This is a genomic window from Pseudomonas sp. LBUM1662 (assembly GCF_059695915.1).
In genome coordinates this window covers 2471305-2701990 of record NZ_CP166793.1, presented here as the reverse complement: position 1 = coordinate 2701990, position 230686 = coordinate 2471305, and the positions used below count along the sequence as shown (strand labels likewise).

Below are 230686 nucleotides of genomic sequence, written 5' to 3'. Positions count from 1 at the left end.
AGTGTCAGCCTGACCGATGCCGGTCACGATCTGCTCAGCACCACGCAGGCGTTATTGCAGCAACTGGCGGTCGGCATTCGTCGCCTCGGCCAATATCAGAAACCCAATCAACTGGTGCTCAACACCACGCCGACATTTGCCCGTCACTGGCTGCTGCCACGGCTGGGGGATTTTCGCCGACAGCATCCGGAAGTCGATTTGTGGATTTTCAGCACCGATGAAGTCCCGGACATGACGACCCAAACCATCGACCTCGCGGTGCGCGACGACATCAGCTCCCAGGCCGAGTGCAGCTTCAAGGTGCTGCACGCCGACCGCCTCTACCCGGCGTGTCACCCGGACCTGTTGGCGGTGCCCGTTGAACAACGCACCACCCTTCACGGTGAGCGCGAAATGGACTGGAGCCACTGGGCCGTGGAAGCTGGCATTGATGTCGGCCAGAAGGATCAGGGGCTGAATTTCTCCGATCCCGGCCTGCTGCTGGACGCGGCGTGCGCGGGGCTCGGTATCGCACTGGTCAGCCAACTGTTGAGTCGGCCAGCGCGCGACAGCGGATTGTTGCAACCGTTGGTGGAAGACACCATTCGCGGTCCGAACTGGGCGCTGCTGACGCACCGTGACAGCGAGAACAATCCGTTGGCACGAAGCTTCGTCGAATGGCTGCTGAATAACCTGGGGGCAGCGAGTCAGACGGCGCCCGCACTTGCGACATAAATGGGGGATCGACAATTGGCCAGTATCAGCCGCCAAGTCCGTTGATGAAGTTCATATTGAGCAACAGAACACTCCACCCACTACTATTGAGAGACCGCGCACTCACAAGAAACTTTATTAGTTCAAAAAGAATATCCAGTGTATCGTGACATTATTCAGGCGTCAGTTAAGTGACTGACTTTCAACAAAACCATAACGCAAATACCACCGATCGCGACTGCTATACCCAGCCAATAATTCACACATATCGACGAACGGACAAAAAATAATTAAATACATAAAAAACAATAGCTTACGATTAATAAAACGACAAAAACAAAAACTTCTTAAAAAATACAAAACCCAAAAAAGACAGACCATCATTACAAAAGTTTCAAACTTATTTATTAAATAAATAACCTCATATAATTCTTTAAAACATTTCCCTTCGATGCTAATAATCCCGCCGCTTCCGGGTTTACAGGCGATACACCCTCTCACATGAAGTGATCATCAGCGCTCACGCTGATCTCCCGGTATTAATCAAAATTCAGATAACACAGCTTGCTCAAGTCTCAATAAAACTTGGGCCTGCATTGTGCTGCGCACTCAAACTGCGCGAGGAAGACATCATCGCTCGCCATCATTCAAGGATTAAAATCCTTTCGATCTTCGGTACCCGTCCAGAAGCCATCAAGATGGCGCCGTTAGTCAAAGCCCTCGCTGCGGAACCTGGCATTGATTCGCAGATATGCATCACCGGCCAACATCAAAGCATGCTCAAACAGGTGCTGGATCTGTTCGACCTGAAGGCCGATTACACCCTCGATGTCATGACGCCGCACCAAACGCTCAACTCGCTGACGGCGGCGCTTTACGGCGCGATCGATCCGGTATTGGAAATGACCTGCCCGGACCGGGTGCTGGTGCATGGCGATACCACTTCGGCCATGGTCGCTGCGATGGCGGCGTTCCATCGACGCATCCCGGTCGGCCATGTGGAAGCCGGGTTGCGAACCGGTGATATCTACAGCCCGTGGCCGGAAGAAATGAACCGTCGCTGCATCGACCTGGGGGCGGACATGCTGTTTGCGCCAACCCACGAGTCGCGCCAGAACTTGCTCGACGAACGCCTGCAAGGCCGCACTTTCGTCACCGGCAATACGGTGATCGATGCGTTGCAAATGACCGCACGGCGCATTGAGCAGGACGCCGACCTGCGTGCCAGTCTAGATCAACAGTTCTCGTTCCTGCAGGCCGGCCGCAAGGTCCTGTTGGTGACCGGGCACCGTCGGGAAAATTTCGGCGAAGGCTTCCTGGACATCTGCAAGGCCCTGAGCCATCTGGCCCGGCGTTCGGATATCCAGATCGTCTACCCGGTGCACCTGAACCCGAACGTCATGGGCCCGGTCACCGAGCACCTGGGCGATCTACCTAACGTGCACCTGATCCAGCCGCTGGACTACCTGGCCTTCGTGCGCCTGATGCAACGGGCCCATGTGATCCTCACCGATTCCGGTGGCGTGCAGGAAGAAGCGCCGTCCCTGGGTAAACCGGTGCTGGTCATGCGTGATGTGACTGAACGCCCGGAAGCTGTCGCGGCCGGCACCGTGCGCCTGGTCGGCACCTCGCCGGACTCGATCATCGCTGGCGTCAACGCCCTGTTCGATGACGACCTGCTGTGGCGTCGTTGCTCCCAGGCCGCCAACCCTTACGGCGACGGCAAGGCCAGTGCGCGCATCGTCGATGCCCTGATGGGCCGCCCGGTGGACGAATTCATCGTGACCGGCCAGCCCTTGCCCAAGTTTCTGCACTACCCGTCTGCACAGTCTGTGTCCGAGAAAAATTACCCGGCTTTTACCTCTCGATAAACCCAACCGCTCCTCCCCTTATCAGCTCGAGATCTACCTGAATGAAGTCTTCCGTTGCCATCCATACGGGTGCCCTCAGCGCCCTTGCCTGTGGTGTGAGCCTGCTCGCGCTCATGCCGACCTTTGCCTTGGCCGCGGACAGTCCGCTCACCCAGGCGATCAACCGGCTCAACGCCGACACCCGGCAAGAGCGTGAGGTGCGCTTGAGCGATCTGGGGATCGACGCACCGATCATCCTCGGCTCCACCGATGCCCGCCGCGAACTGTATCTGCCGGTGCCGGCAGGCGTGCCGCTGACGGATGCGACGTTGAATTTCGACGCCAGCTACCTCAACGGCGAGGGTGGCCGCAACACGCTGCTGCTGTCGCTGGACGGTTATCCGGTGCGCGCCGAGGGGCTCAGCGAACCCCAGGGTGACGCCAGCGCCACGCTGGGCGTGGACAAGAAAGCGCGGGACAGCGGCTCGGTGCGCCTGGGCATTGCCTGGTCGTCGATCGTGTCCCGTGTGCTGTGTGAAGACGAACGCGCCATCGGCAACGTCCTGCGTATCGAACCGGACACCCGCCTGACTTACAGCTACGACGCCAGCCTGTTGCGCGACGTCGGTGCAGCGTGGACGGCCTTGCCTGGCAAACCGGGGATCATGGTCGCGCCCGGCACCTTATCCGCTGAAAGCTACGATTCGGCGTGGCGCCTGGGCGTGGCACTGGAACGGATTGGCAAACGCAGTCAAATCCTGCCCTTCCCTGCCGTACAAGACAGCGTCGACCTGAGTGGCCTGCGCATTCCGGCCGAACTGCAAGGTATTCCAGCGTTTGCCAGCCTCAACGGCAAAGGTCCGCACACGTTGGCGAACCCGGCGGAGATCGGCGCATTGCTGGTATTGGGCCAGACGCCGAACGTCCAGGCGGATCTGGCGGTCAACGACCCGCAACTGCTCACGGCGGTCAATGAATCCCTCGACGCGCTGCAAAGCCAGATCCAGGGCCTCGACGCCACCGCGGCCAACGCTTTCACGCAATGGCGTGAGAAACATATCAATGCCGGCCTTGCCGCCGACGGCACAGACAATGTGCGCCTGGCCCTGGTGGGCGCGCGCCCGGTCCTGATGATCGCGCCGCATGCCACCGGCAAGGCGTTGGCCTTGTTCAGCACCGCCTGGAACAAATTGGCACGCAGTCGCCAACTGACCATCAGCGAAGCGCAGATGCCCTTGAGCACCGACGGTCGTGTTGCCCTGTCGCGCCTGGGCGGCAATACCGGCGCTATCGACGTGCTGGCCAAGTCTGACTGGAGCACTTCATTCCCTCTGGGCAGCGTGGCTTACGACGGTCGCTTGCCGGTGAAGGCTGTGGTCGACGTATCTGCCGCGCCCGGCGCTTCGGACACTGCGCCCGTGGCCTCGCTGTTTCTCAATGACTACCTGATTGGCGCGCAGCAGCTGGTGGCCAACGGTGAAAAGCAACGCATCGAAGCGCGCATCCCGCGTTACGCCGTGGGCGCGACCAACGTGCTGCGCGTGTCGTTCCAGCGTCAGCCAGTGAGTGATCGCTGCCTGGAAACGCCACAAGCCTTCCCGGTGTCGGTGCTGCCGACCAGCCACATCGTGCTGGAAAAAACCGCCTTGGGTAATGACTTCTCCGGCATGGCCGCGCGCTTTGCCGAGGACACGCAAATCCTCGTGCCGCGGGCCTACCTCGAACATCCGGCGAGCAGCTTGCCGCAGGTGATTTCGGTCGCCGACGCCGCTGGTGTCTCGCCGCTGCGCGCGCAATTGAAGGTCGTCACTGACCCGAACGCCTCGGTCACGCAGGACAAGGCCTTCCTCGCCTTCGAACTGCCGATCAAGGACAGCAAGGAGTCGGTGCAGGTCGATGAACAGGGGCGTCTGCGCATCAATCACAAGGATCAAGTGTTGCTTGACGTGCATCCCCTCAACCACCTGGCCTCGCTGCAAGTGGTGGATGCCGGTGGCCAGCACGGCATGGTCTATCGCGCCCTGGGCAATGACACGCCACGCTTCGCCAAACAGATTCTGTTGACCCGCGGTGACGTGGCGATCCTCGACGACAACGGTGCCCTGACCACTTTCGACACTCAAGATCCAAGCGGCAGCCAATTGATCGACAACGAAGAACCCAAGGGCCTCGACGCCTGGCGGACACCGTCGCTGTTGTGGCTGATTCCGGGTGGCATCCTGTTGGTTCTCATCCTGTTGCTGGCTGGCCGTAACGCCCGTCGCAATCGCCAGTAACGGAACCCTTCGATGACGTCGCTTTATTGGCCCTATTGGCTGGCCCACTACTACAGCTTCCTGGAGATCTCGACCATTGTGGTCGCGGTGCTGATCCTGATCTCCAGCCTGGATGACCTGTTCATTGACCTGTGGTACTGGTCTCGTCGCCTGTTTCGCAAGTTCACCGCGGACCGGAAATACCGGCCGCTGACCGCCGAGCAGTTGATGGCCCGGGATGAACAGCCGCTGGCAATCATGGTCCCGGCCTGGCTGGAATATGACGTCATCGCGCCGATGATCGAAAACATGGTGTCGACCCTCGATTACCAGAACTATGTGGTTTTCGTCGGCACCTACATCAACGACCAGCGCACCATCGATGAAGTCGAACGCATGCGTCGGCGCTACAAGCAGTTGCATCGCGTGGAAGTCCCGCATGCCGGGCCGACCTGCAAGGCCGACTGCCTGAACTGGGTGATCCAGGCGATCTTCCTGCACGAGAAAACCCACGGCATGACCTTCGCTGGCGTCGTATTACACGACAGCGAAGACGTGCTGCACCCGATGGAATTGCGTCTGTTCAACTACTTGCTGCCGCGCAAGGACATGATCCAGTTGCCCGTGGTGTCGCTGGAGCGCAACTGGTACGAATGGGTGGCCGGCACCTACATGGACGAATTTGCCGAATGGCACGGCAAGGACCTGGTGGTGCGTGAAAGCATGACCGACACGGTACCGTCCGCTGGCGTCGGCACCTGTTTTTCCCATCGGGCCCTGCGCGTACTGGCCGGGGAAACCCAGAACCAGCCGTTCAACACCGACAGCCTCACCGAGGACTACGACGTCGGCGCACGCCTGGCCAAAGTCGGCATGAACGCGATCTTCGTGCGCTTCCCGGTGCAGTTTCGCGTGCTGCGCAAATCCTGGTTTCGCAAGCCTTACGAATCGACCCTGAAGATGCCGTTGTGCGTGCGCGAATTCTTTCCCGACACCTTCCGCACCGCGTTCCGCCAGAAGGCCCGCTGGACCCTGGGCATCGGCCTGCAAGGCTGGGAACAAATGGGCTGGAACGGCTCGCTGGCCAACCGCTATTTGCTGTTTCGTGACCGCAAAGGCGTGGTGACGGCGTTCGTCAGCATCATCGCCTACGTGATTCTGGTGCAGCTATTGGGCCTGATCATCCTGCGCCAGAGCGGCCTGTGGAACGTGAGCTTCCCGACGCCGTTCGAAACCAACGGCTTCATCTACTACCTGCTGCTGGCCAACGGTGTCGCACTGGCCTGGCGCATTGCGCACCGCTGCTATTTCACCACCGTGCTGTACGGCTGGCAGCACGGTTTGCTGTCGATCCCGCGCATGGTGGTGGGCAACTTCGTCAACTTCATGGCCGCGTCACGGGCCTGGCGGATGTTTCTGGTCGGCAAGGTCATGAACCGCAAACTGGTGTGGGACAAGACCATGCACGACTTCCCGTCCACCGATCTGGTCGCGGTCGCACCGCGCAAGCTGGGCAGCGTGTTGCTGTCATGGCAAGCGATCAACGAAACCGACCTGCAAAGCGCCCTCGCCGAACAGAAAACCCGGCACATGCCCTTGGGGCGGATCTTGCTCAGCAATGGCTGGCTGGATGACGAGACGCTGGCCGAAGCCATCGCTTTCCAGAACGACCTGCCGCGGGTGTTCGACGTGGCCCACAAGGCACAGGCATCGACCCTGACGTTGGACGATGAATTCGCTTTGCGCTGGCGTGTGGTGCCGGTGGGTGTGAATGCCGACGGCCGAGCACAACTGGCCGTGGCCAGTCCGTTGCCGGCCGAAGGTCTGCAACAAGTCAGCGAAGTGCTGGGCAGCGAACCGGTGCAGCTGATTGCCCGAGAAAGCGAAATCGTCGCGCAGTTGCGCCTGCTGAACGTGCGCGAAGGCCAGTCGGTACCGGATGCCCGCGCGCCGCTGCTGGGTGACCTGCTGATTGAAATGGGCCTGCTGGATCGCGATGTGTTCAACCGCGCGATGTTGCAGTACCGCCCGCAGCGTCACGGACGCATCGGCGACTATCTGGTCGACAGCGGCGTGCTGCCCCGCGCCACCATCGAAAAGGCCGTGGCACGTCAGCACAGCCACTACCCTGCGGAGCTTCCGGCATGAACCGCCCCTTGCTGACCCTCATGGCCACAGGGCTGAGCCTGATACCCGCGCTGGCTCATGCCGAGACGCTGCCATTGCCGTTGACCGGCCCGGCCTATGTCACCGCCAACGAGGCCTACAGCGCCTACGAGCGCAAAGACTACGACCTGGCCATCGCCAAGGCTCGCGAAGCGTTGCGTCAGCGCGCCGACATCACCCGTTTGAACACGCTGATCGTGCTGGCGCAACGCGACAAGGACCTGCGCGATCATCCCAAGCGCTACCCGCAGTCGCGTCAGGCGCCGGGTTTCGGTGCCGCGGCCCAGGCCTTCAAGGCCTATGATCGCGACGATTTCGGCGCGGCGGCACAGGCGTCACGCAAAGCCATCGCTCAGGCACCCAAGCGCATGGATTATCGACTGCTGCTGATCGAGTCGCTGCAGCGTCAACAGCATCTGCAGGAAGCGGATCAGGCCACCACTCAGGCACTGGCCGTGTTTCCGGACGACGACACGTTGTTGATGCGTCGCGAAGCGATTCGTCGGCAATTGGCGGCGCCGCTGGCAGTCGAGGGTTATCGCGCCCTGGAGCAAAGCCAAGTGCCGTTGGCCGTGGACCGGGCCAGGAAAGCCGTTGCCTGGGCACCGGAGATCGGCGCCAATCAGCAACTGCTGATCAGCGCCCTGCTCGCGGCCAAGGATTACCGAGGGGCCGAGCTGGCCGCGTCCGGCGCACTGGCTCAGGACGATGGCGAAATCGCACCGTGGATTCTGCGCAGCTACGCCCTTGATCGTCAGGGCAAAACAGCGGCGGCCCAGGCTGACCTGAATCACGCCCTGGCCATCGACGGTCTGCTGGAAACGGAAACCCGTGACATTCGATTCTTCGCCGCCGATGCCGCGCTGGCCCATGGTGAGCCTCAGCAGGCGATCGATCAGCTGCAACCTTTGGCCGACGACGAAGGCGGTGAAGTGGCCCGCCGACGTACCGCCGCGCGAATGGCGCTCAGGCAAAAAAACAATGGTTTGAACACTGTCGCCCAGTTCCCGGCCCCGGCCCTGAACTGTCAGGAAACCGCCTTCGGCCTGGTCTGCGATATCTGGCCGGGCAACCAACGCGACGGCGGTACCGACAAGGCCGGTCAGGCCTACGCCGCCCTCGCCGGCAAGGACCCCGCCTCGGCGGTGCTCCTGGCCAACGAAGCCATTGCCCGTGCGCCGCAGAATCCGGCGTACCGACGGTTGCTCGTCAGCGCCCTGAGTGACCAGAAACGAGTACCCGAAGCCATCGCGGCCGCCAGCGAAGGCCTCAAGCTGACCGGCGATGACGCGCGGCTGCTGGCCCAACGCGGTCGTCTGCGCCAGCAATCAGGTGACGACGCCGGGGCCCGCCAGGATTTTACCCAGGCCTTGGCGCTGGGCAGCTTGCCCGCTTACGAAGAAGCCAGTCTGTATAGCGCGATCGGCCAGCGCCGAACCGCGCGCGAACGCCTGCAACAAGCGCGGGACACCGGCGAACTGGAAGCGATGAGCGACCTGCAAATCGCTTATTTGTCGGTCCAGGCCGGCGACGATGAAGGTGCCCACGCATCGTTCCGCAAGGCCGATGCCGACACCCGACTCACGCCGACCGCCACGCAGGATGCCGCCTACAACGCCATGCGGGTCAACGAAGACGAGCAAGCCGTCAGCTACTTCAAGCGCGTCATCGACGCCAACAATGCCGGTGAACTGGACATGCCTGCGCAACAGCTGTTCGACACCCGTCGCGCCGTCGCCGATGTGTCGCGCACCTGGGGTTTGACCAACACCACCAGCTATCGCGGCAACAGCACCAGCAGTGGTCTGAGTTCAGCGCCGAGCGGCGGTAGTAGCAGCAATGACAGCCTGCAAAACAGCACCGAACTGTCATGGCGCCCTTTGGGCTACCGCAACGCACGTTTTGTCGAACTCTACGGCCGCGTCACCGACACGCTGTGGAGCAAGAACAGCGATTCGGACACCGGTTTCGATGCGCTGCAAGGCGCGGTGGGTGTGCGGGTCAAACCCTTCACGTCGCTGAACGTAATGGCCGCCGTCGAGCGCACGTTCCCTCTGGGATCGTCGGACGTCGACGGTGACTGGCTGCTGCGTCTGGGCTATGGCGCAAGCGTCGGGACCGACCTGCGTGTGGATGCTTCCAGCTGGTGGACTTCGCAGTTGTTCGCCGAGGCCGGGCATTACGTCAACGACTCGCGGGACTATTTCAACAGCGAATGGCAGGTCGGTCGCAGCTATGCCATCGGTGGCACGGGCTCGCGCTGGGTGACGTTCCCCCATGTAGTGGCCGCGTTCGATTACGACTCGAAGATGAACAGCGGGACCGACTCCGACGGCAACTCGGACTCATCGTCCGGCAAGGCCGGTGGCATTGGTGTCGGCAACAACGTCCGCTACTGGTTCCGCGAAGATGCGTACAACGCGCCCCGCTCCTATGTCGACTTCTCCCTGCAGTACCGCGTCAAGGTACTGGGCGATGATCGCGCTCAAGGTGTCTTCGGTCGCCTGACTTATTCCTATTGAGGACTTGCATGAACATTCGATTCTGTTTGTGGCTGGGGCTTGGCCTGATGCCGATGTGGGCAAACGCCGCCCCTGAAATTGCCCAGCTGTACGCGCCAAAACTGCCCGAGGGTTCGGCCTGGGTGCGAGTGGTCAACCCCTCCGACACCGCCATGCAGGTCCAGGTCGGCCAGGGCGCGAGTTTCGCCCTTTCCGCCCAGGCCACCGTGGCCAGTCCGTTTCAGATCGTGGACTCGCGGCAGCCGCTGCAAGTGACCGTCAACGGTCTCGAGATAAAAGGCCTGAGCGCACCAAAAAGTGCGTGGGTCACGCTGATTCTCGACAGCGACCCGGCACGGGCACCCCGCCTGGTCATCGACCCACCGCTGCGCGGCAAAGACCTGCGCGCCGAACTCAACGTCTACAACCTGGCCAACGGTTGCGAAAAGGCCGGGGTCAAACTGGCTAACCATGCTCCTGTGTTCAATCAGGTGCCGTTCAACGGCCAGGCCCAGCGCACGATCAACCCGGTGCAAGCGACGCTGGTTGCCAGTTGCGAACAGAACAACAGCCTGCCGTTCAAGCTGGCGCCCTTCAAGGCCGGCGACCGTTATAGCCTGTTCCTGGTCGGCTCCCGACAGGCTCCACGCCTGATCGGCCTTGTCGACCAGACTGCGCCATGACCCTTCCTTTGAAATCTCGCTTGCCGGTTCCCGCCGTGATCGCCGGTTTGTTGTTGAGTCTGTCAGTCTCCGGCGTTCAAGCGGCCTCGGCGGTCATTACCGGTGAAGGTGGCTGGCTGTTCCCTGCCTGGGAAAGCCTGAGCAAGGTCGATAACCCCGGCACGGCCCGCAACATTGCTCTGGTGAAACAACTCCAGCAGCAACTGCAAGCCGAACACATCGGCCTGGTTGTGTTGGTGGTGCCGATGAAAGCGCCGTTTTATGCCGCGCGTCTGCCCGTCAATCAGCCCTTGAGCCCGGCCGTGATGCAGCGCTACGAGCACTTGCAGAGCGACCTGACTCAGGCAGGCCTGACCACGCTGAACATCAAGCCCGTCCTGCAACGCACCGAACACGGCAAACAGACTGCGTTTTACCGCGCCGACTACCACTGGACGGCCTGGAGCGCGGAGAACACCGCTGACGCCACGGCGCAACTGATCACCGAGCGTTACCGCCTGCAAGGCGAACCCGGCGGTGGCGCGGCGCTGGGCGAGTGGTTCGACCGACGCGCGTTCGGTGATCTGGCGAGCAATTTCCTGCCGGCCATCAAGCGCAAATCGATTGGTCGCGACATCTACACCGTTCGCCACCAGGCACAGAACGACTTGCTGATCGATGACGCACCGGCACCGGTTCAGGTGATCGGCAACAGCTTTGTCCAGCCTTACCTGGGCTTTACGCAAAAGCTTTCCAATGCCCTGGACCGTCCCGTCGCCTTGACCTGGAATCCCGGCGATGTCGGCCCATGGGCTACGCTGCTGCAATACCTGGAGTCTGCGGATTTTGCCCAACACAAACCGCAAGTGATCGTCTGGCAATTCAACGAGGGCCAATTCCACCTCGGCCCCGATGCCGCAGCCAACTGGAGCGCCAAAGGCGTCACCTCGCTGAGCCAATGGCATCAGCGCATCAACAAGGCCCTTCCGTGAACATTCTTGGTTACACCGCCAGTCGCGCGACCATCGCAGGTCTGTTGTTTGCCGTCATTCTCGGCACCGGGACGGGCGTGCTCTACGTGACGGAAAAAAAGGCCCAGACACCAGGGATCGTCGGCATCGTCTGGCAGCCGGACAACAAAACCGTCGGCATCAATGGCCATTGGGAAAAACTGGGGGCCCGTGAGCTGCTGGTGCAGTGGACCGTCGTCGACGATCAGGCCTTCATCCCCGGCACCGGCCTGCCCGTCGTACCGGTCCTGCCGAATTGGGCACGCATCGCCAAGGAACCTTGGGCCCAGGATGTGATTGTCGGGCTGGCCGGCTACTTCAGCGAAAACCGCTCACGGGACAACATCGAGCAACTGGCTGCAGTCTCGGAACGCATCGCCAAATTGCCGACGCCGTTGCACGTGACTGGCTGGTATTTCCCCGCCGAAGTCGACCCCAGCTGGACCCGCGCCAAAGAGCTGCCCGCCCTGCTGGCCAAGCTACCGCGACCGTTGTGGATCAGCGTGTATGACGGCGCCAACATCGGCCCTGCCGCCACCGCCGAATGGCTCAAACAGTGGCTGCCGAATGACATTGGCGTGTTCTTCCAGGACGGCGTCGGTGTCTACGCCCGCACCGCACCGGTCGCCAGGACCTACGCCGACGCCTTGCGCCAACGTCTGGGCAAAGACCGGGTGCGAATCATCGTCGAAGCCTTCCGGCCCAACTTCGGTGGCGGATTCCGCTCCGCGACCGCCGCCGAGCTCAAGCCGCAATTGGCGGCCTACAACGGTTACCCGCTGTACCTGTTCGACGGACCGCACTACGTGACGCCTGAGCTGGTGGAGCAACTGGCGCGGTAACGTCAAGCCGGGTTAACCCCTAACAGCCGCTTCAATCGCCGCGACGTCGATTTTACCCATCTGCATCATGGCGTTGAACGCGCGCTTGGCCGCTGCTTGATCGGGGTTGTTGATGGCGTCCGTCAGGACGCGGGGCGTGATCTGCCACGACAATCCCCATTTGTCCTGGCACCAGCCGCAGACGTTTTCCTGGCCGCCGTTTCCGACAATCGCGTTCCACAAGCGGTCCGTTTCGGCCTGGTCGTCGGTCGCCACCTGGAACGAAAACGCCTCATTGTGCTTGACCCCCGAGCCCCCGTTCAGGCCGAGGCAAGGAATACCCATCACCGTGAACTCGACCGTCAACACATCGCCCTGCTTGCCCGCCGGATAGTCATCAGGTGCGCGAAGGACGGTGCCCACGGCGCTGTCGGGAAACGTCTTGGCGTAGAACGTCGCGGCCTCCAGCGCGGCGCCGTCGTACCAGAGGCAAATCGTGTTTTTGCTGACCATTCTGGTTCTCCAACCTAGGGGAGTGAATGATCATTCTAGCTTGCTGATTACGGGAAGCCCGGCTCGGCGCAGACCGCTGACGTGGCGCGAAGTTTAGGCATGCCCAGCAGCACGATCACCACCATGACGATCCCTGCGACAATGGCAACACCGAACCCTGCCCGCGCGCCATAGACGTCGATGACCAGGCCCGCCAGTACGCCGCCGAGCGCTACGCCGATGCTGATGCCGGTGGTCATCCACGTCAGCCCTTCGGTGATCCGGGACGGTGGAACAATGATCGTACCGAGGTTCATGACGACGACCATCGTTGGCGCAAATGACATGCCGGCCACAAACAGCGTCCCCGAGAGGATGTAGACGTCCGGTGAGAACATCGGCAGTACGCCGGTGACGGCCGTGACCAGGACCCCAACGAAGAACTGCTTTTCAATCGGCAAGGAAAACCTCAAGGCGCCGAACGTCAGGCCCGCGATCATTGAGCCGAGCGCATAGGCCGCGAGGATGAAGCTGGCAGACGCTGGCCAGTCTTGCGCGTTGGCGAAGGCCACAACCGCCACATCGATTGACCCGCCAATCACCCCCATTGCCAGCAGCGCCAGGACGATGGTGCGAATGCCGGGGATCAGCAGGGTCGAACCTGCACTCTTCCTGCCGCCGACGACCACCATCGGTTCGGTCTGCCGTTGCAGCAGAAAAGCCGTCACACCGATGACCAGCAACAAGACCGCAACCAGCGGTCCGGCTTCGGCAAAGAAACGGGTGCTCAAACCAATGGCCAGGGGTGGGCCGATGATAAAGGCCAGCTCAGTGATAACAGTGTCCAGGGAAAAGGCCGTATGCAATTGCGGCTTGCCACGGAACAACTGTGCCCAGCGCGCTCTTATCATGGCGGGCATGCTGGGCATAGTGCCCGCCAGTGCCGCAAGAATAAAAAGCAGGACCGACGGCGCCCTCATATACACCGCAAGTATCAGCGCCAGTAACATGCCGACACTGAAGGCCGTGACAAGAGGCAGAACCCGACTCTGTCCCCGCTGATCAACAAGTTTCGATACTTGTGGGCCGATCAGCGCGTTCGCTAATGTAAAAGTGCCCGCGACCGAACCGGCCAGCCAATAAAGACCTGTCTGCTGCACCAACATGATAATGATGCCGATACCGATCATTGCCTGGGGCAAACGGGCAATGGAGCTCGCGATCACCAACCCTATGACGCCTGGGGTTGCGAGCAGTTCGCGGTAGTGATTGGCCATGACCTCTCCGTTTTATTATTCAACGCTTATACGTATCCCGCTACACGCGATGCAAACCATGAGGGCGGGTTATCGCAAACTGAATGTGCACTTCACTGAGCAGAATTTACGCGTAGGTAGTCGAGTGGCGCAGGCGAAACCACTCGAGCAAAGCCGCTCGCACTGATGACGAATCAAACAACGAATTGAAGAAATAGAAGTAACTTTGCCGTGCATCCTTGCCTCCCGGAAGTGAGTAACTTCACTTCCATTTGTTGATTGCACCTACCTCATGTAAGTACAAACCCAGGAACAACTATCAGATCAAACAATGACTGGGGTTTATATTCAGAATAAACATTCAAGTTAACACTCTGAAAATCATCGAAACCAAGAGTCTACCCCTGACACATCGAAGTCAACTCAGGGATTGGCTGATCTTGTAAACAAGACTCGGCGCCTGTCCCGGTACATCGTCCAGCACCTCGACATGTTGCATGCCGATCTTTTCCAGCACGCCTATCGAGGCGACGTGGGCAGGCCTGACCAGCGCAAAAATCTCAGGCATCTTCAGTTCATCGAATCCGTATTCAAGCGCTGCCCTGCTCAACTCGGTCGCATAGCCTTGGCCCCAAGCAGTCACGGCCAATCGATAACCGAGGTTCAGCCGCTCGGCTTCGCCAAACTTTCGCAAACCAATCCCGCCGAAGCCAATGACACAATCGGGAGCTGCACGGGTGGCGATGGTCCACAGTCCGTAACCGTGAACGGCCCAGTGGCGGATCCAGTCTTCCAGCAGCGTTTCAGCCTGGTCAATCAGGGTCAAAGGCCCGGCCGGGTTGTACTGGTTCGTGGCAGGGTCGCCGTAGATAGCAAACAGGCTGGCCAGGTCTTCGGCTCGAGGTGGCCTTAACAGCAATCGCGAGGTGGTTCGTTGCATCGATGTTTTTATCCTTGGCAATTCGTCTGGAAGCCCTATTGCGGCTGAAAGGTCTGAAGGTACGCCAACAGGTTTTCGATCTTTTCCGGATCGCTTAGCCCCCAGAAAATCATGCGGGTGCCGGGGACCACTTTCTTGGGTGCTTCGAGGTACGCAGTCAGGGTTTCGCGAGTCCAGACAATGCCGGCCGATTTCATGGCGTCGGAATACTGATAATCCGTGGTGCTACCCGACGGGCGTCCGAAAATGCCATTGAGTTGCGGCCCGAACGAACCGCGCGCCGACTCCCCGACCTGATGGCAGCCGCCGCATATCCGCTTGAACAGTGTCGCGCCGGCTTCAGCATCGCCGGCCGCTTGTGCAGGCGCGCTGAACAACCCGGCTGTAAGCACCAAGGCCAGGGTGAGTGCTGCGGCTTTCTTCATGTCCTGCTCCAAATCATCTGTGGCCCGGCGCGAGTGAATCAACTCGCACTCGGTTGAAACTTCTTCCTGTAAGCCGCCGGCAGCAAACCCACTCGCTGTCGGAAAAGTCTACGGAATGAATTGCCGTCTTCGTAGCCCACCGCGTAAGTGATGCTGTCCAGTGTCATTCGCGTGGCCTCAAGCAGCTGCTTGGCCTTCTCCAGGCGCAGGGTTTGCAGGTAAGTAATCGGCGTGTACCCGGTGGCGTCCTTGAAGCGCCGTTTGAAGTTGCGCACGCCAAATCCGAATTGCTGGGCGACATCATCAATCAACAGCGGCTGATCGAAGTGTGCCTCCAGCCAGTTTTGCGCCCGCAGGATATCGCCATCCCCGTGGCTCTTGGGCAAAGACCACATGACGTACACCGACTGCTCGCTGCGCACCGTGTCGACCAGCAAGTATTTGCCGCATTTCTGCGCCAGATCCAACGAGGCAAACCGACGCACGAGGTGCAGCAAAAGGTCCATGGCGGCACTCGCGCCGCCGCTGGTAATCACGCAATTGTCCTCGCAGAGAATCTGCGTCTCCTCCAGACAAACCTCGGCATAGCGTCGACGAAACAGGTCTGCAAAGGCCCAGTGTGTGGTTGCGCGAACCCCGTCCAGCAGGCCCGCTTCCGCCAACATGAATGCCGCCGTACACATTGATGCCACCACCGCACCCTGGGCGTGCTGTTGACGCAGCCACGGCCCATAGGCCGAAAACGCCGGCAAGGCATCCTTCAGGGTGAAGAGGAATCCGGGGATCAGCACCAGATCGGTTCGCGAGATCGCGGCCGCGGGCAGGTCCGCACGCAACGTCTGCCCTCCCCACGCGGCGACATCATTGCCATCGAGTGAGGCGATGACAATCTCAAAAGGCGCATCGGCCGTGTCTGCGAACAGGTTGGCGGCGCTGAGCACTTCCAGGGCCATGGTGGCGCTGGCGGCGGAACATTGGTCCGCGAGTAAAAGCGTGACGTGCATAAATGATCCCATTGCACTTTTCGCATGAAAAAAGTCATTTGCGCACCTACCTTACCCGATCTCCACTGCCTAAAGTGCACCGGTCATTCAATCATCGGCGTACTTATGAATCTCTGGTTCCGACTGTTCCTCATGCTGTTTCGTCGTCCGTGGCGCAAGCCGGTCGACGCCTTGGCCACTACCGTCATCCGCCTGCGCGTCTGGCCGTTGGACCTCGACCTCAACCGCCACGTGACCAATGGCCGCTATTTCACCCTGGCCGACCTGGGACGCATGGACTACGTGCTGCGCAGCGGCGCATTCCGGGTGGCGCTGCGCAACAAAGCGGTGCCGATCGTTGGCGATACCTGGGGCAAATTCCGTCGCGAGCTGAAGCTGTTTGAAGCCTTCGAGATTCACACCCGGATGCTGGGCTGGGACGAGAAGTGGAGCTTCATGGAACACCGTTTCGTGAGCAAAGGACGCGTGGTCGGCGTGGTCGTGATGCGCGGCCTGTTTCGCGCCGGCAAAGGCACGGTTGCACCCGGCGAATTCGCCCGGGAACTGGGCTTGGCAGAACAGTCGCCACCGATGCCGCAGTGGCTGACAGACTGGTCGCGAAGCTGCAACGACATGAGCCTTGAGCTTCGAGAGGAGGAAGGTCAGCCTGCCCGGCGCCCGCAAGCAGTCGAACAAGTGTGAGCCTCAAGCTATCCGCTGACAGCGGCAGGCGCAGCCTCTATCCTGTGCACCCGGCATCCATGCTTGCCGCGATTTCACCGGAGACACCTGTGCCGCCCCTGACCGCCCGCGAGGTTTACCAGCCATTGCGCGACGCCGCGCTGGAAGTTCAGCCGCTAACGCGCCTCGCCGAACAACCCGAGCCCGGCCACGTGCATGTCGATATCGACGGCTGGCGCCTGAGCCTTGGTGTCGACGGCAACCGTCTGCTGCATTGCCAGCGTTGCCAGAGCCCGGATGGCCGCGAAGGTGAACTCGACCACTGGCAACGTTACGGCACCGACCCGGTGAGTTTGCTCAGCACCTGGGAACTGGCGCAGATCGAGCGCCTGCTGAGCCTTCCGCACCAACCTTAAAGATCAACTATCACCGTGCCGGCAATGCTCTCGGCAAACTCGACCCCGAATAGACGACCCGGCGTTTCGAACCCGGAACGCCGCTCCCCGGCCAGCACGCGTCGTGCGGCTTCCACGGCGGCCAACGGTGTGTAGGAGTAGCCGTTGATCGTCTCGATCATCGACCGCACAACCTGCCCATCTGCCCCCGTCACCTCGGCAACCGCACGAGCTCGGTGAGACAGGCGCTCTTGCTCGCTGGGGCCATCGGGAAGCTGTGACAAGTCGCCCTCTGGAAAAGCTTCACCACCGATGTGCACGAACATGGCGATGTTCGGAACACCCGTCGAACGTGCACCGGTGACCAAGTCACCGAACGACAGCGGCGCGCAAAGCACAGGCCCGGCGCCGAAATCGAAGTGACGCGGTTGCGCATCCGGCGCAGGAACGAGTACACCGTCGACCCGCGCCATCAGGCCCGCACCGATGATCTCGCCGACACTGTTGGCCGATCCGCGAGACATCGACCCTGCGACCTGCAGCGCGATCCGCAGCGACTGCGGATGCTCGACGCGGCGGACCACTGCATGGCAAGGCAGTCCGTGGGGACAACGTCCCAGCCGACGCCAGGCAACAGCATCACGCCAGCCTGCTCACCCAACCGCTCAGCCAGTCGATAAACGTTGATCTCGGCAGTGATGTCGAGATAGTCGACCCCGGCCTCGATGCAGGCCCGCATCAAGGGCTCCGCCGTCAGCACAAACGGGCCGGCGCAGTTCAACAGCACGGTGACGCCGCTCAGCGCTTGCACCGCTTGAGCGTCTGGCGCGAAGGTTCGATAAGGCACGCTCAGCTGCCGGGCCAGCGCTGCCACCCTTGTCGCGTCGCGTCCGGCGATCTCGAAGTCCAGCCCCACAGCCTTTGCCTGTGCTGCGACCATCCGGCCGGTGTACCCGGTTGCGCCATAAATCAGTAGTTTGCTCATTGTGGGTGCTGCCAGTTTTTATAGACGAACTCGATGCTGTACCCATCCGGGTCCAGTACGTTGGCAGCGTAATAGTTCGGGTCGTAATGCAGCCGTGCGCCGGGGGCGCCGTTATCGGTCGCGCCCGCGTCCATCGCAGCGGCGTAGGCTGCATCGACCTCATCCCGGCTGTTCGCAACGAACCCGACATGAACAGCCCGTCCCTCCACCACGCCTTCACGCAGCCAGAAAAACACCCGGCCTTGCGTGCCGAAACCCTTGAGGTCCGGGTGGCCGGGCGGGCCGTCCTTGCCGTCGTAATCCAGCCGGTGGGAGATCCCCAGCGGTTTGAGCGCCGCCGTGTAGAAATTGATGGAGCGTTGGGGGTCGCTCACGGAGACAAAAATATGATCAAGCATGGAATGCGCCTCGCTGATTCAAATGACGTAACCGCCGGACACTTCAATGGACTGCGCGTTGATCCAGCCACTTTCTTCGGACATCAGCGTGGCGATCACGCGACCGACGTCGTCCGGTTCGCCGACACGACCGAGCGCCGTTTGCGAGGCCAGCAGCGCCTCGAATTCCTCGCTCAAGCCACCGCCCAGTTCGGTGCGAATGGCGCCGGGCGAGACGGTATTGGCACGGATGCGCCTCTCGCCAAACTCCTTGGCCATGTAACGAGTGAGTACCTCCAGCCCGCCCTTGAACGCGGCGTAAGGCGCCACGCCCGGGGTGACCACGCGCGTCGTCGCGCTGGTCAGGTTGACGATGCTCGCGCCCTCCTCCATCAGCGGCAACAAGGCCTGGGTCAAAAAGAATGGGCCCTTGAGGTGAACGTTCATGAGGTCGTCGAACTGCGTCTCGGTGACCGTCTCAATCGGATTGAACAGGCCATGGCCTGCATTGTTGACCAGACCGCCCAGGGTCGTGGCTTGCCAGTTCGATTGCAGCGCCTGCCGTACCGCATCGACGAACACGCCGAACGTTCCGGCATCACTGACATCCAGTTCGAGGGCAACGGCCTTGCCGCCCTCGGACTGGATGCGTTGAACGACCGAACCGGCTGCTTGCAGGTTGCTCTTGTAGGTCAGGATGACGCCCATTCCGCGCCGGGCACATTGCACTGCGACGCTGGCACCGATGCCTCGACTGCCGCCGGTGATGACGATGACGCTCATGGCTTGCTCCACTGTTAATCAGGTGAGCAACCACGGTAACCATAGAACAACTGGCGAGCGCAGCCGTTCCTGCTCCAATCCTGCCTGTTTCTGCTTTTTGCTTGCGCCGTGCGCCACCCTGCTGTCAGATGTCTCCCCATGGAAAATCAACTGAATGAACTCAGGGCTCTTGCCGCAAGGGCCGAAAACAAGCGTACAGAGACCGGCATTCCGCGTGTGGCGATGGTTCAGGGGGCGATTCCCGAGCATCAGCTGGCGGCGGTCTATGAGCCGATGATCAACCTGATCCTGCAGGGCAGTAAGTCCATGACCGTCGGCGATCGTACGTTGCGGTATGACCCGGCGACGTACTTCGTGATGTCGATTGAACTGCCGGCGGTCGGCAGTGTGCATCCGGCCACAACCGGCGAACCGTATCTCGCCGTCGCCTTGACGCTGGACCCTGCCGTTCTGGCAACGTTGCTGACGGACCTGCCAAAACCTGCCGCACCGCCTGAGCAGGAGGCCGGCTTCTCCGTGGCGGCAGTCACGCCCGAGCTGATGGATGCCTGGGTGCGCATGCTGCGATTGATGGACCGGCCGGCGGACATCCCGGCGCTGAGCCCGGTTTACGAGCGGGAGATTCTCTATCGGGTTTTGCAAGGACCGCACGGCTGGATGCTGCGTGAAATTGCGGCGCCCGATACGGCCATGGCTCGCGTGAGCCTGGCCATCCAGTGGATCCGCCGCGCCTTCGCCGAGCCGTTGCGGGTCGATGAAATGGCAAGGAAAGCGTCGATGAGCGTTTCTGCGTTCCACCGCCATTTCAAAGCTGTGACCACGCTCAGCCCCTTGCAGTATCAAAAACGCGTCAGGCTGCTTCAGGCGCGAACACTGTTGGTGGCAAACGCTAAAAGCGTTACCAGCGCCGCTTTCGACGTCGGCTATGAAAGCGCCACCCAATTCAGCCGCGACTACGCCCGCGTCTTCGGCTTGCCTCCGGCACGGGATGCCGCGAGGATTCTCGCCGAAATGCGCGGTCGTGCCGACTGAGGGGCTTTTGAATCTCCCGGGTCGGCACTGCGCATCAGATCAAAACCGCGGTTTGAGCGCTTTCCGGTTCGGTTTGTAACGCTGCATCTGTTTCACGTCATCACGCTGGCGGATGCCGCAGGTCAGGTAGTGGTCATGCAGCTGGCCGAGCTGATCGTGACATGAAAGCGCCGCCACTGGCACCGGACCAACCATTGCGCATACCATGCTGCGACTTCAAAAAGCCAGATATCGCCCATGATCAAAGCCAGTTTGCGAAGCCACCTGACTCTCTGGTTTGCCGGTTTGTCGTTGCTCACGCTGGTGAGCGTGGGGTTCTACGTGGGCCACATCGCCACCGAGCAGATGAAACAGGCGAGCGGCAATGCGTTGTTGAGCACGGCAAGGTCCGCCGCCGAGTTGCTGGGCGCGCAACTGCATGAACGTCAGCTCGAAGTGTCCCTGCTCAGCCGAGCCCCGCTGTTCAAACATGGCGGCCTGGACGATCCGGACATCTTGTCGTCGATGGAGCTGCGTTCGCAGTCCCGCGCCGAGTACGCCTGGATGGGCGTTGCTGATACCGACGGGCGTGTACGGCAAGCCGTGAATGGTCTGCTGGTGAATCAATCGGTGAAGGAACGCCCGTGGTTCCAGGCCGGGATGCGCGGCGCCTACACCGGCGATCCGCACGAGGCGGTGTTGCTGGCCAAACTGCTGCCGGGAACCGCCACGGGTGAGCCGTTGCGCTTCATCGATTTCGCCGCGCCGATCCGCAATGCCGACGGTCAGGTAGTCGGTGTGCTGGGCGCGCATGCCCACTGGAGCTGGGTGACGCGGATTGTTGATGCGGCTGTTTTGCGCAAGGACATGACGCCTGAAGTGGAGGCGCTGATCGTCGACCACGACGGCAAAGTGCTTTACCCGGAAGCGCTCATGGGGCAACACATGCCGAACATGCCGCAGGCTCGGGAAAATCACTCCGACACCGCTGGCTGGTCAGTGGGCAATGGTTACCTGACCAGCGTTGTCGCGGTGCCGACGCCGTCAAGCACCGACCTGACGTGGTACATCGCTGTACGGCAACCGCTGGATATTGCGCTTCAACCCGCACGCGTGCTGTTTTACAAGTTGCTGGTGTTGGGCGTCATTGCCGCCATCGTGTTCGCGCTGGTGGCCTACTACCTGGCGCTGTACCTCAGTCGCCCGATCGAGCAGCTGGCAAAATCGGCCAAACAGGTGCAGAACCAACAACCCGGCGTGACCTTCCCCCGGGATCATTCGGTGCGAGAGATTGCCCAACTGGGCCAATCCCTCCAGGGCATGACACAGTCGTTGCTCGGCAAGGAGCGCGAGTTGCAGGAGGCCAATGCATCGCTGGAAGCCACCGTCGCGCAACGCACCGCCGCCCTCACCCAGGCCAATGCCGACCTGTTGAAACTGGCCACCCACGACGCACTGACCGGCGTCTACAACCGACGGCGATTCGACGAAAAACTGGACGAGTGCAACCTGCTGTTCCAACGCACCGGACGGCCCTTCGCGCTGCTATTTATTGACGCCGACCACTTCAAGCAAATCAACGACACCCACGGCCATGCGATTGGCGATGAAGTGCTGCACAAACTCGCCCGGCTGATTCAAGACACCACCCGCGCTACCGATTTCGTGGCCCGCTACGGGGGTGAAGAGTTTGCAGTGCTGTTGCCGGAAGTCGAGGAGCCCGACAGTCCCGAGGTCGTTGCCGAGAAGATACGCGCCGCGATTGCCGCGGCTAGCTTCGCCACGGTCGGGCACGTCACGGTCAGTATCGGTATCGGGCTGGCCGAGTCATCGGACAGCAATACCACGGCGTTGATCAAACGCGCCGATCAGCAGCTCTATCAGGCGAAATGGTCGGGACGCAATCGCGTGGCTCCGCAGACCAGAGTAACGGAACGCCAATGACCCCCTCGCCCCCCGTAGGAGCTGTCGAGTGAAACGAGGCTGCGATCTTTTGATCTTGTTTTTAAGAATCCAAAGTCAAAAGATCGCAGCCTCGTTTCACTCGACAGCTCCTACAGGAATGAAAAAGCCCGGTTAATCCGGGCTTTTTCGCGTCAGCAGGCAACGTTCTGCGCTTACTGAACGTTTTTCAGCTTGACCACATCACCGGAGATCTTGGTGGTGTAACCGGTCAGGACCCAGGCCCAGAACCAGTTTTCCTGCACCTGGGTGTTGATCATCGCGTCACCGCCCTTGGCTTTGATCGCCGCGTTCTGTGCACGAACAAAACGGTTGTTCTGCTGGATCGGGATCACGCCAATCCGAGCCGGCCGCTGGCATCTCATATCGCTCGAGTGTTTGAGCTGCCCATCGAAAGCATTTTTGACGATGGGCTTTCTGCTCAGGATTAATGCCTGTCGAGTTTCTACTGAGGGGGCGGCTGCAACCAATCCCTCAAGCGCTTGCGCAATGTTTCAACTGCCGCACTTTCGTTTTTCCTGGCCCGCCTGGCATAGCGGCTCAAAACGAATTCTGCCTGGCTTTGCACCTCACTCCACTTCAGAGGGGCCGGGATTCGGCTATGGAGATTGTCCAGCTCGCTGAGTAGCACTGGCAGGTTTTTCGCCAGCTTTTTGCTGACCAATGCTTCATAAAGATTGACCAGAATCAGCCCCGCTACACTTTCGAAGTCCGGGTTTGTCTTGACCAAAGGACTCAGTAGCGCTTTGAGACTGTCCAGCTCAAGCTGGATAGCCGCAGGATCACCGCTGAAAAGCCCTGCGGTAATTCGCTCCAGTGTCGAACGGTAGACGTGCTCTGCGTCGCGGATCCGAGCCCACGCTTCAGCCTCGGTGTAGTACGCCTTCATATGCTCCAGCGCTTTGCTTTCCGCGTCGGTATTGTTCGCCAGGAATTCAATCATCGCCAACCGTTTGTAAGCTGCTCCGCACAAGCTGGTGCGTCCCAGTGTGGGCTGCAATTTGCACACGCGGGTTAGCACTTCGATCGCATCTGCCGTTTCTTTGCGGGCGCGGCGCAGGGCTTGCTGCCCTTCCTCACCGTCGTTGTCGACAGCGCCCGCAACTTCCGCCCAAGCCTTGCGCGCTCGTAACTCACCCAATTGCTCGCTGGCCCTGAGGCTGGCACTTCCATCATTGGCACCAATGGCTCGCTCGAACCAGACAATAGCTTTGTCTATATCACCGGTCTCTGCCCATGCCTGCGCGAAGGCCTCGCCGACTTCGCCGATGTCGCTCCATTGTTGGCCGAAGCGGGCTTCCAGGGACTCAATCATGCCTTGTACGCGAGCGCGGTCGATTTTTTTATAACGACTGTCATCTATCGCCATCTCCAGCGCCACGATCAGAGCCTGTGCTGAACCAATGCTGTCCAGCCCCCGTTCACGGTTCGGCTCCGGTTGGTTGGCATCTTCATCACTAGCGACAAAGACCCAGTCGGGATCACCGTAACACTGGTAGGCAGCCCAGGTGTTGCCCGAGCCCGATTGCCGCCAAGCCGCTTCGCGGGCTGTTCCGACGGCGTCGATAAAGCGTCTCCCGGCCAACAGTTCTGTGTAAAAACTTGTCGCAAATACACTGGCGGGACCATCTTCAACAGCCCAACCGGCAGCGACCACACAGCGCACGCCAATGCTGATGAGTTCGTCGGCAACGGTAGCGGCGAAACGGGCGCGGTCATAACGCAGGTGTGACAGCTTTTGCAGGTCATCCGGGTTACCCGCTGCCAGATGGCAGCAGTTGATGAACACCAGTTGCGGCACCACTCGCATGCTCTGCATTTCCCGTGGACCCAGGAAGATGCCGTTGGACATCACCACCCCTCTGGGGTCGATTAGCCTGGGTTGCGGATCGCCGGCGTTTTTCGGTAGTTCTCCCTCAAACAATGGCGGCTCGCCGTGACCGGCGATATGCACGATACGCCAGTCCCGCTCGAGTAAAGCGCCCGTGACAGCCAAGGCGTTCACCTTGAGGCAAGGCTCGGTATCCTCGGCGATCAGCTCATGGACACGATCGTTGTCCAGGTTCTCCTTGAACAAGGCTGCGATGTTTCTGGCCTCGGCACGTGCCCCTGGCAACCTCGGGTAAATCGTCGTGTCGGTCGTTGGCTCGCCAATGATCAGCACATCTGCCTGGGGCGTAGCGTCGGTCACCTGCGCTCTGAAAGTTTCGGTTTGCAGCTTACGCAGCAGCTTCGCGCGAATGGCCCAAGGGACCGTTGAGTCATAGGTGCTGGGGTTGCGCTCACGCCGGGTATCGAGCAGTTCCCAGGGGATTCCCGCGGTGGAACTGTCCAGCTCGATCTGGATTTCCGTGGTACCACTCAGGTAGGCATCCATCTCGATGGGGATCAACAGTTTGAACAGAATCTGGCCAATAGTTGAGTTGGCGGATCGCTGGTTGGACGATGAGCTGATCAGCTCTCGCAGCAACGCCCCCTGGGTCGCCTGGGCACGGACCTCGGCGCGGGCGCGTTTGGTATCCAGGGTGTAGGCAATAAGGGGCAAGCCATTCTGGTCGTACTTGGTGATCGCCGATATGAAGTCGTAACTGGTACTGCGATAACCACCTTCCAATGGCCGGCGCAACCAACCGGTTCCACTCTGTATGACAGGAGCAACCACATATTCCTCGGGTCTGGAAACGCCCAACACTTGTACTGCGCGCCAGGCTTCGGTAGCACGATCCAGGTACAACTCGGTCAAGTGAAGGCGCCTGACAATCGGCCAGTTTTTTTGCTGCAAGCGTTGGTTGGCCTCCCGGACACCTTGAGCAATCAAGCCTGCCGCCTGGCCCGGTGACATTCCCGTACCACCGCTTCCTAGCAGCGCAGAAGCGATCTCGAATTGCACGGGGATTCCATGGTGTTGTTCCGCCAGTCGTTGTGCCCAGGCCATAACGCCTTGGCGAACAGTGTGCAACAGGTCAGTGGAACTCAGCTTACCTTCAGACCCCAGGCCTACGACGATGGCCGCTTCCGGACGAGGCAACTGCAAGGGGTTCTCGCCGTTGATGGCGATGTTCATGAATATCTGGTTTGAGCAGGGCTCCAGCGGGTAAAGACCCAGCTTCAGGGCATCGCCCAACAGCCCCCCGACCATCTCGTCAACCACTCGCTCGCTGCCCGTCAAGCCTGCGCTGGCATAGTGCCCGATGATCAATGGGTCACTGGTAAATTTCAGGTTGCAGTTGATGACGGTAATGCTCAGTGGCGGCAACTCGGGCTGCGCTCTGCTGGTGTCGGCACCAGAGGCGACATCGAACACCTGATGGACGCTCGTGGGCGGGGTCATGCTGCTTCCCCAAGCTGGCCGGCTGAGCACATAACGCGTCGGTTCGATGTTGTCCTGCAGCGCTCCCCGGCTGGTTCCGCTACGGGTGTTCAGCTCTTTCAATTGGCTGGTGGGCGTGCTGACGCGTGAACTTTCAAGCAACGACAGGAAGTCGTCGAATGCAAATTTCTGTTTGGGCAAGTCACCATGGGCGCAATCCAGAGTCCAGGTCCGGACACCCGGCAATAAGGCGCTGTGCAAAGGCACCCGCCCGTCACCACCGTCCTGGGCATCCTTGTAGTTGAAGCCTTTTTCAGCGTCGAGGGCGAACCCGTCCGGGGTAAACGTTGCATGCCCGACGACTAACAGCATCTTGTTGCGGTAAGGGATCAAATCCTGTTCATCGAGCCTCTTGCGCAAGCTCGTCGCTTTTTCCAGCGCTTGAGCGGTAGGCACGCCCCAGGCGTAATACTCTTTTTGAACACCGAGCCAGTGCCAGGTGCTGCGTGCCTCCAGCCAAATCCGGTCATTGTCAGCCAATGTCTGCCAGGTCTTGACGTCAGACAGGTTGTACAAAGGGTCGCCCAGACTCGCCTGCAGTTGAATGAAACCGGGAAACTCAGCCATCAGCTTGCGCGATTCGTTAGCTCGAAAGGGTGCGCCGGCAAAGGCCAGTCCATTACCGAAAGAATCGTCACCGGACAGTACTTGCATCGGTGCCCAGGAGCCGGCATTGGGGGTACCGAGCATCAGCAGTCGGGCGTCCGCATGATCCATCATCCGTTTCCAGATCAATGGGCGCTCAAGTAAAAATGTACGGGCGAGCAGCCCTCCCATCGAGTGCGCCAACAGGCGAACCGGTTGCCTGCTGGACTGTCGCGCATCAAGCGCAGTCTGCACGGCATCTGCCAAACGGACGGCCTCGTCTTCAAGCGGCAAACGCCAGTCGTAACCGAATTCGATCACTTCATGGCTGTCGCGAAGATACTCGACCAGGTTCTCGTAGACCATGTTCACCGGCCCGTCAGGACTCACCTCATCCGGGACACCCTCCCGATAGGCAAGCTTGTCCAGGCCATTGATCAACCAAGGACTGAGCCAGATTCTGCGGTCGCCCACTTTGAGGTTGCTGCCCAGGATTCCGGGTAAAAGAAACACCGCCGGCTTGTCGCTCATCGGTGTGTCGCTTGCGCGACCGCGATCACCCGTCTCCGATCGCCCGGCCCAGGACAATGGCCCGATGGTACGAAACCCTTGTGGATCATCGAGCAGCAGGCCATTGACAACGGCCTCGGCGGTATTGGGGTTGCTGAAATAAGAGAAGTGCGACACCGCGCTGCCACGACTGAGCAGAAAGGTCGAGGCCTGTTTGCGCGGTGGTCCGCCGTACATGGAACTGGTTTGCACCACCAGGTCGTTGTCCGTCCAGAAAAACGTATCGGAGAGCAGTGTTTTCAACCAGCTGATGACCGAGTCGCCCTCCATATCTCCGGCGATGACCCTCAACTGGCCTGAGGCAGCAGGGCCTTCGATTGTGTGCAGCCATTGCACCAGAGGACTCAGCGGCATCTGCGCCGCAAGGCCAGGAATGTCTTTGGGATCGGTGCGGTGTTTCGCAACGTCGGCGAGAAAGCCGATCATTTCCGGCAGCACCGGCAGCCCGGCCAGTTCCATCGCCCATTTGAACACCGACAGGTAAGCGTCCAGCCGATTGGAGGCTAGCAAAGTACCTCGTGCCGGGCAGGCAACCCTGACGAACCGCCCGACAGTGATGCGCTTTTCCTGGACGATCTTTTGCAGCTGACGCAAGTCGTCGCGCTGCCGTTGATAATCGTCACCGGGAGCCAGGTCGTTGAAGTCATCCAGCGATAGATCGGGATTGCCACAGACCTTCGCAAGCACCTCGCCCACCAGTCCGCCTCGGGAATGGGACAGCAAGTGCACGACCGCTTTGGGCGGCAATATGTTCGCCAGTTCCATGGCATTTTGGATGGGACTCGCACCCAGAGTGGGATGTTCAAGGGCATAAACGCCGCTGTAGTACTTGAACAGACTTGCAACTTTCGCCGGGTGTTGGGTCCACAATTCGCCGAAGCCGCTGTGGGTATTGGAGAACGTGCCGTGCAATAACACCAGCATCGGTTTGGTGTCGACGACGATGTCTTTCGTCTGCACAGGCCGAGTGCCTTTGAGTCGGTTCAACACTTTGGCATCGAGCCGATAAAGACCGGGATCAACCTGACTATCAACTTTTTTTACGATCAGGTCGGCCGCTATATCCGTGACCACATCGCTGCCAGCACCGGTAATGATCTGAAACAGGCTGACAAACACTTTGCCGATAATTCCACGGGTGGCCCCGCGAGTCGCAAGGGTTTGACTGTCCAGCCCCTCCCATTGCAGTTCGGCTGATACGGGAACACCGTTCGCCGCCCCGCGCCGAGCTGCTCCGCTTTGCGCGCTAAACAAGGCTCGGGCGGTTTCAGGATGAAGCAACAGCACCGGGCCATTTGCGATATGGACGGCAACAATGTCTGTACCGGGCTCTGCCGTCACTGACACTTCGCCAATGGCACCCCGTTGCACCGCAACCTGCACTGAATGTTTAACAGTGCCTTGCGTAAGACCGGCGGGTAGTGCGAGTGGTGCTCCGATGGAGCGAGTGAGTTGCTCTTGCCCAGGAATAACAAAGGTAATGGCCATCTTCACAGGTCCTTTTGAATGCAGCTTCGCTGTACTCCACGTTAGATGACCAATACATTCTGTTTATATTTTTTTATTAAGTTGTTTAGAGCAAAACAGCAAAGTCAGGACCGCTCGTTTAACTGGCGCGACGAGACTGTTAATCAAACGATACAACGTTAACTTCTTATACGTAATGAAATGAAAACACGGCGGAGCGCGGGTTTGCATTCAGCCGATTGCCGTCCTGGGTGAGCGGCGGCAATCAGTCCAGCGTGCGTGAAATGTGGAGGGTTAACTTTGGGTCACCGCCGCCTGCGAATGCACCGATGAAACAGGCGCTGGAGCAGGCTCCTCGTCCAGCGTGATAAACATCGCCAGCACCGGCCCCATCAACACCACGGCGATGGAAGCGCCGAACGCCACCGCCCAGTTGTTCCCCGTGATGTCCAGCAACCAACCGATCACCACCGGTGAAACGGCACCGGCCAACGCCATGCCTGTAAAGGTGCAGGCGCTGGAGGTCGCGGAGTGTTCGTGGGACACCTCGGTGCCGATGACCCACAGCGGCGAGTCGGCCAGTTCCGAGCAGAAGAACGAGAAGCTCAGGCCGCAGGCGCAGATCATCAGGTCGTGGGTGAACATCAGCGGAATCAAGCCAATGATCGAGGCGAGGAAGCCGAAGATGATCAGGTCGCGACGTGAGCGCAGACGGTTGCCGGTGACCTTGAAACGCCAGTCCGAGAGCATGCCGCCGACCGCGGTGCCGACGGTCCCGCCGAGCAGCACGAAGGTCGAAAACAACGCGGTGTGGGTCAGGTCCATGCCGTAGCGCTGGGTGAAGAACGACGGAATCCAGTTCAGGAAGAACCACAGCACCCAACCGTGACAGAAACAGGTGGCAGCGGCCGGCCAGACTTTGCGCAGCATCTGCGGCCAGTTCACCGGTTTGGCCGCTACGGGCGGCAGCGCTACAGCGGCAGTGGCTTCGACCAGTTTCTTCGATTCGCTCAGGCTGAAATACATGATGAACATGTAGATCAACGTCACCACGCCGAGGATGACGAAGGTCAGGCGCCACGAGAACTGGATAATCATGAACGTCACGATCAACGGCGCCAGTGCGTTGGCCAGGCGTCCCGACGCATGCATCATGCCCTGAGCCGTGCCGCGCTGGGTGATGGGGATGGCGCGGGCGATCATGCGCGCGGCGGTCGGGTAGATCGGCGCTTCGCCGATACCGACCACGAAGCGTGCGATCACCAGCACCACCAGACCACTGACCAGCCCCGTGGCAATGGTCGCCACCGACCAGATAATGCCGTACAGCAACATCGCCTTGCGCGAGCCGATACGGTCGCTGAACCAGCCGCCGGGAATCATGAAACAGCTGTAGGCGATGGCGAAGGCGGAAAACATCATGCCCAGGTTGGTGTTGCTGAAACCCAGCTCCTTGCTGATCGTCGGAGCGGCGACGGCCAGGTTGGTGCGGTCCACATACATGATGAAAGCCATGATGCACAGCAACACGAACGTCAGCGTTGCCCTGCGTTTTTGCGCAAGCGTAGTCGGAATCATTTTTTCCACCTTTTTTTATAGTTCTAGTGGGCAGGCGGTCATCCCGGACCGCCTGTCATTGCGTTACTTGAAGAAGCCGTGCAACACCTCGTAGGTCTCGTCCGGGCATTCTTCCTGCAGGTAGTGACCCGAAGGCACAGTGGCGGTCTGCACGATGTTGGTGGCGTAGCGACTCCAGATTTCTGCGGCGTTATGGTTTCGGCCAACGCCGCCCTTTTCGCCCCAGAGAATCAGCGCCGGGTTGTCGATCCGGCGGCCCGCGTCGAAGTCGGCAGTGTCCATGTCCAGGTCGATGCCGAAGGTCGCGCGATAGTCTTCGCACATGGCGTGGGTGGTGGCCGGGTTCTTGATGCAGCGGATGTAGTCGGCCAGCGCTTCGGGCCCGAAGAAGCTGGTGCCTTGGTCCGTCTTCGACAGCTTGCGGCGGATGAAGAACTCCGGATCGGCGTCCATCATGCGCTCCGGGGTCGGTGCGTCCTGAGTCATGAAAAACCAGTGCCAGGAAAATTTTCCCCACTGGCGCGTCACGTTGTTCAACAAATAATGCTGCGGCAGCATGTCGACGAAACCGGCCTTGAGCACCTTGTCGCCGTGGTCCAGGCACATTCGGTGCAGCACCCGCGCGCCGCGGTCGTGACCGGCGGCATAGAACTGCTCGAACCCCAGCGATTGCATGACTTCAACCTGGTCCTGGGCCATGGCGCGGAAGGAATAATCCGAATGATCGCCGCCGCCCTCAGGCTTGGAGCTGTCGCCGTAACCGCGCAAGTCAGTGCAGACCACGGTGAAATCCCTGGCCAGGCGCGGAGCAATCTTGTGCCAGGACAGGTGATTGAACGGGTTGCCGTGCATCAACAACAAGGGCGGGCCTTCGCCACCGACGACAGTGACAATCTCGGCGCCGCTGGTTTTGGTGACGGTCTTGGTGAAATTCTCGAACATGGTGTCAGCCTCGATTCTTTTCTCAATCACTTGGCGGGTGCTTAGCGTTTGGCTTTGCGTGCAGCGGCGTTGTCGGCGGCGACACGGAACGCGGCCGACATGGCGCCAACGTCAGCGATGCCTTTGCCGACGATGTCGTACGCCACGCCGTGCGCCGGGGTTGCGTAAACGGTCTTGAGGCCACCGGTCAGGGTCACGCCGGATGAGAAGCCCAGCAGTTTGGTCGCGATCTGGCCCTGGTCGTGATACATGATCACCACCGCATCGAAATCGCCGTTACGCGCCTTGATAAACACCGTGTCCGACGGGAACGGCCCTTCGCAGGCCAGGCCTTTGAGGCGCAAGGCTTCGAGCGTCGGGCGGATGATCGTGATCTCTTCATCACCGAACAGACCGTTCTCGCCGCCATGGGGATTGAGTGCCGCGACGCCGATGCGCGGCGCGTTGTTGCCCAGTGCACGCAAGGTGTCGTGGGCCAGTTGCAGCGCACCCTCGATGCGGTCCGGTTGCACCATGTCGACGGCTTTGCGCAACGCCACATGGGAGGTCACGCGGAAGGTCGAAAACTGCGGGATGATGTTCACTTCGCCGAAGTAACCGACATGCTCGGTCCAGGCGGCAAACATCTGGTGTTCGTCGTGGTACTTCCAGCCACCGCGATGCAGGCCGGCCTTGTTGAGCGGCGCGAAGCAGATGCCGTCGAGTTCACCGGCCAGGGCCATGTCGGTCATGATCTTCAGGGTTTCACCGGTCAGACGACCCGACTCCGCGTTGACCAGCCCACGCTCATACAGCGCAGGGTCCACGTTGTGTAAATCGATCAAGGGCACGGCCGCCTGAGAATGGTCGGCCTCGCGCAGGTGCACAATCTTCTGGTAAGGAATGCGCTGACCGGCGTCACGCATGCCGAGCTCGAGCACACGCTCGTCACCAATGATCACCACATCCGCCCGCTCACGTGCCTCAGGCGTCGACAACAGCTTGACGACCAACTCGGGGCCAATGCCGGTGACATCGCCCAGCATAAGTCCAATCAGGGGTTTCATCAGTTTCTCTCCAGTCCGGGCAAGGTGGGTCTTTTATTGTTATGGGCAGCGCCGATGGCGGAACGCAGGCCAACAGTCCGGTGCAACCACTGAGGCCCATCCTAGGCCGACGGGCTGGGGCTTCAAGGTGCGAAACGTGGGGTGGGGGTTCACAGAATGTGGTTTGAGCGGGGCGCTTGGCTGGGACGGTGCTAAGCACAAACCAGGACTGCCGAGAAATGGCGACGAATTTATCTCAGGGTCATAAATAACCCTGTCTGTGACGCGACCTGTAGCAGCTGGCGAAGCCTGCGTTCGGCTGCGAAGCAGTCGTAAATCCTGAGCACGCGGTTTTCCTGATACACCGCGTCGCCTGATTTCACGGCTGCTTCGCAGCCGAACGCAGGCTTCGCCAGCTGCTACAAAAATTGCGTCAAGCTAATCTGTGATGATGTAAATCCACCAAAGCAAAACAAGGTTGCAAGGAGAAGAACAACCCCACCTCCTTTGCTCTCATTTCGCCGTCTTGCCACGCGACGTCGTTAGCGAGGTGTTGAGCGCGACGGCCGCAACGATCAACGCCTTCAACGCTGTCTCATCAATCTCCTCCCCCTCATGAACATCAATCGCCCGTCGGGTATTGCCTTCAAGACTGGCATTGAAAAGCCCTGAAGGATCCTCCAGCGATGCCCCCTTGGCGAAGGTCATCTTCACGGCATTCTTGTACGTCTCCCCGGTGCAGATGATGCCCGCATGCGACCACACCGGAATCCGCCACTTCCATTCTTCGACCACGTCAGGATCAGCCTCCCGGATCAGCGCCCGGACCTTGGCCAGCGTTTCGCCCCGCCAATCGTTCAGCTCCTTGATTCTCGCGTCTATCAGCGAAGAGGCCTCTTCACCCTCTCCTTCCTTCGCGCCGTTCGTTTCCTTCTTCATCGAGTTGCCGCTCCTTCAGGATGGTTTTCGCCCGATTCAGGATAGTTGCCGTTTGCCCGTCGTTTAGTGCCGCTGACTGACGGTTTGCGTCCAGGCGATCAGTGCCATGTATGACGACCACTCGTCGCCACTGTCAGATCTGACAGTAGCCGCCTCTGCCGTTCCGCTATCTGATAGCTCCAGTCCACTGCCATTGTGACGGAGCCTCAGCCATGACTACCCCCGAATCCCCCGACAACGCCGTCCTCGCGCTAGACCCGCCCCAGTTGTTGCTTGCAACCCGACCGGTCGTAGGCGCGCACGTCGGACTCTCCCTGGCAAGTTATGACCTGATCCCCGATGGCGAGGGGGCGACGGTCGAGGTGGATCCGCCGTTGGTAGGCACGGTCGAGCCGGGTGACGTCATTTGGCTCTGGCTGTCGGGGGACGCCACGTTCCTGAGCAGTGCATTCATTACCGATGTGAACGCCAAAACGCGCCTGCGCATCCCCAAAGGCCGCCTTCATCCTGACCGGATCAACGAGCTGTTTTACACCATCACCCGCAACAGTTCGAACATCGGAACATCCGAGCCCAATCTGACCCTGCTCTACAACAAAATCCGTCCCGGTCTGAAAGACCGGTTCCCCGAGATCGACGGCCATTCCGAGCTGGCGCTGCTGTTGCCCGACGCGATCAAGAATGGCGTCGGCCCTGACTTTGTCAGCGCCCAGGTGTGCGTGTCCTACCCGTATTGCCGGGCCTACGACACGATCACCTTGAAGTGCAACGGCGAAATCATGACGTACAAGGTCGGCGCTGATGAAGCGCCTCAGCCGCCAAACCCAGGCTCGGCGGAGCCGATCACCGTGTGCTTTACCGTGATTCGCGACTACCTGGAACGCGCGGCAAGGTCGGATGGCACGCTCGATTTTTCCTGCACCGTCACCGACCAACTCGGCAATACCCCGGACACGGATGCGGTGTGGTCGGCGACGCAAAGGGTGGACGAGGATCTGGCTGGCCTCCTGTTGCCAGCCGCGTTGCTGCGGGAGCAACTGAACGACCCCGGCGATGACTTGAACTTCATCGATCTGAAAAAACTGGGCAAGAACCCGTTGAAGCTGATCATCCTGACGGCCGATTCGCGTTTCCAGGTGGGGTACACCGTCAACGCCGTCTATACCGCCACCTTGACCGGGCAAACCGATGTGGTTGTGCGCGTGTCGGGAACGGTCGAGGCCGATGAGTTCGGGCAGAAAAAGACTCTTGTGCTGGAGGTGCCGAACGACAAGGTCCTGGCCGGGTACACGGTGGCGGTGAAGTATGAATTGTTTGATGGCGCCACTTTGGTTGGCGGCTCGAAAACGGCGATGGCGTTGGTGGTGGGTGAAAACACGATTGAGATCGATGCACCGACGCTAGTGCCTCCAGCCATCAACCCCATCGATGCATTGAATTACCCACAAGGTGTCAGCGTGCGCGTCGACTTCGCGGCGGCGCAGCCCGGTGATAAGGCGCAACTGGTGTTGGAAAATCCATTACCGGGCTCGCCGGTTTTTCCGGTGTCGCCGCTCGCTCCGACCTTCGCCATCTTCACTCTGGATGCGGCGTTTTTGGGGCTATGGCACGGTAAGGTAGCGCAGTTGCGTTGGGACCTGATTCGGGGTGGGGAGGTGATTGCCGAGTCGTTGCCGTTGGTGTTGACGGTAAATCGGATTGCGCATGAGGATCCGCGGCTGTCGATGCCGGTCATTCTCAATTATGCCGAGCAAAATCTGGAAGTTACCAAGCTGCTCGAAACCGACAAACTGAGCATTGCGCGGTGGCTGTTGCAGACGAAGGATATGCCTGTCTGGTTGAGTTTTGAAGGGACTTTGGCCAATGGTCAGCCGGACTCCCATATTATCTGGAAGGGGGATGTCCACCGGTTTGATCCGTCGGATGTGGTGATACCGCTGACAGCGGCGCTGATCAGTTGGTTGAAAAGCCTCAAGGATGAGAGCGATGTCACGATCGCCTTTGCGGTGAACTTCGGCAAGGTGGTCGATGCGGCGACAGTGGTGAGTTTTCCGCAGCGGGTGTACACGGTTTGGATCACCCCCGAAATCATCGTGGACACCTCACCGGTAACTATCAGTGGCGAGAATATATCTATCGCAGGAACAACCCTACCATGGGTCTTCACTGGTAATGATCCGGAAGGTACTTTCGAGCAGCGTGCAGCGACCGGCGGCGCGCCTCCTATCACCTTCACATCCTCCAATGAACGCATAGCCTCAGTAGACCCGCGGTGGGGAGTGATACGAAGTGAGGGAAATGGAACAGCAATTATCACCGTCTCAGATAACGCGGGCAAAAAAAAATACATCCACGTCACCTGCGCCAATGTCATCAATTACATATACATGGAAGCGAAAGCTAACTGGGACGCCTATCAAACATGGCGCACACAACAATCAGCAAGCCACCCCGTGACGGATGACGGCAGAGTTGTCCACCTGACGGTACTCCAGACCAAATATACAAACCTGGGTGCGTTCGATTCGTGGGGGGGCGACAAAAGTTTGAATAATTCGGCGCACCTTTTAACCTATTATTCCCATACCGGTTGGCAGGGCAGCGGCAGCACGGGCACAGAGCCCGCAAGCCGCCGTAGCGGAGTCGCATGGAGAATAATTTCTTAAATTAGCTACCTTCAGTTAAGGGGACAGATCAATTTACACGACGTAGCCTTCATAACTGATCTGAAATGGGACATTAAACGGAGATGTTTAATCGACATCTCCAGACACTCTCTCAGGCTACACATCCTTGCGCCGTTACCTACGACTGCGCCAGAATCCGCCGGCTTGTGCGCCTTGGGCCTGGGTTTTATCGTTACTCCGTCGCTGAAGAACAGCGATCGGGTTTGGTAGCCCGGTTATCCGGCGCATAGCGCACCTAATGACAGGCGATTTTTATTGTCCTCTGTTTATATGGTGGCCATGCGTAGGGCGCCTTTGGGCGCGCCGGGTTGCCAGATAACCGGTCTACCAACCTCCGTATGGCCGCCACCCCGTTTGGTAGCGAGGGTGATGGCTCCACTTTCAATATCTGGAGTTTCATCTATGTTCAAACCAACGCCAAACCCACCCGAAACGGACGACGTTTCCCCCTACGAATCCATCGATTCCAAAAAACTCAACGAGGCCGCCGAACGCGCCCTCGACTTTCACTTCCCGTCGAACGCTGACATCAAAGCCACCCCTCGAACGCGCAGTACCCTGTTTTCCGTAGACCCCGACGCCACGGCCGAAACACTGGGGGTCTACCTGGTCGAGACGCTGGCCTCGGTCGACGTGATGGTGCACCAGTTGGTGGATCACCTGGAGGGCGAGTCGCGCTACGCCCTGCTGGGTATTTCCAACAGCATCATGATGGCGGAGATCACCGCAAACCGGGTGCTGGATAAAATTGATCTACCCAAGTAAGTGCCACTCGCTGTGGTGAATGCGTAACTGACGATGAGCTGTGCAGCGATCCCTTTTGGGGTCACTCACGGCTCCGAGGGGCCAACGATGTCGAAACCCTTGCCCCGAGCTGTCAGTGCCTGGCCATCAACCCATGAAGCACCCCGAGCCTCAAACCCGCCTCGGAAGGTGTCATCTGCGAGATACCAAACACTTTGAACGCAGCCAGCATGACCACCAGCCCGCCCGGCAGGCTGCTCAGGCGATGGGTTTGCAAGCCCGCCAATCCGAGCTGATTGACATGCCCCGCTTCAAGCAGGCGCAACGACAAGCGCAGCAAGCCGCCGTAGGTGATTCCGCTTTGGCCATCGTCATTCAAGCCGTTGGCCTTGAGGACTTTGGCGAGCATCCGCGCGGTGCCTGAAGAGCCGATGGACTGCTGCCAACCCAGCGCCCGGTAACGGCGGGCGACCTTTTCAAACTGCACGGTAGCCACACGCTCGGCTTCCAGCAGGGCCTGAGCCGTAATGCACCCGCCCTGAAAGTACCGCGTGCCAAAGGTGCCGCTGCCAATGGCAATGCTTTCGGTCAATAGCGGTTGGGTGCCCTGCCCCAGAATCAACTCGGTGGAGCCACCACCAATGTCCACCACCAGTCGCATGCTCGCGGCACTCGGTATTGTGTGTGCAACACCGGCATACACCAGCCGGGCTTCTTCATGCCCGGAGATCACGTCAATCCGGAAACCCAGGTGGCGCTCGGCACTGGTCAAAAACAGCTGGGCATTGTCAGCTTCGCGCACCGCGCTGGTCGCCACGGCCCGTACCCGCCCGGCCTCGAAGCCGCGCAGTTTTTTACCGAATCGCGCAAGCGCCTGCCACCCCCGATCCAGCGCCAGCTCATCCAGCGCGCCGCCCTGGAATCCTTCCGACAAACGGACCGGCTCGCGCAGGGTTTTGACTTCCTGAATCACGATCTGCTGGTTGCGTCTGACCGACTGGCCAATCATCAGGCGAAACGCATTGGAGCCAAGGTCAATGGCCGCAAACAGAGGGGCATCTCCTTTCATGGTGGCGATTCCTGGCAAATTCATCAGCCCTTGGGCGCGGGTTGCGCTGGGTATTCAAGACGGTTTGTGATGATCCTGCCATGCCTTAGGTGACACCAGGATGACAGCTCGCTTTATTGACCCAGCGCCTTCATCGTCACTTCTTCGTCATGTCCCCCGGCCTAGCATGGCCACTTCCACCGTCGTCCGGAGTCCCCGCCATGCTTTTAACCAATGACACCCTGGTGCAACGCATCCATCGCGAGCTGCTCGATCACAGTGACGAAGAGCTGGAACTGGAATTACTCGAGGACGGACACGACCTCCACTCGCTGTTCGAGGAGCACGTCGGCGACAACAGCGAAAAGGAAGAACGACGCCGCTACTTCAGCGAACTGTTTCGTCTGCAAGGCGAACTGGTGAAGTTGCAGAGTTGGGTGGTCAAGACCGGGCACAAGGTGGTGATTCTGTTCGAAGGACGCGATGCTGCAGGGAAAGGTGGAGTGATCAAGCGCATCACCCAGCGGCTCAATCCTCGGGTCTGCCGGGTCGCCGCCCTGCCCGCGCCCAACGACCGCGAGCGCACGCAGTGGTATTTCCAGCGCTACGTGTCGCACCTGCCGGCGGCCGGTGAAATCGTCCTGTTCGACCGTAGCTGGTACAACCGCGCGGGTGTCGAGCAGGTCATGGGGTTTTGCAACGCCGACCAATATGAAGAGTTCTTCCGCACCGTGCCGGAGTTCGAACGGATGCTCGCACGCTCCGGCATTCAGCTGATCAAATACTGGTTCTCCATCTCCGACCAGGAACAGCACCTGCGCTTTCTCAGCCGTATTCACGACCCGCTCAAACAATGGAAACTCAGCCCCATGGACCTCGAGTCCCGTCGACGCTGGGAAGCCTACACCAAGGCCAAGGAAATCATGCTCGAACGCACCCACATCGCCGAGGCGCCATGGTGGGTGGTGCAGGCCGACGACAAGAAAAAGGCCCGGCTCAACTGCATCAATCACCTGCTCAAACAGATGCCTTATGAAGAGGTGGAACAGGCGGTGATCCAGTTACCGGAACGCGAGCGCCAGGAAGACTATTCGCGCAACCCGACACCGCCGGAAATCATCGTGCCTCAGGTTTATTGAGGCCGGTCAGACTGCGCTGCGAACGCATCGTGCAGCGGCCGTCTCGATAGAGGCTGCCGCTTCCGGTAAAGACTTTCGCCCCGGCACGCGGGTATGATCCGGGACACCTCCCATGGACCCCTTTCTATGCCAGCGTCCACCATTCGCCCCTCCCCCGCGCCCTTGCTCCAGCCAGGCGAGACCGTGGTCTTGTTCGATGGCGTGTGCAAGCTATGTAGCGGTTGGGCCAGGTTCCTGATCCGTCACGACCACGACCGACACGTGCGGTTGGCCGCAGTGCAATCGCCCGAGGGGCAGGCGCTGCTGGCGTGGGCAGGTTTGCCGCTGGATCAATTCGATACCATGGCCGTGATCCGCGACCGGCACTACTGGGTGCGTTCGGATGCCGTCTTTGAAGTCATTGCGCAGTTGCCTCGCGTCTGGCGTCCATTGGGACTGTTGCGTGCCTGCCCACGCAGGCTGCGCGATTGGGCCTACGATCGCATTGCGCTGAATCGATATCGGCTCTTTGGAAAATACGACACGTGCCTGTTGCCCCATCCCGACCATGAACGTCGATTCTTGAAAACGCCCACGTGAGCGTCTTGAAACGCACCCACTGGATCGCCCGAGGAAGCCTGACGTTCATGTTTGCCTACCACGGTCTGGTGCCCAAGTTGCTGTGGCTGAGCCCCGGCGAGCGGACCATGATTCAAGCCCATGGCATCGATCAGGTGGCGTTGTTTGCTTATGCCGCCGGCGTTGCGGAAATTGCCTTGGCCTTATGGCTATTGCTCGCGTCACGCGTTGCCTGGCCGCTGATTGTTGCCTCGACGGCACTGGCTGCTCTGCTATTCGATGTCGCGATTTTCAACCCGTCCATGCTCAGGGATGCCTTCAATCCCGTCACCCTCAATGTGGCCGGACTGGCGCTGTGCGCGGTGACCTGGAACACCAGGGGTTGAGCCATTGTGTGAACCGATCCGCGCGAAGGGCATCGCCCGGCCAAAGAATCTTCGGCGCTGAGTGGAAACTTATCGCTCCCAACGGGAGTTCAAGATGACGCTGCAAAGATTTACGCGCTGGAAACCCGGATCCTTGCAGGCGAGGAAATCATCGTTAAAGGTTCCGAATGTGCTGTGAGGACGATGCTGCAGGCCGTGATAAAACGCGTCGATCATCTGATGGGCAAAATCGGCATCGCGAGGATAGGCGGCGATTACCGCTTCGCGTTGCGCGTCTGTGAATAGCTCAAAACCACGCCCCGCAACGTCCATCCCCGCGCCGGCCTGCACCAGGGCGATTTCTGCATGCATGTGCTCTGGGATGCCCGGTGTCGTATGGAGCGCGACGGCGTTCCAGACTTTCTCGATGTCCCGTTCGGCGATGTGATGGCCGCGCAAAAAGTCGCGTGCGGCATTCGCGCTGTCCACTTCGAAGCGAAGCTGGCTTTTGTGATAGATCGAGGTCAGGCCGAGGTCGTGGAACATGGCGGCGACGTAGAGTAGCTCCGGATCAAAGGCCAGGCCCTTGCGTTCCCCGAGCAAAGCGCCCCAACAGTAGACGCGTGTGGAGTGGGAAAACAGCAAGTCGCTTTCGGTATCGCGAATGAGCTGCGTCACCTCGCGGGCCATTTTGCTGTCGGGGATTTTCACGCTGAGAATGTCGTTCGTCGCCACGGTTTTATCCTCTGTCACCAATCGGCCCATTGATCTTGAAAAGTGTACGCGCCCCTCCGGTCGCAACCCTGCGCCAATGTCGCGAATTTTCAATGCACCAATCGCAGCTTTTTTTGCGGCGCTGCTGTGTATCTCAGTGTGTCTGGCTATCATCCTGATACATCAGTTTTCACCCGGCCCGGGACTCGACACAGGCCAGATACGTCACCGCGTTGAAATGCAACCAAGGTTTCAAGGGGCTCAGCCAGAACCCCTGGCCAACGGCTTGCAACGGAGACATCACCATGAAGATGGCACTGCAGAACAAAAACGGTAAAACCCACCGCCGTCTGGTCGGCTCGTCAGTCCTGGCGTTCGCCCTGTTCGGCGCGCTCGGTGTGGCTCACGCACAAACGGCCGCTGCCGCGCAGCCGGTTGAAACCAAGGCAGACGCCACTTATACGACACCCTCCCCGTTCGGCCCGCTGAAGCACATCAAGGCCGGACTGCTGAACGTGGCCTACGCCGAAACCGGCCCGGCCGACGGTCCGGTGGTGATTCTCCTGCACGGCTGGCCGTACGACATTCACAGCTATGACGACGTCGCCCCGTTGCTTGCGGCGAAGGGTTATCGCGTCTTGATGCCGTATGCCCGTGGTTACGGCGATACGCATTTTCTGTCCGATAAAACCCTTCGCAATGGCCAACCGGCTGCTCTGGCCAGTGACGTCATCGATTTCATGGATGCGCTGAAGATCAAGCAAGCGGTGCTCGGCGGTTATGACTGGGGCGCGCGTTCCGCTGGCATCGTCTCGGCGCTGTGGCCAGAACGGGTCAAGGCGCTGGTCTCGGTCAGCGGCTATCTGATCGGCAATCAGGCCGCCGGCAAAAATCCGCTGCCACCCAAGGCTGAATTGCAGTGGTGGTATCAGTTTTACTTCGCCACCGACCGCGGTCGTGCCGGGTACGAGAAAAACACCCATGACTTTGCCAAGCTGATCTGGCAACTGGCCTCGCCAAAATGGGCGTTCGACGACGCCACGTTCGACCGCAGCGCCAAGGCGCTGGAGAACCCGGACCATGTCGAAATCACCGTCTTCAACTACCGCTGGCGTCTGGGCATGGTCCAGGGCGAGCCGCAGTACGAGGCGCTCGAACAGAAACTGGCCACCGCGCCATCCATCAGCGTGCCGACCATTACCATGGAAGGCGATGCCAACGGTGCACCGCACCCTGCCCCCGAGGATTACGCCAAGCGCTTCACCGGCAAATACGAGTTCCGGCTGATCAACGGCGGCATCGGCCACAACCTGCCGCAGGAAGATCCGCAGGCGTTCGCCAAGGCAGTGATTGACGCGGATCACCTGTGAGGCCGATCTGAACCAGCACCTTCATAACGACGGCCCGTTTTATTAAACGGGCCGTTTTTTTTCGAAAGTTTTCGCCGGTGACTCTCTTACTTTTAAATCATTCCAGCAGCGAGACCAGCCGCGGCTCTATGGAAGTCTCGAGCACCTCCAGCAGCGCCAGTGTCACCGGCAGTTTGAAGCGCCGCCGCCCCGCGCTGCCGGGATTGAGGTAAAGCCGTTCACCGCGCCACTCTATGCGTGGCTTGTGCGAATGACCGGTGATCACCAGCTTGATGGCTGAGTCGAGTTCGACCGGGACATCGGCAATGTCATGCACCAGCAGCGTCTCCCATCCGTCGAGATCGAAACGAAGAAGATCGGGGATACTTTCTGCCCACGGAGCGTCCAGGTCATTGTTCCCGCGGACGACGTACAGCGGCGCGATAGCCTTTAGTTGATCGAGAATGTCGGCGTTGCCGATGTCACCCGCGTGAATTATCCGTTCGCATCCCGTTAGGGCAGCAAGGGCTTCGGCGCGGAGCAGGCCGTGGGTATCGGAAATCACGCCAACTTTCATGTTCGGCTCCGCAGCAGGATCAGGAATCGGAACAGAGTGTAACCCCCGCGGCGACCCACCGCCGCTATCAGCCTGCCCGGCGTGAAGCACCATTGAGGGAATAGGCAGGAAAGTCCGTATACCCCACCGCCCCGCATCGAGTGTAATAAGTGGATCGGTCTGCTTCGGCCAACGGCCAGTCGTGCTTGAGGCGCTCAACCAGATCGGGGTTTGCAATGAAGGGCCTGCCGAAGGCGATCAGGTCCACCAACCCGGTGTCGAGCGCATCCTCAGCGCTATGGCGATCAGTGAATCCGCCACACCAGATGATTGCGCCAGGGAACACGGCCCGAACCCTGGCCAGCAGCGCGTGGTCGAGGTGGTGCGATTGGAACTCGGCGACCTCCATGTTTTCCTCAGGCATCAGCTCGTAAACCAGGTGCAGATAGGCGACACCGAGACGCCCCAGACGCTCGGCAACGTAGAGCAAGGTTTCCTCGGTCAGCGGGTCCGCCGGAATGCCGTTGAACTTGCCGAACGGTGACAGGCGCACACCCACGCGTCCCGGGCCCAATTCGCGCACCGCCGCTTCAACGACTTCCAACAGGAACCGCGTACGGTTTTCTACGCTTGCGCCGCCATATAAATCAGTGCGTGTGTTGAGGACCGAGTTCATGAACTGCTCGAACAGGTAACCGTTGGCACCATGGATTTCGACACCGTCAAATCCGGCCTCCCGTGCGTGGATGCAGCCTCGGGTGAAGGTGTCGACCAACGCCATCACTTCCTCCGGCCTCAGGCGCCGGGGTTTGCCTGCCGGGATATGGGCCAACTTGCCATCCGGGCCGTGGGCAAACACTTGCGACTCCGCCCTTTCCTCGGTCACCCCCCAAGGCGCCTCGCCGTTCGGCATGAGCGATGGATGGGCCATCCGGCCGACGTGCCACAGTTGCAGAAATATCGTGCCGCCGTTGCGGTGAACCTCATCCGTCACCAGCCGCCAGCCCTGCCGTTGGGCTGGCGTGTAGATGCCGGGGGTCATCGCGTAGCCATTGCTGGACGGAGCAACGTCCGTTGCCTCGGTGACGATCAGGCCGGCACTGGCTCGCTGCCCGTAATAGGCGGCCATCAATTCATTCGGGACGTCACCCTCGGATGTCCGCGTACGGGTCATGGGCGCCATGACCATGCGATTCGTCAGCACAACGGTGCCGCCAATCAACTGGGATTCAAACAGAGATATCATGGGTCTTCCTTCGGGTCGGACTTGATCGGAAGGAAAGCGTACTTTTCGTCAGTCGCGCCTATCTACACACCGTTTTGTCAGTGGTGACACATGAAGACAATCAATAGACTGCCGGGTTTGCCGATCGAGCGCACGCTGGCGGTGCTCTCCGGACGCTGGAAAGGGGTCATCCTCCACGTGCTGCTGGACGGACCGCAACGCACCTGTGATCTGGAGAAGCGCATTGTCGGCGTTTCACAGAAAGTGTTGATCGAGCAGCTGCGAGCGCTTGAGGAGCACGGAATGGTAAGTCGGCAACCCAGCACCCTGGATCGTCAGGGGATCGAATACCTGCTCACCCCGCTGGGCGAAAGCCTGCAGCCCATCCTGGAATCGCTGATCGAATGGGGCGTCCATCACGCCAGGGAACTTGATGAGGTTCATCGGCTGCTGCCATGTGAGGCGGTTGTTCGGGATCGTGTTAACTGACTCGAATTGGACCTGGTTCAGTCGCGCGCGTCGTCAGCCTTTTCAGTCATAGCCCCGCAGACTCACGGTGCAATTGCCGCATTCCCCGCAATGCCTGGAACCTCCGTCCAGCCTGAACACCCCGCGCGAACGGGCTGCCTTGACCTGAACGGAGGTCCCGATCCAACCAGCGGTCAGTAGTCCCAGAAGGCGGCGACCCAGCGGAAGGCATCACCGTCGATGGCCACTCGGCCCACGGAGGGGAACGGCAGGTGCGTGGCGACAAACAACTCTCCGCTCGCCGCCGCCTCTTGCATCAGACGGACCCGAACGCGGACCGACTCCTCAGGGTCATGTTCAAAGCCGTTGTGCCAGTCGGGGTGTTCGAAGGCGACCGGAAACAGCGCGTCGCCTGCGAACGTCAACCGCTCACCGCCGGAGTTCACGTAGACCACGCTGTGCCCCGGGGTGTGGCCGCCGGTGAGCTTGACGACCACGCCCGGCGCCACCTCATATTCGTCTTCGAACGTCTGCAGCTTGCTGTGGAATTCCTGCATGAACTGCTGGGCGGTTGAGCGCAGGACGTCCGGCACCGGCGTCGGCATGGTGGTGAGCGAGAAATCGGGTGACGCCCAGAACGCGACTTCGGTGGCCGAAACGTGGATTCGTACGTCCGCGCGCAGTCGACTCTTCACCTCGTCGACGAGCAGCCCGCCGATATGGTCCATGTGCATGTGGGTAATCACCACGTCGGTCACGCAGGCCAGATCGATGCCGGCTGCTTCCAGTCGCTTGGGGAACATCCCGGCCCGCGGAAAACCGGGAAACTGTCCTCCCAGTCCCGCGTCGACGAGTATGGTCTGGTCGCCGCTGCGTAGCACCAGCACGTTCAGTGGCCAATCGAAGGCGTCCGGCCCCAGGTATTGATCCTTGAACCAGGCCGCGCGATCGGCCGGGTCGACGTTGGTGGACATCGTCGACGTCGGCAGAGGCAGCACCCCATCGCTGATCACCAGCACGTCGATCTCGCCGACCCGCAGCGCATAGCGCGAAGAAACCAGCTCCTCGACCCCCGCTCCACCGGGGTGTGAGGTGCTGTGCCAGCGTGTGTTTGACTCTTGCAGACCGCTCCTTTCCTGATGGGCTCCAGCCTTTGGGGCGGGGAAGTTCTGATGCGTCGTCATGGTCATTCTCCGATTGCCTGGCTCAAGGAATCTCGAGCGACAGCCACTCTCTCGACGTGAGAGGGACGGATCGCCCAGGAACCGAGTCTGCAACGCGACGCACCACGCCAGCTACCATACCTGGGTATGGTGCGCTTGCACCTTGGCGTGATCATTTCATGCAAAAGGGTATGAGAAGGCGTCTACAAATTCACACGCACTAAGCCGCTGTTTCGCCCCCCTGCGGTTTACCCACGCCATACCTCACGCCCGCCCGAAGTGCATGGCGCAGTTTCAGGGCCGGCCGTTCGATGGCGTAGTACGAAGCGCAGCTCAATCCGAACGACAGGATCAGAACGGCGGCAACGATGTGCGCGTCGTAGGCCACGGGCCAGAACGCGCGAAGGAAGTACATCACCACAAAGTGATTCAAAAACACGCCATAGCTGATGTCTCCAAGGAACTCGTCAACCCGATGAAACTTGAGTTTTGTCAGCACGTACACCGCCGGGATGCCTAACGCGATGCCCGCCGTCACCTCCGCGTTAAACGGCCGGCGCTCAATCAGCCCCGCTTCGATCGCCGCAAACATCAACGCAGCCACCACGGCGGTGGAGGCCGCGATCGCCAAGCCCTTCGCTTGCGGTTTGTACAGGTAGCTGCCGCACAGGAACATGAACAAGACGCCCGGCAACAGGCGATAGCCGTACACATCGGTGTTGATGAAACCAAGGCAGGCGGTCATGAACACCGCGACAGACAAGGCAAACGCAACGCCCCTCGCCTTGTAGATAAGCAGGAAAGGGATCACCAGGTAGAAACACATCTCGAGCCCCAGCGACCAGGCCGGCGGCAGGATCAGCGACCCCGCGACCCCGAACATGTAGAAACCGAGGGGCACCATGGGCAGGCTCTGCACGATGTTCCTGAGCGTCAGCTCGGCGGCTTGGGGCGTGCCGGGCAGCAGGAAATAGATCACGGCGCAGGATGCCAGGAAGTAGAACAGGAATTGAGGGTAAAGCCGCAAGGCCCGGTCCATGTAGAACAGGCCGATTTTCTCCGGCGTCTTGTAGTTGCGTTCGATCAGCGAGGTCATTACAAAGCCGCTGATGATCAGAAAGGAAATCACGGCAACCACGCCAGGGTTAAGCCCCGCGAATGTCTTGCCCATATGAGAAACGGCCACCAGAACGGCCAACAACAGACGAAAAGCTCCCACCCGCCCCTCCAGACATCCTTATATTTATGGCGCGTAAACTACGTTGATTTTCCTCCTGAGAACAGGGATTTCGTGGTGCAGGAACCTCCCTTCATCTGCGCGACATCGATCAGGCGATCCCTATCGTGTGGGGCTATTCAAATGGGGCCGCACAAAAAAAAGCCCCGCTACCGAAACGCGGTGCGGGGCAAAAAATTGGTTGGTTGCGGCCAACCAAAGGAGCGCTTGAAAAACGTTGCGGTCCGGGGTCAGATGCAATCCTGGGCGGCGCGTCCAAAACTCGACGGCAGGAAGTTCGAGGCCAGCAAGTGGCGCTCGTAGATGAACACCTTGCCGCCACTGCCGGCCTTGTAGGCTTCCAGCACGTTGTCCGCGGAGACTTTGCTCGGCACCACGATCCGGTAGCTGCGCTGGGTCTGCGAGACGGTCGGGGTCAACGCACTGCCCTGCAACTTCGGTACGACGCAGTCGGCGTATTGCGCAGGTGTCTTACGGGTCTGCAAGGTCAGCGTCGGGTCGTTCGGCGCAGAGGCGCAACCGGCGAGCAACAAAGAGGCAAACGCCATGGCAGGCACAAATAACGGGCGCATGGATGTCATCCTGAAAATAGAAAGTCCGGTTCATCACGCGACGGGTCAGCATCACGGGTTGTGTTCGATGGGGGCGATTTTCCGGTGATCGCTGACAAAGCAGAACTTGTCTTTCGTGATTGTCACTATTACTTCACGCAATAGTTGCGCGCCGTGCAGACTCGTACACACTCAATCACAACTGAAAAAGATAGATGGGGCCTCTCCTTGAGAACGTTTGACCTGATCCGCGACGCCGTCCTGCCCGACTTCCGAGACCGAGTGGCCGAGTATTTGATCGAGTACGAAACCGTGCTGATGGATGAAAACACACCCGACCCGGAGTTAATCCGGGCCACCGCCAATCAGCTGCGCGGTTATTTGCGCGGGTTGAACACCACACGGGTGCTGGGCATGGCGGATTGGGAGGAACTGGATCGGCGGGTGGTGGATACGTGGCTTTAGTGCCTGGGCAATGACAGGCTTGGGGTGTTTCCAACAGCATCATGAGGGCGGACATTGGGACCTGAACACTGCGCCGTCACAAACCTGTCACCCTCGCCTGCTAGCCTCCTCGCGCTCCCGCCCTTCACCCCGATATAGAGCCCCCCCTCCAAGGTGCCACCCAAGGTGTTATCAGTTCCGACCCGCCAGAACATCATCCTCAGGTCCAACGACATGCGCTGCGACGACTTCGGCGCGCTGTTCTCGAAAATGTTCGGCAATCGTTATTCCGACACGCCACCCCCGCCCTCGAACATCATCATCGGCGGCGTCTACGGCCGGCACGAGGGCGTCAGTTTTCGTCGCATGCATTATCGGGGCGACTTCTCGGTGGTCTTCCCCGATCCCCAGGACGAAATCACCTTCGTCATTCCTACCGCCGGCAAGATCATCTTCCATCACCTCAGCGAGTCGATAGGGGTTTCGCAGGTCGGGCTGGCCATCGACAAGGCCGATATTCGCTCGATGCACTTTCTCGACAATCATGCGCAGCACGGGATATCGATAAAGCGGGCGTTGCTCACTGAACGTCTGTCGACGCTGCTGGGCAAACCGATGGTTGAACGGCTGGTATTCGAGCCGATGGTCGATTTGAAGGTCTCGGCTTTTCAGGGCATCAAGGCATTGATTGATCTGGCCACGGGAACCGAGTTCGATGTGCTGATCAACTCCGGCACGCTGATGCCATCGCGGCTGCGGGAGATGCTGGTGGATGCTGTGCTGGAAGCCTGGCCGCACAATTTCACGCAGGCCTTGCGCCGCCCTGCTCCGTTGATTGCGCCACGGCATGTGAAGCTAGCGGTCGAGTACATTCAGGCGCATCCCGAGAGTCTGCTCAGCGGCACGGAGCTGGCTCGATTGACCAGTGTCAGCCAGCGCGCATTGCAGGAAGGTTTTCGACGATTCGTCGGGAGTTCGATTGTGGCGTATCAGCGGCAGGTGCGCCTGGAGCGCGCCTACGAGATGCTTGCACAACGCGATACCACGTCCGTGACTGAAGTGGCCTTGCGATTGGGCTTCAGCAATGTCGGCAGGTTTAGCCAGTATTTCCAGTGCGCCTATGGCGTCAGCCCTGCGGACCTGACATCAGGACCGCGCACGCGGCCCCGACACTAAGGCTCGGGCCGCCGGACGCTGGCGGCCTGAACCCGGGGTGCCACCTCAGAACAGATAGCTGGCCTTGAGGCCGCCGCTGAAGCCGTGGCTGTCGCCGCCACCGCTGGCACCGACTTCGGCCCCCACGCTCAGCGCGCCAAGGCTGGCCATGAGATTGATCCCGCCGGTGAACTGGTCGCGGTTATCGAACGCGGCGCGCTGCTCGATATCCAGCCCCAGCAGATGCCCTTCGCTGTCGACTTGATGATCGCCCAGCACATGCTCGTAACCCACTTGAACACCCGGCACCAGCTGCCAGCTACCCAGGCCGACCGGGGCGAATGACACATTGAGGTTGGCCACCGCACTGCGGCGGGTCTCCTGGATGCCGTCGACGTCGAGGGCCAGTTCGCTGCCCTTTTCCTTGAAGCCTGACAAGTCGAGGTGGCTGACACGCACGCCGAGGCTTGGCTCGAGGATCAACCCGCTCACCGGCACCCGGTAACCCAGTGCCAGAGTCGCGCCGGTGAGATTGCCATGGCTATCGCCTTTGGCAGTGCCCAGTCCGCCGCCGAGGTCGCGCTTGCTGTCGTAATCCAGCCAGCCGGCGCTGGCGTTGGCATCGACGAACAGTCCACGCTCCAGGCCATCCGGCGCAAAACGTGCGCCAACGTTGAAGAAGGTCAGGTCGGTATCAGCCTCGCCGCCCGCCCCGCCCACGTTGTCGCGGCTGTAGCCGATGCCTGCATGGGCGCTGAGTTGCTCGGAGAAACGCTGGGTCAGGCCGACCATCATCCCTTGGCTGTGCTCGTTGCTGCTGGCGGCGTGAGACGAGCCGTCGGTGCCCAGATAGCCCGCGAGCGCGGTACTCCACAAACGGTATTGGCCGATCTTGAGGTCGGTGCCGCTGGCGAAAGGTGCAGCGGCCTGCTCGATCATCGCGCCCTGGCGCAGCAAGTAGCTGGCGGCATCCGCGTGCACCTGGCCTCCGACCGTGGACTCGACACCGCCGAGGCTGCCGGCATCAATGGCCGATTGCAGGTAATAGTTGTAGGCGCTGTAGGTGCCGGACAGGTTCGTGTCCTGCAACTGCTGCAACAGGTGCGCGCCGGCGGCGGCATTGCCGATCAGGCCCGCCTGCCCCGGCAGACTGTTGTAGTCGACCATCTTGGCGCGCAAGACATAAAGAGTCTCCTGCGACAGCCCCAACCCTTGCTTGAGGTAGTTGTCCATGCTGCCGTATTGCGCGGTCACCTGATCCAGACCCGCTTGCAGGTAGCTGGCCTCGACGCCGAGCAGCGGCGCATAAATGGCCGCCATGCTCGGCGGCATGGACTTGAGGGTGGCCGCGACCCGTGCAGCGGTGTAGTCGTTGGTCGCCAGGTAGTTACTCATGATCGTGGCGCTGTCGACCCCGGCGATGCTCAGCAACACGGCAGCGGTCCAACCGGTGCGATCCTTGCCGGCGGTGCAATGGAACAGCTGGGCACCCTCGACACTCGCCAGCTCAATGAACAGCCTGGTGAACTGCCCGCGCATCCCCGCATCGCTGACGAACGCCCGATTGGTCTGTTCCATCATGGCGATGGCATCGGCGGCGCTTTTGAACGTAACGGTGGTGATGTTCGAGCCGGAGGTGGTGCTGCCGATGATGTCGATGTTTTCGTAGCTCGCCCCGGTCAGCATTGTGTCGGGCGTGCCGGCAATCTCGCTGGGCGTGCGCAGGTCGTAGACCGCCTTGATGCCCAGGCTGTTCAGCGTGGCCAGATCCGCCGCAGACGGGGTCAACGCATTGGAGCGGTAGAACACGCCGCCCCGCATCGTGCCATCGTGGGCGGTGGAGTACGCGGTGGTGGTACCGGCGAGATCACGGAAGTTGTCGATGCTGCGCAGGTGCGGGGTGTCGAGGACAGTGGTCTCGGCGGCGTGTGCAGCGACGATGGACAGGCTCAAAACGGACAGCGAACACAGAAGACGTGGGAACACGGTACAGCCTCATTGAACAAGCGATGGGCTGGCTACTATCTGTAATGAAGTGATACCGAATATGACAGATTGCGCCCGAACAAAAATCACTGCGCGATTGGTCCGTCGGGTTCGTTTTTTGTCTGTGGGATTGGCCAGCCCCCAAAGGCTGGCCTCGTACCGGGGCTTAATCAGGACTGAAGCAATAGGCCGCCAGTTTGTTGCCGTCCAGATCACGAGCATACGCGGCGTAGGCGTTCGGCGCCCAGCCACGCGGTCCCGGGAGACCTTCGCAGGTACCGCCAGCGGCCAATGCAGCGGCATGAAAAGCGTCGATGGCGGCACGGGTTGGAGCCACGAAACTGATGGTCACACCATTGCCGACGCTGGCAGGTGCGCCGTTCGCCGGTTTCAAAACGAAGAACGCCGGTGCGTTCTCGCCCCAGATAGAACCGTTGTCACCGAGGTCGGCGATACGTTTCTGGCCAAGTTTACCCAGTACGTTGTCGTAGAAGCTGCGGGCGGTGTTCAAGTCATTGGTGCCGACGGTAACGTGAGTGAATACGCTCATTTTTATAGCTCTTCGTCAGGTTGAGAACGACGCGCAACAAGGCGTCGGGGTTCGGCCAAGAATGTGCCCCGAGCCTTTGAAAGAACAGTGACGAATCGGCATTAATCCGATGTGAGAAGCGCATAGACACAAGGGTGTCCGGTCGCAGCGGAATGCGCGGTCTTCGGCAATCAAGCCGTGGCTTCGGGCGACCTCACGCAGGGTGAACCTTCGCAACGGGACAGCAGAAACACTGCGCGGCACTTCTCCGGCAGATCCCCCTGTACATCGTCCAGCATTTCCAGCGCCTGACAAATCCCGGCAGCCTTGTCCGGGAACAGGCTGGACGCCACCTCATTTGATAAATATTCTCAAATGAGTATTGACCGTATTCCAGAATGTATTGTGTTTGCGTATGATACGGATTCTCAATAACAGCAAAATCAAATGTGAGTCCGCATGACCTCCCCTCTCTCTCTGTGTATTCAAAACTCCGTGACGCCGCGCTCGCCTTCGACCCTGCGCCCCCTGGCTCTCGCAGTGCACATGCTGGCAGCCGGTATCGCCATCACTGCGCCCTCCGTGCAGGCGGCGGAACAGACTGAGAAGACAGAGACTGGAAGTGCTGTGACCCTGGCGCCTATCGCGATTACTGAGACGGCCACTCGCGAACGCAGCGCCGTCACCGAAGACACCAACTCATACACCACTGACGCCGCACGCACGGCCACGCCGTTGAGCATGTCGCTGCGGGAGACGCCGCAGTCGGTCAGCGTCATCACCCAGCAACGCATACAGGATCAGGACCTGCATACGATCCTCGACGTGGTCAACAATGCGACCGGTGTGTCGGTCAACCGCTACGAGACCAGCCGGGCGCAGTTCAACGCCCGTGGTTTTGAACTCAACTCGCTGATGATCGATGGCGTGCCCACCATCTACGAGCAGCCATGGAGTTCTGGGGAAATTTTCAGCAGCCTGGCCATGTACGACCGCGTTGAAGTCGTCCGCGGCGCCAACGGTCTGATGACCGGTGCCGGCGACCCTTCCGCGTCCATCAACATGGTGCGCAAACGCGCCAACAGTAAAGACCTGAAGGGCTCTGTAGAACTGAGCGCCGGCACTTGGGACACCTATGGCGTCGAGGCCGACGTATCCACGGCGCTGAACGAGGAAGGCACTGTCCGCGCGCGTCTGGTCGGGGAGACCAACGAAGGCGACACGTGGATCGACATGAACTCGAACAAGCGCCAGACCCTCTACGGCACGATGGATATCGACCTGACGCCCGACACCACGCTCTGGTTCGGCTTGAGCCGGCAAGAAAGCAACGCCGACTCGCCGATGTGGGGCGGGCTGCCCGTCTGGTACGCAGACGGCAGCCGCACCAACTGGAGCCGCTCCAAGTCAACCTCCGCCAAGTGGAGCAAGTGGGACACGACCTACGAGACCTACTTCGTCAATCTTGATCACACCTTTGCCAACGACTGGCAAGTCAACCTCAGCTACAACCGTGGCGAGCGTACCGGCGACTCTTCCCTGCTATACCTCTCCGGCAATCCAGGCAGGAACGGCAGCGCCGGCATGTCTTCGTTCCCGGCGACCTACAAGACCGAGACCACCCAGGACGACTACGGCATCCGCTTCAATGGCCCGTTCTCGTTCCTGGGCCGTGAACACGAATTGGCCTTCGGTTATGTGGACAGCAAGCAGAAGTTCGACGCCGACTCACTCGATGCGCAGACAGGCTTTGGCGGCGTTGCCGATTTCGACGCCTACAACGGCAATTTCGCAGAGCCGGTATGGGGCCCGAGGACCGACTACGGCTACAGCGAGACCCGCCAGAAAGGGCTGTACGCCGCAACCCGCTTGAACGTGACCGACGATTTGAAAGTGATTCTTGGCGCGCGTGAAAGCTGGTACGAAAAGACCAGTGATGACATCTTCTCGGAAGTGAGCAAGACCGATGTCGATCATGAGCTGACGCCCTATGCCGGTATTGTCTACGACCTCACCGACAACCTCTCGGCTTATGCCAGCTACACGGAAATCTTCCTGCCGCAATCGGTACGCGACAGCAGTGGCCAGGAACTGGAACCGATCGTTGGCGAGAGCACTGAATTGGGCCTCAAAGGTGAATACTTCGGTGGCCGCTTGAACGCCTCCGCGGCGATTTTCCAGATCAAGCAGGACAATCTGGGCCAGAACACCGGCGTGCTGATCGACCCTTCAAACCCGGTCGGCGGTTTCGCCTACGAGGCAAGCGAAGGCGCGACCAGCAAGGGTTTCGAACTGGAAGTTTCCGGCGAACTCGCAACGGACTGGAATGCCTCGGTCGGTTACACCCAGTTCACGGCCGAAGATGCCAAGGGCGACGACGTCAACACGCTGTACCCGACCAAGTTGCTGCGCACCTTTACCACCTATCGTCTGCCGGGTGCTTTCAACAAGCTGACCATTGGCGGCGGAGTTAACTGGCAGGATTCGATCTACACCTACGCCGTCAACCCGGCCGGCAATTCCGAGAAGATCCAGCAGGATGCCTATGCCCTGGTCAACCTGATGGCGCGCTACGAGTTCACCGACAACCTCTCGGGCCAGCTGAACGCCAACAACGTCACCGACGAGAAATACTTCGACATCTTCGATGCCTACGGTGCCCTGACATACGGTGCACCGCGCAGCATTACCGCTTCGGCGAAGTACCGCTTCTAAGGCAGGCTCCCTGCTACCCGAGATGTACACCACGAAGAAGACACAACACCGGCCTTGCGCCGGTGTTGTGCTTTTTGATGAAGCCATACAGCTAGCCGGAGCAAATTCGCAAACTGCATTATCGAATATCTGCGTTGAAATCAAGCACCCGCATGGTACGGTCAATAAAGTTTTCTAACCTGCCGTAGCGGCCTGAATTGCCTGTCTTTCAGGTTTCTGGCATTGCCGCCAAACGTGGCTTGTTCAGTTTGGGTGTGGGCCTGATAAAGCATAGCGACCTGCCTCTTCCATCAAGTCATCGCACATCGGATTCGCCTTGAGAACGTGCGCAGCTGGGTCGATTATCGATAAGCCAAGCGACGTCTCTTCTGTGGCGGATGTCCAAACTTCTCCCATAGGCCCGACTATTTGGCTTTCACCTCTGAATGTCGCCTCTGCGCCTGCATACATTTCCACACCGGTACGATTGGCACAGATAAGCGGAGTGGCGTTTTCCATTGCGCGAATGCGCGCAAGCTGGGTTGTCCAAGGCCCACCATAATTGGCTGGACAACACAGTAACTGCGCACCTTGGCGCACCAACAAGCGAGCGGCTTCTGGCATCCAAAGGTCAAAACAAGTAAGAACACCGAAACGGCAGATTCCGTCATCGAAACACGCCAATGAATCGCCTGGGGTGAAGAGGAGCTTTTCTATGCGTGACAGGTGGCACTTGCGTTGCTTTCCCAGCCAGCGCCCTCGCGATACGACAATCGCCGTGTTGTAGATGTGATCGCCATCACGCTCGGCGATGCCCGCAATCAGCGTTGCATTCTTGTCTGCCGATAGTTGCAGTAAGAACTGCGCCGTTGGCCCATCGAGCGCCGATTCTGCATGAAGAAACAATGCCTCACGCGAGTCGTGAAAATAACCGATTGTGCAAAGCTCGGGCATGACTAAGAGATCAAATCGTGCCGAGTCAACGGCATCGCGAATTTTATTGAAATTTGCTGCAGGGTCGCCAAATGAAACCGGGTACTGCAAAAAAGCGGTCAGCATGAATTCTTCCAACTATTATGGAGGTTTTCTGGGCCCGGGCTCATCTTCCCCTGGGCGGCGTCAAGTTGAACTATACCCTTGCCGGATTTCAGGCAGGCCACCCGCGCCGAGTCAGAGCAGGGTCGTTTCTTGCACTTCCTGACACCTCGGCGCCAACCACTACGGCCTTAACCGCACATTCAAAGGGCCTGCCCGCTAGCCTCATTGCTTACATTGGAGAAGAAAGCCCTGTCCGTAATGCTAGCGAAGTACCCACAGTGCACCATTATCGATTGGTCGCCCGGACGCTTTGCCTGCATCACGGCCGATGGTGTGGAGGTTGAGATGCTCGTGGATATTATCCGGGATGTTGCTGAAATGGCTTGGGGTGAGTGCATGACGGTCGTCGACGCCTCCTATGAGGAAATGGGCAGAGCGTGAACCACGTACGGACAATCGACCCGACGAAGATTCACCCACCATAATGGCCGCATCGAATCGACTGCCCCCTCACGACACATATTGATCAGGTCAAAAGCGGTTAATCTCGGTCCGCTTCGTCTACCCTCACAAAGCGCCGAGCAGCAATCCGCTTGTGCCCGGCGCATCGATATTTTTCCGTTCATTCACCGGAGAGCTTCCATGCTCAAGCGTACCCTGGCATTGGCCGTCGGCTTTACCCTGTCTTTTGGCAGCTTGTTGGTGCAGGCCGCCGACACCTTGAAAGTCAGCGCGATTCCCGATGAAGCCCCTACCGAACTGCTGCGCAAGTTCAAGCCGCTTGGCGCCTATCTGGAGCAAAAACTGGGCATGAAGGTTGAGTTCGTGCCCGTCAGCGACTACCCGGCCGTGGTCGAGGCGCTGGCCACTGACCGTATCGATATGGCCTGGCTCGGCGGGTTCACATTCGTACAGGCGCGCCTGAAAACCGGCAACGCCATTCCGTTGGTGCAGCGCGAACAGGATGCCCAGTTCACCAGCAAATTCATCACCGCCGATCCGAACGTCAAATCCCTCGCCGACCTCAAGGGCAAGACCTTTGCCTTCGGCTCGGTGTCCTCCACGTCGGGCAGTCTCATGCCGCGCTATTTCATGCTGAAGGACGGCATCAAGCCGGAAACCTACTTCAGCCGCGTGGGCTACTCCGGCGCCCATGACGCCACCGTTGCCTGGGTCCAGGCCGGCAAGGTGGACGCCGGGGTCCTTAACGCCAGCGTCTGGGAAAAACTGGTCGCCGCCGGCAAGGTCGACACCAACAAGGTCAAAGTGTTTGCGACCACCCCGGCCTACTTCGACTACAACTGGACGGTGCGTGGGACCCTCGACCCGGCGCTGGCGGCGAAGATCAAGGCAGCCTTCCTCGCACTCGATCCGGCGAACCCGAAGGACAAGGAAATCCTCGATTTGCAGGCAGCGAGCCGGTTCATCGAAACCAGTCCTGACAACTACAAAGGCATCGAGGAAGCCGCACGCGCCGCCGAATTGCTGAAATGACAATACGTCTGACCCAGGCCAGCCTGACCCACGTCAACGGTGTGCAAGCGTTGCGTGGCGTGGACCTGCACATCAGTGCCGGCGAACAGGTTGCCATCATCGGCCCGTCCGGCGCTGGCAAGTCGAGCCTGCTCAACCTGCTGGCCACTGCCCTGCAACCGGACAACGGCGAGCTGCTGGTACTCGGCGAGCGGGCGTGGCAGCTGTCTGCCCGACAGCGCCAGCGTTTGCGCGCGCGCATCGGCCTGATTCATCAATCGCCGCCGCTACCGCCGCGACAGCGCGTGGTCACTGCGGTGCTGGCCGGAAAACTGGGGCAGTGGGGCTTGGGCAAGAGCCTGCTGAACCTGGTCCATCCACTGGACATTCCGGGCGCACGCGCGGCGTTGGCCAGGCTCGATCTGGGCGACAAGTTGTTCGCGCAATGCCAGCAACTGTCCGGCGGACAGCTTCAGCGGGTGGGCATTGCCCGTGTGTTGTATCAAGCGCCCGAGGTGTTGCTGGCCGATGAACCGGTATCGGCGATGGACCCGGTGCTGGCCGAACATACGCTGTCGGTGCTTTGCCGGCATGCCCGGGAACACAATGTCACCCTGGTCGCCAGCCTGCATGCGGTCGAGCTGGCCCTGGCGCACTTTTCGCGAATCATCGGCCTGCGTGACGGGCAGATCCTGTTCGACCTCGCGGCGAGCGAGGTCGACCGCGAGCTGCTCGACAAGCTCTACGCCAACGAGCAGTTGCAATCCATACCGGTGCCGCCAGTGTCCTTGAGTGTGCAGGTTCCCCGATGCTGACGTCTGCCACCCGCGATCCTGCCGCCCTGCCCCGTTTGCTGCTCAGCCTGCTGGCGATCGCCCTGCTGTGGCCGGGCATCCACTTCAGCGAGTTGGACCTCAGCGTTTTAGTGGCGAGTGACAGTCAGAGCGAGATGGGCCGGTTTGTCTCCGCGTTCTGGCCGCCAGCCCATGGTGCGGAGTTCATTGAACTGCTGTTACAAGCCACCTTGCAGACCCTGGCCATCGCCACGGCGGGCATGGCCCTGGCGTTGCTGTTGGCCGTCCCCGCCAGCCTGCTGGCCAGTCGCGCGCTGTCGCTGTCGGCGGCCTCCCGTGCCGGTCGCCCGAGCTTGGGCGGTCAACTGCTGCGTTGGCCGGTACGCGGGCTGCTGATCTTCCTGCGCAGCGTGCCGGAAATCGTCTGGGCCCTATTGTTTGTGCGTGCCGTCGGTCTCGGCCCGACCGCCGGGGTGCTGGCCATCGCCATTACCTACAGCGGCATGCTGGGCAAGGTCTACGCGGAAATTTTCGAGTCGGTGGACCAGCGTCCGGCCCACGCGCTACTGCGCTCTGGCAGCGGTCGGCTCGCGGCGTTTTGCTACGGGATCCTGCCCAATGTCGCGGCGGAGTTGATGTCGTACACGGTGTACCGCTGGGAGTGTGCGATCCGCGCCTCGGTGGTGATGGGTTTTGTGGGTGCCGGCGGTCTGGGCCAGCAAATGGACCTGTCGTTACGCATGTTCGCTGGCGGTGAAGTGGCCAGTCTGCTGCTGACGTTTCTCTTGCTGGTGCTGCTCGCCGATCAACTCAGCCGCCTGCTGCGCTGGAGGCTGGCATGAATCGCCTGATCAACCTGGCCCTGCTGCTGTTCATCGGCGCAGCGGTGGTCGGCTCGTTCATCTATCTGGGCATCGACCTCAGCGAGCTCGGCGGCGCCGGGAACCTGAAGCAGATGGGGGCCTATGCACAGCGTTTTCTCAGCCCGGACCTGAGTGCGGGTCATCTGCAAGCCATCGCTCACGGCGCGTTGGAAACCATTGCCATGTCCGCCCTGGGCACCCTGCTCGCGGCAGTATTCGGCTTGCTGTTGGCATTGCCCGCAGCCGGGCGTTTCGGCTGGCCTTTTCAGAGTGCGTCGCGTCTTGTGCTCAATGCCTTGCGCGCGGTGCCGGAACTTGTGTGGGCTGCACTGATGGTCCTGGCCGCCGGGCTCGGCCCCAATGCCGGTACCCTGGCGCTGGCCCTGCACACCACTGGCGTGCTCGGCCGGCTGTTTGCCGAAGCCCTGGAGAACACCCCGCCGGAACCGGCCGAAGCCATCCGCCTGCAGGGTGGCAATGCCGTCTGGGCGTTCTGTTACGGCACACTGCCCAACCTGTTGCCGCAGCTGCTGGCCTACATCCTGTACCGCTGGGAAAACAACATCCGCATGGCCAGTGTGCTCGGCTTCGTCGGCGCCGGTGGTTTGGGGCAAATGCTCTATGTCAGCCTAAGCCTGTTCCAGGAAGCTCAAGCCAGCACGGTAATCTTGGCCATGCTGTTACTGGTGTTCGCCGTCGATTCATTGAGCAGCTGGAGCCGTCAACGCTGGGTCAAGGCCTGATGGCTACTCCTCAAAACGCCCCGTGCCCTCGCGATCGTGCCCGTAGTGGCTCGCGAGCGTAAACGCCGGCAACCAGGACTCACGACGCACGATCCAGCTTTCGTAAGTTGGCCTCAGTTGGTCAGGGGCATCCAGAGACCCCAGGTTCACTTCGATTTCATCGCCGGTACGGGCGAAAACGGACGAACCACAGCGGGGACAAAAATGCCGCCCGGCGTAGTCGCGGGTTTCACCGTCGATCTTCACCGACTCCTGAGGGAATATCGCGCTGGCATTGAACAGCGAACCGTGATGCTTGCGGCAGTCGAGACAGTGACAAATGCCGACCCGGTATGGCCGCCCTGACGCCTCGACTCGAACATTGCCGCACACGCAGCCGCCGGTGAATCGGTCCATGTTGTGTCTCCTCTGAGTCCACCCTTGAAGATCAAGTTCGTGCAGTTGGCATCACGCCGTCGACATGGCAAACGTGATGAACCCCGTCGTGATGGTGGTCAAGGTCAGCCCGAGCAAAAACAGCCCATCGGCAATTCGCTCCAGTTGGTAATTGCGCTTGGCCTTGCGCGTCCTTAGCGCCCAATAGGCAATCAGGCACGTCGTCAAATAAACGATCGCGTTGATAGCCAGCAGGTTCTGCCCGATAACGTCCTCTTGCCGGACATTGATCACCACCCGAAGAATCCCGACAACGGTGAGGCACACCCCCACCATCGCCCCGGAGGAGGCAAAGATATGGACACAGATGTCGTCATCCAGCGTGGTGTTTCGTTCGGAAATCATCCGGCCACCTCGTCATTGCAGATGATGATTGCCGATCATGCTCATGGACGTGGCCGAGCAGGATCATTTACTCAGTACGCTTATTGAATTGAAAAGAAGGCTGTTGATCGGGTCAGGTTCAGCGTAACCCAGAAGTCAAAATCGGCAGTCTGCGACCCGGGAAATCAGATAATCGGCGCGATGATTCAAGCCTGTCGAACAAGCGACCGGCGGGTTGGTAATCCCCTGCCACAGCACCTATTTTTTCACCTGCGAATTGATGCACAGAGTTGACGAAAAGGAGCCATCAAATGCGATCCCTCAAAGCCATTCTCGTGACCTTCCTGCTCGGAGCAGGTCTGCTGTTTCATCTGGGCATCGCGAATGCCGAAGGAGACGTTGCGAAGGACGTCAGGGAAGACGTTCGTGATGTCGACAAAGATGTCGACCGCGATGGAAAAGACATCGATAAAGAAACAAAGGAACTGGATAAAGAACGCCACAAAGAAGATCGCCATCTCGATAAGGAGGCGAAAAAAGACCTGTGATGCGGATCCAGAAAGTGCTGCTCATCGCTTGGACGCTGTGCCTTGGATCCCAAAACTTGCGCGTAACGAGAATTGTTCTAAACTGCGAAAAGTTGCGCGCAAAACCTCTCAAGGCCCCGCAGGACGTGGCCTAGCGCAGTTGCGCGGTGTCTTCTGATCACCCTTCGGCAACGCACAGGCGAACTGCGCACGCAGTTCCTCGCCAAGCCACCGAAGGTCGCGATCATGCCCAGAGCTTTCAGCGTCCGCCCCTTTGCACTCTGCGCGAGCCTATTGGCGCTGGCATTGACCGGTTGTGCGACACAGCAATCCGCTGAGCCCGCGTCCCAACCGCTGCGCCAGAACCCCGAATTCACCTACGATGCCAGCGGCGTCACCCATGCCACGCTGACGGCGGCCGAACAGCAGGTCAACGTCGGCAATGAGCGTTACGTGTCCCTGGTGTTCAACGGCGACTACGACTCGCCGCTGATTCGCACGCGACCGGGCGGGACCATGGCTATTCGTCTGGATAACCGCATGGACGAAATCACCAACCTGCATTTCCACGGCATGCAGGTGTCGCCCCTGGACGAAGGCGACAATATTTTTCGCGTGACCCAGCCCCATCAGGTGGGCGAATACAACGTCAAGCTGCCCCTACAGCACAGCCCGGGCGCCTACTGGTATCACAGCCATTTCCATGGGGGCTCCCAGCGCCAGGTGTCCGCCGGGATTGCCGGGCCGATTCTCGTCGACGGCATGCTCGATCCGTTTCCCGAGCTCAAGGGCATCAAGGAACAGGTCCTGGTCCTGCGCAACTTTCAGAAAACCCTGACCGGCAAAGTCGCCAGCGAGATCATCACCAGCGCGCCGTCGATTCGCACGGTCAATGGCCAGGAAGTGCCGATCATCGACATCAAGCCTGGGGAAACCCAGCTCTGGCATTTCATCAATATTGCGGCGAACCAGTATTTCCGGATTCGTATCAACGGTCAGTCGGTGCAGGTGTTGTCCCGCGATGGCAACACCGTGACGCGCCGGGTCGACGCCGATCAGGTGCTGATCGGGCCGTCGGCGCGGTTCAGCGTGTTGGTGGTCGGGCCACCGGCAGGTTCCTACGACATTGAAACGGGCTCCGGCAATACCGGCCCGGCCGGCGATGATTACCCGGCGGCGAAACTGGCGGTGTTGCGCTCCAGCGGTGAGCGGGTCGCCACCCGCCAGATCACCAGCGCCTATCCGCCGGCAGAGGACTTCAGCAAGATCGCGGTGAACAAGACGCGTCAGTTCGCTTTCCAGGATTCGGACACCGACTCCAACGCGTTCTTGATCAACGGCACCCGCTTCGAACTGGACCGGGTCAACACCACGGTCAAGCTCGGCGACGTGGAAGAGTGGCGCCTGTTCAACCCGTCCCAGGAATTGCACCAGTTTCATATTCACCAGGTGGACTTCCAGGTCACCGAGATCAACGGCAAACCGGTGCAGTTCAGCGGCTATCGGGACAATGTGTTCATCCCCGCGGCGGGATCGATCACCGTACGAATTCCATTTCGCGACCCGGTGATCCTCGGCAAGTTCGTCTACCACTGCCACATCCTCGAACACGAGGACGGCGGCATGATGCAGGCGATCCAGGTGGTCAAGCCCGAAGACTATGAGCAGGCGGTCAAGCTCGAACCCCTGGGCGGGCTGTACGGTGAAAACAACCAGTTGTGTTCCTACCTGCGCAACACCGGACAGGACCCGAAAGCGTCCAGCCCGCTGATCAAGCCGATCATCAAGTAAAAGGGGCGATGCCATGAGCAACTATCGCTTGGCTATGTTGTTGCTGGGATCGGTCTGCGGCGTTGAGGCGACGCTGGCCGACGACGGGCAATACCCCAACGTCGGCATGGATTACGACGCGACCTTTCAGTTTGACCATGTGCACGCCGATTCGCCCCAGGGCGGCAATCGCAACAGTTCGGATGCGTACCCGGACATCAACAGCACGTTTTACTTCCGTTTCAGCCACGACCAGCAGATCCGGTTTTCCACCGAGATCAATCCCGTTGAAGGGCCGGATCCTGGGCAGAAACGCTTTTTTGAAGACGTGGGACTGGTGATCAACGACCTCAACTATTACCAGAACAACGCCAACTCGGCGTTCATGGTCGGCAAGTATCACGTGCCGTTCGGCCGTGCGCAGGACCAGGCGCCAGGGCTCTACACGGAAGATTTCGTCGCCACTTACGATCTGGACGGCATGCTCGGCGGCACGGTGGCGTACCGGTTTTTCGATCAGCGCCTGGGCATGATCGAACCCAACGTGAGTATCTACACCGCCGACAATTCGTTTCTCGGCCGGCCTTATCTACGGCATGGCGAGAAGCTTCAGCGCTCCGATGGCGGCCCGTCGAACACCGGCAAACTCGACTCCTATGCGTTGACGGTGAACTGGCTGGCGATCCCGGCAGTGCCTTATCTGGAAACGCAGTTCGGCTACATGTTCAACAAAAAGGCCGAGGACGAGACGCAAGCCAATCCACCTGGCGAAGACGATGAAACCGTCAAGATCGCCTCCGCCCGCTATATCTGGGCCTACTCGCCGAGCACCGACCTGGAGCCGACGCTAGCGGGGCGTTACTTCGATATCGTGCCCTTCATCGAATTCGCCGATGTCGACAATGAAGAGGGCATCAAAGGCAACGACACCCGCTACCTGACCACCTCGCTGACCTTCGATTTCGGTGACTGGGCACTGGGCGCGACACGCACCGACAAGCATCGTGAATCCACCGGGGGCGCGGATCGGCAGGACTACCTCAACGAACTGAGCCTGACCTACAACATCACCGGCCAGCTCAAGATCGGCGTATCCGCCGGCACGCAAAAACAGGATGGCCAGATGTCCGAACTGGTCGGGCTGGCACTGACCTATTCGGGAGGGTATTGAGTGATGAACACGCTGCTACGCACGGCTGGCCTGCTGTTGCTGATGGGGTTGGCAACTGGCGTGACGGCGGCGGCCCGTACCGACATCGGCGGGCCGTTCCAACTGACCGATCAGAATGGCCAGCGGGTCACCGAACGCAGCTTTGGCCAACCGGCGTTGCTGTACTTCGGGTTCATGACCTGCCCGGCCATCTGCCCGACTGATCTGGCAAAAATGGCCCGCATCAGTCGGCAACTTCAACAACAGCAAGGCATCGCGGTACGGCCGATCTTCGTGACCATCGACCCGGAGCGTGATACGCCGAAAAAACTCAAGGAGTACGTGGGCTACTTCGCCAACGACTTCGTCGGCTTGACCGGCTCGGCGCAAGAGATCGTTCGCATCACCGACGCTTATCACGTGTATTACAAGAAAGTGCCGTCCGGGGACAAACCGGACCAGTACATGATGGACCACTCGACGATCCTGTTTCTGCTCGACAGCCAGGGCCGCTACCTCAAGCATTTCGGTCGCGGCATGGATGAGAAGGAAATTGAAAAACAGGTGGTCGCTGCACTGGCGGATGCAGCGGCCGGACGCTAAATCAAATATCCCCGACCGCTTTGCCCGGACCGGATTTCATTGTGGCCAGAGATCGACCGGAAAGTACTTTTGCGATATTTGCGTGTACTTGCCCGAGTCATGCAGTTGCGTGAGCGCCTGATCGATTCGCGCCTTGAGCACGGTGTCACTCTTGCGCAGGCCCGCGCCGATCCCCAGGCCATAAAGCAAGGGGTCCATCTTGACGCTGCCGACACCCTTCTCTTCGAACGCCAACCCATCCTGGGACCGCAGGAAATCGATGTCGCCGAGCTTGTCGAGGAACATGACGTCGATGCGGCCCGCCAGCAGATCGGCGTTGCAGTCGTCCTGCGTGGTGTAGATGCGGATGGTCGATGCCTTGCCGTAGGCGGTGCGGATGAACTCGGCGTTAGTGGTCGAGCCCTGCACACCGATGGATTTACCAGCCAGGCCTTCCGGTGTCAGCGTCAGGTTGACGTCCTTGGCGGCAACGAAGATCCCCGTCGTCTCGTAGTAAGGACGCGAGAAAGCGATGACCTTCTGCCGTTCCGGGCTGATGCCCATTGAGTTGAAGAGCACGTCGAACTTGTTGGCGAGCAGGGCCGGGATGATGCCGTCCCAGGCCACTTCCTTGATCTCGCACTCGGCTTTCATCTGTTCGCAGAGCGCGCGGATCAGGTCGGGTTCGAAACCGGTGTATTGCCCGGTGGGTGTCTTGACGAGGAACGGCGGGTACGGCTCGGCGGCCACACCGAAACGCAGCTTGTCTTCGGTTGCGCCGGCCGGAGCGGTAAAGGCACTCAACGTCAGGCCGATGGAGGCCAGCAAAGCCAGATTGCGGATTATTCGTTTCATGATCGATCCTTTTATTTTTGGAGGATATTTACAAATAAAACGATTCAACATCAGTACAAAGAAGCCTTGCTACGCCCCGGGTGAAGGCAGCGGCAGCCAGCCCTGAATGGCTTGCCAGTCCGACTCGAGGGCGGCAAAACGAGAGAGCGAAAAGGTCGACAGGTCGGCGAAACTGCACTCACCGTCGACCACCAGATCGCGAATGGCATGACCGCTCGCTGGCGAGAGCCCGAAGCCGACACCGGACATCGTCGCGACCGTGACGTTATCCAGCGCCGCGGGACGGTCGATCACTGGGCGTCCGTCCGGTGTGTTTTCGATGAACCCTGCCCAACTGCGAATCACCCGTTTGTGAGCGACCTTGGGGAACAGTTCTGCCAGACGTTTGGCGATATTGCATTGCAGGGGCGTCGACTGCGGACGTGTGCCGCGCAGATCGGCGAGATCCACCCATTCATGCGGCCCGCCCCCATACGCCAGGTTGCCGCGCAGGGTCTGCCGGCCATACAAACCGTTGCCATCCACACCACCCACCGCCAGCAACGGCAGCGGTTCGGTCACGATCATCTCGGCGCGAGCAGTGACCAGCGGAATGTCTATGCCGATTTGCGCCGCCAGCTCACCGGTATGCGGGCCGGCGGCAATCACCAGGTGATCGCAGGCGATCAGGCCTTGGGCCGTGCGCACGCCCGTCACGCGGTCGCCTTGGCGTTCGATAGCGACGACGGGCGTGTGTTCGAGAACGCGACCGCCGAGATTTTGCAGCGCCCACGCGTAGGCCTGCAGGGTGCGGTGCGGATTGGCGTGGCCGCCGAAATGGTAGTAGTAGCCCGCCAACACGTTATCGCCCGCGAAAGGCACGAGTTCCCTAACCTCCTGAGGGTCCAGGAGGTCAGCACGCAATCCATAATACTGGGCTTCGTCCACCACTTTTTTATCGAGTGACAACTGGTGTTCGGTGAGATCGATGCTGATTCGGTCCGGGCGATATTCGGTCGGGTAACCGAGCAATTCATCCATCATCGGCCACAGGCGCTGTTCTTCGAGAAACAGTGGACTGTGGTGATGCGAGCACCCGCCGCCGTTACGGCCCGAGGCGCCCCAGCCAATCAGGTTGGCGTCGAGGACAAGCACATCGACGCCCTCGCGTGCCAGCCACCAGGCGGCGCTCAATCCGGTCACGCCACCACCGACGATGACGACGGACGCACGGTTGGACGATTTCTTGACTGCGTGCATGGTGTCAGCCCTCGTTCTGCGACGGTTTCAGGGGATCGACGACATCCGGCGGACGCCTGGCGACGGTCGGCTGCCCGGTGCACAGCCAGAACGGCGTCCACTGTGACGGCATGTCAAACCAGGCATCCCAGCGGCTGTGCATCGGTGGCGTTTCCTCGACCTGTCCGATCTGTCGCAGTGACAGCGGGCGAACCGGCGGACGGAACGAGGCCAGCGCAATATCGCCGACACTCAAACCGGCGCCGATGCCGAGCAAGGCCGCCACCTGTTCACGGCAACGACGTCCCTGGCACGGCCCCATGCAGGCTCGCGTCAGGCGTTTGGTGACATCCGGGTTCGGCGAGTCGTTGGTCATGGCGTTTTGCAAGGCCGCGTCAGCGGGTGTCCAGTCGAGATAACGCGGCGGTTGCTGTCCGAGGATTTCACTGGCCGTCACCTCTTCGCACAGGCAAACGAAGGGTTCGTTCTGTGCATGGAAGGTGGAGGCGCGCACCCAGGCCTCGCGATTGGCGGCAACCTGGCAGACCGGTTCGTCGGGGGCCGACGCCGTGTCGGTCTGAGTGATGTCGACACCCAGCGCAGCCAGCGCGGTGTGCGCGGCGATCCGGCCTTCGCGCCGCGAAACCGTGTCGTCGAGGCTTTTCGAGGCCCAGACGCCGGCGCAATCGCCGGCCACCAGCACGAACGGCAACGACGTGCGCTGTGCAGCATCCGTGTCGGGAACGTGGCCGCCACGGTCGGCCTGAAATGACGTGCGGCACCCTGCAGCCTCGACCAGTTCGATCGCCGGAATCGCCGCCACTGCCAGCAGCACCGTGTCGCATTCAATCTCGGTCAGGGCCCCGCCGACGGGGCTGCCCGCCGCGTCGACAGAGACCGCGGCAATCCGTTTGACGCCGAAGGCATCCCCGGTGGCCTCGCGAACGACATGCCCGGTCAACACTTGAGCACCCTGCTCGACCAGCAGGCTTAGCAGCGCTGGATCGCCACTCACCTGCCCGGCCTGTTCAATGATTGCCGTGATATGCACGCCATGGCTGACTAGCGCATTGGCCGACACCAGCGCTTGCGTATCGCTGCCGATCAGCACGGCGCGCTTGCAATCCAGCGCCTCGTAAACCGTCGCCAGCCGATGCGCGGCGCTGACGCCCATGACGCCGGGGCGATGCCAGCCGTCGAAGGCCAGGCCCATGTCGCGTCTTCCGGCGGCGACGATCACCTGCTTGAAGCGCAGCAGCCAAGCGTTTTCGTCATCGGCAAGGCCGGCGACGGCCCCCTCGATCCACGCCGTGGTGCGTTGTTGCGGAAACAGGCCCCAGACCGCCGTACCGAGCCGCACGTCGACCCCGGCTTCGAGCGCCTCGACGATGTCCGGGCGGGCATCGAGTAGCGTCTGCAGCACGCTGTTGCGGTTAGCGACCCCGGCGCCCATTCGGCCACCGAAATGCAACGGCACCTCTTCGCCCATGGTTTCGAGCGGCACCGGATTTTCGTCCACCAGCGTCACGCGCAGGCCTTGGCCGGCGGCGGTCAAGGCGGCCGCGAGCCCTGCCGGGCCTGCGCCGACGATGAGGATATCGGTCTCGTCGCTGATCGGCGGTGCCTTGCCGGCCACCGATGCGGGATCGTAGTAAATGCTGGATATGAGAGGTCGTTTCACAGTGTTTCCCCCGGGAGGCGCGTGAGCGTTGGTTCGTGGGTATCGACTAGAACAGCGAAGACGGCGGCTTGACGTCGCCCTCGGCGAATCGCGACAGCCGCAGCGGGTGCATGTCCAGTCCCGGGTTGCCGGAGTCGATCCAGTCCGCCAGGGTCTTGCCCACGATCGGGCCCATGGCAAAGCCGTGGCCGCAGAATCCGGTGGCCACCGCCAGACCGCGCGGCGAAGTTTGCGCGTCAATGACCGGAATGCCATCCGGCAACACATCGATCCCGCCTGCCCACCGGTCGGCAATCTGCGTATTCACTTGCCCGGGGAACGCGGCCTTGAGGGCGCGCATGGCGTTTCCCAGCCCCTTTTCATTGGGGGGGATAAGCGGATTGCGCTGGTGAATGCCCGCACCGAGCCGCGACGCTTGCGACCACGGCATGCGCTGGTGCAGATCCGTCAGGCAGGCACCGTTGAGATTGAAGCGAAACGATTTACGCTGCGCCCACAGCGACGGCAAATACCAGTGAAGCGCGCGCAGATGACCGAGCGTCATGTCGACGTCGACATGGGCGTCGTCGGCGATGTTGAAGCTGCCATCCAGCCGTTGCCGGAAGCCCACGCCGTTGGCGATGGTGGAAATGCCGCTCAGCGTCGGGCCGGACGTGGTCCGCGCCACCGTGCCCCTGACCAGCTGCTGCGGCAGCGAGATGCCCAGCCCCTTCAGCAGGCGGAACGTGGTGACGCCAGCGGCACACACCACTGTTTTCGCTTTCACATAGCCACGCTCGGTTTCAACGCCGACGACCTGGCCGGCGGCGACGTCGATGCCTTTGGCGCCGCACTGTTCGATGATCTGTGCACCCCGTTCACGGGCGCGCATCGCATAAGCACGCGCCACCAGCGTGGGCTCCGCCTGACCGTCACTGGCGGTAAACAAGCCACCCAGTTGCGGGACCGCATAGCCCGGCAGTTTCTTCAGCACTTCACGCGGCGACAGCATCACGGTGTCGAGCGAAAAGCTGCGCGCCACCGATAGCCACGATTCGTAACCGTCACGTTCGGCCTCGTTGCCCGCGACGAACAGGCAGCCGTCGTTGCGCCATCCCAGGTCGGTCTGGAGTTCGTGTTCCAGCGAGCGCCAGATCTCAATGCTCGCTTGCATCAGCGGCACTTCGGCCTCATCCCGGGATTGCTGGCGCACAAAGCCCCAGGCCCGTGACGATTGCTGACCGGCAATGGTGCTTTTCTCCAGCACCAGAACCTTCGCCCCCGCTTTGCCAAGGTAGTACGCGCACGCACACCCCATCAGGCCGGCACCGATGATGACCACGTCAACTTCACGAGGCAGGAGGTCCTGGGGTGTCGACGCAGTGGCAAATGCCGTTTCTGGAATGTTCATGAGGGGGGCCGCCAGGTTGTAAATGACGCGTAGCGCCGTGTTGTTGTTTCGGCTAAGAATGTGCCTCGATCATCTGAAGTTACAGTGATGTATCTGCATTAATCCCATGCGAGGAGCGCATAGACACATGAGCCGCCAACTGCCATCCATTGAGCTTTTGCAGGCCTTCCTGACGGTTGCGAAGACGGGCAACTTTGGCCAGGCGGGCGAGCAGCTCAACCTGAGCCAGAGCGCGGTGAGCCGGCAGATTGCGCAGCTGGAGACGCGTCTGGATCACCGATTGTTCGAGCGGCACACGCGCAAAATCGTACTCACCGCCGAAGGCCGCTCGCTGGTGCCGGTGGCGGAACAGGTCATCGGTCTGCTGTCGGATGCCTCGCACATGCTCGCCACCGTGGGGCGAAGTGTCAGCTTGCGCGCGCACCCGACCATGGCGGCGCGCTGGCTGATTCCACGGCTCACGGCGTTTTATGCCTTGCACCCGGAGGTGACCGTCAGCGTCGATACGGTCTATCACCGCTTCCCCGACTTTGCCTTCGAATCGATCGACGCGATGATTGCCTATGGAACCGCCACCTGGCCCGACTTCGAGGCGCTGGATCTGTGGGAAGAGGAGCTGATTCCGGTGTGTTCGCCGGCCATGCTCGTCGGGACAACCCCTGAAGAAGTGCTCAGGACCGGGCGCTTGGTGGACGCGAGCATGGATCGCCTGGACTGGCGCCGCTGGGAAGAGTATTACCCCGGCTCAACCGGTGCCGATAACGCGCATCTGACGTTCGATACGCTGGAGTCGGCAATTGTCGCGGTGAAATGTGGCCAGGGCATCGCGCTGGTCGATCCCGTGCTCACACACGATGAGTTGCTCACCCAGCAACTGACGCGCGTGCATGCTGGCCGCATCGTCACGGGCGGACGCTACACGCTGGTCTATCCAAAGCGGGTGAAGCGCTCCAGCGGCTTTTGCGAGTTTCTGGAATGGCTGGAACAGCAAGCTTTGTGACAGACACAAAACCGTTTCAGCGTTTCCATCTGCGCCCGCCTTGGTGCTAAATAGGCGGCCCAGGGTGTAAGCCCAGCCGCTGTCGCGTATTGCCGTGCAACGAGAAGTCGATATGAACACCCTTTTTGAGATGAGTGATGCCCCTGAGCCCAAGACCCGGCGAGATGCAAACACCCTCCCCCATCAGCCGTCAGTGGTAGCCGCATGATCGAAGTCACCGAAGTATCCATTGCCCAACTCCGAGCGGCGCTGGCGTCTGGCCAAACCACGGCGGTCGAGCTGGTCCAGGCCTATCTCGCCAGGATCGACGCCTACGACGGCCCCGACACGCCGACCGCGCTCAACGCGGTAGTGGTGCGCAACCCCGAGGCACTCAACGAAGCGCAGGCCGCCGATGCCCGTCGGGCCAAGGGCGAAACGCTCGGTCCGCTGGATGGCATTCCCTACACCGCCAAGGACAGTTACCTGGTGAAGGGGCTCACTGCGGCCTCTGGCAGTCCGGCCTTCAAGGACCTGATTGCCTATCGCGACGCCTTCACCATCGAACGGCTGCGCGCCGCCGGGGCGATCTGCCTGGGCAAGACCAATATGCCGCCGATGGCCAATGGCGGCATGCAGCGCGGGGTCTATGGCCGTGCCGAGAGCCCGTACAACGCTGACTACCTGACGGCTCCTTTTGCGTCGGGCTCATCGAACGGCGCCGGGACGGCCACCGCCGCCAGTTTCGCGGCATTCGGGCTTGCCGAAGAAACCTGGTCGAGCGGACGCGGTCCGGCCTCGAACAATGGCTTGTGCGCCTACACGCCTTCGCGTGGGGTGATCTCGGTGCGCGGCAACTGGCCGCTGACACCGACGATGGACGTGGTCGTGCCGTACGCCCGAACCATGGCCGACCTGCTCGAGGTGCTCGACGTGGTGGTGGCGGACGATCCCGACACTCGCGGCGATCTGTGGCGGATGCAACCGTGGGTGCCGATTCCGAGCGTCGCTTCGGTGCGCCCTGCGTCCTATGCCGAACTGGCCGTGAACACCGACGTGCTCGCTGGAAAACGCTTCGGCGTTCCGCGCATGTACATCAACGCCGATCCTGAAGCCGGCACCAGCGAGGCGCCAGGCATCGGTGGCCCGACCGGGCAGAAAATCAACACCCGCCCTAGCGTGATCGGCCTCTGGGAAGAGGCTCGCAAGGCCCTTGAAGCCGCGGGTGCCGAAGTAATCGACGTCGACTTCCCGCTGGTCTCCAATTGCGAAGGTGATCGTCCGGGCGCGCCGACCGTGTTCACCCGTGGCCTGGTGTCCAAGGAGTTCCTGCACCATGAGTTGTGGGACCTGTCGGCCTGGGCGTTCGATGATTTCCTGCGGGCCAACGGTGATCCGAAACTGAACCGCCTGGCCGATGTCGACGGGCCGCTGATTTTCCCCCACGACCCGGGCACCCTGCCCAATCGCGAGGACGACCTTGCCGCCGGCATGGACGAATACGTGAAGATGGCCGAGCGCGGCATCACCCCTTGGGACCAGATCACCACCGTGCCGAACGGTCTGCGCGGGCTGGAAGAGACGCGTCGAATCGACCTTGAAGACTGGATGGATCGGCTGAACCTTGATGCGGTGCTGTTCCCGACGGTGGCCGACGTCGGGCCGGCGAATGCCGATGTCGATCTGCAGTCGGCGGACATTGCGTGGAGTAACGGTGTGTGGGTCGCCAACGGCAACCTCGCCATCCGCCATCTGGGTGTTCCGACGGTGACGGTGCCGATGGGCGTCATGCCGGACATCGGCATGCCGGCCGGGCTGACCTTCGCCGGTCGTGCCTATGACGATTCAGCGCTGCTGCGGTTTGCTTCGGCGTTTGAATCGACGGGCAAGAAGCGCGTCATTCCGCCTCGGACACCGCCATTGCCGTGAAGCCACAATAGTGCGGGCGGGATTGGGGCGTACAGGCTCCCATCCCGCTCTTTAACGTTTGGTCACGACTCACACATCGCGGGTTCCAGGTCTTCACTCAGGCTGGACGCTTGCGCTGTTTCCATCAGCAACTGATTCACGACGTGCGACAAAGCGGTTTGCACATCCTCTCCCCCTCGCAAGGCCCGCTCGTAAACGTCACGCTGCCGGTCCGCACTGGTTCCATCCTGCAGGATTCGCCGGGCTTGAGAAAACACATTCTCCACACCCATCTGGCGCGCCGTGTCGCCAAGGATCTGCTGCGCCCTGGACAGCCACTGCTCGACAGAGAACGGCCGGTCGTAACCTTCCATGATGAACGAAGCGTGAATACCGGATCGTTTCGCCCGCCAACGGTTTTCCTTGAGGATCCATTGGGACGCCTGCGTATAGGTCGATCCGGGGCGCGGTTGATCCATGGCGTGGGCCACCAGCAATCGAAAAAAAGAGGCCAGGCACAGAGCATCGTCCAGGCGAGGACAGGCATCCGTCATGCGCATCTCCAGCGTCGGGTACTTCGCAGCAGGTCGCAGCCCCCACCAGCAATCGCCCGCCTGCTTGATCGTGCCGGTGCGGATCAGCAAGGCGATGTAGGCGTCATAGGCGCCTTGATCTTCGAAGAACTCCGGAATGCCCATCCGCGGCCACTCGTCACACGCCGTTTGCCGGTAGCTCATGAAGCCGCTGTCGGCGCCGTCCCAAAAAGGTGAAGACGTGCTCAGTGCCAACAACAACGGCATCCACGGCAAGACTTCGTTCATCACTTGAATGCGATCCAGGTGCCCCGGCACTTCGACATGCACGTGCAGGCCGGACAGCACGCTGCGCCGTGCCACGCGCTGGTAGTCGTCAAACAGTTGAAGGAAATGAGGGTGGTCGGTGGCCTGCTGTAGGCGCCAGTCAGCCAGCGGGTGACTCCCGGCACTGAGCAGTCCCAGGCCATCGCCTTCGAGCACCTGCCCCATCTTGCTGCGAGCAGCGTCCAGGTACTCCGCCGCCTGCGCGACGCTGGTGAAGATCGGGGAAGCGACTTCGATTTGCCCCTGGAACATCTCATAAGCGAAGTGATTGCCCAGCGCCACCTGGCACGCCTCGATTGACGCACGGGGTGGCTTCTCGGACATGCGCCGGGTGTTCAGGTCCGTGATGAAGTATTCCTCTTCAATGCCAAACTTCAGGTGTCTGTTCATCGCAATCCCGGCGTTGTTTTTGAATGGATCAACAGGTCTCGCCATTGGTTCACAAACGCTGACATGAGGCGCAGTTCCCCCCTCCCCTGTAGGAGCTGTCGAGTGAAACGAGGCTGCGATCTTTTGATCTTGCCGTTCCTTTGCCCGACCTGCGCCATGTGTGTATGTGTTCAAACTCTGGAAAGGATCAAGATCAAAAGATCGCAGCCTCGTTTCACTCGACAGCTCCTACAGGGAACGCGTGTACAGGGGGACCGCGTGCGCTTGAGCTCAGGCCGGCCGGTCGGCCGCCTCGCTTTTGATTTTGATCTGCCCCAACCCCGCCAGTTACAGCAACGAAAGCGTGTAGTTAATGATGAACCGATTCTGATCCACATTCCGCCCGGCATCGGTATTCGACTTACCATTCCGCAAACTGAATCCAACCCCCTTGAGCGCCCCCGATTGCAGCACGTAATCAAGCGTCATGTCCCGTTCCCACTCCGACTGATCCCCGGCGTTTTGCGCCTTGATCCCCGTCCCCTTCAAGTACGCAATGGTCGCCTTCAAACCCGGCACCCCCAAAGGTGCAAAGTCATAACTGTACTGACCAAAATTGGTCTGCTCCCCAGCCCGCGAAAAACTCTGAATCATCCGGTCCGTGGGCAGGTAAATGCTGCCACCACCCGCCCCTTTGTCTACCAGGCTGCCCTGGTTCGGCTGGACAAAGTTGCTGCCGTCCCCCACCTGCTGATGCCCCAGCGACACCGCATGACCATTGTTCGCATAGGTGATCATCGCCACCCAGGTGTTGTTGTCGATTTCCCCGTTGTTGTCCTCGGTGTAACCGGAAATCCGATAGCCTTGCGCACGGCCTGCGGCAGAGCTGTTGGCGCCGCTCGAGGTGGTGCGGAAATACCGCAAGTCAGTGGTGAACGAGCTTTTGCCATCGATGGGCAGAACGTGGGTCAGGCCGAAGAAGTTCTGGTCATAGAAATCCTCCAGCTGGGCAAAGTAGTACTGCGCCTTCAGGTCCTTGGTGACGTTGTAGTCGCCGCCGGCGAAATAGAACTTGTTGCTGTCCCGGGTGCCGCCGGGCACCGAAAGTCCGGTCCGGTCCGTCGAGGCACGACCGACCGCATGTTCAAGTACGCCACTGGTCAGCATCAGGCCATCAATGTCGTTCGACGTGATCTGTGCGCCAGTGAACGATTGCGGCAGTACACGAGCATCGTTCGAAATCAGGATCGGCAGTTTCGGCAGCAGCGTGCCGTAGCGAAATTCGGTCTTTGAAATGCGCATCTTCGCCGTCGGACCGAAGCTGCTCCAGGCATCCGCCGCACCGTCGCCATCGGTCGGGATCATGCCGCTGCCGTTATGGCGCCCGGTGCCGCTGTCCAGCGTAACGCCGAGCAACGCCTGGGCATCAACGCCGAATCCGACCGTGCCTTGGGTAAATCCGGACTCGTAGCGCAACACAAAACCCTGCGCCGCCTCCTCGGTTTTCGAAGGCTCGGCGGCGCCGTCGCGGTTGTCGCTGTTGAAATACAAGGTGCGCATCGACAGGCTGGCTTTGCTGTCTTCGAGAAAACCGTGGCCGGCGGAGTCGGCAGCTTGTGCGCACATCGAACCGGTGGCCAACAGAAGTGCGGTGGGGATTGCTCGCTTGAACATACGGTGCTCCAGAGTGATTTTTTGTTTTTTTTGAGTTTTTATGCGACCGCCCTCCACCGCTGGCACCCAACAGCGGCGCGCACGATGACGCGCTCCATGGGTGACCATGAGCCTTGAGGAAAGCGATCGGAGTGTTTGCGTTAGATCAAGTAAGAAAGACCCACGGTCAGCGCAAAAGCCACCACCGAAATGATGGTCTCGAGCACGGTCCAGGTCTTGAAAGTCTGGGCAACGGTCATGTTGAAGTATTCCTTGATCAACCAGAAGCCGCCGTCGTTGACGTGGGAAAAAATCACCGAGCCCGCGCCCGTCGCCAGCACCAACAGTTCAGGATGCGGATACCCCAGACCAATGGCCACCGGCGCGACGATGCCTGAGGCGGTGGTCATCGCCACGGTGGCGGAACCCGTGGCGATCCTCATCAACGCCGCAAACAGCCAGCCCATGATCAGCGGCGACAGATGAAATTCGTGGGCCAGGCTGACGATCTGATCGGTGACCCCGGCGTCCACCAGGATCCGGTTCAAACCGCCACCGGCACCGACCAGCAAGGTGATGCTGGCGGTCGGTGCCAGGCATTCGTTGGTGAATTTGAGGATCGACTCGCGGTTGAAACCCTGGGCGATGCCGAGGGTCCAGAAACTCAGTAGCGTCGCCAGCAACAAGGCGATCACCGAGTTGCCGATGAACAGCAGGAACTGGTTGAAACCGCTGCCCGGCGTGGAGATCAGGTTGGCCCAGCCACCGATCAGCATCAGCACCACCGGCAACAGAATGGTCGCCATGGTGATGCCGAACCCCGGCAGGCTGTCGCGCGGTTCACGGTCGAGGAACTGCCGTTCCAGCGGGTTCTCCGCCGGCAGTTGAATGCGCGGCACGATGAACTTGGCGTAGAGCGGACCGGCGATGATCGCGGTCGGAATGCCGATCAGAATCGCGTACATCAACGTCTGCCCCACCGACGCCCCATACACTTGCACCGCCAGCATCGCCGCCGGGTGCGGCGGCACCAAGGCGTGAACCACCGACAGGCCGGCAACCATCGGCAAACCGACCATCAAAATCGACACGCCGACCCGACGGGCCACGGTAAAGGCGATCGGCACCAGCAACACAAAACCGACCTCGAAGAACAGCGGCAGCCCGACCAGAAACGCGATGCACACCATCGCCCAATGCGCGTTCTTTTCGCCAAAGCGGTCGATCAAGGTCCGCGCCACCTGCTCGGCGCCGCCGGACTCGGCCATCATCTTGCCGAGCATCGTGCCCAGCGCCACCACCAGTGCGATGTGCCCCAGGGTCTTGCCGACCCCGGCCTCGTACGCGCCGACCACGCCGGACGGCGGCATGCCCGCCAGCAGCGCGAGGCCGATGGACACCAGGGTGATGACAATGAACGGATTAAGCCGGTAACGGGCGATCAGAACGATCAGGGCAATGATGGCGATGGCGGCATACACCAGCAGCCAATAGCCGAAGGACAGGGTCATGCGGTACTCCTCGAAAGGGTCACGTCGAATGGGTTGTGAAACTCATAAAACATTTCGAGGCGTGATTTTCAAACGAGGCGAAACTAATTTTCGTAGAGGGATAAGGGTTGTCGCGCAGAGGCATGAAGCGTCGGTGTTTTTGAAACTGGGTCAGGCGGATTTTCATCACACCTGACCCGAAACGTCAGGCTTTGGCGGCCATCGCGGTGACTTCCACGCGCATGCCTTCGACCGCCAGGGCGGCCACACCGACGGCGGCACGAACCGGCCACGGCTTGGCGAAAAAGCGCTTATAGACTTCGTTGAACGCGGCGCGGTCAGCCATGTCGGTGAGGTAGATGGTCAGGTGCAAAACCCGGTCCATCGAACTGCCGGCGCCTTCCAGTGCAACTTTCAACGCCTGCAATGTGCATTCGCTTTGCAAGGTGATATCGCCCAGCTCCAGGCTGCCGTCGGCGTGGGTGGGGATTTGGGTGGAGACCAACAGACCGCCGAAACCGGCGACGTCGGAGGAGATGGAATCCGCGTCAGGATCAGGGGTGAACGCGATGTCTTGGTTTGCCATGAGGGATCTCTTGCTTGAGGTAGTAAAGAGGCGGTCGATGCCTTTTGCGCGGACAGTTTACAGGCCACAGCCCGGAATGCGTGCGCGACTGACCCGCAGGAAAAAATCTCGAACTCCCTCCCTGGTGCTGCATCAAATGTGTAGGTCAACGGAGGTAAGCGAGATGAACAACGATGACAGTGTCAGTGACAGCGAAAGGGACCGCCAAGACAGGGATGCCGAAGAGGTCGATCAAGAACTGCATCCCGAGGAGAAGGAAGCCGACGCGCTCCAACGAAAAATAGACGAGATACAACGCAAAGTGGCTGATGGGAACTAGCGTGAAGGCCATCCCCGCTTGTTTCAGCGGGGATGACCGCATGCTCTGCGCCTAGTTCGGGTCCAGCAACCCGCCGCTCCAGTTGCGCGAAACCCGGCTTCCGGTGAATTTCGCCACGACCATGCCCTGTGAAACCAGCCGGTCCCGGTAGCGGGTGACCATCCGCCCCGCCTGCTCGGCCACCAGCACCACTTCGGAAGACGGATCACCGGGCCTCCGCAGAATCCGCGCAAAGCGCTGCCCTTCTTCGACGAAATCGCCCAGTTCCTTTTCGAAGATCAACACCCCGGGTTGCGGCGCGAGAATGGTTTCCATCTGGCCCATTTCCATCGCTTCGACGGGCCAGTCAGCGGGTGACAGCGCCTCGTCGATGACCCCGTAACTGCACAGCCAGGCATACAGTCCCGCGGCGTCCTGCTCGGCCAACCGATCGCTGACATCGCCCTGCCCGCGCAACTCAAGCGTTGCGGCCATGCGCTGCTCGGTGACGCCCTCGCGCAGCCAGGGCGCAATGATGGTTTCCTCGAAGGAGCCGTCGCCGCCGTCATCCCAGATGATCGCCACGTCCATCTTCATCGCCGCCGCCAGCTCGCGGCCACTAGGCCAGAAACGGCGGTGCACATAGAGGTACGGCAAGGCTTCGTCATCGGTGTGCAGATCGAGCATCACCTGCGCCGTGGACGCCAGTTGCACCAGTTTTTTCTGCCATTCCTGGACGTTGGTCGAAGGTCGCTCCATCGCAACCGACTGGTCGAATGCGCGGTTGAAGTTATGCCCGGTCGAGTCGTGAAAACGACCCAGGATTCGCCCCTGGCGAAACTGCCCGATGCCCAAGGGATTGGCTTGCGGCACCACGGTTACACTGCCCTTGAGACGGCCCTCGGCCTCGGCGATCTGAAGTCGTTGCATCAGCAGATGCAGCACTAGCATCCCGGCGATTTCATCGGCATGCACCCCCGCCTGCAAATGCACCTGCGGCCCGCTGCCGTCGCCCTCGAAACGCCAGGCGCCGACCTGCACCGCGTCGCCATTGTTGTTGCGAACATTGAACGAAATATCCTGAGCCATCTGCTTGTCCTCCCCCCGTCATGAACGTTAAAAACCGATGCATCGCCGGCGACACTGGAGATTGAACGCACGTTCAACTAAGCTCGCCAACTGGCACCGCACTCCAAGGATTCCCTTGTGACAACCCCCTCTCCAAAAAACCGCCGCGCAGAACCTGATGAGCGCCGCGAAATGCTGGTGGCCGCCACCTTGCGCTGCCTGGTCCGTGACGGTCATGCCGGTATTTCCGTGCGCCGCATTGCCACTGAGGCCGGGGTGTCCGTCGGCCTGCTCAATCACCATTTCGGCAGCATCGACGCGTTGATCGCCGACACGTATCAGAAGATCGCCAGCGAACTGACCACCGCCCTGCTCCAGGAAATCCAGCAGGCCGGCACACCCGCGGAAAAGATGGACGCGTTCCTCAGCGGCTCTTTTTCACCTCGGGTGATGGACCCGCAGTTGCTGGGCGCCTGGGTGGTGTTCTGGAGCCTGATTCGTCACTCCGAACACGTCAGCCAGTCCCACGAAAAAAGCTACAGCGCGTATCTCGATCTGCTGCGCCAGTTGCTGGATGACATGGCCGCCAGCGAAGGTTTCGTGATCCACGACACCCGTCTGGCCGCCATCGGTTTATCGGCGATGCTCGACGGACTCTGGATCGAGTGGTGCCTCAACCCCGAAACCTTCAGCCCCGCCAACGGCCTCCACATCTGTCGTTGCTGGATAAAGGGGCTGCGTCACGGAGCATTCAGCACCGACGACGTCCTGTGAGGGGTGGCGACCGAAGATCATCGCCAGGGTGCCGCTGACCGCGATCAGCCCGGCGCCGATCATCAGCGACACATCCATCAGCGTGCCCCAGATCAGGCTCGACAACAGGAACGCCCAGATCAGCCCGGTGTATTCGAACGGTGCCAGCAAGGTGGCGGTGGCCCGCTGAAAACTGGCGAACAGCAGGAACTGACCGATGCCGCCCACCAGACCGGCAACCAGCATGCCCAGCCACGCCGGGGTCGGTGCCGGCGTGAACGTCCACGGCAACGCCACCGTCATGCACAACACAAACACCACGTTGGTGATCAGCATCTGCTCCAGCACTGACGTCTGGTCGTCCACCTGGCGCAACTGAATGTAAGTGAACGCCCAGCACATCGCCGCCAGCAGTGTCAGCACGATCGGCCACGGATCGGCGATGTTGCTTGGGCGACAGGCGATGATCACCCCGACGAATCCGAGGATCAGGGAGAACCACTGCCAGCCGCTGGCGCGTTCCTTGAGAATCACCGCCGCCAGCACCGTGACCATAATCGGCGCGGAAAAATACAGGGTGGTCATTTCCGCCAGCGACAGGTCCCGGGCGGCCGTGTAATACAGCAGCCAGGCGACTATCGACAGCAAACCGCGCACCACCAGCAAGCGCCGGCTCGGCGAACGCCAGGCCCGTTGAACCAGGCGCAGGCGCCCCGCCAACAGGCAAGCGACGACCACCACCAGACTGCGCCAGAACAGAATGGTGACCACCGAATAATCGGCCACCAGCCACTTGATGACCGCGTCCTGCAACGCCAGGAACGCGTACCCCAAGGTGCACAGGCCAATGCCCTGCAGCGACCGGTCAACGCCCTGCGACGTGCTCATTACACCGACCTGCGCACGGGCGTCCCGCGCCGCTCGGCAAAGGCAAACAACGCCTCGATCAGGAACGTCAGGCAGACATAGACCCCGGCCACCAGCAACAGCGGCTCATAGACCTGCAGGGTTTGCGCCCGCACCACGTTGGCCGCGCCCAGCAGGTCGACAATCGCAATCGTCGAGGCGAGCGCTGTGGATTTCAGCAACATCACGGTCTCCCCGGCCAGTGTCGGCAACAGCAACCGCAGCGCCCGAGGCAAGCGCACCCGCAGCAGCGATTGGCGCGGTGTCATGCCAAACGCCGAGGCGGCTTCCATCTCGCCTTTGGGCACGGCCAGCAGGCCGCCGCGAATCACTTCGCCGACGTAAGCACCCACCGACACCACCAGGGCAAACACGATGTACCAATACCCGTCGCGCAAATACGGCCAGAGAAAACTGCCGCGTATCAGCGGGAATTGCGCAAACAGGCTGCCGAGCCCGTAGTAGAAAATGTAGATCTGGATCAGCAACGGCGTGCCGCGAGTCACGCTGGTGTAGAACAGACTGACCTTGGCGATCACCTTGTTTTTCGAGATCCGCGCCAGCGCCACCAGCACCGCCAGCGCAAACCCGAACACGCTGGAAATCAACAGGATGGTGATGGTCGTTTGCAGTCCCCGGCCCAACAACGCCGCGTATTCAACTATCCACGCTGGAATCATTTCATTCACTCAGCCAATGGCATCCAGCGACGAATACGCCGCTCAAGCCGTCCCGACAGGTAGTTGGACACCAACGTCACCGCGTAATACAACGCCGCAGCCGTGAGGTAGAACAACAAGTAATGACGCGTCGAGCCCGCGCCTTGCTTGGCGGTGTACAACAGCTCGTTGGTGCCGACCACACTGATCAACGCGCTGTCCTTGATCAGGTTGATCCACAGGTTGGCCATCCCGGCCATGGCATAGGGCGCCATGATTGGCAGCGTGACGCGCCGGAACAGGCCAAAACCGCTCAGGCCGAAAGCCTTCGCCGCCTCGATCTGGCCGAAAGGAATCGCCTGGATCGCCGCGCGGAAAATCTCCGAGGCGTAGGCACCCTGCACCAGGCCCAGCACCACGATCGCGGCCAGCGGACCGCTGACATTCACAGTGCCGTAGCCCAACTGGGTCATCAGCGAATTGAGGAGCATGGAGCCGACGTAGTACAGCAACAGGATCAGCAGCAACTCCGGAATTGCCCGGAACAAGGTGGTGTAACCGCGCATCAGCGCGGCGATAGGCTTAGGCGCGCCGAGTTTCAGGCAGGCCACCACCAGACCGATGAACAGCCCGAGCACAAAGGCCCCGGCCGATATTTGCAGGGTCATCCAAAGACCCTTCAACAGCGCACTGCCCCATCCTGTTTCGCTGAAGTTGATCAATTCGAACATGGCTGGCATTTCAGTCTCCAATCGGTGGCCTTTATGCACCACCGCCCTCTGTAGGAGCGAGGCTTGCCCGCGAAGCTTTTGGCGACTTCAAGGGCCCCTTCGCGGGCAAGCCTCGCTCCTACAGGGATGGGTGTTCCTCAGGAAAATTTCATTCCATGGAGTTGTTTTGCGCGTGGCCGTCAGAACGCGGGTTTCACGCTGGTACCGAAGTAGCTTTGGGACAGGTCGTCGTAGTCTTTGCTCGCCAGCAAGGTCTGAATCGCCTTGTCGAGTCTGGCCTTGAGCTCAGAGTCATCCTTGCGCAGACCGGCGCCCACGCCCTTGCCGAAGATCGGGTCGTAAGGCACTGCCCCGAGGTACTCCAGGTTGCTGGCGTCCGGGGTTTTGACGAAAGCCGCCATGGCCGTGCCGTCCGCCATCATCAGGTCGATGCGCCCGGCGATCAGGTCGGCGTTGGCCGAGTCCTGGGTATCGTAATACTTCACATCAGCGATTTTTTCGTAGTACTGCTTGAGGTAGCTGGCGCTCACCGTCGAGTTCTGCACGCCAATGATCTTGCCCTTGAGGTCATCCGGATACTTTTTCACCGATGTGCCCTTAGGCCCGACAATCGCAATCACCGAGTCGTAATATGCCTTGCTGAAGGCGATCTGTTTTTCGCGTTCTTCAGTCACCGACATCGACGAGAAAATCACGTCGATCTTCTTCGCCAGCAACGACGGAATGATCCCGTCCCACGCCACTTCCTTGATCTCGCACTCGGCTTTCATTTCGCTGCACAGCTTGTGGATCAGGTCGACTTCAAAGCCTTTCCATTCACCGTTCGCCTGCTTCTCGGTGTACGGCGGATAGGGTTCCGCTGCCACCGCGAACCTGATCGGCTGCGCCTGGGCCGCGCTCATCCCGGCCAGCAACACGCAAGCCACGCCCGTCATCCAGTTTGCCAAACGTCGATTTCCCATGATTTTGCCCCGTCTTTTTATGATGTTTTCAGCGAGTCTGATGAGCGTTGACGAACTGCCGGCAACGCTCGCTGCGTGGGTGTACGAACACTTCGTCCGGCGAACCGGTTTCCTCGATCAGCCCTTGGTGCAGATAGGCGACTTTGGAAGAGACATCGCGGGCGAACGCCATTTCATGAGTCACCAGGATCATGGTCCGGCCTTCTTCCGCGAGGGAGCGGATCACCCGCAGCACTTCACCGACCAGTTCCGGGTCGAGTGCCGAGGTGGGTTCATCGAACAGCATGACCTTGGGCCGCATGGCCAGGGCCCGGGCGATGGCCACCCGTTGTTGCTGTCCCCCGGAGAGAAACGCCGGGTACTCGTTGCGCTTGGCCGCCAGCCCCACGCGTTCGAGCAAGGCTTCGGCCCGTTCAGTGGCCTCCGCACGGCTTTCACGCAGGACCTGGGTCGGCGCCTCGATGAGGTTTTCCAGCACCGTGCGATGGGGCCAGAGGTTGAAGTTCTGGAACACCATGCCCAGGCTCGAACGGATGCGTACCAGTTGCTTGGCGTCCTTCACCAGCGGCGCGCCGGGGCGATCGAAGTTCAGGTGAATGCTTTCGCCGTCCACCAGAATGCGTCCCTGGTCCGGCACTTCGAGCATGTTGATGCAGCGCAGCAAGGTACTTTTGCCCGAGCCGCTGGCACCGATCAGCGAGATCACATCGCCTTCGCGGGCCGTCAGGGAAACGCCTTTGAGGACCTCGATATTGCCGAAGCGTTTGTGCAGACCATCGACCTCGATCATGGTTTTGGCCTTGACCGGTTCAGCAATCGCTTCGCAAGTCACACGGCTGATCACCGGCCGTGGCGCTTCGCCTTTCAATACCAGGACAAAGTCGCGAATACGCTGGCAGGCCTGGGCCAATCGCTCTTCACCTAGGGTGAACGAAAGCCGCACAAAACCTTGGGCCGGTTCGCCGAAAGCGGCCGCGTCCAGCACCGAGACGCGCGCCTCGCGCAACAGACGCCAGGCGAATTCCAGAGACGTCAGGCCGGTTTCTCGCACGTCCACCAGCACGAACATGCCGGCATCGGGGTTGAGCACTGAAATCCCTGGGCAACCCGACAGACTGGTCACCACCAGATCGCGACGACGGCGATAGATGTCGCGCATGCCGTGGGTCACGTCCTCGTGGGCCAGAACGGCCTTTAGCGCAGCCTCCATGACAAAGCCTGGCAAGCCGTAAAGCATGCTCAACACCAAGGTTTCGGCGTGCGCCACAAGGGATTCATCGGCAACGATCCAGCCGGTGCGCCAGCCGGTCATGGCGTGGGATTTCGACAGGCTGCCGACCACCACGCAGCGTTCGGCCATGCCCGGCAACGCCGCCAGGCTGAGGTGCTCGCGTTCGAACGTCAGGCTTTCATAGACCTCGTCCACCACGACCCACAGGTCATGCTGGATGGCGAGGTCGGCGATGGCTTGCAGCTCTTCGCGGTTGAGCACCACACCGGTGGGGTTATTCGGATTGGAGAAAAACAGTGCACGGGTGCGCGGGGTGATGGCTTTGGCCAGCACGGCGGCATCGAGCCGGAAACCTGCATCCGCGGAGCATGGCACGCGCACCAACGTGGCGCCGGAAGCCTTGAGCGTCGCCTCGTAGGTCACGTACATCGGGTCCAGGGCAATCACTTCGTCGCCGGTATTGAGCAGGCACATCGAGGTGATGAACAGCGCGTTCTGTGCCCCCGCCGCGATGATCACGTTGGGCGCTGTCACCTCGCGACCGAACAGTTGGCTGTACCGGGCGGCGATGGCTTCGCGCAAGGCATGGCGGCCAGCAATCTCGGTGTAGTGAGTGTCACCTTCGCGCAGCGCATGAATCGCAGCATCGGTGATGAAGTCAGGGGTGGGGAAATCCGGGTCGCCGACGCTGAGGATAATCACATCCTCACCACGACGTTGGGCTTCAAAGGCCGCATTGTGAATATCCCAGGCGGCGACACCGTCGCCTGAAATCCGCTCAACAAAAGGTGAAAACCGCATGCCAGTGCCTCGTTCGAATAGAAGAAACGCAAGCCCGCGCAACCAGCCGGGGAGGTGGAACGAACATAGTCGAAGCTGAACACTCGTTCAACAGAAAAGTGACCAGGGTTCGCGTTCAGCGTAAACAGGTCGTTTTTACGACAGTCGTGCCGTTTCCAGGTCCTGGATCGGCGGGGAGCTCGGGAGCTTCGCTAGCTGCGCACTATTGTTGTGACCGGACTGTTTTGCTTATTCATTCGAAGTTGCAACTGCGGCTTTCAAGAGCCCCTGCAAACTTTGATTTAATATTTTATATCGGCATCCGACACCATTAACTGTTTCAAAAATGACCCTGCTGTTTCAAGCTTGGCACACTTATATGTAACGCAAGTAAGACACTTGAGATCCTGACCAAACAGAGTTCAATAACCGCCACTCCCACTCTGAGAAGACCCATCCTGTGAATGAATTGAATTGCGGAAGCCATGCGCTTCAACTCGATATAAAACGATGCAATTCAATAGCTTGTAAACGCCAATAAACAGCAAAAACTTAGCCTGCTGAAAAATGACGCTTTCATGCCAATTCATCATAAAAAAAATTAGAACTTATCTAACCCCTCTAATATGCTCAACGCGACAGTACTTGTTTCCACAACTTATTCCTCTCCAAAAACGCCGACCACGAAGAGGCAGACCAGAGTATTCAAGAGTCTTGGCACCGGGCGATTACCACGACGGGCAAGCTCTTGGTTGAACTGGGTTATGACCAGAAGCCGGCGATTGTCGGGCCGAAGAATCTGCTCGGCAAAGTCGTTCCCTGAGTCGTCATCGTCTGGAGGTTGATATGAGCAGTGAAACGGTAAGAAGTATTCAGCAGGCGTTGATTGCCGACGGCTTTTTTCCCGGCGAAGTGGACGGGATCTGGGGGCGCAGAACCATCGCCGCCGTGAAAGCCTTCCAGGAAAGCGTTGGACTGGAGGTTGATGGCATCGTCGGCCCCAAGACCTCCGCCGCCTTGTTTTCTGATGTCGACCATGTCCCTGCCGGCCCGCTTCTGCCGTGGCTGGCGGAAGCAGAGAATCTGATCGGCACCCGGGAAGTCCTCGGTCGCAAGAACAATCCGACCATTCTGGATTGGGCGGACGATCTCGACCTTCACTATGCCGGCGACGAGGTGCCTTGGTGTGGCCTGTTTGTAGCGCATTGCGTGGGTTCAACGATGCCCGACGAAGTGCTTCCGTCTAACCCTCTGGGTGCGCGGCAATGGGAAAAGTTTGGCGAATCGACGGTGCCACGACTGGGGGCGGTGATGGTGTTCTGGCGTGAATCAAAAAACAGCGGCAAGGGTCATGTCGGGTTCTATACCGGCGAAGATAGCAGCGCGTACCGGATTCTGGGCGGCAATCAAACGGACAAAGTGTGCCTGACGTGGGTAGGCAAAGATCGTTTTCTCAAGGCACGCTGGCCGCGCAAGGCGAGTTCTTTGGGTGGAGGCGACGCCATAGTCGTCATCAACAGGACCTCGGATTTGTCCAGGAACGAAGCTTGAAATCGAGTGCGCCCGAGCTTTCCGGCGATGGCGCCCTCACACCCACCCTTCCAGGCGCAACGTGGCCCTGACCAGACGCTGCTCCTCGCTTTCGATTTCCCTGAGGTTCTCGCAGATGCTCTGGATGTGCGCGATGGCAGCCTTGCGCGCCTGCTCGGGCATGCGACCGGTCACAGCGTTGTAGAGCCGGGCGTGCTGGCGGTCGATCTGACGCTTTTGCGGTGCGCGGTGATAGAGGTTGTTGACCGAGGCGAATACCGTGTTGAGCAGCAAGTCCGTCAGCGAGCGCAAGGTTTGCACCAGCACCGGGTTGTGTGAGGCCTCGCAGATCGCGAGGTGGAAGGCATGATCGAGCCGCGCGTGTTCGCTCGCTTCCATCGACCGCGTGTGGGCATCGAGCAGCGCTTCATAGCTGCGGGTGATGAGGACAAAATCCGCGTCGGTCCCGCGCAAGGCGGCCAGGCGTGCGGACTCGCCCTCCAGCAGGCTGCGCACCTCGAACAAGTCGTAAAGCGTGCGCGGTTGTGAGCTGAACAGGTGCATCAGCGGCGACGCGGCACCGTGGCCTGACAGATCCGCAACAAACGATCCCTTGCCCTGCTCCGTCTTGATAATGCCCCGGGCGCGCAGCAATTTCAGGCCCTCGCGCAGCGCCGTGCGCGAGACGCCGAGCTTTTCGGTCAGGCGCCGCTCCGACGGTAACAACTGTCCGGTCTTGAGGACTCCGTCCACGATCAGGCGCTCGATGCGTTCACACACCACGTCTGCGACTTGGGGATTACGCCTTTTTGCACTGTCCATCGGCCCTCCAACTGGTATGACCAGCATCGTCGACAAAACCCGATACGCCCCAATACAACCCTAACTTCATGTTTAGACGGTCATTTTTTACAGAGGCGAAGAAATAACCCCTGAAGAACTGGTTCGACCAGTGAAACGACGCATAGACAGTAGGACGCGTCAGGCCAATGATGCAAGTGAGCTTTCACCGCAAACAGACCTCTAATAAAAACAACGGAGGGTCGTGAACCGCCTATGAACATCCTCTACGACGAACGCGTCGATGGCGTTCTGCCTGATGTCGACAGAACGGCACTGCTCCAGGCACTGCGCGCTCGCTTGCCGGACCTGGAAGTTCTGCATCAGCGCGAAGAACTCAAACCGTACGAATGCGACGGACTCTCTGCCTACCGCACCACGCCAATGCTGGTGGTGCTGCCGCGCCACATCGACGAAGTCCAGGGCGTGCTTGAACTCTGTCATGAGTTTCACGTACCGGTGGTCGCTCGCGGCGCCGGCACCGGGTTGTCCGGCGGTGCATTACCGCTGGAGAAAGGCGTGCTGCTGGTGATGGCGCGCTTCAACAACATCCTGCACATCGACCCCGCCGCCCGAACCGCAAGGGTCCAGCCGGGTGTGCGCAACCTGGCGATTTCCCAGGCCGCCGCGCCGTTCGGCTTGTACTACGCGCCGGACCCCTCCTCGCAGATCGCCTGTTCCATCGGCGGCAACGTCGCCGAAAACGCGGGTGGCGTGCATTGCCTGAAATATGGCCTGACGGTGCACAACCTGCTCAAGGTCGACATCCTCACCGTCGATGGCGAACACCTGACCCTGGGTTCCGAAGCGCTCGACTCGCCGGGCTTTGATCTGCTGGCGTTGTTCACCGGTTCCGAAGGCATGCTGGGGGTGATTACCGAAGTCACGGTCAAACTGCTGCCCAAACCGCAGACCGCCAAGGTGCTGCTGGCGGCGTTCGATTCCGTTGAAAAAGCGGGTCGCGCCGTGGGCGATATTATTGCCGCCGGCATCATTCCCGGTGGCCTGGAGATGATGGACAACCTGGCTATTCGCGCCGCCGAAGACTTTATCCACGCCGGGTATCCGGTCGACGCCGAAGCCATTCTGCTGTGCGAGCTCGATGGCGTTGAAGCCGACGTCCACGACGACTGCGACCGTGTGCGCCAGGTGCTGGAACAGGCCGGCGCCACCGAAGTGCGCCAGGCCAAAGATGAAGCCGAACGCGTGCGCTTCTGGGCCGGACGCAAGAATGCGTTCCCGGCGGTGGGTCGCCTCTCGCCGGATTATTACTGCATGGACGGCACGATCCCGCGCCGCGAACTGCCCGGCGTGCTGCAGGCGATTGCCGCGCTGTCGGCCGAATACGACCTGCGCGTGGCCAACGTTTTCCATGCCGGTGACGGCAACATGCACCCGCTGATTCTGTTCGATGCCAACCAGCCCGGCGAACTTGATCGCGCCGAAGCCCTGGGCGGCAAGATCCTCGAATTGTGCGTAAAGGTCGGCGGCAGCATCACTGGTGAACACGGTGTCGGCCGCGAGAAAATCAATCAGATGTGCGCGCAGTTCAACAGTGATGAGCTGACGCTGTTCCATGCCGTCAAAGCCGCGTTCGATCCGGGCGGCCTGCTCAATCCGGGCAAGAACATTCCGACGCTGCACCGCTGCGCCGAGTTCGGCGCGATGCACGTTCACATGGGTCAGTTGCCCTTCCCGGACCTGGAGCGTTTCTGATGCGCAGCGAACACGATATCGACGACAGCGCCAACCTGCTGGAACAGGTCATCCTGGCCTTGCAAAACGCCATTCCATTGCGCATCCAGGGCTCCAACAGCAAAGCGTTCCTCGGCAGGATCACAGCGGGTGAAGTACTCGACACGCGCAGCCATCGCGGCATCGTCAGCTACGATCCAACCGAACTGGTGATCACCGTACGCTGCGGCACGCCCCTGTCTGAACTGGCTGAGGTGTTGGACGCGGCACAACAGATGCTGCCGTGCGAACCGCCCTCCTTCGGTGACGGTGCCACGGTGGGCGGAATGATTGCCAGTGGGCTGTCCGGACCACGACGCCCCTGGTCAGGATCAGTCAGGGATTTCGTCCTCGGAACACGCGTTATCACTGGCCACGGCAAGCATCTGCGCTTCGGTGGCGAAGTCATGAAGAACGTCGCCGGTTACGATCTGTCGCGCTTGATGGCCGGCAGTTATGGCTCTCTGGGTGTAATCACCGAAGTCTCGCTCAAGGTCCTGCCCAAACCTCGACAGGCGTTAAGCATCAGCCTGGAAATGGACAGCGATCGTGCCTTGTTGCGCCTCGCCGAATGGGGCCAGCAGCCGCTGCCGATCAGCGCTGCGTGCCACGACGGTCAGCGCCTGCACCTGCGGCTTGAAGGTGGCGAAGGCTCGGTGAAAGCGGCGCATGACCGCTTGGGTGGCGAGCTTCTCGAAGCTTCGTATTGGGCAGACCTCAATGAACATCGGTTGAGTTTCTTTGATGAAGACCAGCCACTTTGGCGCTTGTCCGTCCCGCACAACACCCCTCGACTTTCCCTGCCCGGCCTGCAAATGATCGACTGGGGCGGCGCTCAGCGCTGGCTCAAATCAGACGCGCAAGCGGCGTTCATTCGCAAGGTCGTCGATGAGGTCGGCGGGCATGTGACCTGCTACAGCCACGGCCTGATCGACAGCCCGTTCCAACCGCTGCCCGCGGCACTGATGCGCTACCACCGCAATTTGAAGGACCAACTCGATCCTCGGGGCATCTTCAACCCCGGTCGCCTGTACGCGGAGCTTTGACCCATGCAGACCACCTTGAGTGAACAGGCCCGCCAACTGCCCCGCGCCGAAGAAGCCGAAAGCATCTTGCGCTCGTGCGTGCACTGCGGTTTCTGCAATGCCACCTGCCCGACCTATCAACTGCTCGGCGATGAACTGGACGGGCCGCGCGGACGCATCTACCTGATCAAGCAAGTGCTGGAAGGCAACGAGGTCACCCAGAAGACCCAACAGCATCTGGATCGCTGCCTGTCTTGCCGTAATTGCGAAACCACCTGCCCCTCGGGGGTCGACTATCACAACTTGCTCGACATCGGTCGCGCGGTGGTCGATGCGGCCGTGCCGCGCTCACTCGACCAGCGCTTGTTGCGCGAAGGCTTGCGCGGCGTCGTGCCCAATCCTGGGCTGTTCAAAGCGTTGGTCAGCAGTGGTCAGGTGTTCCGTGCGCTGTTGCCCAACACGCTGCGAGCCAAGTTGCCGCGCCATGTGCATCCGGCCAAACAGCGCCCGACCACTCGGCACGCGCGGCAGGTGCTGATGCTCGAAGGGTGCGTGCAACCGAGTCTGTCGCCGAACACCAATGCAGCCACCGCGCGCGTCCTGGATCGACTGGGGATCAGCGTCACGCCGGCTCGCGAGGCCGGGTGCTGCGGCGCGGTCGATTATCACCTGGACGCGCAGGCGGCCGGCCTTGATCGCGCGCGCCGCAATATCGACGCGTGGTGGCCGAGCATTGAGCAAGGCGCCGAAGCCATCGTGCAAACCGCCAGCGGTTGCGGCGCTTTCATCAAAGACTACGGTCACTTGCTCAGCACCGACCCGGCGTACGCCGAGAAGGCCCGAAAGGTCAGTGCGCTGGCCAGGGATCTGGTGGAAGTGCTGCGTGACGAGCCGCTGGAACAGCTCGGCATCCACAGCGATCAGCGCCTGGCGTTCCATTGCCCCTGCACCTTGCAGCACGCGCAAAAACTCGGTGGCGCGGTTGAAGCGCTGCTGACGAGGCTGGGTTTCAACCTGACGTTCGTGCCCGACGGTCACCTGTGTTGCGGCTCGGCGGGCACCTATTCACTGACCCAACCCGAGCTGTCGCGACAACTGCGCGACAACAAACTCAATGCGCTGGAAAGCGGTCATCCCGAAGTCATTGTCACGGCCAATATCGGCTGTCAGTCGCACCTCGACGGAGCGGGCCGAACCCCGGTCCGGCACTGGATCGAACTGGTCGAAGCCGCGTTGCCCTCATCGAGCCCAGGAGTATTCCCATGAAAAGCAAAGCCGTACTGAGCCAGACCGAAGTCAGCCAGATCCTCAATGCCGCCCGCAGTGAAGCGCAGAACAATCAATGGGCCGTGACCATCGTGATTGTCGACGACGGCGGCCATCCACTGGCCCTGGAACGCCTCGACGGTTGCGCGCCGATCGGCGCCTACATCGCCACCGAAAAGGCCCGCACTTCGGCCTTGGGTCGGCGTGAATCGAAAGGGTATGAAGAGATGGTCAATGGCGGGCGCCACGCATTTTTGTCAGCGCCGCTGCTGACATCACTTGAGGGTGGCGTGCCGATCATTGTCGATGGGCAGGTGATTGGCGCGGTGGGCGTGTCCGGCGTCAAGGCCGAGCAGGATGCGCAAGTGGCCAAGGCCGGGGCGCAGTGCCTGAATTGATGTAAATCTAATCAACGCCACAGAACCCTGTGGGAGCGGGCTTGCTCGCGAAAGCGGTGTATCAGTCAACATTGATGTCGACTGATACACCGCTTTCGCGAGCAAGCCCGCTCCCACAGGGAATTGCGGTGGGTTCTGCACCTGCTTTTTTCACTTACGCGCCAGCTTGTACCGCACGCATTCCTCATAAAAGCTCTGCCGGACATCCGCCGGCTTGAATCGCGACTTACTGTCGTAGGTCTGCTCGGTGATGCCCATCGCCATCATGCGCATCCACGCCTTGTTGAATTTGTAAGCCTGTATCTTCTGCCGGGCGGCATACAGTGAGACCCCGGCCAGCTTGAGTTCCTGGGCTCTCGCCGCCGTCCCCGCCCCCCAGCTGCACATATACCGATCATTGGAGGCCAGCTCCTTGGCGTGGGCAGAGGCTGCAACACTGGCCAGGGCAAACGAGATCATCGTGACAAATACACTTCGCAATTGCATTCCGCCTAACCACCTGAAAATGAAGTGATTTTGGCGACAACTTTGAAGCATCGGGGCCAGCAAAATGCCTCTTTTGCACGTTAGTGATTAATCCCTTCACACCCGCCATCGGCTTCAGCTACCCGAGACTAGCCTGAGACCGATCACGCCCACCAGAATCAGTACGATGCAGCCAATTCGCAGCGCCGTCGTGGCGTCGCCCAGCACCGCCATGCCCAGAATCGCGGTGCCTGCTGCGCCGATGCCGGTCCAGACTGCGTAGGCCGTGCCCACGGGCAATGATTTCAGTGACAGTGAAAGCAGGAAGACACTCGATAAACCGGTCCCCGCCGCCAAAAGCCCGGGGATCAGTCGGGTAAAACCTTCAGACCCTTTCATGTAGAAGGCAAATGCGATTTCGAGAATACCGGCGATACCCAGTAATGCCCATGCCATGGTCTTGACTCCGTGAGTGACCCCGCCAGGCACCAAGGCCCGGCGAGATCGATTGAACGATGGGGTTCAAGCCTTGTTGGCAGCGGCCGGTTTCGAACGGAACGTCACGCCGAATCGGTTGAAGGCGTTCATCAAACCGATGGCATACGTCAGGTCCGCCAGCTCCTTGTCGCCGAACTCGGCAGCCGCTGCCTCGTAGTAGGCATCGGGAACACCGGTTTCAGCGACGCGGGTGACTGTTTCCGCCCAACTTAATGCTGTGCGCTCGCGCTGGCTGAACACTTCACCCGCGTCATGCCAGACGGGTACGAGGACCAGTTTGTCGACGCTGACCCCGAGTTTGAGCAGGTCACGGGAATGCATGTCGATGCAGAAGGCGCAGCCGTTGATTTGCGATACCCGCAGGTAAACCAGATCAATCAGTTCGTGGGAAAGACCGCTGTTTTGCAGGCAGACGTATACGCCACCAAATGCCTTGTAACCTTCAGGAGAAGCTTTTGCGTAGTCGATGCGAGTCGTCATGATGAGTCCTTGTGTTGGCTGGATGAGGACGCCATCGTGCTGCCGCTTGGTCTATTTGATAAGGTCCATGAATGGTGTTGTGTACTGGGCCATGCGTACGTGACTCGCGAACAAACATGGCCCAGCCCGAAAGCCAGTTCATGGATCTTCGGTATAGGTCATGGGCTTCCTAGAATGATTCCCCTCAACCAGGCAATCCAATAACGGGTGAATCATGAAAATCCTCCACGTCACGTGCAGCCCTCGCGGCCCGCACTCCGAGAGTTCCAGACTTTCCAACACCATCATTGGTTTTTTGTTGAAGAACAATCCAACGGCATCAGTCATCAACCGGGTGGTGGCGGGCAATGCCATTGCGCAGGTGGATGCGCTCTATGCCGAGTCCCAGCAGTCGCTGGCGGATGTCACTCAGGAAGGTTCCATCGCCCGCTCGGATGAGCTGATTGAAGAACTGGACCGTGCCGATGTCGTGGTCATTGGAACGCCCATGCACAACTTCACCGTTCCGGCAGCCCTGAAAGTCTGGATCGATCATATCGCTCGCGTTCGCCGCACCTTCAATGTCGGCGCGCAAGGCAAAACCAGCCTGCTGCGCGATCGTCCGGTGTTTATCGCAGTGTCCTCGGGCGGCCGATTTTCCGGGGTCAACCCGCGCCAGCCGGACTTTCTGACGCCGTATCTGAAAGCCGTTCTGGGCATGATCGGACTGCATGCACTAACGTTCTTCTCTGTTGAAGGCACAGCCTTGGGTCCGGACGTCGTCACCGAGGCCAGGAGCAAGGCCGATCAAGCACTGCAAGCGCATTTTTCTTCGCTGTGATGACTAGGCATCATGCTGAATCTCCTGAAGCAAAACCAAACAGGACGCCGGCGAGGCCATGGCCAATCAGATCAACAGTTTTTCACCGCTCGACCCCAGCTCCAGCGAGCCGATCTATCGGCAGATCTACTGGCGGTTCCGGGGTGCGATTGCTGACGGCGTACTCGCACCCGGAGAGCGGATTCCCGCGGCCCGGGCATTGGCCAAAGAACTCGGACTGGCCAGGGGCACCGTCGACACCGCGTACTCACTCCTGACCGCCGAGGGCTACATTCAGGCGCGCGGTCAGGCGGGCACGGTCGTGGCGCCGGGCATCAAGGCCAGTGCGCCCTCTTCCCCCACGGAGCGATCCTTCAGCTCAGCGGCCGGCAGCTCGATCAGGCACAAGGCGCAGGTGTTGCCCTTTCAAATGGCCCTGCCCGCGCTGGACGCCTTTCCCAGGAAAATCTGGGCGCAAATCGGCGCCCGATGCGTGCGCGCCACGCAGATCCAGGACATGGCCAATCCGTCGGTCTATGGCCTGGAATCTTTGCGCATCGCCATCGCCACCTACCTGCAAGTCGCCCGGGGCATTACCTGCTCGCCGGCCCAGGTGTTCATCACTTCGGGGTACCGAAACTCACTGTCGTTGATCACGCATGCGCTCCTCAAACCGGGGGACCGCGTGCTGATTGAAGACCCTGGCTACCTGCCCACCCGCCAGTTACTGGCGCATCTGCAAATCGAAATAGCCCCCGTCCCGGTCGACCAGGACGGCATGCAGGTAACGCAAGGTCTGGACAAAGGCGCGCGGGCCGCCGTCGTCACCCCGGCCCATCAAAGTCCGCTGTGCGTGTCGCTGTCGTTGCCGCGCCGTCTGGAATTGCTGGAGTGGGCGAGCCGGCAGCAAACGTGGATTGTCGAAGACGATTACGACGGCGAGTACCGCTACATCAGCCGCCCGCTGCCGGCGCTCAAAAGTCTGGATCGCGAGGGTCGGGTGCTTTATTGCGGCACGTTCAGCAAAGTGCTGTTTCCTGGCATCCGCCTGGCCTACGTGGTGGTTCCGGAAGCCCAGGTCGAGCGCTTCGAACACGTCAGCGAGACATTCCTCGGCGGCTGCCCGGAACTCACCCAAGCCATCGTCGCCACGTTTGTGACCGAGGGCCATTTTGCCCGGCACATCCAGCGCATGCGCAAGCTCTACGGCGAGCGCCGGGAGGCCACCGTGCGCGGGCTCAAGAAAGCCTTGGGCGAACACATTCGCATCGATGCCCAGCCGGGCGGCATGCACCTGATTCTGCGGCTGACGGAACATCAATCCGATCGATTGCTGGTCGAGCGTCTGCAACAAGCGGGGATTTACGCGGAAGCCCTGTCGGACTGGAGCATCAGCGGCCCGGCAAGCTCCGCGCTGCTGCTCGGGTTCGCCAACATTCAATCGCAGGACAGCGCCGAACAACTGGGCAGACGCATTCTCGAGTTGCTGTAAACCTGCGGGATGGCCCATTCAAACAGGCTGTTCTTGGCTCTTTTGCACCGGGCCAGCAGAACGCAGGATGAGGTGATCTCCCTCTCGGCGGTAAATATCGATGTCCACACCTCCCCCGCTTCGCAGCATTGCGGTGTTCTCCGGCTCCAACTACGGCTTCAACCCAGACTATCTTCAAGGGGCTCAAGCCCTGGGCCGGGAGATTGCCAGACGCGGCCTGCAACTGGTCTATGGCGGCACCGACAAGGGCTTGATGGGCGTCATGGCCGACACCGTGCTCGCCGAGGGCGGCGAAGTCGTCGGCATCATCACGCGCCTGCTGTACGACCTCGGGCATCTTCATCCGGAACTGACCCGCCATGAAATAACCCCGGACATGCGCAGCCGCAAAACGCGCATGAGCGAGTCGGCGGACGCGTTCATTGCATTACCCGGCGGGTTGGGGACGTTTGAAGAGTTGTTTGAAGTCGCGACACTGACCCAACTGGGTGAACATCACAAAGGCGTCGCCTGCCTGAACATCGGCGACTTTTTCAACCCGGTGCGCAGCCTGCTGAACCATGCGGTGAGCGAAGGTTTCATGAAGCGCGAACACAGCGAGATGCTGATCTTCAACACCGACCCGTCGGCGCTGATCGACGCACTTGAACAGTGGCAAGCGCCCACGGTGACGAAATGGATCGGGCCGGCGGGTACTTGAATCAACGGTCGTGCCCAATCCCCAATGACTCGGCCATGCGAACCAGGTCAGCAAACGACTTGGCATGCATTTTTTTCATGGCATGGGCGCGGTGGATTTTCACGGTGATCTCGCTCAGGTTCATCTGCCCGGCGATCTGCTTGTTCATCAGGCCTTTGGCGGCAAGGGCCATCACCTCCTTTTCCCGCGCGGTCAGCGATTCGTAGTTGCTGTGCAGGTTCGAACGCTGTTGCTCGATTTCCCGACGTCGGATATCGGCTTGAAGTGCGCCTGACACCGCGTCCAGCAGATCCTGTTCGCGAAAGGGTTTTGCCAGAAAGTCCACGGCACCGGCCTTCATCGCCTTCACCGACATCTCGATGTCGCCATGACCGGTGATGAAAATGATTGGAATGTTAGCGTTTGATTCAACCAACTGGCGCTGGAAGTCCAGGCCGCTACTGCCTTGAAGCCGTACATCAAGGACCAGACAGCTGGCGGCCTCTGTCTTCGGTTGCCGAAGATAATCCGCCGTGGACGCAAACGTCTCGACCTGGATCCCGGCAGAGCGCAATAGATTACTCAAAGCGTCGCGGATGGACGCATCGTCATCCACCACGTACACCATAGAGCCTTTGCTGCCGGATTCACTGGATGAAGGATTGCCGCTCATGCGCCGTCCTCAACGGGAATTGTCAGGCAAAAAGTGTAGCAGCAGCACACGCCGATTTCTGCGATGCGCCGCCGTTTTTGTAGCAGCCTCGCGTTGGGCATTAGGCGATAAAGTGTTGTTCCAGCGCCGATATAAAAGAGAACAAAGAACGTGGGCAACGCAAGTACGCGTCGACTTGGGCGCTGTAACTTTTGCCACTGATGCACCAACTGCAAAAATGTTCGCAGTTGTTGGAGAGAATCCTGTATTGATTTTCACCGATTCTTGAACGTGCACGATTGGCGACTTCATGGCTGGCATATTCACACGGTTCTTGAATCATCCAGACCGGTTTACCGTGGGCGAAACGTTCAAGATCAATCACTTCGACGGGGCCAGGTTTGAATGAACTGCTGAACCCGGAGTAATGAGCAACCTTTCCACCGCCAAGGTAGATCCCGTGATGCATGTAAAACGTGCGCGGCCCCACCAGATGCGCGCCGACAGGCAAGCTGCCTGCGGCCTCCTGGACATTGACCAGGTTCAGTAAAACGCCAGACGAATTGCGGATTTCGAAGGGGTGACTTCCAGTCATAAAGGCATTCAATTGACTGAAAACGCCCGTTGTCATCAGCGTCAAACAAACAAGTACAGTAGAACGAAGCGCTGAAAAGCTTTCGACTGCCTTGGCGGTAAAACCATTCATGACAACATCCTCCGCAACCCTTGGATTTACTCTATCGCCAAGGTTGCGGAGTTACATTTGTACCTATGATTAGTTTGAGCGACCTATAAATATATCCCCCCTAAACCTAAGTATTAATCCTGATGCCGGGGAAGCGTGAATTGAACAATGGCGCCACGCGGCTGGTTGGCGCCAGCCCACAAACGACCGCCATGGGCCTGGATGATCGAACGACAAATCGATAACCCCATCCCCATGCCCGCAGGCTTGGTGGTGTAGAAAGAGGCGAACACCAGGTCGGTGCTTTCCGAGGCAAACCCCGGCCCGGAATCGCTCACCGTCACACACACGCTGCCCGCCTCGTCCAGCACCGCGCTGACCTGCAAGTGCCGCTCGCCTTCGCTTACCGCGCTCATGGCCTCCAGCGCGTTCATGATCAGGTTGAGCAGCACCTGTTGCAGCTCCACCCGGTCGCCGTCGATCAATGGCAAACCGTCCGCGAGGTGCGTCTCTATCGAGGCGCCGCTCTTGGTGATCTGGCCTCGGCTGAACCCGATCATCTCGCGGATCGCCGCGTTGATGTCCACCGGCCCCCGTTGCGGCGGTGCCTTGCGGATATGCTGACGAATCCGGCCCAGCACGTCCGCCGCTCGATTGGCATCGGTGATGAGACTGCCCAACACCTGGCGGACCTCGCCAATCTCGGGTGGATCGGCGTTCAGCCAGCGCAGCGCGGCGTTGGCGTTGAGTATCGCGGCGGCAATCGGCTGATTGACCTCGTGGGCGATCGAGGCCACCAGCTGGCCCATGGTTGCGACGCGGTTCGCGTGGGCCAGCTCCGTTTGCACCTCGCGATAACGGCGTTCACTTTCGCGGATTTTCTCTTCGGCCTGCTTGCGTTCGGTCAGGTCCACCACGAAAGCGACCCCTTCCTTGCTGCTGGCTTCGAACATGGCCAGACCGACGATGATCGGCAGGCGACTGCCATCCTTCTTGAAGTATTCCTTCTCGTAAGGTCGGGCGTACCCGGTCTGCACAGCCTGTTCCAGAGAGCGCTCGCTAAGGGCAAGAAACTCCGGCGGCGTCAGATCACGCCAGCGCAGGCGATGCGTGGCAAGGTCTTCGCGGGTGTAGCCGACCATGCGCAGAAAGGCGTCATTGGCCTCGAGAATGTCGCCGTCGGCATTCCAGAACAGGATCCCGATGATGTTGGCGTCGACGAGGCGCCGGATCTTCGATTCGCGCTCCGCGACCTCGAGGTACAAACGGGCATTTTCCAGCGACACGGCCGCCTGCGAAGCCACCAGTTTCAACACGGCAATCCGGGCCGGGCTGAACACGCGGGCGGCCAGGTTGTTTTCCAGGTAGAGCGCGCCGACGAGCTTGGCCTGGTTCATCAACGGCAGGCAAAGAATCGAGCGGGCGCGATGCTGGCGAATGTACGGGTCTGCGGTAAACGAAGCCTCGGCCACGGCGTCATCAAGAAAGACGCTCTCCCGGGTGCGCAAGACCTGATAGAGAACGGACTCTGGTAGCAGCGCCGAACTTACCGGCACATCGCGCAACTGCGTCGAGTGGCCGCCGGTGGTCACTTGCGCCGCTATTCGGTGTTCACAGCCATCCGACAGAATCAACAGGCCGCGTTCGGCACCGGCCTGTTCGATCGCCGTGCGCATCACCCTGTCGACCAGTTTCTCCAGGACGATTTCGCCTGACACGGCCTGGGAAACCTTGAGGACGGTGGCCAGATCAAGGTGTTCGACCGGCGCGACCATCGTTGTCGGACCGAGCAAATGCGCTTCGGCCCTCAGCGACGGATACGTCGTCTCGAGCTGCCGCACCTTGCCATCAGCGCCCCATCGCAGGTAGCCGTAACGGGCGTCTTGCAAATAAACGCGGGCAATCTTGCCGAGACCGCGCGCCGCGTAGAAGCGCGAAGCGAGTTCGTTGGCCAGCGCTTCGATATGGACAAAACCGCTGTCCTGCGCCGTCAGAATGGCCTGTTCGTAAAGCAGCTCGGCATCCAGCACACGCCCTTCGACGCGGGCAATCTCCGCGCCGACCAGCGCAGCCCGGCTGGCGAAATTCTCCGGACATTGTTGTGCCCAGGTCTGCAGCTGCCGGTGATCCGCCACCATCGCCGTCAAGTGCTGCGCATGCTCGTCCACCGGAACGCCATCGCACCAAGTGGCCCGGGCCAGCGCGTCATAGAAGCAAAACTCGGCTTCCTCGTAAAACAGGTAGGAAGTCCAAAGCAACTGCTGGGCCTTGGCGGCGGCTTGCATGGCCGCGCCAGGGTCGTCGGCCAGGTAGCAGGCCTGTAATTTGCGCACCCAGTACCAACACTCGGCCAGTGCCAGGTCCGGGTTGGCAGCCAGGTGGGCTTCGAAATCACGCTCGCTGAACGGCTCGTCGTCAAAGCAACCGAAGGTGGGCGTCAAACCTCGGAGCATGCGGATCGACGCGAGCTGCGTGCCGATGAAATCGCCGACCAGCCCGAAGCGCACCTTCCTGGCATAAGCCAGGCCACGCTCGGCTTCAACTTGCACCTCGGACAATGGCTCGCCAGCGAAAAGAGAGTCGGAGACGAGGCTGTTGCCCGCATAAGCGCCATACGGCAAGTCGCCACTTCGGTTCGCCGCCGCAAAGGAGCGGCGCAGCAGGTCGCGGCATTGCTCCACGGGTTTCATCCAGCGCACGGCAAAATTGGAGAAGCACAGATAGGTGCTGGCCTCGAACCGATTCAGGCCACGCCGATCAACGAGATCGCAGCCGAGTTGGCCGAAACGGAACCCGGCCTGGTAGTCGCCGAAACGCCGCCCGGCGACCCTGAAGGTATTGGCGTAATGCACACAGGAAGCATCGCAGTTGCCCCGTTCGAGGCTGAGACTGACCGCCTTGCAGATCGACAGGCACGCCAGGTTCGCATCGGTCTGCAAGGCCGGTGGGAACAGCTTGCCCAGCGCGCTGACGGTCATGAGAGACGCCGCGTCCTCCATCAGCGGCAGATCGATGAGTGCCTCGATGGTCCGGTCCCCCAGGGTCGACCAGATCTGGTCGTATTCGCGGCGCACTTCCTCGTCGTTGGGATGGGCAGACCATTCGATACCCACATGCCGCAGGTAAGCGAGGCAGACAGCGACCGCACCATCGCTGCGATCCAGGAGCAGGTAGACATCCATTTGCAGGCACACGACGTTGGCGCGCTCGATCGTGGTCGTGGCGCGATTCGACAGCGATGCCAGACGCTCGTCCGCAGCCGATAGCTGACCGGTCAGAAGCTCGCATTCAGCGCGGTTCAATTCCAGCGCGAAGATCAGCTCATGCCGACGCGCCCAACAGTCGTCGTCCAGCAACTGTGCCCCGGTGGTGAGGTAATTGAGCGCCGAGGCATAGGCCGTCGACGCCTTGGCGCGCTGGCCGGCCATCAGGTTGAACGCTGCCAATTGCTCGCGCTCGCCCTGCTCGGTCAGCAGCGCGGCGCCGCGATTGAGCTGGCCGACAATTTCAAAGATCGCCTCTTCCAGCTGTTCCGCAGGTGTCTGCGCGGCGAGCAGCCGGCCGATCCGCAAATGAGCTTCGGCGCGTGATTTCCTGGGAATCAGCGAATAAGCGGCTTCATGGATTCGGTCGTGAACAAACCGATAAGCGCCCTCCAGCCGCTCGACCAATTCCAGGCGAATCGCCTCCCACAGCACCGCGCGGATCTGCGCTTTCGGCAGGCCCAGAACGGTCGAAAGCGATGAAATACCGGCGACGTTCCCCAGGCAGGCCAGCTGCTGCAGCGCCTGTTGCGTTTCAATGGGCAAACGCGTCAGTTTGCCGACCATCAGGTCGACGATGTTGTCGGTGTAACCCTTGGCATGGATGCGATCCGGGTCCCAGGACCACTGCCGTACGTCATGATCAAAGCTCAGCAATTGCTCGTCGGCGAGGGCTTGCAGGAACTGGATCACAAAGAACGGATTGCCCGCGGTTTTATCCAGCACCAACTGCGCCAGGGGCTCGATGCGCGCAGGTTCGTCATGCAGCGCATCGGTAATCAATTGCTCAATGTGCGCCTTGGCGAGCGGTGCCAGGGTGATCTCATCAACCTTGCCCCCGGCATTGCGAATGGCGTGAAGTTTGCCCGTCAGCGGGTGCGAGTCATCCACCTCGTTGCTGCGGTAGGCGCCTACCAGCATGAGGTGGCGCACATCGGAGCTGGTGAGCAGATCTTCAAGCAGGTCGAGGGTTGCCGCGTCGAGCCATTGCAAATCGTCGAGAAACAGCGCGAGCGGGTGCTCCTCCCGGGCAAACACACCGATAAAGCGCCGGAACACCAGAAGGAAGCGGTGTTGCGCCTGTTGCGGTTCAAGGGGTGGAACCGGTGGCTGCTCGCCGATGATCAGCTTCAGCTCGGGGATCAGGTCGGTCATCAGCCGCCCATTGGCGTCCAGCGCTTCCTGCAACGCGTCGCGCCAGTGCGCCAGTTCCGTGTCGGACTTGCCCAGCAGCGTGCGCACCAGGCTTTGAAAGGCCTGCACCAGCGTCGAATAGGGAATGTCGCGCCGGTATTGATCGAACTTGCCGGACGCGAAGAGGCCTCGCGGCGGCACCAGCACTTTGTGCAGTTCATTGACCACCGAAGACTTGCCAATGCCGGAATAGCCGGTGACCAGCACCAGTTCCGGCGCGCTGCTGCGAATGATCCGGTCGAACGCGGCGACCAGAGTGTCGACCTCGCGCTCGCGCCCGTAGAGTTTCTCGGGAATCAGCAGCCGATCGGAGGTGCCGTGCTCGCCGAGCGTGAAGGGCTTGATCCGGTGCAATTGCTGCCAGTCTGCCAGGCAGCGTCGCAGATCATGCTCAACCGACGCGGCCGTCTGGTAACGATCCTCAGCGGTCTTGGCGAGCAATTTCATGACGATATCGGAGAGCGCCTCGGGGATGGTTTCGACCCGTTCGCTGGGTGGCTGCGGTTGTTTGGCGATATGGCAATGCACCCACTCGATCGGGTCCGAGGCCTTGAACGGCAGCGAACCGGTCAACATCTCGTACAGCGTGACGCCAAAGGAATAGAGGTCGCTGCGCGAATCGATCGAGCGATTCATTCTGCCGGTCTGTTCAGGTGCCATGTAGGCGAGCGTGCCGGCGATGGTCTCGGGTGCCTGTCGCTCGCGTGGCAGCCGAGAAGCCAGACCAAATCCTGTTAGCCGGGCCTGACCGTCGGCGCAATCCACCAGGATATGGCTGGGCTTGATGTCTTTATGGACGAGTCCGCGCTGGTGAAGCTTGCCCAGCACGACTGCGATGCTGATCGCCAGACGCAGAAAAGTGGCGGTTTCCAGAGGCGCCACCAGCAGATGCACCAGCGGCGCGCCGCCGGGATCCTCGAACACCAGCTGCATCTGCCCGCCTTCGCGCACCATCTCAAGCGGTTGCACCGCCCAGGTGCCGTCCAGTTCGTCCTTCAGGCCAAACTCGTGAGCGAGTCGGCCCAGGCACGCTGGAAGAGGTTGTTCCGCGGCAGGCCGCGCGACCAGCACATGGCGGTCGTTGCCGACATCCACGCGTTGCTCCCGACTGAAGATACGCTCACCGTCGTCCCAGGATAACTGCATGCTTTTGTTCATCGGAGTGGGAACACGAGTTGGTTTTTTTATAGGCCGTACAGTGCCGTCAGGCTGTCGTCCAGTGTAACCACTTTGTAGATTAGCTCCACTTGGGAGCCCTTCACAGTCACCTCATGGAAGTTCCGGCTCGAAGGTCATCGATGAATCGCCCCGCTTCAGGCCACGGCCATGGTTAGCGCCTGCTGCTGACCCAGATAGCGGCAAAAACAGGCGCGCAACCAGCTTTCGCGCGGGTCGTTGTGCATCGCGCCGCGCCACGCCATGGACAGTTCCGGCGTAGGCAGCTGCAACGGCACACACTCGGCGCGCATGCCTTCCAGCCGCGCCATGGCCTGGGCGACGTAGTCGGGCACGATCGCCACCATGTCGCTGCCGGCGAGCAAACCGGGCAAAGCACTGAATTGAGGGACCGCCAGCACCACCTTGCGCTGCCGCCCGACGAGGTCCAGGGCATGATCGGCATCATCGATGACATGTCCCATCGAAGACACCACCACATGCGGCCGCCGGCAGAAGTCGTCCAGCGTCACGGGGCCAGGGGCCGAATCAGCGCGCAGGAGCCTCGGTTGCATCGGGCGCAGGACCTTGCAATGAGCACTGGCGGGCAGCTCCTGCGCGAGGCTGATACCGACGGAAATGTCACCGGAGGCCAACAGTTGCGGCAATTGCCGCTGGTCCACCCGGCGCACCACCAGGGTGATGTTCGGCGCCTCATCGCGCAGGTGCCTCATCATGCATGGCAGCAGCGCGTACTCGACATCATCCGAGAGCCCGACATGGAAGGTGCCTTCGCTGGTCAGCGGATCGAACGCGTGGGTGCAGCTCAAGGCGACGGCAATGCCATCCAGGGCCGGCGCCAGCCGCGCATGGATCTCCTCGGCCCGCGCCGTTGGTTCCATCGTCCGGCCTGCGCGGATGAACAGCGGATCATTGAACATCGAACGCAAGCGCCCGAGGGCGCAACTGATGGTGGTCTGGCCCAGGAACAGCCGTTGTCCGGCCCGGGTGACGTTGCGTTCACGCATCATGGTTTCGAAGACAACCAGCAGATTGATGTCGGCATGTCGCAGGTCATTTCTGTTCATCATGTTCATGTTCGTCGCCCGGGTCAGTGGATATCGAACTTCAGCTCGTTGCGCATCCCGTGTCGCCGGAAGCCAAGGATGCGGCTCCAGCTTAGGCGGGCCAATCTGCAGACGTCACTTGTACGTGGGTACAGTCGATGTATCCCTTGGTTGTGTCCCCTTGTACGTGGGTATGCCCCGCCACAAGCGCGCTGTTGCCTTGGCGACTTCGACACTTACGTCTTAGCGGGCTATACGTTGGTATAACTATTCCACCTTGGCAGTCCGCGTATCTTGTAATAACAACAGGCTCTGTCACGGAGCATTCCACATGGATCAAGACATTCAAGTGCGTAATATGGCAATGATTGCGGTAGTCGATGACGACGACTCCATCCGGACAGCCCTGAAAAGCTTATTGCGGTCCAGCGGTTATAAAGTTCGCACCTATTGCAGCGCAATTGAGTTTCTCAGCGCGAATGCCCCCGCTGAAACCGACTGCCTGATTTCCGATATCCAGATGCCGGACATGAGCGGCATACAGATGCATGAGCAACTGGTCGCGACGGGCTTTGACATCCCAACCATCTTCATCACCGGTCACCCTGAAGCCGCGCAACACCTTGGCGCCGACACTCCGAACCTGGTTGCCTGGCTACCCAAACCCTGTGACGCCGACAAACTGCTGGACTGCATCAAGAACGCCCTCCTCCCGCGGCACTGAAAGCACGCTGCAAAGTAGCTCGCCGCCTCCCGTTAATACCTTGGTATATCTTTCGCCCACTGAAGTATGACTTTGCTGAACCGATGTAGAAGTGCGCCCGGCAGAATCCATTAATACCATTGCACTCACAGCGGACGACTGCCGTCCCGCCAACTTGAAGAACACCTTCAAGACTATTGACCACTTCTTTTCAGGAACAAATCATGAAACAGCAAATTCTGGTTATCGGCGCGGGGTTCGGTGGTGTATGGAGTGCATTGAGCGCCGCGCGTCTGCTGGACATGCATGACCGTAACGACGTGGAGATCACCCTGTTGGCACCTCAGGCGGAATTGCGCATCCGTCCCCGCTTCTACGAACCGGACGTACACAAGATGTTCGCGCCGCTGGACGCGCTGTTCGACTCGGTGGGTGTGCGTTTCGTCAAAGGCATGGCCGAGGGCATCGACGAGCAGACAAAAACCGTCAGCTACCGCGATGAAGCGGGTCGCGAGGGCGCGTTGAGCTACGACCGTCTGGTGCTGGCGGCCGGCAGCCAGTTGGCCCGTCCGAAAGCAGTGCCAGGTCTTGCCGAGCACGCCTTCGACGTGGACCAGATCGAAGCCGCGGTGCGTTTGGAAAACCACATCAAATCCCTCAAGGACCAGCCGTACAGCGTTGCCCGCAACACCGTGGTGGTCGCCGGTGGCGGCTTTACCGGGATCGAGACCGGCACCGAAATGCCGGCACGCCTGCGGGCCGTGCTCGGTGACGATCAGGATATGCGCGTGATCATCGTCGACCGCGCGCCACAGATCGGCGCGACGTTGGGTGACGGAATTCGTCCGTCGCTCATCGAGGCTTCCGAACACCTGGGCGTCGAATGGATCGTCAACGCCAGTGTCGCGGCAGTGGACGCCAACGGCGTGACCCTCGCCGATGGCCGCCACATCGAGGCGCGAACGGTGATCTGGACCGTCGGTTTCCGCGCCAGCCCACTGACCGAACATTTGACCAGCGATCGCGATCCACAAGGGCGCTTGCACGTCGACGAGAACCTGAAAGTGTTGGGTCAGGCGCATGTCTATGCCGCCGGCGACGTCGCCTATGCCGCGACCGACGACCTCGGCAACTTCGCCGCCATGTCCTGCCAGCACGCCATCGCCCTGGGCCGTCACGCCGGGAATAACGTTGCTGCGGATCTGCTGGGTGTCGCGCCAACCCCTTACCGTCAGCCGAAGTACGTGACCTGCCTCGACCTGGGTGCCTGGGGCGCGGTGTTCACCGAAGGCTGGGATCGCCAGCTCAAACTGGTCAAGGACGAGGCCAAGGAACTCAAGACGCAGATCAACACCCAGTGGATCTACCCACCGGCCGCTGATCGCGCCACCGCCCTGGCGGCGGCTGACCCGATGATTCCGGTGGCTTGAAGACCACGTGTTAACCTGGCGCCCGCGATAGCATCGCGGGCGCCTTCGTTTTTGCAGCGTAAAGCCTGCTACCAGACATGAATCAGCCAGACACTGGCAGTCATGGTTTAAGATCCGTTTGAAGTGTTCTCCGGACAAAAACTTCATGCGCTTAAACCTGAAGGTTCGTATGCCCTCCTCGCTGCCACTCCCGAATCAATCGCCCCGCCGTCCGTGGCTGCGATCGCTGCTGTTGCTGAGCCTCATCCTTCCAGGCATCGCCAGTGCCGAGCCAAAGCCGGAACACATGGTCTACCTGCGCACGATTGCCCCCACTATCGAGCAAGACATCCGCTACGCCAGCGCCCACAACTTCACTGGACATCCACTCGACGGTTACGCCGCTGCCGAGTGCCTGCTGTCGCTGGACACCGCCCAGGCCCTCGTCCGGGTGCAACAGGCACTGCAAAAACAAGGCTATGGCTTGAAGGTGTTCGACTGCTATCGACCCAGCCGTGCGGTGGCCGATATGGGCCGCTTCGCGACTGAGCCGGGCGACCCGCGCAAGGCCGAGTTTTATCCGCGCGTGGACAAACAGGACTTCTGGCGGCTGGGGTATGTGGCGCGGGTGTCGAATCACTCCAGAGGCTCAACCGTCGACCTGACGCTGACCGGTCCCAAGGCACTGCCCACCGATACCTGGACGCCCTCGGCCGCGCAAGTCGATTGCACCGCGCCTTATGCCCAGCGCTGGCACGACGGCGCACTCGACATGGGCACCGGGTACGACTGCTTCGATGAGCGCGCGCATACCGCCAACCCGACCATCAACGCGACCGCAAAAGAAAACCGCCAGCGACTCACCAGCGCCATGGAAAAAGAGGGATTTGCCGGGTATTCGAAAGAGTGGTGGCACTTCACTTTTGGAGGAGAGGGAGCGCCGAAGAACGTGATGGATTTTCCCATTACGCCGCTGAGTGCCAGCGAAGTGCTGGACACCAGTCGCCAACTTATTGTGGTCACCACAAAAAACTGGGATGACATTCAGGGCATCGCCCAGCGTTATGAACGAAACGGGGAAGGCTTTAGAAAAGTCGGTGACGGGTTTGCGGTGGTGGTCGGCAAGCACGGGATGGCCTGGGGCAAGGGTCTGGGCAACGTTGAGCCCGGTGAAGGACCGGTCAAACGTGAAGGAGACGGGAAAGCGCCTGCCGGTGTCTTCAAACTCGGGACTGCGTTTGGCTACGACACGACGGGCGATACAAAACTGCCTTATCTCGCGCTGACATCGACCACTGAATGCGTGGATGACAGCAAATCCACACATTACAACGAACTGGTCGACGGCGCGGCGATGACCAGGGACTGGAACAGCTCTGAGCAGATGCGCAAAGAGGATGGCTATCGCAAAGGCATCTTTATTGAACACAACACGCCGGCGTCACCGGGTTCAGGTTCGTGCATTTTTTTCCATATCTGGCGGGGGTCTACGTCGCCTACGTTGGGCTGTACGGCGATGGATCAGGAGGATATTTCGCGGTTGTTCGAGTGGCTGGATCCGCGTGAGTCTCCGGTGCTGGTGCAGATGCCTGAGGGGCAATATGAGCAATGGCGAGAGCGATGGAAGTTGCCGCAGCGTTGATGGAACAGGTGAATCGAATCCTGGATAACCACGTTCCAGCTGGGTTAAGCGCGGGGCCCCTGTAACTGCCGAGCCTGCGAGGCCTGTGGGAGCGGGCTTGCTCGCGAAAGCGGACTGTCAGCCAACATTTTTTTTGAATGCTCTACCGCATTCGCGAGCAAGCCCGCTCCCACAGGGGTGGTGTGGTTGATGAGGGTATTGGTCAGCCCTGCTTCAAGTCGAGGCAGTAGGTGTAATAACCCGGGTCGCGCACGTAACCCAGTGATTCATACAACCGCTGAGCGCCGAAATTGTCCGTGGCCGTTTCCAGCACCATGCCCTTGGCGCCGGTCGACAACGCAAAGGCTCGGGCAGCGTTCATCAATAACCTCCCCACGCCCTGCCCCGTGCTTCGGGGGCGGTGAACAGGTCGCTGAGCAGCCAGGTCCGGTGGGCGTCGATGGATGAGAACGTCGGGTACAGCTGGACAAAGCCCAGCGCATCACCGGTTGAGTCCGATGCGAAAAAGATCACGGATTCATCCTGGGCAACGCGTTCGGCGATGAAATCCCGGGACTGCTGCAAGTTCGAAGGCTGGCCGTAAAAGCCTCGATAAGCGTCGAAGAGGTGGGCGATTGAGTCGATGTGTGTTGCGTCGACGCGCAAGACTTGGACGGCCATGCTGGGGGCTCCGTAGGGGTTACTTCGGTTGCGCCACCGTGCGCAAATAAGGTTTCACTGTTTTGAAACCGTCCGGGTATTTCTTTTTCGCGTCCTCGTCCGATACCGAAGTCGGAATGATCACGTCCTCACCCGGACGCCAGTTAACCGGGGTGGCAACGGTGTGTTTGGCGTTCAATTGCAGCGCATCGAGCAGGCGCAACACCTCATCAAAGTTACGCCCGGCGCTCATTGGGTAGATGAGCATCGCCTTGACCTTTTTGTCCGGCCCGATGATGAACACGGAACGCACCGTGGCGTTGTCCACGGCCGTGCGTGCGCCGCCGCTGGCGTTCGGGTGGATCATGTCGTAGAGCTTGGCCACCACCAGGTTCTCGTCGCCGATCATGGGGTAATTGACCGCATGCCCCTGGGTTTCTTCGATGTCCTTGGCCCAGCTCCCATGGTTACTGACGGGGTCGACGCTGAGCCCGACCACCTTGGTGTTGCGTTTGTCGAACTCCGGCTTGAGCCCGGCCATGTAACCGAGTTCAGTGGTGCACACCGGGGTGAAGTCCTTGGGATGCGAGAACAGAATCGCCCACTTGTCGCCGATCCACTCATGGAAATGCAGCGTGCCCTCGGTGCTTTCGACGGTAAAGTCCGGTGCTTCGTCGCCAATGCGGATGGTCATGATCGTTCTCCTGAAGGTGAGTTCGTAGGGAAGCCGTCGGAACGCGAGTCGCGGTTCCAACGGCGTTCGGGATCTGTGTTGAACCTGTCAACGCGGATCAGTATAGGAGACGCTTCAAGACATGCCGGTGACCGGCGCATTCACTTTGTAAGTCCTTGATTCAGGCCTTTGAAGGCTGCTCAGGCACCACCGCCACCGCCGATGTTCTCGCCAGCAGGTAATAGAGAATGCCCGGCACCACCAGCCCGACGATCCAGGAAATATCGACACCGCCGAGCTGCGCGACCATCGGTCCGGAGTAGAAATGCGTGTCGACGAAAGGCAACTGGATCAACACGCCGATGACATACACGCTGATCCCGCGCACGTTCCAGCGGCCATAACGGCCTGCCGGATCGGACAATGCCGGAATGTCATAACGCTCCTTGTTGATGAAGTAGTAATCCACCAGGTTGATCGCGCTCCACGGCGTGAAGAAGGTCAGCAGAAACAGGATGAAGTACTTGAACGAGTTGAGGAACGAGTACTGCCCCAGCAGCGCCAACGTGGTGGACGCCGCGACAATCAACAGCACAAACACCATGCGCTGGCGGGCGGTGATTTCGAGACGGCTGCGAAAACCGCTGATGATCGTGGCCACGCACATGAAGCTGCCATACGCGTTGAGCGTCGACACCGTGACCTTGCCGAACACCACGCTCAAATACAGCAGCGAGGCCATCACCCCGGTGCTGCCCAGGCCGACGATGGTCGCCACCTCATGACCACGAAAATTCGCACCGGCCAACGCTGCGGCAAACACGCCGAGCACCATGGAGGCCTGGGCGCCGAGCACGGTGCCCAGGCCGACGGCAGCAAAGGTCTTCCAGGACGAGGTTTTGCTCGGCAAGTAGCGTGAGTAGTCGGCCACATAAGGGCCAAAGGCGATTTGCCAGGACGCGGACAACGACACGGCCAGCAGGAAGGTGCTCCAGCCGAAGTGACGGTTTTCCAGCAACAGGCCGATATCGTTGAGCGTCATCAACCGGGTAAACAGGTAGGCAAAGGCAATGATGCCCAGCACGCTGGCCACCCGTCCGACCAGATGGATAACCCGATAGCCAAAGATCGTCAGAAACGCGATGCAGGCGGCGAAAATCAGGATGCCGGTGCTGTCGCTGACATGGATCAACTGGGCAATGGCCTGCCCCGACAGGACCGCTCCGGTCGCGCTGAAACCGAGGTACATCAGGCACACCAGCACAATCGGGATCGCCGCCCCATAGACCCCGAACTGCACACGACTGGAGATCATCTGCGGCAGCCCGAGCTTCGGCCCCTGGGCGGCGTGCAAGGCCACGACTGCGCCGCCGAGCACCTGGCCGATCAGCAAGCCGATGAGCGACCAGAACACGTCTCCGCCCAGCACCACGGCCAGTGCGCCGGTGACGATGGCGGTGATTTGCAGGTTGGCGCCGAGCCACAGGGTGAACTGGCTGTAGAGGCTGCCATGACGCTCGGCCTCGGGGATGTAATCGATCGAACGGGTCTCGATCAGCGGACTTCGTTGTTGGGTCATTGCGGTGTTCTCTTGTTATGGGTAGGCACTTATAACTTCCAGCCAAGCGCGGAACCTGTGGGAGCGGGCTTGCTCGCGAAAGCGGTGTGTCAGCTTGCATCCCTGTTGGATATGCAGCCGCCTTCGCGAGCAAGCCCGCTCCCACAATGACCGCGTTTTACTGGCAGGCATTGGGGCTAATGATGTTTTTTATTGTTGTTCAGTCTTCAAAGCAGCGACTTGAGCCGGCCGCTGTTCAAGCCCCACGAACGGCGCCTTCGCCCACACAACCTTGCCTCCCACCATGGTCAGCACCACGTTATTTCGGGCCAATTCATCCTCGGGCACCTGCATGAAGTTCTTGTCCAGGACGATCAGGTCGGCGAACTTGCCCACTTCCACCGAGCCGACCACCGCGTCCAGTTTCAGCTGTTCGGCAGCGTTGATGGTGATGGTGCGCAGCACCTCCGTGCGCGACAGTGCCGGGTCGGCATTCAGCCGGCCGGCGTACTTGGGGCCGTAGCTGTGGGGGTTCTGCGGGTCGCCGGAGCGGGTGACGCCGATCTTCAGCGCGAGGAACTCGTCGAGCGGGTCGACGGGCCAGTCGCTGCCATACGCCACGCGGCCGCCGGCCCGGGCGATGCTGCCCGACGGCTCCATGCGAGCGAAACGCTGGGCGCCCAGGTGATCGCTGGTGCCGTCGATGGTGGACGGCGCCTGCTGGGCCCATTGGAAGGACATGTTGGCGGTCACGTCGAGGGCCTTGAAGCGTGGATAGTCGGCAGGGTCCACGGACTCGTTGTGCGTGATGGCCGGGCGAAAACCATTACCGGGCAATTGCTGGCGCACATATTCGATGCCGTTCAGCGAATCACGTACCGCGCGGTCTCCGGTGGCGTGCAGGTGCGGGTCGAGGCCGGCCTGCACGGCTTGCAACAGCAACGGCTTGAGCACTTGTGGCGGGAAGTACAGCTCACCGACATTCTTGCCCGCTGTCCATTTCGGCGCCTTATCGGTTCCGGCATTGTGCAAGTACGGCGTCAGCATCGCTCCGGTGTCCGCCGGCGCATTGATGATGCCGTCCATGAACAATTTGACGTGGCGCATGCTCACGCCCGGCGCGACTTTGGTCTCGCCCTGGTCGTAAGTCGTGGCCAATGCCTTGGCGTCGGCGATGGTTTTTGTCGGGTCTGCCGCGGCGGCGGCCGGGTCCAGTTTGATTGCGAGCAAGGCCCGGGCAGTCAGTTCGCCCGACTGCTGCAGGCTGGTGAACGCCTTGCCACTTTCCGGCCCTGACAAGGCATCGAAGAAGCTGGTGATGCCTTGCTGGCGCATCGCGTCGAGCGCCGCGCGGGTCTGAGTCAGTTTCTCGGCGTCGGTGGCGGGAGGCACAACCGCAGCCATGGCATCGGCCGCACCGTCTTCGCAGATGCCGTTGGGGTTACCGGCGCTGTCGCGCACGTATTTGCCATCGCTCGGATTGACGGTGTTTTTGTTGATGCCGGCCACTGCCAGGCCACGGGAGTTGGTCAGCACGGTGTGAAAGTCGGTGGAACGCACCTGGATCGGACGCTGGGTCTTGAGCGCGTCCAGCGTCGATTTGTCCGGGTCGCCATCGAGCCCGTCCATGCCCATGCGATCCCAACTACCCACTTCAAGCCAGACATCGGGGCCTTTGTCCTTGTCGGCGTCCAGGCACGCTTGAATGGTTTCCTGGAACACCTTGCGCGTCATCGTCTGGTATTTCAGGTCGCACAAGGTCATGGCGCGGCCGCCGTCCCCCGGGTGCATGTGCGCATCGATGAAGCCCGGCATCAGCATGCGTCCGGCCAGATCGACCAGTTGGGTCTGCTTGCCGATGTACGCAGAAACCCCTTCGTCGCTGCCGACATAAACGATCTTCCCGCCCGTCACAGCAATCGCCTGTTGCACGGAATTCTGGCCATCGACGGTGTAGACGTAGCCGTTGCGCATCACCATGTCGGCGGGCGTCGAGCCCTGAGTCTGGCACCCCACGAGTGCCGTGGAAGCAAGTGCCGTAGTGGTCGCAACCGCGATAAACAGCCTGGAAAATTTCAACTGCCTCACCTCTGTTCTTATAGTTTTGGAAGTGGCCCGGACAGACTGCCGCGTAAGCCCCTGATATACAGGGCATACCCTATAGAGCGCCGCCGCCTGCGGGACCTCCACAAATGAGGAGGGGTCGGCAAATTGTCCATGTGGGAAAGCGCTAAAAGATCGCAGCCTCGTTTCACTCGACAGCTCCTACAGGGGATCGCGTAATCCTGTAGGAGCTGTCGAATGAAACGAGGCTGCGATCTTTTGAACTTGCTCCCACAGGTTAATCGCGGCGCGTTAGGTCTCGCAGGACGGAACCCAGCTCCACCTTGCTTTTCACGCCGAGCTGCAAGTAGCAATTGCGCAGATAAGTGCGCACTGTCGCCGGGCTCAAGGTCAGGATTTTCGCGATTTCTTTATAGGAATGACCGGCCGCAAACAGCATCGCCGCCGTCCGCTCCCGTGGCGCAAGCACGGCCGCGCGGGACTGCGCTTCGAGCGACAAAATCACATGGTCCGCGTTCGGGCTCAGCGTCAACGCGCAACGGCCAAGGCGCATCACACACGGGGCCTTTTGCAGTTGCGCGATCACCTCGGCCGGCAGCATCGAGCCGCTCCACCCGGGCAACTCGCGCTGAATCGCGACGCACAGGCTGGCGCCGACGTACAGCAGACTGCCGTCCATGCGCGCCACGCCAAAGTCGGTCGCGCCGTTGCCGGTGTCGCTGCGGATCATGTCTTGCACCTGGAACCGCCACAGCTGCAACAGGTGATCGCAGAACGCCGAAAACAAGGCGGCCTCGCTGTCGCTGAACGCCGGAGCCTCCATGCCACGGTAGAGGCAGACGAAGAACATCAAGCCGCTTTCGGGCAACTCGAAGGTGATGCACATCGGGTGATAAAGGTCATGGCGCCGAGCGAACGCGTCCACGGCTTCATCGGGGTCGGTGAAGCCGCTGTCGCGCACCACCGCACCGGGCTGACTCAGGGTGTCGTGGGAAAATTTGTCGCGGCCCGCGCTCTTGTGCCATTCGGCGGCAAACGATTCGGGCAGATTGATGCGCCCGTGCATCCAGCTTTTAGGCGGCGCGTTGCCGGCGGACGCGGACATTTCGCCCCACCACGCCGACGCAAAGGGCACCAGTTGGCGGAACGCTTGCAGGCCTTCGGCGATGAACTGCGAGGCGCCGCGATCCCGGGCCAGCCGCCCCAGGTGCAGCACGCACCGATTGAACGCTTTCAGCGTTGCCATCGACGGCGTTGCGCCGACGTCATCACCCTCCTCCATCGTTCTGATCCTGTTCGCTGTACGACGTATTTTTTCGACGATGCCATAGGCGCAGACGCAACGCCATGGGCTTTTTTGACGCCTGCCATTCATGCCCGATCCGGCAACAGTGTTTGTCCAGCGGGCCGCTATTTGAGGGAGCGCTAACCCCCTAGCATCGTCTCTACCCGGTGAGCCCGGGTCAACCAAGACGAAAAGGTGAATAACATGAAAGCTTTAAAAATTGCGCTGTTCCTGGCGCTGGGCGGTATCGGCGCACAGGCCTTTGCAGACGACAGCACCTCAACGGCCGACGCCAGTAAAACGCCGGTTGAAAGCTACTCCTACGGCACCAAACTGGACATCAAGAAAATCATCACCGTAACCGACATCCCGGACGAGTGCGGACCGGTTCCAGCCCGAATGACCTATGAAGATTCCCAGGGTCAACGCCATGTCCTTCAATACCAGGTGATGGGCACCGGATGTTCAAATGGTTGAAGCCTGCGAGGACGATGGAGGGTCGACACTCCATGCCTGCTGCGTCATCTTTTTTTCGCTGAGCCGACGATTTTTTCATCCGCGGCCAGCACGTCCGGAATGGAGTGTTTGAGAAACTCCACCCAGGTCTTTATTTTTGCATCGACGAACTTTCGCGACGGATAGATCGCGTACAGATTCAGCGCTTCAAGATGATGCCCGGGCAATACGCGCACCAACGTGCCCGCCCGCAAGCCATCGACAGCGGACGCAATGGGCTGGATACCAATCCCCATGCCATTGGTAATCGCGACGGTCATGCCATCGGCCGTGTTGATGTGGAACGGTGATAGCGGAACGCTGATGGTCTCCACGCCTTCCGGCCCCTCCAACACCCAGTTTTCAACCGGCATCACCGTATTCACGATTTTCAGACAGTCATGTTCGGCGAGCGCAGCCGGGGAATCCGGGTGTCCGCGTTTTTTCAGGTACGCCGGCGAGGCGCAGAGAATGCTGTAGGTGATGCCGAGTCGCTGCGCAACGAAACCTGAATCGGGCAAGTCCCGGGCCAGCACAATCGACATGTCATAGCCCTCCTCCAGCAGATCCGGCAGGCGATTGGTCAGGGTCAAATCGAACATGACCGTCGGGTGCAGCTCTCTGTATCGGGCAACGGCATCGATCACGTAGTGATTGCCGATGGCGGCCATCGCATGAATCTTCAGCCGGCCCACAGGCTGGGTGTTCGCCGTGCCCGCTTCCTCGTCGGCCTCCCGCACCTCTTCAAGAATCCTCTCGCAGCGCTCCAGGTAACGCAGACCGGCTTCGGTCAGCGCCAGACGGCGGGTCGTGCGGTTGATGAGGCGTGTGCGAAGCCTGGCTTCCAGGCTGGAAACGGCTTTGGAAACGTTGGTCGTGGTGGTGTCCAACACCTCAGCCGCCGCCGTAAAGCTGCCGCTCTGGGCCACAGCCACGAAACAACGCAGGGTCTGGAACACGTCCATCGATTTCACCTCGGGGGGATGGAAAAGGGGCGGCCTTGTCAGGCCGCCCCGTCATCATGGGTTACTTCTTGCGCGGAATAAATCCTGGGACGCCGGTTTCCACCACCGAGTTGAATCGAATCCGGGTGGTGATGTCGTTCTGAATTTCAACCATGGCCCGTTGCGGCAAGGTCGAAATATCGAAGTTTTCCCGGATATGACTCGGCGTCGCAGACGTGGTCAGAAACGCCACGCCCCGCTGCACCGACCAGGCCAACGCCACTTGCGCCGGGGTCTTCTGCACACGCTGGGCAATCTGGGTGATCACCGGTTCTTCCAGGACATTGGGCTCCATGCCGTGGCCCAGTGGCGCAAACGCAAGCACGATAATCCCATGCTCTTTGCAGAACTCGAGCAGTTCCCATTCCGGCAGGTACGGATGGGCTTCAACTTGCACCACGGCCGGTTTGATCCGCGCCACTTCGACGATTTCTCGCAGTTTTTCCAGGGTAATGTCCGACAAGCCGATCGACTTGCAGCGGCCTTCATCCACCAGGCGCTCCAGCGCACGCCAGGTCTCGATCAGCGTGACGCCGTCGTCGTAGATAACGTGGCCCTCTTCATCCCTCGGGTCCTGGTTGTCGCCGGGTTGAAAGGCAAACGGCGTGTGGATCAGGTAGCAGTCGATGTAGTCAACCTGAAGGCGACGGCAACTGGCCTCGAATGCCGGTGCGACGCGTTCGGGACGGTGGTTGGTGTTCCACAGTTTGGTGGTGACGAACAGGTCTTCGCGGCGGACTTTTCCGGCGTCCAGCATTTCCTTGAAGGCCACGCCGACCTGTTCTTCATTTCGATAACGCTCGGCGCAATCGAAATGGCGAAAGCCTGCTTCCAGCGCGTCCTTGACCGCCTGGGTGGTGACGCTGAGGTCGCGAAACAGGGTGCCGAATCCCACGGCCGGCATTGCGCCGGAGCCGTGATTCAACGGAAATTTCGTGTCGCGAAGGTCATCGTTAAAGTGTTCGTAAGTCATGTCTTTTCTCCAATCTCCGGGGCTATTGATACGAAGGTTTCGGGGCTTCGCGGCTGGCAACGCGCTGCTCGAACGCGCCGACGGAATTTCCGCCAAGCGCCACATACAGCCGCACGGTGTCGAGGTATTGCGCGGTCTTCACGCGGATCTGGCCGAGTAACGCTTGCTCATAGGCACGCTCTGCTTCCAGCACCTGGAGGATGCTGTTTTCGCCTTGCGCGTAGGCTTGCTGGTTCAAGCGCAAGCTGGTGTCGGCGGCGCGCAGCGCGTCTTCCTGCGCCAGGTTTTGCTCGGTGTCATGGTTGATCGCTTGCAACGAATCCGCGACCTGGCCGAACGACTGAATGACGGTCTGCTGGTAGCCAGCGAGCGTCGCCTTGTAGCCGTCAACGGCCGCCTGGCGTTCAGCCTTGAGCGTTCCGCCATCGAACAGCGGCCCCGCGATCCCCGCCGCGAAACCCCAGAGTGCAGCGCCGCCATTGCCTGAGGCGGCCTGGGCCAACGACGCGGACAACGTGACGCGCGGGTAAAGATTGGCGGTGGCGATGCCGACGGCCGCGCTGGCCATGTGCAATTCGGCCTCGGCTTGCAGAACGTCCGGCCGGCCGTGGGCCATTTCCGAGGGCACGCTGACGGGCACGTTCGCCGGCAATACGAACTCGGCAAAATCAAAGTCCGGCGCGCTCCAGTCACCCGGGCCTTTGCCCGTCAGAATCGACAACGCGTGGCGTGCCGCATCGCGCTGCTGAGCGAGGGGCGGCAGCAGCGTGCGGTCCTGGGCGAGCCGGGTTTCGGCCAACGAAACGTCGATCTGCGTGGTGGTGCCGTTGGTGTGGGCCATGCGCACGAGGTCGAGGTTCTTGGCGTCATTGGCCAGCAGCTTCTCGACGGCCGCGATCTGCGCGTTGGCGGAAGCCACCAACAACGCCTGGCTGGCAACGTCGCCGGTCAGGGTCAGGTACGCCGCTTCATAACGATGCTTCTGCAGCGCGGTAAACGCTTCTTGCTGTTCGATCACGCGCTTGTTGCCGCCGAACACGTCAAGGTCAAAGCCAACCCGCGGCCCGATTGCATAGAAGTTGGAGGTGGCAGGCTCCTTGGCGTTGTGGACCCGCTGGCGGCCTGCCGTCGCGCCAAAATCGACTTGCGGGTACAACGCACCTTCCGCGGCAGCTACCGAAGACGCGGCTTGCCGGATTGTTGCGTCCGCTGCCACGAGTTCAAGATTGCCCTCGATGGCGCGACGCACCACGCTGTTGAGCTTGTGCGACTGGAAAGCTGTCCACCAGTCACCGCGGACCTTTTTACCCAGGTCGATATGCTGTTCACCGGGCGTGTTGCCGCCCTGACCGAGGCGTTGCTCGGCCTGCTGGTCGTAGTGCTGCGACAGGCTCGGCGGCGGCATTTGGTAGTCAGGGCCGACGGTGCAAGCGGTCAGGAATACCAGCGCCGATACCGCACCGAAGGTGGTTTTGAACAGCTGTCTGTTGAGGAAGTGCGCATGGGATTTCATTGGGCAAACTCCACGAAAACTAGTTGGTCGGAACGGGCTTGCGAAGAAAGACAACCAGTGGGCTCACCACCAGCATCGCCACCATCAAAATCTTGAATTGGTCGACCACCGCGATAAACGCCGCCTGGTGGGTGACCATGTGGTTGAGCTCCGCCAGGGCTTGCAGGGACATCGGCCCGACGCGGTACGGCGTCAGGTTGCTCACCAGCGCCACGTGCATCGCTTGCGTGTTGTTGAAGAAATACAACTGCACAATCGCCACGCCCAAAGTGCTGCCGTACACACGGGACAGATTGAAAAGACCGGTGCCTTCGGGGCGTAACGTCGGGTCAAGCGTGCTGAACGCGACTTTGGTCAGCGACGGCATCAGGATGCCAATGCCAATGCCCTGGATCGCACCGGCCACCGCCACCGGCGACCAGTCCATCAACGGCGAGTAACCGAGCATCAGCCAGTTGGCATAAATCACCACGGCAACGCCTGCGGCGACGAACAGCCGACGGTCGAAACGCTCGGGCACCCGGTTCATCAGCAGGAACGCTCCGACCAGCCCGATGCCACGCGGAATGGTCAGGGAACCGGTGGTGTCCGGCGGGTAGCCGAGAATCTCGTCGAGCATTGGCGAGGTCAGGGCCATGGTCGACAGCAGCACGAAACCGACGGCGAAAAAGATGATCGTCGAGAGCACGAAGTTGCGGTCGCTGAACAAGCGCTTGTTGAGGAAATGCACCTTCGCGGTCAACACATGCGCGGCGAACAGGTACAGCCCCAGCGCAAAGCCAATCGCCTCCAGCCAGATCTCGGTCGAGGCAAACCAGTCCAGGCGTTCACCGCGATCGAGCAGCATTTGCAGGCTGATCAACCCCAGCGTGAAGCTGCCGAAGCCGAAGAAATCGAACGACGGACGCTTCTCGGCTTTCTTCTCGTTCAGCAACAGCGCCATCACCAGGAAGATGAAGGCCGACAGCGGAACGCTGATGTAGAAGATCGGGCGCCAGTCGAAATGCTCGCCGATCCAGCCGCCGAGGCTCGGGCCGCTGACGATGCCGAACAGCACGATGGCGGTCCAGGTCGCGCCGAATTTTGCACGCTTCTCGAGGGGCAATGTCTCCAGCGAAATCGCCATCGACAACGGTGCCAGCACGCCACTCGCCAGGCCCTGGATAATGCGCGCGCCGATGAATTCCAGCGGCGTGGTTGCCTGGGTGGAGAGCAGCAAGCCAAGGACGAAAAAGGCCAGCGCGGTTTGATAAACCAGTTTCAGGCCAAATCGCCCGGCGAGCCATTGCGCAACCGGCATGGTGATGGCGCTCGCCGCCAGGTACGAGGTGAAAATCCACCCGGCCTGGTCGTCGGTCATCGACAGGCTGCCCTGAATCAACCTGAGTACGGCATTCGGAAGCGGCAGGTTCGCCGACTGCATGTAAGTCGCGAGCAGCGCGGCGAACCTTATCGTTCCCGCACCTTGAGGTCCGGCAAGGTTGGCGTTCATCAGAAGTTACCTGCGGTCAACAGCGCCTTGAGCGGATGCCACCAAGGCGTGCGGTAGCCGGTATCGACCTTGACCGTGGCACTGGTGCCCGAGAACAGCGGCAATGCAGGATCGACCTCATCGAGTTCGAGCCGCACCGGTACGCGCTGCACAACCTTGACCCAGTTACCGGTGGCATTTTCCGGTGGCAGCAGGGCGAAGTCCGATCCGGCACCCGGGCTCATGCTGGTCACGTGAGCTTTGAAAATGTGATCCGGATAGGTATCGATACTGACGGTCGCGGCCTGGCCGGGACGCATATGGGTGACGTCGGTTTCGCGGAAGTTGGCCTCGACCCAGATTTCGCGATCGGACAACAGGGCAAAGGCTGGCGCGCCGTTGTTGACGAAGTTGCCAACCTGCAAATCGTCGACCTTGGCGACGATGCCGTCGTCGGGCGCGAACACCGTCGCGTACGACAGGTAGAGCTGCGCTTCGTCGAGCTGAGCCTTGGCTTCGCGCACCGTCGGGTGGGTATCGGCGTCGATGTTTGGGTTGCCGTTCAGGGCAACCACCGTGCTGGCGATCTGTTGTTCAACCGACGCGATCCGTTGCCGGGCCACTTTGAGATCAGTGTCGGCGCGCTCGTAAATGGCGCGGGAGACGAATTCGGTCGCAACCAGCGCCTTCTTGCGGGCGAATTCCCGCTGGTCGAAATCGGCCGACTCTTTGGCCGATTGCAATTCCGCCTGCTGCTGGCGGTAACTGGCCTTGAGCCCATCGATACGCAGGCGCGCCACGCTCAGTTGCGCTTCTGCACGGTTGACGGCGATCTGCAACGGTTTCGGGTCGATGCGGAACAGCACCTGGCCCTTGTGAACCTGCTGATTGTCCTCGACGGCGATCTCGACCACTTGCCCGGAAACCCGCGCATTGATCGAGGCCTTCGCCACTCGGGCGTAGGCGTTATCGGTCGACATAATGGCAGCGCCAGCCTGATAGCGCGCGAAGCCGACGGCGGCGAAAATCAGCGGCAGACCGACAATAAGGAACGGCCGCAGTGTCTGTTTGAACGGTTTCTTGACAGGCGTATCGCCAAGGTTCGGCGCGGGGTGCTCGAAGCTCTGCGAAGCCGGGATGTCGAACTGTTTAGTCATGATCGAATACACCTTTAACCGGGACATCGGGCCGGCAAAAGGTGCGGCGGCCCCGACGTCAATAGTTGCTGTGAGGAATCAAGCCCGAGCACGGTCTGGAGGATCGCTCCGCCGCACCTGTTTCGTCGCCGCAACACTCAGTTCGAGCTCCGCTTCAACAAACCGTAAACCAAGGAATTTCTGGTTCCTTAATTTTGTGCGATGGTGTAAGAATATCCCCACACAAACCCTCCATCAAGGTTTTTATACGACATGGCACAAAAAAAGATTACCGAAGCAAAAGGCCGCGGCCGTCCACGCGCTTACGACCCGCAGACAGCGCTGCAGCAAGCGCTTGGTGTGTTTTGGAGCACCGGTTATTCCGGCGCGTCGCTGGACAGCATCGCCACCGCGGCGGGCATGAATCGCCCAAGCCTCTATGCGGCATTCGGCGACAAACACGCGCTCTACATAAAAGCGCTTGAGCAATATTGGGAATTTGCAGCGGCGGCGATGCATGAAGCGCTGACGGACAGCAACCTGACCTTGCGCGATGCGTTGATGCGCTTCTACGAAGGGCAATTGTCGATCTACTTCTCCGGCGACGGCCAACCGCGCGGCTGCTTTGCGATCGGCACGGCTACCACCGAAGCGGTGGAGGATTCGGAAATACGCGAAGTGCTGTCGGACCGGCTCAGCAGGCTCGATGCCGATCTGGAAGCACGTCTGCGAACCGCCATCGACTCCGGCGAGCTAAAAAGCGATGTCGACGCCGCCGCCCTCGCCGTCCTCGCGTCCTCCCTGCTGCACAGCATTTCGATCCGCGCGCGGGCGGGCAAATCCCGAGAAGAATTGACGGAGCTGGCACGCAATGCGGTCGGTGTGATTTGCGGTGCGTGAAGGACTCGAAGACATTCTGGCTGAACATCTGTCGGTGATTTTCTGCGGCATCAACCCGGGTATGTTGGCCGCCGCTGAAGGTCACCACTTTGCCGGCAGAGGCAATCGTTTCTGGCGCACGCTGCATCTTGCAGGCTTCACGCCTGAACAGGTGCGCCCGGAAAACGACCGGACAATTTTGAATTATCACTGCGGATTAACCGCCGTGGTGGATCGGCCCACGGCGCGGGCGGATCAGCTGTCGCAGCAGGAATTCACCGCCGCCGCAGCGAATTTTGAACAGAAGATCGCTCGATATGCGCCGCGCTATGTTGCGTTTCTCGGTAAGGCGGCCTACAGCGCGTTATCCGGCCAGCGAGAGATTGCCTGGGGGCTTCAATCAAAAACCTTTGGCAATGCAAAGGTCTGGATCCTGCCCAATCCGAGTGGACGAAACCTCGCGTTTACCCAGGATCAACTGGTGGACGCGTATCGCGAGCTTTGGTGTGAAGTGAATCAGGCCGGCATCCCCGGCAAGGCCCGGCCTGATTCACCCGGCGTCGATCACTAAAACTTGCGTTCAGCAACCGTAGGCTAAGCTAAGAGCAGCTTATTGCACACGATGCTCGCGTCTGCAGGTTTTGGGTTGTTCTGGAGAGCGTCTGCAACAGCTATTTCAGACAGGCCCAACCATTTCACGCAGGACTACGTGATGACCGAGCCCCTCCTCAGTTTTGATCAACTCAAGCGTGCTGCCGCCTCCGGCGAAATTGATACTGTTCTTGTTTGCATGGTCGACATGCAAGGCCGATTGGTCGGCAAGCGATTCCAGGTCGAGTTTTTCATCGACAGCGGCCATGAAGAAACCCACTGCTGCAACTACCTCTTGGCCGACGACATCGACATGGAACCCGTGCCGGGGTACGCCGCTGCCAGTTGGAGCAAGGGCTATGGCGACTTTGTCCTCAAGCCCGACATGTCGACGTTGCGGCGAGTGCCGTGGCTCGAATGCACGGCGCTGGTGCTGTGTGACGTGCTCGATCATCACCATCGGCGCGACCTGCCGCACAGCCCGCGGGCAATCCTGAAAAAGCAGATCGAACGATTGCGCGAACGCGGCTACACCGGCATGTTCGCCTCGGAACTTGAGTTCTATCTGTTCGACGAAAGCTACGAAGCCATCCACCAACGCAACTACCACCAACCCAAAACCGCCGGCCACTACATCGAGGATTACAACATCCTCCAGACCACCCGCGAGGAGCCGGTGCTGCGGGCGATTCGCAAGCATCTGCAGGCCTCCGGCATTCCCGTGGAAAACTCCAAGGGTGAATGGGGGCCGGGCCAGGAAGAGATCAACATTCGCTACGCCGACGCGCTGACCATGGCCGACCACCACGTCATCATCAAGCACGCCTGCAAAGAGATCGCGCAGCTGCAAGGCAAGGCGATCACGTTCATGGCCAAGTGGCGGTACGACGCCGCCGGTTCCAGCAGCCACATCCACAATTCGCTGTGGGACAAGAACGGCAAAAAGCCGCTGTTCTTCGACGCCAAGGCCGAGTTCGGCATGTCGAAACTGATGCGCGCCTGGGTGGCCGGACAGCTGAAATATGCCAACGACATCACCTGTTTTCTCGCGCCTTATATCAACTCCTACAAGCGTTTCCAGGCCGGCACCTTTGCGCCGACCCGAGCGGTCTGGAGCCGCGACAATCGCACCGCAGGCTTTCGCCTGTGCGCGGAAAGCAGCAAATCCATCCGCATCGAATGCCGCATCGGCGGCGCCGACCTCAACCCTTATCTGGCCTTCGCCGCATTGATTGCCGCAGGCCTGGCGGGTATCGACGAGAAGCTCACCCTCACGCCGCCCTTCGAAGGCGATGCCTACGTCGACGAACATTTGCCTGAAGTCTCTAAGACGTTGCGCGAAGCCTGCGCCGCGCTTCAGAGTTCGACGATGCTGCGCGAAGCGTTCGGTGATGAAGTGATCGACCACTACGTGCACACCGCCGAATGGGAGCAGAAAGAGTACGACCGGCGCATCACCGACTGGGAATTGCAGCGCGGTTTCGAGCGCTATTGAGACCGCCATCATGACTGCAACGATTCAACTCATTTCACCGGTCGATGGCCGGGTCTATGTCGAACGTCGCTTTGCCGATGCTGCGCAGATCGAGCAGGCACTGACGGCCGCCGCCACCGCCCAGGCCCAATGGAAGCGCCGGCCACTCAGCGAACGCGCCGCGTTTTGCACGGCTGCGGTGGACGCGATGCTGGCCATGAAGGACGAGATCGTCCCGGAACTGGCCTGGCAAATGGGCCGCCCGGTGCGCTTTGGCGCGGGCGAACTGCGCGGGTTCGAAGAGCGCGCCCGGCATATGATCGCCATTGCGCCTGAAGCGTTGGCGGCCGTTGAGCCCACACCAGTTGCCGGTTTTAGACGGCATATCAAACGTGAGCCGCTCGGCACGGTGCTGGTCGTCGCACCGTGGAATTACCCCTATCTGACGGCAGTGAATACGATCATTCCGGCGCTGATGGCCGGCAACAGCGTCCTCCTCAAACACGCTTCGCAAACGCTGCTGGTGGGTGAACGATTCGCCGAGGCGTTTCGCCGCGCCCATCTGCCCGAAGGCCTGTTCCAGAACCTGCTGCTCGATCATCGCCAGACCGCGTCGATCATTGCCTCTGGTCGCGTGCATCAGGTGAACTTCACCGGCTCGGTCGACGCCGGCAAAGCCATGGAAAGCGCCGCCACGGGCCGCTTCCTCGGCCTGGGCCTGGAACTCGGCGGCAAGGACCCGGCCTATGTCCGCGCAGACGCCAACCTCGACCACGCGGTGGAAAACCTGGTGGACGGCAGCTTCTTCAACTCCGGGCAAAGCTGCTGCGCCGTCGAACGCATCTATGTCGATGAAAAAATCTACCCGGCGTTTGTCGAGCGCTTCGTCGCACTGACAAATCAATACGTGCTGGGCAATCCACTGGACGAAGCCACCACCCTCGGCCCACTGGTGAACCCGGGCGCCGCTGAATTCGTGCGCGGCCAGATCGCCGACGCGCTGGCAAAAGGCGCCAGGGCACTGATCGATCCGAAAGCCTTTTCCTTCGACGCACCGGGCAGCGCCTACCTCGCGCCGCAGGTGCTGGTCGACGTCACCCATCAGATGTCGGTGATGCGCGAGGAAAGTTTTGGTCCGGTGGTCGGCATCATGCCGGTGGCCGGCGATGACGAAGCCATCACCTTGATGAACGACAGCGAGTTCGGGCTCAGCGCTTCCCTCTGGACCCAGGACCTCGCCGCCGCCGAACGCCTCGGCAACGAGATCGACACCGGCACCGTGTTCATGAACCGCTGCGATTACCTCGACCCGGCCCTGGCCTGGACCGGCGTGAAAAACAGCGGCCGCGGCGTGACCCTGTCGCGCCTGGGTTACGAACACCTGACCCGAGCAAAATCCTTCCATTTGCGCCACGAGATCTGAGCCATGAGCCTGACCGGAAACTGGAACTACCCCACGAGCATCCGCTTCGGCGTCGGCCGCATCAGCGAGCTGGCCGAAGTCTGTCGCAGCCAGGGTATCCAGCGACCGTTGCTGGTCACCGACAGCGGCCTGGCACGTGCGCCGATCACCACGGCGGCGCTGGATTCCTTGCGTGATGCCGGCCTTGGCGTCGCGCTGTTTTGCGACCTCAAACCCAACCCGGTCGAAGCCAACCTCGCGGGCGGGCTCGATGCCTGGCGCGCCGGCAAACACGATGGTGTGGTCGCCTTCGGCGGTGGCAGCGGTCTGGACATGGGCAAACTTATCGCCTTCATGAGCGGCCAGACCCGGCCTGTCTGGGATTTCGAAGACATCGGCGACTACTGGACACGCGCCGACGAAAGCCAAATCGCCCCGGTCATCGCAGTGCCGACCACTGCGGGCACGGGTTCGGAAGTGGGCCGCGCGGCAGTGATCATCGACGAACGCACCCACACCAAACGCATCATCTTCCACCCGAAAATGATGCCGCGCGTGGTCATCAGCGACCCGGCCCTGACCGTCGGCATGCCGGCAAAAGTCACCGCCGGCACGGGCATGGACGCCTTGGCGCATTGCCTGGAAGCCTACTGCGCCCCCGGTTTCCACCCGCTGGCCGACGGCATCGCGGTGGAAGGCATGCGCCTGGTAGCCAGCGCCCTGGTGCGGGCCGTCCACACCCCGTCGGACCTGGATGCGCGTGCGCAAATGCTCGCCGCCGCCGCGATGGGCGCCACGGCATTCCAGAAAGGCCTGGGCGGCATGCACGCCCTCTCGCATCCGGTCGGCGCGCTGTACGACACCCATCACGGCATGACCAACGCCACCTTCATGCCCTACGTCCTGCAATTCAATCGCCCGGCCATCGAAGAACGCATCACGCGCCTGGCGGCTTATCTGCGCCTGCCCTCGCCCGGCTTCGACAGCTTTCTGGCCTTCATCCTCAAACTGCGCAAAGACATCGGCGTGCCGCATACATTGGTGGAGCTGGGCGTGGATGATCGCCAAGCCGATCTGATCGCGGACATGGCGATTGTCGACCCCTCTGCCGGCGGCAACCCGTTGCCATTGACCCGGGAAGGCGCGGCAAACATTTTCGCGGCGGCGTATCACGGCCGTATTTAGAGCTGTTGCCTGTCCATGCATGGGCAGGTTGTACCGGTTGGAAAAGGAGCAGTACGACAAGGGGTTGAAAGCCAGGCCGTCCGGGACCCGGATGGATGCGTATCAAAACCTGAAGGGGCACACAACATGAATCCAGCAAGTCAGCCCGGCACGAGCACGCCGCAAGACGATGACGTCAAGGTGCTGCACAGCATGGGCTACGCCCAGCAGCTCTCGCGACGCATGGGCGTTTTCTCCAACTTTGCCATTTCCTTTTCGATCATCTGCATCCTCTCGGGTGGCATCAACTCACTCGCCCAGGGCACGTCTGGCGCAGGCGGCGCGGCCATCGGCATCGGCTGGCCCATCGGCTGCCTGATCTCCGGGGTCTTCGCCATGGCCATGGCGCAGATCTCCTCCGCCTACCCCACCGCTGGCGGCCTCTATCACTGGGGCTCGATTCTCGGTAACCGCTTCACCGGCTGGCTGACGGCCTGGTTCAACCTGTTGGGGTTGGTGACCGTGCTCGGCGCGATCAACGTCGGCACTTACTACTTCTTTTTCGGCGCCTTCGGACCGGCAATGGGCATGGAAGACACCACCACGACACGGGTGATTTTCCTGGCGATCCTCACGGGCCTCCAAGCCTTGTGTAACCACCTGGGCATTGGCCTGACCGCGAAGCTCACCGACTTCTCGGGCTACCTGATCTTCGCCACCGCACTGGCGCTGACCATCGTCTGCCTGATCTCGGCACCCAGCTATGAATTCGCCCGGTTATGGACCTTCGGCAACTACTCCGGCGAAGCGGGCGGCAGCGTCTGGCCGCAGGTCTCGAACGGCTGGATCTTCATGCTCGGCCTGCTCCTGCCGATCTACACCATCACCGGCTACGACGCCTCCGCGCACACCTCGGAAGAGACCCGCAACGCCGCCATGTCCGTGCCCCGCGGCATGGTCATGTCGGTGGTCTGGTCGCTGCTGTTCGGCTGGGTCATGCTCAGCTCCTTCGTGCTGATGCTGCCAAGCATGGACGAAGCCGCGAAGCATGGCTGGACCGTGTTCTTCTGGGCGATGGACACGCAAGTGAACCCGACGGTAAAAACGGCGCTCTACGTGGCCATTTTCATCTCGCAATTCCTCTGCGGACTGGCGACCGTAACCTCGGTCTCACGCATGATCTTCGCCTTCTCCCGCGATGGCGGCCTGCCCTTCTCCAAGGCGCTGTCCTCGGTCTCGCCAACCCTGCGCAGCCCGGTGGCGGCGATCTGGACCGGCGCCACCCTCGCGGTGTTATTCGTGTGGGGATCGTCGGTGATATCCATCGGTGAAACGCCGGTCTACACCATCGTCGTGTCCTGCACGGTGATCTTCCTGTTCTTCTCCTTCGTCATCCCCATCGTCCTCGGCCTGTTTGCCTACGGCACGTCGAAATGGCCGACCATGGGACCGTGGAACATGGGCCGCGTCTGGTACACCGTATTCGCCCTGCTCTCGATCCTGTCGATGGTGATCATCTTCATCATCGGCATCCAACCACCGAATGAGTGGGCGCTGTACATCACCATCGGCTTTCTGGTGCTGACCGCCATCGTCTGGTTCGGCTTCGAAGCACGCCGCTTCCAGGGCCCGCCGATGGGCGATTTGATCGTCAAGCGCCAGGCTGAAATCGCTGCGGCTGAAGAGGCGTTGAACAAACGCGCGGGAGGCTGATACCACCGCCATCAAAAAACGGGACGCCAAGCGTCCCGTTTTCTCTGCCGCCACCAATGCACGAAGTTTCTTCCCAAATGCACACACTTCCCCCACACAACAGCGGCATTGTTATCGTAATGGGGGCCGATCCGATCGTGATACGAACAGTGCAAGCACGGCAGCCACCAGAAGAAATACTCCACTCGCGATGAACGTAGCCTGGTAGCCAGCTCCGTCATAAAGCAGCCCACCCAGCGTCGCGCCGAGTGTGATAGCCAACTGAATAACCGCCACCATCAAACCGCCTCCGGTTTCGGCATCCCGCGGAAGCGTGCGTGATAGCCATGTGAACCAGCCCACAGGTGCGCACGTAGCAATCAGACCCCACACACCCAGCAAAGCGGCTGTTGCCCACATCGAGCTGCCGAAGACGAGTAGAGCCGCAGCAATCCCCGACATCAGGAGTGGAATGATCATCAGCACTCGATAAAGGCTTCTGTTCAACACCGAGCCGATCACCATGGTGCCCACCAATCCGGCCATTCCGATAATCAGCAATAGCAGGGAGAGTCCAGACACATCAACGCGGGTCACCAACTCTAGAAACGGACGCAGATAGGTGAATAACGCGAACTGCCCCATAAACAAAAATGCCACTGCGGCCATGCCCAGCGAGACTTTGGCGCTACCTAACAGCCGAAACACATCAAGTGCAGATCCGGACTCATTTTGGCCAGGCATTTTCGGCAACGTGAATGCCTGCCAACAGAGCGCCAGTGCGGCGAGCGGAACCACGCAGAAGAATGCACCTCGCCAGCCGATCAGCCCGCCCATGAAACTGCCAATGGGGGCTGCGACTGCAGTGGCGAGCGCGGTACCGCCCTGGATCAAAGCGATGGCTTTAGGCACGAAACTCTCGGGGGCAATCCGCATCATGACGGCGGTCGACATTGACCAACTGCCACCAATGGCGATCCCCAAAATGGCTCGACCCACCATCAGGGTCGAGTAGTTCGGGGCAAAAGCGACGAGCGTGCCAGAGGCAATCATCAAGGCTGTCAGGAAAAGTAAAACGGGTCTTCGGTCGAGCCGGCGAATGACTGAAGAGGTGAACAGACTGGTGACGACCGCGAAGAGGCCAGAGATTGAAATCGCTTGTCCGGCCTGCCCCTCTGTCAGCGAGAGATCGGTCGCAATCGGTGTGAGCAAGCTCACCGGCAGAAACTCCGAAGTCACCAAGGCGAAGGCGCACAGCGACATCGCCAGGACGGCTCCCCATACCTGTCGGCTCGCGGCTTGAATAGGTAAGGCAGTGCTGCTCATCTGATCTCCTTCAATACGTAAAGCGCCAACGCCTGTTGAGAGCGCATGGCCTGATAGCCCAGCGATCAGTGTCACTTAAGGTTGGTTTGGAAGAACGAGGTCAGCTTGGCAAACGGGATTAGATCGACCCGATCATAGAGATCCACGTGGCCCGCACCTGGAATGATGACAAGCTCTTTGGGTTGACCAGCCAGACGATAGGCCTCTTCACTGAACTCACGGGAGTGAGCATTTTCACCGGCGATGAACAGCATTGGGCGCGGCGAGATCGTTTCGATATCGTTGAACGGATAGAAATTCATGAACTTGGTATTGCTGGTCAGCGTCGGGTGAGTGGTCAGTAACGGTGACTGGCCTTTGGGGGTGAACTCACCGCGTGGCGTGCGGTAGAAATCGTAGAACTCGCGCTCGATTGCGTTGGACTTGTCCGTCAGCTCATGGACAGTTCCGCTGGTGTACTTGGTTTCGCCTCCGGTGAATTCGACATAGCGCTGCTCGGCAGCCGCGGCGATAGCTTGCTTCCTTTGCTCGACAGTGACGGAATGCATCAGGCCATTTCGGTTGGCTGCGCCCATGTCGTACATGCTGACCGTGGCAATGGCCTTCATCCGAGGGTCGATCTTGGCAGCGCTGATGACGAAGCTCCCGCTGCCACAAATGCCCAGGACACCGATCCGGTTTCGATCAACGAATGTCTGCGTGCCAAGGTAATCCACGGCTGCACTGAAGTCTTCAGCATAGATTTCCGGCGAAACCGCGTTGCGCGGTTGCCCATCACTTTCGCCCCAGAACGACAGATCGATGGCAAGGGCCACGAATCCTTGCTCCGCCAGTTTCTGGGCATACAGATTCGAACTCTGCTCTTTGACTGCGCCCATGGGATGGCCAACGATGATCGCTGCGCTTTTGCTGCCGGGTTTCAAATCTTTAGGGACAAACAGATTTCCTGCCGTTTTCATCTGGTACTGATTGTTGAAGGTCACCTTCTTCACCGTGACCTTCTCACTTTTGTAAAAGTTATCGGCTCCGTTAGACATGTCGGCTCCCAGTGCGGAGAGCGACGCCATCAAAAGGCCGAGCAAAATAACGAGTTTTCTCATGAGGTGCTCCCATCAGTGAACAGGTGCTGATCGACCTGATTAATGGGTCTGGATCAGCGAGAGGTATGAGCCACGCCTGTGATTACAGGTGAGGCTTGCCCCATTCTCCGGGAATGCGTCATGCTTGATAATCTAATGAAATCTTGTTGTAGTTATAAGCACAGCTAATCAATCTGGATAGGCGGGCTTCGATGCCACGACATAACCTGAACGACCTTCTGGCCTTTGTGACGGTCGCCAGAGAAGGCAGTTTTACCCGAGCGGCTGCCCACTTGGGTGTCACGCAGTCCGCCCTGAGCCAGGCTGTTTCCGGGCTTGAAAAGCGGCTGAAGATTCGTCTTCTTACGCGCACCACTCGCAGCGTTTCGCCGACTAGCGCGGGTGAACGCCTGATGCACGCCATTGGTCATCGTTTCGACGAGATCGAGGCCGAACTGGATGCGTTGACCGAGCTTCGTGACAAGCCGGCGGGCATCGTGCGCATCACCTGTGGTGATTTTGTCCTGAAGACAATCCTCCTTCCGCGACTCACGCCTTTGCTCCTTGAATACCCCGATATCAAGGTTGAGTTTGATATCAACTATGGCTTTCGAGACATCGTTGCTGACCGCTTCGATGCAGGCATCAGATTTGGCGACACCGTCGATAAAGATATGATCGCCGTTCCAATCGGTCCCAAGGTACGGATGGCAGCAGTGGCCTCGCCTTCCTATTTTGCGAGCAACCGTGTGCCAAAGAATCCGCAAGATCTGGTGAATCACAGCTGCATCGACATACGCTATCCAACCCTTGGCGGACTTGATGCGTGGGAATTCGAAAAACGCGGTCGCAAGATCAACGTGCGTGTCGTTGGCCAGGTCATTGTGAACACCAGCGCACACGTCCCGGCTGCGGCAGTTAACGGCTTAGGCATCGCCTATTTACCGGAGGAAGAATTTGCACCGCATATTGAGGACGGCCGCTTGATACGGGTACTGGAAGACTGGTGTCCTTTGTTCTCGGGTTATCACCTGTACTACCCAAGCCGTCGTTTGCCAACTCCAGCCTTCTCGCTCGTTCTGAATGCTCTACGCGGTGAGGTTTTCTACTAACTCGGCGCATGGGCACGGCGCCGGTGACAATGGCAACTTTTCCACTGAGCCAAGTCATATTGCTCCCCAATTATTGAAGAGCCGTCTGGATGATCGCCACCGGTGCGTAAGGCGACGGAAATTCGCGAACGGCGTTTTGTGTCACAAACGAGGCGGCAAGGAGAATGAGCCCTACGGCTGCCGGGTTAGAACCCAGTCATTTCAACGGGTCATACCTGATCAACGTCTTCGGCTCCAGATACGCGCTCATCCCCCACCTGCCCATTTCGCGCCCAAGGCCTGAATGCTTGAATCCACCGAAGGGGGCACGCGGTTCGTGGGCCAGGGTGTTGATGAGCACGCGTCCCGAATCGATCTGACGGGCGATGTTCATACAACGTTCGGAGCTTTTTCCCAGCACCAGGGCGCTCAGCCCATAGTCCGTATCGTTGGCAATGCTGATCGCATCGGCATCATCCTCGTAGGGGATGATCGTCAGCACGGGGCCGAAAATTTCCTCACGTGCGATGCGCATCCGGTTGTTGCCATCAGTGAAGATCGTGGGCTTCACGAACCATCCGGCATGCAAGCCTTCCGGGCGACCTTCGCCACCCGCCAACAACCTCGCGCCTTCTTCCTGGCCGGTACGAATGTAGCGCTGTACCCGTTCCCATTGTTTCTGGCTCACCATCGGACCGATGTCGGTGTCGGCGTTGCGTGGATCGCCCGATCGAATCTTTGAGACACCCTCCTTCGCAATCCGCTCGAACTCTGCCAGCCGGCTTCGCGGCACAAGGATGCGCGTGCCCGCGATGCAAGCCTGGCCGCTGTTGAGAAATCCGGCTTGCAGCACCAACGGCATGACCGCCTGGAAATCCGCATCGTCAAGCACCACGGTGGGCGACTTGCCGCCCAGTTCGAGCGTCACGCGCTTCATGGTGTCGGCACCGGCTCTTACCAGATGCTGACCGACAGCGGACGAACCCGTGAACGAGATCTTGGCAACGTCGGGATGACGGGCGATCTCCTCGCCAACCACATCGCCCCGTCCGCTGACGACATTGAATACACCCGGTGGCAGACCTGCCTCGTGCAACGCCCTGACCACGACCTGCGTCTGCAGCGCGCTCATCTCGCTGGGCTTGATGACGGCGGTGCAGCCCGTCGCCAGCGCGGTGGCCAGCTTGTTGCAGATGAAGCCCGCATTGCTGTTCCAGGGCGTGATCAGACCGGTCACGCCTACGGGCGTCAGAATGACCCTGGCCATGCCGACCTGTTCCTCGAAATCGAACACCTCCAGTGCATCGATTGCTTGCGCAATCACATCGGCCGGATAAGTCGCCATCCAGCGCCCGCGACCCGCAGGCGCGCCGTATTCCACGAGGATGGCTTCCCGCAGTTCCTCCTCCCTTGCGGCCATGGCCCGGTGCATGCGTTGCAGTGCCGCAATCCGCTCCTCCCGGCTAGTACGAGCCCACGCCGGGAACGCAACCTTCGCGGCTGCAATCGCACGCTGTGCGTCCAGTGCATCGCCCAGCCGAACCTGACCGATGACTTCCTCGGTGCTCGGGTTATGAAGGTCGAACCATTCCTGACCGTGTGGAATGACGAACTCGCCGTTGATGTAGATATGTTCAATGCGTTGCATGGCGACTCCTCGCTCAAAAACGACTCGCCTGAATCGAGCCTCTGTGATGAAGTCTAAGAAGGGTTCATTATTCCGATAAGCCATCCTTTGGCTTATGAAGCATCCTTATATTCAGGACAATCCATGCACAGAACAGGAATGACCGAGCTGGAAGTGGTTCTGGCCGTTGCGCGACGCAACAGTTTTCGCGGTGCAGCACAGGAGTTGGGCATGTCCACTACCGCCGTGAGCAGCGCGGTGGCCGGCCTGGAAGCACGCCTGAAAGTGCGCCTGTTCAATCGCTCCACGCGCAGCGTTGCCCTCACTGACATCGGGCAACGCTATGTGGCACGCATCGCCCCTGCGTTGGCGCAGATCAAAAGTGCCGGCGAAGAAGCCAGCGTCGGCCCCGATGAACCCAGCGGCACATTGCGCATCAACGCACCGCATGGTGCGGCCTACCTGCTGTTGGATCCGCTATTGAAGCAGTACGCTCAGCGCTATCCCGAAGTGCGCATCGACATCGTCAGCGAATCAAGCATGGTCGACATCATCGCCGGTGGCTTTGACGCCGGGATTCGCCTGGCGGAGTCTGTGCCGCAAGACATGATTGCCGTGGCACTGTCAGGTGACATCCGGATGCTCGTGGTAGCAACGCCCGAGTACCTCGAACGCCACGGAGTGCCCGAGCATCCGCGAGATCTACTCACCCACCGGAGCATCGGCATGCGCATGGCCCATGGTGGCCTCTACCAGTGGGAATTGGAGCGCGATGGCCAGAAGCTGCAGATGGATCTGCCGGTGTGCTTCGCTTCCAACGAAGTGCTGGCCATCAAACAGGCCGTGGTGTTGGGCCTTGGCATTGGTTTCATTTCCGAGTGGTTCATCCAAGAAGAACTGGCAAGCGGCGCACTGGTGCCGGTGTTGATGCCGTGGTGCCCGTCGTTTGGCGGATTGAGGCTCTACTACTCGGGCCATCGCTTCGTGCCGGCGCGATTGCGCGCACTGATTGAACTGGCGCAGGAGTTGCGGCCCACGGTGGTTTGATCATGTTTCGCCGACTTTTTATCGTCTCCCCCTTCGGCCAAAAAAACACCCATCAGAAAGGACCGCTTTCGGCCAAGAGCAGACGTTCGAACCTAAGGTAATGCGATGAAGAGAAAAACAAGAATGACTGCACCTCTGACCAGTAACGCAGCAACCCAGCCTGGGCCTGGCTGGACGTTTGACCCTGATCGCATGATCCGAATAGCCAATTGTCATTCGATCATCGAAGTACTTCGCCACATCAAACACAGTGGGCCGGAATGGGCGCATCGTAATGTCCATATTTGCTTTCCCGGCCCATCAAATGCCTGGGCTCTGGTGTACCCGCTTCAGAATGCCAGTGCCCCGTACTTTGACTTCATGTATACCCACAAAGAGCATCCTCAGGAAGCGCTGTCCGCACTGCTAAGGAAGTATCCACAGTGTTCCGTCATCGACTGGTCGCCCGGACGCTTGGCCTGCATCGAAGCTCGGGGGGTGGATGTTGAGACGCTCGCTGAAATTATCCGGGATCTAGCTGAAGCTGCTTGGGATGAGCACATCACGTTCGTCGATGCTTCGTACGAGGAAATGGGTAAAGCGTGACCCAAGAGCGGACAGTCGACCTTAGCTTCCCAAGCGCGTGCGCAAAGACCAGGTCTTGGGCAACAATCGACCAGCCGGGAACGGAACGCAGGTCACCATAATCGAAGGAATGTTTGTTATGAGCCACCTTAACAACGACTTGAGGGCCGATTTCGTTGAGGCACTTGAGGAAATCTCGACGCTGATGTCCATTGCATACGACCAGCTCGGCCCTGTACCGGAAGACCATGCATTAGCTCAGGCAGGTTTAGAGAATGGTGGTGAAATAGTTCTGGATTATGTCGATCACAACGAGGCTGGAGTAGCGTTCGAACACCTGCTTTACATGATTGACGAACCACCGCTCGTTGTTTCTGAAAAATGCATAAAAAATTTAGCTCGGATCGCAAAGTCCTTGAAGATGCCATTCACGAGGTGACAAAAATTTACCCACCTGAAGGTCAGCTTTGGGTCGATTGCTGCCCTTCACGACAGGCAAAAAACGGCCATAAGCAGTCATTCATCAAAGCAAGCGCTTCGCTACATGCCATCATGGCTGACAGCAAGTCGATAATCGACTTGTACTCCCATCTTTTAATTCGTCTGAGCTAGCGACGCTCGAGGCCACTCCGAAGGACTTCTCCCATGCTTCACCGTATCGATGCCACTTACCACCAAGCGTCGTTCTCCCGCAGTAGTTGCGCATGGCTGACTATCGATGACGTCGCTATTGAGCAATGGCTATCCGGTCATCTCAATGATCCAGATGTCGCCAAACTTGGTCTTTCTCTGATGTGGTTGTTGGATGAGGACGAAGATGCGCTTGCGAAACGGCGCTTCATTCCCGGACAGGAGGGCACTTCCACAATCGTCCCGCTATTGGTATGCAGTGATGACATGGATTTTGACTGTACCGTGATGGTAGCGGAGCAAGTTGTCGAAGGCGCTACGGTACGCTGGGCTCGTTTTGGTTGGAGCGTTTCCGGAAAGCTCGAAGTGGGTGTTTCGACCCGGTGGGACGCCAACAGCCAGCCGGTGAGCTTTGACTTAGTGAACTTCAACGCTGCATTGGAAAAGTTTGATGCGTTGGTGAAGAAACACACAGTCAGCTCATAAACAGCGTTACACGCTCCGCGTACCTATAGCCAGAATGGGACAGGTTGAAAGCTCTCGCGACCGGCAGCTTTGGGTCGATTGCTGCCGGCCACGACCAGCCCTGGGCGACCAAAAGTGCCCTTCAGAGGGGCGACATGATGATACAAACGCCATTTTTCTAGATTTACGTACAGGACTAAAGACTAAAATATTGATCTCTTCCACGTTTCTTAGCTATATAGAGAGCTTTATCAGCTTGTGCCAGTAGTACTTTAGACTGGTGCAGTGGACCAAATGTATGAACTGAAAAACCGATGCTTATAGTCAAGTAGCCTGTACTGGAAGCGGAGTGCGGTATTTTCAAATTTCGCACTCGTTGACATAGCGACTTCACATACAAAGCGGCCTGGTCTTTCTCCATGCCGTTGGACAGAATTACAAACTCTTCGCCGCCATACCTGGCTGCAAAGTCAGAGCCTCGCTGGAATGACTTATTCAAACTATCTGCGACAAGTATTAGCGCTTCATCGCCAGCTTGATGTCCATAAATATCATTGAATGATTTGAAGTGATCAACGTCAATCATCGCAAGAGTCAGTGAGTCGCCATTGCGGCAAGCAATTTTACATTGAATTTCGAACTGCGTATCAAAAAAACGACGATTGTAAATTCCTGTGAGCCCATCTTTTATGGATAATTGCTCGAAGTGAACTTTCATTTCCTCGAGAGACTGATGCTCGTCGCGAAGTTGCTGCTGTATTATAACTCTAGGTGTTACATCTTTTTGGATTCCAATAAAGTTGGTTACAGCCCCGCCCACATCATAAATTGGCGATATGCTTAATTCGTTCCAGAACATAGTTCCATCCTTGCGGTAGTTTCGCAAGGTTACGAGGCAGTACTCACCTTTTTTAACGGCATTGTGAACAACCTCTAGCTCAGGCTGTTTTCGATCGTTTCCTTGTAGGTATCGACAGTTAATGTTAATAATTTCTTCGAAGGAGTAGCCAGTCATGCGCTCAAAAGCAGGATTTACAAAAATCAACGGATTGTCGTCGATGCAATTGTCGGAGATGGTAATGCCGTCTCGTGAGTCCATAACCGCTTGCTTAAGAATTTCAATTTTCATGTAGAGTCCGCTAGCCGGATCAAAGGGAGGGCGCTGTTTTCAGGGAAAATAACATCTAGATATCAAAACTCATTTAATTGCTTTATTTACAAGTGTAGCCGCTGGAAAAATATAACGACTGTTTTTCTATATTATTCGATAATGGTCGGGATTGATTTCGGTCAAAAGCTCCGCTGAAACGGCCTTAGCTGCGCTGAATCGCATCAGAAATGACACTACATGGGGGCACAATGACGCTAGCCGTATTACGGGCTTAACCGGTCACTTCTTGCCCGACCGCCTGATGACAGGCAGCTTCTAGCTGGTTGTTGCCCGTGATGGGCAGCAATCGACCCAAGGCGGAATTTCGGGGACAACCGTTGATTCCGAATAATTACAAAACTGGCTTAGTTTGTTAGTGAGAGGGCTAAGTCAAACGCGTTAAGCGGCACATAAATCAGAGTTATAAACGAATACAACTTGCGTGACTTGGCAGCAAATGCACAGACAGGAAGAATAACCATAATAACGTCGAAGGCCGCCCACAGCGCTATCGGAGATGCCTTAAATAAAAGGATATTTACGATAAATCCGAGAAATAGATAGATCGACAGAGATAAAAGTGCATACCTGCCATCTTGTTCGAAGTAAATACGAAGGCCATTTTTCTCGTCCTCACTTCGGCTTGGCAGCAATAGGGCGGCAGAAACAAACAGCGATAGCGCCAATAGAACAAGCAAGAACAAGCAATAAAAACTCTGGAAATGAGTATGACGCCTTTACCTCAGGCAGTGCATTGACAGCCCACCAGAAATCAAGTTGTGTCGTAAAAAGCATGACTGCCCAGACAAGAGCAACCCAATCGGGCGCTGCCACACGACGGATGCGGAAAACGGTCAAAGCACCAAGCAGCAGGCGGGTAACAGACAGCCCCAACAACATCGAAAGAACCGTGGCAACGATAGGGAAGTTGCTCATGAAGCCTCCTGTCAACAAATGATCAGGCAAGCGTAGACTCCAAGTAGGCAAACAGGAACGTCCAACCGCAGTTGCGCAGACGGTTACTTCCACTGGAGGCCGCTTTTAAAGAGCAATGCGTGAGGTGGTGGCAGGTTCTTGCTCGCCGGGTTACGCACCGTGAATCCAGCCGGTTTCTGTCTTTCACCAAAGGCCTCTTTTGGCCGATTTCTGTCTGTCACCAGCCTCACCGAGTCGATTCCGGTCGCTTACGACTTTGGTATCTGGTTAGTCGGCCCAATACCACGGGATAGACGGTGGTGCTGGAGCCAAAGCAGATCGATCCCCAGCACCTACGGCCCGGCTTGCCCGGGACGGCCGTCCAGGATTACTTCAGTTTTGCCAGCATGGCCACGGCGACTGCCTTGGCCGACTGTGGGTTCTGGCCGGAAATGACTTCGCGGTCTTCGATCACGTTCTCGCTCCATGGCTTGGCTTCGGAGAAGTCAGCACCGGCTGCCGTCAGGCCATCCTGCGGGAACAGTTTCATATGGCCGCCGCCGAGGAAACCTTTGGCCTGCTCCTCTTCCGCGTCGGTGAAGGCGGTGACTTTGTAGCCCTTGTAAATCCAATTGGCTGGCGCTGCCGGCTGTTTGCCCGATTCCAGCGCGGAGACAAAACCGTGCGCGTCCGGGATCGCCGACAACATGGCGATGGTGCCATGGCAGGTGAAGCCGGTGACCTTGCCTTTTTCATGGAAGTTGGTCAGCAGTTGGCCCAGTTGCTTGTCCTTCAGCAGATCCTGCATCGGGATATGGCCGCCAGGCACGAATACGGCGTCGAACTTGTCGTAGCCGATTTTCTGAACCTGCGCGAAGCTGATTGCCGGCGAGCCGCTCTTCGAGGTCAGCTTCAGCGTGGCCAGCAGCGCGAGACTTTCCTGACGGGCCTTTTCATCGCCGCCCCAGAAGCTCACATCATTGGATTTCTGGTCCGCGGCTGGCGCCTTGCCGCTAGGGGTGGCAAATACGACGGTTTGACCCGCCTCGATGAAGGTCTGCACCGGTTGCATCAATTCGTTCAGGAAGAAACCTGTTTGCATGACCTTGCCGTCTTTCAGGTCCAGTTGAGCCTGATCCGACAGTACAACCAACACCGTGCCGGCATTGGCATAGTTAGCGGCGGCGGTTAGCAGGGCGGCAATAATGGTTTTTTTCATGCGATTCTCCAGTAGGAATGGTTTGATGGCGCCATCTTATTACTAGAGCAGACGACAATAGAGCCCCTGAACTGAATTTCACTTATTACACTGAGTAACCAATAGTCGGGCTTCAACAGGATGTGCCAACGCCCGGAAATACCAGGCGTTGGCCAATTGAAAAGACTTGATCCGATTGTTTAGCCAGGCATTGATTCGCGGCTGAAAGCGTCCAGCTCCCGCACCAGGCTCTGTGCTGCCAGCATGACCAGGTCACGACCTTTTTCTGGCGTCGCCAGCGCCGGGTCCGAGCCCATGCGGCCATCAGGATGGCGTGCGCGGAAGTCCATCGCTTCGCGGATCGGCCCCCAAGGGGCGATCTGCGGCGAGTATTCAGCCGATTTGATCGAATCCGGGTAGGCCCATTGTGTGACCGCGATCTCGGACGGCGTGGCGTGAACGCCGTGCCCCGTAGGGAACTGCTCGCGCGCAAGCTCCCCTACCCCCTCAAGGTCCCACCAATTGCACAACTTCAGCGCGAACCCTGCTGGGCGTCGAGCGAAGCTGGCTTCGGCGTAAAGCTCCGAGAACGCCGCCTCGATCGATGCAACGTTGCCACCGTGACCATTGAGGAAGAGGATTTTTTCAAACCCGTGAGCGGCCAGCGAGCGCACCCAATCGCCAATCGCCGCAATGAAGGTCGACGGACGCAGCGAGATGGTTCCAGGGAACCCAAGATGGTGCTGGGCCATGCCGATATTGAAGGTCGGTGCAATCAGGATGTCTGCGTTTTTTTGCGCTTCACCGGCAATGATTTCCGGGCACATCCAGTCGGTGCCCAATAGACCGGTAGGACCGTGTTGTTCGTTCGAACCGATCGGGATCACGATGGTGCGACTGCGTTGAAGAAATTGGCCGATCTCGGCCCAGGTCGACAGGTGTAAAAGCATTTGAGTTCTCTCTTTTAAAGGGTTCCTTGCGGAACATGACATAGAACGCGGTGGTGACAGATCAACCCGCACTGTATTCAGGCACCGCGCTGTCACGCGTTTTCGGCTTGGTCGACAGGATCACCAACGCTGCGCACAGGAATACGCAACCCACGATAACGATGCCGAGGTTCGCGCTGCCGGTTGCGGTTTTTGCCCAGCCGATCACCGCAGGTCCCCAGAAGCCGCCGGAAAGACCGATGGTATTGATCAAGGCGATGCCGCCCGCCGCTGCCTCGCCCTTGATGTGTTCGGAGGGCATCGCCCACAACACGGTGTAGGCCATGAACATCATGGCGGTTGCGAGGGTCAGCAGTGCCAGCGCGGCCATCAGGTTGCCGTCGGCAAAGGGGTACAGAAGCAGCAGGATCGCGCCGATCCCCGCAGGCACTGCGCAGTGATAGCGTCTTTCACCGACACGGTCCGATCGGCGCCCTATCCAGTACATGCCGCAGGCGGCGGCGACATAGGGAATCGCGGCGTACCAGCCCAGTTGCATGGTGTCGTTGACGCCCTGGGCCTTGAGGATTGCCGGCAGCCAGAAACTCATGGCATAGATCGAGAAGATGATGCAGAAATAGGCGCTGGCGAGCACGTAGATTTTCGGGTCGCGCAACACCGCACGGAACGAATGGACGCGCCCGGTCGATTCACCCAGCTCACTGGCCAGCAAGCCCTTCTCTTCATGGCTCAACCAGCGCGCCTCAGCGGGTCGATTGGAAAGGATGAAAAAAGTCAGCACACCGAGGAAGACGCACGGCAAGCCTTCAATCAAAAACATCCACTGCCAGCCGGCCAGACCGCCAACGCCTTCGAAGGCAGTGATCAACCACGCAGACAGTGGGCCGCCCACAATGCCGCCAATCGGGCCGGCGATAAACACGATCGCAATGGCCCGCGCCATCCGCTTGGGGCCGTACCAGCAGGACAGGTAATAAATCATGCCTGGTGCGAAACCGGCTTCGAACACACCCAGCAGAAAGCGCATGGCGTAAAACATCGGCACGTTGCGCACGAATAACATGCAGGCCGAAGTGATGCCCCAACACACCAGAATACGGCTGAAGGTTTTCCTCGCGCCGACCTTCGGCAGCATCAGGTTGCTCGGCAACTCGAACAACACATACCCCAGAAAGAAAATACCGGCGCCCGCGCCATAGGCCGCATCGGAAAGCCCAAGGTCATTTTGCATCTGCAGTTTGGCAAAGCCGACGTTGATCCGGTCCAGATACGCAAATACGTAACAGATGAACAGCAGCGGCAGTAGCCGCCAGTTGAGCTTGCGGTAAAGGGCTGAAATGGCATCACTTCGTGCCGGCGCCTGAAGAATTGACATGCGAATCTCCCGTTATTCTTGTTGGTCCGCGTTCGTGCCCAAGAATGTTGCACCGGCACCTCAGGACCAGCAAGAGCAACTAAGTTCGTGTAGTGTTGCTCTACAGGCAACGCTACATCTGTGGAGAGAGTTCCCGGCATGCGCGAAATCAATCAACAACGGCTTCGGTATTTTCATGAGGTGCTGACTCACGGATCGATTCGTGGCGCGGCCGACAACATCAATACGTCGCCCTCGGTGATCACGCGCCAGATCAAGCTGCTGGAAGAGGAAATCGGCGCAAAACTGTTCGAGCGCCAGGCACGCGGCGTTCAGCCCACCGAGGCCGCGGCGCACCTGCTGGAGTTCTGGCGCGGCTATCGATCGCACCAGGAGAAACTCGAAGATCAGTTGCAAGCGATCAAGGGCCTGCAGCAAGGCCATGTGCGCGTCGTCATCAGCGAGGGCTATGTCGATGCGTTGGTCGACAACGTGCTCGCGCCGTTCTGCAAGCAGTACCCCAAGCTTGATGTGCGGCTGGACATTCTGCCCGTCGACGATGTCCTCAACGAAGTCGCCGAAAACCGTGCGCACATCGGCCTTGCGTACAACCCGCCGCCGCATCCGCACATCGACTACCGCGCGACGTTTTCGCAACCGGTGATGCTGTTGGTTCGCCCGGATCATCCGCTGGCATCGCGAGGCGCGGTGGCAACCGTCGAGGATATCCTCGCCTGCCAACTGGTCCTGACGCCCACGACGTTCGGTATCGGTCATGCAATCAAGATGCTCGAGTATGCCGAGAAAATCGAGATCCGCCCGGTACTCGTCAGCAACTCCCTCGCGGCGCTCAAGCGCATGGTGGAGGACGGCGGTTTTGCTTCGTTGCTCGGCGAATTCGCGGCCTATCGGGAAATCGCCAACGGCAGCCTGGCGGCGGTGCCGATCGACCATCCGTTGTTTCTTGGGGTTGAAGCAAAACTGTTGGTGAAGTCCGGCCGACCGTTGGCCGCCCCTGCTCAAGAGCTGCTGAACTGGATGTTGCAGCGCTTGCCGATGTTTGCGTCTGATGCAGGAGTGCCGAGTGCCTGACCAGAGACAAGTCATCCCTATTCCCTCGCCTTCTCTCTTATTGGAACAGAGGTGTTCGAGATGCTCGGAAGACCAAAGGAACAACCTGCCCACGTTGTAGAACAACGAAACAAGAGCCGTTCGGCTCAAACCATCAGAAAAATGTGATTTCGTAGCCGAATCGTGAGGCTGCGTTGACGATATGTTCCCCCATGATCTGGCGTGCCGCCGTCGCGTTTCGATCGATAAAAGCCTGCACGAGTTCTTCATGCTCCCCGCGCGCGGCGTGCGGAATGTTGCTGAACACCGGGCCTCGCCGCGCGAAGTTCATGGTGATCAGTGCGCGCATTGGCTCGAGCACCGTGCGAATCATCGTCTCGAGATAATCGTTGCCCGACGCCGCCGCAACGGCCCTGTGAAAATCGAGGTCGGCGTTGACGGTTTCCAGGGTCGGTTCGCCTTCGTATTGCATGCGCAGGACCGCGGCCTGAATGACTTTCAACTTGGCCGGGGTCATGTGCGACGCGGTGAGCGCGGCGGCCTGGCTTTCCAGGACGGCCCGCACTTCAAACATGTTTCGGATGGTGTTGTCACCGTCCAGCATCGGCGCACTCGCCTGCGGTACTAAAGGCTCTGACACTTGGGAGGCGGCGGAGACGAACACACCTACGCCCTGGCGAGACTGAATCAGCCCCTGCGCCCGCAGCGTGGCGATGCCCTCGCGCACCACGTTGCGGCTGACGCCGAAGTTCTGCGAGAGAAACTGTTCAGTGGGCAAACGGTCTCCCGGCCGCAGCCGCCCGGAAGCAATCTCGTCGCTCAGCGAGCGGGCGATATGCTCGGCCAGATGAGGTCGCCGCGTTACGGGTTGCACATTCATTTCACTCATTCTTTTTTCTCCCCTCACTTGTCTACTTAATCTACATCAGAAGACTTGTTCCTGACAGTTGAAACTGAAATTCCTCAAACGCATAAAACTAATTACCCAATAAAAACAACAGGTTATATAACGCCCATAGCGAAATTCGCCGAAACGAATCAGTTGTTCCATTGAAGGACAACAGGATGTGATGTACGTTGCCCTCAACCTGACACGGACGAACAAAAAAAATCGCCGTGCCAGCTTCGCAACCCGCCTGAGGCGCAATCCCATGAAAATTGCCAGCATTGAAACCATTCCGCTTCGTATTCCCTTCACCACGGGTGGCCCGTCGGCCGGCGGGGTCTGGGGGCCGAAAGACCTGCAAATGGTCGACTCTCTCGTGGTCAAGATCACCACCGACGACGGTATCGTTGGCTGGGGCGAAACCTTCGGCTTCACCGCGATCCCCGCGGTAAAAGTGGTGATCGACACCATCCTTGCGCCTGAACTGATTGGCAGTGATGTCACTCGACGGGAGAAGTTACAGGGCGATCTGCAGAGGAAATTTCATGTTTTTGGGCGCAGCGGCGCGTTCATCTATGGCCTCTCGGCGATTGACATCGCGCTTTGGGATATCGCGGGCAAAGCCGCCGAAAAACCGATCTACCAGTTGCTGGGCGGCAGTGAGGCCACGTCTCTTGCGGCGTATGCAAGCCTGATCCGGTATGCCGATCCCGAACTCATCCGCGTCAATGTGCAGCGCGCAGTCAACAGCGGTTTCCGCCACCTCAAGCTGCACGAAGTGAATATCGACGTCATCCGCGCTGCGTGTGAGGCCGCTGGCCCCGGCGTGGAAATCACCCTCGACGTCAACGCTCCGTGGACGGTGCGCGAAGCGCTGGACATGACCGAAAAACTTCGCCCGTTGAACCTGCGCTGGATCGAAGAACCGGTGTGGCCGCCGGAAGACTATTCAGGGCTGGCAAGGGTGCGCGCGCACGGCGGCATCCCGGTTGCGGCTGGCGAAAATGCCTCGACGCTCACGGACTTCCAACACCTGCTTGAGGCCGGCGCGGTGGATTTCGTACAGCCGAGCCCCGCCAAAATGGGCGGCATCACCGAACTGCAAAAAGTCTATGCGCTGGCCAACGCCCACGGCGTCACCGTGATGGTCCACGCCTTTTATGACGGCCCCGGCCTGCTGGCGGCGGTGCATGGAAGTGCAGCCCTGGGCGGCGCCAAGTCACTGGTCGAATGGCGTTACTTCGATCTCGAAGCGCAACTCTATGGCGACGCCATCATTCCGCGTAACGGACGCATCGACGTACCTCAAGGGCCGGGGCTCGGCATCGAGCCAGACCAGGACGTCATCCGGGACTACCGCTTCAAACCTTGACCCCAAAAGCCGCTGGTTCACTGCAGCGTTGATCGACGCCGACGTGTCGGCCTCGATCAGCCATGACGACATTCTTGATAAAAATAAATACGAGGATTGATGACATGTTAGACAGGATCGTAGGACCCATCTTGCCCGTCGCCTTTGTGATCGCGCTGGGCTACATCGCCGGCAAGCGCGGACGGCTTACCCATTCGGACAGCCTGCTGATCAGCCGGCTGGTGCTGGGCTGGATATTCCCGGCGTTGCTTTTTGTCGGGATGGCGAGCACGCCCCGTGAACAGCTCTTCGACTTCAAGTTCATCGTGGCGACGTTCATCGGCATCATGGGCATGTACACGATCGCGCTGGCAATCGGCTGGTTCAGCACTCGCGATCTCAAGGTGGCAACGCTCAAGGGCTTCGTGAACGGTTATCCAGACGCCGCCTTCATGGGCATCCCGATCCTGGGTGCAATGTTCGGCGCGGGCAGCATCTACTCGGTGCTGGTGCTGAACCTGGTCGCGAGCCTGGTGATGATCCCGCTGACGACCATGTTGCTCACCATCGCTGATGGAAAGGCCAGTGGCGGCCAGGCGTTTTTGTCGAGCCTTTCAGGGGCGGTACGTCGTCCGCTGATGTGGGCGCCGGCTTTGGGGATTCTACTGTCCGTGCTGCAGGTCAAGTTGCCTGCGCTTGCGGCGGAGTCTTTCACCCTTCTCGGCAAGGCCACGCCCGGTGTATCCCTGCTGTGCCTGGGACTGATCATGTCGTCGGAGAAACTGAAAATGTCCGGTGAAGTCTGGGGCAACCTTGGGCTCAAGCTGCTCATTCACCCGGTGTTGATGTTCGGCGCCACGGTACTGCTCGGCACTCATGGCCTGTACGCACAACAGATGATCCTGCTTTGCGCCCTTCCATCGGCGACGATTCCGGCGATGTTTGCAAACCAGACCGGCGCCTATCAAAGCGAAGCCGCAACCTCGATTCTGGTCAGCACTGTGCTGTCGATCGTGACGTTTTCTGCGGCGATCTACCTGATTGATGGAGGCCTTGCCGCTGCTTGATTGCGGGCTCGCGCAGGCCAGGCTGAAAATCGCTGCGGCTGAAGAGGCACTGAACAAACGCGCTGGAGGTTGATACCACCGCCATAAAAAACGGGACGCCAAGCGTCCCGTTTCTATGAAAACCGATAGCACAAACAACAAACAACCTGTGGCGAGGGAGCATGCTCCCTCGCCACAGAACAGCGGTTACACGGATGGCTCAACCTTATCCAACACCCGATTAGCCGTAATTTCCGCCACCATGATGCTGTTTGAAATGCCCAGCAAGGCATAACGCGACTCACCCTCCAGATGATCCACCAACTGATGAACCATCACATCCACCGACGCCAGCGTCTCGACCAAAAAAACCGCCAGGGTTTCGGCCGTGGCTTCTGGGTCCACGGAAAATAGCTTGCTGGAGGTACGCGGGGTGGCTTTGATGTCGGCGTTTGATGGGAAGTGGAAATCGAGGGCGCGTTCGGCGGCGTCGTTGAGTTTTTTTGAATCGGGTTCGTAGGGGGAAACTGGATCGGTGTCTGGTGGGTTTGGCGTAATTTTGAACATTAGCTTGCTTCTCAAATTGAGTGCCAACCTTCTTGCTGCTAAACGAGAGGGAGGCAGCTGTACGCAGGTTAGCAGACCGGGGAAGCTAGCAAAGCCGGCGCGCCCGAAGGCGCCCTGCGCACAACCACCATCAGGTGCAGGCGTGGGAATGCCTGACTGACAAGAACTCGTGCAGCTTGCTTGTAACCCCGGGCTGCTAAACCCGATCACTGAAGGGCAGTGACGGGAATCAAGTTACCGAGCAGCCCAAAAGCGCACAAGCCGGCGGATTCTGGTGCAGTCGTAGGCAACGGCGCAAGGTTTTGTAGCTTTCAGGACGTAACCTTGAGGGTGTTTAAACATGCGCCCTCAAGAGTTGTTGAATAAGGTGATGCGCGCTTCCTACAGACGGAGAAAGCTTCGAAAATCCAGGAAGCCGCTGACGTATTTACAAGGTGACCATCGCAAGTGTGATAGCAACGTGGTCTCTTGAATCAGTCGGCTATCGGCCAACTGCGGCGTTCGAGCCGAGCAGAGCCGAAAAGCGAAAACCTCTAAATCTGTGAAAGCTAGCCTCTAAGGGTACGCATTATTTCCTTGACCACCGGCTTCGTGTATTTCTCGCTGAGGTCAGTCTCCGGTGGGTCGTTACTGCGGAACCATTCACCTTGATCGAATGCCTGGTAAAGCGAGAAAGCGGGCTGAGGTATGTCGTTAGTCATGCCCACTTCAACCACGGCATTTATGATCCCATTCATAACACCGTCGCAAAAATCATAGGTAAAAGATCCCTGTAGATAGCCTTCCGCAACCGCGATGGAAAGCTCGTTCAGCACATCTTGCGGTGCAGCGCAGAACTTTTCGCAAACGGGACCAAGATTACTCAACGTTAAACCGTCTGCTTCCGCTTTTACCGACAGCTCTTTGAGTTCGTTCTTCGGTAACACCCTGATCATGAGCTTCTTCCGGTTAGTGACGAAGGTAGCGGTTGCACCAATCATAAAGCTTCCAGCCAACAGATCGGCTGTACAGCGCTGCCGCACCTCAACACCATGCTGCAATACGGTTTCATGGTCGGTCAACTTCAGTTACAGGTAATGTCCGCTTTGGGTGGGATGCCGCTGGTCGCTAACAGCTGCTTTCGGCCATGAGCGGTCACTGGAATTTCGTTTGTCCAAGGGGATCGTGCTAACGGGCCGTACGTCGTCGGATTACTAGCTACTGAGGAATCAGCGACGTTCAGGATGTCCACTCTCTACCTGAAAAGCTCTGACGAACGTGACGGATGTCCGCTGCGTCGTCCACTTCGTCCTCGCCCGCTCTATACGGAGTGTATTGAAATCATGTTAAATTGCCATCGCTGAAAATTTGGAATACCTAAACAAGTATAGGGAAGAGAAAAGTGAACAAACACGCAACCAAGTTTATTGCGTTAGCTTTTTTTTATGCCACGCTATCTGGCTGTGCAAACAACAACCCGTACACAAATCACTACTCCGCTCTGAACGGATCCACTCCCGAAAATATAGCAAAATTTCGATCTGCCCCTCCACCAGAAATCCCAGTAGTCGATAACGTAAGCCCTGAGCAAGGACAAGAACGGCTGGATATGTGGGCTCGCAGAGGCTATATAGCTATTGGCAAAGCATCGTTCAACAGCCCCCAACCCATTCCTGAAAAATTAGCAGTCGATCAAGCAAAAGCCGTTAAGGCCGATCTAATTGTCATCAGGAGCCCTCGATACACGGGCAGTTATGCAACTTCGACAGCGGTCGTAAAACCCACGATCAGTACAACAGAAGGATCGGCGCTGCTGTTGGGCGCTCCCGGCCGCACCAATGCCATCGTCAAAGGGACGGGGACGACGATCACCACAACCACCGATTACGTCCCGACAACAGAACATCGGGCAGATTACGCCGCCGTTTATTTTATAAAGCGGACAGTCATATTTGGAGTTAACACAGCGGACCTGACGGACAAGGAACGCCAAGAGCGACAGTCAAATTATGGCGTTAGAGCAATCATGCTCACTGATGACTCTCCTGCTTACAATGCAGATATTCTAGTTGGGGATATACTGGAAGCACTTGACAACGAAAAGATAAAAAACACTAATCACTTAAGCACCATGATTGCAACAAGGCTAGGCAAGAAAGTTGATGTCACCCTAAGTCGCAACGGGAAAACAATCACAAAAAGTATTCAGTTCAACAGTCAATCCTGAGGTATCCGGCCTATCTGTTCGTCGAATAATAAGTCCGAAAAGCTTAGGCGCCGCCACGTTATATATAACCAAGCCCTGAGTATTCGGGGCTTGGTAGTTTGTATCATTAACGAATATTCCGCGTGACATTTGCTTCAAATGGAAGAGCGCTTCTGGCTGTTATCGGTCGCTTGCAAACGTCCGCTTTTGGCCGTTTTCATGCCTGTCGTAACAGGTTGAAAACGACCCAAAGCAGTCTATTGCTGACATTGCGTATCACCGGCAAGTCGAAGCGCCGCTTACGACTGGCCGGTGCATGCGTGGGTTAACCGGCACCTAGATGTTCAGGCTTAATGTCATCGGGTAACGCGGTTCTGTAGTGTTGAGCATCGATTCCTTGGTGCCAGTCAGAACTCACAGTTGCGATGAGGGCCCAGGGGAAAAGGTACGCGTCCACAACTTCACCACCTTTGACCATCAGTACGCGCAAGTCAAAAGAGCAGTCCTGATCCAAATATCTCGCAGTGAGATCGCCCTGAATAACCATCGGGTCGACGTTAAATGGATCAGGCCCATTCAGATAAACTCGCACGCACGTATGAAAGGGGCGCTTTTGGCCTAGGGGAGGCAGTCCGTGCAGGGTCACAAGTTCATCCAGGCCGTACCGTAAACTCTTTTCCCGAAGCTCATCGAGATACCAAGTATCATCGACATACTTGAGAACGCTCACGATGGTGACAGCGAGCGTCCTTAGGTGAGCAGCGCTGATGTCCACGGCAGATCCTATAATACCTTTCCTCGAACTGGATATTCGGAGCGCACCGTCTGTCACACTAAAGTGCTTGTCATGAATGATCGTTCCGCGAAGCGGCTCAAGGATGCTGTAAAGACCGGTGAGACGCTCCTTTAGCCAAGGACGGATTTCGATTGTTTGTGGAAAGACGGGTGAATCCTTGAGGTGTTGCAGTTTCTGCTGAAAGCGCAACGTAGACTGTACCGCATTCTCATCGAGGATCCACTCGATGAGAATGTCAAATAGCTTGAAGGTCGAGACGAGGACAAGAGGTGCGCCTGCGTTAAGGAAACCAGGTCGCCAATCGCCGATAACAATGTTGGCGTGTCCATACGAAAAGAACTGAGCCTGCGACTTGTCTACTGGGTACACAATTGCATCAGGCCAGGATGGAAACAGTTCCTGCTCGACAAGTGAGTACACTTCCTCAAGAAGCCAAGTTTCGTATTCCGTGCGTTCAGCGAGCCTTTTTAGCGCGCCTTCGTCAAAGGTCGGATGCGAGTTCATGATGTTTGGCAAATCTATCGGCGAACTATAAGTATGCGGCGAAAGTGGCGTGCAGTTTTTCGCCGTTTGTGTCTAATAGCATTCCTATGCGATGCATAATTCCGTGTTTGTCACCACGCTGGAAGGACGAAAATGGCATGGCTAATGGGCACGCTACGGGATCGTCGGCAACCTGTCCATCGTCCGCTTCTGGCCGAGAGCTGCCGGTCGCCAATGATCGCTCTCGCCCCATATCCACCCTGGTGTATGCGGCGAAATCCACGGTCGAGAACAATGCCGTGGTGCTGGCCGAGTGGTTGGAGGATGAAGTGGAGAAGCGGGCCGGGCCAAGATAAGTTCGTCTGTGTTATTTGTCACACCTTCCGGATTGGCTGGAGTCCGGAAGGGCCCTGCTCTTTGCGAGGGTGATGGGATACTCGCCGGAGTCATCCCAGGATTCTGGACAGGTCCACTTCGAAGTAATCGTAGGCCACCGGTTCAAGCTCGTCGACGATGTCGCTGTAGATAACCTGACGTTCGCCCAATGCAGTGGCGTAGCGTTGGAGCTGTGGGGGGCTCATCAAATACGCTTCTAGCAGGGCTTGCGCTTCGATGATGTCGCTGTAGAGACGGTACGTGTCCGCAGATTCCACCCCGTTTGCTTTGGTGACAACAATGTTCTGCCGTAGAACGCCTCTTAAGAAAGTCGCCAGAATCATGATGTCGACAATGGGCGTGCCGGCGTAGGGGATGCCGCAGTGGGACTGCCCGTTGAGCAAAATGAGCGGTTGGATTTTGAAGTCTTCGGGCAGAAGGAAATCACGTCTCGCGCACTCTTCACGGAACTGTTTTTTGTATTTCTGGATGTAGTCTGTCTTGCGTTGAAGTTGGGTCTGCGCCTCGATGACCTTCTCCCGATGTTTGAATACTTCATCGGGGTCGACCGGTTGCAGAAAGCATTTTGCTTCGCCAATGACAACGGCATTACCGATGCGCAGCACGATGTCGATGTCTTCGTAGAGAGGCTCTCCCTCGACTTCCCCAGGTAAATAGAATTTCAACGCGTGGGGCATCAGAGCAATGTCCCGCTTTATCGGGGAGGAGTTGATGGTGTAATTCAACACGTCGCGCAGATAATTTTCGAATGGCAGCCCACGGGCATCAAACTTCGCACCGAGTTGACGGATCCAGATGTCTACGTTGCGCTGGGTTGTGCCCAGTGAGGGGGTATAGAGCACCAGCAGCTCGCTGTCGTTCAAGGCGATAAGGGGCTGGGTCCACAGTTCATTTTCTTCATGCCGCTGTGCTGCGGAGGGTGAATAGGTGAAGAATTCCAGCAGTTTGTGGCTGATGTCGTCGGTGACGGACAGTGAGTCACTGATGGCTTTGATTAACGCACCTCGTGGGATTCTGGGCGTGGTGAGTTCGGCCAATGCTTGCGTGGGTGTTTGCTGGTTGTTGGATACGTGAGTCCCCTTCTTCAGAAGTCTCACCAAGCTTTGCAGCACGGTCCAGCACTTGATCACGTCGATTATCGTGCTTCCTGCGAGCCGAGGGCTTTGGAACCGGGCAAGTTCTACGTAGTACGGCTGCAAGGCTTCTTGCATGAGAATGTAGCTTTCGCAGGACCCCTCACCAATTGTTTCATCCGCTGCCAGCACGAATGTGTAGGTTCCGTCGACGGCAGTAACTGCAACGATGGGCCTAGGTATGCCGAGCGCGGCGTGGCTGTATGAGCGGCGTGCTTGCTCAAACGTCGAGTGATGATGAAGGTTACTGGCGTGATGAACGGCACTGCGACGGCTCAAGGTTATCCACTTCCAACTCGCGTCGGCGGGCCGTGCTGGCGACAACTTGACTCCTTCAGCGGACTCGGTGAGGACGTAGTTATTCCACAGGCATTCTTCCCATAAGTCTTCGATAATTTTGTAGAAAGTTCCGATGGCATAATCCGCTGCGATATCGCTTTGTGATCCTGTTCTCGATGGCGCTTCTTTGGCGTGCGACGGCTTCTGGCTGAGGATCATTCGAAGCGGGAGTTGTAGCCCGTCGATATCCGATTGCGCGATCTGATCCAGCGAATGGGCTAGGCCATCACGGTCATGCACTTTGGGCAGGATATGGCTTGCACTTTGGTGCGCGGGATTTTGCGACCAGGATTCGCGAACAATGTTGGCAATTGATAACTGGTAGCCGATGGATTTCAAGTTGGCATGGCTGACGAACGCTAAGAGCTTGTCGTCCCGGCTGATTTTCTTGTCAGCCGCGAAGCTCAACTCGCCCCTGATGGTTGAGAAGGCCCGGGAAAACCAGACACCGGCCTCGTATAAATTTTTGGACTCTTGATCCATTCCGTCGAGTTCAAAAGCCGCTTTCCATTCAGCCAGATTGAAACTTCTCTGATTTGGGCGGGCGACTTGGTTATCCCTGACACGCTTTGCAAAGGTCATCGAAAACTCCTTGATCCCTGATCACGATGTAGAGCAATGGCCCTATCGATATGCAAATAACATAAAAGGGGACGGGTTTGTTTTCCAAATAAAAAAGGAGGGCATCCATTGCCCCCCTCCTCTACACCGCTCCCTGCAGCAATCCCGATCAGAACCTCAACTTGCCAAAATGAAGTCCGAAGCAGTAACCGTCGTTGCGTCGGCCACCCCTATCAAGCGGATGGACTCAGCGCCTGCCGAGCTGATCAAGGTATCCGCACCGAGATCGGTGATGATGACGGTGGCGGCAAAGGTCGCAGCTGTGACGCCGAACGCGGAGATATCGAGCAGGTCCTGGCCACCCGCCGCGTTGGCATCGAAGTTGAAGATCTGATCGGCTCCGAAGCCCGCTGCGAACAGGAAGATATCGTTGCCATTGCCGGCGTCCATGAGGTCGTTGCCGGCCCCCCCCGTGACCGTATCGTTGCCAGCACCGCCATCGATCGAGTCACTGCCGATGCCACCCAACAAGGTATCGTTACCGATACCTCCGAGCAGCGTGTCGTTGCCATCGCCGCCCTGAAGCAGATCGTTGCCGGTACCGCCATCCAGGCGGTCGTCACCCAGTCCGCCGAGCAGCGTGTCGTTGCCGATGTCACCATTCAAGGTATCGGTCCCGTCACCGCCGTCGAGGCTATCATCGCCACTTCCGCCGTTCAGGGTATCGGTGCCAATGCCACCCAGCAGTTGGTCGTCACCGAGGTCACCATTGAGCGTGTCGTTGCCGGCGTTGCCCGTGAGGATGTCGTTGCCGCTGTCGCCACTGAGGGTGTCATTACCTGCACCGCCGGTGATGACGTTGTTCAACGCGTTGCCGTTGCCGACGAAGTTGCCGACGCCGGTGTAGGTCAGGTTTTCGACGTTGGCGCTGAGCGTGTAGCTGGCCTGCGACGCCTGCACGGTATCCGTACCGCCACCGGCCGTTTCTACCACCGCGTCTGCGGTTGCATCGACGACGTAGGTGTCGTTGCCGGCGCCCCCAATCAACTGGTCGGTGCCCGCACCGCCATTGAGGATGTCGTTGCCGGCCCCGCCGGTCAGGGTGTTGGCCAGCGCATTGCCGGTGCCGGTGAAGTTGCCGACGCCGGTGAAGGTCAGGTTCTCGACGTTGGCACCCAGCACGTAGCTGGCCAGACTGGTTTGCACCAGATCGGTACCGCCGCCCAGCGCCTCGATGACGCTGTCACCGACGTTGTCGACCACAAAGGTGTCGTTGCCGACACCGCCGTTCATGACATCCACGCCGAGCCCGCCATTGAGGATGTCGTTGCCGCTATCACCATTGAGGGTGTCATTACCTGCACCGCCGGTGATGACGTTGTTCAGCGCGTTGCCGTTGCCGACGAAGTTGCCGACGCCGGTAAAGGTCAGGTTTTCGAGGTTGGCACCCAGCGTATAGCTGGCCAGCGCCGTCTGCACGGTATCCGTACCGCCACCCGCCGCTTCAACCACCACGTCCGCCGCAACATCGACGACGTAGGTATCGTTGCCGACGCCCCCCACCATCTGGTCTGCACCCGCACCGCCGTTAAGCACGTCGTTACCGGCCCCACCGGTGAGGGTGTTGGCCAGCGCATTACCGGTACCGGTGAAGTTGCCGGCTCCGGTATAGGTCAGGTTTTCGACGTTGGCGCCGAGTACGTAGCTGGCCAGGCTGGTTTGCACCAGGTCGGTCCCGCCACCCAGCGCCTCGGTGACCGTGTCACCCACGTTGTCGACCACAAAGGTGTCGTTGCCGGTGCCACCGTTCATGGCATCGGCGCCGAGCCCGCCGTTGAGGATGTCGTTGCCGTCCCCGCCACTGAGGGTGTCGTTACCGACCCCGCCGGTAATGGTGTTGGCCAGCGCGTTACCGGTACCGGTGAAGTTGCCGGCTCCGGTATAGGTCAGGTTTTCGACGTTGGCACCGAGCACGTAGGTGGCCAGGCTGGTTTGCACCAGATCGGTCCCACCGCCCACCGCCTCGATGACACTGTCACCGACGTTGTCGACCACAAAGGTGTCGTTGCCGGCACCGCCGTTCATGGCATCTGCGCCGAGCCCGCCGTTGAGGGTATCGTTGCCGTCCCCGCCATTGAGGACGTCGTTACCGACCCCGCCGGTGAGGGTGTTGTCCAGCGCATTACCGGTACCGGTGAAGTTAGCGACACCGGTATAGGTCAGGTTTTCGACGTTGGCTCCGAGTGCGTAGCTGGCCAGACTGGTTTGCACCAGATCGGTCCCACCGCCCAGCGCCTCGATGACAGTGTCGCCGACGTTGTCGACCACAAAGGTGTCGTTGCCGGCACCGCCGTTCATGGCATCCGCGCCGAGCCCACCGTTGAGGGTGTCGTTGCCGTCCTCGCCATTGAGGATGTCGTTGCCGTCTCCGCCGTTGAGGATGTCGTTACCCGTGCCGCCAAACAACTGGTCAATGCCGCCCAGACCATTGAGCGTGTCGTTCCCGCCCAAGCCACTCAGCACATCGGCGCCCGCGCCACCGGTGAGCGTTTCGCCCAAGGCGGTACCCACGAGCACCACGCCAGGCGGCAGCGTAACGGCGGCGGTTGCCGCTGAGGTCACCGTCTCCAGCGTGCCGAAGCCATCGGTATAACGCACGATCACCCGCAGTTGCAGATTGTTCTGCGCCACACCCGGGGTGAACGTCGCAGCGGTCGCTCCGGTGATGTTGGTGAAGGTCGTGCCGACACCTTGCTGCCATTGGTAGCTGAAGGTGCCCAACCCATCCGCATCGGCAATCGCGGCCGTCAGCGCGGTCAGCAGCTGCCCTTCTTCAGGCGTCGTGTCGCTGATCAGCAACGCGCCTGTCGGTGCGTCGTTGACGTTGGCCACCGGGTCCGAAGGGTCGGACGCAATGCTTTCGGCCACACCGAAGTCATCCACGTAACTGACCACCACGCGCACCTGATCGCCGACCTGATCCTGAGTCAGCGTGAAGGTGCTGCCGGTGGCGCCGACGATGTTGACGAAGCTGACCCCATTGGTCGCCTGCCACTGGTAGGTGAACTGCGGATTGCTGAGGCCATCAAGGTCGATGATGCTCGATGGGTCAGCGGTCAACAGTTGGTTCTGCACCAAAAGCCCGTTGATGGTCGGCCCTGCTGTCGGCGTGCTGTTCCCCGACGAGTCGATGATCTCCAGTGTGCCCTTGGCATCCTGATACACCGCCCTGACGCGAATGTTCAGGCCCGCCACATCGTCCGCCACCCGGTAGGTGGTGCCGGTGGCTCGCGACGCTTCGCCGGCGGCAAGAAAGGTGATGTCTTCATAGATGCCCGTGCCGGGAATGTTTTCGACCTGCCAGTAGTAAGCCACCGCACCGGTTACCGCGCCGGTTGGATTGGCCCCACTTACGTTGTCCGCATCGTGTACCGCCCGATTGCTGACGCGCAGCAACTGGCCAGCGACAGGCGTGTCGTCACGCAGACCGGTCGCATCGTCGAGAATCGCCAGATGACCCGATGGGCCTTCGTTCAAGGCGGTGCCCACACCGGACTCTTGCGCCAGGTCAGAGAACTGCAGACGCTCGATGCCTGTCAGGCGATCAACACCGTCACGCCCTGCCACCAGGTCGGTCACGATAACGGTGTCGCCCTGGACTTCGACAAGGTATTCCGTCGAATTACCGGAGAACACCGCGGTGTCGTAGCGGTCATTGCCGGTCAGAATCTCCCGCACGATGACCAACTGGCCAGGGTTGTAAGTACCGTTCAGCATGAACGGCACCATCGGCTCCATGCTGTCGAACGAGGCGATTTCCGGGCCAGTGCCATCGTTGTTCGCCCGTACGCTGATGCGTACGTTCAGCCACTTGTCACCATCGATGATGTCGTCACCACCGCGACCTTCGATAAGGTCGCTGCCGCTGCCACCGAGGATGATGTTGCCGCCATCGAAGAACGTCGCTCCGTCTGGCAGCAAATCCGCCAGGCCGTTGATCAGGTTGATGTTGGTCAGCACACTGCCGGTCGCTCCGGCGCCGGGTAGCGAGGTGGCGTCTTCGTTATCACCGCGCAGGAAGTCACCGTGCTTCGAACCCGACAGCCCTTCCATGATGTCGAAACGCACGAGCGCGGAGGCACCCGATCCCGGCACCGGAGGGACATCGAAAAAGCGGTCGGTGAAATCGATGGACACGCCTTGGGCAAGGTCCTTGAAAGTTGCCCAGTCATAGCCGGAACCGCCGATATAGCGGTCACCGAGGCCGAGACTGCCGACCATGATGTCGTCACCGCCTTCGCCGTTGAACTTGTCGTTCTCGTTACCGCCGATGAACACATCGTGGCCGATGACAGGGTCGTTGCCGAACGGGTCGAAGTTGTCGCCAGGGGCACCGTCCGAGGTGCCCTTCTCGATCCAGTCGTCGCCTTCGTTACCCATGTCCTGTTCGTTGGCTTTGCTGCCCAGGATGAAGTCGTTGCCCTGGCCACCAATGGCCTCGGAAGCGTCCTCGCCGGTGACGATGAAGTCATTGCCAAAGCCGCCGATGATCAGGTTGACGCCGTTACCACCGTGCAGCACGTCGTTGCCGTCGCCGCCCTGGATGTTATCGTCGCCGCCGCGGTCGCTGATGATGTCGTCGCCGGCACCGCCGCGCAGTTGGTCATTACCGTCCCCTCCTTCGATGCGATCGTTGCCGCCGTCGCCCCAGACCGTGTCATCGCCTTCACTGGCGATGAGGATGTCGGCGTTGTTGGTGCCGCCCAGTACGATGTGCTCTCCACCGGTGTATTTGATGTAGTTGCTGTCCGGCCCTGCGGTCAGCGGGTTGTCGCGGAACACCACCTGCTCGCCGTGCTCGCCCAGTGGATCGGCGCTGCCCAGGCCATCGTTGAACTGCTTGCTCTGGTCCCTTTCCAGATAGAACCCCGGGTCCGAGAACACCAGGCCTGGCAAGTGCGTGGCCGAGGTATTGGCCATGATCAGCTTGGCGAACGAGTTGCTTTCCAGCTCGGCATTCATCGACAGGCCGGAGGTACGCTCCAGATAGTAGAAGCGGTCGCCGTCCTGCAGTTTTTCCATCTGGTTCTCGAACACGAAGTTGAAGGTCGAGCCGAGCATGCCGCCGAACGGCGTTTTTTCTTCGGCCAGGCCGCCGATCCAGAGGTCGATGGCATCGACGCCCGTGATCGTCACCCCCTTCAGATCGTCGGCAGTCCCCAGCACTCCGTCCTTGCCGGCACGCGTCACGTTGGTCCAGGTGCCAGTGCCGTTGAGGAAGTCCATGCGGTCAGCCGGCGCACCCGTACCGCCAAATACCAGCGCCATGGCAGCTGCGCGTTTGGCGTCCAGGGTGGTCGCGGCCGAGATCGTGCCATGCGTGCCATAGGCCGCGATGAAGTTGATCAACGACTCCGGATGCTTGAGGTGTTGGACCAGGTCGACCCAGCTGGTGTAAGGCTTGAGTTGGGTATCACAGGTCTGGCTGTAGATGTCGCGGCGGATCGCGTTGAGTGAGGGAATCCCCACGTCGCGGCCACGGGCGATGTTGAGCGCCGGTAGGTCGAGCGGCAGCCCGAGCAGGTTATTGCGCAGCGCCTCGGTCACGAACTCGTCGATTTCGTTACCGGCTTGCCGAGTGACCCCACGGATGATCGCACTGGTCGCGTCCTCTGGCGTCACGCCACTGGCGGCGTACGCCAACGGGTTGAGGAACGCCGCGATCAAGCCCATTTGCTGATCGGGATCAGTGCTGTTCGGATCGCCCACCACGTTGAAATCGACGTCGTAGCGATCGACGGTCTCGGTCAGCATCGAGTGGCCAAACCGGTACACGGTGTGCGCGAACTCGGCGACGATCGAGGCATCGAGGTCGACGTCATAGACCTGGGTCGGCGCAAAGAACAGGTCGACTCGGGGCTGGATGGTCCGTGCAAACTCCTCGAACACCAGGTGCTGATACTGCATCTCGGTGCCGAACTTGGCCGCCTGGAACAAGCGCTCGCCATTCCACACCAGCGCATCGATCTCGGCCTGGTTGGCGGGCAACGCACTTATAGGCGTGAGCAGCCACTCGTTGAGGAAGGCCACGTCATGCGAATCGAGCACGGTGTCCATGGTCTGCGCCACCAGCCGGTTGTGCTCGGCGTGGAAGATCGCATGCACGGCGGTCAGGCCGATGTTCTCGTTGACCCGACCGTCGCCGGCGATGTAGTGCGCATCCAGCAACTCGTTGTCGTAGGCCAGGTTGGCCCCGGTCTGCGGATTGACCGGCACGGCGTTGCCTGTGTTGGAATCCGCGTCCGGCATGAGCACGCCACCGCTGAACACCGGCGCGGCATTGTGGGCAATGTCGGCGAGGAACTGATGACCGGTGCGCACCGCATTGGTCAGGTCGACGGGAGCAAGCGGGTTGCCTTCGACCAGCACGTCATCAGCCGTACCGCCAATGCCGTCAGCCCCTTTCATCACGACCATCGGGAAGCCGTTCGGCCCCTTGATGAAGTTGCCATAGGCGTCGGTGGCCAACAACGGCGAGTTATCGACATCGGCATCGGTGAGGCGGATACCCAGAATGTCCTTGGCCTGCGCCTTGACCACCTTCCAGGTGGCCATGCCACCGATTTCGGTGTCGTCAGAGGTTCCGTACTTGCCGTCCGACCCCAGGTCACGGTTGGTGATCAGCCTGCCGGTCGCGATGGGGCCGTCGTCGGTCAGTACATAACCGCGCAGGAACACTTGGTGCGAAGGATGCGAGCTGTAAGTCTGGTTCTGGTCCACAAACGGCGTGGTGGTGTTGGTGTGTTCATGGATGTCGTCGGCCGTGCCGAGCACGCCATCCGCCCCTGGCTGGTTGGTCGCGCGGGTCAGCACCATGAAATTGGTGTGGCCGCCGGGTACATACAGCGGATCATCCGGTTGCAGCGGAATGTAGACGGTGCCCGAACCACCCTTGGTGAGCAGGTCCAGACCATGGTCGAAGAACTGCCCGAAGAAGGTCATCCAGGCGTTGAACGGCGCGGACAATCCCGCATCCGCAGCGGTGTTCTCGAACAGGTACACATCGTGGTCATCGGCAGTACCAAACTGACCATCCATGCCAGGGCTGGCGACGATCCGCACGCCATCCTTGAGCACATCGTCGTTACCGCTGCCCACTACGCCGAAGTCGAGATGACCGTTCACCCCCGGGTCGTAAGCCGTGGCATAGGCCGCCGGGTTGTTCGACGTCTGGTCGACGATCAGGTTACTGATGGTGCGCGGCTGCGAGTCAAACACAGGCCCGCTGGTTTGCTGATAGGACGTCCCCGGGATGGCCGGCGAGCCGGGGCCGAAGAAACCGGCAGGAGCACCTTCGGCCGGGTTGAACACCGGATCGCTCAAGCGCGGGAAGGTGTTATCGGCGGCACCATACTCGGTGTTGTTGATACCGTTCAGGTTCATCAGGTTGTTGTTCGATCCATCGACCGACCGCAGGCCCAACGGTGCGCGGATATTCGGGATCAGCGAGAGGATGTCCTGTCCGGCCGCGTCAGCTTCGGCAATCTTGATCTGATCAAGAATGAAGTTGAGGTCGGAGCGGACCATGTGAAGGCCCTCGCCACCCGCGGTCGCATCGACCACAGGTGCCTGCGCCGTTGGCACGACTGGCGCGCCGGGAACCACTACGGACGTCGGTTGCGAGAACACCACTTCTGTCGTGCCATGACCGTCCTGGTAGATCGCCTTGACCCGCAGTGACAACCCGGCAAGGTCCGGAGAGACCTTGAAGGAGGTGCCGTCGGCACTCTGGAACGCCAGGTCACCGGCAGGCAGCAGGATGATGTCCTCGAACACGCCAGTGCCTGGATCGGCCTCGAACTGCCAGTAGTAGGACACCGAGGAATTGTTCAGAGTCCCCCCGACGTTGTTGGCATCGGTCACCCCGGCCACGCTGACGGTCAGCATGTCGCCCACCGTAATCGCCCCGCCGTTTGCATCGGCAATGGTCGGCCTGCCAACCGGTTGAGCATTGAGCCCCGGCACCAGCACTCGCTGGCCATCGGCGAATTGCAGACGTTCGATATGCAGCAGGGTATCGGTGCCGTCGCGACCCACTTCGGTATCCGTCACCGTCCAGACATCGTCCGACAGATCCGCCGTGCCGCGGGTGTTCTGAGTCACCACATACTCGGACTGAAGCCCGGAGAAAATCGCGGTGTCGAAAGCCGCCCCGCCCGTCGAGGTACCGGGCAGGATTTCCCGCACGGCCTTGAGTTGACCCGGGTTATAGGTGCGGTCCAGCATGAACGGAATCATGTCAACCATGCTGTCGAAGCTGGCGATCTCGGGCCCGGTATGGTTGACATCACCCGGGGCATAGACCGCAATCCTGACGTTGAGCCATTTGTCGCCATCGATCAGGTCATCGCCCCCGCGGCCCTCGATCAGGTCACTGCCATTGCCACCCAGAATGATGTTACCTGTGGCAAAGCCTGTGGTCGGCAGCCCGGCATCGGACAGGAACTGCGCCAGTCCGCGGATCAACGCGACATTGGTCAGTGCGCTGCCCGTGGTGCCACCGTGGTTGATGATCGTGTCGGCATCGACATTATCGCCTCTGAGCACATCGGCGAACTTCGATCCCGACAAGCCTTCTACCTCGGCAAAACGGTCGAGAATCGAGGCCGGCGAGGCGCCGACCGGATTGAACACCCCGGTGTTCTGGTTTGGCGCATTGCCGTGTGGCTGGGCCAGCGCGGCCAGGGCCAGGTCAACGGTCACGCCGATCCGGTCATTTTTGTGGGTCACCCAGTCGAAACCGGACATGCCGTCCATATTGTCCTGGGCATCGCTGCCGACAAAGATGTCATCGCCACCCTCGCCGATCATTTCGTCGAAACCACCACCGCCGATAAAGATGTCGTTGCCGATCACATCGTCGTTGAGCAAGGGCGAGGCGTTATCGCCAGGCGCACCGTCCTGGGTGCCCTTTTCGATCCAGTCATCGCCTTCGTTGCCGGTGGCTGGCAGGTTGGTCTTGGCACCCAGGATGAAGTCGTCGCCCTGGCCGCCAAACGTGGTGCTGATATCTTCGGTGGTGACGATGAAGTCCTGGCCATCGCCGCCCAGAATCAGGTTGCCTGCAACCCCCATGCTACCGGCCACGATCACGTCGTTGCCGGCATTGCCTTCCAGGCGGTTGTCGCCGAACGAGTCGGTGATGATGTCATCGCCCGCGCCACCCAGCACCGCATCGTTGCCGGCGCCACCTTCGAGACGGTCGTTGCCGCCATCGCCGTAAAGGGTGTCATCGCCGTCACCGGAGATGAGGATGTCATTGCCGGCGGTGCCGCCGAGGACGACATGGTCTTCACCGGTGTATTGCAGATAATTGCTGTCTGCGCCAACGGTGTCGGGGTTGTTGCGGATCACCAGCGGCACGATTTCCACGCCGTTGATCATGAGGCCGCCAGTCGGGTCAGCCTTGCCATCCACGCCAAGGTTGGTGAACTGATCGGCCTGATTCACTTCCAGGGTGAACGTCGGCGTCAGGAACACGGTGTTCGACAGGTGGGTGACATCGGTGTTGAGCATCATCAACTTGGCAAAGGAGTTGTTCTCCAGCTCGGTGCCGAAGTTCAGGCCCGCGGTACGCGACAGGTAGTAGAAACGGTCGCCGTTCTGCAACGCCTCCATCTGGGTTTCAAACACGAAGTTGAACGTCGAGCCGAGCATGCCGCCGAACGGCATTTTTTGCTCGGCGAGGCCACCGACCCAGAAGTCGACATCGTCGAGCCCCGTGATCGTCACGCCCGTCACGTCGTCGGCCGTCCCCATCAGCCCATCCTTGCCGGCCAGCGTTACGTTGGCATAGGCACCGGTGCTGTTGAGGAAGCTCAGGCGGTCAGCCGGTGAACCGGCACCACCGAAGACCAGCGCCATGGCTGCAGCGCGTTTGTCGGCCAGTGTGGTCGCCGACGTAATCGTGTCATGCGTGCCATAGGCCGCGATGAAGTTGACCAGCGACTCGGGGTGCTTGAGGTGGTCCGCAAAGTCAGCCCAACTGATGTACGACTTGAGTTGGCTGTCGCCGGTGGATGCGTACATCTCACGGCGCGCTTCATTCAACGTGGGGATGCCCGTGTCGCGGCCACGCGCCATGTTCAGGGCCGGCAGATCGAGCGGCAGACCGAGCAGATTGTTGCGCAACGCTTCGGTGACGAACTCGTCGATCTCGTTGCCGAGCTGGCGGGTCACACCGCGAATGATCGCCCCTGCCGCTTCGTCCGCCGTCGCCCCGCTGCCGGCGAACGCCAGCGGGTTGAGGAAGGCCGCGATCAACCCCATTTGCGAGTCCGGGTTGTTCGGGTCAGTGAGCAGCGGATTGAATTCGGGGTCGAAGCGATCGACGGTCTCGGTCAACATCGAGTGACCGAAGCGATACACCACGTGGGCGAACTCGGCGAGGATGGCCGGGTTGATCGAGGTGTCATACCCGTTGGGTGCAAGGAACTCGTCGATCTGTGGCTGAATGGTCCGCGCGAACTCCTCGAACACCAGGTGCTGGTACTGCATCTCGGTGCCGAACTTGGCGGCCTGGAACAGGCGTTCGCCGTCCCACACCAACGCCGCAATGCCGGCAGGTGTCGTCGGAATCGCGGTCACGTCAACCGCCAGCCACTCATTGAGGAAGGCCAGATCGCCGGCGGCAAGGAGGGTGTCCTTGGTCTGCTGGACCAGGCGATTGTGTTCGGAGTGGAACACATGGTGCACGGAGGTCAGGCCGATGTTTTCGTTCACCCGGCCGTCGCCGGCAATGAAGTGAGCGTCGAGCAGTTCGTTGTCGTAGGTCAGGTTGTTGCCGCCCGCGCCAACCGGCTGCGCATTGCCGATATCGTCGTCAGCATCCGCCTGCAGAACCCCGCCAACGACTACCGGCGCGGCATTGTGGGCGATGTCGTCGAGGAAGCCATGCCCGGCGCTCACGGCGCTGGCCAGACTGATCGGAGCATCCCGGTTGCCTTCGACCAGTTGCGTGACGTCATCCGCTGTCCCGGCAATCCCGTCAGTACCGTTACTGACGCGCATCACCACCTGCGGCATGCCGCTCGGCCCCCGGATGAAGTTGCCATACGCATCGGTCGCCAGCAGCGGCACGCTGTGCACATCGGCGTCGGTCAGGTTTATACCCAGAATGTCACGGGCCTGGGCCTTGACCACGGCCCAGGTCGCCATGCCGCCATTGGTGCCATCGCCATCATCGGCCGTGCCGAACTTGCCGTCGGCGCCGAGATCGCGGTTGGTAATCAAGCGTCCCGTTGCAATAGGGTCACCTGCCGCGTTCAGGGCGTATTCGCGCAGGAACACCTGATGCGAGGGGTGCGAGCTGTAAGTCTGGCTTTGGTCCACGAACGGCGAGGTGGTGTTGGGCTGGCCATCATCGGCAGTGCCGAGTATTCCGTCCGCGCCGGGGGTATGCACGGCACGTGGCAGCACCATGAAATTGGTCGGGCTGCCCGGCACGTACAACGGATCGTCCGGCAGCAGCGGGATAAACACGAAGTCGGTGCTGCTTTTGGTGACCAGGTCGAGGCCGTGGTCGAAGAACTGGCCAAAGAAGGTCATCCACGAGTTGAAGCCGGCGGTCAGGCCAGCGTCCGGCGACTCGTTGGGGATGAAGAACACTTCCTTGTCGTCGGCCGTGCCGAACACGCCATCCAGACCGGGACTGATCACCGGGTCGGCGCCGCCGTTCGCCGCCACCGCGGCCGGGTTGTTAGCTGTCTGGTCGTTGATCAGGTTACTGATAATCCGTGGCTGCGGGTCGACCACATTCCCTGACGCGGCATAGGCCGCTCGATACTGGGCATCCAGCACGCGCAGGAAGGAATTGTCCGCAGCGCCAAACTCGCTTTGCCCGGCGACCAGGTTGTTGTAGCTGCCATCGACGGTTCGCAGGCCGAATGGCACCTGACTGTTGGGGAGCAAATCACTGAGGCTGGCGCCGTTGGAATGCGCTTCTGCGATGAAGATTTGCTTGAGGATAAATTCCAGGTCCGACTTGTTGAAATTGGCCATTGCGGTGTCCTCGATCGATTGGGAGAAAAGCACGGGACGATGAAACCCTCCCGCGCCCAGTCAGGTGCTGGCTTGCGCAGTTCGTTGGTTCAGTTGTCTGGCGAGAGCAGGCGTAGATCAGGCAAAGCCGTCCCCTGCGCCCGGTAAGGCGCACCTGGAATTCGCGAAATGAAAGGTCGCTGAGCGATTAGGCAGAGCGATTCCGGGCCGCGGGTGGGCCATGGAATCGGGAAGTCGAAGAGAACTTCCTGAACAGCTCCGTCACCGTGCTACACAACGAAATGATCGACATGCGGTGCTCCTTCAGGACCACCGTGCCTTGCACTTTCGAAGCGATGGCAAGCTTCAGACGGGCGCCCTTGCACATGACTAAAGTTGCATAGCCATGCGATGTCAATATTACGCCGCAAAAAAATAAAATCGGAATCTGGTCTGACAACTTACTGTTCTTAAACGAGTTATAGAAATTCAGATGAATAGCTAGAGCGAAATGTTATTTCAAACTGTATCGCTAGAGAAACAAACGCCACCTACGCTGCTGCATGTGAACATAAAAATTTATGGAACTTTTTCAAGAACGCTATCGCTTGTGTCCACGAGAAGCATTCGCAACTACATCTATGGTTAGCGACAACATTTGCTGCTGCTTTTTTGACGCAGGCACAACCGACTTTTTCGGTGAGGGTCTTTCAAATGCACAAGCTCTCGAGCACCCGATCCGAACTGGCTGACGCGATTTTTCGTCTGCGCCGCAGTTTTTATTCGCTGGCAGGCTTCAGTGGCGTCATCAACGTCATGATGTTGACGCCAGCCGTGTACATGCTCCAGGTCTACGACCGGGCCCTGGTCAGTCGCAACGTCACGACATTGACGATGTTGACCTTGCTGGTAATTGGGTTGTTCTTGCTGATGTCCACGCTGGAATTAGTCCGCACTCGCGTATTGATCCGGGTCGGCAACTGCCTCGACATGGACCTCAACCGACGCGTCTTCACTGCTGCGTTCGAGCGCAACCTGAGTCGTGCCGGAGGCAATCCGGCCCAGGCCCTGCAAGATCTCGCGCAAGTGCGTCAGTTCCTCGCCGGCAATTCCCTGTTCGCTTTTTTCGATGCGCCCTGGACGCCGCTGTACCTGCTGGTCGCCTATCTGATCCACCCGCTGCTCGGACTGATCACCCTGATCGGGTCGCTGATTCTGGTGTTCCTGGCGTATCTCACCGAAAAGGCCACGCAGAAGCCGCTGGCCGAAGCCAATCAGGCCGCCCTCTCCTCCGCCTGCTACGCCAACAACAACCTGCGCAACGCCGAGGTCATTGAGGCGATGGGGATGCTGCCGTCGATTGGCAAGCGCTGGTACCAAAGCCATTTGCGCATCCTCGAAATGCAGACCCTGGCTTCCGACCGTGCCGCCCTGATCAGCAGCACCGGGCGCTTCGTGCGCATCACGTTGCAGTCGCTGATCCTCGGCGCCGGCGCGCTGCTGGCGATCGAAGGCAAGATCACCCCCGGGATGATGATTGCTTGCTCGATCCTCACCGGCCGTGCGCTGGCCCCGGTGGAACAAGTCATCGCGTCGTGGAAGCAACTGCTCGGTTGCCGTTCGGCCTGGGGCCGGCTCAACGAGATGCTTGAAGACTATCCGCGCCGGCCACCCAGCATGTCGCTGCAACGGCCGCTTGGCATGCTGGCGGTGGAGAACGTGTTTGCCGGCGCCCCCGGCACCGGCAACACGATTCTGCGCGGGGTGAGCTTCAACCTCTCGCCCGGCGAAAGCCTTGGCATCATCGGTCCATCCGCCTCGGGCAAATCCACCCTCGCCCGCCTGTTGGTCGGCGTCTGGCCGGCGCAGGCCGGCAAGGTGCGCCTGGACGGCGCGGACATCTTCACCTGGAACAAGGGCGAACTGGGCCCTTGGCTAGGTTACTTGCCGCAGGACGTTGAGCTGTTCGAAGGCACCATCGCCGAGAACATTGCGCGCTTTGGCGAAGTGGACAGCGACGCGGTCATCCGCGCCGCAAGAGCGACGGGCGTGCACGAGATGATCCTGCGTTTTGCCCAGGGTTATGAGACCCGCCTGAGCACCGATGGCAGCCCGCTTTCCGGTGGCCAGAAGCAACGCATCGCCCTGGCCCGCGCGCTGTATGGAGAGCCCAATCTGATTGTGCTGGATGAGCCGAACGCCAACCTCGACGACGTCGGTGAAAAGGCCCTGGTCGATGCGCTGGCCCAACTCAAGGGCCGTGGCGCCACCGTCATTCTGATTTCCCACCGCCCGAACGTGCTCTGCGCCGTCGACAAGGTGCTGATGCTGCGCGACGGCGGCGTTCAGATGCTGGGCACTCGTGACGAAGTATTCGCAGCGCTGCGCAAGACCCAAGTGATGCCTGCAGGCACGTCGACTCCGCTGGCCTCCGTCAAAGCACGGGAGTGACCGATCATGCAAATGAACCAACACATCGAGATGATTCACACCGATCCCCGGAACGTGGTGGATCTGGACGTCGGCAAACCCATGCGCAGGGGCATGTGGCTGGTACTCGCCGGCTTCGGTGGCTTCCTCCTGTGGTCCTGGCTGGCGCCGCTCGATGCCGGCGTGGTCGCGACAGGCACGGTGAAAGTCACCAGCAATCGCAAAGCCGTGCAACATCTGAGCGGCGGAACCGTGGAGGCCATTCTTGTACGCGAAGGCGATGCCGTGAAAAAAGGCCAGGAACTGGTCCGCCTCGACTCGCTGCGTGCCGTTGCCGAACAGGGTGCAGTCAGCGCCCAGTACATCGTCAGCAAGACGGTGGAAAACCGCCTGGAAGCGGAACGCGACGGCCACGATATGGTGAACTACGACCCCGAATTGCTCAAGCATTTCGGCAACGACCACCGCCTGGTCGCCGCCATGGATCTGCAACAACGATTGCTCGATACCCGGCGCGCTGGCCTCGCTGGCGAAATCAGCATCCTCCAGGAAAACCTCGCCGCGTCGGCGGTGCAGCTCAAGGGTCTGCAACAGGTCTACGGCGCCCGCGCCTCGCAGATCAACTTCCTCAGTCAGGAACTGCAAGGCACCCGCATGCTGGCAGCCGAAGGCTATGTGCCGCGCAACCGGCTGCTTGAGCTGGAACGCAGCAACGCCGACCTCTCCGCAGGCCAGGCCGAAAACCTCAATAACATCGCTCGCATACGCAGCCAGGCCACCGAAATCAAACTGCGCATCCTGCAGCGTCAGCACGATTACCAGAAGGAAGTCGAATCGCAGCTCACCGACACCGCCAAGGAAAACACTACCCTGGCCGACCGCCTGCGTGCGCTGGATTATGAAGTGACCCACACGGTCATTCGCTCGCCCATCGATGGCATGGTCCAGTCCCTGAGCATCGCGACCATCGGCGGGATCATTCAGCCCGGCTTCAAGATCATGGAAATCGTGCCAGACAACGAACCGCTGCAGGTCGACGCGATGATTCCCGTACAGGCCATCGACAAGATGGTCCCCGGCCTTGACGTGGACATTGCCTTCCCGGCCTTCAACCATGCCCGGACGCCCAACATCCCTGGCCGCGTGAAGACCGTTTCCGCCGACCGCCTGCTCGACGAGGAAAGCAAGCAGCCGTACTACCTGGCCCAGGTGGAAGTCACGCCCGACGGCATGAGCCTGCTTGGCAGCAACCACATTCGTCCCGGCATGCCCGCCAGCGTCACCATCAAGACCGGCGAGCGCAACTTGATGAGCTATCTCCTCAAACCCATGCTCGAGCGAGTCGACAGCTCGTTCAAGGAACAATGAAATGGACCGTCATTGCCTGATCTTCTGCCTGCTGGGGCTGTCCCTACCGGCCAGTGCCATGGACCTCAAACAAGCCTGGGACCTGCTGCAGTACCAGGGCCCCGTCTACCGCGCCGCCGTGCATGAAAAACAGGCTGGCCTGGAAAACCGCGCCATTGGCCAGGCCGGCCTGCTGCCGCAGATCAGTGCCTCGGCCTACGACAACAAGGTCAATGGCACCCAGCGCCAGAACGGCATCGAAAGGGATCTCGACTACGACTCCAAGGGCGCCAATGTGCGCTTGCGCCAGCCACTGTTCAACAAACAGAAAATGGCCGAATACCGCCAAGGTCAACAACGCGCCGACTACAGCGTCGCAGTGTTCGACGCCAAGAGTCAGGACGCTGCGGTGCGCCTGGCCGAAAGCTATTTCGACGTGCTCCTGGCCAGCGAAACTATTGTCCTCGCCAAGTCCAAGCTGAGCGCCTTCGATGAGCAACTCGCTTCGGCGAAACGGCGCATGGAGCTGGGGGCCGGGACTGTCACCGACATCGACGAATCGGTCGCTCGTCGCGACCTCGCCGAAGCCGAGCTGATCGAAGCTCAGGACAACCTGATCAATGCGCGCCGCAAGCTTGAGGAACACATCGGAGAAACACCCGAATCGCTGACCACCTTGCGTCCGGGCTTCGATACGCCACCACTGCTACCGAGCAACCTGCAGGACTGGCTGGTCAAGGCTCAGACCGATAGCCCGCTGATCCATGCGCGCCGTCATAGCAGTGACCTCGCTGAAGAAGAAGTGAAGCGCGCCAAGGCGGGACACTGGCCAACACTGGATTTCGTTGCCGGCTACACGGCGGGCGACAGCCAATCAATCTCCGAACTCAATCAACGCAACCGCTACGGCTCAATCGGGCTGGAAGTCAATTTCCCGCTGTACAACGGTGGCGGTACCAGCGCACTGACACGCCAAGCCAGCGCCAATAGTTACAAGGCCCTGGACGAGCTCGACGCCACGCGACAAGAAGTCATCTCCGGAACCACCCGCGAATATGCCGGCATCCACAGCGGCGCCAAGCGTATTCATGCGCTGGAGCGGGCCGTGGAATCCAACGAACGCTCATTGACGTCGACACGCAAGGGTTTCAAGGAAGGCGGCACCAACACCAATTCGGATGTCCTCAATGCCCAGGAGCTGCTCTTCGTTGCGCAACACGATCTGTTCGAAGCCAAGTTGCGCTACTTGATGTCGCGTCTGCGCCTGGCCTCTTCGGTGGGCAGTCTGGGCGACGATGATATCGACCAGATCAATAACTACCTTGGTCCGGAATTGCTGGTCACCAACTGACGTTCGCCTGTCGGCCGGTCGAGCCGAATGATGGCCGACCGGTGCCCCACTTCCGGGTAACTTTGATTGATCAAATCCCGCCTCTTTTATCACCGCCCCGCTGAACCACTCTCAACGTTCCGACACTGATGAAATCGCATTCCGGTGGTTGACGGCCTGATTTTTAGCTGTCGAAAATGATCAATTATTATTCCCACAAACGGGGCACTACACCCACCAAAAATGGGTATATTCAACCATTTTTGAGGAATTTCACCCACCATACTTTCGATCATTTGTCACACTTATAGCCGCCAGTCAATGAAACTGAACTTTTTCTTCGCGCCGCTGTAATGGCTCGTTTGTTGCTCCACACCTTGTACCCGCATTAGCTGTCGTCCCGAACATGGAGACGGCGGGGCATCACGCGAGGGGTGAAAAATGAAACGCGCAAAACCACCATGCAATTCCATCGTGTTGCTGCGCAGGTCAAGCCTGCCCTGTGCGATGCTCCTTACGCTCAACACCGCCAATGCCGTGCCGCTCGACGATGTCAGCCAGCCGCCACCGACGGACCCTTCGGCGTATACCAACCCGCCCGCCGACCCTGCGGCAGCGCTGGAAGCCTTGAAAACAATGCCGCCGACCAACCAGGGCGCGATTGCTCTGCCCAACGGCGCGTACGGTGACCGCAACACCCCACGCGCGGACAACGCGCTGCCGCCGGCCCTGCAAACCTCGTTCAAAATCCCCACCAACGGCAAACCCAGCCCGTTGTTCGGGGCGCAACCCTACACCCAGCAACTGCTGCTGATGGAGGAGTTCGGCACGGAGAAACTCGACCCGACCCTGCCCGCCCCGACACTGACCTTCCCTGTGCCGCTTGCCGGCCCGGCGCCACAGCAGGACCCGGACAGCATCGCTCGCAGCGGTCCGTCGAGTGCGGCACTGGAAGCCTTCATGCGCCAGCCCGGGCTTTACCCGTTTCCGGCGCAATACGCCAACGTGCTGGATCGCAACCCGTGGAAATCGCAGATTGAAGCCTTCCTCAACCGCCATCCGGTCGGTTCGCCGGCCGAAGGTCGTCCGCCAGGAAAAGGCTGGTCCCATCAGCGCTGGAACGAGTTCTACCCGCAGGTCGCCTTCAAGACCGTGCAAGCCGGCGCCAAACTCAACGGCGGCATGCGCGACCGCCGACAAATGCACAACTACGCCGTCGGTGAATTCGGGCCTGGCGGGCTCTACTACCAGACCTCGGACATCCCGACCACCACGGGCACCACCAAAGGCATCGATACCCGTTTTCACCCCAAAATGCCGATTCAGAACCACAAGGCGCTATGGACCTTCGACGGCACCTTTCCAACAAAACTGCTGATGGTGCGCTATGGCCAACCGGTGCTGATGCGTCACTACAACGCCCTGCCGATCGACCCTGCCGCCAACATGGGTTTCGGCCTGCACACCCTCAGCACCCACGAACACAACGGCCACAACCCGGCCGAAAGCGACGGCTATACCAATGCGTTTTTCTTTCCGGGGCAGTACTACGACTATCGCTGGCCAATGCAACTGGCCGGCTACGACACCATCAACACCAAGGCTGAAGACCCTCGCGCGGCGTTCCCCTGCGCCCCGGGCGAAACCCTGTTCGTCAACGACGCCACCCCGGGCCTGAAGACCTGCAACAACGGCACCATCAAGATTCGAGGCGACTGGCGCGAGACCATGAGTACTCACTGGTTCCACGACCACATGCTCGATTTCACCGCGCAGAACGTCTACAAGGGCAACGCGGTGATGATGAACTACTACAGCGCCCTCGATCGCGGTAACGAGGCGGTCGAGGACGGCGTCAATCTGCGCCTGCCCAGCGGTTCGGCGCTGCCCTGGGGCAACCGCGACTATGATGTCAACCTCATGGTGGCCGACAAGGCCTGGGATAAGAACGGCCAGCTGTGGTTCAACCCGTTCAACACCGACGGCTTCCTCGGCGATCAGATCCTGGTCAACTGGCAGTACCAGCCGCGCCTGAACGTGCGTGCTCGCAGCTATCGTTTCCGCATCCTCAACGGCTCGGTGTCGCGCTACTTCCGGATCGCGCTGGTGCGTGAAATCGTCGGTAGCGGCGGCGAATTCCCCGGACCGGCAGGTTCCGGCGTGTCTTATGCGCGCGTGCCGTTCCACATGATTGGTAACGACGGCAACATCATGGAGCACGCCGTGCCGTTCGACGGCAGCATGGATATGGACGGCGACGGTGACATGCAGGACCACAACGCTATCCTGCCGACCCAGGGCATCGCCGAGCGTTACGACATCATCGTCAACTTCGCGAAAAACGGGATCAAGACTGGCGACAAGCTGTACTTCGTCAACCTGATGGTGCACCAGGGCGGCAGGGGGCCAGAGATAGAACCGGTGAGCCTGGCGGATGTACTGTCCGGGAAGTACAAAGCGGTGCTCAAGCTGGGTAGCAAAGGACTGGAATGGGACGGCGGCGACCCGGTGGTGGGCAAATTCATGCAAATGGTGGTGCAGCCTTACAGCGGCACGGATGTGAGCATGAACCCTGCCGAGTACGAGCCGGCCAAACCGGGCAAGGCGGTGGGTAAAATCATGATTCCGCTGACCCTCAACCGTGACGATCCGACGGTGCAGGCCAAACTCAAACTGGCGCGGCATCGCGAGTTCATCTTCGGTCGCTCCGATGGCACCGACGAAGCTCCCTGGACCATCAAGACCGACGGTGGTTTTGGCTATCAGATGGACTCACGGCGAATCAGCGCTGCTCCGCAACTGGCCAACGGTCCGACGGATGCCGGGTACTCCGGCGACGGCACCCTTGAGGTGTGGAAAATCAGGAACGGCGGCAACGGCTGGAACCACCCGGTGCACGTGCACTTCGAAGAAGGCATCGTCCTCAACCGCGACGGCAAGGCGCCGCCGGAATGGGAAAAATGGGCGCGCAAGGACGTCTATCGCATTGGCGAGGGCATCGACAGTTCAGTGGATGTCGAAATGGCGATCCGCTTCCGCGAGTTCGCCGGGACCTACATGGAGCACTGCCACAACACCCAGCATGAGGACACTTCGATGCTGCTGCGCTGGGACATCGAGCGGCCCGGTCAGTTTCAGTTGATGCCAACGCCCCTGCCCGGCTGGGACGGCGTCACCTATGTGAACTCGGCGGCGCTGCCGACCTTCCGCACGGGCGAAGGCGAAAACAAAAAACCGGTCGCCAAACCCGACAGCGCCACCAACAGAGACGGCAAACCGCTGACCATCAATGTCCTGGCCAACGACTCCGACCCTGACGGTAATGTGCCACTTAAAGTGGTGGGTCTGACGCAACCGAGCGCCGGCAAGGGCACGGTCACAGTCAGCACCGACGGCCTACGTGTGATCTACACACCACCGCCCACAATCGCCGCATCGTTCGTCGCCAGCTTTACCTATCAAGCCAGCGATACCAAGGGCGCGCTATCGACACCGGCGACGGTGACCGTGGCGGTCTCGGCACCCCGGTAACACGCTGACATGACCGCAACGCCGCAGGCTTGGTCAGGAATGGCCCGGAAGGCTGCTCGCGGCGTGGCAGGTTGTGTTCCTGGGCGGAAATCTCAATGGGTCGATAGCTGCCTTTCATACGGCAGCCATCGATTCCAGCCACTAGCGACCGGCAGCATTCGGTCCAGAGTTTCTCAATCAGTTAGTTCAGGTTTAGCGCCTCCAGAACACACTTTAAAAACACCTCCCCACTTCAGAGGAAACACCCCCATAAACGGGCTTTGTTTATCCAAGGCCCATATCGAAACAGGCCAAAACATTGGTTAAAGTGGCAGGACTTATACGCTGTTGAAGTTTGGCATAAAGCTTGCTGAACACTAACTAGAACATCGATCTAAAGAGCCAAGCTGTTTCAACCGGGTCAGCGGCACTCTCCAGGCATATGCATTCAATAGTTAATGAATGCTCAGACCTAAGTTTGCCACTCATCGTACGTTGCTATTTTATGGAGCTACCATCATGCCCCATGAGTCGATAACTCTAACGTCCATACTCATTCTTCTTATTTTTACTATCGGGGTAGGATGGAATCTCATCGGTTTGTTATTCGATTAAGAATAGACGGCAAGTACTACATTCTTAACCTGGGAAACACTGGGTAATTCGAGTTACCGGCTCCCTCGTCTGCCTCGAAAATGCTGGCGATACGCGGTGGGAGACATGCCAACGACAGACTGAAAAGCCTTTCGAAACGAGCTCACATCGTCGTACCCCAATGCGGCTGCAATCTGCATAATCGGCCGGTCTCCCAATTGGAGAGCATCCCGCGCCTTGGCCATTCTTGCCTGCTTGACGTAGTGGGCGGGATTCAATCCTGTTGCCTTTTGAAAGCGCCGAATAAAGGTCCTTTCCGTAAGATGAGATCGCTCTGACAGGCTGAATATAGTGTGATTCACGCCAGGCGAAGAAAGAATGTAGTGCTGGGTCGCCAGTATTGCATTGTCATCGTGATCAAGCCTTGGGAGAAATCCTTCTAATGATCGCTGGTCGTCGCGCACCCCTTCGCTAAGCATGAAACGCGAAGTGGCTAGCATCACACTGGCCCCCATAATCCGATCAACGATCAAGAGACCAAGATCATTCCAGGCAAGCATCGCACCTGAAGTAATGATATCTCCGTCGTCAATCACAACTTTCTCAGTCACGACCTGAGCGTCGGGACACGTACGGGAAAGGAGTTCGGCAAATGCCCAGTGAGTGGTAATTCGCCGTCGTGCGAGAAGGCCGGTCTGGGCCAGTACAAATGCGCCTGCACATATCGAACAGACGATTACGCCACTCCTGTGCAGTCCGGTCAACCATGCCGCCTCGGGGGGCATCGCAGACATGCGATCGGGCATCGCAACGCTAGGAGGTGCGATAGCGAAGGTCGGGGAATGCGCCTCACCAGGATCGCTATCCCAACGGCATTCGATACTTCCCAACGCAGGATCAAGTTGCCAATGCGTTACGCGGATGCGGCTGTGGCGATTATCCTCATGCGGATAGGCTGCCCACTCATTGGCGATTCGAAATAGATCAGTCAGACCATAAATCGCGGCCATTTGGCAATCGGGATAGATCAGTAATGCAATCTCTGTAATGTTTTCCGTTTTTGATCGCAACACTGTCGACCTCGTCAGTTTCAATGAATTTGTATCATCGCGGCCATTTGACGATCGGGATAGATCAGCAATGCAATCTCAGTGATTTTGTCAGTTTTTTAACGCAGCAATGTCAATCTCAACCGTTTCAATGAATGTGTATAAGCCTAAAATGACCGTCAACTAATCATATTCACCAAGGGGTCGCCTATGCTCAATCCTCAATTCAATCTCGCAAACTGCATGTTTTAGCCGACCACCACATTGACGACTCATCACTGTTCAGGAAATGGGCCGTTCACTGAATAATCGGAAGTATAGCAATGAAAAAAATTCTGAAACCGAATGCTCAAAACGGCCATGACGTCGATAGGCTCCGCCGCCAATTACTCCTCGGGGGCGCCATTGCAGTGAGCTACTTTGCTCTACCCACGCTAGCATCATCCAGCAACCACCTCCCGCTACCTCTAAGCAAAACGCAAGGAGTACACGATATGGCAACGGTAACTACCAAAGACGGCGTCGAGATTTTCTACAAGGACTGGGGTCCTCGCGATGCCAAGGTCATTCATTTCCACCATGGCTGGCCTCTAAGCTCCGACGATTGGGATTCACAACTGCTGTTCTTCGTAAATAAGGGATACCGCGTCATCGCACACGATCGTCGGGGGCACGGTCGCTCCAGTCAGGTTTGGGACGGCCATGACATGGACCATTACGCCGACGATGTCGCTGCAGTAGTCGAAAAGCTCGGCACCCAGGGTGCGATGCACGTTGGCCACTCCACAGGCGGTGGTGAGGTGGTGCGTTATATTGCGCGGCATGGTGAGCGCAACGTGAGCAAAGCCGTTCTAATTAGCGCAGTGCCTCCATTGATGGTCAAAACCGACAGCAATCCGGGTGGCACACCGAAATCTGTCTTCGATGACTTTCAAGCGCAGGTTGCGGCGAACCGCGCACAGTTCTACCGCGACGTTCCTGCCGGCCCTTTCTACGGCTATAACCGGGCCGGCGCGAAGCCATCAGAAGGCGTAATCCAGAATTGGTGGCGCCAAGGAATGATGGGGAGCACCAAGGCGCAGTACGAAGGCATCGTCGCCTTCTCGCAGACCGATTTCACCAAAGACCTGGAGGGGATCACGATCCCGGTGTTGGTCATTCATGGTGACGATGATCAAGTTGTTCCTTATGCAGATTCCGGAGTGTTGTCGGCCAAGCTCGTCAAGAACGGCAAGCTGATCACCTACAAAGGTGCACCGCACGGTATTCCGACTACTCATGCCGATAAGGTCAACGCCGATCTGCTGGCATTTTTGCAAAGCTGATTTGCACCGCCATGCCAGTTAGGGGCTGGTTAACGCAATAGCCTGAGCCCCCCCACCCACTTCGACGTGGGTGGGGGTGACTGTCTCGGGTGATGTGCGTTTGAATATTCAGCCTATCTGTGACTGCACCCATACAACCCCTGCCGCCGATCCCGATGCAAATCATTACGCGCACTGATCCGCTTGTTCCGCGCCTCGGCAAGGTTAAGTGTCGCCAGCAAAATCTGCTCGCCCCCCTGCTCCGCCGGCCCGGCCAACGGATAACCATCTGCATCAACAATCACCGAACCCTGCACCCAACCCACCCCGCGTTCATGCCCATGCCGATCACACGCGGCAATGAACATCCGGTTCACCGACGCATTGGCCTGAACCCGCACCACTTCGGCCGGGCGCTCGGTGGGCGGCCTCGGCCCATCGGGCCAATTGACGGGCGAGCAGAGCAATTCTGCGCCGGCAAGTGCAGGCAACCGCACCCATTCCGGAAACTCCAGGTCGTAGCAAATCAGCATGCCGATCCTTCCATGGACGGTTTCGACCACCGGCGGTGCGTCGTTGCCGGGGCTGAATATTTCGCTCTCGGCGTCCCACAAATGCGCCTTGCGGTACACGGCGCGCAGGCCTTGGGCATCGATCATCGCCGCGCTGTTGGCCAGTTCATCGCCTTGCAGTCGCTCGCAGAATCCGCCCACTACAACGACGTTCAGTTCCTTCGCCAGCGCCGTCCACAGACGCAAGGTTGGTCCGTCGGTTGTTTCGGACAAGGACAGCGCTTCGTCACGGTCAGCAAACAGGTAACCGCTTTGCACCAGTTCGGGCAGCACCACCACTTGCGCGCCCTGCAATGCCGCCGAACGAATCGCACGTTCAGTCAGTGTCCGGTTGTAAGCAAGGTCGCCTATTTTCGGTGCCACCTGGCAGCAGGCGACCACGGTATTTTTCACGCTGTTCAACGTCCCTCCTCCGCTGGCTGATTAGCCATGGAAACAATGTCGCTCTCGGTGATTGAGTCGATGATTCGGCGTTCGTATTCGAGATCGATCGAGCGGCTGAGGAGGTAGTACGTCAGGCCGGAAACCACCAGGCCGACCAGCCAGGCGATGTCCACGCCTTCGAGCATGCGCGCCAGCGGGCCGACGAACACCTCTTTGCCGGCAGCGGCGTCGAAGATGTAGAAGAACGGCACCATCGCGGCAAAACCGATCAGGTACGAAACGATCCCGCGGAATTGCCAGGCGCCATAAATGCCCTTCGGCGTGAAGAAGTGCGGGATCGCGTAGCGGCCTTTGCGCACGAAGAAGTAGTCGACCAGATTGACCGCAGTCCACGGCACGAGGAAGTACAACAGCAGCACGAGGAAGGTGTTCAACAGCGCGATGCCGTCGCCTTTGATCGAGAGTACGCAGGTCAACAGGATGAGGCTGATTGCGGAGATGGACATCACTCGGGCACGGGGTGTCGGCGTGATTTTTTTGATCGAGTCGACGCCCGTCAACAAGGTCAGCATGGCGCTGTAGGTATTGAGCGCGATGATCGGCAGGAAGCCCAGCACCGAGACGATGACCAGCACATTGCCCAGGCCTGGGATCATCGACGATCCGACCTGGTTCAGCGCCACCAGCGCGTCCGCCGCTTTCAACTGCTGCGCGAGCCAGGCGCCAAGGCCGATCATCCAGCCGCCGGACAACGATGCACCGATGAAGATGGCGGCGATCAGTTTTGGCCGGCTGGTGTTTTTCGGCAGGTAACGGGAATAGTCGGAGACATACGGCGCATAGGAAATGTTGTAGCTCGCGCCGATGGCAAACAACGTGGCGAACGCCACCCAACTGAAGCCCAGATCGGTCGCCGGTGCGACGCCTTCCTGGCCGGCGCCGAACATCAAGGCAATGGTGACCAGCGCATACAGCGGCAAGGTCGCCAGTAACGCCCACTTGAAGGCTTTGTGCATCAGGTCGTGGCCGTAGATCGACAGCAGCGCGCCGATCAACACCACGGCAACGGCGACAATAGTCGGGTCGATGCCGAAGACGTGTTCGAGGCCGTTCATGATCAGCGAGATGTTCACCACGTTGAAGCCGACGAAGACAAACATCGTCGCCATCAAGGCCAGGATCACGCCGCGATAACCAAACTGGGCACGGGACTGGATCATTTGCGGCAGGCCCATTTTGGGACCTTGCGAGCCGTGGAAGGCCATGAAAATGGTGCCGAACATGATCCCGAGCGCACCGGCGACCACGGTCCACAGCGCCGACAAGCCGAGGCTCGGACCGACAAAACCGATGGAGATGGTGAAGAAGTGAAAGTTGCCCAAGAACCAGAAAGGCCCCTGGCTGCTGAGTTTGGCGTGACGTTCGTTTTCCGGAATGTAATCGATCGAGTGGCCTTCGATGGCCAACCCGCCACTCGCCTCGAGGGCGTGCGCAGAATGAGGAGACCCTGACATACGATTGTTCCTATGCAGTTGATTGTTGTTTTTATGGGCAAAGCGCCGGTTTCATTGCAATGTAGGGCCTTGATCAGGGCTATAAAATATCGCAGGCACACTGTTTACATAGATCTGCGTCTATGTGACTGAACCTTGAGGGACACCCATGCTGGGCACTGTATCGGAGCTGGATCTGCGTTTGATCCGGGTCTTTCTGACCGTCGTTGAGGCGGGCGGCATCTCGGCGGCGCAAACCGCGCTCAACACCACTCAGCCGACCATCAGTGCGCAATTGGCGACGCTGGAAGCGCGGGTGGGATTTCGTCTGTGTGAGCGCGGGCGCGGCGGTTTTTCGGTGACGCCCAAGGGCGGCCAGTTTGTCGAGGCGGCCCGCCGACTGCTGGCGGCGGCCGAAGGTTTTCGGGTTGAAGTCCAGCACATCAATCGCAAGGTGTCGGGCAACATCAACATCGGTTTGCTCGGTCAGATCGACCCGGTTGCCAACAAGAAAATCGCCCTGGCTATCGCGCGTTTAAGGGCCCGCCATGAAGGCCTGTATTTTCACTTCACGGAACTGTCGTCGTCGCTGCTGGAAGAGAAAATCATCAACAGCCATATCGATCTGGCGATCGGTTACTTCTGGCACCGCTTGCCCAACATCGATTACTTCCCGTTGTTCCAGGAAACCCAGATCGCCTACTGCGCCCCGGCTCACCCGCTGTTCGAGCAGGTGGGTAAGTTGACCCGGGATGATGTCCGCGATTACGACTGGGTATGGCCAAGCCACCCGTTGCCGGAAATGCCCGCGCCCACCTCGATCGAACGCCTGACCGTACTCACCGACAGCATGGACGGCGCGGCGCTGCTGATTCTGTCGGGGCAGCATTTGGGCTTTCTGCCGCAGCACTATGCGGCGAAGCATGAACAGCTGGGGCAGTTGCATCCGCTGAATCCCGAGTTGCTGCGCTATGAGGTCGGCTTTCATGCGGCGGTTCGGCATTCGGCGCGTCAGCGGGATCTGGTGAGTGCGTTCCTCACGGAGTTGATCGATATTTTCGGTGCTTAAACGCGTATTTCGCTGGATGGAATGACGTCGATCCGGGCCACGGGCCCCGTCAAGTGCGCCAGGTCTGCGTTGTGCTCGGCGATGATGTCTTCGGCGGCAAGGTTGCCATTGTCGACGGTGGAATGCGCATCGGCGGCGAGCACCACGTCATAGCCCAGGTTCAAGGCCTGGCGGACGGTGGCGTTGACGCAATAGTCGGTTTGCAGCCCGCAGATGATCAGGCGGTCGGTGCCCATATCTTGTAATTGGGATTGTAAGTGGGTCTTGTAGAACGAATCTCGATTTGTTTTTCGCACGCGAAGGTCTTCCGGCGAAGTCTTGAGGCTTTCGGCCAGTTTCCAGCCCTCAGAACCATGTTGCAGCAGGTCGCCCTTTTCTTCGTGCTGGATGAGGATGACCGCAATCCCTGCCTCCCTGGCCTTGGCACTCAGGCCGTTGATGTTCTCGATGACGCGTTTGATCTCAAAGCATTCGTACTCGCCAGCGCACAAGGCGTGCTGGACATCGATGATCAGCAGTGCAGTGGTCATGGTTCCTTCCTTGAGAGGTCGGTGGATCAGGGGACAGAAAATAGATCTGTCCCCTTTGAAAAACAACCCTTAATAACCGAGCGATAGACCGGTATTCCTGCGCGGGTCATTGGCCCCATAGAAGCGATTCTTGCCCACCGGTTTGCCTTCCAGCGAAGGCGCGCCCACCAGGATCGCCGCCACATGGTTGGCATCCTGCGGCCCGGCAAACTTGTGCCCCCAGCTTTCGAGCATCTTCACCGTGTCCGGACTGGTGGTGAAGGTCTCCAGGTTGGTCTCTTCCGGCAGCCATTGCTGGTGGAAACGCGGTGCATCGACCGCTTCCTGGATGTTCATGCCGTAGTCGATCACGTTGAGGATGGTCAGCAAGGTGGCGGTGATAATGCGACTGCCGCCGGGGGTGCCGACGACCATCACAACCTTGCCGTCCTTGGTGACGATGGTCGGGCTCATGGACGACAGCGGTGCCTTGCCGGGCGCGATGGCGTTGGCTTCGCCTTGCACCAGGCCGTACATGTTGGGCACGCCGATTTTCGAGGTGAAGTCGTCCATTTCGTCGTTGAGGATGACCCCGGTTTTGCTGGCCATCACCCCGGCGCCGAACCAGTCGTTGAGGGTGTAGGTTACCGATACCGCGTTGCCCCATTTGTCGACGATGGAGTAATGCGTGGTGTTGCTGCCTTCATGGGGGGCTACACCGGGTTTGAGTTCGCTGGATACGGCGGCCTTTTTCGGATCAATCGCGGCGCGAATTTTGGTCGCGTAGTTCTTGTCCAGCAGGTGCGCGATCGGATTTTTCACGAAGTCCGGGTCGCCGAGGTAGCTGTTGCGGTCCACGTACGCGTGGCGCATCGCTTCGATCTGGTAATGCATGCCCTGGGCCGAGCGGTAGCCCAGGTCTTTCATCGGGTAGCCGTCGAGTATGTTCATGATCTCGCAGATCACCACGCCACCGGAGCTTGGCGGCGGTGCCGAGACCACGTGATAACCCCGGTAGTCGCACTCGATGGGTGCCAGTTCGCGGGTCTTGTATTTGTCGAGGTCGGCCTGGGTGATGATGCCCTTGTTGGCCTGGCTGGAGGTGACAATGGCGTCGGCCACCCAGCCTTTGTAGAAACCGTCTTCACCCTTCTCGGAAATTTCCCGCAGGGTTTTCGCCAGATCCTTCTGCACCAGTTTTTGCCCGACTTGCATCGGCTCGCCATTGCTCAGGAAGATCGCACCGGAATCCTTGATGTCCTTCTTGAACACGTCGGTGGCGTATTCCAGCAATTCGACATCGCCCTGTTCCAGCACGAATCCGTCTTCGGCGAGCTTGATCGCCGGGGCGATCACTTCCTTGCGGGGTTTGGTGCCGTATTTCTTCAGCGCCAGTTCCATGCCGGACACGGTGCCTGGCACGCCAACGGCCAGGTGGCCACGGGTACTCAGGTCCGGCACGACATTGCCCTCTTTATCGAGGTACATGTTGGCCGTGGCGGCCAAGGGCGCTTTTTCGCGGAAATCAAGGAACGTCTTGCGCCCGTCCGCCAGTTGAACGGTCATGAAACCGCCACCACCCAGGTTACCCGCCGCGGGATAGACCACCGCCAGCGCATAACCCACCGCGACCGCGGCATCGACGGCGTTGCCGCCGTTCTTGAGTACGTCGACGCCCACATGGGAGGCCAGATGCTGGGCCGTGACGACCATGCCGTTTTCGGCCGCAACCGGGGCTACCGAGGCCGCGTATGCACTGAGGCAGCTGAGCGCCAAGGAGGTCGCAATCAGCGATTTGGCAAAAGGTTCGAACTTCATGAGTCGGTCTCTTTTTGTTTTTAGGCTCTGTTTAAAAACGGAGGAAACGTTTCAAAGCAGAGGCAAGTATGGCTGGGATTACGTATTGCGCCTCCTCGTCGAGACAGTATGCTTGGCCTCTGTTCAGCCCTTGCGCGGAGTTCGCCGGCATGACCTACACCTTCACCACCCTGGCGTCTCCGGTCGGCGAGCTGAAGCTGGTCGCAAAAGATTCAAGACTGGCAGCCATCCTCTGGGAAAACGACAAACCGAACCGCGTACGGCTCGGGCCGATGACTGAAGCGGCGGACAACCCGATCCTCGTGCGCGCCGTGAAACAGTTGCAGGAATACTTCGCCGGCACGCGGAATCGCTTCGAGCTGGAGCTTGATTTTGCCGGGACGGATTTTCAGAAAAAGGTGTGGCAGGCGCTGCTGACCATTCCGTTTGGCGAGACGCGCAGTTACAGCGAAATCGCCGAGCAGATTGGCAATCCGAGTGCGGTCCGGGCGGTGGGCGCGGCGAATGGCAAGAACCCGATCTCGATTGTCGCGCCGTGTCATCGGGTGATTGGGGCGTCGGGGAAGTTGACAGGGTTTGCGGGTGGGCTTGAGGCGAAGGAGCGGTTGTTGACGCTGGAGGGGTGCGAGTGGTCCGGGGCCAGTCGAACGGGCGAGCTATTCTGACTGACCAAAACACCTGTAGCAGCTGTCGAGCCCCGCGAGGCAGCTGCTACAGGGCACGCGTTGTTCAGATGAAGATATTTTTCATCGCCGCATACTGCAACAACATGATGGTCTTCGCGTCGCAGATCTCCCCGCGATAAAACGCCTCAAGCGCCTCGTCGAATGTCCACTCCAGCACTTCGAGTTCTTCAGTCTCTTCTTCCAGCCCGCCACCCTCGCTGACTTTCGACGCGGCGTCATATTCGGCGATGAAGAAGTGCAGTTTTTCGGTCACCGAGCCTGGGCTCATGTAGGCCTCGAAGACCTTTTGCACGTGGTGAACGCGATAGCCGGTTTCCTCTTCGGCTTCGGCGCGGATGCGTTCTTCAGGTGCCGCACCTTCGAGCAGCCCCGCCGCCACTTCAATCAGCAAACCATCGTGGCCGTTGACGAACACCGGCAACCGAAACTGACGCGTCAGGACGACGGTCCTTTTCTCGCGATTGAACAACAGAATCGCCACGCCATTGCCACGGTCGTACACCTCGCGAGTCTGGCGCTGCCAGTCGCCGTTATTACGCAGGTAGTCGAAGGTGATTTTCTTCAGCAGGTACCAGTCGTGGGACAACACCTGGGATTCAATGATGTTGACCCTTTCGGCTGTGTTCGCCATCACAACGCATCCTTTTTTCGTCAGAAGATCCCCATGGTAGGCGAAAACCAAAAAGCCCGGCATCTCTGCCGGGCGTCTTTTTTACTGCTGGCTGGCGACGTCAGGCACCGCGCGCTCTTCTTCGTGGGAAGCGAGCTGTTTGCCATTGATCAACGGCCCATAACGACGGCTGAACTCCCGTGTGGGGGATTAACGCTGCGGGATTACTTGAAGTCCACGTCGAACGCTTGGTAGAAGGCGTTGCCGGTGTTGGCCACGATCCACATCAGCACGATGACGTGATGGCCTTTTTTGTTGCCCGGCAATTTCACTTCGTGGTTGACCTTGGCCTTCATCTCAGCGGAATGGCTGTAGTACGGCACCTGGGTGTAGAAGTCGTCAAAGAACGATTTCGGCTCCAGTTGCGCACGGTTGATGCGCTGTTTCGGGTTCCAGCCATCCTTGGTGATGAACCAGCTGTAGCCGCGGGTCACGTGGGGCGCGGTGTATTCCCAGGTGACCTTGAAGGTCTGGCCCGGATCGACATTCAGCAAAGGCCAGGTGAATGGTCGGCCGAGCTTGAGGCTCATTTCTTCGTTGGTGAAGTTGATGCAGTCACGGGCATCCGTCTTGCCACCGCTGAGGATGTTGCCATCGGCGGGTGGCGTGACACTGTCGCTGTCGGTTTGATACGGCGCCGCAAATGGCCCCGCCGTCAGCGACGGGAAGTTCTTGCCGCCTTCCATTTCGTTGACTTGCCAGTTACCCAGCAGCCCCAGCTCGACGGCGACCGCACCGCGGCTGGAGGGGGACGTGACACGACCGTGTCGAAGTTGGGGTTGAGTCTGAGGCTGGTTCATTTTTATCACTCCGTTGATTTAAGAACTCTCCTTCCTGAGGAGAGGCCTCCAACCTAACGGAGCTGGTTTTTTTGTCCATCGACCCGATGACTGCTTCGGGAGACGCTGACCGGCCAATAGCCCGATAATACTGGATATATAACCAGTGTATTGAGCCAAGTCCTACGCCCCTTGTCGTAGAAGGATTACACCGCTAGCCAGCAATCGGGGACATTGCCCAGCCTAGGAAAGCTGCGCCTTGTATTCCTTTTCGTATTGTCCGGCCAGGGTCTCTTTTTGCTTGTCGTCGAGCAGCTTGCCGGCCATCTGGAAGAACTTCTGCTCTTCCTCCTTCAAGTGGTGATGGACCTTCTCGGACAGCTTCTTGGCGGTCGCCAGCCAGGCCGGGCTGGACATGTCCGTCTCATCCAGTTCTTCCATCATCTCGTCCATCTCGTGGTGTTCGGAGATGGCGTGGCGGCTGAGATCGACGCCATTGTCGAACTCCATCAGCGGGATATAGAAGTGGCGTTCTTCGGCGGTTTCGTGGGCCTGTAGTTCGGACTTGAGCTGTTTGTAAGCCTCGACCCGCTCCGGGGTGTCGCCGCTGGTCTTGATCAGTGCGTCGGCATAGGTGCGCTGGCGGTCGTGACTTTCACGCAGGGCTTCAAAAATATTCACGGGGTGATCCTCATTGGCCGCGTTCTGGAATGACGCTGTTTAGGCTAGACATCCGGGCGCGAGCGAGGGTTCCACCTGAAGCGCTGGAACTGCGGCTGCTTGGCGCGATAGGCTTGGGCCTGTTTTTTCCAAAGCCATAAGGATGTAGCGGATGACCCTGCGTATTGAACAGTCGCTGAACCCCACGGATGAAGAACGGCAAGCAATCCTGCTGCCCTTGCGTGCCTATAACGCCTCAAAGGCCGGTGTCTCGACGCAGGAGACATTTGCCTTGCTGGTGCGTGACGACAACGGCGAGATCCTCGGCGGGCTCTACGGTCGAGTGTTTTACCAATGGATGTTTATCGACTTGCTCTCGGTGCCTGAACAGGCCCGGGGAAAAGGCCTGGGCTCTAAGCTGATGCAGATGGCCGAAGACTTGGCACGGGAAAAGGAATGCGTCGGGGTATGGCTCGATACCTTCGACTTCCAGGCGCCGGATTTCTACAAAAAACTGGGTTATAGCGAGTTGGGGCAGATTGCCGACTATCCGCCGGGGCATAAGCGCCTCTTTTTCCAGAAGCGCCTGATCAACGACGTCTAAAACTGCTCATATGATCCACACCAAACCCCTGTGGGAGCGGGCTTGCTCGCGAATGCGGTGTGTCAGACACCATTGATGTCGACTGACACGGCCTCTTCGCGAGCAAGCCCGCTCCCACAGGGGGTATTGCGTCAGCCTTCAGATCAGAGGCAGGTCGCGAGCGCCGCCAGGCGGCGCTTGGCCACAAAGTCGTCCTGCTGCGCGTAGTAACTCAACACGGTACCGGAAGCATCAGTGGTCACGTCGACAAAGGACTCCGCCGAACGCGTGTAGACAGTGGACCCACCCTTCTCACCCGGCTGCAAATACGCGCCGGCATCGACGCCGAACACCGCTTCGTCCTGCCAGGAAAACTGCACGCACTGGGCGACGACTTTTTCCGGTTTGTCCGAGTTCAGGGTTTTGTACGGGGCTTTGGTGCGGGCATCGTTCATCACCGAGCCGGCGCATCCCGCCAGCAACGTTGCGGCCAGCGCCACCATCAGAATTCGCATTGTGTTCGCTCATCAAGAAAAAGCGGACTGTATCACCGTGGCACGGCGTATCGTTCTGCTTTACTTCATTTATACCGCGACACCGAGTGACGATTCGCGCACCCTGTCGCGCCATTAACGTCGCATCGCCCATTTTTTCGGGCTCATTTTTCTGGAAAGGCCATGACCCCCAACGCCGAGTTTTACAAACCGACCGCCGAATACGCGGACAAGCTGATCAGCCAGATCGGTCAGACGCCGTCCTGGATCGCCAAGCGAATTGGCGTCACCGACAAACGAATCCGTTACATCCTCGACGGCGAACGCACCGTCAAAGGCGAAACCACGCCGATCCAGATGACCTACCCCGAGCAGTTTGCCCTCGAGTGCCTGGCCGCTGCGGCCAAGGCCAGCAAGAAGCAAACTTCGTAACCCCAGCCTCAAGGAGCGACCATGGCGGCAACCGAACAGCAACACGAACAGGCGCTGAAGAAGTTTCTCGATGAGCGCCCTGAACTGCGCAATGAACTCGACAACCTCAACCCGCTGTTGGCTCAGGCCAAGGGCGAGACCGCAGCGCAGTATCGCGAGGAGCGCTTGCATGAGGCCTTCGAAGCCGAAGCCGAGCGCCTGGGTCTGTTTGCCTGGGAGCTGACACTGCAACTGACCGCCGCGACGGCCGAGGACTATCAGGCTCAACGCCTGGAAGTGCACAAGGAAGTGGCCGAGATGGCCGGGATGGACTGGCTGGAGTATTGCGAGTTATATGGTTTGACCAAGTGACCGTGACGGTCGCTGCCTGAGGACGACTTTCGCCGATGTTGCCATCCCTCTCGACTTCTCGCGCCAGTCCGGGCCACCTGCATATCCAGAAATGGCGCGGACGCGTCGGCATGTCGCTGGTAGCCGCCCTCTCGGTGCTTGCCGGCATGACCGACGCCATTGGCTTCATGGCCAGCGGCGATTTTGTTTCTTTCATGAGCGGCAACACCACCCGCCTTGCCGTGGCCATCAGCGACGGCGATCTCGGGCTGACACTGCGCCTGTTGATTCTCGTCGCCACGTTCATCGTCGGTAATGCCTTGGGCATTGTCGTCAGCCGCCTCGGTGGCCGCCGGGCGCTGCCCTTGCTGCTGTGCATCGCGATGCTGCTCTGCGGCGCCGCAGCCTGGCCTTATGACGACCAATTGCCCGCGCTGCTGGCGGCAATCATCGCCATGGGCATGCTCAATGCGGCCGTGGAAGAAGTGAATGGCCTGCCGGTTGGCCTCACCTACGTCACCGGCGCCCTGTCGCGCTTTGGCCGTGGGCTGGGGCGGTGGATGCTCGGTGAGCGGCGCAATGGCTGGCGGGTTCAGTTGATTCCCTGGACCGGGATGTTTGCCGGTGCGGTACTGGGCGCGGTGCTGGAACATCACCTTGGGCTCAAGGCGTTGTTTGTCAGCGGGTTGCTGGCCGGGGCGATCGGGTTGCTGTCGCTGAAGATTCCGCGGCGTTGGCAGTTGGGTTATATGCCGCGTTAGATCCAACATTTCAGTTGCCCGGTAGTCCGCTTTCGCGAGCAAGCCCGCTCCCACAGGGTTCTGTGGTGGATTTCAATGTTCTGTACGACGCAAATCCCTTGTGGGAGCGGGCTTGCTCGCGAAGGGGGCGACTCGGTGTCCGGAAAAACCCCCTTCGCCGCCCCGCCGATAAAGCTTTATCATGGCCACAGTTTTGCTGATCGAGTCCGTCATGAAGTTCGCCATCGCGCTGTTTTCCGCCGCCCATGCGCCCTCCTCGCGCCGTGCCTTGCTGTTTGCCCAGGCTGCGCTGGCCGGCGGGCATGAGATTGTCCGACTGTTTTTCTATCAGGACGGTGTCTACAACGCGTCCGGTAGCGTGGTCACCCCGCAGGATGAGCTGGACCTGCCCAAACAATGGCGCAACTTTGTCACCGAGCATCAGCTGGACGGCGTCGTGTGCATCGCCGCCGCTCTGCGCCGTGGCGTGTTGAACGCAGAGGAAGCCGGGCGCTATCAGCGTGACGCCGCTTCCGTGGGCGCGCCGTGGGAATTGTCCGGCCTCGGCCAGTTGCATGACGCGGTGCAAGACGCTGACCGCCTGATCTGTTTCGGAGGCGCGTGAGATGGCTAAATCCCTATTGATCATCAGCCGTCAGGCCCCGTGGTCCGGGCCGAGCGCTCGGGAAGCGCTGGACATCGTGTTGGCCGGTGGCGCGTTCGACCTGCCGATCGGTTTGCTGTTTCTCGATGACGGCGTATTCCAGCTCGCCGCGAAACAGGACGCCAGGGCGCTGCAACAGAAAGACCTGAGCGCCAACCTGCAAGCGCTGCCGATGTTCGGTGTTGAAGATCTGTTCGTCTGTGGCGAAAGCGCTGCCGAACGGGGTCTGGACCTCAACGGTCGCTCGCTTGAAGAAGCCCAGGTGCTGGCCGCCCAGGAAATCACTGCACTCATTGACCGTTACGACCAGGTGATCACCCTCTGATGTCGACTTTGCATGTGTTGTCTCATTCCCCGTTCGGCGATGACCGCCTGACCAGTTGCCTGCGCGTGATCGGCACGAACGATGCGCTGCTGCTGACAGGCGACGCCGTGTATGCGTTGCAGCCGGGCACCGCGCCGTTCAACGCGCTGAAGGCTCGCCCGTTGAAACTGTTCGTACTGGCCGAAGACGCCCAGGCTCGCGCGCTGGAGGTTTCTGACGTCGCCAAGGCCATCGATTACCCAGCCTTCGTCGAGCTGTCGATTCAGTACGACAAGGTCAACAGTTGGCTATGAATTCCCTGACCGTCGGCGCACGCGCCATCGAATTGGACAAGGACGGCTTCCTGGTCGAACTGAGTGACTGGTCGAATGAGGTTGCCACTGCGCTTGCCGCCGCCGAAGACATTGAGCTGAGTCCCGACCACTGGGAAGTCCTCGAATTGCTGCGCAGCTTCTACGCAGAATTCCAGCTGTCCCCGGCCACCCGCCCGCTGATCAAGTACACCGCGTTGAAGCTCGGCCCGGAAAAAGGCAACAGCCTGCACCTGAATAAACTGTTCAAAGGCACCCCTGCCAAACTCGCCGCGAAACTGGCGGGCCTGCCCAAACCGACGAATTGCTTATGACCGACTTTCCAGCGTTGACCCTCGAAACGCCCGCCGAACACCCGTTCGCCCAGTTCGTGCGCATCCTCGGCAAAGGCAAGCGTGGCGCCCGTGACCTGACTCGGGCCGAAGCGCGGGAAGCCATGGGCATGGTGCTCGACGACACGGTCGAGGACACCCAGCTCGGCGCCTTCCTGATGCTGTTGCGGCACAAGGAAGAAAGCGCCGAGGAAATGGCCGGTTTCACCGAAGCCTTGCGCGAGCGTCTTAATCCGCCCGCGATGGCGGTGGATCTGGACTGGCCGACGTATGCCGGCAAGAAGCGTCATCTGCCGTGGTACTTGCTGGCGGCCAAGTGCCTGGCGCAGAACGGTGTGCGCATCTTCATGCACGGCGGCGGCGCGCACACGGCAGGTCGGCTGTACAGCGAGCAATTGCTGGACGGGTTGAACATACCGCTGTGCCGCGACTGGCAGCAGGTCGGCACGGCACTCGATAACGGTGGCCTGGCGTTCATGCCGCTGGTGGATTGGGCGCCGCAACTTCAGCGCATGATCGACCTGCGCAACACCTTGGGCCTGCGCTCGCCGATCCATTCCCTCACCCGCATCCTCAATCCGCTGGGCGCTCGCTGTGGCCTGCAAAGCATTTTCCACCCCGGCTACCAGGCGGTGCATCGCGACGCCAGCGGCTTGCTCGGCGACACCGCGATTGTGGTCAAGGGCGATGGCGGCGAAATCGAGATCAACCCGGACGCCGACAGCCACTTGTACGGCACGACCGGCGGCGAAAGCTGGGATGAGGAATGGCCGCAGTTGTCGAGCCAGCGCCACGTCAAACCCGCCTCGCTCGATCCTGAACACTTGAAAGCGGTCTGGCGCGGTGATGTGGTCGACAGCTACCCGCAAATGGCCTTGATCTCGACCATGGCCCTCGCGTTGCGTGGCCTAGGTCAGTCCCGCGAAAAAGCCTTCGAAACTGCCCAGCAATATTGGGATGCCCGGGACAGATCGATTTAACCGATCATAACCCCCGAACCTTTGCGCTATTTTATCGAACCTATGCGAATAGACTCCTCTCCAACGCTTATCGGTTGAGGAGTCTTGAACATGGGTTTGTTAGTTGAAGGTCGCTGGCATGACCAGTGGTACGAAAGCAGCAAAGACGGCGCGTTCCAGCGTGAACAGGCGCAACGTCGCCACTGGCTGACCGCCGACGGCAAACCCGGCCCCACGGGTGTCGGTGGTTTTGCGGCCGAGGCCGGTCGCTATCATCTCTATGTGTCCCTCGCCTGTCCGTGGGCGCATCGCACGCTGATCCTGCGCAAACTCAAAGGCCTCGAAAGCCTGATTGACGTCTCGGTGGTCAGTTGGCTGATGCTGGAAAACGGCTGGACCTTCGACCAGAACCTCGGATCGACCGGCGACAAGCTCGATCATTTCGATTTCATGCACCAGCGTTACACCGCCGATACCGCCGACTACACCGGCCGTGTCACCGTGCCGGTACTCTGGGACAAACAGCAGAATCGCATCGTCAACAATGAATCGGCGGAGATCATCCGCATGTTCAATAGCGCCTTTGACGACCTGACCGGTAATGATCTGGATTTCTACCCGGCGCCCCTGCGCGGTGAGATCGATGCGTTGAACGAGCGGATTTACCCGGCCGTGAACAACGGCGTTTATCGCGCCGGGTTTGCCACGTCACAGCAGGCGTATGAAGAAGCGTTCGATGATGTGTTTGCCGAACTGGATCGACTGGAGCTGCTGTTGGGCGCCAATCGGTACCTGGCCGGCGAGTACCTGACCGAAGCTGATATTCGCCTGTTCACCACGCTGATTCGCTTTGATGCGGTGTATCACGGCCACTTCAAGTGCAACCTGCGGCGGATCGCCGATTATCCAAATCTGTCGAACTGGCTGCGGGAGATTTATCAATGGCCAGGGATTGCCGAGACGGTGGATTTTCAGCACATCAAAAATCACTACTACGGCAGCCACAAGACCATCAACCCGACGGGGGTTGTGCCGAAAGGGCCGGCGCAGGATTTCACGGCACCGCATGATCGGGCGCGGTTGAGTGGGAAAGGGGTTTGGCGTAAGAACAACGCCTGATTTGAGCCCTATATCGATTTTGAGGGCCTCTTCGCGGGCAAGCCTCGCTCCTACAGATTGCGTGTTGTGTGAACACATAACCTGTAGGAGCGAGGCTTGCCCGCGAAGGGGTCGACTCGGTCTCTAGACCTGCGCCTGAGCCCCTTCAAACCACGCCAGTTTCTCGCGCAACTGCACCACTTCCCCAACGATCACCAACGTCGGCGCATGCACTTCATGCTCCGCCACCAGTCGAGGAAGATCAGCCAGCGTGCCAGTAAACACCCGCTGATTAACCGTGGTGCCCTGCTGAATCAACGCCGCCGGGGTGTCCGCCCCGCGACCGTGCTTGATCAACTGCTCGCAGATGATCGGCAAGCCCACCAACCCCATGTAAAACACCAGGGTTTGCGCCGGCGCGACCAGGTCGGCCCACGGCAAATCGGTGGAACCGTCCTTCAAATGCCCGGTGACAAATCGCACCGACTGCGCGTAATCACGGTGGGTCAACGGAATCCCGGCGTACGCCGCGCAACCGCTGGCGGCCGTGATGCCTGGCACGACCTGGAACGGGATGCCATGGGCCGCCAGTTCTTCGATCTCTTCACCACCGCGACCGAAGATGAACGGATCACCGCCCTTCAATCGCACGACCCGCTTGCCCTGCTTGGCCAGATCCACCAATTGCTGATTGATCTGATCCTGCGGCACGGCGTGATCGGCGCGACGCTTGCCGACATAAACCCGCTCGGCATCGCGACGGCACAAATCCAGAATCGCCGGGGCGACCAGACGGTCATACAGCACCACATCGGCTTGCTGCATCAGGCGCAAGGCGCGGAAGGTCAGCAAGTCGGGATCACCCGGCCCTGCGCCTACCAAATAGACTTCTCCGGTGGCGACAGGCGCTTCACCGTTGATTTTCGCCAGCATCAAGCGCTCGGCTTCGGCGCCCTGCCCGGCCAGTTGCCGGTCGGCAATCGGGCCCTGGAATACATCTTCCCAGAACGCCCGACGCTGCTGCACATCCGGAAACAGGCGTTTGACCTGGCTGCGAAAACGCGCCGCCAGACCGGCCAGTTGACCGTAGGTGGAAGGAATCCAGGTTTCCAGCTTGGCGCGGATCAGCCGCGCCAGCACCGGCGCATCGCCGCCGCTGGACACCGCAATAATCAAGGGAGAACGGTCGACGATCGCCGGGAAGATCACGCTGCACAAGGCTGGCGCATCCACCACATTGACCGGCACGCAACGCCGATGGGCGTCGGCGGAAACTTGCGCGTTCAGCGGTTCGTCGTCGGTGGCGGCGATGATCAGCCCGCAACCGTCCAGGTCCGCTTCGACGTAGCCACGCACCAGACACTCGCCACCGCTGCCGACAACCAATTCGCGCAGCTGCGGTTCGATTTCAGGTGCAACCACCCGCAGCAGCGCACCGGCTTCGGCCAGCAGGCGGGATTTGCGCAAGGCAATCTCCCCCCCGCCGACGACCAACACACGACTGCCGCGAAGGTTATGAAACAGCGGCAGATAGTCCATTTAGCCGATGACCTCAAGGCCACCCATGTACGGTTTCAGCACGTCTGGCACACGGATCGAACCGTCGGCCTGCTGGTAGTTTTCCAGCACCGCCACCAGCGTACGACCGACCGCCAGGCCGGAACCATTGAGGGTGTGAACCAGTTCAGGCTTGCCGGTTTCCGGGTTGCGGAAACGCGCTTGCATGCGACGGGCCTGGAAGTCGCCGCAGTTGGAGCACGACGAAATCTCGCGGTACTTGTCCTGGCTCGGGATCCACACTTCCAGATCGTAGGTCTTGACCGCGCTGAAGCCCATGTCGCCGGTGCACAGTGCAATCGTGCGATAAGGCAGTTCCAGCAGTTGCAGGACTTTCTCGGCGTTGGCGGTCAGGCCTTCCAGCGCGTCCATCGAGGTCGACGGCTCAACGATCTGGACCATTTCGACCTTGTCGAACTGGTGCTGGCGGATCATGCCGCGGGTATCGCGACCCGAGGCACCGGCTTCACTGCGGAAGCACGGGGTGTGGGCGACGAACTTGATCGGCAGCAGTTTCGAATCGACGATCTCGCCGGCCACGATGTTGGTCAGCGACACTTCAGCGGTCGGGATCAGGTACAGATCGGCTTCGCCTTCGCGGCTGATCTTGAACAGGTCTTCTTCGAACTTCGGCAGCTGACCGGTGCCTTGCAGCGCAGGCGCCTGGACCAGATACGGCGTGTAAGCCTCTTCGTAACCGTGTTCGCTGGTGTGCAGGTTGATCATGAACTGCGCCAGGGCGCGGTGCATACGGGCGATCGGGCCGCGCAACAGAGCAAAACGCGCGCCGGACAGCTTGGCGGCGGTTTCGAAGTCCAGCCAGCCGAACTTCTCGCCCAGGGCCACGTGATCCTGAACCGGGAAATCGAAAGCGGTCGGGGTACCCCAGCGGCGCACTTCGACGTTGCCGTCTTCGTCATCACCGATCGGCACGGATTCGTGCGGCAGGTTCGGGATACCCAGCAGGATCGAATCCAGATCGGTCTGGATCGCGTCCAGCTCGACTTTACCGGCGCTCAACTCGTTCGCCATGCGCTCGACGTCAGCCATCAGCGGCGCGATGTCTTCGCCACGCTGCTTGGCCTGGCCGATGGATTTGGAGCGCGCATTACGTTCAGCCTGCAGTGCTTCGGTGCGGGTCTGGACGGTCTTGCGCTGTTCTTCCAGCGCTTCGATGCGCGCAACATCCAGCGTGTAGCCACGGGATGCCAGGCGGTCCGCTACGTCCTGAAGGTTGCTACGTAACAGTTTGGAATCGAGCATGTCGGTCTCTCGTTATCAAAGTTTGGTCAAGGACAGGCCAGCCCAGGTCGCGAGCAGCCCTCCGAATACGCTGATGGCAGCATAGCCCAGGGCTAGCGGCATCTGCCCGGTTTCCAGCAGGCGCACCGTATCCAGTGAAAAGGATGAAAAAGTCGTCAGCCCCCCGAGGAAGCCGACCATCAACCCGGCGCGCACCTCGATCGGCACCTCCGGGCGTATCAAAAACAGACCGTATAGAACGCCGATCAGCAAACAGCCGACGATATTAACGGCCAGCGTCGCGGTATAGAAGTGCCGCGGCCAATTAGCGTTGACCCAATTACCGGCGGCAAAGCGCAACAGTGTTCCGGCGACACCGCCGATAGATACCGCAATGACCAGAGGAATCACTATTTTCTCCGCTGCCGGGGGCTTAGACGGTCAAGTTGTGCGAGATGATTGAGCTTTTCGCCGATCTTCAGCTCCAGGCCACGGGGCACCGGCTGATAGAACGGCTGTGGCTCGAGTTCTTCCGGGAAATAGTCTTCGCCGGCAGCGTATGCATCCGGCTCATCGTGGGCGTAACGGTATTCATCGCCGTAACCCAATTGCTTCATCAGCTTGGTCGGCGCATTGCGCAGGTGCAACGGCACCTCCAGCGAACCGTGTTCGGTGGCGCTGCGCATCGCGGCTTTGAAGCCCATGTACACCGCGTTGCTTTTCGGCGCGCAAGCCAGATAGGTGATGGCCTGGGCCACCGCCAATTCGCCTTCAGGGCTGCCGAGGCGCTCCTGCACTTCCCACGCCGCCAGGCACAGGCTCAGGGCACGCGGGTCGGCGTTGCCGATGTCTTCGCTGGCCATGCGCACCACGCGCCGGGCCAGGTACAGCGGATCGCAACCGCCGTCGATCATCCGCGCGAACCAGTACAGCGCGCCGTCTGGATTGGAGCCGCGCACCGATTTATGCAGCGCGGAAATCTGGTCGTAAAACGCTTCGCCGCCCTTGTCGAAACGCCGACGAGTATCGCCGAGCAGACTTTGCAGCAGATCGATGCCGATCTCACTGTTGTCTTCGGCCAGGTCGGAAGCGTTTTCCAACAGGTTGAGCAGACGCCGGCCATCGCCATCCGCAGCGGACAACAGCATCTGGAAGCCTTCATCGCTGAGGGTCAGTTGCCGTTTCCCCAAGCCACGCTCTTCGGTCAGCGCGCGATGCACCAGTTTGCGCAGGGCCGCTTCGTCGAGACTCTTGAGCACGTAGACACGCGCCCGCGAGAGCAAGGCGTTGTTGAGTTCGAAGGAGGGATTTTCCGTGGTCGCGCCGATGAAAATCAGCGTGCCGTCTTCAACGTACGGCAGGAATGCGTCCTGCTGCGACTTGTTGAAGCGATGCACTTCATCGACGAACAGGATGGTGCGCTTGCCGTACTGGCCGGCCTGCTGCTTGGCGATTTCCACCGCCTGACGGATTTCCTTCACGCCGGCCAGTACCGCCGAGACCGTTTCGAAGTGCGCATCCGAGACTTCCGCGAGCAACCGCGCCAGGGTGGTCTTGCCCACACCCGGCGGGCCCCAGAAGATCATCGAGTGCAGGGCACCCTGCTCCAGCGCCTCGCGCAAAGGCTTGCCGCGAGCGAGCAGATGTTCCTGACCGACGTACTCGTCCAGATTGGCAGCGCGCAGGCGTGCGGCCAAAGGTTGAGCTATCGGGGCACTGCGAAACAGGTCCATCACTGCTTATGAAACCTCACTGATTCTTTATCCCCCTGTAGGAGCGAAGCTTGCTCGCGAAAGCGGTTCCAGACGGCATTGACGGCGACTGACCCAGCGCTTTCGCGAGCAAGCTTCGCTCCTACAGGGTTTTGCGGTTTATTCCTGGATCACGTCGGCACCCTTGGGGATGTCGAACTTGAACTTGGACGCCGGGATCGGCTCGTTGGCCTTCACGCCGGTAAACAGGATGTTGGTGCGCTGACCGACGCTGTCGATCAGTTGCATGTCATTGACCAGGCCATTGCGGAACGACAGACGCAGGCTGTCGAACAGGGTGTCCTTGGTTTTCGGCTTCAAGGTGAAGTCGATCACGCCGCCGGCTTCCTTGGCGCTGATGTCGAAGCTCTGGCTGATCTTCGACACGTCACCGGACAACAGCAGCGCCGGGGTCTGGGTCAGGCGCTGGTCGAGGGTCTTGATGGTGACCTGCTCCAGATCCGGGTCCCACAGGGACACCTTCTTGCCATCGGAAACCATCAACTGCTCTTGCGGTGCGTCGGTGTGCCAGTAAAACAGGCCAGGACGCTGCAGGGACATTTGCCCGGCCGTTTCCTGCAACTGGGTGCCGCTGCCATCCAGCGTCAGCTGAGAGAAGCGTGCAGTCAGGGTCTGGGATTTTTCCAGCAGTTGGGTCAGACGCGCCACGTCCTTGTCATCGGCGTGGGCCGAGAGCGTGGTCAAAGCCAGTACCGGCAGCAACAGCATGCGGATAAGACGCATGGGAGTCCTCTTAACATTCGTGGGAGTTCGGACGGCGCGTCACTGCGCCATCCTTTCAAATCAAATCAGTCGCGTACCGGGCCGGGCGCCAGGACTTCACGCGAACCGTTGGTATTCATGGACGTCACGACCCCGGCCATTTCCATGGCTTCGATCATGCGCGCGGCGCGGTTGTAGCCGATTTTCAACTTACGCTGGACCGCAGAGATGGACGCACGACGGCTTTCCAGGACGAACTGCACCGCTTCGTCGTAAAGCGCATCGGATTCGCTGTCTTCGTCGCCACCGCCACTGCCGCCGTCGAAACCGCTACCGGCCTCTTCTACACCGGCCAGGATCTCGTCGTTGTATTCCGGGGCGCCGCGCAGCTTCCAGGCTTCAACCACCCGGTGAACCTCGTCATCGGACACGAACGCACCATGGACACGGATCGGCAGGCTGGTGCCCGGCGGCATGTAGAGCATGTCACCGTGACCCAGCAGTTGCTCGGCGCCGCCCTGGTCGATGATGGTCCGGGAGTCGATCTTGCTCGACACCTGGAACGCCATTCGCGTCGGAATGTTGGCCTTGATCAGACCGGTGATCACGTCAACCGACGGACGCTGGGTCGCGAGGATCAAGTGGATACCGGCCGCACGGGCCTTCTGGGCGATACGGGCGATCAGCTCTTCAACCTTCTTGCCGACGATCATCATCATGTCGGCGAATTCGTCGACCACCACGACGATGGTCGGCAGCTTGGTCAGCAACGGCGCTTCGTCGTGAATGCTTTCGCGTTTGTACAAAGGGTCCGTCAGCGGCGTACCGGCGTCCTGGGCTTCCTTGACCTTGGCATTGAAGCCCGACAGGTTTCGTACGCCCATCTTCGCCATCAGTTTGTAGCGACGCTCCATCTCCGCCACGCTCCAGCGCAGGGCGTTGGCCGCGTCCTTCATGTCGGTAACGACCGGGCACAGCAAGTGCGGAATGCCTTCGTAGATCGACAGCTCGAGCATTTTCGGGTCGATCATGATCAGCTTGGCGTCTTCCGGGCCGGACTTGAACAGGATCGACAGGATCATCGCGTTCACACCCACCGACTTACCGGAACCGGTCGTACCGGCCACCAGCAAGTGAGGCATTTTCGCCAGGTCGGTGATGACCGGTTTGCCGCCGATGTCGTGGCCCAGGGCCAGGGTGACCGGCGACTTGAAGTTGTCGTATTCGGGCGTCGATAGCACTTCGGAGAAACGCACGATCTGGCGGTCTTCGTTGGGAATCTCGATACCAACGGTGGTCTTGCCCGGAATCACTTCCACCACACGCACGCTGGTCACGGCCAGGGAACGCGCCAAGTCTTTCGCCAGGTTGGAGATGCGGCTGACTTTGACGCCGGCGGCCGGCTGGATTTCGTAACGGGTAATGACCGGGCCCGGGTGAATCGAATCCACCGAGACTTCGACGCCGAATTCCTTGAGCTTGATTTCCAGCAGATGACCGACGGCGGCCAGCGACTCCGGGGAATAATTGAGTTGTTTCTTCTCGGCCGGGTCGAGAATCGAGATCGGCGGCAAGGTGCCTTCGACGGCGCTGTCGACGAACAACGGCGCCTGTTTCTCTTTCTCCACGCGCTTGCTCGGTGCTGCCGGCTTGGGCGGTGCTGGCGCGATGACGGGCGGCACCTGCTTTTCGCGCTCCGACATGTGCTTGCTCAGGGCTTGCTCACGTTCGATCAGGCGTTCCTTGACCTTGGCTTGCTCGCGCTTGTCCGTCACCGTCGGAGCGACCACGTCATGCACACGGTCATCGACTTCACGCAACTGCGCAACCAGTTGTTTGCGCTCGACACGGGCGGCCCACCAGCGATTGGCCGCGCCCTGGAACAGCTCGAACAGGTCGAGGGTGATCTTGCCGGTGACGTCCATCACCTTGAACCACGACAGGTCGGTGAACACGGTCAGGCCGAACAGGAACAGCGCGATGAACAACAGTGTGCTGCCCTGAATGTTCAGCGCATTCCTGGCCAGGTCGCCAAGGCTTTCGCCCAGCGCGCCGCCGGCACCGGCTGGCAGACCGGTCGCTGCATGGAAATGGATATGCGCCAAAGCAGCGCCCGACAGCACCAGAAACACCAGGCCGATCAGGCGCCAGGAGAACAGCCAGCCGCTCCACTGCCACTGTTCGTGGCGCTGGCGGAAGATCTGATAAGCCTTGATCGCCAGCAACAGCGGGAAGATGTAGGCGAAGTAACCCAGCACCATGAACAGGATGTCGGCGCTGTAGGAGCCGACCGGGCCGCCGAAGTTCTGCACGTCGTCGATCTTGCTGTTATGGCTCCAGCCCGGATCGTCCTTGCCGTAGGTCAACAAGGCCATCATCAGGAACAGGCACAGGCCGCCGATGGCGATCAATGCACCTTCCTTGAGCCGGTAATGCAAATGCTGGCGCCAAAGTGGAACGACGGCTGGTTTAGGTGCTGCGGTGGATTTCTTCAAAACGCTTCTTTTCCTGCGCCCTGGGCGCGTCCATCTGTTGAATGACTATAAAAAACTGCCCAATCCAGGCAGGTAAAAAAGTTAACACGCGCAACTGGGACTACTTTTAACACTGCACCCCGGTTTTTATAAACACGGTACGTACAGCTTATTTTGTTTCAACCACTGTTACAGACGGCATTGTACGGGTTTGTTCGCCCGATGCCATGCTTGAAGCCCTTCGGTGTAGCATAGCCAAAAGCACGTTACGCACGTTTCAATTTGAGCATGCATTCTCTTTTGTGACAAAGGCTTATGAGGTGTTTTTATGAGCGAACCGAAGCATTCCCGCCTGATCATTCTGGGTTCCGGCCCTGCCGGATACAGCGCAGCCGTTTATGCCGCCCGCGCCAACCTCAAACCCGTTGTCATCACCGGCATACAGGCAGGTGGCCAGCTGACCACCACCGTCGAAGTCGATAACTGGCCCGGCGACGTCGAAGGCCTCACCGGGCCGGTGCTGATGGAACGCATGCAAAAACACGCCGAGCGCTTTGCCACTGAGATCGTTTACGACCACATCCACACAGCCAAGTTGCAACAGCGCCCGTTCGAGCTGATCGGCGATGGTGACACTTACACGTGCGACGCCCTGATTATCGCCACCGGCGCTTCCGCGCAGTACTTGGGGTTGCCGTCGGAGGAAGCCTTTGCCGGCCGTGGGGTTTCAGCCTGCGCCACGTGCGACGGCTTCTTTTATCGCAATCAAGTGGTCGCCGTAGTTGGCGGTGGCAACACAGCGGTTGAAGAAGCGTTGTACCTGTCGAACATCGCCAAGGAAGTCCACCTGATTCACCGGCGCGACAAGTTGCGCTCGGAGAAGATTCTTCAGGACAAACTCTTCGAAAAAGCCGCCAACGGCAATATCCGCCTGCACTGGAATCAGAACCTCGATGAAGTGCTGGGTGATGCCAGCGGCGTGACCGGCGCTCGTCTGCGCGACAGCAACACGGGAGAAACCCGTGAATTGGCGCTGGCCGGCGTGTTCATCGCCATCGGCCACAAGCCCAATACCGACCTGTTCGAGGGCCAGCTGAAAATGCGTGACGGCTATCTGCTGGTCAAGGGCGGCAGCGAAGGCAATGCCACGGCCACCGAGATCCCGGGCGTATTTGCCGCCGGCGACGTGGCCGACCACGTTTACCGCCAGGCCGTAACCTCCGCCGGGGCTGGCTGCATGGCCGCGCTGGACGCCGAGAAATACCTCGACGACATTCCCGTCGTTTGACGGCACACTTTACGGCGGGCCTTCCAGCCCGCCACCGCCCTCCCCTTCTGCAAGCCCGGATGCCATGCTGACTTGGTTACAACGCAACACCCTGACGTTCCCGCCGCTGGAAAAAGCCATGCGCGATCCCAACGGACTGTTGGCCGCGGGTGGCGATCTGTCCGCCGATCGTCTGATTCAGGCTTATCGCCACGGCTGCTTTCCCTGGTTCTCGGAGGGCCAGCCGATTCTTTGGTGGTCGCCGGATCCGCGTACTGTGTTATTTCCCGACGAACTGCATGTCTCACGCAGTTTGAATAAATTGCTGCGCCAGCAACGCTATCAAGTGACCTTCGATCAGGATTTTGCCTCGGTGATCAGCGCCTGCGCCGCCCCCCGGGACTATGCCGACGGCACCTGGATCACCGAGGCGATGCAGACGGCTTACCTCGAACTGCACAAGCGTGGTTACGCGCATTCCGTGGAGGTTTGGGATGATGGCGTGCTGGTCGGCGGACTGTATGGCCTGGCGATGGGTCAGCTGTTTTTTGGCGAATCGATGTTCAGCCGCGCCGACAACGCCTCGAAGTATGGCTTTGCCACGCTGGTGCGACATCTGAAAGACTCGGGCTTTGTGCTGATCGACTGCCAGATGCCGACCGACCATCTGCACAGTCTGGGTGCAAGGGCGATCCCACGACGGGAGTTTGCCAGCTACCTTGCGCAGCATCTGGATCAACCCAGCCGCGCCACCTGGGTTTGCTGAGCGACATTCGCGCACGTGGCTTACACTTAATGCAAAAGCTTATCCCGAGGGTTGATCATGACCGAGTTGGCGCGTTTGAAGTTCTATGCCACTCAGCCCCACTCTTGCAGTTATCTGCCCGAGGAGCAGGCCACAACGCTGTTCCTCGACCCTAGTCAGCCCATGGATGTGCATGTCTACGCAGACCTGTCTGAAATGGGTTTCCGTCGCAGCGGCGATCATCTCTACCGGCCGCATTGCCAGAATTGCAATGCGTGCGTGCCGGCACGCATCCCCGTGGCGCAATTTACCCCCAACCGTCAGCAGAAACGCATTTTCAAACGCAACGCCGACCTGCAAGTACGCCCGGCCCGGCCGAAATTCAGTGAAGAGTATTTCGACCTCTACCAGCGCTACATCGAACAGCGTCACGCCGATGGCGATATGTATCCGCCGAGTCGCGACCAGTTTTCGACGTTCCTGGTGCGTGACCTGCCGTTCTCGCGCTTTTACGAATTCCGTCTCGAAGGCCGGTTGCTGGCGGTGGCCGTGACCGACTTGCTGCCGAACGGTCTGTCGGCGGTTTACACCTTCTACGAGCCCGATGAAGAACGCCGCAGCCTGGGTCGCTACGCGATCCTCTGGCAAATCGCCGAGGCCCAGCGCCTTGGGCTGGAAGCCGTCTACCTCGGCTACTGGATCAAAAACTGCAAAAAGATGAGCTACAAGACGCAATATCGGCCTATCGAACTGCTGATTAATCAGCGCTGGGTCATCCTGAACTAGAACCCCTTGGCTTAAACCCCATTTTTCGGGCACAATGCACGCCGCTTTTGCCTGGCGCAGTTGCACCGGGCCATTCATTGGACACCGAGGGCTTTACTGCATGTCGAAAGAAGACAGCTTCGAAATGGAAGGCACTGTCGTCGACACCCTGCCCAACACCATGTTTCGTGTGGAGTTGGAAAATGGGCACGTCGTAACCGCGCATATCTCCGGCAAGATGCGCAAGAACTACATTCGTATTCTTACCGGTGACAAAGTGCGCGTCGAGCTGACGCCCTATGACTTGAGCAAAGGGCGCATCACTTACCGCGCTCGCTAATCAAGTCAATACAAAACGCCCGGTTATGCCGGGCGTTTTTGTTTGCCTGCGATTTGAGCAGCTCACCGAACTAATGTGGGAGCGGGCTTGCTCGCGAATGCGGTAGCACATTCAACGCTGATGCAAGCTGACCCACCGCATTCGCGAGCAAGCCCGCTCCCACAGGGGATCGCAGTGCATCTGGCAGACAGCAAAAAGGCGCCTTTCGGCGCCTTTTGCTTTTGTCGCGTTTAACGTCAGGCCATTTCAGCCGTGGTTTCGAACTCGAAGGTCAGCTCGCCATCCTTGAGGTCGATGTGAACCACACCGCCATGGTCGGCCAGTTCGCCAAACAGGATCTCTTCCGCCAGCGGACGCTTGATCTTGTCCTGGATCAAACGCGCCATTGGTCGAGCACCCATCGCCGAGTCGTAGCCACCGGCTGCCAGCCAGCTTCGCGCAGCGTCGGTCACTTCCAGTTGCACGCGCTTGTCTTCCAACTGCGCCTGAAGCTCGGTAAGGAACTTGTCCACCACGCTTTTGATGACCTCATGGCTGAGGCGACCAAACTGGATAATGGTGTCCAGACGGTTGCGGAACTCCGGCGTGAAGCTCTTCTTGATCACTTCCATCGCATCGGACGAGTGGTCCTGATGGGTGAAACCGATCGAAGCGCGAGCCGCTGTTTCGGCACCGGCGTTGGTCGTCATGATGACGATCACGTTACGGAAATCCGCCTTGCGCCCGTTGTTATCGGTCAGCGTCCCGTGGTCCATGACCTGCAGCAGCAGGTTGAAGACTTCCGGATGCGCCTTCTCGATTTCATCGAGCAACAGCACGCAGTGAGGCTGCTTGGTGATGGCTTCGGTCAGCAGACCGCCCTGATCGAACCCGACATAGCCTGGAGGCGCACCGATCAGACGCGAGACGGTGTGGCGCTCCATGTACTCGGACATGTCGAAACGAACCAGCTCGATGCCCAAGGCCTTGGCCAGCTGACGCGCCGCTTCGGTTTTACCGACACCGGTAGGACCTGCGAACAGGAACGAACCGACAGGCTTGTCAGGCGACTTGAGGCCGGCACGGGACAGTTTGATCGCGGTCGACAGCGAGTCGATGGCGGCATCCTGGCCAAATACGGTCAGCTTCAGGTCACGCTCAAGGTTGCGCAGCAGCTCTTTGTCGGAGCTGGTGACATGCTTGGGCGGAATCCGCGCGATTTTCGCAACGATGTCCTCGACCTGAGGCACTTCGATGCGTTTCACGCGTTTCTCGATTGGCTGCAGACGCTGGTAGGCGCCCGCCTCGTCGATGACGTCGATGGCTTTGTCCGGCATGTGCCGGTCATTGATGTAGCGCGACGCCAGTTCAGCAGCGGCACGCAACGCTTCATCGCTGTATTCGATGTTGTGGTGCGCTTCGAAACGACCTTTCAGGCCGCGCAGGATGCCAATGGTGTCTTCCACCGAAGGCTCCGACACGTCGACCTTCTGGAAGCGCCGGGCCAAGGCACGGTCCTTCTCGAAGATCCCGCGGAATTCCTGGAACGTGGTCGATCCGATGCAACGGATATCGCCCGACGACAGCAGCGGCTTGAGCAGGTTCGAGGCATCCATGACGCCACCGGACGCGGCACCCGCACCGATGATGGTATGGATTTCGTCGATGAACAGGATCGCCTGCGGACGTTTTTTCAGTTCATTGAGCAACGCCTTGAAGCGTTTCTCGAAATCGCCACGGTATTTGGTCCCGGCCAGCAAGGCGCCCAAGTCGAGGGAGTACACCACGCTGTTGGCCAGCAAGTCCGGCACCTGGTTGTCGACAATACGTTTGGCCAGGCCTTCGGCAATCGCGGTTTTACCCACGCCCGCCTCGCCCACCAGCAGCGGATTGTTTTTGCGACGACGCGCCAGGATCTGCGCGACACGCTCGACTTCCAGCTCACGGCCTACCAACGGATCGATACGACCCTGGCGCGCGAGTTCGTTGAGGTTGCTGGCATAAGCATCCAGAGGATTGCCTGAAGAAGAAGACTCACCGCCCTCGTCGTCCTGCATATCTTGCTCACCTTCAGAGTGATCGCCATGCCCCGGCACTTTGGAAATGCCATGGGCGATGTAGTTGACGACATCGATGCGCGCAACGCTCTGCTGTTTCAGCAGGAACACTGCCTGACTCTCTTGCTCACTGAAGATGGCGACCAGCACGTTAGCACCAGTCACTTCGCGTTTGCCCGAGCTCTGTACGTGGAAAACAGCACGCTGCAGTACACGCTGGAAGCCCAGGGTTGGCTGGGTTTCGCGATCCTCGTCATGGACAGGGATCAATGGCGTGGTGGAGTCGATGAACTCCTGCAGATCGTGCTTGAGTTTGTCGAGGTTTGCGCCGCAGGCACGCAAAACGGTGGCGGCAGCCTCATTGTCCAATAGGGCCAGCAGGAGGTGTTCGACGGTCATGAATTCATGACGCTTCGATCTGGCCTCCTTGAAGGCAAGATTGAGGGTGACTTCGAGCTCGCGGTTTAACATAGCTTCACCTCATACCCAAGTGGTCGGCGATTAACCGTCCTTCTCGATTTCACAGAGTAGCGGATGCTGGCTTTCCCTGGCGTACTGGTTGACCTGCATGGCCTTAGTCTCGGCGATGTCGCGGGTAAACACTCCACATACTGCCCGTCCTTCTGTGTGGACGGCCAGCATGACCTTGGTCGCCAGCTCCCGATTCAGGTTAAAAAACACCTCGAGCACTTCGACGACGAAATCCATCGGTGTGTAGTCATCATTGAACAAAACCACCTTGTACATCGGTGGCGCCTGTAATGCAGGCTTTGCTTCCTGAACAGCAATGCCTGCGGAATCGTCGTCGTGAGGCTCCGGGTGATCTTTTTGGAGAGCCGGGCGATCCTGATTGAATGTTAGTCGAATCTGGCTGATTGCATGCATGGAAAGAAAGGTTCGTCAGTTGTGCAAATACAGTGGTGGGGGCGGCTATGGACGATTTCAACTCCGACCGCCCGGTCACCTTGACTATCGGGAAAACGGTGTTACAACCAATAGAGCCCACAGTGGGTAAAAAAGGTCCGCGGAGTCAATCTTATTTCCAGGATTAGACTGCGGATGTACTGGATGATACTCCAGTGATGGAGTCTGTTGCAGAGGGATATGGGTATGTCAGTCGGCAAGGTGAAATGGTTCAACAATGCCAAGGGGTTCGGTTTCATTAACACCGACGCCAGAGAAGGTCGTGACGAGGACGGTCATCTTATTGATTTCTTTGCCCACTATTCGGCCATCGAAATGGACGGGTACAAGACCCTCAAGGCCGGGCAAATCGTAAGCTTCAATATCGTCCAGGGCCCCAAAGGGTTGCACGCAGTGAAGATCGGCTCTGCCCCTTCCGTCGGTGAACAGAGCGCACCCGTCACCAAACAGGAAACAGTGTCGACCTGACGCAACCGATCATCCAGTCATAAAAAAACCGCCCGACTCAATCACTTGAGTCGGGCGGTTTTTGTCGTGCGTGAACCCGCTTACATGTGCGGCTTACATATGCGAGATCAGCGCATCACCAAACGCCGAAGAAGACAGCAGTTTCGCGCCTTCCATCAAACGGTGGAAATCATAGGTCACGGTCTTGGCCGAAATCGCGCCGTTGGTGCCCTTGATGATCAGATCAGCCGCTTCGGTCCAGCCCATGTGGCGCAGCATCATCTCGGCGGAGAGGATCAGCGAACCCGGGTTGACCTGGTCCTTGCCGGCGTATTTCGGCGCAGTACCGTGGGTCGCTTCGAACATGGCAATGGTGTCGGACAGGTTGGCACCTGGCGCGATACCGATACCGCCCACTTCCGCCGCCAAAGCGTCAGAGAGGTAGTCGCCGTTCAGGTTCAGGGTCGCGATCACATCGTATTCGGCCGGGCGCAGCAGGATCTGCTGGAGCATGGCGTCGGCGATGGCGTCCTTGACGATGACGTTCTTGCCGGTTTTCGGGTTCTTGAACTGCATCCACGGACCGCCGTCGAGCAGGGTCGCGCCGAACTCTTCAGCGGCCACTTCGTAGGCCCATTCCTTGAAGGCACCTTCGGTGAACTTCATGATGTTGCCTTTGTGCACGATGGTCAGCGAGTCGCGGTCGTTGTCGACCACATACTGCAGCGCTTTTCGCGCCAGACGCTTGGTGCCTTGCAGCGAAACCGGCTTGATGCCGATACCGCAGTTTTCGTCGAAACGGATCTTGGTGACGCCCATTTCATCTTTCAGGAACTTGATGACTTTGGTCGCTTCCGGCGAACCGGCTTTCCATTCGATACCGGCGTAGATGTCTTCCGAGTTCTCACGGAAGATCGTCATGTCGACGTCGCCTGGCTTCTTGACCGGGCTAGGCACGCCTTCGAACCAGCGCACAGGGCGCAGGCACACATAAAGATCGAGTTGCTGACGCAGGGCCACGTTCAGGGAACGGATGCCGCCGCCGACCGGGGTGGTCAGAGGGCCCTTGATGGAAACCACGTAATCTTTAACTGCGTCCAGGGTTTCCTGAGGTAGCCAGGTGTCCTGATCGTAAACCTGAGTCGCTTTCTCCCCGGCGTAGACTTCCATCCAGGAAATTTTGCGCTCGCCGCCGTAAGCCTTCTTAACAGCAGCATCGACAACCTTGATCATGACCGGGCTGATATCAACGCCAATACCATCACCTTCGATGAAGGGGATGATCGGGTTGTTAGGAACATTGAGAGAATGGTCCGCGTTGACGGTGATTTTGTCGCCGACTGCTGGAACCTGAATCTTCTTGTATCCCATGCTGAACTCCATTGTTTGGATTGAACATCTGGCTTCGTTCGAGCGTACCCCAGTTAAATCGGCACGCAAACCCTATGTTCCAACCATCTGCCGCAAAGCTGCACAGTTCGCGACGTACAAGCCTGAAAGCAAAGGGAAAAGCGCCAAACTCAAGCACGGTGCAAGACTCTACGCCCCACTCGCCCCTGCGACCTTTAGACCAATGGACGAGAATCGTTACGTATGAAGCATCGGCAGATTGCCAGCTACCTATGTATAATGCCGCCCGCTGACCACAGAGTCACGACGGCCAACCTCTCCTGCAGCTGAATAAGTAGCCGAGACTTGGGCCTGAAAAAGCAGGGTTGTACAGCAACCCACCCGCTTGACGCTCGACTGATGCACCCAACATCACCGCGCACAAATCTCGACATTCGGCTCATGGACGACTTTGAACGAACGCGCTTACCCGGCGCCCCTCGAGTTTTTCTGCGCACGCTTTAGCAAAGAAGAGAGAGTTAATCCGAATATGCCCACCCGCTCGAAGATCATCTATACCTTCACCGACGAAGCTCCCGCCCTCGCCACCTATTCACTGTTGCCTATCGTAGAGGCCTTCACCGCCTCCGCTGATATCGCCGTGGAAACCCGCGATATCTCTCTTGCAGGGCGCATCCTGGCCAGCTTCCCCGAGCAATTGGGTGACAAAGCCGTAGCCGACCACCTCGCCGAACTGGGCGACCTGGCCGTTACGCCTGAAGCCAACATCATCAAGCTGCCGAACATCAGCGCCTCGGTTCCGCAACTGCAAGCCGCGATCAAAGAACTGCAAGCCCAGGGCTTCGCCCTGCCGGACTATCCGGAAACCGTGACCAGCGACGCCGACAAGCTCGCCAAATCCCGTTACGACAAGATCAAGGGCAGCGCCGTGAACCCGGTTCTGCGCGAAGGCAACTCCGATCGTCGTGCACCACTGTCGGTCAAGAACTACGCACGCAAGCACCCGCACAAAATGGGCGCCTGGGCTGCTGACTCCAAGTCCCACGTCGCGCACATGAACACCGGCGATTTCTACGGCAGCGAAAAAGCTGCCCTGATCGACGCCGCTGATGCCGTCAAAATCGAACTGATCGCTCAAGACGGCACCACCACCGTCCTGAAAGAAAAAACCACCGTGCAAGCCGGTGAGATCCTCGATTGCGCGGTCATGAGCAAAAACGCTCTGCGCAGCTTCATCGCTGCCGAGATCGAAGACGCCAAGCAAAAAGGCGTGCTGCTGTCGGTTCACTTGAAAGCCACCATGATGAAGGTCTCCGACCCGATCATGTTCGGCCAGATCGTTGCCGAGTTCTATAAAGACGCACTGGCCAAGCACGCTGACGTGCTGGCACAGATCGGCTTCAACCTGAACAACGGCATCGGCGACCTGTACGCCCGCATCAAAGCCCTGCCAGTTGAGCAGCAAGCGCAGATCGAAGCGGACATCCAGGCGGTTTACGCCGTTCGTCCGTCGTTGGCCATGGTCAACTCCGACAAAGGCATCACCAACCTGCATGTGCCGAGCGACGTGATCGTCGACGCCTCGATGCCGGCGATGATCCGTGACTCCGGCAAAATGTGGGGCACTGACGGTCAGTTGCACGACACCAAGGCTGTGATCCCGGATCGTTGCTACGCGACCATCTACCAAGCGGTCATCGAAGACTGCAAGGTAAACGGTGCTTTCGATCCGACCACCATGGGCAGCGTGCCAAACGTTGGCCTGATGGCGAAAAAAGCCGAAGAGTACGGCTCGCACGACAAGACTTTCCAGATCAAGGCCAACGGCGTCGTTCGGGTTTCCGATGGCGCTGGCCGCACCCTGCTGGAACAGTCGGTTGAAGCCGGCGACATCTTCCGCATGTGCCAGACCAAAGACGCGCCGATCCAGGACTGGGTCAAACTGGCCGTCAACCGTGCCCGTGCAAGCGCAACCCCGGCTATTTTCTGGCTGGACCCGATGCGCGCTCACGACGGCGTGGTAATCGAGAAGGTTCAGGCTTACCTGAAGGATCACGACACTGCCGGTCTGGACATCCAGATCATGGCGCCTGTCGACGCGATGAAGTTCACCCTGCAACGCACTCGCGAAGGCAAGGACACCATCTCGGTGACCGGCAACGTACTGCGCGACTACCTGACTGACCTGTTCCCGATCATGGAACTGGGCACCAGCGCCAAGATGCTGTCGATCGTTCCGCTGATGAATGGCGGCGGCCTGTTCGAAACCGGCGCTGGCGGTTCGGCACCGAAGCACGTTCAGCAACTGCTGGAAGAAAACTTCCTTCGCTGGGATTCCCTGGGCGAGTTCCTGGCCCTGGCCGCTTCCCTCGAGCATCTGGGTGTGACTTACAACAACCCTAAGGCGCTGGTTCTGGCCAAGACCCTGGATCAGGCCACCGGCCAGTTCCTGGACAACAACAAATCGCCATCGCGTAAAGTCGGCAACATCGACAACCGCGGCAGCCACTTCTATCTGGCGCTGTACTGGGCTCAAGCCCTGGCTGCCCAGACCGAAGACACTGCGCTGCAAGCGCAATTCGGCCAACTGGCGAAAACCCTGACCGAGAACGAAGCAACCATCGTTGCCGAGCTCAACGCTGTTCAGGGCAAGCCTGTGGACATCGGCGGTTACTACCACGCCAATGCCGAGCTGATCAGCAAGGCCATGCGCCCGAGCAACACTTTCAACGCCGCGATCGCTGCGCTGGTTTAAGGTTGTAAGGGAACATCACAAACCCCGGCCATGTGCCGGGGTTTGTGTTTCTGCCGCACATCACCCTGCGCACACCGGACCAATGTGGGAGCGGGCCTGCTCGCGAAAGCGGTTTATCATTCAACATCTCTATTGACTGACCCACCGCTTTCGCGAGCAAGCCCGCTCCCACAGGGTCCGTGTTTCACTATTCGAATTAGGAAGCTTTATGGATTGGCTACCCCATATCACCGTCGCCACCATCGTCGAAGACAACGGCCGTTTCCTGATGGTCGAAGAAACCAAGCACGGACGAACGGTGCTTAACCAACCCGCCGGCCACCTCGACCCGAACGAAACCCTGATCGAAGCCGCCGTCCGTGAAACCCTGGAAGAAACCGGCTGGGACGTCGAAGCGACCGGCGTTGTGGGTATTTACCTTTACACCGCCCCGAGCAACGGCGTGACCTACCAGCGCGTCTGCTTCACCGCCAAACCACTCAAGCATCACCCCGACTATCAACTGGACGACGGTATCGTCGGCGCCAAATGGCTAACCCGTGACGAATTGCTGGCACAGCGCGCAAACTGGCGCAGTGAGCTGATCATCCGCTGTATCGATGATTATCTGGACGGCAAACACTTCGGTCTCGAACTGATCCGCCCTTCTCTTTAGCCTTGCGGGCTCCGGCCTGTTAGAATCGCGTCCTTTTTCAAGACACTCATTGAATCCCTATGCGTGATCCAGCCCCTTCTGACATACAAAAGAAGCGCGTCATTGTCGGCATGTCCGGCGGCGTGGACTCTTCCGTTTCCGCTCTCCTGCTGATCGAGCAGGGTTATGAGGTGGAAGGCCTGTTCATGAAGAACTGGGAAGAAGACGATGGAACGGAATACTGCACCGCCATGGACGACCTGGCGGACGCCCAGGCCGTGTGCGACAAAATTGGCATCAAGCTGCACACCGCCAACTTCGCCGCCGAGTACTGGGACAACGTGTTCGAGCACTTTCTGGCCGAATACAAGGCCGGTCGCACGCCGAACCCGGACATCCTGTGCAACCGCGAGATCAAGTTCAAGGCGTTCCTCGACTACGCCATGATGCTCGGCGCCGACCTGATCGCTACCGGCCACTACGTGCGTCGCCGTGACATCGATGGCCGCACCGAGCTGCTCAAGGGCCTGGACCCGAACAAGGACCAGAGCTATTTCCTGCACGCTGTCGGCGGCGAACAGATCGCCAAGACCCTGTTCCCGGTCGGCGAGCTGGAAAAACCCGAAGTGCGCGCAATTGCCGAGAAACACGACCTGGCGACCGCGAAGAAAAAGGACTCCACCGGGATCTGCTTTATCGGCGAACGCCGCTTCAGCGACTTCCTCAAGCAGTACCTGCCGGCACAGCCGGGCGAGATCAAGACCACCGAAGGTGAAGTCATCGGCCGCCACCACGGTTTGATGTATCACACCATCGGCCAGCGTCAGGGCCTGGGCATCGGCGGCTTGAAAGACGCCGGTGACGAGCCGTGGTACGTGCTGATCAAAGACCTGGAAAACAACGAGCTGATCGTTGGCCAGGGCAATGACCACCCTTACCTGTTCTCCCGCGCCCTGCTCGCCTCGGACATCTATTGGGTCAACCCGATCGATCTGACCGAGCCGCGCAAGTTGACCGCCAAGGTCCGTTATCGCCAGAGCGATCAGCCCTGCACACTGGAAAAAACCGCCAGCGGATACCGCGCGACCTTCGATGACCCGCAACGCGCGGTCACCCCGGGCCAGTCCGTGGTGTTCTATGACGGTGAAATCTGCCTCGGCGGCGGCGTGATTGAAGTCGCAGAGCCATGGAGCAGCAAGGCATGAACCCCACTCAGGAGCAACTGACGGCGCTGGGCGGCGTGTTTCTCGCCGCCGTCCTCGTCGACAAGATTGCCAAGACCGGCCAGACCACGGAAGCCGGCCTGACGTGCATGCTCGGCAGCCTGCTGATCCGCGACCCCAAGGACACTCTGGAAGTGTACGGCGGCGACGACCTCAATCTGCACGAAGGCTATCGCGCCTTGATCGGCGCTCTGGAACGCGACCCGAGCACTCTCCAACGCGAACCGTTGCGCTACGCCTTGGCCATGCTCGGCCTGGAGCGTCAGCTGGCCAAACGCGACGACATGCTCGACGTGATTGGCAAGCGTCTGCCGCAGATTCAATCCCAGGTCGAACACTTCGGCCCGGCGCACGAAAACGTGATTGCGGCTTGCGGCGCGCTGTACCAGGACACCCTGAGCACCTTGCGCCAACGGATTCAGGTCCACGGCGACATGCGCAACCTGCAGCAACCGAGCAATGCCTCGAAGATCCGCGCCCTGTTGCTGGCCGGGATTCGTTCGGCACGCCTGTGGCGGCAGTTGGGCGGCCATCGCTGGCAGTTGGTGATCAGCCGGCGCAAGTTGCTTAAAGAGCTTTATCCGCTGATGCGCAGCAGCTGAACCGCGCCTGCAACACTGCTTTAGATCTGTAACGCGTAATACGCCGGTCAGTTGGCAACGGACCGGCGGATTTTTTCATGTATGATACGCGCCCCATTTCGTTGCCCGACTGTCCGAGAACACCCCATGCAGCTTTCTTCGCTCACTGCGGTTTCCCCTGTTGACGGCCGCTACGCCGGCAAAACCCAGGCCCTGCGCCCAATTTTCAGCGAGTACGGCCTGATCCGTGCTCGCGTTCTTGTTGAAGTGCGCTGGCTCCAGCGCCTGGCCGCTCACCCAGGCATCAGCGAAGTGCCGGCGTTCTCCGCCGAAGCCAACGCGGTGCTGAACACCCTGGCGGACAACTTCGCTCTGGAACACGCCGAGCGTGTCAAAGAGATCGAGCGCACCACCAACCACGACGTAAAAGCCATTGAGTACCTGCTCAAAGAGCAAGCGGCCAAGCTGCCGGAACTGGCCAAGGTCAGCGAGTTCATCCACTTTGCCTGCACCAGCGAGGACATCAACAACCTGTCCCACGCCCTGATGCTGCGCGAAGGCCGTGATGACGTGATGCTGCCGCTGATGCGCCAGACCGCTGAAGCCATCCGCGAACTGGCCATCCGTTTCGCTGACGTGCCCATGCTGTCGCGCACCCACGGTCAACCGGCCTCCCCAACCACTCTGGGTAAAGAGCTGGCGAACGTGGTTTACCGTCTGGAGCGTCAAATCGCCCAGGTCGCTGCCGTTCCGCTGCTGGGCAAGATCAACGGCGCTGTCGGCAACTACAACGCTCACCTGTCGGCCTACCCTGAGATCGACTGGGAAGAAAACGCCCGCGCCTTCATCGAAGACGAGCTGGGCCTTGGCTTCAACCCGTACACCACGCAGATCGAGCCGCACGACTACATTGCCGAGCTGTTCGACGCGATCGCGCGCTTCAACACCATCCTGATCGACTTCGACCGCGACATCTGGGGCTACATTTCCCTGGGTTATTTCAAACAGCGCACCATCGCTGGTGAAATCGGTTCGTCGACCATGCCGCACAAGGTCAACCCGATCGACTTCGAAAACTCCGAAGGCAACCTGGGCATCGCCAACGCACTGTTCCAGCACCTGGCGAGCAAGCTGCCGATCTCCCGCTGGCAGCGTGACCTGACCGACTCCACCGTGCTGCGCAACCTCGGTGTCGGCTTCGCCCACAGCGTGATCGCGTACGAAGCCAGCCTCAAGGGCATCAGCAAACTGGAGCTCAACGCTCAAAAGATTGCTGCTGACCTGGACGCGTGCTGGGAAGTATTGGCCGAGCCAATCCAGACCGTGATGCGTCGCTACAACATCGAAAACCCGTACGAAAAGCTGAAAGAGTTGACCCGTGGCAAGGGCATCAGCCCTGAAGCACTGCAAACTTTCATCGACGGCCTGGACATGCCAGCCGCCGCCAAGGCCGAGCTGAAATTGCTCACCCCGGCGAACTACATCGGTAACGCTGTGGCGCAAGCCAAACGCATCTGATCGACCGCTTTACCCGTTTGAGACGCCCGGCAGCGCCGGGCGTTTTTATTCCCGTCTGAAAAGTGCATTTTTTCAATAGGTTACACATGAATCCTGACATTCCTCTTCAACTTCTGGGCGGCATCACGGCGCGCGAATTCCTGCGCGACTACTGGCAGAAAAAACCCCTGCTGATCCGTCAGGCGATTCCTGAATTCGAAAGCCCGATCGACGCCGACGAACTGGCCGGCCTGGCGCTGGAAGAAGAAGTCGAGTCGCGCCTGGTGATCGAGAACGGCGAGCGTCCTTGGGAATTGCGCCGCGGTCCGTTCGCCGAAGACGAGTTCAGCAAACTGCCGGAACGTGACTGGACCCTGTTGGTTCAAGCGGTTGACCAGTTCGTGCCGGAAGTCTCTGAGCTGCTGGAAAACTTCCGCTTCCTGCCGAGCTGGCGCGTCGACGATGTGATGATCAGCTTCGCCGCTCCGGGTGGCAGCGTCGGTCCGCACTTCGACAACTACGACGTTTTCCTGCTGCAGGGTCACGGCAAGCGCAACTGGAAAATCGGCCAGATGTGCGATTCCGAGAGCAAGTTGCTGCAACACGCGGACTTGCGCATCCTCGCTGATTTCGAAGCCACCGATGAGTGGGTCCTGGAACCGGGCGACATGCTCTACCTGCCGCCGCGCCTGGCCCATTGCGGCGTTGCGGTGGATGACTGCATGACCTACTCCGTCGGCTTCCGCGCCCCGAGCGCCTCTGAAGTGCTGACTCACTTCACTGACTTCCTCAGCCAGTTCCTGACCGATGAAGAGCGCTACACCGATGCCGACGCCCTGCCGGCGGTCGATCCGCACCAGATTCAGCACGACGCCCTTGATCGCCTGAAAGCGTTGCTGGCCGAGCACATGAGCGACGAGCGCCTGCTGCTGACCTGGTTCGGCCAGTACATGACCGAGCCGCGCTACCCGGAACTGGTGGCGGGCCCGGAAGAGATCGAAGAAGACGACCTGCTCGCCAGCCTGGAGCAAGGCGCGATACTGATTCGCAACCCGAGCGCACGCCTGGCCTGGTCCGAAGTCGATGACGACCTGTTGCTGTTCGCCAGCGGCCAGAGCCGTTATCTGCCGGGCAAGCTGCGCGAGCTGCTGAAAATGATCTGCGCTGCCGACTCCTTGCACAGCGACAACCTGGGCGAATGGCTGAGCGACGAAGACGGTCGCGGCTTGCTGTGCGAACTGATCAAGCAAGGAAGCCTGGGGTTCGCTGATGAATAAAATTCACGTTCGTGTCGCAGACTGGCAAAAGGACAACGCCGAGATCCGGCGCATTCGTGAGACGGTGTTCATCGCCGAGCAATCCGTTCCACCTGAGCTGGAATGGGATGCTGATGACGCAACGGCGGTGCATTTTCTGGCCTTCGAAGGCGACTTTCCGATTGGCACCGCGCGCCTGCTGCCCGATGGTCACGTCGGCCGGGTGTCGGTCCTGAAAGACTGGCGCGGCTTGAAGGTCGGCGATGCGCTGATGCAAGCGGTGATCGGTGAAGCCGAGAAGCGCGGGCTGAAGCAGCAGATGCTGAGCGCGCAGGTTCAGGCCACGGCGTTCTATGAGCGCCTGGGCTTCAGCCTGGTCAGTGAGGAGTTCCTGGAAGCCGGGATTCCGCATGTGGACATGGTGCGGCACTCGGCTTGATACCGAGGCGCCCCATTCGCGGGCAAGCCTCGCTCCTACAAGAATCGCGCCGGACCTGTAGGAGCGAGGCTTGCCCGCGAAGAGGCCCGGAACAACACCACAAAACGCCCCGCCATCAACCGATGCCGGGGCGTTTTGCTGTCTACGATTCAACTTGCCCCACGCCGGGCCGACAAACTGGCAATATCAACACTTCAAGATGTCGGAGATAACGGATATGTCCCTACGCACCCTGCTCACCACGCTGCTGCTGACGTGCAGTTTTTCAGCCATGGCAGCCACCGAGATCGTGCCCCTGAATTACCGCACCAGCGCCGATATGCTGCCGATGGCACAGGATTTCATCGGCAAGGACGGCCAGGTCAGCGCCTACGGCAACCAGCTGATCGTCAATGCCGATCAACGCAAGATCGACGAACTTAAGGCCCTTGTTACGCAACTTGACGTTGCAGCCAAGCGCCTGTTGATCACCGTCGACACCAACGAAAACAACTTCCAGGGCGACCAGGGTTACTCGGTCAACGGCGCCAAGCCAAGCCAGACGCGCATCATCAATCGCAGCACCGACAGCCGCGATGGCGGCATCCAGCAGATTCAGGCCAGCGAAGGCGCACCGGCACTGATTCAGGTCGGGCAAAGCGTACCGCTCACGAGCAGCCAGACCGATTCCTACGGCGATCTGCGCAGCCAGACCGAGTACCGCAACGTCACCCAGGGCTTCTACGTCACCGCCAGCGTCACCGGCGACATCGTTCACCTGTCGATCAGTACCAACCGTGACCGCATGAGCCAGGAACGTCCCGATGTAGTGAATGTGCAAAGCACCGACACAACTGTCACGGGGAGCTTGGGCGAATGGATCACCCTGGCCGGCGTGAACCGCCAGACTCAGGCCGACAAACAGGGCCTGACCCGCAGCTACTCGACTCAAGGCCGGGATGACATGACCCTGCGGGTGAAAGTCGATACTTTGGACTAAACCACCGAAAACTGACTGATTAGTCGTATTAGACCAAAGATGTAGTGCCTGAAAAAAAGCACTACAAAACGTTTGACGATCGAAAAAAGCAAAGGCATGATGGCCTCGCTCCCGCTAATCAGGGGCCCTGGCAAGGGCCTTCGAGGCGCCGCTCGCATCTACCCCGCGAGCCGCTTCGTGTCTGTACCGCCCACAAGGTGTGTTTGACGAGGTTGCCGACTGGAACGAAGTTGTCCCGAGGGACGGAAGCGTAATTAGGTAACCCGGCTCCACACTGAAGTTCGTATAAAGGCCCACGACGCCCGAATCCGCTCGCCAGTTCGCCCTTACCTGCTCACTTCCCCTCGAGCCCATCGTTCATCCCGTCGCCATCCCCGCCGAATCCGACTTGACCACCTAAGCTTCTGGTCAGCGAGCAGCCTCTTACGCTCCTTTGATTTGCGTAATTGGCACGCAAGAATTTTCCACCCCAGAACCACTATCGATACAAGACGCGACGAGGTTTATCTCCATGGCACTGACACGCGAACAGCAAATTGCAGCCCTCGAAAAAGATTGGGCTGAAAACCCACGCTGGAAAGGCGTGACACGCGCTTACTCCGCTGCTGACGTCGTCCGCCTGCGTGGCTCGGTTCAACCTGAGCACACCTTTGCAAAACTGGGCGCCGAGAAGCTGTGGAACCTGGTGACCCAGGGCGCCAAGCCATCCTTCCGTCCTGATAAAGATTTCGTCAACTGCATGGGCGCCCTGACCGGCGGCCAGGCTGTACAACAAGTCAAAGCCGGCATCCAGGCAATCTACCTGTCGGGCTGGCAAGTGGCTGCGGACAACAACTCCGCCGAGTCGATGTACCCGGACCAGTCGCTGTACCCGGTGGACTCGGTTCCAACCGTGGTCAAGCGCATCAACAACTCGTTCCGTCGTGCTGACCAGATCCAGTGGAAAGCCGGCAAAGGCCCGGGCGACGAAGGCTACATCGACTACTTCGCGCCAATCGTTGCTGACGCTGAAGCCGGTTTCGGCGGCGTTCTGAACGCTTACGAACTGATGAAGAGCATGATCGAAGCAGGCGCCGCTGGCGTTCACTTCGAAGACCAACTGGCTTCCGTGAAAAAATGCGGCCACATGGGCGGCAAGGTACTGGTTCCTACCCAGGAAGCTGTACAGAAGCTGACCGCTGCCCGTCTGGCGGCTGACGTTGCCGGCACGCCGACCATCATCCTGGCCCGTACCGACGCTAACGCAGCTGACCTGCTGACTTCCGATTGCGACCCGTACGACCAGCCATTCGTGACTGGCGAACGTACCCAGGAAGGCTTCTACAAAGTGCGCGCTGGCCTGGACCAGGCGATCGCTCGCGGCCTGGCTTACGCTCCGTACGCCGACCTGATCTGGTGCGAAACTGCCAAGCCGGATCTGGACGAGGCTCGTCGCTTCGCTGAAGCGATCAAAAAGGAATACCCGGACCAACTGCTGTCGTACAACTGCTCGCCTTCCTTCAACTGGAAGAAAAACCTGGACGACGCGACCATCGCCAAGTTCCAGCGCGAACTGTCCGCCATGGGTTACAAGCACCAGTTCATCACCCTGGCCGGCATTCACAACATGTGGCACAGCATGTTCAACCTGGCGCACGACTACGCCCGCAACGACATGACTGCCTACGTGAAGCTGCAAGAGCAGGAATTCGCTGACGCTTCGAAGGGCTACACCTTCGTGGCTCACCAGCAGGAAGTGGGCACCGGCTACTTCGACGACATGACCACTGTGATTCAAGGTGGCTCGTCTTCGGTAACCGCGCTGACCGGTTCGACTGAAGAAGAACAGTTCCACTGATCTGCTTCGCCTGAGCAAACGGCCGCTGCGGACCGAATAGAAAGCTAACCGCAACGCCGCACATCTGACGCCCCGACTGGTTCGGGGCGTTTTTTTGCCCGCGATTCCCCCCACCCCTAACCCTGTAGGAGCTGTCGAGTGAAACGAGGCTGCGATCTTTTGATCTTGTTTTTTAAATCAAAGTCAAAAGATCGCAGCCTCGTTTCACTCGACAGCTCCTGCAGGGGTCGGTGGAGGTCCGGGGGAAAACATTGATCCAGAGCGGTATCGCGAGCGGAAAACCGGGGTAAAACGTGAATCGCCGCTACTTGCAGTAACAGCTATATAAGACAACTTCCTACCCACTCCCCCGTTAAACAGTTTAAAAACCAGCGCAAACAATATTGATTATCATTTAGCCGCAACTATGTTCGTTACATTCTCTACAAAACAATATTGATGAAAACCCGGCTAATGCCCGCAAAGCATGGGCTGCGTGGCCTTGGAGGTGCGCTATGTCCTTATTCCATTAAATAATTTCGCTATCTGAATTTTACTTGCACCGTGTTGTGCCATAAAATCAGCGGGATTGATTGCTGCGACATATCGTCACTGCTTTGTTTCTTTTCAAGCTCAGAGACCTTTGCTCTCTGTTAAGGATTACCAGCATGCCCGAAGCGACAGGACTCATGGCCCACAACTGGGGCTTTGCCATTTTCCTTCTGGGCGTCGTCGGCCTTTGCGCCTTCATGCTCGGCGTCTCCAGCCTCCTCGGGTCAAAAGCCTGGGGCCGCAGCAAAAACGAACCGTTCGAGTCCGGCATGCTACCTACAGGTGGCGCCCGCTTGCGGCTCTCAGCCAAATTCTATCTGGTCGCGATGCTCTTCGTGATCTTCGATATCGAAGCCCTCTTTCTCTTTGCCTGGTCTGTGTCCGTCCGCGAAAGCGGCTGGACCGGATTCGTCGAAGCTCTCGTTTTCATAGCAATTCTGTTGGCAGGTCTTGTCTACCTGTTCCGAGTGGGCGCCCTTGACTGGGCTCCGGAAGCTCGTCGCAAGCGGCAGGCGAAGCTGAAACAATGAGGCTTTGGCAATGCAATACAATCTCACCAGGATCGACCCCGATGCTCCTAACGAGCAGTATCCGATTGGCGAACGGGAAACCGTTTCCGATCCGTTAGAAGATCAAGTCCACAAAAACATCTTCATGGGCAAGCTCGAAGACGTGCTTAACGGCACGATCAACTGGGGGCGCAAGAACTCCCTGTGGCCGTATAACTTCGGTCTTTCGTGCTGCTACGTGGAAATGACCACCGCCTTCACGGCGCCCCACGACATCGCGCGCTTTGGCGCCGAGGTTATCCGGGCATCGCCGCGTCAGGCGGATTTCATGGTTATCGCCGGTACCTGCTTCATCAAGATGGCGCCGATCATTCAGCGTCTCTACGAGCAAATGCTCGAACCTAAATGGGTTATCTCCATGGGTTCGTGCGCCAACTCCGGTGGCATGTACGACATCTACTCCGTCGTTCAAGGGGTGGACAAGTTCCTGCCCGTGGACGTCTACGTGCCTGGCTGCCCGCCCCGTCCTGAAGCTTTTCTGCAAGGCTTGATGCTCTTGCAAGAGTCGATTGGACAGGAGCGTCGTCCGCTTTCCTGGGTCGTCGGCGATCAAGGCGTGTACCGCGCCGAGATGCCTTCGCAAAAGGAACAGCGCCGCGAACAGCGAATCGCAGTCACCAACCTGCGCAGCCCCGACGAAGTCTGATCCAGATCTGCTTCTTTTATAGAACGAGACACTGGCTTCATTCTTTACGTTGACCGAAAGCGATAAATAACCATGACTACAGGCAGTGCTCTGTACATCCCGCCTTATAAGGCAGACGACCAGGATGTGGTCGTCGAACTGAACAACCGTTTTGGCCCCGAGGCGTTCACCGCCCAGCCTACCCGCACCGGCATGCCGGTGCTTTGGGTTGCCCGTGCCAAACTCGTCGAAGTCCTGACCTTCCTGCGCAACCTGCCCAAGCCGTACGTCATGCTCTATGACCTGCACGGCGTGGACGAGCGTCTGCGCACCAAGCGTCAAGGGCTGCCAAGCGGCGCCGACTTCACCGTGTTCTATCACTTGATGTCGATCGAACGTAATAGTGACGTAATGATCAAGGTCGCCTTGTCCGAGAGCGACCTTAGCGTGCCGACCGTGACCGGTATCTGGCCGAACGCCAACTGGTACGAGCGTGAAGTGTGGGACATGTACGGCATCAACTTTGCCGGCCACCCGCACCTGACCCGCATCATGATGCCGCCGACCTGGGAAGGTCACCCGCTGCGCAAGGACTTCCCGGCCCGTGCCACAGAGTTCGACCCGTTCAGCCTGACGCTGGCCAAGCAACAGCTTGAGGAAGAAGCCGCGCGCTTCAAGCCTGAAGACTGGGGCATGAAGCGTTCCGGTGCGAACGAAGACTACATGTTCCTCAACCTCGGCCCGAACCACCCTTCCGCGCACGGTGCGTTCCGCATCATCCTGCAGCTGGACGGTGAAGAGATCGTCGACTGCGTGCCGGACGTCGGTTACCATCACCGTGGTGCCGAAAAAATGGCCGAGCGTCAGTCCTGGCACAGCTTCATCCCGTACACCGACCGTATCGACTACCTCGGCGGCGTGATGAACAACCTGCCGTACGTGCTCTCGGTCGAGAAGCTGGCCGGCATCAAGGTGCCCGAGAAGGTCGACGTCATCCGCATCATGATGGCCGAGTTCTTCCGGATCACCAGCCACCTGCTGTTCCTGGGGACCTACATCCAGGACGTCGGCGCCATGACCCCGGTGTTCTTCACCTTCACCGACCGCCAGAAGGCGTACACGGTGATCGAAGCCATTACCGGTTTCCGTCTGCACCCGGCCTGGTACCGCATCGGTGGCGTTGCCCACGACCTGCCGCGCGGCTGGGAAAAACTGGTGAAAGACTTCGTCGAGTGGATGCCAAAGCGTCTGGACGAATACCAGAAAGCCGCCCTGGACAACAGCATCCTCAAAGGCCGGACCATCGGCGTCGCCGCCTACAACACCAAGGAAGCCTTCGAATGGGGCGTCACCGGTGCAGGCTTGCGTTCGACCGGTTGCGACTTCGACCTGCGTAAGGCGCGCCCGTACTCCGGTTACGAGAACTTCGAATTCGAAGTGCCACTGGCCGTCAATGGCGATGCCTACGATCGTTGCATCGTGCGCGTCGAAGAAATGCGCCAGAGCATCAAGATCATCGAGCAGTGCATGCGCAACATGCCGGAAGGCCCGTACAAGGCGGATCACCCGCTGACCACGCCGCCGCCGAAAGAACGCACGCTGCAGCACATCGAGACCCTGATCACGCACTTCCTGCAAGTTTCGTGGGGCCCGGTCATGCCGGCCAACGAATCCTTCCAGATGATCGAAGCGACCAAGGGCATCAACAGTTATTACCTGACGAGCGATGGCGGCACCATGAGCTACCGCACCCGGATTCGCACCCCAAGCTTCCCGCACCTGCAGCAGATCCCTTCGGTGATCAAAGGCAGCATGGTCGCGGACTTGATCGCGTACCTGGGTAGTATCGATTTCGTTATGGCCGACGTGGACCGCTAAGCATGAACAGCACGCTTATCCAGACAGACCGTTTCACCTTGAGTGAAACCGAGCGCTCGGCCATCGAGCACGAGCTGCATCACTACGAAGACCCGCGCGCGGCGTCGATCGAAGCCCTGAAGATCGTCCAGAAGGAACGTGGCTGGGTGCCTGACGGCGCGCTCTACGCCATCGGCGAGATCCTCGGCATCCCGGCGAGCGACGTTGAAGGCGTGGCGACGTTCTATAGCCAGATCTTCCGTCAGCCGGTCGGCCGCCACATCATTCGCGTCTGCGACAGCATGGTCTGCTACATCGGCGGCCACGAATCCGTGGTCAGCGAAATCCAGAGCAATCTGGGCATCGGCCTGGGTCAGACCACCGCCGACGGTCGTTTCACCCTGCTGCCGGTCTGCTGCCTCGGCAACTGTGACAAGGCGCCGGCGTTGATGATCGACGACGACACTTTCGGTGATGTGCAGCCTGCCGGCGTTGCCAAATTGCTCGAGGGCTACGTATGACCCTGACTTCCTTCGGTCCTGCCAACCGCATCAAGCGTTCGGCCGAGACTCACCCGCTGACCTGGCGTCTGCGTGACGACGGCGAAGCCGTATGGCTCGACGAGTACCAGGCCAAGAACGGTTACGCCGCTGCGCGCAAGGCTTTCGCCGACATGGCTCAGGACGACATCGTCCAGACCGTGAAAGACTCCGGCCTTAAAGGTCGTGGCGGTGCAGGCTTCCCCACGGGCGTGAAGTGGGGCCTGATGCCCAAAGACGAATCCATCAACATCCGCTACCTGCTGTGCAACGCGGACGAGATGGAACCGAACACCTGGAAAGACCGCATGCTGATGGAGCAACTGCCCCATCTGCTGATCGAAGGCATGCTGATCAGTGCTCGCGCGCTGAAAACCTACCGTGGCTACATCTTCCTGCGTGGCGAATACACCACCGCCGCCAAGCACCTGAACCGTGCCGTGGAAGAAGCCAAGGCAGCGGGCCTGCTGGGTAAAAACATCCTGGGCAGCGGCTTCGATTTCGAGCTGTTCGTCCACACCGGCGCCGGGCGTTACATCTGCGGTGAAGAAACCGCACTGATCAACTCCCTCGAAGGCCGCCGCGCCAACCCGCGCTCCAAGCCGCCCTTCCCTGCCGCCGTTGGCGTGTGGGGCAAGCCAACCTGCGTGAACAACGTTGAAACCCTGTGCAACGTGCCGGCGATCATTGCCGACGGCGTGGACTGGTACAAATCGTTGGCGCGCGAAGGCAGTGAAGACATGGGCACCAAGCTCATGGGCTTCTCCGGCAAGGTCAAGAACCCGGGCCTGTGGGAATTGCCGTTCGGCGTCACCGGTCGCGAGCTGTTCGAAGACTACGCCGGCGGCATGCGCGACGGTTACACGCTCAAGTGCTGGCAGCCAGGCGGCGCCGGTACCGGTTTCCTGTTGCCGGAACACCTCGACGCACAAATGTACGCCGGCGGCATCGCCAAAGTGGGCACCCGTATGGGTACCGGCCTGGCCATGGCGGTGGACGACAGCGTCAACATGGTGTCCTTGCTGCGCAACATGGAAGAGTTCTTCTCCCGTGAATCGTGCGGTTTCTGCACCCCGTGCCGTGACGGTCTGCCGTGGAGCGTCAAGCTGCTGCGTGCGATCGAGAACGGTGAAGGGCAAGCCGGCGATATCGAGACCCTGCTGGGTCTGGTCGGTTTCCTCGGCCCGGGCAAGACCTTCTGTGCTCACGCACCGGGCGCCGTGGAGCCGTTGGGCAGCGCAATCAAATACTTCCGTCCAGAGTTCGAAGCCGGCATCGCGCCTACCAGCGCAGCCGTCCCGCCTCTGGCAAGGCCGATCGTAGTCGGCGCGTAAACGCTTAAAAAGGCGAAGGGTCCGTGCCCTTCGCCTTCTCGTTCGATGACGCCTTTTATGGGCTGTTTGGATTCGGACGAATAACAAGATTCCATTAGCCACGCCCGCTGACACCGGGCCAACGAAGAACTTTGAACCATGGCCACTATCCACGTAGACGGCAAAGAGCTCGAAGTCGATGGGGCAGACAACCTGTTACAGGCATGTCTGTCGCTAGGCCTCGATATCCCTTATTTCTGCTGGCACCCAGCCTTAGGCAGCGTTGGCGCTTGCCGCCAGTGCGCGGTCAAGCAGTACACCGACGAGAACGACAAGCGCGGTCGGATCGTCATGTCGTGCATGACGCCCGCCACCGACGGCAGCTGGATCTCCATCGACGACGAAGAAGCGAAAGTGTTTCGCGCCAGCGTCGTCGAATGGCTGATGACCAACCACCCTCACGACTGCCCGGTCTGTGAAGAAGGCGGTCACTGCCACCTGCAAGACATGACGGTGATGACCGGCCATAACGAGCGCCGTTATCGCTTCACCAAGCGTACCCACCAGAACCAGCAACTGGGCCCGTTCATTTCCCACGAAATGAACCGCTGCATCGCTTGCTACCGCTGCGTGCGCTTCTATAAGGACTATGCCGGCGGTACCGACCTCGGTGTGTTCGGCGCCCACGACAACGTGTACTTCGGTCGCGTTGAAGACGGCACCCTGGAAAGCGAGTTCTCCGGCAACCTCACCGAGGTCTGCCCGACCGGTGTGTTTACCGACAAGACTCACTCCGAGCGCTACAACCGCAAGTGGGACATGCAGTTCTCGCCGAGCATCTGCCATGGCTGCTCCAGCGGTTGCAACATCTCCCCGGGCGAGCGCTACGGTGAACTGCGTCGTATCGAAAACCGTTTCAACGGTTCGGTAAACCAGTATTTCCTGTGCGACCGCGGCCGTTTCGGCTACGGCTACGTCAATCGCAAGGATCGCCCGCGTCAGCCTCTGCTGGCCAACGGCGCCAAGCTGACCCTCGACGAAGCACTGGATAAAGCCGCCGACCTGCTGCGCGGTCGCAACATCGTCGGTATCGGTTCGCCGCGTGCCAGCCTCGAAAGCAACTACGCGTTGCGCGAACTGGTCGGCGCCGAGCACTTCTACTCCGGTATCGAAGCCGCCGAGCTGGAACGCATTCGTCTGGTCATGCAGGTGTTGAAAGACAGCCCGCTGCCAATCCCGAACATGCGCGACATCGAAGATCACGATGCGATCTTCGTCCTCGGCGAAGACCTGACCCAGACCGCTGCCCGCATGGCCCTGTCCCTGCGTCAATCGGTCAAAGGCAAAGCCGAAGACATGGCCGATGCCATGCGCGTTCAGCCTTGGCTCGACGCTGCAGTGAAGAACATCGGTCAGCACGCGCTGAACCCGCTGTTCATCGCCAGCCTGGCTGAAACCAAGCTCGACGACATCGCTGAAGAATGCGTTCACGCGGCTCCAGACGATCTGGCGCGCATCGGTTTCGCCGTGGCTCACGCCCTCGACGCCAGCGCCCCAGCGGTTGAAGGCCTGGACGCTGAAGCCCTCGAACTGGCCAAGCGTATTGCCGACGCCCTGCTCGCCGCCAAGCGTCCGCTGATCATTGCCGGCACTTCCCTGGGCTCCAAAGCCCTGATTGAAGCCGCCGCCAACATCGCCAAAGCGTTGAAGCTGCGCGAGAAGAACGGTTCCATCAGCCTGATCGTGCCGGAGGCAAACAGCCTTGGCCTGGCCATGCTCGGTGGTGACTCGGTCGATGCCGCGCTGCAAGCCGTGATCGACGGCAAGGCCGACGCGATCGTCGTGCTGGAAAATGATCTGTACACCCGTACCGACAAAGCCCGTGTCGATGCCGCCCTGAACGCCGCCAAAGTGGTGATCGTGGCGGACCATCAGAAGACCGCCACCAGCGATCGCGCGCACCTGGTTCTGCCAGCCGCCAGCTTCGCTGAAGGCGACGGTACGCTGGTCAGCCAGGAAGGCCGCGCCCAGCGTTTCTTCCAGGTCTTCGACCCGACTTACCTCGACGCGAGCATCCTGGTGCACGAAGGCTGGCGCTGGCTGCATGCCCTGCGCGCGACCCTGTTGAATCAGCCGATCGACTGGACTCAACTGGACCACGTCACTGCCGCCGTCGCCGCCAGCACGCCGCAACTGGCGCGCATCGTTGACGCTGCACCGTCCGCCGCGTTCCGTATCAAAGGCCTGAAACTGGCCCGCGAACCGCTGCGTTACTCCGGTCGTACCGCCATGCGCGCCGACATCAGCGTGCACGAACCGCGTACTTCCCAGGATAACGACACCGCGTTCTCGTTTTCCATGGAAGGTTACTCGGGCTCGGTCGAACCGCGTCAGCAAGTGCCATTCGCCTGGTCTCCGGGCTGGAACTCGCCGCAAGCCTGGAACAAGTTCCAGGACGAAGTCGGTGGTCACATCCGCGCTGGCGACCCGGGCACCCGCCTGATCGAAAGCACCGGTGACTCGCTGAACTGGTTCGCTGCTGTTCCTCGTGCGTTCAACCCGGCTCCGGGCACCTGGCAGGTCGTGCCGTTCTTCCACCTGTTCGGCAGCGAAGAGAACTCTTCCAAAGCCGCGCCGGTTCAGGAGCGCATTCCGGCCGCCTATGTTGCCTTGGCCAAATCCGAAGCCGATCGCCTGGGTGTCAATGAAGGCGCCCTGCTCAGCTTGAACGTGGCCGGCCAGACCTTGCGTCTGCCGCTGCGCATCAACGAAGAGCTGGGTGCTGGCCTGGTCGCATTGCCGGCCGGGATCGCCGGTATTCCGCCAGCGCTCTTTGGCAAATCCGTTGACGGTCTGCAGGAGGCAGCTCAATGACCTGGTTCACGCCTGAAGTGATTGACGTGATCATCGCGGTCCTCAAGGCCATCGTGATTCTGCTCGCCGTCGTGGTGTGCGGCGCGCTGCTGAGCTGGGTCGAGCGTCGTCTGCTCGCCCTCTGGCAGGACCGTTACGGTCCGAACCGCGTCGGCCCGTTCGGCGCGTTCCAGATCGCGGCCGACATGATCAAGATGTTCTTCAAGGAAGACTGGACCCCGCCGTTCGCCGACAAAGTGATCTTCACGTTGGCGCCGGTCGTGGCCATGAGCGCCTTGCTGATTGCCTTCGCGATCATCCCGATCACCCCGACCTGGGGTGTGGCGGATATCAACATCGGCATCCTGTTCTTCTTTGCCATGGCGGGTCTGTCGGTCTACGCGGTGCTGTTCGCCGGCTGGTCGAGTAACAACAAGTTCGCCCTGCTGGGCAGCTTGCGGGCCTCGGCACAAACCGTGTCGTACGAAGTGTTCATGGGCCTGTCGCTGATGGGCATCGTGATCCAGGTCGGCTCGTTCAACATGCGCGACATCGTTGAATACCAAGCGCAGAACCTGTGGTTCGTGATTCCGCAGATCTTCGGTTTCCTGACCTTCTTCATTGCCGGCGTCGCCGTGACTCACCGTCACCCGTTCGACCAGCCGGAAGCGGAGCAGGAACTGGCCGACGGTTACCACATTGAATACGCCGGCATGAAATGGGGCATGTTCTTCGTCGGCGAGTACATCGGCATCGTGTTGATTTCGGCGCTGCTGGTGACCTTGTTCTTCGGTGGCTGGCACGGTCCGTTCGGCATTCTGCCGCAGATCCCGTTCATCTGGTTCGCGCTGAAAACCGCGTTCTTCATCATGTTCTTCATCCTGCTGCGCGCCTCGATTCCGCGCCCACGGTATGACCAAGTGATGGATTTCAGCTGGAAGTTCTGCCTGCCGCTGACCCTCGTCAACATGCTGGTGACCGCTGCGATCGTGTTGCTCAACACGCCCGCCGTCGCGGCTCAGTGAGGATAGAGAATCATGAAGTACATATTTGACATCGTGCATGGCTTCTTCACCCAGCTTCGCAGCCTGGTGATGATCTTCGGCCATGCCTTCCGCAAGCGCGACACGCTGCAGTACCCGGAAGAAGCCGTGTACCTGCCGCCGCGCTTTCGTGGGCGTATCGTCCTGACCCGCGACCCTGATGGCGAAGAGCGTTGTGTAGCCTGCAACCTGTGCGCCGTGGCGTGCCCGGTTGGCTGCATCTCGCTGCAGAAAGCTGAAACCGAAGACGGTCGCTGGTACCCGGACTTCTTCCGCATCAACTTCTCGCGCTGCATATTCTGCGGCCTCTGCGAGGAAGCCTGCCCGACCACCGCGATCCAGCTGACACCGGATTTCGAGATGGCCGAGTTCAAACGTCAGGACCTGGTGTACGAGAAAGAAGATCTGTTGATCTCCGGCCCCGGCAAAAACCCTGATTACAACTTCTATCGTGTTGCAGGTATGGCGATTGCCGGGAAGCCGAAAGGCTCCGCGCAGAATGAAGCCCAGCCGATCAACGTGAAGAGCTTGCTGCCTTAAGGAAGAAAGATGGAATTCGCTTTCTATTTCGCATCGGGTATCGCTGTGGTGTCCACGCTTCGCGTGATCACCAACACCAACCCTGTGCACGCCCTGCTCTACCTGATCATTTCGCTGATCGCCGTGGCCATGACGTTCTTCGCCCTCGGCGCACCGTTTGCCGGTGTTCTGGAAGTGATCGCCTACGCTGGCGCCATCATGGTGCTGTTCGTGTTCGTGGTGATGATGCTGAACCTGGGGCCCGCCTCGGTTCAGCAAGAGCGCGTCTGGCTCAAGCCCGGCATCTGGCTCGGCCCGGTCGCCCTTGGCACCCTGCTGCTGGTTGAACTGCTGTACGTGCTGTTCAGCCACTCCAGCGGTGAGGCCATCGGCCACACCACCGTAGACGCCAAGGCCGTGGGCATCAGCCTGTTCGGTCCTTACCTGCTGGTGGTCGAACTCGCCTCGATGCTGCTGCTTGCCGCAGCCGTCACGGCGTTCCACTTGGGCCGTAACGAAGCCAAGGAGCAATGACGATGCCTGCTATCCCTTTGGAGCATGGTCTGGCGGTCGCCGGCATCCTGTTCTGCCTCGGTCTGGTCGGCCTGATGGTCCGCCGCAACATTCTCTTCGTGCTGATGAGCCTGGAGATCATGATGAATGCCTCCGCTTTGGCCTTCATCGTCGCCGGTAGCCGCTGGGGTCAGCCGGATGGACAGATCATGTTCATCCTGGTGATCAGCCTGGCAGCCGCCGAGGCCAGTATTGGCCTGGCGATTCTGTTGCAGCTGTATCGCCGCTTCCACACTCTCGATATCGACGCTGCCAGCGAGATGCGCGGATGAATCTTCTCTATCTGACTTTCGTATTCCCTCTCATAGGTTTCCTGCTGCTGTCGTTCTCACGCGGCCGCTTTTCGGAAAACCTGTCGGCGCTGATTGGCGTCGGTTCCATCGGCCTGTCTGCCATCGTCACGGCTTACGTGATCTGGCAATTCAACGTTGCGCCACCTGAAGGCGGTCACTACACCCAGGTGTTGTGGCAGTGGATGGCGGTGGAAGGCTTCACGCCGAACTTCGCGCTGTACCTGGATGGCCTGTCCCTGACCATGCTCGGTGTGGTCGTCGGCGTCGGCTTCCTGATCCACCTGTTCGCATCCTGGTACATGCGCGGTGAAGCCGGTTACTCGCGCTTCTTCGCCTACACCAACCTGTTTATCGCCAGCATGCTGTTCCTGGTCCTGGGCGATAACCTGTTGTTCCTGTACTTCGGTTGGGAAGGCGTGGGCCTGTGCTCGTACCTGTTGATCGGTTTCTACTACAGCAACCGCAACAACGGTAACGCCGCACTGAAAGCCTTCATCGTCACCCGTATCGGCGACGTGTTCATGGCGATCGGCCTGTTCATCCTGTTCCAACAGTTGGGCACGCTGAACATCCAGGAACTGCTGGTGCTGGCACCGCAGAAATTCCAGGCCGGCGACTTCTGGATGGTCATGGCCACCCTGATGCTGCTGGGCGGCGCTGTCGGTAAATCCGCGCAACTGCCGCTGCAAACCTGGCTGGCGGACGCGATGGCCGGTCCTACCCCGGTTTCGGCACTGATCCACGCCGCAACGATGGTAACCGCTGGTGTCTACCTGATCGCCCGTACTCACGGCCTGTTTGCGTTGGCGCCGGACATCCTGCACCTGGTCGGCGTCGTTGGTGGCGTGACCCTGGTGCTGGCCGGTTTCGCGGCACTGGTTCAGACCGACATCAAACGTATCCTCGCCTACTCGACCATGAGCCAGATCGGCTACATGTTCCTGGCGCTGGGCGTTGGTGCATGGGATGGCGCGATCTTCCACCTGATGACCCACGCCTTCTTCAAGGCGCTGCTGTTCCTTGCGTCCGGTGCGGTGATCGTTGCCTGCCACCACGAGCAGAACATCTTCAAGATGGGCGGCCTGTGGAAGAAACTGCCACTGGCCTACGCCAGCTTCATCGTCGGCGGCGCGGCATTGTCTGCCCTGCCTCTGGTGACCGCCGGCTTCTATTCCAAGGACGAAATCCTCTGGGAAGCGTTTGCCAGCGGCAACCAGGGTCTGCTTTACGCAGGTCTGGTCGGCGCGTTCATGACTTCGCTGTACACCTTCCGCCTGATCTTCATCGCGTTCCACGGTGAAGCGAAGACCGAAGCGCACGCCGGTCACGGCATCGCTCACTGGCTGCCACTGTCGGTGCTGATCGTGCTGTCGACCTTCGTCGGCGCCATGATCGTTCCACCGCTGCACGGCGTGCTGCCGGAAAGCGTCGGCCATGCCGGCGGCGAAGCCAAGCACAGTCTGGAAATCGCTTCGGGCGCCATCGCCCTGGCCGGTATCCTGCTGGCCGCGCTGCTGTTCCTCGGCAAGCGTCGTTTCGTCACTGCAATCGCCAACAGCGGCATCGGCCGCTTCCTTTCGGCCTGGTGGTTCGCTGCCTGGGGCTTCGACTGGATCTACGACAAACTGTTCGTCAAGCCATACCTTGCGATCAGCCACGCACTGCGCAGAGACCCGCTCGACCAGACCATCGGTCTGATCCCGCGTATGGCCAAAGGCGGTCACACCGCCCTGAGCCGTACCGAAACCGGTCAACTGCGTTGGTACGCGGCATCGATGGCAGCCGGCTCCGTGCTGGTCATCGGCGCCATCGTGCTGGTAGCGGTCTGATATGAACCTTGCGAACTTGCGAAAGGAATTGAGCCCGTCATGATTCTGCCTTGGCTAATCCTGATCCCCTTCATCGGCGGCCTGCTGTGCTGGATGGGTGAGCGCTTCGGCGCTACCCTCCCCCGCTGGATTGCGCTGTTGACCATGACCCTGGAACTCGCGCTCGGCCTCTGGCTGTGGGCCCACGGTAATTATTCATTTGCGCCGGCGCCTGGCGCCGATCCGACCTGGGTGCTTGAGTTCAAGCACATCTGGATCGAGCGTTTCGGCATCAGCGTGCACCTGGCCCTCGACGGCCTGTCGCTGCTGATGATCCTGCTGACCGGTCTGCTGGGTATCCTCTCGGTGCTCTGCTCGTGGAAAGAGATCCAGCGTCACGTTGGCTTCTTCCACTTGAACCTGATGTGGATCCTGGGCGGTGTCGTCGGCGTGTTCCTCGCCCTCGACCTGTTCATGTTCTTCTTCTTCTGGGAAATGATGCTGGTGCCGATGTACTTCCTCATCGCGCTCTGGGGTCACAGTTCTTCGGACGGCAAGAAAACCCGGATCTACGCGGCGACCAAGTTCTTCATCTTCACTCAGGCGTCCGGACTGATCATGTTGGTGGCGATCCTGGGTCTGGTGCTGGTCAACTTCAACAGCACCGGCGTGATCACGTTCAACTACGCCGACCTGCTGAAAACCAAGATGTCGCTCACCACCGAGTACATCCTGATGCTCGGCTTCTTCATCGCCTTCGCGGTGAAGCTGCCCGTCGTACCGTTCCACTCCTGGCTGCCTGATGCTCACGCCCAGGCGCCAACAGCGGGTTCGGTCGACCTGGCCGGTATCTTGTTGAAGACCGCTGCTTACGGTCTGCTGCGTTTCGCCCTGCCGCTGTTCCCGAATGCCTCGGCCGAGTTCGCGCCGATTGCCATGACCCTCGGTCTGATCGGGATCTTCTACGGTGCGTTCCTGGCCTTTGCACAAACCGACATCAAGCGTCTGATCGCCTACTCCTCCGTTTCCCACATGGGCTTCGTGTTGATCGGCATCTACTCCGGCAGCCAACTGGCGCTGCAGGGTGCAGTGATGCAGATGCTGGCGCACGGTCTGTCGGCCGCGGCACTCTTTATCCTCAGTGGTCAGTTGTACGAGCGCACCCACACCCGCGACATGCGTGAAATGGGTGGCCTGTGGTCGAAGATCGCTTACCTGCCGGCCATCAGCCTGTTCTTTGCCGCCGCGTCCCTGGGCTTGCCGGGCACCGGTAACTTCGTCGGTGAGTTCCTGATCCTGATCGGCAGCTTCGCCGCTGCGCCATGGATTACCGTGATCGCGACGTCGGGCCTGGTGTTCGGTTCGGTCTACTCGCTGATCATGATCCACCGTGCCTACTTCGGCCCGTCCAAGTCGGACGCGGTGTTGCATGGCATGGATGGTCGCGAACTGATCATGGTGGTCGGTCTGGCGGCGCTGCTGATTTACATCGGCGTGTACCCGCAACCGTTCCTCGACACCTCTGCCGCGACGATGCATGGCGTGCAGCAGTGGCTCGGCACCGCCTTCACTCAACTCGCTTCGGCCCGGTAAGAGCGCTATGGAATTCACGACTCAACACTTTATCGCGCTTGCGCCGTTGTTGATCACCAGCGCCACGATCATCGTGGTGATGCTGGCGATTGCCTGGCGCCGCAACCACTCGCAGACCTTCCTGATTTCCGTGGCGGGCCTGAACCTGGCGTTGCTGTCGATCCTGCCAGCCCTGAAAGTCGCGCCTCTGGCCGTGACCCCGTTGCTGCAGATCGACACCTTCGCCTGCTTGTACATGGCGCTGATCCTGGTCGCCACCCTCGCTTGTGTGACCCTCGCCCACGCCTACCTCGGCGATGGCGGTTCGGGCTACCCGGGCAACCGTGAAGAACTTTACCTGCTGATCCTGATGGCCGCCGCCGGTGGCCTGGTGCTGGTCAGCGCGCAGCACCTGGCCGGGTTGTTCATCGGTCTGGAACTGCTCTCGGTACCGGTCTACGGTCTGGTGGCTTACGCTTTCTTCAACAAGCGTTCGCTGGAAGCCGGGATCAAGTACATGGTGCTGTCGGCTGCCGGTTCGGCGTTCCTGCTGTTCGGTATGGCCCTGCTGTACGCAGACTCGGGTTCGCTGAGCTTCGTCGGCATCGGTCAAGCCCTGGCGGCCACCGGCCTGCCTAGCTCGCTGG

Annotated in this window: 191 protein-coding genes and 6 pseudogenes (2 of these 197 running past the window's edge); 106 read left to right on the top strand and 91 right to left on the bottom strand. The window is 59.7% G+C overall.

All coding sequences use genetic code 11. The features are described from left to right. From ACA049_RS12145 to ACA049_RS12110, 8 genes are all read left to right on the top strand, one after another. On the top strand, window positions 1-714 hold the 3' portion of the coding sequence (locus tag ACA049_RS12145; protein ID WP_497335693.1) for a LysR substrate-binding domain-containing protein. Its footprint begins 174 nt before the window's first position; the window shows 714 of its 888 coding nt (coding positions 175-888); its start codon lies beyond the left edge, outside the window; the stop codon is at window positions 712-714. Window positions 715-1325: 611 nt separating this feature from the next. After that, on the top strand, window positions 1326-2564 hold the full coding sequence (gene wecB, locus ACA049_RS12140) for a non-hydrolyzing UDP-N-acetylglucosamine 2-epimerase (RefSeq protein ID WP_497336835.1): 1239 nt from the start codon (window positions 1326-1328) through the stop codon (window positions 2562-2564). A 41-nt stretch (window positions 2565-2605) separates the two neighbouring features. Next, window positions 2606-4819: a hypothetical protein gene (locus ACA049_RS12135; RefSeq protein WP_497335691.1), complete on the top strand. Its 2214-nt coding sequence runs from the start codon at window positions 2606-2608 to the stop codon at window positions 4817-4819. A gap of 12 nt (window positions 4820-4831) precedes the next feature. Then, window positions 4832-6946 (top strand): glycosyl transferase family protein, encoded by a 2115-nt coding sequence (locus ACA049_RS12130; RefSeq protein WP_497335689.1) that lies wholly within the window; start codon window positions 4832-4834, stop codon window positions 6944-6946. Continuing rightward, window positions 6943-9486, top strand: a complete 2544-nt coding sequence (locus ACA049_RS12125; protein WP_497335687.1) for an NfrA family protein — start codon at window positions 6943-6945, stop codon at window positions 9484-9486. The genes ACA049_RS12130 and ACA049_RS12125 overlap by 4 nt, the downstream gene beginning before the upstream one ends. A gap of 8 nt (window positions 9487-9494) precedes the next feature. Next, a complete protein-coding gene (locus tag ACA049_RS12120) occupies window positions 9495-10148 on the top strand; it encodes an alginate O-acetyltransferase AlgF (RefSeq protein WP_497335685.1) in 654 nt (217 codons plus the stop codon). After that, complete coding sequence (locus tag ACA049_RS12115) at window positions 10145-11119, top strand: alginate O-acetyltransferase AlgX-related protein (protein ID WP_497335683.1); 975 nt, start codon at window positions 10145-10147, stop codon at window positions 11117-11119. The genes ACA049_RS12120 and ACA049_RS12115 overlap by 4 nt, the downstream gene beginning before the upstream one ends. A 56-nt stretch (window positions 11120-11175) precedes the next feature. Beyond that, window positions 11176-11979 (top strand): alpha-amylase family protein, encoded by an 804-nt coding sequence (locus ACA049_RS12110; RefSeq protein WP_497336833.1) that lies wholly within the window; start codon window positions 11176-11178, stop codon window positions 11977-11979. Between the two features lie 12 nt (window positions 11980-11991). Here ACA049_RS12110 and ACA049_RS12105 read toward each other — a convergent pair whose 3' ends face one another. The 5 genes from ACA049_RS12105 to ACA049_RS12085 form a co-directional block, all read right to left on the bottom strand. Then, complete coding sequence (locus ACA049_RS12105) at window positions 11992-12471, bottom strand: VOC family protein (RefSeq protein WP_497335681.1); 480 nt, start codon at window positions 12469-12471, stop codon at window positions 11992-11994. Window positions 12472-12518: 47 nt separating this feature from the next. Then, a complete protein-coding gene (locus ACA049_RS12100; RefSeq protein WP_497335679.1) occupies window positions 12519-13727 on the bottom strand; it encodes an MFS transporter in 1209 nt (402 codons plus the stop codon). Between the two features lie 397 nt (window positions 13728-14124). Next, window positions 14125-14646, bottom strand: coding sequence for a GNAT family N-acetyltransferase (locus ACA049_RS12095; RefSeq protein ID WP_497335677.1), 522 nt, complete (start codon window positions 14644-14646; stop codon window positions 14125-14127). A gap of 35 nt (window positions 14647-14681) precedes the next feature. Continuing rightward, a complete protein-coding gene (locus ACA049_RS12090) occupies window positions 14682-15071 on the bottom strand; it encodes a c-type cytochrome (RefSeq protein ID WP_497335675.1) in 390 nt (129 codons plus the stop codon). 38 nt (window positions 15072-15109) lie between these two features. Beyond that, window positions 15110-16075 carry a GlxA family transcriptional regulator gene (locus ACA049_RS12085; RefSeq protein ID WP_497335673.1) on the bottom strand — a complete coding sequence of 322 codons (966 nt, stop codon included), beginning with the start codon at window positions 16073-16075 and terminating at the stop codon, window positions 15110-15112. Window positions 16076-16180: 105 nt separating this feature from the next. Here ACA049_RS12085 and ACA049_RS12080 point away from each other — a divergent pair, with 105 nt between their 5' ends. Together ACA049_RS12080 and ACA049_RS12075 are read left to right on the top strand one after the other, a co-directional pair. Continuing rightward, window positions 16181-16756: a thioesterase family protein gene (locus tag ACA049_RS12080; protein ID WP_497335671.1), complete on the top strand. Its 576-nt coding sequence runs from the start codon at window positions 16181-16183 to the stop codon at window positions 16754-16756. Window positions 16757-16845: 89 nt separating this feature from the next. After that, a complete protein-coding gene (locus ACA049_RS12075) occupies window positions 16846-17151 on the top strand; it encodes a DUF7693 family protein (protein WP_497335669.1) in 306 nt (101 codons plus the stop codon). Here the strand turns inward: ACA049_RS12075 and ACA049_RS12070 are convergent. The 3 genes and pseudogenes from ACA049_RS12070 to ACA049_RS12060 form a co-directional block, all read right to left on the bottom strand. After that, a pseudogene (locus ACA049_RS12070) lies at window positions 17148-18115 on the bottom strand (saccharopine dehydrogenase family protein). The gene ACA049_RS12075 and the pseudogene ACA049_RS12070 sit on opposite strands and share 4 nt — an antisense overlap. Next, the gene (locus ACA049_RS12065) at window positions 18112-18513 is read right to left on the bottom strand and encodes a VOC family protein (RefSeq protein WP_497335667.1); all 402 of its coding nucleotides are present in this window, start codon (window positions 18511-18513) and stop codon (window positions 18112-18114) included. The pseudogene ACA049_RS12070 and the gene ACA049_RS12065 overlap by 4 nt, the downstream one beginning before the upstream one ends. 18 nt (window positions 18514-18531) lie before the next feature. Next, a complete protein-coding gene (locus ACA049_RS12060) occupies window positions 18532-19275 on the bottom strand; it encodes an SDR family NAD(P)-dependent oxidoreductase (RefSeq protein WP_497335665.1) in 744 nt (247 codons plus the stop codon). 138 nt (window positions 19276-19413) lie between these two features. Between ACA049_RS12060 and ACA049_RS12055 the strand changes: the two genes are divergently transcribed. Further along, a complete protein-coding gene (locus tag ACA049_RS12055; RefSeq protein WP_497335663.1) occupies window positions 19414-20307 on the top strand; it encodes an AraC family transcriptional regulator in 894 nt (297 codons plus the stop codon). Window positions 20308-20346: 39 nt separating this feature from the next. On the opposite strand, the gene ACA049_RS12050 is transcribed toward ACA049_RS12055, so the two are convergent. Then, the gene (locus tag ACA049_RS12050; RefSeq protein ID WP_497337029.1) at window positions 20347-20502 is read right to left on the bottom strand and encodes a hypothetical protein; all 156 of its coding nucleotides are present in this window, start codon (window positions 20500-20502) and stop codon (window positions 20347-20349) included. 42 nt (window positions 20503-20544) lie between these two features. Here ACA049_RS12050 and ACA049_RS12045 point away from each other — a divergent pair, with 42 nt between their 5' ends. Further along, entirely contained in the window at window positions 20545-22230 is a 1686-nt protein-coding gene (locus tag ACA049_RS12045; protein WP_497335661.1) for a sensor domain-containing diguanylate cyclase, read from the top strand. Between the two features lie 173 nt (window positions 22231-22403). On the opposite strand, the pseudogene ACA049_RS12040 reads toward ACA049_RS12045, so the two are convergent. The 6 genes and pseudogenes from ACA049_RS12040 to ACA049_RS12015 form a co-directional block, all read right to left on the bottom strand. Further along, window positions 22404-22586 (bottom strand): annotated as a pseudogene (locus ACA049_RS12040) (hypothetical protein); the annotation flags it as partial. Between the two features lie 107 nt (window positions 22587-22693). Continuing rightward, a complete protein-coding gene (locus ACA049_RS12035) occupies window positions 22694-28261 on the bottom strand; it encodes a DUF7379 domain-containing protein (protein ID WP_497335659.1) in 5568 nt (1855 codons plus the stop codon). 273 nt (window positions 28262-28534) lie between these two features. Next, window positions 28535-29818 carry an MFS transporter gene (locus ACA049_RS12030; protein WP_497335657.1) on the bottom strand — a complete coding sequence of 428 codons (1284 nt, stop codon included), beginning with the start codon at window positions 29816-29818 and terminating at the stop codon, window positions 28535-28537. Between the two features lie 63 nt (window positions 29819-29881). Continuing rightward, window positions 29882-30760, bottom strand: coding sequence for an alpha/beta fold hydrolase (locus ACA049_RS12025; protein ID WP_497335655.1), 879 nt, complete (start codon window positions 30758-30760; stop codon window positions 29882-29884). Window positions 30761-30801: 41 nt separating this feature from the next. Next, window positions 30802-31806, bottom strand: coding sequence for a PdxA family dehydrogenase (locus ACA049_RS12020; protein ID WP_497335653.1), 1005 nt, complete (start codon window positions 31804-31806; stop codon window positions 30802-30804). Window positions 31807-32298: 492 nt separating this feature from the next. Next, the gene (locus ACA049_RS12015; protein WP_497335651.1) at window positions 32299-32724 is read right to left on the bottom strand and encodes a DUF1801 domain-containing protein; all 426 of its coding nucleotides are present in this window, start codon (window positions 32722-32724) and stop codon (window positions 32299-32301) included. A 212-nt stretch (window positions 32725-32936) separates the two neighbouring features. On the opposite strand from ACA049_RS12015, the gene ACA049_RS12010 reads away from it, so the two are divergent. Both ACA049_RS12010 and ACA049_RS12005 read left to right on the top strand, forming a co-directional pair. Then, window positions 32937-35390: an immunoglobulin-like domain-containing protein gene (locus ACA049_RS12010; protein WP_497335649.1), complete on the top strand. Its 2454-nt coding sequence runs from the start codon at window positions 32937-32939 to the stop codon at window positions 35388-35390. A gap of 423 nt (window positions 35391-35813) precedes the next feature. Then, window positions 35814-36176: a DUF6124 family protein gene (locus ACA049_RS12005; RefSeq protein ID WP_497335647.1), complete on the top strand. Its 363-nt coding sequence runs from the start codon at window positions 35814-35816 to the stop codon at window positions 36174-36176. A 112-nt stretch (window positions 36177-36288) separates the two neighbouring features. On the opposite strand, the gene ACA049_RS12000 is transcribed toward ACA049_RS12005, so the two are convergent. Next, window positions 36289-37224: a Ppx/GppA phosphatase family protein gene (locus ACA049_RS12000; RefSeq protein WP_497335645.1), complete on the bottom strand. Its 936-nt coding sequence runs from the start codon at window positions 37222-37224 to the stop codon at window positions 36289-36291. A gap of 200 nt (window positions 37225-37424) precedes the next feature. Between ACA049_RS12000 and ppk2 the strand changes: the two genes are divergently transcribed. From ppk2 to ACA049_RS11985, 3 genes are all read left to right on the top strand, one after another. Beyond that, window positions 37425-38342 (top strand): polyphosphate kinase 2, encoded by a 918-nt coding sequence (gene ppk2, locus ACA049_RS11995; protein WP_497335643.1) that lies wholly within the window; start codon window positions 37425-37427, stop codon window positions 38340-38342. Window positions 38343-38468: 126 nt separating this feature from the next. Continuing rightward, complete coding sequence (locus ACA049_RS11990) at window positions 38469-38921, top strand: thiol-disulfide oxidoreductase DCC family protein (RefSeq protein WP_497335641.1); 453 nt, start codon at window positions 38469-38471, stop codon at window positions 38919-38921. Between the two features lie 47 nt (window positions 38922-38968). Then, a complete protein-coding gene (locus tag ACA049_RS11985) occupies window positions 38969-39286 on the top strand; it encodes a DoxX-like family protein (RefSeq protein ID WP_497336831.1) in 318 nt (105 codons plus the stop codon). A 69-nt stretch (window positions 39287-39355) separates the two neighbouring features. Here the strand turns inward: ACA049_RS11985 and ACA049_RS11980 are convergent, their stop codons facing one another. Then, on the bottom strand, window positions 39356-39955 hold the full coding sequence (locus tag ACA049_RS11980) for an HD domain-containing protein (protein ID WP_497336829.1): 600 nt from the start codon (window positions 39953-39955) through the stop codon (window positions 39356-39358). 329 nt (window positions 39956-40284) lie between these two features. On the opposite strand from ACA049_RS11980, the gene ACA049_RS11975 reads away from it, so the two are divergent. Continuing rightward, window positions 40285-41349, top strand: coding sequence for an alpha/beta fold hydrolase (locus tag ACA049_RS11975; protein WP_497335639.1), 1065 nt, complete (start codon window positions 40285-40287; stop codon window positions 41347-41349). Between the two features lie 97 nt (window positions 41350-41446). Here ACA049_RS11975 and ACA049_RS11970 read toward each other — a convergent pair whose 3' ends face one another. After that, a complete protein-coding gene (locus tag ACA049_RS11970) occupies window positions 41447-41905 on the bottom strand; it encodes a metallophosphoesterase family protein (protein ID WP_497335637.1) in 459 nt (152 codons plus the stop codon). A gap of 67 nt (window positions 41906-41972) precedes the next feature. Next, window positions 41973-43130 carry an alkene reductase gene (locus ACA049_RS11965; RefSeq protein ID WP_497335635.1) on the bottom strand — a complete coding sequence of 386 codons (1158 nt, stop codon included), beginning with the start codon at window positions 43128-43130 and terminating at the stop codon, window positions 41973-41975. A 90-nt stretch (window positions 43131-43220) separates the two neighbouring features. Here ACA049_RS11965 and ACA049_RS11960 point away from each other — a divergent pair, with 90 nt between their 5' ends. Beyond that, window positions 43221-43598 (top strand): winged helix-turn-helix transcriptional regulator, encoded by a 378-nt coding sequence (locus ACA049_RS11960; RefSeq protein WP_497335633.1) that lies wholly within the window; start codon window positions 43221-43223, stop codon window positions 43596-43598. Between the two features lie 173 nt (window positions 43599-43771). Here ACA049_RS11960 and ACA049_RS11955 read toward each other — a convergent pair whose 3' ends face one another. The 3 genes from ACA049_RS11955 to ACA049_RS11945 all read right to left on the bottom strand — a co-directional run bounded on the left by ACA049_RS11955 (window position 43772) and on the right by ACA049_RS11945 (window position 46549). Then, a complete protein-coding gene (locus tag ACA049_RS11955) occupies window positions 43772-44761 on the bottom strand; it encodes an MBL fold metallo-hydrolase (protein ID WP_497335631.1) in 990 nt (329 codons plus the stop codon). Between the two features lie 199 nt (window positions 44762-44960). Then, window positions 44961-45959, bottom strand: coding sequence for an acyltransferase family protein (locus tag ACA049_RS11950; RefSeq protein WP_497335629.1), 999 nt, complete (start codon window positions 45957-45959; stop codon window positions 44961-44963). A gap of 248 nt (window positions 45960-46207) precedes the next feature. Beyond that, window positions 46208-46549: a hypothetical protein gene (locus ACA049_RS11945; protein ID WP_497335627.1), complete on the bottom strand. Its 342-nt coding sequence runs from the start codon at window positions 46547-46549 to the stop codon at window positions 46208-46210. Window positions 46550-46756: 207 nt separating this feature from the next. On the opposite strand from ACA049_RS11945, the gene ACA049_RS11940 reads away from it, so the two are divergent. Together ACA049_RS11940 and ACA049_RS11935 are read left to right on the top strand one after the other, a co-directional pair. Continuing rightward, window positions 46757-46993, top strand: a complete 237-nt coding sequence (locus ACA049_RS11940) for a hypothetical protein (protein WP_497335625.1) — start codon at window positions 46757-46759, stop codon at window positions 46991-46993. A 213-nt stretch (window positions 46994-47206) separates the two neighbouring features. Beyond that, a complete protein-coding gene (locus tag ACA049_RS11935) occupies window positions 47207-48148 on the top strand; it encodes an AraC family transcriptional regulator (RefSeq protein WP_497336827.1) in 942 nt (313 codons plus the stop codon). 45 nt (window positions 48149-48193) lie between these two features. On the opposite strand, the gene ACA049_RS11930 is transcribed toward ACA049_RS11935, so the two are convergent. Then, window positions 48194-50113: a tyrosine-protein phosphatase gene (locus tag ACA049_RS11930; RefSeq protein WP_497335623.1), complete on the bottom strand. Its 1920-nt coding sequence runs from the start codon at window positions 50111-50113 to the stop codon at window positions 48194-48196. A gap of 166 nt (window positions 50114-50279) precedes the next feature. Next, on the bottom strand, window positions 50280-50663 hold the full coding sequence (locus ACA049_RS11925; RefSeq protein WP_497335621.1) for a VOC family protein: 384 nt from the start codon (window positions 50661-50663) through the stop codon (window positions 50280-50282). Window positions 50664-51101: 438 nt separating this feature from the next. Here ACA049_RS11925 and ACA049_RS11920 point away from each other — a divergent pair, with 438 nt between their 5' ends. Next, complete coding sequence (locus ACA049_RS11920) at window positions 51102-53357, top strand: TonB-dependent siderophore receptor (RefSeq protein ID WP_497335619.1); 2256 nt, start codon at window positions 51102-51104, stop codon at window positions 53355-53357. Between the two features lie 243 nt (window positions 53358-53600). Here ACA049_RS11920 and ACA049_RS11915 read toward each other — a convergent pair whose 3' ends face one another. After that, a complete protein-coding gene (locus ACA049_RS11915; protein ID WP_497335617.1) occupies window positions 53601-54395 on the bottom strand; it encodes a nitrilase-related carbon-nitrogen hydrolase in 795 nt (264 codons plus the stop codon). Window positions 54396-55016: 621 nt separating this feature from the next. On the opposite strand from ACA049_RS11915, the gene ACA049_RS11910 reads away from it, so the two are divergent. Genes ACA049_RS11910 through phnE form a run of 4 tightly spaced genes read left to right on the top strand, consistent with a single transcriptional unit; the run spans window position 55017 to window position 58247 of the window. Further along, on the top strand, window positions 55017-55868 hold the full coding sequence (locus ACA049_RS11910) for a putative selenate ABC transporter substrate-binding protein (RefSeq protein ID WP_438661440.1): 852 nt from the start codon (window positions 55017-55019) through the stop codon (window positions 55866-55868). After that, window positions 55865-56662 carry a phosphonate ABC transporter ATP-binding protein gene (locus ACA049_RS11905; RefSeq protein ID WP_497335615.1) on the top strand — a complete coding sequence of 266 codons (798 nt, stop codon included), beginning with the start codon at window positions 55865-55867 and terminating at the stop codon, window positions 56660-56662. The genes ACA049_RS11910 and ACA049_RS11905 overlap by 4 nt, the downstream gene beginning before the upstream one ends. Then, window positions 56656-57483, top strand: coding sequence for a PhnE/PtxC family ABC transporter permease (locus tag ACA049_RS11900; protein WP_497335613.1), 828 nt, complete (start codon window positions 56656-56658; stop codon window positions 57481-57483). Before ACA049_RS11905 ends, ACA049_RS11900 begins: the two co-directional genes overlap by 7 nt. Further along, window positions 57480-58247: a phosphonate ABC transporter, permease protein PhnE gene (gene phnE, locus ACA049_RS11895; protein WP_497335611.1), complete on the top strand. Its 768-nt coding sequence runs from the start codon at window positions 57480-57482 to the stop codon at window positions 58245-58247. Before ACA049_RS11900 ends, phnE begins: the two co-directional genes overlap by 4 nt. 3 nt (window positions 58248-58250) lie before the next feature. Here the strand turns inward: phnE and ACA049_RS11890 are convergent, their stop codons facing one another. Continuing rightward, window positions 58251-58643, bottom strand: coding sequence for a GFA family protein (locus ACA049_RS11890; RefSeq protein ID WP_497335609.1), 393 nt, complete (start codon window positions 58641-58643; stop codon window positions 58251-58253). 51 nt (window positions 58644-58694) lie between these two features. Beyond that, on the bottom strand, window positions 58695-59027 hold the full coding sequence (locus ACA049_RS11885; RefSeq protein WP_497335607.1) for a hypothetical protein: 333 nt from the start codon (window positions 59025-59027) through the stop codon (window positions 58695-58697). 290 nt (window positions 59028-59317) lie between these two features. Between ACA049_RS11885 and ACA049_RS11880 the strand changes: the two genes are divergently transcribed. The 4 genes from ACA049_RS11880 (at window position 59318) to ACA049_RS11865 (ending at window position 63056) form a co-directional block, all read left to right on the top strand. Continuing rightward, window positions 59318-59554, top strand: a complete 237-nt coding sequence (locus ACA049_RS11880) for a hypothetical protein (protein WP_497335605.1) — start codon at window positions 59318-59320, stop codon at window positions 59552-59554. Between the two features lie 225 nt (window positions 59555-59779). Next, complete coding sequence (locus ACA049_RS11875; RefSeq protein ID WP_497335603.1) at window positions 59780-61324, top strand: multicopper oxidase family protein; 1545 nt, start codon at window positions 59780-59782, stop codon at window positions 61322-61324. A gap of 13 nt (window positions 61325-61337) precedes the next feature. After that, window positions 61338-62474: a hypothetical protein gene (locus tag ACA049_RS11870; RefSeq protein WP_497335601.1), complete on the top strand. Its 1137-nt coding sequence runs from the start codon at window positions 61338-61340 to the stop codon at window positions 62472-62474. Between the two features lie 3 nt (window positions 62475-62477). Further along, window positions 62478-63056 (top strand): SCO family protein, encoded by a 579-nt coding sequence (locus tag ACA049_RS11865; protein WP_497335599.1) that lies wholly within the window; start codon window positions 62478-62480, stop codon window positions 63054-63056. Between the two features lie 36 nt (window positions 63057-63092). On the opposite strand, the gene ACA049_RS11860 is transcribed toward ACA049_RS11865, so the two are convergent. The 4 genes from ACA049_RS11860 to ACA049_RS11845 form a co-directional block, all read right to left on the bottom strand. Further along, window positions 63093-63890 carry a transporter substrate-binding domain-containing protein gene (locus ACA049_RS11860; protein WP_497335597.1) on the bottom strand — a complete coding sequence of 266 codons (798 nt, stop codon included), beginning with the start codon at window positions 63888-63890 and terminating at the stop codon, window positions 63093-63095. 69 nt (window positions 63891-63959) lie between these two features. Beyond that, the gene (locus ACA049_RS11855) at window positions 63960-65129 is read right to left on the bottom strand and encodes an NAD(P)/FAD-dependent oxidoreductase (protein ID WP_497335595.1); all 1170 of its coding nucleotides are present in this window, start codon (window positions 65127-65129) and stop codon (window positions 63960-63962) included. Between the two features lie 4 nt (window positions 65130-65133). After that, window positions 65134-66789 (bottom strand): FAD-dependent oxidoreductase, encoded by a 1656-nt coding sequence (locus tag ACA049_RS11850; RefSeq protein ID WP_497335593.1) that lies wholly within the window; start codon window positions 66787-66789, stop codon window positions 65134-65136. A gap of 46 nt (window positions 66790-66835) precedes the next feature. Beyond that, complete coding sequence (locus ACA049_RS11845) at window positions 66836-68179, bottom strand: NAD(P)/FAD-dependent oxidoreductase (protein WP_497335591.1); 1344 nt, start codon at window positions 68177-68179, stop codon at window positions 66836-66838. Between the two features lie 127 nt (window positions 68180-68306). Between ACA049_RS11845 and ACA049_RS11840 the strand changes: the two genes are divergently transcribed. Together ACA049_RS11840 and ACA049_RS11835 are read left to right on the top strand one after the other, a co-directional pair. Then, the gene (locus ACA049_RS11840; RefSeq protein ID WP_497335589.1) at window positions 68307-69179 is read left to right on the top strand and encodes a LysR family transcriptional regulator; all 873 of its coding nucleotides are present in this window, start codon (window positions 68307-68309) and stop codon (window positions 69177-69179) included. A 204-nt stretch (window positions 69180-69383) separates the two neighbouring features. Continuing rightward, a complete protein-coding gene (locus ACA049_RS11835; protein ID WP_497335587.1) occupies window positions 69384-71087 on the top strand; it encodes an amidase in 1704 nt (567 codons plus the stop codon). A 62-nt stretch (window positions 71088-71149) separates the two neighbouring features. Here the strand turns inward: ACA049_RS11835 and ACA049_RS11830 are convergent, their stop codons facing one another. From ACA049_RS11830 to ACA049_RS11815, 4 genes are all read right to left on the bottom strand, one after another. Then, complete coding sequence (locus ACA049_RS11830; RefSeq protein ID WP_497335585.1) at window positions 71150-72316, bottom strand: carboxylate-amine ligase; 1167 nt, start codon at window positions 72314-72316, stop codon at window positions 71150-71152. Window positions 72317-72643: 327 nt separating this feature from the next. After that, window positions 72644-73969: an OprD family porin gene (locus tag ACA049_RS11825; RefSeq protein ID WP_497335583.1), complete on the bottom strand. Its 1326-nt coding sequence runs from the start codon at window positions 73967-73969 to the stop codon at window positions 72644-72646. Window positions 73970-74109: 140 nt separating this feature from the next. Next, the gene (locus ACA049_RS11820; protein WP_497333200.1) at window positions 74110-75459 is read right to left on the bottom strand and encodes a GntT/GntP/DsdX family permease; all 1350 of its coding nucleotides are present in this window, start codon (window positions 75457-75459) and stop codon (window positions 74110-74112) included. Window positions 75460-75643: 184 nt separating this feature from the next. After that, on the bottom strand, window positions 75644-76024 hold the full coding sequence (locus ACA049_RS11815; protein ID WP_497335581.1) for a RidA family protein: 381 nt from the start codon (window positions 76022-76024) through the stop codon (window positions 75644-75646). Window positions 76025-76187: 163 nt separating this feature from the next. Here ACA049_RS11815 and ACA049_RS11810 point away from each other — a divergent pair, with 163 nt between their 5' ends. Next, a complete protein-coding gene (locus ACA049_RS11810) occupies window positions 76188-76343 on the top strand; it encodes a hypothetical protein (RefSeq protein ID WP_497335579.1) in 156 nt (51 codons plus the stop codon). 51 nt (window positions 76344-76394) lie between these two features. On the opposite strand, the gene ACA049_RS11805 is transcribed toward ACA049_RS11810, so the two are convergent. Beyond that, entirely contained in the window at window positions 76395-77411 is a 1017-nt protein-coding gene (locus ACA049_RS11805) for a M14 family metallopeptidase (RefSeq protein WP_497335577.1), read from the bottom strand. 171 nt (window positions 77412-77582) lie between these two features. Here ACA049_RS11805 and ACA049_RS11800 point away from each other — a divergent pair. Beyond that, window positions 77583-78068, top strand: a pseudogene (locus ACA049_RS11800) (TetR family transcriptional regulator C-terminal domain-containing protein); the annotation flags it as partial. Here ACA049_RS11800 and ACA049_RS11795 read toward each other — a convergent pair. The 5 genes from ACA049_RS11795 to ACA049_RS11775 all read right to left on the bottom strand — a co-directional run bounded on the left by ACA049_RS11795 (window position 78024) and on the right by ACA049_RS11775 (window position 83433). Continuing rightward, entirely contained in the window at window positions 78024-79031 is a 1008-nt protein-coding gene (locus ACA049_RS11795; protein WP_497335575.1) for a DMT family transporter, read from the bottom strand. The pseudogene ACA049_RS11800 and the gene ACA049_RS11795 overlap by 45 nt on opposite strands. Next, complete coding sequence (locus tag ACA049_RS11790; protein ID WP_497318295.1) at window positions 79031-79729, bottom strand: ABC transporter permease; 699 nt, start codon at window positions 79727-79729, stop codon at window positions 79031-79033. The genes ACA049_RS11795 and ACA049_RS11790 overlap by 1 nt, the downstream gene beginning before the upstream one ends. A 5-nt stretch (window positions 79730-79734) precedes the next feature. Further along, complete coding sequence (locus ACA049_RS11785) at window positions 79735-80448, bottom strand: ABC transporter permease (protein ID WP_497335573.1); 714 nt, start codon at window positions 80446-80448, stop codon at window positions 79735-79737. A 170-nt stretch (window positions 80449-80618) separates the two neighbouring features. Beyond that, entirely contained in the window at window positions 80619-81401 is a 783-nt protein-coding gene (locus ACA049_RS11780) for a transporter substrate-binding domain-containing protein (RefSeq protein WP_497335571.1), read from the bottom strand. 28 nt (window positions 81402-81429) lie between these two features. Further along, window positions 81430-83433 (bottom strand): aminotransferase class I/II-fold pyridoxal phosphate-dependent enzyme, encoded by a 2004-nt coding sequence (locus ACA049_RS11775; protein ID WP_497335569.1) that lies wholly within the window; start codon window positions 83431-83433, stop codon window positions 81430-81432. Between the two features lie 825 nt (window positions 83434-84258). Here ACA049_RS11775 and ACA049_RS11770 point away from each other — a divergent pair. Beyond that, window positions 84259-84963 (top strand): NlpC/P60 family protein, encoded by a 705-nt coding sequence (locus ACA049_RS11770; protein ID WP_497335567.1) that lies wholly within the window; start codon window positions 84259-84261, stop codon window positions 84961-84963. Window positions 84964-84999: 36 nt separating this feature from the next. Here ACA049_RS11770 and glcC read toward each other — a convergent pair whose 3' ends face one another. Next, window positions 85000-85764 (bottom strand): transcriptional regulator GlcC, encoded by a 765-nt coding sequence (gene glcC / locus ACA049_RS11765; RefSeq protein ID WP_497335565.1) that lies wholly within the window; start codon window positions 85762-85764, stop codon window positions 85000-85002. 234 nt (window positions 85765-85998) lie between these two features. On the opposite strand from glcC, the gene glcD reads away from it, so the two are divergent. From glcD to ACA049_RS11745, 4 genes are read left to right on the top strand one after another with little or no spacing between them, the layout of a single operon-like run. After that, window positions 85999-87498: a glycolate oxidase subunit GlcD gene (gene glcD / locus ACA049_RS11760; RefSeq protein WP_497335563.1), complete on the top strand. Its 1500-nt coding sequence runs from the start codon at window positions 85999-86001 to the stop codon at window positions 87496-87498. Further along, window positions 87498-88562 carry a glycolate oxidase subunit GlcE gene (gene glcE, locus ACA049_RS11755; RefSeq protein WP_497335561.1) on the top strand — a complete coding sequence of 355 codons (1065 nt, stop codon included), beginning with the start codon at window positions 87498-87500 and terminating at the stop codon, window positions 88560-88562. Before glcD ends, glcE begins: the two co-directional genes overlap by 1 nt. Before the next feature lie 3 nt (window positions 88563-88565). Further along, window positions 88566-89807: a glycolate oxidase subunit GlcF gene (gene glcF, locus ACA049_RS11750; RefSeq protein ID WP_497335559.1), complete on the top strand. Its 1242-nt coding sequence runs from the start codon at window positions 88566-88568 to the stop codon at window positions 89805-89807. Next, window positions 89804-90205 (top strand): heme-binding protein, encoded by a 402-nt coding sequence (locus ACA049_RS11745; RefSeq protein WP_497335557.1) that lies wholly within the window; start codon window positions 89804-89806, stop codon window positions 90203-90205. Before glcF ends, ACA049_RS11745 begins: the two co-directional genes overlap by 4 nt. 150 nt (window positions 90206-90355) lie before the next feature. On the opposite strand, the gene ACA049_RS11740 is transcribed toward ACA049_RS11745, so the two are convergent. From ACA049_RS11740 to ACA049_RS11730, 3 genes are all read right to left on the bottom strand, one after another. Next, complete coding sequence (locus ACA049_RS11740; RefSeq protein ID WP_497335555.1) at window positions 90356-90691, bottom strand: hypothetical protein; 336 nt, start codon at window positions 90689-90691, stop codon at window positions 90356-90358. A 114-nt stretch (window positions 90692-90805) separates the two neighbouring features. After that, window positions 90806-91126 (bottom strand): DMT family transporter, encoded by a 321-nt coding sequence (locus ACA049_RS11735; protein ID WP_497335553.1) that lies wholly within the window; start codon window positions 91124-91126, stop codon window positions 90806-90808. A gap of 66 nt (window positions 91127-91192) precedes the next feature. Next, window positions 91193-91648, bottom strand: a complete 456-nt coding sequence (locus tag ACA049_RS11730; protein WP_497335551.1) for a carboxymuconolactone decarboxylase family protein — start codon at window positions 91646-91648, stop codon at window positions 91193-91195. 214 nt (window positions 91649-91862) lie between these two features. Between ACA049_RS11730 and ACA049_RS11725 the strand changes: the two genes are divergently transcribed. The 3 genes from ACA049_RS11725 (at window position 91863) to ACA049_RS11715 (ending at window position 94639) form a co-directional block, all read left to right on the top strand. Beyond that, window positions 91863-92468 carry an FMN-dependent NADH-azoreductase gene (locus ACA049_RS11725; RefSeq protein ID WP_497335549.1) on the top strand — a complete coding sequence of 202 codons (606 nt, stop codon included), beginning with the start codon at window positions 91863-91865 and terminating at the stop codon, window positions 92466-92468. Between the two features lie 58 nt (window positions 92469-92526). Next, window positions 92527-93939, top strand: coding sequence for a MocR-like pyridoxine biosynthesis transcription factor PdxR (pdxR, locus tag ACA049_RS11720; RefSeq protein ID WP_497335547.1), 1413 nt, complete (start codon window positions 92527-92529; stop codon window positions 93937-93939). Window positions 93940-94039: 100 nt separating this feature from the next. Continuing rightward, window positions 94040-94639, top strand: a complete 600-nt coding sequence (locus ACA049_RS11715) for an LOG family protein (RefSeq protein ID WP_497335545.1) — start codon at window positions 94040-94042, stop codon at window positions 94637-94639. Between the two features lies 1 nt (window position 94640). Here ACA049_RS11715 and ACA049_RS11710 read toward each other — a convergent pair whose 3' ends face one another. The 4 genes from ACA049_RS11710 to ACA049_RS11695 all read right to left on the bottom strand — a co-directional run bounded on the left by ACA049_RS11710 (window position 94641) and on the right by ACA049_RS11695 (window position 102655). Then, window positions 94641-95291 (bottom strand): response regulator transcription factor, encoded by a 651-nt coding sequence (locus ACA049_RS11710; RefSeq protein WP_497335543.1) that lies wholly within the window; start codon window positions 95289-95291, stop codon window positions 94641-94643. Between the two features lie 100 nt (window positions 95292-95391). Next, window positions 95392-95976 (bottom strand): lecithin retinol acyltransferase family protein, encoded by a 585-nt coding sequence (locus tag ACA049_RS11705; protein WP_497335541.1) that lies wholly within the window; start codon window positions 95974-95976, stop codon window positions 95392-95394. A gap of 113 nt (window positions 95977-96089) precedes the next feature. Next, a complete protein-coding gene (locus ACA049_RS11700; protein ID WP_497335539.1) occupies window positions 96090-101558 on the bottom strand; it encodes a trifunctional serine/threonine-protein kinase/ATP-binding protein/sensor histidine kinase in 5469 nt (1822 codons plus the stop codon). A 167-nt stretch (window positions 101559-101725) separates the two neighbouring features. Continuing rightward, window positions 101726-102655: a LysR family transcriptional regulator gene (locus tag ACA049_RS11695; RefSeq protein WP_497336825.1), complete on the bottom strand. Its 930-nt coding sequence runs from the start codon at window positions 102653-102655 to the stop codon at window positions 101726-101728. Between the two features lie 310 nt (window positions 102656-102965). On the opposite strand from ACA049_RS11695, the gene ACA049_RS11690 reads away from it, so the two are divergent. From ACA049_RS11690 to ACA049_RS11680, 3 genes are all read left to right on the top strand, one after another. Further along, a complete protein-coding gene (locus ACA049_RS11690; protein ID WP_497335537.1) occupies window positions 102966-103358 on the top strand; it encodes a response regulator transcription factor in 393 nt (130 codons plus the stop codon). A 203-nt stretch (window positions 103359-103561) separates the two neighbouring features. Continuing rightward, complete coding sequence (locus ACA049_RS11685; protein WP_497335535.1) at window positions 103562-104767, top strand: NAD(P)/FAD-dependent oxidoreductase; 1206 nt, start codon at window positions 103562-103564, stop codon at window positions 104765-104767. A 169-nt stretch (window positions 104768-104936) separates the two neighbouring features. After that, the gene (locus ACA049_RS11680) at window positions 104937-106388 is read left to right on the top strand and encodes a M15 family metallopeptidase (protein ID WP_497336823.1); all 1452 of its coding nucleotides are present in this window, start codon (window positions 104937-104939) and stop codon (window positions 106386-106388) included. A 202-nt stretch (window positions 106389-106590) separates the two neighbouring features. Here the strand turns inward: ACA049_RS11680 and ACA049_RS11675 are convergent. The 5 genes and pseudogenes from ACA049_RS11675 to ACA049_RS11655 all read right to left on the bottom strand — a co-directional run bounded on the left by ACA049_RS11675 (window position 106591) and on the right by ACA049_RS11655 (window position 112604). Beyond that, a pseudogene (locus tag ACA049_RS11675) lies at window positions 106591-107048 on the bottom strand (GNAT family N-acetyltransferase). Window positions 107049-107067: 19 nt separating this feature from the next. Further along, window positions 107068-107721 (bottom strand): peroxiredoxin, encoded by a 654-nt coding sequence (locus ACA049_RS11670; protein WP_497335533.1) that lies wholly within the window; start codon window positions 107719-107721, stop codon window positions 107068-107070. A 160-nt stretch (window positions 107722-107881) separates the two neighbouring features. Next, window positions 107882-109279 carry a purine-cytosine permease family protein gene (locus ACA049_RS11665; RefSeq protein ID WP_497335531.1) on the bottom strand — a complete coding sequence of 466 codons (1398 nt, stop codon included), beginning with the start codon at window positions 109277-109279 and terminating at the stop codon, window positions 107882-107884. Window positions 109280-109468: 189 nt separating this feature from the next. Continuing rightward, window positions 109469-111337 (bottom strand): amidohydrolase, encoded by a 1869-nt coding sequence (locus ACA049_RS11660; RefSeq protein ID WP_497335529.1) that lies wholly within the window; start codon window positions 111335-111337, stop codon window positions 109469-109471. Between the two features lie 262 nt (window positions 111338-111599). Further along, window positions 111600-112604, bottom strand: coding sequence for a helix-turn-helix transcriptional regulator (locus tag ACA049_RS11655; RefSeq protein WP_497335527.1), 1005 nt, complete (start codon window positions 112602-112604; stop codon window positions 111600-111602). 207 nt (window positions 112605-112811) lie between these two features. Here ACA049_RS11655 and ACA049_RS11650 point away from each other — a divergent pair, with 207 nt between their 5' ends. Next, complete coding sequence (locus tag ACA049_RS11650; protein ID WP_497335525.1) at window positions 112812-113084, top strand: DUF2790 domain-containing protein; 273 nt, start codon at window positions 112812-112814, stop codon at window positions 113082-113084. 44 nt (window positions 113085-113128) lie between these two features. Here the strand turns inward: ACA049_RS11650 and ACA049_RS11645 are convergent, their stop codons facing one another. The 5 genes from ACA049_RS11645 to ACA049_RS11625 form a co-directional block, all read right to left on the bottom strand. Then, window positions 113129-114067 carry a LysR family transcriptional regulator gene (locus ACA049_RS11645; protein ID WP_497335523.1) on the bottom strand — a complete coding sequence of 313 codons (939 nt, stop codon included), beginning with the start codon at window positions 114065-114067 and terminating at the stop codon, window positions 113129-113131. A gap of 61 nt (window positions 114068-114128) precedes the next feature. Continuing rightward, a complete protein-coding gene (locus ACA049_RS11640) occupies window positions 114129-115079 on the bottom strand; it encodes an aldo/keto reductase (protein WP_497335521.1) in 951 nt (316 codons plus the stop codon). A gap of 22 nt (window positions 115080-115101) precedes the next feature. Next, window positions 115102-116592 carry an efflux transporter outer membrane subunit gene (locus tag ACA049_RS11635; RefSeq protein WP_497335519.1) on the bottom strand — a complete coding sequence of 497 codons (1491 nt, stop codon included), beginning with the start codon at window positions 116590-116592 and terminating at the stop codon, window positions 115102-115104. A 19-nt stretch (window positions 116593-116611) separates the two neighbouring features. Beyond that, window positions 116612-118084, bottom strand: coding sequence for a DHA2 family efflux MFS transporter permease subunit (locus tag ACA049_RS11630; protein WP_497335517.1), 1473 nt, complete (start codon window positions 118082-118084; stop codon window positions 116612-116614). After that, entirely contained in the window at window positions 118084-119220 is a 1137-nt protein-coding gene (locus ACA049_RS11625; RefSeq protein WP_497335515.1) for an HlyD family secretion protein, read from the bottom strand. Before ACA049_RS11625 ends, ACA049_RS11630 begins: the two co-directional genes overlap by 1 nt. Before the next feature lie 252 nt (window positions 119221-119472). Here ACA049_RS11625 and ACA049_RS11620 point away from each other — a divergent pair, with 252 nt between their 5' ends. From ACA049_RS11620 to ACA049_RS11595, 6 genes are all read left to right on the top strand, one after another. Then, window positions 119473-120099 carry a TetR/AcrR family transcriptional regulator gene (locus ACA049_RS11620; RefSeq protein WP_221109084.1) on the top strand — a complete coding sequence of 209 codons (627 nt, stop codon included), beginning with the start codon at window positions 119473-119475 and terminating at the stop codon, window positions 120097-120099. Further along, the gene (gene mug, locus ACA049_RS11615; protein ID WP_497335513.1) at window positions 120092-120649 is read left to right on the top strand and encodes a G/U mismatch-specific DNA glycosylase; all 558 of its coding nucleotides are present in this window, start codon (window positions 120092-120094) and stop codon (window positions 120647-120649) included. Before ACA049_RS11620 ends, mug begins: the two co-directional genes overlap by 8 nt. Before the next feature lie 141 nt (window positions 120650-120790). After that, window positions 120791-122164 (top strand): glutamine synthetase family protein, encoded by a 1374-nt coding sequence (locus tag ACA049_RS11610; RefSeq protein ID WP_497335511.1) that lies wholly within the window; start codon window positions 120791-120793, stop codon window positions 122162-122164. 10 nt (window positions 122165-122174) lie between these two features. Beyond that, window positions 122175-123566 carry an aldehyde dehydrogenase family protein gene (locus tag ACA049_RS11605; RefSeq protein ID WP_497335509.1) on the top strand — a complete coding sequence of 464 codons (1392 nt, stop codon included), beginning with the start codon at window positions 122175-122177 and terminating at the stop codon, window positions 123564-123566. 3 nt (window positions 123567-123569) lie between these two features. Continuing rightward, a complete protein-coding gene (locus ACA049_RS11600) occupies window positions 123570-124730 on the top strand; it encodes an iron-containing alcohol dehydrogenase (RefSeq protein ID WP_497335507.1) in 1161 nt (386 codons plus the stop codon). Window positions 124731-124856: 126 nt separating this feature from the next. Beyond that, window positions 124857-126422, top strand: a complete 1566-nt coding sequence (locus ACA049_RS11595) for an amino acid permease (RefSeq protein WP_497335505.1) — start codon at window positions 124857-124859, stop codon at window positions 126420-126422. Window positions 126423-126533: 111 nt separating this feature from the next. Here the strand turns inward: ACA049_RS11595 and ACA049_RS11590 are convergent, their stop codons facing one another. Together ACA049_RS11590 and ACA049_RS11585 are read right to left on the bottom strand one after the other, a co-directional pair. Beyond that, entirely contained in the window at window positions 126534-127727 is a 1194-nt protein-coding gene (locus ACA049_RS11590; RefSeq protein WP_497335503.1) for an MFS transporter, read from the bottom strand. Window positions 127728-127798: 71 nt separating this feature from the next. Further along, a complete protein-coding gene (locus tag ACA049_RS11585) occupies window positions 127799-128827 on the bottom strand; it encodes an alpha/beta hydrolase (RefSeq protein WP_497335501.1) in 1029 nt (342 codons plus the stop codon). Between the two features lie 191 nt (window positions 128828-129018). On the opposite strand from ACA049_RS11585, the gene ACA049_RS11580 reads away from it, so the two are divergent. Further along, complete coding sequence (locus ACA049_RS11580) at window positions 129019-129918, top strand: LysR family transcriptional regulator (protein ID WP_497335499.1); 900 nt, start codon at window positions 129019-129021, stop codon at window positions 129916-129918. A gap of 196 nt (window positions 129919-130114) precedes the next feature. On the opposite strand, the gene ACA049_RS11575 is transcribed toward ACA049_RS11580, so the two are convergent. Beyond that, window positions 130115-131545: an aldehyde dehydrogenase family protein gene (locus ACA049_RS11575; RefSeq protein WP_497335497.1), complete on the bottom strand. Its 1431-nt coding sequence runs from the start codon at window positions 131543-131545 to the stop codon at window positions 130115-130117. A gap of 123 nt (window positions 131546-131668) precedes the next feature. On the opposite strand from ACA049_RS11575, the gene ACA049_RS11570 reads away from it, so the two are divergent. The 4 genes from ACA049_RS11570 to ACA049_RS11555 all read left to right on the top strand — a co-directional run bounded on the left by ACA049_RS11570 (window position 131669) and on the right by ACA049_RS11555 (window position 134251). Further along, window positions 131669-132571 (top strand): LysR family transcriptional regulator, encoded by a 903-nt coding sequence (locus ACA049_RS11570; RefSeq protein WP_497335495.1) that lies wholly within the window; start codon window positions 131669-131671, stop codon window positions 132569-132571. A gap of 123 nt (window positions 132572-132694) precedes the next feature. Then, window positions 132695-133156 carry a hypothetical protein gene (locus ACA049_RS11565; RefSeq protein ID WP_497335493.1) on the top strand — a complete coding sequence of 154 codons (462 nt, stop codon included), beginning with the start codon at window positions 132695-132697 and terminating at the stop codon, window positions 133154-133156. A gap of 118 nt (window positions 133157-133274) precedes the next feature. Beyond that, window positions 133275-133574: a MafI family immunity protein gene (locus ACA049_RS11560; protein WP_497335491.1), complete on the top strand. Its 300-nt coding sequence runs from the start codon at window positions 133275-133277 to the stop codon at window positions 133572-133574. Between the two features lie 206 nt (window positions 133575-133780). Beyond that, window positions 133781-134251: a hypothetical protein gene (locus ACA049_RS11555; RefSeq protein ID WP_497335489.1), complete on the top strand. Its 471-nt coding sequence runs from the start codon at window positions 133781-133783 to the stop codon at window positions 134249-134251. A gap of 175 nt (window positions 134252-134426) precedes the next feature. On the opposite strand, the gene ACA049_RS11550 is transcribed toward ACA049_RS11555, so the two are convergent. The 5 genes and pseudogenes from ACA049_RS11550 to ACA049_RS11530 all read right to left on the bottom strand — a co-directional run bounded on the left by ACA049_RS11550 (window position 134427) and on the right by ACA049_RS11530 (window position 139818). Continuing rightward, a complete protein-coding gene (locus tag ACA049_RS11550) occupies window positions 134427-135359 on the bottom strand; it encodes a GGDEF domain-containing protein (protein ID WP_497335487.1) in 933 nt (310 codons plus the stop codon). Between the two features lie 386 nt (window positions 135360-135745). Further along, window positions 135746-136316 (bottom strand): annotated as a pseudogene (locus ACA049_RS11545) (hypothetical protein). Window positions 136317-136683: 367 nt separating this feature from the next. Next, window positions 136684-137514, bottom strand: coding sequence for a type 1 glutamine amidotransferase domain-containing protein (locus tag ACA049_RS11540; protein WP_497335485.1), 831 nt, complete (start codon window positions 137512-137514; stop codon window positions 136684-136686). Between the two features lie 179 nt (window positions 137515-137693). Next, entirely contained in the window at window positions 137694-138443 is a 750-nt protein-coding gene (locus ACA049_RS11535; RefSeq protein ID WP_109629537.1) for a creatininase family protein, read from the bottom strand. A gap of 61 nt (window positions 138444-138504) precedes the next feature. Further along, window positions 138505-139818 (bottom strand): MFS transporter, encoded by a 1314-nt coding sequence (locus tag ACA049_RS11530; protein WP_497335483.1) that lies wholly within the window; start codon window positions 139816-139818, stop codon window positions 138505-138507. A gap of 138 nt (window positions 139819-139956) precedes the next feature. On the opposite strand from ACA049_RS11530, the gene ACA049_RS11525 reads away from it, so the two are divergent. Further along, window positions 139957-140889, top strand: coding sequence for a LysR family transcriptional regulator (locus ACA049_RS11525; protein WP_497335481.1), 933 nt, complete (start codon window positions 139957-139959; stop codon window positions 140887-140889). A 133-nt stretch (window positions 140890-141022) separates the two neighbouring features. Here ACA049_RS11525 and ACA049_RS11520 read toward each other — a convergent pair whose 3' ends face one another. Further along, a complete protein-coding gene (locus ACA049_RS11520) occupies window positions 141023-141757 on the bottom strand; it encodes a FadR/GntR family transcriptional regulator (protein WP_497335479.1) in 735 nt (244 codons plus the stop codon). Window positions 141758-142019: 262 nt separating this feature from the next. On the opposite strand from ACA049_RS11520, the gene ACA049_RS11515 reads away from it, so the two are divergent. Together ACA049_RS11515 and ACA049_RS11510 are read left to right on the top strand one after the other, a co-directional pair. Further along, window positions 142020-143126, top strand: a complete 1107-nt coding sequence (locus tag ACA049_RS11515; protein ID WP_497335477.1) for a mandelate racemase/muconate lactonizing enzyme family protein — start codon at window positions 142020-142022, stop codon at window positions 143124-143126. 62 nt (window positions 143127-143188) lie between these two features. Continuing rightward, on the top strand, window positions 143189-144172 hold the full coding sequence (locus ACA049_RS11510; RefSeq protein WP_497335475.1) for an AEC family transporter: 984 nt from the start codon (window positions 143189-143191) through the stop codon (window positions 144170-144172). A gap of 186 nt (window positions 144173-144358) precedes the next feature. Here ACA049_RS11510 and ACA049_RS11505 read toward each other — a convergent pair whose 3' ends face one another. After that, window positions 144359-144718 (bottom strand): DUF6124 family protein, encoded by a 360-nt coding sequence (locus tag ACA049_RS11505; RefSeq protein WP_497335473.1) that lies wholly within the window; start codon window positions 144716-144718, stop codon window positions 144359-144361. A 548-nt stretch (window positions 144719-145266) separates the two neighbouring features. Further along, complete coding sequence (locus tag ACA049_RS11500) at window positions 145267-145779, bottom strand: hypothetical protein (protein ID WP_497335471.1); 513 nt, start codon at window positions 145777-145779, stop codon at window positions 145267-145269. A gap of 320 nt (window positions 145780-146099) precedes the next feature. Here ACA049_RS11500 and ACA049_RS11495 point away from each other — a divergent pair, with 320 nt between their 5' ends. Continuing rightward, the gene (locus ACA049_RS11495; protein WP_497335469.1) at window positions 146100-146924 is read left to right on the top strand and encodes a PDZ domain-containing protein; all 825 of its coding nucleotides are present in this window, start codon (window positions 146100-146102) and stop codon (window positions 146922-146924) included. A gap of 304 nt (window positions 146925-147228) precedes the next feature. Here ACA049_RS11495 and ACA049_RS11490 read toward each other — a convergent pair whose 3' ends face one another. Continuing rightward, window positions 147229-148203 (bottom strand): hypothetical protein, encoded by a 975-nt coding sequence (locus tag ACA049_RS11490; protein ID WP_497335467.1) that lies wholly within the window; start codon window positions 148201-148203, stop codon window positions 147229-147231. Between the two features lie 236 nt (window positions 148204-148439). On the opposite strand from ACA049_RS11490, the pseudogene ACA049_RS11485 reads away from it, so the two are divergent. Further along, window positions 148440-148538 (top strand): annotated as a pseudogene (locus ACA049_RS11485) (DUF488 domain-containing protein); the annotation flags it as partial. Between the two features lie 90 nt (window positions 148539-148628). On the opposite strand, the gene ACA049_RS11480 reads toward ACA049_RS11485, so the two are convergent. Further along, window positions 148629-150632, bottom strand: coding sequence for a hypothetical protein (locus ACA049_RS11480; RefSeq protein WP_497335465.1), 2004 nt, complete (start codon window positions 150630-150632; stop codon window positions 148629-148631). Window positions 150633-150788: 156 nt separating this feature from the next. Then, entirely contained in the window at window positions 150789-162671 is an 11883-nt protein-coding gene (locus ACA049_RS11475) for a peroxidase family protein (protein ID WP_497335463.1), read from the bottom strand. A 693-nt stretch (window positions 162672-163364) separates the two neighbouring features. Here ACA049_RS11475 and ACA049_RS11470 point away from each other — a divergent pair. The 4 genes from ACA049_RS11470 to ACA049_RS11455 all read left to right on the top strand — a co-directional run bounded on the left by ACA049_RS11470 (window position 163365) and on the right by ACA049_RS11455 (window position 171288). Further along, window positions 163365-165101, top strand: a complete 1737-nt coding sequence (locus tag ACA049_RS11470) for a type I secretion system permease/ATPase (RefSeq protein ID WP_497335461.1) — start codon at window positions 163365-163367, stop codon at window positions 165099-165101. A gap of 6 nt (window positions 165102-165107) precedes the next feature. Next, window positions 165108-166448, top strand: coding sequence for an HlyD family type I secretion periplasmic adaptor subunit (locus ACA049_RS11465; protein WP_497335459.1), 1341 nt, complete (start codon window positions 165108-165110; stop codon window positions 166446-166448). 1 nt (window position 166449) lies between these two features. Further along, complete coding sequence (locus tag ACA049_RS11460; protein ID WP_497335457.1) at window positions 166450-167778, top strand: TolC family outer membrane protein; 1329 nt, start codon at window positions 166450-166452, stop codon at window positions 167776-167778. A gap of 486 nt (window positions 167779-168264) precedes the next feature. Further along, window positions 168265-171288 (top strand): Ig-like domain-containing protein, encoded by a 3024-nt coding sequence (locus ACA049_RS11455; RefSeq protein WP_497336821.1) that lies wholly within the window; start codon window positions 168265-168267, stop codon window positions 171286-171288. A 647-nt stretch (window positions 171289-171935) separates the two neighbouring features. Here ACA049_RS11455 and ACA049_RS11450 read toward each other — a convergent pair. Further along, window positions 171936-172934 carry a GlxA family transcriptional regulator gene (locus tag ACA049_RS11450; protein WP_497335455.1) on the bottom strand — a complete coding sequence of 333 codons (999 nt, stop codon included), beginning with the start codon at window positions 172932-172934 and terminating at the stop codon, window positions 171936-171938. Between the two features lie 470 nt (window positions 172935-173404). On the opposite strand from ACA049_RS11450, the gene ACA049_RS11445 reads away from it, so the two are divergent. Continuing rightward, window positions 173405-174235, top strand: a complete 831-nt coding sequence (locus ACA049_RS11445; RefSeq protein WP_497335453.1) for an alpha/beta fold hydrolase — start codon at window positions 173405-173407, stop codon at window positions 174233-174235. Window positions 174236-174348: 113 nt separating this feature from the next. Here the strand turns inward: ACA049_RS11445 and ACA049_RS11440 are convergent, their stop codons facing one another. Then, window positions 174349-175188 (bottom strand): nitrilase family protein, encoded by an 840-nt coding sequence (locus ACA049_RS11440; RefSeq protein ID WP_497335451.1) that lies wholly within the window; start codon window positions 175186-175188, stop codon window positions 174349-174351. Further along, window positions 175185-176684 carry a purine-cytosine permease family protein gene (locus ACA049_RS11435; RefSeq protein WP_497335449.1) on the bottom strand — a complete coding sequence of 500 codons (1500 nt, stop codon included), beginning with the start codon at window positions 176682-176684 and terminating at the stop codon, window positions 175185-175187. The genes ACA049_RS11440 and ACA049_RS11435 overlap by 4 nt, the downstream gene beginning before the upstream one ends. Before the next feature lie 148 nt (window positions 176685-176832). On the opposite strand from ACA049_RS11435, the gene ACA049_RS11430 reads away from it, so the two are divergent. After that, window positions 176833-177732, top strand: a complete 900-nt coding sequence (locus ACA049_RS11430) for a LysR family transcriptional regulator (RefSeq protein WP_497335447.1) — start codon at window positions 176833-176835, stop codon at window positions 177730-177732. Here the strand turns inward: ACA049_RS11430 and ACA049_RS11425 are convergent. Then, window positions 177729-178262, bottom strand: a complete 534-nt coding sequence (locus ACA049_RS11425) for a cysteine hydrolase family protein (RefSeq protein WP_497335445.1) — start codon at window positions 178260-178262, stop codon at window positions 177729-177731. The genes ACA049_RS11430 and ACA049_RS11425 overlap by 4 nt on opposite strands. Window positions 178263-178331: 69 nt before the next feature. After that, complete coding sequence (gene ggt, locus ACA049_RS11420) at window positions 178332-180059, bottom strand: gamma-glutamyltransferase (protein WP_497335444.1); 1728 nt, start codon at window positions 180057-180059, stop codon at window positions 178332-178334. A 149-nt stretch (window positions 180060-180208) separates the two neighbouring features. Here ggt and ACA049_RS11415 point away from each other — a divergent pair, with 149 nt between their 5' ends. Further along, window positions 180209-180724: a methylated-DNA--[protein]-cysteine S-methyltransferase gene (locus tag ACA049_RS11415; protein WP_497335443.1), complete on the top strand. Its 516-nt coding sequence runs from the start codon at window positions 180209-180211 to the stop codon at window positions 180722-180724. A gap of 64 nt (window positions 180725-180788) precedes the next feature. On the opposite strand, the gene ACA049_RS11410 is transcribed toward ACA049_RS11415, so the two are convergent. The 3 genes from ACA049_RS11410 to ACA049_RS11400 form a co-directional block, all read right to left on the bottom strand. Continuing rightward, entirely contained in the window at window positions 180789-181376 is a 588-nt protein-coding gene (locus tag ACA049_RS11410) for an NUDIX domain-containing protein (protein WP_497317136.1), read from the bottom strand. Between the two features lie 203 nt (window positions 181377-181579). Next, on the bottom strand, window positions 181580-182215 hold the full coding sequence (locus tag ACA049_RS11405) for a lytic polysaccharide monooxygenase auxiliary activity family 9 protein (protein ID WP_497335441.1): 636 nt from the start codon (window positions 182213-182215) through the stop codon (window positions 181580-181582). Window positions 182216-182437: 222 nt separating this feature from the next. Beyond that, window positions 182438-182875, bottom strand: coding sequence for a hemerythrin domain-containing protein (locus tag ACA049_RS11400; protein WP_497335439.1), 438 nt, complete (start codon window positions 182873-182875; stop codon window positions 182438-182440). A gap of 151 nt (window positions 182876-183026) precedes the next feature. On the opposite strand from ACA049_RS11400, the gene ACA049_RS11395 reads away from it, so the two are divergent. Continuing rightward, entirely contained in the window at window positions 183027-183458 is a 432-nt protein-coding gene (locus ACA049_RS11395) for a GNAT family N-acetyltransferase (RefSeq protein WP_497335437.1), read from the top strand. Window positions 183459-183601: 143 nt separating this feature from the next. Here the strand turns inward: ACA049_RS11395 and ACA049_RS11390 are convergent, their stop codons facing one another. Next, window positions 183602-183952 carry a hypothetical protein gene (locus tag ACA049_RS11390; protein ID WP_109629487.1) on the bottom strand — a complete coding sequence of 117 codons (351 nt, stop codon included), beginning with the start codon at window positions 183950-183952 and terminating at the stop codon, window positions 183602-183604. 162 nt (window positions 183953-184114) lie between these two features. Between ACA049_RS11390 and ACA049_RS11385 the strand changes: the two genes are divergently transcribed. From ACA049_RS11385 to ACA049_RS11345, 9 genes are all read left to right on the top strand, one after another. Continuing rightward, complete coding sequence (locus ACA049_RS11385; RefSeq protein ID WP_497335435.1) at window positions 184115-184363, top strand: hypothetical protein; 249 nt, start codon at window positions 184115-184117, stop codon at window positions 184361-184363. A gap of 21 nt (window positions 184364-184384) precedes the next feature. Continuing rightward, entirely contained in the window at window positions 184385-184714 is a 330-nt protein-coding gene (locus ACA049_RS11380; protein WP_497335433.1) for a DUF6388 family protein, read from the top strand. A 35-nt stretch (window positions 184715-184749) separates the two neighbouring features. Continuing rightward, window positions 184750-185454, top strand: coding sequence for a YoaK family protein (locus ACA049_RS11375; RefSeq protein ID WP_497335431.1), 705 nt, complete (start codon window positions 184750-184752; stop codon window positions 185452-185454). 211 nt (window positions 185455-185665) lie between these two features. Further along, window positions 185666-186058, top strand: a complete 393-nt coding sequence (tusD, locus tag ACA049_RS11370; RefSeq protein WP_497335429.1) for a sulfurtransferase complex subunit TusD — start codon at window positions 185666-185668, stop codon at window positions 186056-186058. A 1-nt stretch (window position 186059) separates the two neighbouring features. Then, the gene (gene tusC / locus ACA049_RS11365; protein ID WP_497335427.1) at window positions 186060-186422 is read left to right on the top strand and encodes a sulfurtransferase complex subunit TusC; all 363 of its coding nucleotides are present in this window, start codon (window positions 186060-186062) and stop codon (window positions 186420-186422) included. After that, window positions 186422-186715: a sulfurtransferase complex subunit TusB gene (tusB, locus tag ACA049_RS11360; protein WP_497335425.1), complete on the top strand. Its 294-nt coding sequence runs from the start codon at window positions 186422-186424 to the stop codon at window positions 186713-186715. The genes tusC and tusB overlap by 1 nt, the downstream gene beginning before the upstream one ends. Then, window positions 186712-187047, top strand: coding sequence for a TusE/DsrC/DsvC family sulfur relay protein (locus ACA049_RS11355; RefSeq protein WP_497335423.1), 336 nt, complete (start codon window positions 186712-186714; stop codon window positions 187045-187047). The genes tusB and ACA049_RS11355 overlap by 4 nt, the downstream gene beginning before the upstream one ends. Next, a complete protein-coding gene (locus tag ACA049_RS11350; protein WP_497335421.1) occupies window positions 187044-188045 on the top strand; it encodes a glycosyl transferase family protein in 1002 nt (333 codons plus the stop codon). Before ACA049_RS11355 ends, ACA049_RS11350 begins: the two co-directional genes overlap by 4 nt. Window positions 188046-188135: 90 nt before the next feature. After that, entirely contained in the window at window positions 188136-189143 is a 1008-nt protein-coding gene (locus ACA049_RS11345) for a glutathione S-transferase family protein (protein ID WP_497335419.1), read from the top strand. Between the two features lie 123 nt (window positions 189144-189266). On the opposite strand, the gene cysG is transcribed toward ACA049_RS11345, so the two are convergent. The 6 genes from cysG to ACA049_RS11315 form a co-directional block, all read right to left on the bottom strand. Beyond that, on the bottom strand, window positions 189267-190661 hold the full coding sequence (gene cysG, locus ACA049_RS11340) for a siroheme synthase CysG (protein WP_497335417.1): 1395 nt from the start codon (window positions 190659-190661) through the stop codon (window positions 189267-189269). Next, window positions 190662-191942, bottom strand: coding sequence for a serine--tRNA ligase (gene serS / locus ACA049_RS11335; protein WP_497335415.1), 1281 nt, complete (start codon window positions 191940-191942; stop codon window positions 190662-190664). 15 nt (window positions 191943-191957) lie between these two features. Continuing rightward, on the bottom strand, window positions 191958-192332 hold the full coding sequence (crcB, locus tag ACA049_RS11330) for a fluoride efflux transporter CrcB (protein ID WP_497335413.1): 375 nt from the start codon (window positions 192330-192332) through the stop codon (window positions 191958-191960). After that, on the bottom strand, window positions 192332-193654 hold the full coding sequence (locus tag ACA049_RS11325) for a replication-associated recombination protein A (RefSeq protein WP_010458909.1): 1323 nt from the start codon (window positions 193652-193654) through the stop codon (window positions 192332-192334). Before ACA049_RS11325 ends, crcB begins: the two co-directional genes overlap by 1 nt. A gap of 138 nt (window positions 193655-193792) precedes the next feature. Then, window positions 193793-194416, bottom strand: a complete 624-nt coding sequence (lolA, locus tag ACA049_RS11320) for an outer membrane lipoprotein periplasmic chaperone LolA (RefSeq protein WP_007904916.1) — start codon at window positions 194414-194416, stop codon at window positions 193793-193795. Window positions 194417-194481: 65 nt separating this feature from the next. Beyond that, entirely contained in the window at window positions 194482-196890 is a 2409-nt protein-coding gene (locus tag ACA049_RS11315; protein ID WP_497335411.1) for a DNA translocase FtsK, read from the bottom strand. A 307-nt stretch (window positions 196891-197197) separates the two neighbouring features. Between ACA049_RS11315 and trxB the strand changes: the two genes are divergently transcribed. The 4 genes from trxB (at window position 197198) to infA (ending at window position 199986) form a co-directional block, all read left to right on the top strand. Then, window positions 197198-198157, top strand: a complete 960-nt coding sequence (trxB, locus tag ACA049_RS11310) for a thioredoxin-disulfide reductase (RefSeq protein WP_497335409.1) — start codon at window positions 197198-197200, stop codon at window positions 198155-198157. Between the two features lie 64 nt (window positions 198158-198221). Beyond that, entirely contained in the window at window positions 198222-198902 is a 681-nt protein-coding gene (gene aat, locus ACA049_RS11305) for a leucyl/phenylalanyl-tRNA--protein transferase (protein ID WP_497335408.1), read from the top strand. Window positions 198903-198959: 57 nt separating this feature from the next. After that, window positions 198960-199667 (top strand): arginyltransferase, encoded by a 708-nt coding sequence (locus ACA049_RS11300; protein WP_497335406.1) that lies wholly within the window; start codon window positions 198960-198962, stop codon window positions 199665-199667. Between the two features lie 100 nt (window positions 199668-199767). Further along, complete coding sequence (gene infA, locus ACA049_RS11295; protein WP_002553999.1) at window positions 199768-199986, top strand: translation initiation factor IF-1; 219 nt, start codon at window positions 199768-199770, stop codon at window positions 199984-199986. Between the two features lie 236 nt (window positions 199987-200222). Here infA and clpA read toward each other — a convergent pair whose 3' ends face one another. Both clpA and clpS read right to left on the bottom strand, forming a co-directional pair. Next, entirely contained in the window at window positions 200223-202493 is a 2271-nt protein-coding gene (gene clpA, locus ACA049_RS11290; protein ID WP_007946437.1) for an ATP-dependent Clp protease ATP-binding subunit ClpA, read from the bottom strand. Between the two features lie 30 nt (window positions 202494-202523). After that, on the bottom strand, window positions 202524-202907 hold the full coding sequence (gene clpS, locus ACA049_RS11285) for an ATP-dependent Clp protease adapter ClpS (protein WP_010458899.1): 384 nt from the start codon (window positions 202905-202907) through the stop codon (window positions 202524-202526). Between the two features lie 225 nt (window positions 202908-203132). On the opposite strand from clpS, the gene ACA049_RS11280 reads away from it, so the two are divergent. Beyond that, entirely contained in the window at window positions 203133-203414 is a 282-nt protein-coding gene (locus tag ACA049_RS11280) for a cold shock domain-containing protein (RefSeq protein WP_497335404.1), read from the top strand. A 93-nt stretch (window positions 203415-203507) separates the two neighbouring features. Here ACA049_RS11280 and icd read toward each other — a convergent pair whose 3' ends face one another. After that, window positions 203508-204764, bottom strand: coding sequence for an NADP-dependent isocitrate dehydrogenase (gene icd, locus ACA049_RS11275; protein ID WP_010458895.1), 1257 nt, complete (start codon window positions 204762-204764; stop codon window positions 203508-203510). Window positions 204765-205272: 508 nt separating this feature from the next. On the opposite strand from icd, the gene ACA049_RS11270 reads away from it, so the two are divergent. The 22 genes from ACA049_RS11270 to nuoN all read left to right on the top strand — a co-directional run. Beyond that, entirely contained in the window at window positions 205273-207498 is a 2226-nt protein-coding gene (locus ACA049_RS11270) for an NADP-dependent isocitrate dehydrogenase (RefSeq protein ID WP_497335402.1), read from the top strand. 208 nt (window positions 207499-207706) lie between these two features. Then, window positions 207707-208153 (top strand): NUDIX hydrolase, encoded by a 447-nt coding sequence (locus tag ACA049_RS11265; RefSeq protein ID WP_497335400.1) that lies wholly within the window; start codon window positions 207707-207709, stop codon window positions 208151-208153. Window positions 208154-208212: 59 nt separating this feature from the next. Next, window positions 208213-209337: a tRNA 2-thiouridine(34) synthase MnmA gene (mnmA, locus tag ACA049_RS11260; protein WP_497335398.1), complete on the top strand. Its 1125-nt coding sequence runs from the start codon at window positions 208213-208215 to the stop codon at window positions 209335-209337. Further along, window positions 209334-209957, top strand: coding sequence for a high frequency lysogenization protein HflD (gene hflD / locus ACA049_RS11255; protein WP_497335396.1), 624 nt, complete (start codon window positions 209334-209336; stop codon window positions 209955-209957). The genes mnmA and hflD overlap by 4 nt, the downstream gene beginning before the upstream one ends. A 126-nt stretch (window positions 209958-210083) precedes the next feature. Further along, window positions 210084-211454 (top strand): adenylosuccinate lyase, encoded by a 1371-nt coding sequence (purB, locus tag ACA049_RS11250; protein ID WP_461974884.1) that lies wholly within the window; start codon window positions 210084-210086, stop codon window positions 211452-211454. Between the two features lie 86 nt (window positions 211455-211540). Further along, the gene (locus ACA049_RS11245) at window positions 211541-212710 is read left to right on the top strand and encodes a ribosomal protein uL16 3-hydroxylase (protein ID WP_497335394.1); all 1170 of its coding nucleotides are present in this window, start codon (window positions 211541-211543) and stop codon (window positions 212708-212710) included. Next, complete coding sequence (locus ACA049_RS11240; protein WP_017339601.1) at window positions 212703-213128, top strand: GNAT family N-acetyltransferase; 426 nt, start codon at window positions 212703-212705, stop codon at window positions 213126-213128. Before ACA049_RS11245 ends, ACA049_RS11240 begins: the two co-directional genes overlap by 8 nt. Window positions 213129-213345: 217 nt before the next feature. Then, the gene (locus tag ACA049_RS11235; protein ID WP_497335392.1) at window positions 213346-214107 is read left to right on the top strand and encodes a secretin N-terminal domain-containing protein; all 762 of its coding nucleotides are present in this window, start codon (window positions 213346-213348) and stop codon (window positions 214105-214107) included. 511 nt (window positions 214108-214618) lie between these two features. Further along, window positions 214619-215944 (top strand): isocitrate lyase, encoded by a 1326-nt coding sequence (aceA, locus tag ACA049_RS11230; RefSeq protein ID WP_033057066.1) that lies wholly within the window; start codon window positions 214619-214621, stop codon window positions 215942-215944. Between the two features lie 647 nt (window positions 215945-216591). Continuing rightward, window positions 216592-217005 (top strand): NADH-quinone oxidoreductase subunit A, encoded by a 414-nt coding sequence (locus ACA049_RS11225; protein WP_003223812.1) that lies wholly within the window; start codon window positions 216592-216594, stop codon window positions 217003-217005. A gap of 10 nt (window positions 217006-217015) precedes the next feature. Further along, on the top strand, window positions 217016-217690 hold the full coding sequence (locus tag ACA049_RS11220) for a NuoB/complex I 20 kDa subunit family protein (protein WP_008146035.1): 675 nt from the start codon (window positions 217016-217018) through the stop codon (window positions 217688-217690). Window positions 217691-217762: 72 nt separating this feature from the next. After that, window positions 217763-219547, top strand: coding sequence for an NADH-quinone oxidoreductase subunit C/D (gene nuoC / locus ACA049_RS11215; protein WP_010458865.1), 1785 nt, complete (start codon window positions 217763-217765; stop codon window positions 219545-219547). A 2-nt stretch (window positions 219548-219549) separates the two neighbouring features. Next, complete coding sequence (nuoE, locus tag ACA049_RS11210; protein ID WP_007946422.1) at window positions 219550-220047, top strand: NADH-quinone oxidoreductase subunit NuoE; 498 nt, start codon at window positions 219550-219552, stop codon at window positions 220045-220047. Next, window positions 220044-221399, top strand: a complete 1356-nt coding sequence (nuoF, locus tag ACA049_RS11205) for an NADH-quinone oxidoreductase subunit NuoF (RefSeq protein ID WP_497335390.1) — start codon at window positions 220044-220046, stop codon at window positions 221397-221399. Before nuoE ends, nuoF begins: the two co-directional genes overlap by 4 nt. A gap of 138 nt (window positions 221400-221537) precedes the next feature. After that, the gene (gene nuoG / locus ACA049_RS11200) at window positions 221538-224252 is read left to right on the top strand and encodes an NADH-quinone oxidoreductase subunit NuoG (protein WP_497335388.1); all 2715 of its coding nucleotides are present in this window, start codon (window positions 221538-221540) and stop codon (window positions 224250-224252) included. Continuing rightward, window positions 224249-225256, top strand: coding sequence for an NADH-quinone oxidoreductase subunit NuoH (nuoH, locus tag ACA049_RS11195; RefSeq protein ID WP_008146046.1), 1008 nt, complete (start codon window positions 224249-224251; stop codon window positions 225254-225256). Before nuoG ends, nuoH begins: the two co-directional genes overlap by 4 nt. Window positions 225257-225268: 12 nt before the next feature. Beyond that, window positions 225269-225814: an NADH-quinone oxidoreductase subunit NuoI gene (gene nuoI, locus ACA049_RS11190; protein WP_007905075.1), complete on the top strand. Its 546-nt coding sequence runs from the start codon at window positions 225269-225271 to the stop codon at window positions 225812-225814. Between the two features lie 9 nt (window positions 225815-225823). Beyond that, entirely contained in the window at window positions 225824-226327 is a 504-nt protein-coding gene (gene nuoJ / locus ACA049_RS11185; RefSeq protein ID WP_109629413.1) for an NADH-quinone oxidoreductase subunit J, read from the top strand. 2 nt (window positions 226328-226329) lie between these two features. Then, window positions 226330-226638, top strand: a complete 309-nt coding sequence (nuoK, locus tag ACA049_RS11180) for an NADH-quinone oxidoreductase subunit NuoK (RefSeq protein ID WP_010458852.1) — start codon at window positions 226330-226332, stop codon at window positions 226636-226638. Then, a complete protein-coding gene (gene nuoL / locus ACA049_RS11175) occupies window positions 226635-228488 on the top strand; it encodes an NADH-quinone oxidoreductase subunit L (protein ID WP_497335386.1) in 1854 nt (617 codons plus the stop codon). Before nuoK ends, nuoL begins: the two co-directional genes overlap by 4 nt. A gap of 39 nt (window positions 228489-228527) precedes the next feature. Next, entirely contained in the window at window positions 228528-230060 is a 1533-nt protein-coding gene (gene nuoM / locus ACA049_RS11170) for an NADH-quinone oxidoreductase subunit M (protein WP_497335384.1), read from the top strand. Between the two features lie 7 nt (window positions 230061-230067). Next, window positions 230068-230686 carry the 5' portion of an NADH-quinone oxidoreductase subunit NuoN gene (gene nuoN / locus ACA049_RS11165; protein WP_497335382.1) on the top strand. Its footprint extends 845 nt past the window's final position, so the window shows 619 of its 1464 coding nt (coding positions 1-619); it begins with the start codon at window positions 230068-230070; its stop codon lies beyond the right edge, outside the window.

Excerpts from the sequence above, each read along its gene's own strand:
- ACA049_RS12135 (WP_497335691.1), top strand. The coding sequence starts at position 2,606 with ATGAAGTCTTCCGTTGCCATCCATACGGGTGCCCTCAGCGCCCTTGCC.
- ACA049_RS12130 (WP_497335689.1), top strand. The coding sequence starts at position 4,832 with ATGACGTCGCTTTATTGGCCCTATTGGCTGGCCCACTACTACAGCTTC.
- ACA049_RS12125 (WP_497335687.1), top strand. The coding sequence starts at position 6,943 with ATGAACCGCCCCTTGCTGACCCTCATGGCCACAGGGCTGAGCCTGATA.
- ACA049_RS12120 (WP_497335685.1), top strand. The coding sequence starts at position 9,495 with ATGAACATTCGATTCTGTTTGTGGCTGGGGCTTGGCCTGATGCCGATG.
- ACA049_RS12115 (WP_497335683.1), top strand. The coding sequence starts at position 10,145 with ATGACCCTTCCTTTGAAATCTCGCTTGCCGGTTCCCGCCGTGATCGCC.
- ACA049_RS12105 (WP_497335681.1), bottom strand. The coding sequence starts at position 12,471 with ATGGTCAGCAAAAACACGATTTGCCTCTGGTACGACGGCGCCGCGCTG.
- ACA049_RS12100 (WP_497335679.1), bottom strand. The coding sequence starts at position 13,727 with ATGGCCAATCACTACCGCGAACTGCTCGCAACCCCAGGCGTCATAGGG.
- ACA049_RS12095 (WP_497335677.1), bottom strand. The coding sequence starts at position 14,646 with ATGCAACGAACCACCTCGCGATTGCTGTTAAGGCCACCTCGAGCCGAA.
- ACA049_RS12090 (WP_497335675.1), bottom strand. The coding sequence starts at position 15,071 with ATGAAGAAAGCCGCAGCACTCACCCTGGCCTTGGTGCTTACAGCCGGG.
- ACA049_RS12085 (WP_497335673.1), bottom strand. The coding sequence starts at position 16,075 with ATGCACGTCACGCTTTTACTCGCGGACCAATGTTCCGCCGCCAGCGCC.
- ACA049_RS12080 (WP_497335671.1), top strand. The coding sequence starts at position 16,181 with ATGAATCTCTGGTTCCGACTGTTCCTCATGCTGTTTCGTCGTCCGTGG.
- ACA049_RS12065 (WP_497335667.1), bottom strand. The coding sequence starts at position 18,513 with ATGCTTGATCATATTTTTGTCTCCGTGAGCGACCCCCAACGCTCCATC.
- ACA049_RS12060 (WP_497335665.1), bottom strand. The coding sequence starts at position 19,275 with ATGAGCGTCATCGTCATCACCGGCGGCAGTCGAGGCATCGGTGCCAGC.
- ACA049_RS12055 (WP_497335663.1), top strand. The coding sequence starts at position 19,414 with ATGGAAAATCAACTGAATGAACTCAGGGCTCTTGCCGCAAGGGCCGAA.
- ACA049_RS12050 (WP_497337029.1), bottom strand. The coding sequence starts at position 20,502 with ATGGTTGGTCCGGTGCCAGTGGCGGCGCTTTCATGTCACGATCAGCTC.
- ACA049_RS12045 (WP_497335661.1), top strand. The coding sequence starts at position 20,545 with ATGATCAAAGCCAGTTTGCGAAGCCACCTGACTCTCTGGTTTGCCGGT.
- ACA049_RS12035 (WP_497335659.1), bottom strand. The coding sequence starts at position 28,261 with ATGGCCATTACCTTTGTTATTCCTGGGCAAGAGCAACTCACTCGCTCC.
- ACA049_RS12030 (WP_497335657.1), bottom strand. The coding sequence starts at position 29,818 with ATGATTCCGACTACGCTTGCGCAAAAACGCAGGGCAACGCTGACGTTC.
- ACA049_RS12025 (WP_497335655.1), bottom strand. The coding sequence starts at position 30,760 with ATGTTCGAGAATTTCACCAAGACCGTCACCAAAACCAGCGGCGCCGAG.
- ACA049_RS12020 (WP_497335653.1), bottom strand. The coding sequence starts at position 31,806 with ATGAAACCCCTGATTGGACTTATGCTGGGCGATGTCACCGGCATTGGC.
- ACA049_RS12015 (WP_497335651.1), bottom strand. The coding sequence starts at position 32,724 with ATGAAGAAGGAAACGAACGGCGCGAAGGAAGGAGAGGGTGAAGAGGCC.
- ACA049_RS12010 (WP_497335649.1), top strand. The coding sequence starts at position 32,937 with ATGACTACCCCCGAATCCCCCGACAACGCCGTCCTCGCGCTAGACCCG.
- ACA049_RS12005 (WP_497335647.1), top strand. The coding sequence starts at position 35,814 with ATGTTCAAACCAACGCCAAACCCACCCGAAACGGACGACGTTTCCCCC.
- ACA049_RS12000 (WP_497335645.1), bottom strand. The coding sequence starts at position 37,224 with ATGAAAGGAGATGCCCCTCTGTTTGCGGCCATTGACCTTGGCTCCAAT.
- ppk2 (WP_497335643.1), top strand. The coding sequence starts at position 37,425 with ATGCTTTTAACCAATGACACCCTGGTGCAACGCATCCATCGCGAGCTG.
- ACA049_RS11990 (WP_497335641.1), top strand. The coding sequence starts at position 38,469 with ATGCCAGCGTCCACCATTCGCCCCTCCCCCGCGCCCTTGCTCCAGCCA.
- ACA049_RS11985 (WP_497336831.1), top strand. The coding sequence starts at position 38,969 with ATGTTTGCCTACCACGGTCTGGTGCCCAAGTTGCTGTGGCTGAGCCCC.
- ACA049_RS11980 (WP_497336829.1), bottom strand. The coding sequence starts at position 39,955 with ATGGCCCGCGAGGTGACGCAGCTCATTCGCGATACCGAAAGCGACTTG.
- ACA049_RS11975 (WP_497335639.1), top strand. The coding sequence starts at position 40,285 with ATGAAGATGGCACTGCAGAACAAAAACGGTAAAACCCACCGCCGTCTG.
- ACA049_RS11970 (WP_497335637.1), bottom strand. The coding sequence starts at position 41,905 with ATGAAAGTTGGCGTGATTTCCGATACCCACGGCCTGCTCCGCGCCGAA.
- ACA049_RS11965 (WP_497335635.1), bottom strand. The coding sequence starts at position 43,130 with ATGATATCTCTGTTTGAATCCCAGTTGATTGGCGGCACCGTTGTGCTG.
- ACA049_RS11960 (WP_497335633.1), top strand. The coding sequence starts at position 43,221 with ATGAAGACAATCAATAGACTGCCGGGTTTGCCGATCGAGCGCACGCTG.
- ACA049_RS11955 (WP_497335631.1), bottom strand. The coding sequence starts at position 44,761 with ATGACGACGCATCAGAACTTCCCCGCCCCAAAGGCTGGAGCCCATCAG.
- ACA049_RS11945 (WP_497335627.1), bottom strand. The coding sequence starts at position 46,549 with ATGCGCCCGTTATTTGTGCCTGCCATGGCGTTTGCCTCTTTGTTGCTC.
- ACA049_RS11935 (WP_497336827.1), top strand. The coding sequence starts at position 47,207 with ATGCGCTGCGACGACTTCGGCGCGCTGTTCTCGAAAATGTTCGGCAAT.
- ACA049_RS11925 (WP_497335621.1), bottom strand. The coding sequence starts at position 50,663 with ATGAGCGTATTCACTCACGTTACCGTCGGCACCAATGACTTGAACACC.
- ACA049_RS11920 (WP_497335619.1), top strand. The coding sequence starts at position 51,102 with ATGACCTCCCCTCTCTCTCTGTGTATTCAAAACTCCGTGACGCCGCGC.
- ACA049_RS11915 (WP_497335617.1), bottom strand. The coding sequence starts at position 54,395 with ATGCTGACCGCTTTTTTGCAGTACCCGGTTTCATTTGGCGACCCTGCA.
- ACA049_RS11910 (WP_438661440.1), top strand. The coding sequence starts at position 55,017 with ATGCTCAAGCGTACCCTGGCATTGGCCGTCGGCTTTACCCTGTCTTTT.
- ACA049_RS11905 (WP_497335615.1), top strand. The coding sequence starts at position 55,865 with ATGACAATACGTCTGACCCAGGCCAGCCTGACCCACGTCAACGGTGTG.
- ACA049_RS11900 (WP_497335613.1), top strand. The coding sequence starts at position 56,656 with ATGCTGACGTCTGCCACCCGCGATCCTGCCGCCCTGCCCCGTTTGCTG.
- phnE (WP_497335611.1), top strand. The coding sequence starts at position 57,480 with ATGAATCGCCTGATCAACCTGGCCCTGCTGCTGTTCATCGGCGCAGCG.
- ACA049_RS11890 (WP_497335609.1), bottom strand. The coding sequence starts at position 58,643 with ATGGACCGATTCACCGGCGGCTGCGTGTGCGGCAATGTTCGAGTCGAG.
- ACA049_RS11885 (WP_497335607.1), bottom strand. The coding sequence starts at position 59,027 with ATGATTTCCGAACGAAACACCACGCTGGATGACGACATCTGTGTCCAT.
- ACA049_RS11880 (WP_497335605.1), top strand. The coding sequence starts at position 59,318 with ATGCGATCCCTCAAAGCCATTCTCGTGACCTTCCTGCTCGGAGCAGGT.
- ACA049_RS11875 (WP_497335603.1), top strand. The coding sequence starts at position 59,780 with ATGCCCAGAGCTTTCAGCGTCCGCCCCTTTGCACTCTGCGCGAGCCTA.
- ACA049_RS11870 (WP_497335601.1), top strand. The coding sequence starts at position 61,338 with ATGAGCAACTATCGCTTGGCTATGTTGTTGCTGGGATCGGTCTGCGGC.
- ACA049_RS11865 (WP_497335599.1), top strand. The coding sequence starts at position 62,478 with ATGAACACGCTGCTACGCACGGCTGGCCTGCTGTTGCTGATGGGGTTG.
- ACA049_RS11860 (WP_497335597.1), bottom strand. The coding sequence starts at position 63,890 with ATGAAACGAATAATCCGCAATCTGGCTTTGCTGGCCTCCATCGGCCTG.
- ACA049_RS11855 (WP_497335595.1), bottom strand. The coding sequence starts at position 65,129 with ATGCACGCAGTCAAGAAATCGTCCAACCGTGCGTCCGTCGTCATCGTC.
- ACA049_RS11845 (WP_497335591.1), bottom strand. The coding sequence starts at position 68,179 with ATGAACATTCCAGAAACGGCATTTGCCACTGCGTCGACACCCCAGGAC.
- ACA049_RS11840 (WP_497335589.1), top strand. The coding sequence starts at position 68,307 with ATGAGCCGCCAACTGCCATCCATTGAGCTTTTGCAGGCCTTCCTGACG.
- ACA049_RS11835 (WP_497335587.1), top strand. The coding sequence starts at position 69,384 with ATGATCGAAGTCACCGAAGTATCCATTGCCCAACTCCGAGCGGCGCTG.
- ACA049_RS11830 (WP_497335585.1), bottom strand. The coding sequence starts at position 72,316 with ATGAACAGACACCTGAAGTTTGGCATTGAAGAGGAATACTTCATCACG.
- ACA049_RS11825 (WP_497335583.1), bottom strand. The coding sequence starts at position 73,969 with ATGTTCAAGCGAGCAATCCCCACCGCACTTCTGTTGGCCACCGGTTCG.
- ACA049_RS11820 (WP_497333200.1), bottom strand. The coding sequence starts at position 75,459 with ATGACCCTGTCCTTCGGCTATTGGCTGCTGGTGTATGCCGCCATCGCC.
- ACA049_RS11815 (WP_497335581.1), bottom strand. The coding sequence starts at position 76,024 with ATGGCAAACCAAGACATCGCGTTCACCCCTGATCCTGACGCGGATTCC.
- ACA049_RS11810 (WP_497335579.1), top strand. The coding sequence starts at position 76,188 with ATGAACAACGATGACAGTGTCAGTGACAGCGAAAGGGACCGCCAAGAC.
- ACA049_RS11805 (WP_497335577.1), bottom strand. The coding sequence starts at position 77,411 with ATGGCTCAGGATATTTCGTTCAATGTTCGCAACAACAATGGCGACGCG.
- ACA049_RS11795 (WP_497335575.1), bottom strand. The coding sequence starts at position 79,031 with ATGAGCACGTCGCAGGGCGTTGACCGGTCGCTGCAGGGCATTGGCCTG.
- ACA049_RS11790 (WP_497318295.1), bottom strand. The coding sequence starts at position 79,729 with ATGATTCCAGCGTGGATAGTTGAATACGCGGCGTTGTTGGGCCGGGGA.
- ACA049_RS11785 (WP_497335573.1), bottom strand. The coding sequence starts at position 80,448 with ATGCCAGCCATGTTCGAATTGATCAACTTCAGCGAAACAGGATGGGGC.
- ACA049_RS11780 (WP_497335571.1), bottom strand. The coding sequence starts at position 81,401 with ATGGGAAATCGACGTTTGGCAAACTGGATGACGGGCGTGGCTTGCGTG.
- ACA049_RS11775 (WP_497335569.1), bottom strand. The coding sequence starts at position 83,433 with ATGCGGTTTTCACCTTTTGTTGAGCGGATTTCAGGCGACGGTGTCGCC.
- ACA049_RS11770 (WP_497335567.1), top strand. The coding sequence starts at position 84,259 with ATGAGCAGTGAAACGGTAAGAAGTATTCAGCAGGCGTTGATTGCCGAC.
- glcC (WP_497335565.1), bottom strand. The coding sequence starts at position 85,764 with ATGGACAGTGCAAAAAGGCGTAATCCCCAAGTCGCAGACGTGGTGTGT.
- glcD (WP_497335563.1), top strand. The coding sequence starts at position 85,999 with ATGAACATCCTCTACGACGAACGCGTCGATGGCGTTCTGCCTGATGTC.
- glcE (WP_497335561.1), top strand. The coding sequence starts at position 87,498 with ATGCGCAGCGAACACGATATCGACGACAGCGCCAACCTGCTGGAACAG.
- glcF (WP_497335559.1), top strand. The coding sequence starts at position 88,566 with ATGCAGACCACCTTGAGTGAACAGGCCCGCCAACTGCCCCGCGCCGAA.
- ACA049_RS11745 (WP_497335557.1), top strand. The coding sequence starts at position 89,804 with ATGAAAAGCAAAGCCGTACTGAGCCAGACCGAAGTCAGCCAGATCCTC.
- ACA049_RS11740 (WP_497335555.1), bottom strand. The coding sequence starts at position 90,691 with ATGCAATTGCGAAGTGTATTTGTCACGATGATCTCGTTTGCCCTGGCC.
- ACA049_RS11735 (WP_497335553.1), bottom strand. The coding sequence starts at position 91,126 with ATGGCATGGGCATTACTGGGTATCGCCGGTATTCTCGAAATCGCATTT.
- ACA049_RS11730 (WP_497335551.1), bottom strand. The coding sequence starts at position 91,648 with ATGACGACTCGCATCGACTACGCAAAAGCTTCTCCTGAAGGTTACAAG.
- ACA049_RS11725 (WP_497335549.1), top strand. The coding sequence starts at position 91,863 with ATGAAAATCCTCCACGTCACGTGCAGCCCTCGCGGCCCGCACTCCGAG.
- pdxR (WP_497335547.1), top strand. The coding sequence starts at position 92,527 with ATGGCCAATCAGATCAACAGTTTTTCACCGCTCGACCCCAGCTCCAGC.
- ACA049_RS11715 (WP_497335545.1), top strand. The coding sequence starts at position 94,040 with ATGTCCACACCTCCCCCGCTTCGCAGCATTGCGGTGTTCTCCGGCTCC.
- ACA049_RS11710 (WP_497335543.1), bottom strand. The coding sequence starts at position 95,291 with ATGAGCGGCAATCCTTCATCCAGTGAATCCGGCAGCAAAGGCTCTATG.
- ACA049_RS11705 (WP_497335541.1), bottom strand. The coding sequence starts at position 95,976 with ATGAATGGTTTTACCGCCAAGGCAGTCGAAAGCTTTTCAGCGCTTCGT.
- ACA049_RS11700 (WP_497335539.1), bottom strand. The coding sequence starts at position 101,558 with ATGCAGTTATCCTGGGACGACGGTGAGCGTATCTTCAGTCGGGAGCAA.
- ACA049_RS11695 (WP_497336825.1), bottom strand. The coding sequence starts at position 102,655 with ATGAACAGAAATGACCTGCGACATGCCGACATCAATCTGCTGGTTGTC.
- ACA049_RS11690 (WP_497335537.1), top strand. The coding sequence starts at position 102,966 with ATGGATCAAGACATTCAAGTGCGTAATATGGCAATGATTGCGGTAGTC.
- ACA049_RS11685 (WP_497335535.1), top strand. The coding sequence starts at position 103,562 with ATGAAACAGCAAATTCTGGTTATCGGCGCGGGGTTCGGTGGTGTATGG.
- ACA049_RS11680 (WP_497336823.1), top strand. The coding sequence starts at position 104,937 with ATGCCCTCCTCGCTGCCACTCCCGAATCAATCGCCCCGCCGTCCGTGG.
- ACA049_RS11670 (WP_497335533.1), bottom strand. The coding sequence starts at position 107,721 with ATGACCATCCGCATTGGCGACGAAGCACCGGACTTTACCGTCGAAAGC.
- ACA049_RS11665 (WP_497335531.1), bottom strand. The coding sequence starts at position 109,279 with ATGACCCAACAACGAAGTCCGCTGATCGAGACCCGTTCGATCGATTAC.
- ACA049_RS11655 (WP_497335527.1), bottom strand. The coding sequence starts at position 112,604 with ATGGAGGAGGGTGATGACGTCGGCGCAACGCCGTCGATGGCAACGCTG.
- ACA049_RS11650 (WP_497335525.1), top strand. The coding sequence starts at position 112,812 with ATGAAAGCTTTAAAAATTGCGCTGTTCCTGGCGCTGGGCGGTATCGGC.
- ACA049_RS11645 (WP_497335523.1), bottom strand. The coding sequence starts at position 114,067 with ATGGACGTGTTCCAGACCCTGCGTTGTTTCGTGGCTGTGGCCCAGAGC.
- ACA049_RS11640 (WP_497335521.1), bottom strand. The coding sequence starts at position 115,079 with ATGACTTACGAACACTTTAACGATGACCTTCGCGACACGAAATTTCCG.
- ACA049_RS11635 (WP_497335519.1), bottom strand. The coding sequence starts at position 116,592 with ATGAAATCCCATGCGCACTTCCTCAACAGACAGCTGTTCAAAACCACC.
- ACA049_RS11630 (WP_497335517.1), bottom strand. The coding sequence starts at position 118,084 with ATGAACGCCAACCTTGCCGGACCTCAAGGTGCGGGAACGATAAGGTTC.
- ACA049_RS11625 (WP_497335515.1), bottom strand. The coding sequence starts at position 119,220 with ATGACTAAACAGTTCGACATCCCGGCTTCGCAGAGCTTCGAGCACCCC.
- ACA049_RS11620 (WP_221109084.1), top strand. The coding sequence starts at position 119,473 with ATGGCACAAAAAAAGATTACCGAAGCAAAAGGCCGCGGCCGTCCACGC.
- ACA049_RS11610 (WP_497335511.1), top strand. The coding sequence starts at position 120,791 with ATGACCGAGCCCCTCCTCAGTTTTGATCAACTCAAGCGTGCTGCCGCC.
- ACA049_RS11605 (WP_497335509.1), top strand. The coding sequence starts at position 122,175 with ATGACTGCAACGATTCAACTCATTTCACCGGTCGATGGCCGGGTCTAT.
- ACA049_RS11600 (WP_497335507.1), top strand. The coding sequence starts at position 123,570 with ATGAGCCTGACCGGAAACTGGAACTACCCCACGAGCATCCGCTTCGGC.
- ACA049_RS11595 (WP_497335505.1), top strand. The coding sequence starts at position 124,857 with ATGAATCCAGCAAGTCAGCCCGGCACGAGCACGCCGCAAGACGATGAC.
- ACA049_RS11590 (WP_497335503.1), bottom strand. The coding sequence starts at position 127,727 with ATGAGCAGCACTGCCTTACCTATTCAAGCCGCGAGCCGACAGGTATGG.
- ACA049_RS11585 (WP_497335501.1), bottom strand. The coding sequence starts at position 128,827 with ATGAGAAAACTCGTTATTTTGCTCGGCCTTTTGATGGCGTCGCTCTCC.
- ACA049_RS11580 (WP_497335499.1), top strand. The coding sequence starts at position 129,019 with ATGCCACGACATAACCTGAACGACCTTCTGGCCTTTGTGACGGTCGCC.
- ACA049_RS11575 (WP_497335497.1), bottom strand. The coding sequence starts at position 131,545 with ATGCAACGCATTGAACATATCTACATCAACGGCGAGTTCGTCATTCCA.
- ACA049_RS11570 (WP_497335495.1), top strand. The coding sequence starts at position 131,669 with ATGCACAGAACAGGAATGACCGAGCTGGAAGTGGTTCTGGCCGTTGCG.
- ACA049_RS11565 (WP_497335493.1), top strand. The coding sequence starts at position 132,695 with ATGACTGCACCTCTGACCAGTAACGCAGCAACCCAGCCTGGGCCTGGC.
- ACA049_RS11560 (WP_497335491.1), top strand. The coding sequence starts at position 133,275 with ATGAGCCACCTTAACAACGACTTGAGGGCCGATTTCGTTGAGGCACTT.
- ACA049_RS11555 (WP_497335489.1), top strand. The coding sequence starts at position 133,781 with ATGCTTCACCGTATCGATGCCACTTACCACCAAGCGTCGTTCTCCCGC.
- ACA049_RS11550 (WP_497335487.1), bottom strand. The coding sequence starts at position 135,359 with ATGAAAATTGAAATTCTTAAGCAAGCGGTTATGGACTCACGAGACGGC.
- ACA049_RS11540 (WP_497335485.1), bottom strand. The coding sequence starts at position 137,514 with ATGAAAAAAACCATTATTGCCGCCCTGCTAACCGCCGCCGCTAACTAT.
- ACA049_RS11535 (WP_109629537.1), bottom strand. The coding sequence starts at position 138,443 with ATGCTTTTACACCTGTCGACCTGGGCCGAGATCGGCCAATTTCTTCAA.
- ACA049_RS11530 (WP_497335483.1), bottom strand. The coding sequence starts at position 139,818 with ATGTCAATTCTTCAGGCGCCGGCACGAAGTGATGCCATTTCAGCCCTT.
- ACA049_RS11525 (WP_497335481.1), top strand. The coding sequence starts at position 139,957 with ATGCGCGAAATCAATCAACAACGGCTTCGGTATTTTCATGAGGTGCTG.
- ACA049_RS11520 (WP_497335479.1), bottom strand. The coding sequence starts at position 141,757 with ATGAGTGAAATGAATGTGCAACCCGTAACGCGGCGACCTCATCTGGCC.
- ACA049_RS11515 (WP_497335477.1), top strand. The coding sequence starts at position 142,020 with ATGAAAATTGCCAGCATTGAAACCATTCCGCTTCGTATTCCCTTCACC.
- ACA049_RS11510 (WP_497335475.1), top strand. The coding sequence starts at position 143,189 with ATGACGACATTCTTGATAAAAATAAATACGAGGATTGATGACATGTTA.
- ACA049_RS11505 (WP_497335473.1), bottom strand. The coding sequence starts at position 144,718 with ATGTTCAAAATTACGCCAAACCCACCAGACACCGATCCAGTTTCCCCC.
- ACA049_RS11490 (WP_497335467.1), bottom strand. The coding sequence starts at position 148,203 with ATGAACTCGCATCCGACCTTTGACGAAGGCGCGCTAAAAAGGCTCGCT.
- ACA049_RS11480 (WP_497335465.1), bottom strand. The coding sequence starts at position 150,632 with ATGACCTTTGCAAAGCGTGTCAGGGATAACCAAGTCGCCCGCCCAAAT.
- ACA049_RS11475 (WP_497335463.1), bottom strand. The coding sequence starts at position 162,671 with ATGGCCAATTTCAACAAGTCGGACCTGGAATTTATCCTCAAGCAAATC.
- ACA049_RS11470 (WP_497335461.1), top strand. The coding sequence starts at position 163,365 with ATGCACAAGCTCTCGAGCACCCGATCCGAACTGGCTGACGCGATTTTT.
- ACA049_RS11465 (WP_497335459.1), top strand. The coding sequence starts at position 165,108 with ATGCAAATGAACCAACACATCGAGATGATTCACACCGATCCCCGGAAC.
- ACA049_RS11460 (WP_497335457.1), top strand. The coding sequence starts at position 166,450 with ATGGACCGTCATTGCCTGATCTTCTGCCTGCTGGGGCTGTCCCTACCG.
- ACA049_RS11455 (WP_497336821.1), top strand. The coding sequence starts at position 168,265 with ATGCTCCTTACGCTCAACACCGCCAATGCCGTGCCGCTCGACGATGTC.
- ACA049_RS11445 (WP_497335453.1), top strand. The coding sequence starts at position 173,405 with ATGGCAACGGTAACTACCAAAGACGGCGTCGAGATTTTCTACAAGGAC.
- ACA049_RS11435 (WP_497335449.1), bottom strand. The coding sequence starts at position 176,684 with ATGTCAGGGTCTCCTCATTCTGCGCACGCCCTCGAGGCGAGTGGCGGG.
- ACA049_RS11430 (WP_497335447.1), top strand. The coding sequence starts at position 176,833 with ATGCTGGGCACTGTATCGGAGCTGGATCTGCGTTTGATCCGGGTCTTT.
- ACA049_RS11425 (WP_497335445.1), bottom strand. The coding sequence starts at position 178,262 with ATGACCACTGCACTGCTGATCATCGATGTCCAGCACGCCTTGTGCGCT.
- ggt (WP_497335444.1), bottom strand. The coding sequence starts at position 180,059 with ATGAAGTTCGAACCTTTTGCCAAATCGCTGATTGCGACCTCCTTGGCG.
- ACA049_RS11415 (WP_497335443.1), top strand. The coding sequence starts at position 180,209 with ATGACCTACACCTTCACCACCCTGGCGTCTCCGGTCGGCGAGCTGAAG.
- ACA049_RS11410 (WP_497317136.1), bottom strand. The coding sequence starts at position 181,376 with ATGGCGAACACAGCCGAAAGGGTCAACATCATTGAATCCCAGGTGTTG.
- ACA049_RS11405 (WP_497335441.1), bottom strand. The coding sequence starts at position 182,215 with ATGAACCAGCCTCAGACTCAACCCCAACTTCGACACGGTCGTGTCACG.
- ACA049_RS11395 (WP_497335437.1), top strand. The coding sequence starts at position 183,027 with ATGACCCTGCGTATTGAACAGTCGCTGAACCCCACGGATGAAGAACGG.
- ACA049_RS11390 (WP_109629487.1), bottom strand. The coding sequence starts at position 183,952 with ATGCGAATTCTGATGGTGGCGCTGGCCGCAACGTTGCTGGCGGGATGC.
- ACA049_RS11385 (WP_497335435.1), top strand. The coding sequence starts at position 184,115 with ATGACCCCCAACGCCGAGTTTTACAAACCGACCGCCGAATACGCGGAC.
- ACA049_RS11380 (WP_497335433.1), top strand. The coding sequence starts at position 184,385 with ATGGCGGCAACCGAACAGCAACACGAACAGGCGCTGAAGAAGTTTCTC.
- ACA049_RS11375 (WP_497335431.1), top strand. The coding sequence starts at position 184,750 with ATGTTGCCATCCCTCTCGACTTCTCGCGCCAGTCCGGGCCACCTGCAT.
- tusD (WP_497335429.1), top strand. The coding sequence starts at position 185,666 with ATGAAGTTCGCCATCGCGCTGTTTTCCGCCGCCCATGCGCCCTCCTCG.
- tusC (WP_497335427.1), top strand. The coding sequence starts at position 186,060 with ATGGCTAAATCCCTATTGATCATCAGCCGTCAGGCCCCGTGGTCCGGG.
- tusB (WP_497335425.1), top strand. The coding sequence starts at position 186,422 with ATGTCGACTTTGCATGTGTTGTCTCATTCCCCGTTCGGCGATGACCGC.
- ACA049_RS11355 (WP_497335423.1), top strand. The coding sequence starts at position 186,712 with ATGAATTCCCTGACCGTCGGCGCACGCGCCATCGAATTGGACAAGGAC.
- ACA049_RS11350 (WP_497335421.1), top strand. The coding sequence starts at position 187,044 with ATGACCGACTTTCCAGCGTTGACCCTCGAAACGCCCGCCGAACACCCG.
- ACA049_RS11345 (WP_497335419.1), top strand. The coding sequence starts at position 188,136 with ATGGGTTTGTTAGTTGAAGGTCGCTGGCATGACCAGTGGTACGAAAGC.
- cysG (WP_497335417.1), bottom strand. The coding sequence starts at position 190,661 with ATGGACTATCTGCCGCTGTTTCATAACCTTCGCGGCAGTCGTGTGTTG.
- serS (WP_497335415.1), bottom strand. The coding sequence starts at position 191,942 with ATGCTCGATTCCAAACTGTTACGTAGCAACCTTCAGGACGTAGCGGAC.
- ACA049_RS11325 (WP_010458909.1), bottom strand. The coding sequence starts at position 193,654 with ATGGACCTGTTTCGCAGTGCCCCGATAGCTCAACCTTTGGCCGCACGC.
- lolA (WP_007904916.1), bottom strand. The coding sequence starts at position 194,416 with ATGCGTCTTATCCGCATGCTGTTGCTGCCGGTACTGGCTTTGACCACG.
- trxB (WP_497335409.1), top strand. The coding sequence starts at position 197,198 with ATGAGCGAACCGAAGCATTCCCGCCTGATCATTCTGGGTTCCGGCCCT.
- aat (WP_497335408.1), top strand. The coding sequence starts at position 198,222 with ATGCTGACTTGGTTACAACGCAACACCCTGACGTTCCCGCCGCTGGAA.
- ACA049_RS11300 (WP_497335406.1), top strand. The coding sequence starts at position 198,960 with ATGACCGAGTTGGCGCGTTTGAAGTTCTATGCCACTCAGCCCCACTCT.
- infA (WP_002553999.1), top strand. The coding sequence starts at position 199,768 with ATGTCGAAAGAAGACAGCTTCGAAATGGAAGGCACTGTCGTCGACACC.
- clpA (WP_007946437.1), bottom strand. The coding sequence starts at position 202,493 with ATGTTAAACCGCGAGCTCGAAGTCACCCTCAATCTTGCCTTCAAGGAG.
- clpS (WP_010458899.1), bottom strand. The coding sequence starts at position 202,907 with ATGCATGCAATCAGCCAGATTCGACTAACATTCAATCAGGATCGCCCG.
- ACA049_RS11280 (WP_497335404.1), top strand. The coding sequence starts at position 203,133 with ATGTCAGTCGGCAAGGTGAAATGGTTCAACAATGCCAAGGGGTTCGGT.
- icd (WP_010458895.1), bottom strand. The coding sequence starts at position 204,764 with ATGGGATACAAGAAGATTCAGGTTCCAGCAGTCGGCGACAAAATCACC.
- ACA049_RS11270 (WP_497335402.1), top strand. The coding sequence starts at position 205,273 with ATGCCCACCCGCTCGAAGATCATCTATACCTTCACCGACGAAGCTCCC.
- ACA049_RS11265 (WP_497335400.1), top strand. The coding sequence starts at position 207,707 with ATGGATTGGCTACCCCATATCACCGTCGCCACCATCGTCGAAGACAAC.
- mnmA (WP_497335398.1), top strand. The coding sequence starts at position 208,213 with ATGCGTGATCCAGCCCCTTCTGACATACAAAAGAAGCGCGTCATTGTC.
- hflD (WP_497335396.1), top strand. The coding sequence starts at position 209,334 with ATGAACCCCACTCAGGAGCAACTGACGGCGCTGGGCGGCGTGTTTCTC.
- purB (WP_461974884.1), top strand. The coding sequence starts at position 210,084 with ATGCAGCTTTCTTCGCTCACTGCGGTTTCCCCTGTTGACGGCCGCTAC.
- ACA049_RS11245 (WP_497335394.1), top strand. The coding sequence starts at position 211,541 with ATGAATCCTGACATTCCTCTTCAACTTCTGGGCGGCATCACGGCGCGC.
- ACA049_RS11240 (WP_017339601.1), top strand. The coding sequence starts at position 212,703 with ATGAATAAAATTCACGTTCGTGTCGCAGACTGGCAAAAGGACAACGCC.
- ACA049_RS11235 (WP_497335392.1), top strand. The coding sequence starts at position 213,346 with ATGTCCCTACGCACCCTGCTCACCACGCTGCTGCTGACGTGCAGTTTT.
- aceA (WP_033057066.1), top strand. The coding sequence starts at position 214,619 with ATGGCACTGACACGCGAACAGCAAATTGCAGCCCTCGAAAAAGATTGG.
- ACA049_RS11225 (WP_003223812.1), top strand. The coding sequence starts at position 216,592 with ATGCCCGAAGCGACAGGACTCATGGCCCACAACTGGGGCTTTGCCATT.
- ACA049_RS11220 (WP_008146035.1), top strand. The coding sequence starts at position 217,016 with ATGCAATACAATCTCACCAGGATCGACCCCGATGCTCCTAACGAGCAG.
- nuoC (WP_010458865.1), top strand. The coding sequence starts at position 217,763 with ATGACTACAGGCAGTGCTCTGTACATCCCGCCTTATAAGGCAGACGAC.
- nuoE (WP_007946422.1), top strand. The coding sequence starts at position 219,550 with ATGAACAGCACGCTTATCCAGACAGACCGTTTCACCTTGAGTGAAACC.
- nuoF (WP_497335390.1), top strand. The coding sequence starts at position 220,044 with ATGACCCTGACTTCCTTCGGTCCTGCCAACCGCATCAAGCGTTCGGCC.
- nuoG (WP_497335388.1), top strand. The coding sequence starts at position 221,538 with ATGGCCACTATCCACGTAGACGGCAAAGAGCTCGAAGTCGATGGGGCA.
- nuoH (WP_008146046.1), top strand. The coding sequence starts at position 224,249 with ATGACCTGGTTCACGCCTGAAGTGATTGACGTGATCATCGCGGTCCTC.
- nuoI (WP_007905075.1), top strand. The coding sequence starts at position 225,269 with ATGAAGTACATATTTGACATCGTGCATGGCTTCTTCACCCAGCTTCGC.
- nuoJ (WP_109629413.1), top strand. The coding sequence starts at position 225,824 with ATGGAATTCGCTTTCTATTTCGCATCGGGTATCGCTGTGGTGTCCACG.
- nuoK (WP_010458852.1), top strand. The coding sequence starts at position 226,330 with ATGCCTGCTATCCCTTTGGAGCATGGTCTGGCGGTCGCCGGCATCCTG.
- nuoL (WP_497335386.1), top strand. The coding sequence starts at position 226,635 with ATGAATCTTCTCTATCTGACTTTCGTATTCCCTCTCATAGGTTTCCTG.
- nuoM (WP_497335384.1), top strand. The coding sequence starts at position 228,528 with ATGATTCTGCCTTGGCTAATCCTGATCCCCTTCATCGGCGGCCTGCTG.